This is a genomic window from Bradyrhizobium sp. USDA 3240, from assembly GCF_054063295.1.
The window spans coordinates 6,517,330-6,741,141 of sequence record NZ_JBSSGD010000002.1; the positions used below are offsets into that span (position 1 = coordinate 6,517,330).

Annotated in this window: 215 protein-coding genes, 1 tRNA gene and 4 pseudogenes; 125 read left to right on the top strand and 95 right to left on the bottom strand. The window is 65.0% G+C overall.

The features are described from left to right. Nucleotides 1-75: 75 nt before the first annotated feature. Nucleotides 76-555, bottom strand: a complete 480-nt coding sequence (locus ACVIGA_RS31530) for a DUF721 domain-containing protein (RefSeq protein ID WP_223969396.1) — start codon at nt 553-555, stop codon at nt 76-78. Nucleotides 556-754: 199 nt separating this feature from the next. Here ACVIGA_RS31530 and mutY point away from each other — a divergent pair, with 199 nt between their 5' ends. Both mutY and ACVIGA_RS31540 read left to right on the top strand, forming a co-directional pair. Continuing rightward, entirely contained in the window at nt 755-1,867 is a 1,113-nt protein-coding gene (gene mutY, locus ACVIGA_RS31535) for an A/G-specific adenine glycosylase (RefSeq protein ID WP_456669063.1), read from the top strand. 65 nt (nt 1,868-1,932) lie between these two features. Beyond that, nucleotides 1,933-2,352: a PaaI family thioesterase gene (locus tag ACVIGA_RS31540; RefSeq protein ID WP_456669064.1), complete on the top strand. Its 420-nt coding sequence runs from the start codon at nt 1,933-1,935 to the stop codon at nt 2,350-2,352. A gap of 136 nt (nt 2,353-2,488) precedes the next feature. Here ACVIGA_RS31540 and ACVIGA_RS31545 read toward each other — a convergent pair whose 3' ends face one another. Both ACVIGA_RS31545 and ACVIGA_RS31550 read right to left on the bottom strand, forming a co-directional pair. Further along, nucleotides 2,489-3,421 carry an IS110 family RNA-guided transposase gene (locus ACVIGA_RS31545; RefSeq protein WP_375777642.1) on the bottom strand — a complete coding sequence of 311 codons (933 nt, stop codon included), beginning with the start codon at nt 3,419-3,421 and terminating at the stop codon, nt 2,489-2,491. 200 nt (nt 3,422-3,621) lie between these two features. Beyond that, nucleotides 3,622-4,887, bottom strand: coding sequence for a flavin-dependent oxidoreductase (locus tag ACVIGA_RS31550; protein WP_456669065.1), 1,266 nt, complete (start codon nt 4,885-4,887; stop codon nt 3,622-3,624). A gap of 172 nt (nt 4,888-5,059) precedes the next feature. On the opposite strand from ACVIGA_RS31550, the gene ACVIGA_RS31555 reads away from it, so the two are divergent. Then, a complete protein-coding gene (locus tag ACVIGA_RS31555; protein WP_456669066.1) occupies nt 5,060-5,680 on the top strand; it encodes a glutathione S-transferase family protein in 621 nt (206 codons plus the stop codon). A gap of 161 nt (nt 5,681-5,841) precedes the next feature. Here the strand turns inward: ACVIGA_RS31555 and ACVIGA_RS31560 are convergent, their stop codons facing one another. Beyond that, nucleotides 5,842-6,756, bottom strand: a complete 915-nt coding sequence (locus ACVIGA_RS31560; RefSeq protein WP_223969389.1) for a LysR family transcriptional regulator — start codon at nt 6,754-6,756, stop codon at nt 5,842-5,844. Nucleotides 6,757-6,907: 151 nt separating this feature from the next. Here ACVIGA_RS31560 and ACVIGA_RS31565 point away from each other — a divergent pair, with 151 nt between their 5' ends. Then, on the top strand, nt 6,908-7,351 hold the full coding sequence (locus tag ACVIGA_RS31565; RefSeq protein ID WP_456669067.1) for a nuclear transport factor 2 family protein: 444 nt from the start codon (nt 6,908-6,910) through the stop codon (nt 7,349-7,351). A gap of 37 nt (nt 7,352-7,388) precedes the next feature. Then, nucleotides 7,389-7,529 (top strand): DUF1127 domain-containing protein, encoded by a 141-nt coding sequence (locus ACVIGA_RS31570; RefSeq protein WP_456670930.1) that lies wholly within the window; start codon nt 7,389-7,391, stop codon nt 7,527-7,529. A gap of 66 nt (nt 7,530-7,595) precedes the next feature. Here ACVIGA_RS31570 and ACVIGA_RS31575 read toward each other — a convergent pair whose 3' ends face one another. The 3 genes from ACVIGA_RS31575 to ACVIGA_RS31585 form a co-directional block, all read right to left on the bottom strand. Next, nucleotides 7,596-8,282 (bottom strand): glutathione S-transferase family protein, encoded by a 687-nt coding sequence (locus ACVIGA_RS31575; protein ID WP_223969386.1) that lies wholly within the window; start codon nt 8,280-8,282, stop codon nt 7,596-7,598. A 134-nt stretch (nt 8,283-8,416) separates the two neighbouring features. Beyond that, a complete protein-coding gene (locus ACVIGA_RS31580) occupies nt 8,417-8,740 on the bottom strand; it encodes a hypothetical protein (protein WP_223969384.1) in 324 nt (107 codons plus the stop codon). Between the two features lie 243 nt (nt 8,741-8,983). Further along, nucleotides 8,984-10,117: a site-specific DNA-methyltransferase gene (locus ACVIGA_RS31585; protein ID WP_097672884.1), complete on the bottom strand. Its 1,134-nt coding sequence runs from the start codon at nt 10,115-10,117 to the stop codon at nt 8,984-8,986. 379 nt (nt 10,118-10,496) lie between these two features. Between ACVIGA_RS31585 and ypfJ the strand changes: the two genes are divergently transcribed. Next, nucleotides 10,497-11,426: a KPN_02809 family neutral zinc metallopeptidase gene (gene ypfJ, locus ACVIGA_RS31590; protein ID WP_375776468.1), complete on the top strand. Its 930-nt coding sequence runs from the start codon at nt 10,497-10,499 to the stop codon at nt 11,424-11,426. Between the two features lie 179 nt (nt 11,427-11,605). Further along, nucleotides 11,606-12,169, top strand: a complete 564-nt coding sequence (gene moaB / locus ACVIGA_RS31595) for a molybdenum cofactor biosynthesis protein B (protein WP_456669068.1) — start codon at nt 11,606-11,608, stop codon at nt 12,167-12,169. A gap of 126 nt (nt 12,170-12,295) precedes the next feature. Here the strand turns inward: moaB and ACVIGA_RS31600 are convergent, their stop codons facing one another. Both ACVIGA_RS31600 and ACVIGA_RS31605 read right to left on the bottom strand, forming a co-directional pair. Beyond that, nucleotides 12,296-13,222, bottom strand: coding sequence for a bifunctional helix-turn-helix transcriptional regulator/GNAT family N-acetyltransferase (locus ACVIGA_RS31600; RefSeq protein ID WP_456669069.1), 927 nt, complete (start codon nt 13,220-13,222; stop codon nt 12,296-12,298). 109 nt (nt 13,223-13,331) lie between these two features. Further along, complete coding sequence (locus tag ACVIGA_RS31605; protein WP_456669070.1) at nt 13,332-13,901, bottom strand: glycosyl transferase; 570 nt, start codon at nt 13,899-13,901, stop codon at nt 13,332-13,334. 164 nt (nt 13,902-14,065) lie between these two features. Between ACVIGA_RS31605 and ACVIGA_RS31610 the strand changes: the two genes are divergently transcribed. The 4 genes from ACVIGA_RS31610 (at nt 14,066) to ACVIGA_RS31625 (ending at nt 18,418) form a co-directional block, all read left to right on the top strand. Beyond that, a complete protein-coding gene (locus ACVIGA_RS31610; RefSeq protein ID WP_456669071.1) occupies nt 14,066-15,244 on the top strand; it encodes a PA0069 family radical SAM protein in 1,179 nt (392 codons plus the stop codon). Nucleotides 15,245-15,351: 107 nt separating this feature from the next. Then, a complete protein-coding gene (locus ACVIGA_RS31615; RefSeq protein WP_456669072.1) occupies nt 15,352-15,798 on the top strand; it encodes a VOC family protein in 447 nt (148 codons plus the stop codon). Nucleotides 15,799-15,876: 78 nt separating this feature from the next. Beyond that, the gene (locus ACVIGA_RS31620) at nt 15,877-16,653 is read left to right on the top strand and encodes a ribonuclease HII (protein ID WP_456669073.1); all 777 of its coding nucleotides are present in this window, start codon (nt 15,877-15,879) and stop codon (nt 16,651-16,653) included. 256 nt (nt 16,654-16,909) lie between these two features. Next, a complete protein-coding gene (locus ACVIGA_RS31625; RefSeq protein WP_456669074.1) occupies nt 16,910-18,418 on the top strand; it encodes a glycosyltransferase family 39 protein in 1,509 nt (502 codons plus the stop codon). Nucleotides 18,419-18,503: 85 nt separating this feature from the next. On the opposite strand, the gene ACVIGA_RS31630 is transcribed toward ACVIGA_RS31625, so the two are convergent. Further along, nucleotides 18,504-19,313, bottom strand: coding sequence for a uracil-DNA glycosylase (locus tag ACVIGA_RS31630; RefSeq protein ID WP_456670931.1), 810 nt, complete (start codon nt 19,311-19,313; stop codon nt 18,504-18,506). A gap of 193 nt (nt 19,314-19,506) precedes the next feature. Between ACVIGA_RS31630 and ACVIGA_RS31635 the strand changes: the two genes are divergently transcribed. From ACVIGA_RS31635 to ACVIGA_RS31660, 6 genes are all read left to right on the top strand, one after another. Continuing rightward, nucleotides 19,507-21,165, top strand: a complete 1,659-nt coding sequence (locus ACVIGA_RS31635) for an electron transfer flavoprotein-ubiquinone oxidoreductase (protein WP_456669075.1) — start codon at nt 19,507-19,509, stop codon at nt 21,163-21,165. A 460-nt stretch (nt 21,166-21,625) separates the two neighbouring features. Beyond that, nucleotides 21,626-23,413 carry a tetratricopeptide repeat protein gene (locus ACVIGA_RS31640; RefSeq protein ID WP_456669076.1) on the top strand — a complete coding sequence of 596 codons (1,788 nt, stop codon included), beginning with the start codon at nt 21,626-21,628 and terminating at the stop codon, nt 23,411-23,413. Between the two features lie 298 nt (nt 23,414-23,711). Then, nucleotides 23,712-24,599 carry a 4-(cytidine 5'-diphospho)-2-C-methyl-D-erythritol kinase gene (locus ACVIGA_RS31645; protein WP_456669077.1) on the top strand — a complete coding sequence of 296 codons (888 nt, stop codon included), beginning with the start codon at nt 23,712-23,714 and terminating at the stop codon, nt 24,597-24,599. 681 nt (nt 24,600-25,280) lie between these two features. Next, the gene (locus ACVIGA_RS31650) at nt 25,281-26,207 is read left to right on the top strand and encodes an SMP-30/gluconolactonase/LRE family protein (protein ID WP_456669078.1); all 927 of its coding nucleotides are present in this window, start codon (nt 25,281-25,283) and stop codon (nt 26,205-26,207) included. A 133-nt stretch (nt 26,208-26,340) separates the two neighbouring features. Beyond that, complete coding sequence (locus ACVIGA_RS31655) at nt 26,341-26,934, top strand: GNAT family N-acetyltransferase (RefSeq protein ID WP_223969356.1); 594 nt, start codon at nt 26,341-26,343, stop codon at nt 26,932-26,934. Nucleotides 26,935-26,962: 28 nt separating this feature from the next. After that, nucleotides 26,963-28,606 (top strand): GMC family oxidoreductase, encoded by a 1,644-nt coding sequence (locus tag ACVIGA_RS31660; protein ID WP_456669079.1) that lies wholly within the window; start codon nt 26,963-26,965, stop codon nt 28,604-28,606. Between the two features lie 283 nt (nt 28,607-28,889). Here ACVIGA_RS31660 and ACVIGA_RS31665 read toward each other — a convergent pair whose 3' ends face one another. From ACVIGA_RS31665 to ACVIGA_RS31680, 4 genes are all read right to left on the bottom strand, one after another. Further along, a complete protein-coding gene (locus ACVIGA_RS31665; protein ID WP_456669080.1) occupies nt 28,890-30,392 on the bottom strand; it encodes a flavin-containing monooxygenase in 1,503 nt (500 codons plus the stop codon). Between the two features lie 72 nt (nt 30,393-30,464). Continuing rightward, nucleotides 30,465-31,307 carry an AAA family ATPase gene (locus ACVIGA_RS31670; protein WP_223969350.1) on the bottom strand — a complete coding sequence of 281 codons (843 nt, stop codon included), beginning with the start codon at nt 31,305-31,307 and terminating at the stop codon, nt 30,465-30,467. 105 nt (nt 31,308-31,412) lie between these two features. Beyond that, complete coding sequence (locus tag ACVIGA_RS31675; protein ID WP_223969348.1) at nt 31,413-31,658, bottom strand: GlsB/YeaQ/YmgE family stress response membrane protein; 246 nt, start codon at nt 31,656-31,658, stop codon at nt 31,413-31,415. Between the two features lie 114 nt (nt 31,659-31,772). Next, complete coding sequence (locus ACVIGA_RS31680) at nt 31,773-33,686, bottom strand: diguanylate cyclase (protein ID WP_456669081.1); 1,914 nt, start codon at nt 33,684-33,686, stop codon at nt 31,773-31,775. A gap of 167 nt (nt 33,687-33,853) precedes the next feature. On the opposite strand from ACVIGA_RS31680, the gene ACVIGA_RS31685 reads away from it, so the two are divergent. The 3 genes from ACVIGA_RS31685 (at nt 33,854) to sseA (ending at nt 36,591) form a co-directional block, all read left to right on the top strand. Further along, on the top strand, nt 33,854-35,029 hold the full coding sequence (locus tag ACVIGA_RS31685) for a vWA domain-containing protein (RefSeq protein ID WP_166216842.1): 1,176 nt from the start codon (nt 33,854-33,856) through the stop codon (nt 35,027-35,029). Between the two features lie 122 nt (nt 35,030-35,151). Continuing rightward, nucleotides 35,152-35,565, top strand: a complete 414-nt coding sequence (locus ACVIGA_RS31690) for a rhodanese-like domain-containing protein (protein ID WP_016847778.1) — start codon at nt 35,152-35,154, stop codon at nt 35,563-35,565. Nucleotides 35,566-35,733: 168 nt separating this feature from the next. After that, nucleotides 35,734-36,591, top strand: coding sequence for a 3-mercaptopyruvate sulfurtransferase (sseA, locus tag ACVIGA_RS31695; RefSeq protein ID WP_456669082.1), 858 nt, complete (start codon nt 35,734-35,736; stop codon nt 36,589-36,591). Between the two features lie 9 nt (nt 36,592-36,600). Here sseA and ACVIGA_RS31700 read toward each other — a convergent pair whose 3' ends face one another. Next, the gene (locus ACVIGA_RS31700; RefSeq protein WP_456669083.1) at nt 36,601-37,440 is read right to left on the bottom strand and encodes a hypothetical protein; all 840 of its coding nucleotides are present in this window, start codon (nt 37,438-37,440) and stop codon (nt 36,601-36,603) included. Between the two features lie 328 nt (nt 37,441-37,768). Here ACVIGA_RS31700 and ACVIGA_RS31705 point away from each other — a divergent pair, with 328 nt between their 5' ends. Continuing rightward, nucleotides 37,769-39,004, top strand: coding sequence for a L,D-transpeptidase family protein (locus tag ACVIGA_RS31705; RefSeq protein ID WP_456669084.1), 1,236 nt, complete (start codon nt 37,769-37,771; stop codon nt 39,002-39,004). 75 nt (nt 39,005-39,079) lie between these two features. Here ACVIGA_RS31705 and ACVIGA_RS31710 read toward each other — a convergent pair whose 3' ends face one another. Both ACVIGA_RS31710 and ACVIGA_RS31715 read right to left on the bottom strand, forming a co-directional pair. Beyond that, complete coding sequence (locus ACVIGA_RS31710; RefSeq protein WP_456669085.1) at nt 39,080-40,042, bottom strand: D-2-hydroxyacid dehydrogenase family protein; 963 nt, start codon at nt 40,040-40,042, stop codon at nt 39,080-39,082. 125 nt (nt 40,043-40,167) lie between these two features. After that, on the bottom strand, nt 40,168-40,410 hold the full coding sequence (locus ACVIGA_RS31715; RefSeq protein WP_223969337.1) for a hypothetical protein: 243 nt from the start codon (nt 40,408-40,410) through the stop codon (nt 40,168-40,170). A 273-nt stretch (nt 40,411-40,683) separates the two neighbouring features. Between ACVIGA_RS31715 and ettA the strand changes: the two genes are divergently transcribed. Then, on the top strand, nt 40,684-42,333 hold the full coding sequence (gene ettA, locus ACVIGA_RS31720) for an energy-dependent translational throttle protein EttA (RefSeq protein ID WP_223969335.1): 1,650 nt from the start codon (nt 40,684-40,686) through the stop codon (nt 42,331-42,333). A 167-nt stretch (nt 42,334-42,500) separates the two neighbouring features. Then, nucleotides 42,501-43,085 carry a TIGR00645 family protein gene (locus ACVIGA_RS31725; RefSeq protein ID WP_375776449.1) on the top strand — a complete coding sequence of 195 codons (585 nt, stop codon included), beginning with the start codon at nt 42,501-42,503 and terminating at the stop codon, nt 43,083-43,085. A gap of 30 nt (nt 43,086-43,115) precedes the next feature. Here the strand turns inward: ACVIGA_RS31725 and ACVIGA_RS31730 are convergent, their stop codons facing one another. Continuing rightward, nucleotides 43,116-44,195: a toll/interleukin-1 receptor domain-containing protein gene (locus ACVIGA_RS31730; protein WP_456669086.1), complete on the bottom strand. Its 1,080-nt coding sequence runs from the start codon at nt 44,193-44,195 to the stop codon at nt 43,116-43,118. Between the two features lie 251 nt (nt 44,196-44,446). Here ACVIGA_RS31730 and ACVIGA_RS31735 point away from each other — a divergent pair, with 251 nt between their 5' ends. Further along, on the top strand, nt 44,447-45,679 hold the full coding sequence (locus ACVIGA_RS31735) for a lytic murein transglycosylase (protein ID WP_456669087.1): 1,233 nt from the start codon (nt 44,447-44,449) through the stop codon (nt 45,677-45,679). An 82-nt stretch (nt 45,680-45,761) separates the two neighbouring features. Here ACVIGA_RS31735 and ACVIGA_RS31740 read toward each other — a convergent pair whose 3' ends face one another. Both ACVIGA_RS31740 and ACVIGA_RS31745 read right to left on the bottom strand, forming a co-directional pair. After that, nucleotides 45,762-46,046: a hypothetical protein gene (locus ACVIGA_RS31740; protein ID WP_212311628.1), complete on the bottom strand. Its 285-nt coding sequence runs from the start codon at nt 46,044-46,046 to the stop codon at nt 45,762-45,764. A 237-nt stretch (nt 46,047-46,283) separates the two neighbouring features. Further along, entirely contained in the window at nt 46,284-46,589 is a 306-nt protein-coding gene (locus ACVIGA_RS31745) for a hypothetical protein (protein WP_456669088.1), read from the bottom strand. Between the two features lie 385 nt (nt 46,590-46,974). On the opposite strand from ACVIGA_RS31745, the gene ACVIGA_RS31750 reads away from it, so the two are divergent. Both ACVIGA_RS31750 and bfr read left to right on the top strand, forming a co-directional pair. Then, nucleotides 46,975-47,247 (top strand): (2Fe-2S)-binding protein, encoded by a 273-nt coding sequence (locus tag ACVIGA_RS31750; RefSeq protein ID WP_456670932.1) that lies wholly within the window; start codon nt 46,975-46,977, stop codon nt 47,245-47,247. A gap of 227 nt (nt 47,248-47,474) precedes the next feature. Next, nucleotides 47,475-47,963 carry a bacterioferritin gene (gene bfr, locus ACVIGA_RS31755; protein ID WP_163155403.1) on the top strand — a complete coding sequence of 163 codons (489 nt, stop codon included), beginning with the start codon at nt 47,475-47,477 and terminating at the stop codon, nt 47,961-47,963. 96 nt (nt 47,964-48,059) lie between these two features. Here bfr and ACVIGA_RS31760 read toward each other — a convergent pair whose 3' ends face one another. The 5 genes from ACVIGA_RS31760 to ACVIGA_RS31780 all read right to left on the bottom strand — a co-directional run bounded on the left by ACVIGA_RS31760 (nt 48,060) and on the right by ACVIGA_RS31780 (nt 51,065). Further along, nucleotides 48,060-48,470, bottom strand: coding sequence for a hypothetical protein (locus tag ACVIGA_RS31760; RefSeq protein ID WP_456669089.1), 411 nt, complete (start codon nt 48,468-48,470; stop codon nt 48,060-48,062). 147 nt (nt 48,471-48,617) lie between these two features. Continuing rightward, nucleotides 48,618-48,971 carry a hypothetical protein gene (locus tag ACVIGA_RS31765; protein WP_456669090.1) on the bottom strand — a complete coding sequence of 118 codons (354 nt, stop codon included), beginning with the start codon at nt 48,969-48,971 and terminating at the stop codon, nt 48,618-48,620. Nucleotides 48,972-49,129: 158 nt separating this feature from the next. Next, on the bottom strand, nt 49,130-49,477 hold the full coding sequence (locus ACVIGA_RS31770; RefSeq protein WP_456669091.1) for an MmcQ/YjbR family DNA-binding protein: 348 nt from the start codon (nt 49,475-49,477) through the stop codon (nt 49,130-49,132). A gap of 17 nt (nt 49,478-49,494) precedes the next feature. After that, nucleotides 49,495-50,556 (bottom strand): alpha/beta fold hydrolase, encoded by a 1,062-nt coding sequence (locus ACVIGA_RS31775; RefSeq protein WP_456670933.1) that lies wholly within the window; start codon nt 50,554-50,556, stop codon nt 49,495-49,497. A 107-nt stretch (nt 50,557-50,663) separates the two neighbouring features. Then, complete coding sequence (locus ACVIGA_RS31780; protein WP_223969322.1) at nt 50,664-51,065, bottom strand: nuclear transport factor 2 family protein; 402 nt, start codon at nt 51,063-51,065, stop codon at nt 50,664-50,666. Nucleotides 51,066-51,202: 137 nt separating this feature from the next. Between ACVIGA_RS31780 and ACVIGA_RS31785 the strand changes: the two genes are divergently transcribed. Beyond that, entirely contained in the window at nt 51,203-51,892 is a 690-nt protein-coding gene (locus tag ACVIGA_RS31785) for an ArsR/SmtB family transcription factor (RefSeq protein WP_223969320.1), read from the top strand. A 14-nt stretch (nt 51,893-51,906) separates the two neighbouring features. Here the strand turns inward: ACVIGA_RS31785 and ACVIGA_RS31790 are convergent, their stop codons facing one another. Continuing rightward, nucleotides 51,907-52,152, bottom strand: coding sequence for a DUF2188 domain-containing protein (locus tag ACVIGA_RS31790; RefSeq protein WP_016840968.1), 246 nt, complete (start codon nt 52,150-52,152; stop codon nt 51,907-51,909). Between the two features lie 119 nt (nt 52,153-52,271). Between ACVIGA_RS31790 and ACVIGA_RS31795 the strand changes: the two genes are divergently transcribed. Beyond that, nucleotides 52,272-52,538: a DUF2277 domain-containing protein gene (locus ACVIGA_RS31795; protein WP_456669092.1), complete on the top strand. Its 267-nt coding sequence runs from the start codon at nt 52,272-52,274 to the stop codon at nt 52,536-52,538. A 98-nt stretch (nt 52,539-52,636) separates the two neighbouring features. Beyond that, nucleotides 52,637-52,864, top strand: a complete 228-nt coding sequence (locus ACVIGA_RS31800; RefSeq protein ID WP_456669093.1) for a hypothetical protein — start codon at nt 52,637-52,639, stop codon at nt 52,862-52,864. A 72-nt stretch (nt 52,865-52,936) separates the two neighbouring features. Here ACVIGA_RS31800 and ACVIGA_RS31805 read toward each other — a convergent pair whose 3' ends face one another. Next, nucleotides 52,937-53,464, bottom strand: coding sequence for a collagen-like protein (locus ACVIGA_RS31805; protein ID WP_456669094.1), 528 nt, complete (start codon nt 53,462-53,464; stop codon nt 52,937-52,939). Between the two features lie 129 nt (nt 53,465-53,593). Here ACVIGA_RS31805 and ACVIGA_RS31810 point away from each other — a divergent pair, with 129 nt between their 5' ends. Then, nucleotides 53,594-54,580, top strand: coding sequence for a hypothetical protein (locus tag ACVIGA_RS31810; RefSeq protein WP_456669095.1), 987 nt, complete (start codon nt 53,594-53,596; stop codon nt 54,578-54,580). Nucleotides 54,581-54,583: 3 nt separating this feature from the next. On the opposite strand, the gene ACVIGA_RS31815 is transcribed toward ACVIGA_RS31810, so the two are convergent. Then, a complete protein-coding gene (locus ACVIGA_RS31815) occupies nt 54,584-54,844 on the bottom strand; it encodes a helix-turn-helix domain-containing protein (protein ID WP_021076090.1) in 261 nt (86 codons plus the stop codon). A 170-nt stretch (nt 54,845-55,014) separates the two neighbouring features. Continuing rightward, complete coding sequence (locus ACVIGA_RS31820; protein ID WP_223969313.1) at nt 55,015-55,782, bottom strand: SDR family NAD(P)-dependent oxidoreductase; 768 nt, start codon at nt 55,780-55,782, stop codon at nt 55,015-55,017. Nucleotides 55,783-55,906: 124 nt separating this feature from the next. Between ACVIGA_RS31820 and ACVIGA_RS31825 the strand changes: the two genes are divergently transcribed. Further along, nucleotides 55,907-56,380 carry a hypothetical protein gene (locus ACVIGA_RS31825; RefSeq protein WP_456669096.1) on the top strand — a complete coding sequence of 158 codons (474 nt, stop codon included), beginning with the start codon at nt 55,907-55,909 and terminating at the stop codon, nt 56,378-56,380. Between the two features lie 84 nt (nt 56,381-56,464). On the opposite strand, the gene ACVIGA_RS31830 is transcribed toward ACVIGA_RS31825, so the two are convergent. Beyond that, the gene (locus ACVIGA_RS31830; protein WP_456669097.1) at nt 56,465-56,719 is read right to left on the bottom strand and encodes a hypothetical protein; all 255 of its coding nucleotides are present in this window, start codon (nt 56,717-56,719) and stop codon (nt 56,465-56,467) included. 259 nt (nt 56,720-56,978) lie between these two features. Between ACVIGA_RS31830 and ACVIGA_RS31835 the strand changes: the two genes are divergently transcribed. Then, nucleotides 56,979-57,419, top strand: coding sequence for a lipid-binding SYLF domain-containing protein (locus ACVIGA_RS31835; RefSeq protein WP_375776436.1), 441 nt, complete (start codon nt 56,979-56,981; stop codon nt 57,417-57,419). A 389-nt stretch (nt 57,420-57,808) separates the two neighbouring features. Here ACVIGA_RS31835 and ACVIGA_RS31840 read toward each other — a convergent pair whose 3' ends face one another. The 4 genes from ACVIGA_RS31840 to ACVIGA_RS31855 all read right to left on the bottom strand — a co-directional run bounded on the left by ACVIGA_RS31840 (nt 57,809) and on the right by ACVIGA_RS31855 (nt 61,390). Further along, on the bottom strand, nt 57,809-58,390 hold the full coding sequence (locus ACVIGA_RS31840; RefSeq protein WP_456669098.1) for a GDP-mannose pyrophosphatase: 582 nt from the start codon (nt 58,388-58,390) through the stop codon (nt 57,809-57,811). A 19-nt stretch (nt 58,391-58,409) separates the two neighbouring features. Next, nucleotides 58,410-58,850 carry a GNAT family acetyltransferase gene (locus ACVIGA_RS31845; RefSeq protein WP_456669099.1) on the bottom strand — a complete coding sequence of 147 codons (441 nt, stop codon included), beginning with the start codon at nt 58,848-58,850 and terminating at the stop codon, nt 58,410-58,412. Between the two features lie 14 nt (nt 58,851-58,864). After that, the gene (locus ACVIGA_RS31850; protein WP_456669100.1) at nt 58,865-60,292 is read right to left on the bottom strand and encodes an FAD-binding oxidoreductase; all 1,428 of its coding nucleotides are present in this window, start codon (nt 60,290-60,292) and stop codon (nt 58,865-58,867) included. Between the two features lie 111 nt (nt 60,293-60,403). Continuing rightward, nucleotides 60,404-61,390 (bottom strand): L-threonylcarbamoyladenylate synthase, encoded by a 987-nt coding sequence (locus ACVIGA_RS31855; RefSeq protein ID WP_456669101.1) that lies wholly within the window; start codon nt 61,388-61,390, stop codon nt 60,404-60,406. Between the two features lie 79 nt (nt 61,391-61,469). Here ACVIGA_RS31855 and ACVIGA_RS31860 point away from each other — a divergent pair. Then, nucleotides 61,470-61,546 (top strand) — tRNA-Pro (locus ACVIGA_RS31860). A 290-nt stretch (nt 61,547-61,836) separates the two neighbouring features. Here ACVIGA_RS31860 and ACVIGA_RS31865 read toward each other — a convergent pair. Continuing rightward, nucleotides 61,837-63,669, bottom strand: coding sequence for an outer membrane protein assembly factor BamB family protein (locus ACVIGA_RS31865; RefSeq protein WP_456669102.1), 1,833 nt, complete (start codon nt 63,667-63,669; stop codon nt 61,837-61,839). A gap of 262 nt (nt 63,670-63,931) precedes the next feature. On the opposite strand from ACVIGA_RS31865, the gene ACVIGA_RS31870 reads away from it, so the two are divergent. The 3 genes from ACVIGA_RS31870 to ACVIGA_RS31880 all read left to right on the top strand — a co-directional run bounded on the left by ACVIGA_RS31870 (nt 63,932) and on the right by ACVIGA_RS31880 (nt 67,727). Continuing rightward, nucleotides 63,932-65,512 carry a sugar ABC transporter ATP-binding protein gene (locus ACVIGA_RS31870; RefSeq protein WP_456669103.1) on the top strand — a complete coding sequence of 527 codons (1,581 nt, stop codon included), beginning with the start codon at nt 63,932-63,934 and terminating at the stop codon, nt 65,510-65,512. Beyond that, complete coding sequence (locus tag ACVIGA_RS31875) at nt 65,509-66,501, top strand: ABC transporter permease (RefSeq protein ID WP_456669104.1); 993 nt, start codon at nt 65,509-65,511, stop codon at nt 66,499-66,501. The genes ACVIGA_RS31870 and ACVIGA_RS31875 overlap by 4 nt, the downstream gene beginning before the upstream one ends. A 74-nt stretch (nt 66,502-66,575) precedes the next feature. Next, nucleotides 66,576-67,727 (top strand): substrate-binding domain-containing protein, encoded by a 1,152-nt coding sequence (locus ACVIGA_RS31880; RefSeq protein WP_456669105.1) that lies wholly within the window; start codon nt 66,576-66,578, stop codon nt 67,725-67,727. Between the two features lie 80 nt (nt 67,728-67,807). Here the strand turns inward: ACVIGA_RS31880 and ACVIGA_RS31885 are convergent, their stop codons facing one another. After that, the gene (locus ACVIGA_RS31885) at nt 67,808-68,602 is read right to left on the bottom strand and encodes a DeoR/GlpR family DNA-binding transcription regulator (protein WP_456669106.1); all 795 of its coding nucleotides are present in this window, start codon (nt 68,600-68,602) and stop codon (nt 67,808-67,810) included. A 349-nt stretch (nt 68,603-68,951) separates the two neighbouring features. On the opposite strand from ACVIGA_RS31885, the gene deoC reads away from it, so the two are divergent. The 9 genes from deoC to serA all read left to right on the top strand — a co-directional run bounded on the left by deoC (nt 68,952) and on the right by serA (nt 79,915). Continuing rightward, nucleotides 68,952-69,869 carry a deoxyribose-phosphate aldolase gene (deoC, locus tag ACVIGA_RS31890; protein ID WP_456670934.1) on the top strand — a complete coding sequence of 306 codons (918 nt, stop codon included), beginning with the start codon at nt 68,952-68,954 and terminating at the stop codon, nt 69,867-69,869. A 10-nt stretch (nt 69,870-69,879) separates the two neighbouring features. Next, nucleotides 69,880-72,267 (top strand): aldehyde dehydrogenase family protein, encoded by a 2,388-nt coding sequence (locus tag ACVIGA_RS31895; RefSeq protein WP_456669107.1) that lies wholly within the window; start codon nt 69,880-69,882, stop codon nt 72,265-72,267. Between the two features lie 80 nt (nt 72,268-72,347). Further along, nucleotides 72,348-72,803, top strand: coding sequence for an RbsD/FucU family protein (locus tag ACVIGA_RS31900; protein ID WP_456669108.1), 456 nt, complete (start codon nt 72,348-72,350; stop codon nt 72,801-72,803). A 4-nt stretch (nt 72,804-72,807) separates the two neighbouring features. Next, nucleotides 72,808-73,731, top strand: a complete 924-nt coding sequence (locus ACVIGA_RS31905) for a ribokinase (RefSeq protein ID WP_456669109.1) — start codon at nt 72,808-72,810, stop codon at nt 73,729-73,731. Nucleotides 73,732-73,738: 7 nt separating this feature from the next. After that, a complete protein-coding gene (locus tag ACVIGA_RS31910) occupies nt 73,739-74,614 on the top strand; it encodes a carbohydrate ABC transporter permease (RefSeq protein WP_176533088.1) in 876 nt (291 codons plus the stop codon). Beyond that, a complete protein-coding gene (locus ACVIGA_RS31915) occupies nt 74,611-75,648 on the top strand; it encodes a carbohydrate ABC transporter permease (RefSeq protein ID WP_456669110.1) in 1,038 nt (345 codons plus the stop codon). Before ACVIGA_RS31910 ends, ACVIGA_RS31915 begins: the two co-directional genes overlap by 4 nt. A gap of 49 nt (nt 75,649-75,697) precedes the next feature. Continuing rightward, nucleotides 75,698-77,137, top strand: a complete 1,440-nt coding sequence (locus ACVIGA_RS31920) for an extracellular solute-binding protein (RefSeq protein WP_456670935.1) — start codon at nt 75,698-75,700, stop codon at nt 77,135-77,137. 80 nt (nt 77,138-77,217) lie between these two features. Further along, complete coding sequence (locus ACVIGA_RS31925) at nt 77,218-78,309, top strand: ABC transporter ATP-binding protein (protein WP_456669111.1); 1,092 nt, start codon at nt 77,218-77,220, stop codon at nt 78,307-78,309. Nucleotides 78,310-78,661: 352 nt separating this feature from the next. After that, nucleotides 78,662-79,915, top strand: coding sequence for a phosphoglycerate dehydrogenase (gene serA, locus ACVIGA_RS31930; RefSeq protein WP_456669112.1), 1,254 nt, complete (start codon nt 78,662-78,664; stop codon nt 79,913-79,915). Nucleotides 79,916-79,924: 9 nt separating this feature from the next. Here serA and ACVIGA_RS31935 read toward each other — a convergent pair whose 3' ends face one another. Then, complete coding sequence (locus ACVIGA_RS31935) at nt 79,925-81,364, bottom strand: helix-turn-helix domain-containing protein (RefSeq protein ID WP_342727198.1); 1,440 nt, start codon at nt 81,362-81,364, stop codon at nt 79,925-79,927. A gap of 144 nt (nt 81,365-81,508) precedes the next feature. On the opposite strand from ACVIGA_RS31935, the gene ACVIGA_RS31940 reads away from it, so the two are divergent. The 3 genes from ACVIGA_RS31940 to ACVIGA_RS31950 all read left to right on the top strand — a co-directional run bounded on the left by ACVIGA_RS31940 (nt 81,509) and on the right by ACVIGA_RS31950 (nt 83,889). Then, nucleotides 81,509-83,137 (top strand): isocitrate lyase, encoded by a 1,629-nt coding sequence (locus ACVIGA_RS31940; RefSeq protein ID WP_456669113.1) that lies wholly within the window; start codon nt 81,509-81,511, stop codon nt 83,135-83,137. A gap of 226 nt (nt 83,138-83,363) precedes the next feature. Next, a complete protein-coding gene (locus ACVIGA_RS31945) occupies nt 83,364-83,621 on the top strand; it encodes a DUF4269 domain-containing protein (protein WP_456669114.1) in 258 nt (85 codons plus the stop codon). After that, the gene (locus tag ACVIGA_RS31950; RefSeq protein WP_456669115.1) at nt 83,611-83,889 is read left to right on the top strand and encodes a DUF4269 domain-containing protein; all 279 of its coding nucleotides are present in this window, start codon (nt 83,611-83,613) and stop codon (nt 83,887-83,889) included. The genes ACVIGA_RS31945 and ACVIGA_RS31950 overlap by 11 nt, the downstream gene beginning before the upstream one ends. Before the next feature lie 9 nt (nt 83,890-83,898). Here the strand turns inward: ACVIGA_RS31950 and ACVIGA_RS31955 are convergent, their stop codons facing one another. The 6 genes from ACVIGA_RS31955 to ACVIGA_RS31980 form a co-directional block, all read right to left on the bottom strand. Then, nucleotides 83,899-85,116 carry a PepSY-associated TM helix domain-containing protein gene (locus ACVIGA_RS31955; protein ID WP_456669116.1) on the bottom strand — a complete coding sequence of 406 codons (1,218 nt, stop codon included), beginning with the start codon at nt 85,114-85,116 and terminating at the stop codon, nt 83,899-83,901. Then, nucleotides 85,109-86,134, bottom strand: a complete 1,026-nt coding sequence (locus tag ACVIGA_RS31960; RefSeq protein ID WP_456669117.1) for an extracellular solute-binding protein — start codon at nt 86,132-86,134, stop codon at nt 85,109-85,111. The genes ACVIGA_RS31955 and ACVIGA_RS31960 overlap by 8 nt, the downstream gene beginning before the upstream one ends. Before the next feature lies 1 nt (nt 86,135). Beyond that, nucleotides 86,136-88,466, bottom strand: a complete 2,331-nt coding sequence (locus ACVIGA_RS31965; protein WP_456670936.1) for a TonB-dependent siderophore receptor — start codon at nt 88,464-88,466, stop codon at nt 86,136-86,138. A gap of 280 nt (nt 88,467-88,746) precedes the next feature. Further along, nucleotides 88,747-88,980 (bottom strand): hypothetical protein, encoded by a 234-nt coding sequence (locus tag ACVIGA_RS31970; RefSeq protein WP_456669118.1) that lies wholly within the window; start codon nt 88,978-88,980, stop codon nt 88,747-88,749. A 211-nt stretch (nt 88,981-89,191) separates the two neighbouring features. Further along, nucleotides 89,192-90,118, bottom strand: coding sequence for an acyl-CoA thioesterase (locus ACVIGA_RS31975; protein WP_456669119.1), 927 nt, complete (start codon nt 90,116-90,118; stop codon nt 89,192-89,194). Then, nucleotides 90,118-90,684, bottom strand: a complete 567-nt coding sequence (locus ACVIGA_RS31980; RefSeq protein WP_456669120.1) for a hypothetical protein — start codon at nt 90,682-90,684, stop codon at nt 90,118-90,120. Before ACVIGA_RS31980 ends, ACVIGA_RS31975 begins: the two co-directional genes overlap by 1 nt. A gap of 106 nt (nt 90,685-90,790) precedes the next feature. Here ACVIGA_RS31980 and ACVIGA_RS31985 point away from each other — a divergent pair, with 106 nt between their 5' ends. Next, the gene (locus ACVIGA_RS31985) at nt 90,791-91,255 is read left to right on the top strand and encodes a hypothetical protein (protein ID WP_456669121.1); all 465 of its coding nucleotides are present in this window, start codon (nt 90,791-90,793) and stop codon (nt 91,253-91,255) included. Between the two features lie 33 nt (nt 91,256-91,288). Here the strand turns inward: ACVIGA_RS31985 and ACVIGA_RS31990 are convergent, their stop codons facing one another. Further along, nucleotides 91,289-92,512, bottom strand: coding sequence for an ABC transporter substrate-binding protein (locus ACVIGA_RS31990; RefSeq protein WP_456669122.1), 1,224 nt, complete (start codon nt 92,510-92,512; stop codon nt 91,289-91,291). A 199-nt stretch (nt 92,513-92,711) separates the two neighbouring features. Here ACVIGA_RS31990 and ACVIGA_RS31995 point away from each other — a divergent pair, with 199 nt between their 5' ends. The 9 genes from ACVIGA_RS31995 (at nt 92,712) to ACVIGA_RS32035 (ending at nt 101,469) form a co-directional block, all read left to right on the top strand. Continuing rightward, nucleotides 92,712-94,265 (top strand): acyl-CoA synthetase, encoded by a 1,554-nt coding sequence (locus ACVIGA_RS31995; protein WP_456669123.1) that lies wholly within the window; start codon nt 92,712-92,714, stop codon nt 94,263-94,265. Beyond that, entirely contained in the window at nt 94,265-95,332 is a 1,068-nt protein-coding gene (locus tag ACVIGA_RS32000) for a phosphotransferase family protein (RefSeq protein WP_456669124.1), read from the top strand. Before ACVIGA_RS31995 ends, ACVIGA_RS32000 begins: the two co-directional genes overlap by 1 nt. Next, nucleotides 95,329-95,838 (top strand): hypothetical protein, encoded by a 510-nt coding sequence (locus tag ACVIGA_RS32005; RefSeq protein WP_456669125.1) that lies wholly within the window; start codon nt 95,329-95,331, stop codon nt 95,836-95,838. The genes ACVIGA_RS32000 and ACVIGA_RS32005 overlap by 4 nt, the downstream gene beginning before the upstream one ends. 188 nt (nt 95,839-96,026) lie before the next feature. Next, nucleotides 96,027-97,286 carry an aromatic ring-hydroxylating oxygenase subunit alpha gene (locus ACVIGA_RS32010; RefSeq protein ID WP_456669126.1) on the top strand — a complete coding sequence of 420 codons (1,260 nt, stop codon included), beginning with the start codon at nt 96,027-96,029 and terminating at the stop codon, nt 97,284-97,286. Then, nucleotides 97,286-97,783, top strand: coding sequence for an aromatic-ring-hydroxylating dioxygenase subunit beta (locus ACVIGA_RS32015; protein WP_456669127.1), 498 nt, complete (start codon nt 97,286-97,288; stop codon nt 97,781-97,783). The genes ACVIGA_RS32010 and ACVIGA_RS32015 overlap by 1 nt, the downstream gene beginning before the upstream one ends. A 13-nt stretch (nt 97,784-97,796) precedes the next feature. Further along, nucleotides 97,797-98,591: an enoyl-CoA hydratase/isomerase family protein gene (locus ACVIGA_RS32020; RefSeq protein ID WP_456669128.1), complete on the top strand. Its 795-nt coding sequence runs from the start codon at nt 97,797-97,799 to the stop codon at nt 98,589-98,591. Between the two features lies 1 nt (nt 98,592). After that, a complete protein-coding gene (locus ACVIGA_RS32025) occupies nt 98,593-99,342 on the top strand; it encodes an SDR family NAD(P)-dependent oxidoreductase (RefSeq protein ID WP_456669129.1) in 750 nt (249 codons plus the stop codon). A gap of 1 nt (nt 99,343) precedes the next feature. Then, nucleotides 99,344-100,279, top strand: a complete 936-nt coding sequence (locus tag ACVIGA_RS32030) for an alpha/beta hydrolase (protein ID WP_456669130.1) — start codon at nt 99,344-99,346, stop codon at nt 100,277-100,279. Continuing rightward, nucleotides 100,276-101,469 (top strand): acyl-CoA dehydrogenase family protein, encoded by a 1,194-nt coding sequence (locus tag ACVIGA_RS32035; protein ID WP_456669131.1) that lies wholly within the window; start codon nt 100,276-100,278, stop codon nt 101,467-101,469. Before ACVIGA_RS32030 ends, ACVIGA_RS32035 begins: the two co-directional genes overlap by 4 nt. A gap of 175 nt (nt 101,470-101,644) precedes the next feature. Here the strand turns inward: ACVIGA_RS32035 and ACVIGA_RS32040 are convergent, their stop codons facing one another. Genes ACVIGA_RS32040 through ACVIGA_RS32075 form a run of 8 tightly spaced genes read right to left on the bottom strand, consistent with a single transcriptional unit; the run spans nt 101,645 to nt 110,402 of the window. Beyond that, nucleotides 101,645-102,391: an NAD(P)H-dependent oxidoreductase gene (locus ACVIGA_RS32040; protein ID WP_456669132.1), complete on the bottom strand. Its 747-nt coding sequence runs from the start codon at nt 102,389-102,391 to the stop codon at nt 101,645-101,647. A gap of 4 nt (nt 102,392-102,395) precedes the next feature. Then, nucleotides 102,396-103,556, bottom strand: coding sequence for an ABC transporter substrate-binding protein (locus ACVIGA_RS32045; RefSeq protein ID WP_456669133.1), 1,161 nt, complete (start codon nt 103,554-103,556; stop codon nt 102,396-102,398). Nucleotides 103,557-103,590: 34 nt separating this feature from the next. Continuing rightward, nucleotides 103,591-104,637 carry a branched-chain amino acid ABC transporter permease gene (locus ACVIGA_RS32050; RefSeq protein ID WP_456669134.1) on the bottom strand — a complete coding sequence of 349 codons (1,047 nt, stop codon included), beginning with the start codon at nt 104,635-104,637 and terminating at the stop codon, nt 103,591-103,593. Further along, nucleotides 104,637-105,509 carry a branched-chain amino acid ABC transporter permease gene (locus ACVIGA_RS32055; RefSeq protein ID WP_456669135.1) on the bottom strand — a complete coding sequence of 291 codons (873 nt, stop codon included), beginning with the start codon at nt 105,507-105,509 and terminating at the stop codon, nt 104,637-104,639. Before ACVIGA_RS32055 ends, ACVIGA_RS32050 begins: the two co-directional genes overlap by 1 nt. Then, nucleotides 105,510-107,444 (bottom strand): AMP-dependent synthetase/ligase, encoded by a 1,935-nt coding sequence (locus ACVIGA_RS32060; RefSeq protein ID WP_456669136.1) that lies wholly within the window; start codon nt 107,442-107,444, stop codon nt 105,510-105,512. Next, nucleotides 107,444-108,235, bottom strand: coding sequence for an ABC transporter ATP-binding protein (locus ACVIGA_RS32065; RefSeq protein ID WP_223969945.1), 792 nt, complete (start codon nt 108,233-108,235; stop codon nt 107,444-107,446). Before ACVIGA_RS32065 ends, ACVIGA_RS32060 begins: the two co-directional genes overlap by 1 nt. Further along, the gene (locus ACVIGA_RS32070; protein ID WP_456669137.1) at nt 108,232-109,086 is read right to left on the bottom strand and encodes an ABC transporter ATP-binding protein; all 855 of its coding nucleotides are present in this window, start codon (nt 109,084-109,086) and stop codon (nt 108,232-108,234) included. Before ACVIGA_RS32070 ends, ACVIGA_RS32065 begins: the two co-directional genes overlap by 4 nt. Before the next feature lie 5 nt (nt 109,087-109,091). Continuing rightward, nucleotides 109,092-110,402, bottom strand: a complete 1,311-nt coding sequence (locus ACVIGA_RS32075) for a phytoene desaturase family protein (protein ID WP_456669138.1) — start codon at nt 110,400-110,402, stop codon at nt 109,092-109,094. Between the two features lie 253 nt (nt 110,403-110,655). Here ACVIGA_RS32075 and ACVIGA_RS32080 point away from each other — a divergent pair, with 253 nt between their 5' ends. Beyond that, complete coding sequence (locus ACVIGA_RS32080) at nt 110,656-111,291, top strand: TetR family transcriptional regulator (protein ID WP_456669139.1); 636 nt, start codon at nt 110,656-110,658, stop codon at nt 111,289-111,291. Between the two features lie 25 nt (nt 111,292-111,316). Here the strand turns inward: ACVIGA_RS32080 and ACVIGA_RS32085 are convergent, their stop codons facing one another. Both ACVIGA_RS32085 and ACVIGA_RS32090 read right to left on the bottom strand, forming a co-directional pair. Continuing rightward, the gene (locus ACVIGA_RS32085; protein WP_456669140.1) at nt 111,317-112,456 is read right to left on the bottom strand and encodes a thiolase family protein; all 1,140 of its coding nucleotides are present in this window, start codon (nt 112,454-112,456) and stop codon (nt 111,317-111,319) included. A gap of 18 nt (nt 112,457-112,474) precedes the next feature. Beyond that, nucleotides 112,475-112,894 (bottom strand): Zn-ribbon domain-containing OB-fold protein, encoded by a 420-nt coding sequence (locus tag ACVIGA_RS32090; RefSeq protein ID WP_456669141.1) that lies wholly within the window; start codon nt 112,892-112,894, stop codon nt 112,475-112,477. A 96-nt stretch (nt 112,895-112,990) separates the two neighbouring features. On the opposite strand from ACVIGA_RS32090, the gene ACVIGA_RS32095 reads away from it, so the two are divergent. The 9 genes and pseudogenes from ACVIGA_RS32095 to ACVIGA_RS32135 all read left to right on the top strand — a co-directional run bounded on the left by ACVIGA_RS32095 (nt 112,991) and on the right by ACVIGA_RS32135 (nt 121,795). Further along, nucleotides 112,991-113,647, top strand: a complete 657-nt coding sequence (locus tag ACVIGA_RS32095; protein WP_456669142.1) for a TetR/AcrR family transcriptional regulator — start codon at nt 112,991-112,993, stop codon at nt 113,645-113,647. Continuing rightward, nucleotides 113,644-115,194, top strand: a complete 1,551-nt coding sequence (locus ACVIGA_RS32100) for a class I adenylate-forming enzyme family protein (RefSeq protein WP_456669143.1) — start codon at nt 113,644-113,646, stop codon at nt 115,192-115,194. Before ACVIGA_RS32095 ends, ACVIGA_RS32100 begins: the two co-directional genes overlap by 4 nt. Continuing rightward, complete coding sequence (locus tag ACVIGA_RS32105; protein WP_456669144.1) at nt 115,191-115,982, top strand: SDR family NAD(P)-dependent oxidoreductase; 792 nt, start codon at nt 115,191-115,193, stop codon at nt 115,980-115,982. Before ACVIGA_RS32100 ends, ACVIGA_RS32105 begins: the two co-directional genes overlap by 4 nt. Nucleotides 115,983-115,991: 9 nt before the next feature. Next, entirely contained in the window at nt 115,992-116,765 is a 774-nt protein-coding gene (locus ACVIGA_RS32110) for a crotonase/enoyl-CoA hydratase family protein (RefSeq protein WP_456669145.1), read from the top strand. Between the two features lie 2 nt (nt 116,766-116,767). Next, nucleotides 116,768-117,742 carry an NAD(P)H-dependent flavin oxidoreductase gene (locus ACVIGA_RS32115; RefSeq protein WP_456669146.1) on the top strand — a complete coding sequence of 325 codons (975 nt, stop codon included), beginning with the start codon at nt 116,768-116,770 and terminating at the stop codon, nt 117,740-117,742. A gap of 26 nt (nt 117,743-117,768) precedes the next feature. Beyond that, nucleotides 117,769-118,985: pseudogene (locus ACVIGA_RS32120) on the top strand (ABC transporter substrate-binding protein). Nucleotides 118,986-119,149: 164 nt separating this feature from the next. Then, nucleotides 119,150-119,638, top strand: a complete 489-nt coding sequence (locus ACVIGA_RS32125) for a DUF417 family protein (RefSeq protein WP_456669147.1) — start codon at nt 119,150-119,152, stop codon at nt 119,636-119,638. Between the two features lie 529 nt (nt 119,639-120,167). Continuing rightward, entirely contained in the window at nt 120,168-121,331 is a 1,164-nt protein-coding gene (locus ACVIGA_RS32130) for a serine hydrolase (RefSeq protein WP_456669148.1), read from the top strand. Nucleotides 121,332-121,462: 131 nt separating this feature from the next. Beyond that, entirely contained in the window at nt 121,463-121,795 is a 333-nt protein-coding gene (locus tag ACVIGA_RS32135; RefSeq protein ID WP_456669149.1) for a hypothetical protein, read from the top strand. A gap of 7 nt (nt 121,796-121,802) precedes the next feature. On the opposite strand, the gene glgA is transcribed toward ACVIGA_RS32135, so the two are convergent. Both glgA and glgC read right to left on the bottom strand, forming a co-directional pair. Then, complete coding sequence (glgA, locus tag ACVIGA_RS32140; RefSeq protein WP_456669150.1) at nt 121,803-123,257, bottom strand: glycogen synthase GlgA; 1,455 nt, start codon at nt 123,255-123,257, stop codon at nt 121,803-121,805. Then, nucleotides 123,254-124,516 (bottom strand): glucose-1-phosphate adenylyltransferase, encoded by a 1,263-nt coding sequence (gene glgC / locus ACVIGA_RS32145; protein WP_456669151.1) that lies wholly within the window; start codon nt 124,514-124,516, stop codon nt 123,254-123,256. Before glgC ends, glgA begins: the two co-directional genes overlap by 4 nt. Nucleotides 124,517-124,761: 245 nt before the next feature. Here glgC and ACVIGA_RS32150 point away from each other — a divergent pair, with 245 nt between their 5' ends. The 4 genes from ACVIGA_RS32150 to ACVIGA_RS32165 all read left to right on the top strand — a co-directional run bounded on the left by ACVIGA_RS32150 (nt 124,762) and on the right by ACVIGA_RS32165 (nt 127,412). Beyond that, entirely contained in the window at nt 124,762-125,994 is a 1,233-nt protein-coding gene (locus ACVIGA_RS32150; RefSeq protein WP_456669152.1) for a rhodanese-like domain-containing protein, read from the top strand. Nucleotides 125,995-126,096: 102 nt separating this feature from the next. Next, a complete protein-coding gene (locus ACVIGA_RS32155) occupies nt 126,097-126,525 on the top strand; it encodes an SRPBCC family protein (RefSeq protein WP_456669153.1) in 429 nt (142 codons plus the stop codon). A gap of 18 nt (nt 126,526-126,543) precedes the next feature. Further along, nucleotides 126,544-126,948 carry an EVE domain-containing protein gene (locus ACVIGA_RS32160; RefSeq protein WP_456669154.1) on the top strand — a complete coding sequence of 135 codons (405 nt, stop codon included), beginning with the start codon at nt 126,544-126,546 and terminating at the stop codon, nt 126,946-126,948. Beyond that, the gene (locus ACVIGA_RS32165; RefSeq protein ID WP_456669155.1) at nt 126,945-127,412 is read left to right on the top strand and encodes a MarR family winged helix-turn-helix transcriptional regulator; all 468 of its coding nucleotides are present in this window, start codon (nt 126,945-126,947) and stop codon (nt 127,410-127,412) included. Before ACVIGA_RS32160 ends, ACVIGA_RS32165 begins: the two co-directional genes overlap by 4 nt. Nucleotides 127,413-127,466: 54 nt before the next feature. Here ACVIGA_RS32165 and ACVIGA_RS32170 read toward each other — a convergent pair whose 3' ends face one another. Then, the gene (locus ACVIGA_RS32170) at nt 127,467-128,462 is read right to left on the bottom strand and encodes a hypothetical protein (protein ID WP_456669156.1); all 996 of its coding nucleotides are present in this window, start codon (nt 128,460-128,462) and stop codon (nt 127,467-127,469) included. A gap of 178 nt (nt 128,463-128,640) precedes the next feature. On the opposite strand from ACVIGA_RS32170, the gene ACVIGA_RS32175 reads away from it, so the two are divergent. Beyond that, nucleotides 128,641-128,844, top strand: coding sequence for a hypothetical protein (locus tag ACVIGA_RS32175; protein ID WP_456669157.1), 204 nt, complete (start codon nt 128,641-128,643; stop codon nt 128,842-128,844). Nucleotides 128,845-128,970: 126 nt separating this feature from the next. On the opposite strand, the gene ACVIGA_RS32180 is transcribed toward ACVIGA_RS32175, so the two are convergent. After that, nucleotides 128,971-130,260, bottom strand: coding sequence for a serine hydrolase domain-containing protein (locus ACVIGA_RS32180; RefSeq protein ID WP_456669158.1), 1,290 nt, complete (start codon nt 130,258-130,260; stop codon nt 128,971-128,973). A gap of 107 nt (nt 130,261-130,367) precedes the next feature. After that, entirely contained in the window at nt 130,368-131,705 is a 1,338-nt protein-coding gene (locus ACVIGA_RS32185; protein ID WP_456669159.1) for an aminotransferase-like domain-containing protein, read from the bottom strand. Nucleotides 131,706-131,825: 120 nt separating this feature from the next. On the opposite strand from ACVIGA_RS32185, the gene ACVIGA_RS32190 reads away from it, so the two are divergent. Next, nucleotides 131,826-132,245, top strand: coding sequence for a DUF983 domain-containing protein (locus tag ACVIGA_RS32190; protein ID WP_456669160.1), 420 nt, complete (start codon nt 131,826-131,828; stop codon nt 132,243-132,245). Between the two features lie 107 nt (nt 132,246-132,352). On the opposite strand, the gene ACVIGA_RS32195 is transcribed toward ACVIGA_RS32190, so the two are convergent. Next, the gene (locus tag ACVIGA_RS32195; RefSeq protein WP_456670937.1) at nt 132,353-133,552 is read right to left on the bottom strand and encodes a multidrug effflux MFS transporter; all 1,200 of its coding nucleotides are present in this window, start codon (nt 133,550-133,552) and stop codon (nt 132,353-132,355) included. 315 nt (nt 133,553-133,867) lie between these two features. Here ACVIGA_RS32195 and ACVIGA_RS32200 point away from each other — a divergent pair, with 315 nt between their 5' ends. Then, nucleotides 133,868-135,202 carry an MFS transporter gene (locus tag ACVIGA_RS32200; protein WP_456669161.1) on the top strand — a complete coding sequence of 445 codons (1,335 nt, stop codon included), beginning with the start codon at nt 133,868-133,870 and terminating at the stop codon, nt 135,200-135,202. A 176-nt stretch (nt 135,203-135,378) separates the two neighbouring features. On the opposite strand, the pseudogene ACVIGA_RS32205 reads toward ACVIGA_RS32200, so the two are convergent. From ACVIGA_RS32205 to ACVIGA_RS32225, 5 genes and pseudogenes are all read right to left on the bottom strand, one after another. After that, nucleotides 135,379-136,328, bottom strand: a pseudogene (locus ACVIGA_RS32205) (YiiG family protein). 167 nt (nt 136,329-136,495) lie between these two features. Next, nucleotides 136,496-137,131 (bottom strand): aspartate/glutamate racemase family protein, encoded by a 636-nt coding sequence (locus ACVIGA_RS32210; RefSeq protein WP_456669162.1) that lies wholly within the window; start codon nt 137,129-137,131, stop codon nt 136,496-136,498. 183 nt (nt 137,132-137,314) lie between these two features. Next, a complete protein-coding gene (locus ACVIGA_RS32215; RefSeq protein ID WP_223969915.1) occupies nt 137,315-138,325 on the bottom strand; it encodes an amino acid ABC transporter substrate-binding protein in 1,011 nt (336 codons plus the stop codon). Between the two features lie 13 nt (nt 138,326-138,338). After that, a complete protein-coding gene (locus ACVIGA_RS32220) occupies nt 138,339-139,688 on the bottom strand; it encodes an aspartate aminotransferase family protein (protein WP_456669163.1) in 1,350 nt (449 codons plus the stop codon). Nucleotides 139,689-139,693: 5 nt separating this feature from the next. Beyond that, a complete protein-coding gene (locus ACVIGA_RS32225; protein WP_456669164.1) occupies nt 139,694-140,569 on the bottom strand; it encodes a MurR/RpiR family transcriptional regulator in 876 nt (291 codons plus the stop codon). Nucleotides 140,570-140,677: 108 nt separating this feature from the next. Between ACVIGA_RS32225 and ACVIGA_RS32230 the strand changes: the two genes are divergently transcribed. The 15 genes from ACVIGA_RS32230 (at nt 140,678) to hemC (ending at nt 156,967) form a co-directional block, all read left to right on the top strand. Further along, on the top strand, nt 140,678-141,865 hold the full coding sequence (locus ACVIGA_RS32230) for an amino acid ABC transporter permease (protein ID WP_456669165.1): 1,188 nt from the start codon (nt 140,678-140,680) through the stop codon (nt 141,863-141,865). Nucleotide 141,866: 1 nt separating this feature from the next. Further along, nucleotides 141,867-142,988, top strand: coding sequence for an amino acid ABC transporter permease (locus ACVIGA_RS32235; RefSeq protein ID WP_456669166.1), 1,122 nt, complete (start codon nt 141,867-141,869; stop codon nt 142,986-142,988). A gap of 357 nt (nt 142,989-143,345) precedes the next feature. Then, nucleotides 143,346-143,846, top strand: coding sequence for a hypothetical protein (locus ACVIGA_RS32240; protein ID WP_456669167.1), 501 nt, complete (start codon nt 143,346-143,348; stop codon nt 143,844-143,846). Between the two features lie 73 nt (nt 143,847-143,919). Beyond that, nucleotides 143,920-144,714, top strand: a complete 795-nt coding sequence (locus ACVIGA_RS32245) for a FadR/GntR family transcriptional regulator (protein WP_456669168.1) — start codon at nt 143,920-143,922, stop codon at nt 144,712-144,714. Nucleotides 144,715-144,757: 43 nt separating this feature from the next. After that, on the top strand, nt 144,758-146,176 hold the full coding sequence (locus ACVIGA_RS32250; protein ID WP_456669169.1) for an amidase family protein: 1,419 nt from the start codon (nt 144,758-144,760) through the stop codon (nt 146,174-146,176). A gap of 41 nt (nt 146,177-146,217) precedes the next feature. Beyond that, nucleotides 146,218-147,663, top strand: a complete 1,446-nt coding sequence (locus ACVIGA_RS32255) for an amidase family protein (protein ID WP_456669170.1) — start codon at nt 146,218-146,220, stop codon at nt 147,661-147,663. A gap of 201 nt (nt 147,664-147,864) precedes the next feature. Continuing rightward, nucleotides 147,865-149,085, top strand: a complete 1,221-nt coding sequence (locus ACVIGA_RS32260) for an ABC transporter substrate-binding protein (RefSeq protein ID WP_375779525.1) — start codon at nt 147,865-147,867, stop codon at nt 149,083-149,085. Nucleotides 149,086-149,521: 436 nt separating this feature from the next. Beyond that, nucleotides 149,522-150,274, top strand: coding sequence for a 2-amino-5-chloromuconate deaminase CnbZ (gene cnbZ / locus ACVIGA_RS32265; RefSeq protein ID WP_456669171.1), 753 nt, complete (start codon nt 149,522-149,524; stop codon nt 150,272-150,274). A 124-nt stretch (nt 150,275-150,398) separates the two neighbouring features. Further along, nucleotides 150,399-151,991: a flavin monoamine oxidase family protein gene (locus ACVIGA_RS32270; protein ID WP_456669172.1), complete on the top strand. Its 1,593-nt coding sequence runs from the start codon at nt 150,399-150,401 to the stop codon at nt 151,989-151,991. After that, nucleotides 151,988-152,398 carry a c-type cytochrome gene (locus ACVIGA_RS32275; protein WP_456669173.1) on the top strand — a complete coding sequence of 137 codons (411 nt, stop codon included), beginning with the start codon at nt 151,988-151,990 and terminating at the stop codon, nt 152,396-152,398. Before ACVIGA_RS32270 ends, ACVIGA_RS32275 begins: the two co-directional genes overlap by 4 nt. A 19-nt stretch (nt 152,399-152,417) precedes the next feature. Next, nucleotides 152,418-152,906 (top strand): Rid family hydrolase, encoded by a 489-nt coding sequence (locus tag ACVIGA_RS32280; RefSeq protein WP_456669174.1) that lies wholly within the window; start codon nt 152,418-152,420, stop codon nt 152,904-152,906. Between the two features lie 130 nt (nt 152,907-153,036). After that, complete coding sequence (locus ACVIGA_RS32285; RefSeq protein WP_456669175.1) at nt 153,037-154,455, top strand: M20/M25/M40 family metallo-hydrolase; 1,419 nt, start codon at nt 153,037-153,039, stop codon at nt 154,453-154,455. Then, nucleotides 154,455-155,273: an aspartate dehydrogenase gene (locus tag ACVIGA_RS32290; protein WP_456669176.1), complete on the top strand. Its 819-nt coding sequence runs from the start codon at nt 154,455-154,457 to the stop codon at nt 155,271-155,273. Before ACVIGA_RS32285 ends, ACVIGA_RS32290 begins: the two co-directional genes overlap by 1 nt. Continuing rightward, nucleotides 155,273-155,893, top strand: coding sequence for a bifunctional nicotinamidase/pyrazinamidase (pncA, locus tag ACVIGA_RS32295; RefSeq protein ID WP_456670938.1), 621 nt, complete (start codon nt 155,273-155,275; stop codon nt 155,891-155,893). The genes ACVIGA_RS32290 and pncA overlap by 1 nt, the downstream gene beginning before the upstream one ends. Nucleotides 155,894-155,995: 102 nt before the next feature. After that, nucleotides 155,996-156,967, top strand: a complete 972-nt coding sequence (hemC, locus tag ACVIGA_RS32300) for a hydroxymethylbilane synthase (RefSeq protein WP_456670939.1) — start codon at nt 155,996-155,998, stop codon at nt 156,965-156,967. A gap of 9 nt (nt 156,968-156,976) precedes the next feature. On the opposite strand, the gene ACVIGA_RS32305 is transcribed toward hemC, so the two are convergent. The 3 genes from ACVIGA_RS32305 to ACVIGA_RS32315 are packed head-to-tail and all read right to left on the bottom strand — an operon-like array spanning nt 156,977 to nt 159,521. Beyond that, nucleotides 156,977-157,666, bottom strand: a complete 690-nt coding sequence (locus tag ACVIGA_RS32305; RefSeq protein ID WP_456669177.1) for a DUF1045 domain-containing protein — start codon at nt 157,664-157,666, stop codon at nt 156,977-156,979. A 20-nt stretch (nt 157,667-157,686) separates the two neighbouring features. Beyond that, nucleotides 157,687-158,859, bottom strand: coding sequence for an alpha-D-ribose 1-methylphosphonate 5-triphosphate diphosphatase (locus tag ACVIGA_RS32310; RefSeq protein WP_456669178.1), 1,173 nt, complete (start codon nt 158,857-158,859; stop codon nt 157,687-157,689). Next, complete coding sequence (locus tag ACVIGA_RS32315) at nt 158,856-159,521, bottom strand: chloramphenicol acetyltransferase (RefSeq protein ID WP_456669179.1); 666 nt, start codon at nt 159,519-159,521, stop codon at nt 158,856-158,858. The genes ACVIGA_RS32310 and ACVIGA_RS32315 overlap by 4 nt, the downstream gene beginning before the upstream one ends. Before the next feature lie 210 nt (nt 159,522-159,731). Here ACVIGA_RS32315 and phnC point away from each other — a divergent pair, with 210 nt between their 5' ends. From phnC to phnE (ACVIGA_RS32335), 4 genes are all read left to right on the top strand, one after another. Beyond that, nucleotides 159,732-160,547, top strand: a complete 816-nt coding sequence (gene phnC, locus ACVIGA_RS32320; protein ID WP_375779536.1) for a phosphonate ABC transporter ATP-binding protein — start codon at nt 159,732-159,734, stop codon at nt 160,545-160,547. Between the two features lie 76 nt (nt 160,548-160,623). Beyond that, nucleotides 160,624-161,559, top strand: coding sequence for a phosphonate ABC transporter substrate-binding protein (gene phnD / locus ACVIGA_RS32325; protein ID WP_223969895.1), 936 nt, complete (start codon nt 160,624-160,626; stop codon nt 161,557-161,559). Between the two features lie 78 nt (nt 161,560-161,637). Further along, nucleotides 161,638-162,522 (top strand): phosphonate ABC transporter, permease protein PhnE, encoded by an 885-nt coding sequence (gene phnE, locus ACVIGA_RS32330; RefSeq protein ID WP_456669180.1) that lies wholly within the window; start codon nt 161,638-161,640, stop codon nt 162,520-162,522. Beyond that, a complete protein-coding gene (phnE, locus tag ACVIGA_RS32335; protein ID WP_456669181.1) occupies nt 162,519-163,367 on the top strand; it encodes a phosphonate ABC transporter, permease protein PhnE in 849 nt (282 codons plus the stop codon). The genes phnE (ACVIGA_RS32330) and phnE (ACVIGA_RS32335) overlap by 4 nt, the downstream gene beginning before the upstream one ends. A gap of 78 nt (nt 163,368-163,445) precedes the next feature. Here phnE (ACVIGA_RS32335) and phnF read toward each other — a convergent pair whose 3' ends face one another. Then, nucleotides 163,446-164,171 (bottom strand): phosphonate metabolism transcriptional regulator PhnF, encoded by a 726-nt coding sequence (gene phnF, locus ACVIGA_RS32340; RefSeq protein WP_375779540.1) that lies wholly within the window; start codon nt 164,169-164,171, stop codon nt 163,446-163,448. Nucleotides 164,172-164,287: 116 nt separating this feature from the next. Here phnF and phnG point away from each other — a divergent pair, with 116 nt between their 5' ends. From phnG to ACVIGA_RS32385, 9 genes are read left to right on the top strand one after another with little or no spacing between them, the layout of a single operon-like run. Continuing rightward, nucleotides 164,288-164,749, top strand: coding sequence for a phosphonate C-P lyase system protein PhnG (gene phnG / locus ACVIGA_RS32345; RefSeq protein ID WP_456669182.1), 462 nt, complete (start codon nt 164,288-164,290; stop codon nt 164,747-164,749). A gap of 4 nt (nt 164,750-164,753) precedes the next feature. Further along, on the top strand, nt 164,754-165,362 hold the full coding sequence (phnH, locus tag ACVIGA_RS32350) for a phosphonate C-P lyase system protein PhnH (RefSeq protein WP_456669183.1): 609 nt from the start codon (nt 164,754-164,756) through the stop codon (nt 165,360-165,362). Nucleotides 165,363-165,365: 3 nt separating this feature from the next. Continuing rightward, nucleotides 165,366-166,469: a carbon-phosphorus lyase complex subunit PhnI gene (locus tag ACVIGA_RS32355; RefSeq protein WP_456669184.1), complete on the top strand. Its 1,104-nt coding sequence runs from the start codon at nt 165,366-165,368 to the stop codon at nt 166,467-166,469. Further along, on the top strand, nt 166,466-167,350 hold the full coding sequence (locus tag ACVIGA_RS32360) for an alpha-D-ribose 1-methylphosphonate 5-phosphate C-P-lyase PhnJ (RefSeq protein WP_016846424.1): 885 nt from the start codon (nt 166,466-166,468) through the stop codon (nt 167,348-167,350). Before ACVIGA_RS32355 ends, ACVIGA_RS32360 begins: the two co-directional genes overlap by 4 nt. After that, nucleotides 167,343-168,140 (top strand): phosphonate C-P lyase system protein PhnK, encoded by a 798-nt coding sequence (gene phnK / locus ACVIGA_RS32365; RefSeq protein WP_050423104.1) that lies wholly within the window; start codon nt 167,343-167,345, stop codon nt 168,138-168,140. The genes ACVIGA_RS32360 and phnK overlap by 8 nt, the downstream gene beginning before the upstream one ends. A gap of 8 nt (nt 168,141-168,148) precedes the next feature. Further along, nucleotides 168,149-168,847 carry a phosphonate C-P lyase system protein PhnL gene (phnL, locus tag ACVIGA_RS32370; protein ID WP_456669185.1) on the top strand — a complete coding sequence of 233 codons (699 nt, stop codon included), beginning with the start codon at nt 168,149-168,151 and terminating at the stop codon, nt 168,845-168,847. A 13-nt stretch (nt 168,848-168,860) separates the two neighbouring features. Next, the gene (locus ACVIGA_RS32375) at nt 168,861-170,015 is read left to right on the top strand and encodes an alpha-D-ribose 1-methylphosphonate 5-triphosphate diphosphatase (protein WP_456669186.1); all 1,155 of its coding nucleotides are present in this window, start codon (nt 168,861-168,863) and stop codon (nt 170,013-170,015) included. Next, nucleotides 170,012-170,608 (top strand): phosphonate metabolism protein/1,5-bisphosphokinase (PRPP-forming) PhnN, encoded by a 597-nt coding sequence (gene phnN / locus ACVIGA_RS32380; RefSeq protein ID WP_456669187.1) that lies wholly within the window; start codon nt 170,012-170,014, stop codon nt 170,606-170,608. Before ACVIGA_RS32375 ends, phnN begins: the two co-directional genes overlap by 4 nt. Nucleotides 170,609-170,643: 35 nt before the next feature. After that, nucleotides 170,644-171,255 carry a pyridoxamine 5'-phosphate oxidase family protein gene (locus ACVIGA_RS32385; protein ID WP_375779548.1) on the top strand — a complete coding sequence of 204 codons (612 nt, stop codon included), beginning with the start codon at nt 170,644-170,646 and terminating at the stop codon, nt 171,253-171,255. A gap of 12 nt (nt 171,256-171,267) precedes the next feature. Here ACVIGA_RS32385 and ACVIGA_RS32390 read toward each other — a convergent pair whose 3' ends face one another. Then, nucleotides 171,268-171,867 carry a TetR/AcrR family transcriptional regulator gene (locus tag ACVIGA_RS32390; RefSeq protein WP_456669188.1) on the bottom strand — a complete coding sequence of 200 codons (600 nt, stop codon included), beginning with the start codon at nt 171,865-171,867 and terminating at the stop codon, nt 171,268-171,270. A 205-nt stretch (nt 171,868-172,072) separates the two neighbouring features. On the opposite strand from ACVIGA_RS32390, the gene ACVIGA_RS32395 reads away from it, so the two are divergent. Both ACVIGA_RS32395 and ACVIGA_RS32400 read left to right on the top strand, forming a co-directional pair. Further along, on the top strand, nt 172,073-173,317 hold the full coding sequence (locus tag ACVIGA_RS32395; RefSeq protein WP_456669189.1) for an efflux RND transporter periplasmic adaptor subunit: 1,245 nt from the start codon (nt 172,073-172,075) through the stop codon (nt 173,315-173,317). Nucleotides 173,318-173,340: 23 nt separating this feature from the next. Then, a complete protein-coding gene (locus ACVIGA_RS32400; RefSeq protein WP_456669190.1) occupies nt 173,341-176,523 on the top strand; it encodes an efflux RND transporter permease subunit in 3,183 nt (1,060 codons plus the stop codon). A gap of 37 nt (nt 176,524-176,560) precedes the next feature. On the opposite strand, the gene ACVIGA_RS32405 is transcribed toward ACVIGA_RS32400, so the two are convergent. The 4 genes from ACVIGA_RS32405 to ACVIGA_RS32420 form a co-directional block, all read right to left on the bottom strand. Beyond that, entirely contained in the window at nt 176,561-176,779 is a 219-nt protein-coding gene (locus tag ACVIGA_RS32405) for a hypothetical protein (protein ID WP_028334528.1), read from the bottom strand. 243 nt (nt 176,780-177,022) lie between these two features. Next, the gene (locus ACVIGA_RS32410) at nt 177,023-177,823 is read right to left on the bottom strand and encodes an SDR family NAD(P)-dependent oxidoreductase (RefSeq protein WP_456669191.1); all 801 of its coding nucleotides are present in this window, start codon (nt 177,821-177,823) and stop codon (nt 177,023-177,025) included. 1 nt (nt 177,824) lies between these two features. Beyond that, nucleotides 177,825-178,379, bottom strand: a complete 555-nt coding sequence (locus ACVIGA_RS32415) for a carboxymuconolactone decarboxylase family protein (RefSeq protein WP_456669192.1) — start codon at nt 178,377-178,379, stop codon at nt 177,825-177,827. A 48-nt stretch (nt 178,380-178,427) separates the two neighbouring features. Then, nucleotides 178,428-179,378 (bottom strand): hypothetical protein, encoded by a 951-nt coding sequence (locus ACVIGA_RS32420; RefSeq protein WP_456669193.1) that lies wholly within the window; start codon nt 179,376-179,378, stop codon nt 178,428-178,430. A gap of 203 nt (nt 179,379-179,581) precedes the next feature. Between ACVIGA_RS32420 and ACVIGA_RS32425 the strand changes: the two are divergent. From ACVIGA_RS32425 to ACVIGA_RS32445, 5 genes and pseudogenes are all read left to right on the top strand, one after another. Then, nucleotides 179,582-183,055, top strand: a pseudogene (locus ACVIGA_RS32425) (indolepyruvate ferredoxin oxidoreductase family protein). 179 nt (nt 183,056-183,234) lie between these two features. Continuing rightward, nucleotides 183,235-183,666, top strand: coding sequence for a hypothetical protein (locus ACVIGA_RS32430; protein ID WP_456669194.1), 432 nt, complete (start codon nt 183,235-183,237; stop codon nt 183,664-183,666). Nucleotides 183,667-183,845: 179 nt separating this feature from the next. Beyond that, a pseudogene (locus ACVIGA_RS32435) lies at nt 183,846-184,182 on the top strand (PhoD-like phosphatase N-terminal domain-containing protein); the annotation flags it as partial. Between the two features lie 105 nt (nt 184,183-184,287). Beyond that, a complete protein-coding gene (locus tag ACVIGA_RS32440) occupies nt 184,288-185,412 on the top strand; it encodes an alkaline phosphatase D family protein (RefSeq protein ID WP_456670940.1) in 1,125 nt (374 codons plus the stop codon). Nucleotides 185,413-185,629: 217 nt separating this feature from the next. Then, nucleotides 185,630-186,448 carry an aldo/keto reductase gene (locus ACVIGA_RS32445; RefSeq protein WP_456669195.1) on the top strand — a complete coding sequence of 273 codons (819 nt, stop codon included), beginning with the start codon at nt 185,630-185,632 and terminating at the stop codon, nt 186,446-186,448. A 92-nt stretch (nt 186,449-186,540) separates the two neighbouring features. On the opposite strand, the gene ACVIGA_RS32450 is transcribed toward ACVIGA_RS32445, so the two are convergent. Beyond that, complete coding sequence (locus ACVIGA_RS32450; protein WP_223969873.1) at nt 186,541-186,759, bottom strand: hypothetical protein; 219 nt, start codon at nt 186,757-186,759, stop codon at nt 186,541-186,543. A gap of 228 nt (nt 186,760-186,987) precedes the next feature. On the opposite strand from ACVIGA_RS32450, the gene ACVIGA_RS32455 reads away from it, so the two are divergent. Next, the gene (locus tag ACVIGA_RS32455; RefSeq protein ID WP_456669196.1) at nt 186,988-188,268 is read left to right on the top strand and encodes an amidohydrolase family protein; all 1,281 of its coding nucleotides are present in this window, start codon (nt 186,988-186,990) and stop codon (nt 188,266-188,268) included. Nucleotides 188,269-188,377: 109 nt separating this feature from the next. Here the strand turns inward: ACVIGA_RS32455 and ACVIGA_RS32460 are convergent, their stop codons facing one another. Further along, nucleotides 188,378-189,616 carry an aminotransferase-like domain-containing protein gene (locus ACVIGA_RS32460; protein WP_456669197.1) on the bottom strand — a complete coding sequence of 413 codons (1,239 nt, stop codon included), beginning with the start codon at nt 189,614-189,616 and terminating at the stop codon, nt 188,378-188,380. A gap of 60 nt (nt 189,617-189,676) precedes the next feature. Beyond that, the gene (locus ACVIGA_RS32465) at nt 189,677-190,219 is read right to left on the bottom strand and encodes a DUF3124 domain-containing protein (RefSeq protein WP_374708010.1); all 543 of its coding nucleotides are present in this window, start codon (nt 190,217-190,219) and stop codon (nt 189,677-189,679) included. 59 nt (nt 190,220-190,278) lie between these two features. Here ACVIGA_RS32465 and ACVIGA_RS32470 point away from each other — a divergent pair, with 59 nt between their 5' ends. The 4 genes from ACVIGA_RS32470 (at nt 190,279) to ACVIGA_RS32485 (ending at nt 195,704) form a co-directional block, all read left to right on the top strand. Then, nucleotides 190,279-192,012 carry a cation:proton antiporter domain-containing protein gene (locus tag ACVIGA_RS32470; RefSeq protein WP_456669198.1) on the top strand — a complete coding sequence of 578 codons (1,734 nt, stop codon included), beginning with the start codon at nt 190,279-190,281 and terminating at the stop codon, nt 192,010-192,012. Nucleotides 192,013-192,194: 182 nt separating this feature from the next. Beyond that, a complete protein-coding gene (gene ribB / locus ACVIGA_RS32475) occupies nt 192,195-193,271 on the top strand; it encodes a 3,4-dihydroxy-2-butanone-4-phosphate synthase (protein ID WP_223969869.1) in 1,077 nt (358 codons plus the stop codon). 170 nt (nt 193,272-193,441) lie between these two features. Then, nucleotides 193,442-194,656: an acyl-CoA dehydrogenase gene (locus ACVIGA_RS32480; protein ID WP_456669199.1), complete on the top strand. Its 1,215-nt coding sequence runs from the start codon at nt 193,442-193,444 to the stop codon at nt 194,654-194,656. A 130-nt stretch (nt 194,657-194,786) separates the two neighbouring features. Then, nucleotides 194,787-195,704 (top strand): MBL fold metallo-hydrolase, encoded by a 918-nt coding sequence (locus tag ACVIGA_RS32485; protein WP_456669200.1) that lies wholly within the window; start codon nt 194,787-194,789, stop codon nt 195,702-195,704. Nucleotides 195,705-195,865: 161 nt separating this feature from the next. Here the strand turns inward: ACVIGA_RS32485 and ACVIGA_RS32490 are convergent, their stop codons facing one another. Both ACVIGA_RS32490 and ACVIGA_RS32495 read right to left on the bottom strand, forming a co-directional pair. Further along, entirely contained in the window at nt 195,866-196,723 is an 858-nt protein-coding gene (locus ACVIGA_RS32490; RefSeq protein ID WP_375779564.1) for a DUF1499 domain-containing protein, read from the bottom strand. Nucleotides 196,724-197,016: 293 nt separating this feature from the next. Beyond that, nucleotides 197,017-198,645, bottom strand: a complete 1,629-nt coding sequence (locus ACVIGA_RS32495; RefSeq protein WP_456669201.1) for a fatty-acid--CoA ligase — start codon at nt 198,643-198,645, stop codon at nt 197,017-197,019. Nucleotides 198,646-198,721: 76 nt separating this feature from the next. Between ACVIGA_RS32495 and ACVIGA_RS32500 the strand changes: the two genes are divergently transcribed. Continuing rightward, nucleotides 198,722-199,918 (top strand): extensin family protein, encoded by a 1,197-nt coding sequence (locus ACVIGA_RS32500; protein WP_456669202.1) that lies wholly within the window; start codon nt 198,722-198,724, stop codon nt 199,916-199,918. 23 nt (nt 199,919-199,941) lie between these two features. On the opposite strand, the gene ACVIGA_RS32505 is transcribed toward ACVIGA_RS32500, so the two are convergent. After that, nucleotides 199,942-200,619 (bottom strand): L,D-transpeptidase, encoded by a 678-nt coding sequence (locus ACVIGA_RS32505; protein WP_375779566.1) that lies wholly within the window; start codon nt 200,617-200,619, stop codon nt 199,942-199,944. Nucleotides 200,620-200,981: 362 nt separating this feature from the next. Here ACVIGA_RS32505 and ACVIGA_RS32510 point away from each other — a divergent pair, with 362 nt between their 5' ends. Together ACVIGA_RS32510 and ACVIGA_RS32515 are read left to right on the top strand one after the other, a co-directional pair. Next, complete coding sequence (locus ACVIGA_RS32510) at nt 200,982-201,959, top strand: magnesium transporter CorA family protein (protein ID WP_223969862.1); 978 nt, start codon at nt 200,982-200,984, stop codon at nt 201,957-201,959. A gap of 130 nt (nt 201,960-202,089) precedes the next feature. After that, nucleotides 202,090-202,311: a hypothetical protein gene (locus ACVIGA_RS32515; RefSeq protein WP_223969861.1), complete on the top strand. Its 222-nt coding sequence runs from the start codon at nt 202,090-202,092 to the stop codon at nt 202,309-202,311. A 136-nt stretch (nt 202,312-202,447) separates the two neighbouring features. On the opposite strand, the gene ACVIGA_RS32520 is transcribed toward ACVIGA_RS32515, so the two are convergent. Then, nucleotides 202,448-203,200 (bottom strand): SDR family NAD(P)-dependent oxidoreductase, encoded by a 753-nt coding sequence (locus ACVIGA_RS32520; RefSeq protein ID WP_223969860.1) that lies wholly within the window; start codon nt 203,198-203,200, stop codon nt 202,448-202,450. A 37-nt stretch (nt 203,201-203,237) separates the two neighbouring features. Further along, nucleotides 203,238-203,876 carry a pyridoxamine 5'-phosphate oxidase gene (gene pdxH, locus ACVIGA_RS32525; RefSeq protein ID WP_456669203.1) on the bottom strand — a complete coding sequence of 213 codons (639 nt, stop codon included), beginning with the start codon at nt 203,874-203,876 and terminating at the stop codon, nt 203,238-203,240. Between the two features lie 108 nt (nt 203,877-203,984). Here pdxH and ACVIGA_RS32530 point away from each other — a divergent pair, with 108 nt between their 5' ends. Both ACVIGA_RS32530 and ACVIGA_RS32535 read left to right on the top strand, forming a co-directional pair. Next, nucleotides 203,985-204,392 (top strand): RT0821/Lpp0805 family surface protein, encoded by a 408-nt coding sequence (locus ACVIGA_RS32530; RefSeq protein ID WP_456669204.1) that lies wholly within the window; start codon nt 203,985-203,987, stop codon nt 204,390-204,392. 137 nt (nt 204,393-204,529) lie between these two features. Beyond that, nucleotides 204,530-205,495 carry a DnaJ C-terminal domain-containing protein gene (locus tag ACVIGA_RS32535; RefSeq protein ID WP_456669205.1) on the top strand — a complete coding sequence of 322 codons (966 nt, stop codon included), beginning with the start codon at nt 204,530-204,532 and terminating at the stop codon, nt 205,493-205,495. 391 nt (nt 205,496-205,886) lie between these two features. On the opposite strand, the gene ACVIGA_RS32540 is transcribed toward ACVIGA_RS32535, so the two are convergent. Both ACVIGA_RS32540 and ACVIGA_RS32545 read right to left on the bottom strand, forming a co-directional pair. After that, a complete protein-coding gene (locus tag ACVIGA_RS32540) occupies nt 205,887-206,651 on the bottom strand; it encodes an anti-sigma factor family protein (protein ID WP_375779570.1) in 765 nt (254 codons plus the stop codon). A 67-nt stretch (nt 206,652-206,718) separates the two neighbouring features. Beyond that, nucleotides 206,719-207,207, bottom strand: a complete 489-nt coding sequence (locus ACVIGA_RS32545) for a sigma-70 family RNA polymerase sigma factor (RefSeq protein WP_092124724.1) — start codon at nt 207,205-207,207, stop codon at nt 206,719-206,721. 173 nt (nt 207,208-207,380) lie between these two features. Between ACVIGA_RS32545 and ACVIGA_RS32550 the strand changes: the two genes are divergently transcribed. The 4 genes from ACVIGA_RS32550 (at nt 207,381) to ACVIGA_RS32565 (ending at nt 211,329) form a co-directional block, all read left to right on the top strand. Beyond that, nucleotides 207,381-207,980 carry a histidine phosphatase family protein gene (locus tag ACVIGA_RS32550; RefSeq protein ID WP_456669206.1) on the top strand — a complete coding sequence of 200 codons (600 nt, stop codon included), beginning with the start codon at nt 207,381-207,383 and terminating at the stop codon, nt 207,978-207,980. 127 nt (nt 207,981-208,107) lie between these two features. After that, the gene (gene aroC / locus ACVIGA_RS32555; RefSeq protein ID WP_456669207.1) at nt 208,108-209,196 is read left to right on the top strand and encodes a chorismate synthase; all 1,089 of its coding nucleotides are present in this window, start codon (nt 208,108-208,110) and stop codon (nt 209,194-209,196) included. Between the two features lie 49 nt (nt 209,197-209,245). Beyond that, complete coding sequence (locus ACVIGA_RS32560; RefSeq protein WP_456669208.1) at nt 209,246-210,439, top strand: adenylate/guanylate cyclase domain-containing protein; 1,194 nt, start codon at nt 209,246-209,248, stop codon at nt 210,437-210,439. Between the two features lie 11 nt (nt 210,440-210,450). Next, a complete protein-coding gene (locus ACVIGA_RS32565) occupies nt 210,451-211,329 on the top strand; it encodes a DMT family transporter (protein ID WP_456669209.1) in 879 nt (292 codons plus the stop codon). A 6-nt stretch (nt 211,330-211,335) separates the two neighbouring features. Here ACVIGA_RS32565 and clpS read toward each other — a convergent pair whose 3' ends face one another. Continuing rightward, nucleotides 211,336-211,641, bottom strand: a complete 306-nt coding sequence (clpS, locus tag ACVIGA_RS32570) for an ATP-dependent Clp protease adapter ClpS (RefSeq protein ID WP_024580653.1) — start codon at nt 211,639-211,641, stop codon at nt 211,336-211,338. Nucleotides 211,642-211,885: 244 nt separating this feature from the next. Between clpS and ACVIGA_RS32575 the strand changes: the two genes are divergently transcribed. Then, nucleotides 211,886-212,734 carry a DUF1194 domain-containing protein gene (locus ACVIGA_RS32575; RefSeq protein ID WP_456669210.1) on the top strand — a complete coding sequence of 283 codons (849 nt, stop codon included), beginning with the start codon at nt 211,886-211,888 and terminating at the stop codon, nt 212,732-212,734. Nucleotides 212,735-212,825: 91 nt separating this feature from the next. Here the strand turns inward: ACVIGA_RS32575 and ACVIGA_RS32580 are convergent, their stop codons facing one another. The 10 genes from ACVIGA_RS32580 to ACVIGA_RS32625 form a co-directional block, all read right to left on the bottom strand. Further along, entirely contained in the window at nt 212,826-213,659 is an 834-nt protein-coding gene (locus tag ACVIGA_RS32580; RefSeq protein WP_456669211.1) for a nucleotidyltransferase domain-containing protein, read from the bottom strand. Between the two features lie 53 nt (nt 213,660-213,712). Then, on the bottom strand, nt 213,713-214,954 hold the full coding sequence (locus ACVIGA_RS32585; protein ID WP_456669212.1) for a class I SAM-dependent RNA methyltransferase: 1,242 nt from the start codon (nt 214,952-214,954) through the stop codon (nt 213,713-213,715). Then, nucleotides 214,947-215,720: a TlyA family RNA methyltransferase gene (locus tag ACVIGA_RS32590; protein ID WP_456669213.1), complete on the bottom strand. Its 774-nt coding sequence runs from the start codon at nt 215,718-215,720 to the stop codon at nt 214,947-214,949. The genes ACVIGA_RS32585 and ACVIGA_RS32590 overlap by 8 nt, the downstream gene beginning before the upstream one ends. Further along, nucleotides 215,717-216,280, bottom strand: coding sequence for a nucleoside 2-deoxyribosyltransferase (locus tag ACVIGA_RS32595; protein WP_456669214.1), 564 nt, complete (start codon nt 216,278-216,280; stop codon nt 215,717-215,719). The genes ACVIGA_RS32590 and ACVIGA_RS32595 overlap by 4 nt, the downstream gene beginning before the upstream one ends. Before the next feature lie 138 nt (nt 216,281-216,418). After that, on the bottom strand, nt 216,419-218,347 hold the full coding sequence (gene dxs, locus ACVIGA_RS32600) for a 1-deoxy-D-xylulose-5-phosphate synthase (protein ID WP_456669215.1): 1,929 nt from the start codon (nt 218,345-218,347) through the stop codon (nt 216,419-216,421). 541 nt (nt 218,348-218,888) lie between these two features. After that, on the bottom strand, nt 218,889-219,140 hold the full coding sequence (locus tag ACVIGA_RS32605; RefSeq protein ID WP_028334494.1) for an exodeoxyribonuclease VII small subunit: 252 nt from the start codon (nt 219,138-219,140) through the stop codon (nt 218,889-218,891). 125 nt (nt 219,141-219,265) lie between these two features. Next, complete coding sequence (locus tag ACVIGA_RS32610; RefSeq protein WP_456669216.1) at nt 219,266-220,192, bottom strand: histone deacetylase family protein; 927 nt, start codon at nt 220,190-220,192, stop codon at nt 219,266-219,268. Between the two features lie 108 nt (nt 220,193-220,300). Next, nucleotides 220,301-221,971: a bifunctional metallophosphatase/5'-nucleotidase gene (locus tag ACVIGA_RS32615; RefSeq protein WP_456669217.1), complete on the bottom strand. Its 1,671-nt coding sequence runs from the start codon at nt 221,969-221,971 to the stop codon at nt 220,301-220,303. A 76-nt stretch (nt 221,972-222,047) separates the two neighbouring features. After that, a complete protein-coding gene (locus ACVIGA_RS32620) occupies nt 222,048-222,809 on the bottom strand; it encodes a crotonase/enoyl-CoA hydratase family protein (RefSeq protein WP_456669218.1) in 762 nt (253 codons plus the stop codon). Between the two features lie 240 nt (nt 222,810-223,049). Beyond that, nucleotides 223,050-223,778, bottom strand: coding sequence for an alpha/beta fold hydrolase (locus ACVIGA_RS32625; RefSeq protein ID WP_456669219.1), 729 nt, complete (start codon nt 223,776-223,778; stop codon nt 223,050-223,052). Nucleotides 223,779-223,812 lie beyond the last annotated feature (34 nt).

Sequence of the window (223,812 nt, forward strand, 5' to 3'; positions counted from 1 at the left end):
GAAAAGAAGCCTTCGCTAGCTTGAAACGACCATTGTGGCAATGCCGGGGTCTTGCGGCCGTGCCTGCGAAAAGCGTCAATTTCGCTTGATCAAGGCACCCAGCCGGGCCAGCGCGGCGCGCAGATCGTCGTCCTCGACGGCCGCAAGATTTGCCGCCTCCCGGGCCACGGCTTTGGCGTCGGGCGGGCGCGGCCGGGTCGGGGGGGCGCGCCGCGAAAGCGGCGCCTGCCGGATCGTCAGGCGGCCGACCGCGTGCCAGCCGAAGAAGCGGTTCACCCGCTCTAGGATGACGTCGGAGGAGTGCTGGATCTCCAGCGCCATCGGCCCCTCGACCCGCAGCACCAGCGTGGCTGGCTCCTGCGGCTGCCCCTCGACCGGCCGCGGCCACTGGATCTTCAGCGGCTCGCAATAGGCTGCGATCCGCTCGCCGGCGATCTCGGTCCAGCGCGTCACCAGTTCTCGAGCGGCAAAGCCCTGCTTGGCATAGGCGTCGGTGAAGACGTCGCTGAGCAGGATCGACAGGGGCTTTGCGCTGATCGGGCCGGGTCTGGGCATGGGTGGGGTTATAGCATCCCGCAATTCGTGTGAGGAACGTTCCTTCCGTCGTCGCCGGGCTTAGCCGTCCGAAGGACGGCGTCGCTTCCGCTCGCCTATGTCCCGGCCATACACGCCTTTGTTCCCCGGACAAAGAAAGACGTGGATGCCCGGGTCAAGCCCGCCCATGACGGGGCAAGATTTGTCCTAAAGTAACATCATGAGCTCTCGCGCGGCCGCCAAGACCAAATCGACCGATCAGCAAGCCGACCGCCCGGCGCGGCTGCTGGCCTGGTATGACCGGCACCGCCGGACGCTGCCGTGGCGCGCCGCGGCCGGGGAGCGGGCCGATCCGTACTGTGTCTGGCTGTCCGAGATCATGCTGCAGCAGACCACGGTCCGGGCGGTCGGACCGTATTTCGAGAAGTTCCTGTCGCGCTGGCCCGACGTCACCGCGCTCGGTCGCGCCTCCCTCGACGATGTCTTACGGATGTGGGCCGGGCTCGGCTACTATTCGCGGGCGCGCAACCTGCACGCCTGCGCGGTTGCGGTGCTGGGCGACCATGGCGGGGTGTTTCCGGACACCGAGGAGGGGCTGCGCGCGCTGCCGGGCATCGGGCCCTACACCGCGGCGGCGATCGCCGCGATCGCTTTCGACCGCCGCACCATGCCGGTCGACGGCAATATCGAGCGGGTGGTCAGCAGGCTCTACGCCATCGAAGAGGCGCTGCCGCAGGCCAAGCCGCTGATCAAGGAGATGGCGGCGACATTGCTTGGGCCTTCTCGCGCCGGCGACGAGAACTCTCGCGCCGGGGACAGTGCTCAGGCCTTGATGGATCTCGGCGCTACCATCTGCACGCCGAAGAAGCCGGCTTGCGCATTATGTCCGCTGAATGACGATTGCGCAGGCCGCGCCCGCGGCGACCAGGAGACGTTCCCGCGCAAGGCGCCGAAGAAGACGGGCACGTTGCGCCGCGGCGCCGCCTTCGTGGTGACGCGGGGCGGCGAGCTTTTGGTGCGCTCGCGCCCGGAAAAGGGCCTGCTCGGCGGCATGACCGAAGTGCCGGGATCGCAATGGCTGGCCGGGCAGGCGGATGCCGCCGCGCTGGCGCAGGCGCCGGAGCTCAAGGGCGTCACGCGCTGGCACCGCAAGACCGGCGTCGTGACGCATGTGTTCACGCACTTTCCGCTCGAGCTCGTTGTCTACACGGCCATTGTTCCGCCGCGGACCCGCGCGCCGGACGGCATGCGCTGGGTGCCGGTGGCGACGCTGGATGGCGAGGCGTTTCCGAACGTGATGCGCAAGGCCATCGCGCACGGGCTGGATCTCTAGGGGGCGACCTGCTGACACCATGCTGGCAGCAGGTCTCGGCTACGACGTCCAAAACGGAGGCCGCCATGATCGCAACCGCACTCGACCGCATCCCGATGCCGCCAGTCGCAAAACTGCTGGGTTGGCGTGTGGCTGACGCACGTCCGCAGGACGGCTGGATCAGGATCGTGTTCGACGGCAAGCCGGACTTCTGCAATCCGGCCGGCTTCATCCAGGGCGGCATGTTGTCTTCGATGCTCGACGACACCATGGGGCCGGCGGTGTTCATCATGACCGAGGGCAGGCTGTTCACCACGACGATCACGATGACCGTCAATTTTCTCGCACCGGCGAAGCCCGGATCGATCACCGGCGAGGCGACCGTGACGCAGCTCGGCAAGACCATCGCCTTCGTCGAGGGCCGGCTGACCGCCGCGGATGGCACGTTGATTGCGACGGCGAGCAGCAGCATTCGTCTGGTCGAGGCGGCGCGGGCGCTGCGATAGGGCCGCCTTCACTCAAGCATGTTCCGTCACCCTGAGGAGCGCGCATCGCGCGCGTCTCGAAGGGTCGACGGCCACCGGCCGGGCCGTGCATCCTTCGAGACGCGCGTTCCGCGCTCCTCAGCGACTGTGTTCTTCGTCAAGCGGGTTGCCATGGTTTTTGGTCCCTGAGCATGGCGTTGAGGGTGGTGAGAACTTTGCGCGCGACGGCGATGAGGGCGACCATCTTGGGCTTTCCAGCGGTCACCAGGCGCCGATAGAAGACCTTGAGCTGCGGATGGTATCGGCTGGCCGACAGAGCGGCCATGTAGAGCCCGGCGCGCAGCTTGGCTCTTCCGCCGCCGATCATGCTCTTGCCCTTCCAGCGGCCCGACTGGCGGGTGAACGGGGCAAGACCGGCGAGGCTCGCGATCTGGCGCCGATTGAGTGCGCCGAGCTCCGGCACCTCGGCAAGGAAGGTCCGCGCGAGGGTGTTGCTCACGCCAGGAAAGCTGACCAGCAGTTCCTCCTTGGCGCGCCAGACTGGCGAGCCGCGCACCAGCGTGTCGATGTCGTTGTCGATCTCCGGCAGCTCCTTCTCGAGGACCTTGATATGGCGGGCAAGGCTCTTGCGGACGCGGACATTCTCGGCCCGCTTCTCGCGCTGACGCTCGGCAACGATCATCTCGATGATCTGCCGTCGGCGACTGACCAGTTCAGCCAGCAGCCGGGCTTCCTGATCCGGCATGGCACGTGGCTCCGGCTTTACGGCCTCGACAAACCGCGCGATGACTGCCGCATCGATCGGGTCCGTCTTGGCACGCTGACCAACCGCCTGCGCGAAGTGCCGGATCTGGGCCGGATTGACCACCACCAGCGGCAGCTGAGCGCCCGCCAGCGCAGCAGCGACGATGGTCTCGAAGCCGCCGGTTGCCTCCACCGCAATCAGCGCTGGCGAGATCACCTGCAAGCGCGCAACGAGCTCTTCCAAGCCTTTGCCGTCACGCGCCACGGCAAAGGCTTCCCCGCTCGGACGCACATGCACGTCCAGCCGGTCCTTCGACACATCAATGCCAACGTAGATCGCGTCCATCTGCACCCCTCCTTGCGCAACCGGGCTCGCCAGGCGGCCCTCGCGACTGTTCGGGTTCAATGGAACAACGGACGGGGCGCCGCGCTGAGGATCGGGCTTCAAAGCCCTGGGATGAAGCGGTCTCCCGTCCGCTACCGCACCGGACACTCTATCCGATCCGGCGATTCGAGACTTACAAGGATGACGGGTAGAGAGCTGCGTCAGCCCGCCCGCTGCACGATCGGCGGCTTGGCGTTCAGCCCCTCGACCTGGAAGCCGGCGACGCGCTTGTAGTTGGCGGCGATGTCTTCCAGTTCCTGCTGTGACAGCACCTCGGTGACGACGCCAAAGCCGTTGGGCGCGCGCTCCTCGACCAGCTGCATCACCTGCTCCGGGCCGTTGCGGCGGTTCAGCATCACGAGGTCGGTCGTCGCCGGGCGCCGTTCGGCCTCATAGGCTGACAGCGCCGCCTGCGTCGGGCCATGCGCCAAAATCTCGCGCGTCAGCGTGCGCGCATCCAAAATCGCCTGCGAGGCGCCGTTGGAGCCGATCGGGTACATCGGATGCGCGGCGTCGCCCATCAGCGTGACGCGGCCGAAGGTCCATTGCGCGATCGGATCGCGATCGACCAGCGGATATTCGTAGGCATGCGGGCAGTTGCGGATCAGGCCGGGCACGTCGAGCCAGTCGAAATTCCAGTTCTCGAACCACGGCAGGAACTCGTCGAGCTTTGCGGTGCGGTTATAGTCCTCGCGGCGCCACTGATAGGTCGGCGGCATCTGGCGCTCGGCGACCCAGTTGATGTCGAACTTGCCGTCGGCGCCGGCCTCCTTCGAGATCGGATAGCAGACGAATTTCAGGATCTCGTGGCCGGCCATGATCATGGTGCGGCCGGTCAGGAAAGCATTGCCGCGGGTGATGCCGCGCCACAGGATGCGGCCGTTCCAGATCGGCGGCCCTTCCTGCGGATAGAGTTTTTCGCGCACCGCCGAATGGATGCCGTCGGCGGCGATCAGCACCGCGCCGTCATAGCTGCCGGCGGGCTTGCCGGTCACCTTGTCGATGAAATCGGCGCGGACGCCGTCGGCGGTCTCGGTCCAGCCGGCGAGATGATGGCTGGTCAGAATGTTCGCAGCTCCCAGCCGTTCGGTCGCGGCGTCGAGCAGCAGCTGCTGCAACCGGCCGCGATGGATGGAGAACTGCGGCCATTTATAGCCGGCCTCGAGCCCGCGCGGCTCGCTCCAGATCGGCTTGCCGTGCTTGGAGAAATAGGCGAGCTCGCGCGTGCGCACCGCTGATGCGTCGAGCACATCGTGCAGGCCGAGCTCGATCAATTCGCGCACCGCATGCGGCAGCACGTTGATGCCGACGCCGAGCGGCCGCAGCTCGGGCACGCTCTCGAAGACGCGACAGGGCACGCCGATCTGGTGCAGGCTGAGCGCCAGCGTCAGCCCGCCAATTCCGCCACCTGCAATCAGCACAGTCATGAAAAGCCCTCTCGATTGGCCATCGTCATCGCATGGCGGCCCCGCTGCGGGCAAGGTCCGCGGCGCCGCGCGGGGTGGACGGCAAGGGGTGCTGCGGCTAACGTCCGCTGCATCTCATAACAAGCCAGGCCGGGTTCGCAACGAACCGACAAGGCCCGCAGAGGACAACGACATGCTCAAGCTCTATACCGCCCCCGGCACCTGCGCGCTCGCGTCCCACATCGCGCTGGCCGAGGCCGGCGCGCCTTATTCGGTCGAGCGGCTGGATTTCAAGATCAACCAGCAGAACAGCCCGGAGTACCTGAAGATCAATCCGAAGGGCCGGGTTCCGTCGCTGGTGACCGACCAGGGCGTGCTCACCGAGACGCCGGCGATGCTGGCCTACATCGCGCAGACCTATCCGCAGGCGAAGCTCGCGCCGCTCGACGACGCCTTCGCATTCGCGAAGCTGCAGGCCTTCAATTCCTACCTGTGCTCGACGGTGCATGTCTGCCACGCCCACAAGATGCGCGGCGCGCGCTGGGCAACTCAGGAGACGTCGTTCGCCGACATGAAGTCGATGGTCCCGAAGACCATGGCCGCCTGCTTCAACCTGATCGAGCGCGACATGCTGAAGGGCCCGTGGGTGATGGGCGACAGCTACACGGTCGGCGACGCCTATCTCTACACGCTCGCGCTCTGGCTCGATGGCGACGGCGTCGACATCGCGACCCTGCCCAAGGTGAAGGCGCATCGCGCCGCGATGGAGCAGCGGCCGGCGGTGCAGAAGGTGCTGGCCGAGCAGAGGGTGTAAGACCGCCAATAATTCGGTGTCGTCCCGGCGAAGGCCGGGACCCATAACCCCGAGTTTTGGTTGTGGTACGACGCTGGGGCCGCCGCCGTGCTCGATAGCGAACGGCGGTGGTGATGGGTCCCGGCCTTCGCCGGGACGACGTGTGGAGAGCGCGCGTGCTGTCACACCTTCCGCGTCTCCAGCTCCCGACCGGTCTCCAGCATCAGCCGGCGCAGCCAGATCGAACCGGGATCCATCTGGGCCCGTGTCGGATAGAACATGTGCTGCTCGTCGATGCCGGGATCGAGCGGCGGCGTCACCGTCACCAGCGATAATTGTTTTGCCAGCGCAGAGATCAGCCGGCGCGGCACGAAGGCGACGAGGTCGGTGCGCGCAGTGACGTGCAGCGCCTCGATATAGCCCGGCACCACCAGCGCGATCCGGCGCTGGATGCCCTTGGCGCGCAGCCAGGTGTCGATCAGGTCCTCGTTGTGGCCACGGATGATCACCGCGACGTGCCGTGCCGCGAGGAACGCTTCGCGCTTCCTGAGCCTGGCGCCGGCGGGATGGCCGCGCCGCACTGCCAGCGCATCGATGTCGGTGTAGAGCCGCTGGCGGTGAAATCCCTTGAAGGAATTGCCGATCGAGATCACGAGATCGATGGTGCGGGCAAAGTCGGGCGTGAAGATCGTCGAGCTCCGCCACGGCACGACGTCGATGGTGACGTTCGGCGCCAGCTGCGTCACCTTCTCCATCAGCGGCGGCATCAGCAGCTCGACCGCGAGGTCGGGCATCATCAGGCGGAAATGCCGCTCGCTGCGCGCCGGGTCGAAATCGTCGGAGACGAACAGCGTGCGCACCTGGTCGAGCGCCTGCGCCAGCGGCGAACGCAGCGCCTGCGCCCGCGGCGTCAGCTCCATCCGCGCGCCGTTGCGCACCAGCAGCGGATCGCCGATCAGGTCGCGCAGCCGCTGCAGCGCGTGGCTGGTCGCCGGCTGCGACAGGTTGAGCCGCATCGCGGCGCGGCTGACATTGGCATCGCGCAGCAGGGCGTCGAGCGCGACCAGCAGATTGAGGTCAAGCGAATTCAAATTCATTAGGTGAATATATATCATACCACCTATCGATTGGAAGAATGTGCGCCGGCGCCGCATGATCGGGAGGCAAGGCGTTCTCACGCGAAGCGAACAACGCTTCGCGTGAGGAAATGCCTGAAATCAGAGCCAACCCATCGCAAGGAGACGCGCCATGAGCGCAGCCGACAACAAGAAACTGGTGCAGGAGATATTCGTGGTCGCGAGCAATCCCGATCCCGCGGTGCGCGAGAAATCGCTGTTCATGGCGACGCTTGCCGACGATGCGATCTGGACCGTGACCGGGCAATATTCCTGGTCGCGCACCTTCACCGGCAAGCAGTCGATCATGAATGATCTGCACGGCACCGTCCGCTCCAGACTGGTGGAACGGACCCGCACCGTCGCCCGTCGCATCATCGCCGACGGAGATATCGTCGTGGTCGAGGCCAAGGGCAACAACCTTACCAGGGAAGGCCAGCGTTACGACAACGACTATTGCATGGTGTTTCGCTTCGACGGCGGCAAGATCAAGGAGGTGCGGGAATATTGCGACTCGGTGCTGACCGAGAAGGCGCTCGGTCCGTTTCCGGCGGCCGCGGTTCGCGCTGCGGGTTGAAGCACTGACGGCCGCAGTCGCGGCAGCGCTGGTCTGGATCCGGCAGTGGGGTGAGGACCGGCGCGCCTGGCGGCAGTTTGCTGCCATGAGTGAACGCGAACTGCAGGACATCGGCGTCTGCCGCGCCGACATCGCCCGTCAAGGCCGGTACGACAACGGCAGGTACTGGCCGCCGTAAGATGCGAAAATGGTCTGGGTGGGCAGCGCGGAAGCGCGCCCACCCTGCGCAGCGTTCAAGGACGGCTTACGCTACCTTGGACTTGAGGTGGCCGAACATGATGTCGCGGGCCGAGTCGTCCATCTCCGCCTTGAAGGTGTGCTTGTCCTTCAGCGCGATCGCGCGCGCCGCCGCCGGCCGCGCCGAGATCTCGTCGACCAGCCGCTTCACGTTCGGATACTTCGCGTAGCCTTCCTCGCCGAGGATGAACGGCGCCATCCGCGCCCAGCCCCAGAACGCCATGTCGACGATCGTGTAGCTGTCGCCGACCATGTAGCGCGACTTTGCCAAATGATCGTCGAGGATCTTGTAGTGGCGATGCGCCTCGTACTGGTAGCGGTTGTTGGCGTAGTCGAGGTCCTTCGGCGCGAAATGCTTGAAATGCACCGCCTGGCCGGAATACGGACCGAGGCCGGTCGCGATGAACATCAGCCAGGACAGCGTCGCGGCGCGGTTGGCCGGCGTATTGGCAGGCAGGAACTTGCCGTTCTCCTCGGCGAGGTAGAGCAGGATGGCGTTGCTGTCGAACACCAGCACCCCGTCGTCGTCGATCGCCGGCACCTTGCCGTTCGGATTGACCTTGAGGAATTCCGGCGCGAACTGCTCGCCCTTGCGGGTGTCGACCGGGATCGCCTCGAACGGCAGGCCGGATTCTTCCAGGAACAGGGCAACCTTGTTCGGGTTCGGCGCACCATTGAAATAGAATTTGATCATGAAGGGACTCTCTTGGTTCTTGTGACCGGCGAAATCGGGACGCGGCGGGCGAGGGCCGCTTGGCCCCTCATGCGCAAAATTCGCTGCAATGCGCAAGCGACGAGTTTGTGAATCAGGGTCGCGTGTCGCGCTGGTCAGCCCCAGAAGAAGCCCAGGATACCCGCGACGATCAGCGCAACGCCCGCGACGTCCAGCACGGCGGCGGAACGGGTCGCGGCGTGCAGGTTGGAAAGCTGTGTCGCGCGCTCCGAGCCGCGGGCAAAGCCGTGCACGATGATCTCTTCATTGAACTCGCCATGCGCCTCGAGAGCGAGCGTGAGGCCGACGCAGACCAGCAGGATGCCGAAAATGATCAGGCCGAAGAATCCGAGCAAGCCGATCAGCAGCATCGGAAACATGCCGAGCAGGAAGATCGGCAACAGCGGCACCAGCAGCAAGGTCTCGGATTGTCTTCGCATCGGGCGACCAATCGAAACGGCAAGTGACGCGACTCAATGTAGGCCCGCCGCCGCGGCGCAACAAGGCGGCCCACGTTCAAGACGGCGTCATCATTCTCCACTCGTCATTCCGGGGCTCGCGAAGCGAGAACCCGGAATCCATCGGGCCGCATAGCAGGTGGTGCAATGGATTCCGGGCTCGCCGCTTTGCGGCGCCCCGGAATGACGAAGAGGGAGAGACGGCGCCGGATTCGCGGCGGGACTTCAGCCCACCGCCATCCCGGAGCGGATCTCGGCGCGCAGTTCGTCGATCAGCCTCAGGCCGGTCTTGGTCTCGACGTGCCAGAAGGTCCAGCCGTTGCAGGCGCCGGAGCCTTGTGCGACCGCGCCGATGCGGTGGATCGAGCCGACCTTGTCGCCGAGCATGATGGCGCCGTCGGCGCGCACCAGGGCGCCATGGCGCTTCTTGGCATCGACGAGTTTGGCGCCGGGCACGATCATGCCGCGTTCGATCAGTTCGGAGAATGCCACCCGCGGCGCCTCGCGAGCGGTCATGAACGGGGCCAAGGTCTCGGCCGGCAGCGGCTCGATCGCGGCGATGCGGGCTTCGGCGGCGGCGGCATAGGTCCGGTCGCGCTCGAAGCCGATATAGTTGCGGCCGAGTCGTTTGGCGACCGCGCCTGTCGTTCCGGTGCCGTTGAACGGATCGATCACGAGATCGCCGGGCTTCGACGACGACAGCAGCACGCGGGCGAGCAGCTGCTCGGGCTTCTGCGTCGGATGGACCTTCTTGCCGTCGTCGCCCTTGAGGCGTTCCTCGCCGGTGCACAGCGGGATCAGCCAGTCGGAGCGCGCCTGCACGTCCTCATTGGACGCCTTCAGCGCTTCGTAATTGAAGGTGTAGCCCTTGGCCTTCTCGTCGCGCGCGGCCCAGATCATGGTCTCGTGCGCGTTGGTGAAGCGGCGGCCGCGGAAATTCGGCATCGGATTGGACTTGCGCCACACGATGTCGTTCAGGAGCCAGAAGCCGAGGTCCTGCATGATCGCGCCGACGCGGAAGATATTGTGATAGGAGCCGATCACCCACAGCGTTGCCGACGGCTTCATCACGCGGCGGCAGGCCAGCAGCCAGGCGCGGGTGAAATCGTCATAGGCAGCGAACGACGAGAACTTGTCCCAGTCGTCGTTGACGGCATCGACATGCGACTCGTCGGGGCGCTTGAGATCGCCCTTGAGCTGCAGATTGTAGGGAGGATCCGCGAAGACGAGGTCGACCGAGCCGGCCTGAAGCTTCGACAACTCGGCCACGCAATCGCCTATGACGATGTGGCTCGACGGGGCACTCTCAAATTTAGTGCGGGGCGCCCTTGCAGACGCCCCGCGACGCGACACTACCATGACTCAAGAACTCTGACTCAGGCGACGCTGTCGGCGACGCGGGACTAAACAACCGACTGGCGTCACATTGACCCGGCAAAGTAAAAATCGACTTAATTGGAAATGTTCATGCAAAAGATTGCAGCATCTTTTGCGCGACATGGCACAGTGTCGTTTGCGTTGTGCTGCAACATCAGCGCGTTCTGCGAAAAATTTTGCGGATCATCAATCCGGCACGATTCGACCGGTAAATTGCCGCCGCTTGCAGTGTTCGCGGCCCAAAGGATGCGCGTCTAACGACTAGGCAATTTTTGCCGGGCAGGATATTGATTAACAGAATGGAAATTTTAGGTTGGTGTGTCCCGCATTGGGGCGCCGACCGGAGTGAAGGGAAACCGCCATGCGCTATGATGATTTCCGCCGCAGCGACGATGTCGAAGACCGTCGCGACGACAGCGGAGGCGGCGGTGGTGGCGGCTTCGGGCTTCCGATGGGCGGCGGTGGGCTCGGCATCGGCACGGTCATCGTGCTCGGCCTGCTCGGCTATGCCTTCGGCATCGATCCGCGCATCCTGATCGGCGGTGCCGAGATTCTCACCGGCGGCGGCCAGGCTCCGACCTACCAGACCGATCGCCAGTCGTCGGGCGGGCAGGCCAAGCGCGGCGCGCCGACCGACGAGATGGGCAGCATGATCGCCGGCATCTTGGGTGAAATCGACGATCGCTGGAGCGAGATCTTCCAGGCCTCGGGCCAGACCTACACCGGTCCGAAGATCGTGCTGTTCCGCAACGCCACCAATGGCGGCCGCTGCGGCATGGCGCAGTCGGCGATGGGACCGTTCTACTGCCCGCCGGACAAGACCATCTTCCTCGACACCAATTTCTTCCGCGAGGTCGAGACGCGCTTCCGCGGCTGCTCGGGCAACGCCTGCAAGTTCACCGCGGCCTATATCATCGCGCATGAGGCCGGCCATCACATCCAGAACCTGCTCGGCATCATCCCGCGGGTGAACCGGTTGCAGCAGCAGGCCGGCAGCAAGGCCGAGGCCAACGCGCTTCAGGTCAAGGTCGAGTTGCAGGCCGATTGTCTCTCCGGCGTCTGGGTCAACCGCGAGGAGAAGAAGCGGCCGGGCTTCCTCGAGGCCGGCGACATCGACGCCGCGCTGACCACGGCGAATGCGATTGGCGACGACACGCTGCAACGGCAGGCGACGGGCAGGGTGGTGCCTGATTCCTTCACCCACGGCTCGGCTGCGCAGCGCAAGCAATGGTTCATGACCGGCTACCAGCAGGGCACGGTGCAGGCTTGCAACACGTTCGGTGGGGGATAGCTGCGTTGATTGATTGCCGGGCGTAGCCGCGGTCTCGGTTTACCTCTCCCGCTTGCGGGGGAGGTCGCATCGCATCGTTAGATGCGATGCGGGTGGGGCTCTCTCCACTATATGACTTGCGGTGACACCCCCACCCCAACCCTCCCCCGCAAGCGGGAGAGGGAGTGAGAGAGCAGGCCATGTCCTCGACCGACGAATCCAAAACCTTCATCCCGCTCAACATCGCGGTGCTGACGATTTCCGACACCCGCTCGCTGGCGGATGACAAATCGGGCACCACGCTGGCCGACCGTCTGACCGCGGCCGGCCACAAGCTCGCGGCGCGCGAGATCGTCACCGACGATGTCGAGGCGATTAGGGCTGTGATCCGGCGCTGGATCGGCGATGTGGGCGTCGATGCCGTCATCACCACCGGCGGCACCGGCTTTACCGGCCGCGATGTGACGCCGGAGGCGGTCGAGCCGCTGTTCGAGAAGCGGATGGACGGCTTTTCGATCGCCTTCCACATGCTGAGCCATGCCAAGATCGGGGCATCGACGATCCAGAGCCGGGCGACCGCCGGTGTTGCGGGCGCGACCTTCATCTTCTGCCTGCCCGGTTCGCCCGGCGCCTGCCGCGACGGCTGGGACGGCATTCTGGCCGCGCAGCTCGACTACCGCACGCGGCCCTGCAATTTCGTCGAGATCATGCCGCGGCTGGATGAACATTTGCGCCGCCCGAAGGCGAAGGGCGCGAGCGCGTAGCCACTACCGTCATTCCGGGGCGCGCGAAGCGCGAACCCGGAATCCATTTCGCCGCGGGTTCTGTGGCCGGATGGATTCCGGGCCTGCGCCTGACCGCGCATCCCGGAATGACGGGGATATGGAGTCCTAAAGCTCCAGCTCCCACGTTTCCCCGATCAGGTCGACGCCAAAACTGTGGTGCTTCTCTTCCTTCATCCGCTGGAAGCCGGCGCGGGCATAGATGCCGCGCGCGGCGACCAAAATGCTCTGGGTCCACAGCGTCATCTTCTTGTAGCCCATCTCGCGTGCGGAGCGGATGCATTGCTCGACCAAAGCACGGCCGACGCCGAGCCCACGCGCCTTCTCCTCCACCGCCAGCAGCCGCAGCTTGGCAATCCCGTTGCCGCCGTTGACCAGGAAGACCGAGCCGACCGGCTCGCCGTCGACCTCAGCGATCCAGCAATGCTCACAGGCCGGATCGAACGATCGCAGAAACTGCGCGCAGATCTCGGCCACCAGCGCCTCGTAGCTGATGTCCCAGCCATACTCCTCCGCGTAGGCGCGACCCTGTTGCGAGATCACCCAGCCGATGTCGCCGACGCGGTGGCTGCGCAGCAGGAATCCCACCGGCTTCTCGGCCGGCGGCTCCAGCGACTGCTCGATCGTGCCCATCGCGCGCACCACCGCTGCGCGGCGGCCGCCGTCCATCTGCTTCAAGAGCGCCCCGACCTCGCTGCGCGAGCGGCGGTCGAGATCGGCGGCAGCAGTGCGGCCCTTGGCGGTGAGGGCCACCTCGTTGACGCGCTTGTCGGCCTTTGACGGCTTGCGCGTCACGATCTGGCGGCGCTGCAGCGCTGCCAGCGTGCGGCTGACGAAGCCGGCATCGAGGTCGAGATCGCGCACCAGGTCGGTCGCGGTGCAGTCCGCGCGATGCGCGAGCTCGTAGATGATCCGCGCTTCCTGCAGCGTGAATGTCGAGTGCAAGAGCTTCGGCTCGATGATGCCGAGCTTGCGGGTGTAGAACCGGCTGAAGCCGCGGACCGCGGCAAACCTGGCTCTCGAGCGAGGTGTCATGGGAATTTGATTTCATCAAACATATTATTTGACGGAATCAAATAAATGGCAAGTGCTTTCCGGAGCGTTTTCTTCGCGAGAACCGGTGTCTGCTTCGCTTGAATATGCCCTACGCCACCATGATCCGGCTGCGCAGCATGGTGCGGGAGGAGCGGCCGAGCCGGCGCAGCAGCCGCGCCTCGGAGCGGCGGGCGTCCGGCCGGTAGCCGCCGATCCGCTCGTAATGCTCGCGTGCGATCAGAAGGCCCTGTTCGGCCGAGGGTCCGGTGATCATCCGGGCGACGAATTTGAGGCCGTCGCGCAGACCGGGGTCGGTGTAGGGCGCGCGGGCGTAGCGGAAGACGCCGGCGCGGTCCTTGCCGCTCGCCGCCACCATCTGGATGAACTGGGTGGTCTCCTCGATCCAGCCGGCGTCGAGCACCGCGCCCGGATGCAGGAACATCAGCCAGGGCGAACGCGCCTGCCGCGCGCCTGCCGCAAGCGCCGCGGCGCGGGTGCCCTCGAAACGCAGGAAGTGACAGCCGGCGATGTCGGCAACGCGTTCCATCACATCGCTGTCGGTGCGGTCGACCAGCAGTACCTCGCGGATGACGCCGGCGGCCGCACCCGGCACCAGCGCGGCCAATGTTGCGACCGCGGTGCGCTCAACTCCGTCGGTGGGAATGATCACGCTCAGCATGACTTTGAGGCTTCGCTGGCTCAAACAATGGAGAAACTCCGGCCGTGTTATCACCTTGTCATATTCAAAGCAGCCTTTTCGCCTGCAGATTTTTACGCCATCACGTTGTGGATTTTCTCAGTTCGTGTTCTTGATTTGTTCTCAAACTGTGTTAGCTTCAAAACATGAGCCGAGCATCCTCTCATGCCCTCAAGCACCCGCCGGTAACGGCGCCCTCCGATAACCCGGCGGGTGCACCTTCACCTGTTCCTGCCCCTTTTCCCGAGCTTGCGGTCGCGATCGAGCGCGAGCGGCGGCGCGGCCGCGGCGCGCAGTCCAACGCCAGTGGCCGCTACGAGGCCGAGGCGCGGGTTGCCTTCGACGACGGCTGGCAGAGCCTCGAAGACCTGCCGCCGTTTTCGACCAGCGTGGCGCTCGACACCTCGCGCAAGGTGATCACCCGCAACGATTCGCCCGATATCGGTTTCGACCGCTCGATCAATCCCTATCGCGGCTGTGAGCATGGCTGCGTCTATTGCTTCGCGCGGCCGACCCACGCCTATCTCGGTCTGTCGCCGGGGCTCGACTTCGAATCGAAACTGTTCGCCAAGCCGGACGCGCCCGCGCTGCTCGAGAAGGAGCTGGCGGCGCCCGATTACGAGGCGCGGATGATCGCGATCGGTACCAACACCGATCCCTATCAGCCGATCGAGCGCGAACGGAAGATCATGCGCGGCATCCTCGAGGTCCTCGAGCGCGCTGGCCATCCGGTCGGCATCGTGACCAAGTCGGCACTGGTGACCCGCGACATCGACATCCTGGCGCGGATGGCCAAGCGCAATCTCGCCAAGGTCGCGCTCTCGGTGACGACGCTCGACCCGAAACTCGCCCGCACCATGGAGCCGCGCGCCTCGACCCCGTCGAAACGGCTCGAGGCGATCAAGCGGCTGGCTGATGCCGGCATCCCGACCACGGTGATGGTCGCGCCCGTGATCCCGGCGCTGAACGATTCCGAAATCGAGCGCATCCTCGATGCCGCAGCCCATGCCGGCGCCAGGGAGGCGAGCTACGTGCTGCTGCGGCTGCCGCTCGAGGTCCGCGATCTGTTCCGCGAATGGCTGATGGCGAACTATCCCGATCGCTACCGCCATGTCTTCACGCTGATCCGCGACATGCGCGGCGGCCGCGACTACGATTCACAATGGGGCACACGGATGAAGGGCACCGGCCCGATGGCCTGGATGATCGGTCGCCGCTTCGAGATCGCCTGCGAAAAGCTCGGCCTCAACAAGCGCCGCACCAAGCTGACCACCGATCACTTCGCCAAGCCGAAGCGCAGCGGGGAGCAGCTGAGCTTGTTTTGATACCACAGGCGTCATTGCGAGGAGTGAAGCGACGAAGCAATCCACGCTTCGGTATATGCGGTACGATGGATTGCTTCGCTTCGCTCGCAATGACGGGAAAGGTAAATATGAGTAACGCCCCGACAGCACGCTTCACCGTCCTCACGCTCGGCGTCAGGGACATGCGCGCCAGCATTGCCTTTTATGAGTCCCTCGGCTTCGCCAGGAAGATGCGCGCGACCGGCGAGGAGGTTGCCTTCTTCGACACCGGCGGCAGCGTGCTCGGGCTGTTCCCGTGGCATCTGCTCGCTGACGACGCCGGATTGCCCGACCAGCCGCGGCCTTCAGCATTCCACGGTGTGTCGATCGCCTGGAACTGCAACGATGACGCAGAGGTCGATCGCGTGATGGCGTTCGCGCTGTCGAGAGGCGCCAAACTGCTCAAGCCCGCGCAGCCGACCAGCTATGGCGGCTATTGCGGCTATTTCGGCGATCCCGACGGCCACGCCTGGGAAGTGGTGCGCGCGCCGGGTTTTGAGGTTCTCGAGAGCGGGCGGGTGTCGATCCCGGATTAGAGCCAGCCCGATTGAATAACGGGGAAGGGCGCCGGGTTCCCGGTTGCGCCGCGGGCCTTGCTTGACCACCATCCCCGGATGATTCGGGACAAGTCCAAAAGCGCGGCAAAGAGCGCGTCGAAGAAGGCGACGGCCAAATCCGCCAAGCCGAGCAAGCGCGTGATAGCCGTGACGCGGCCGAGTTTTCGGCGCGAGCGCGCACTGATCAAGCGCGGCATCTGGCCGGTCGCCGGCTGCGACGAGGCCGGGCGCGGGCCGCTCGCCGGTCCGGTGGTCGCCGCCGCGGTGGTGCTCGACCCCAACCGCGTTCCCAAGGGGCTCGATGATTCCAAGCGGCTGACCGCCGAGCGGCGCGAGGAGTTGTTCGAGGAGATCTGCGCCACCGCAGCGTTCTCGGTCGCGGTGGCTTCGCCGGCACGAATCGACCGCGACAATATCCTGCGCGCCTCGCTGTGGGCGCTGGCGCGCGCCGTCCATGCGCTGCCGGAAATGCCGAAGCACGTCTTCGTCGACGGCCGCGACAAGCTCGCCACGCCCTGCGACTGCGACGCGGTGATCGGCGGCGACGGCATCGTGGCTTCGATCGCGGCGGCCTCGATCATCGCCAAGGTGACGCGCGACCGCCTGATGTGCGCGCTGGCGCTGGATTGCCCCGGCTACGGTTTCGAGCAGCACAAGGGCTATGGCGTCCCCGAGCACCTCGAGGCGCTCGACCGGCTCGGCCCCAGCACCCATCACCGCAGCTTCTTCGCCCCCGTCGTCGCCGCGCGGCTGAAGCATTTCCCGGTGCCGGCCGAGCCCGATCTGTTCGCGGTGGACGCCGAAACCGAAGCCGCGGCATCCGCGGCCGCGTAGCGCGCATCGTCTCCAACCCACCCAAAGCTGTCGTCGCCCGGCTTGACCGGGCGATCCAGTATTCCAGAGACAGCCGTGCCTAACTCCACGGCCGCGGCGTACTGGATGCCCCGCTTTCGCGGGGCATGACATCTGTGTTTGACTTTGCACCGTGGACTCATCGGCCCCGGTTGCCTCTCCAGCCGCCGCCCGTTATCAACTCCTCAGGGATCAGATGGCGCCGCTGACGAGGTGGCTGGGGCATTTCGGGCGTTTCATGCAGTTTACCTCCCTGGTTGTCGAACTGATCCGCGCCCGGCCGCGCCTCGTCGTGTGGGTCGTGGTGCTGGTGCAGGCCGCGATCTGGCTGTTGCTGCCGCTGATCTTCTACGGCAGCCCACCCGGCAATCTCGCCACCGTCCTTGCCTTCGGCCGCGAATATCAGGTCGGCACCGACATGGGGCCGCCGCTGTCGTTCTGGCTCGCCGACATCGCCTTCCGCGCCGCCGGCAATCACGTGTTCGGCGTCTATCTGCTGGCGCAGGTCTGCGAGATCGCCACCTTCATCGCCTTCTACCAGCTGGCGCGCGCCATCGTCGGCGGGCCGCAGGGCGTGCTGGCGGTGCTGTTGTCGATGACGGTCGTGGTGTTTTCCTCGCCAAGCGTCGAGTTCGGCCCGCTGATCCTGGCGCGTCCGCTGTGGGCGCTGTTGCTGCTGCATTCCTGGCAATTGATCGGGCAGAACCGGCGCGCCGCCTGGTTCGCCTGGTCGATCGATTGCGGCCTCTTGCTGCTGACGACACCGGCGGCGCTCGGCATGATCCTGCTCGTGGTCGGCTTTGCGGTCGCAACCGAGCGTGGGCGGCGCACGCTGCGCGCGGTCGATCCGCTCTATGCGCTGCTTGTCATCATCGTGCTGGCGCTGCCCTATCTGATCTGGCTGCTCCGCGCCGACGTGCTGGCGCTGCCGGCCTTGCCCGCGCTTTCCGATCTCAAGGCGCGCGCGCTGCGCTGGGGCGTCGTGCTCGGCGGGCTGATCGTGGCGACCGCTGCGATCGTGCTGCTGGCGGTCCTCAATTCGCGCTGGTTCGCCCGCGACCGTGAGGATGCTCCGATCATCTACCGTCCGCCGGTCAGTCCGCTGGCGCAGCACTTCGTCTATTTCTTCGCGTTCGCGCCGGCGATCGTGAGCAGCTTCGTCGCCGGGCTGTTCGATCTGGATCGCGCCTTCGGCGGCGCCGGCGTGGCGCTCCTGATGTCGGGGCTCGCGGTCGTCGTCGCGACCGGCGACCTGATCCATCTCAGGCGGCAGCGGCTGTTGCGCTCGGTGTGGGCCTTCGCTGTCGCTGCGCCCGCCGCGGTCGCAGTGGCGGCGGCGCTGTTCCTGCCCTGGACCAGCACCACCGAGGTGCCGACCTCGCTGCCGGCCGCCGCGATGGGCCGTTTCTTCGACGACAGCTATGAACGCCGCACCAACCAGCGCCTGCGCGCCGTGGCCGGCGATCCAGAACTCGCCAGCCTGATTGCGATGAACGGGCGCCGTCCACATCTCTTGCTCGACGCCGCGCCGCAACGGACGCCGTGGCTGTCGGTCGCAAAATTCAACGAGACCGGTGGCGTCGTGGTCTGGCGCGCGCAGGACACCGCCGGCACGCCGCCGCCCGAGCTCGCGCAGCGCTTCCCAGGCTTGGTGCCGGAAGTGCCGCGCTCGTTCGACCGGCTGGTCAACGGCCGGCAGCCGGTGCTGCGGATCGGCTGGGCGATCGTGCGGCCGAAGGGATCGTAAGGAACACGTCATTCCGGGGTGATGCGAAGCATCGAACCTCAGATGCGCAATTGCTAATGATGGGTTTCGCTGCGCTCTACCGATCCTACGGAGCAAGCACCTTCGCGATCGCGCGCAAATCCTGCCACGACAATCTCTTGTACGACGGCGAGCGCAACAGATAGGCCGGATGGAAGGTGGCGACGGCGCGGATCGTGCGCGTGCCGGTGTCGTAGTCGATCCATTTGCCGCGCGTGCGCATGATGCCCTCGCGCGTGCCGAGCAGCGCCTGCGTCGAGGGATTGCCGAGCGTCACCAGCACGTCGGGATTCACCAGCTCGATATGGCGCTGGATGAAGGGCAGGCACACCTGCGTCTCCTGCGGCGTCGGCGTGCGGTTGCCCGGCGGCCGCCACGGGATGACGTTGGCGATATAGGCCTTGCTGCGATCGAGCCCGATCGCCGCGATCATGCGGTCGAGCAGCTTGCCGGAGCGGCCGACGAACGGCAGTCCCTCGATGTCCTCGTCGCGGCCCGGCGCCTCGCCGACGAACATCACGCGCGCCTGCGGATTGCCGTCGGCGAACACCAGTCGGGTCGCGGTGTGCTTCAGCGCGCAGCCGTCGAATGTCTCCATCAGTCCACGCAGCGCCTCGAGCGTCGGCGCGGTGCGTGCGGCCTCGCGCGCGGAGGCGATCGCAGCGTCCGGCGCGATGGTGATTTCGCTGCGCGGAACGGCCGGCATCGGCGGCGGGCGCAGCGGATTGAGGGCAACTGGACGCGGCGCGGCGGCGGCGGGAACTGGCTCGGGCTCGTCCAGCCGGTTGATCGGCTCGTCGCCAAGCGCGCAATCGACCCCGGCCTCGAGGTAAAAGGCCAGCAATTGCTGCAGTGTAGGGGTGGGCTCGGGCGTCAGGGCCATGATCGGCGCAATCTAGAGCATGGCGGAGAAAAGTGGAGGCTCGATTTCGGAAAAGATTATTCTCTTGAGGTATCCGGGCCGTGCAAAGCCATGGGAGCGCAATTCCATGGTTGTCCTTCCGCCAAAAATCGGAAACAACGACTTTTGAAAAGCTTAGAAGCGTTCTCAATGGGCTGAGATCAAGATCATGAGTGCTGAAGACCTTCCCCCGCGCGAGTCTATGGCATTCGATGTCGTCATCGTCGGCGCCGGCCCGTCGGGCCTGTCGGCCGCGATCCGGCTGAAGCAGCTCAATCCCGAGCTCTCGATCGTCGTGGTGGAGAAGGGCTCCGAGGTCGGCGCGCACATCCTGTCGGGTGCGGTGATCGATCCGGTGTCGCTCGACAAACTGATCCCGGACTGGCGCGACGACGCGGACTGTCCGCTGAAGACTCAGGTCAAGGAAGACCGCTTCTACTGGACGACGTCGCAGGGCTGGTTCCGCATCCCGAACTTCATCATGCCGCCGTTGATGCACAATCATCACAACTACATCGGCTCGCTCGGCAACGTCTGTCGCTGGCTGGCGCCGAAGGCGGAAGCGCTCGGCGTCGAGATCTATCCGGGCTTTGCCGCCGCTGAAGTGCTCTATGACGACAAGGGCGCGGTGCGCGGCATCGCGACCGGTGACATGGGCATCGCCAAGGACGGCAGCCACAAGGATTCCTACACCCGCGGCATGGAGCTGCTCGGCAAGTACACGCTGTTCGCCGAAGGCGCGCGCGGCTCGCTCACCAAGCAGTTGATCGCGAAGTACAAGCTCGACGCCAACTCCGAGCCGCCGAAATTCGGCATCGGGCTGAAGGAGGTCTGGCAGATCGATCCGGCGAAGCACCGCAAGGGACGGGTCCAGCATACGCTGGGATGGCCGTTGAACGACAAGACCGGCGGCGGCTCATTCCTCTATCACTACGACGACAACCGCGTCGCGGTCGGCTTCGTCGTGCATCTGAACTACACCGACCCGTATCTGTCGCCGTTCGACGAATTCCAGCGCATGAAGACGCACCCGGATATTCGCGAACTGTTCGAAGGCGGCAAGCGGCTCGCCTATGGCGCGCGCGCCATCACCGAGGGCGGCTACCAGTCGGTGCCGCGGCTCTCCTTCCCGGGCGGCGCGCTGATCGGCTGCGCGGCCGGCTTCGTCAACGTCCCGCGCATCAAGGGCGTCCACAATGCGATGGGCTCCGGCATGCTCGCCGCCGAGCACGTCGCGGCGGCGCTCGGTGCCGGCCGCGCCAATGACGAGCTCGTCGAGTACGAGAATGCCTGGCGTTCGTCCGCGATCGGCAAGGACCTGTTCAAGGTCCGTAATGCCAAGCCGTTGCTGTCGAAGTTCGGTAACCTGCTCGGAATGGCGCTCTCCGGCTTCGACATGTGGTGCAACACGCTCGGCTTCTCGCTGTTCGGCACCCAGTCGCACGCCAAGCCGGACCGCAAGACGCTCGATCCGTCCAAGCAGCACCAGCCGATCGCCTATCCGAAGCCGGACGGCAAGATCTCGTTCGACAAGCTGTCGTCGGTGTTCCTGTCCAACACCAACCATGAGGAGGACCAGCCGGTCCATCTCAAGGTCGCCGACATGAACCTGCAGAAGACGTCGGAGCACGACGTGTTCGCCGGCCCCTCCAACCGCTATTGCCCGGCCGGCGTCTATGAATGGGTCGAGGAGGGCGCCACCACGCGCTTCCAGATCAACGCCCAGAACTGCGTCCACTGCAAAACCTGCGACGTGAAGGACCCCAACGGCAATATCACCTGGGTTCCTCCGGAGGGCGGCGGCGGTCCGAACTACGAGGCGATGTAAGGCCCGGAGGCGATTGAAGGGTAAGGCTGACGCGGCCGACCACATTTGCGTGAGGCGGCCGCCAACCTGCCGCAGCCTCCGCTTGGGCTTTCCTCGTTTGGAGCGGCAGGATTGCGCGCCGGATGCAGCTGGAGACGCGGAACAAGGGGCCGCGGCGGCAGTATCCGGCGCATTTTGCTTCCGCACGCGAATATGCCGGGGCCCGGTCACGATACCGCCATAGTGGGAGGGTCTTGCGGTGGGCTGGCTGGATCGGCGGGCCTAACGGCCTAATCTGCCAATCGATTCGGCATGGGTTACCTTTGGGCGATCCTTGCGGATAAACGCCAAAAGCGGCATTGTCGCTCGCCGTGATGCCGCCGCTTGGGTTCGCATTTTGAGACTGATCGCAAGACCTTGTCGCGAAGATCTTGGCCGTAAATCCTTCGTGGCCTTAAACCCCTGGAGCAAGGCGACCGTGATGCTGTCCACCCGTTTCAACCGCCTGACGATTGCCGTTCTTGCTGCCGCGGCGCTTGCCGTGCCTGCGCAGCTTGCGGCGCAGACGCCCGACCATCCGACCGACAATGCCGCGCAATTCCCGTCCAAGACCGACCTGAAGTCGCTGACCACCGCCGGCAGCTATCTGGCCGCCCGCCACGCCAGTGTCGAGCGCGATGCGGCCTCGGCTGCGGCATTCTACCGCTCGGCGCTGCGCACCGATCCGAAGAATTCCGAGCTGCTCGACCGCGCCTTCATCTCCTCGCTCGCCGACGGCGACATCGATGAGGCGGTGAAGCTCGCCGACCGCATCCTGACCCAGGACAAAGCCAACCGCGTCGCCCGCCTCGTCGTCGGCGTGCGCGACCTCAAGCTGAAGAAATACGCCGCCGCGCAGTCCAACATCAACCAGTCGGTGCGCGGCCCGATCACCGATCTGGTGGCGACGCTGCTGTCGGCCTGGGCGGCCTATGGCGCCGGCGACAGCAAGGGCGCGGTCGCCTCGATCGACAAGCTGACCGGCCCCGAATGGTATCCGATCTTCAAGGACCTGCACGCCGGCATGATCTACGAGCTGTCCGGCAAGGAGAAGGATGCCGGGGCCCGCTTCGAGAAGGTGTTCAAGCTCGACGATTCGATGCTGCGTACGGTCGACGAATATGCGCGCTGGACCTCGCGCAACAAGGATGCCGCTGCCGCGACCGCGATGTACGAGGCGTTCGACAAGAAGCTGCCGCGTCATCCGCTGGTGCTGGAAGGCATCAAGGAAACCAAGGCTGGCAAGAAGCTGCCGCCGCTGATCGATTCACCGCAGGCCGGCGCCGCCGAGGCGCTGTACGGCATCGGCGCGACGCTGACCCGCCGCGGCGGCGAGGATCTCGCGCTGGTCTATCTGCAGCTCGCGCTCTATTTGCAGCCGAACCATCCGCTGGCGCTGCTGTCGCTTGCCGATCTCTATGAATCGGTGAAGAAGCCGCAGATGGCGATCAAGGTCTATGAGCGGATGCCGGCGTCCTCGCCGCTGAAGCGCAACGCGCAGATCCAGCTCGCGACCAATCTCGACGCCGCCGACCGCAGCGACGAGGCGATCAAGATCCTCAAGGAAGTCACCACGGATCAGCCGAAGGACATCGAGGCGATCCTCGCGCTCGGCAACATCGAGCGCGGCCGCAAGAAGTTCGCCGACTGCGCCACCACCTATTCGCAGGCAATCGACGCACTGCCGGCCGCCGGCGGCGACAAGAACGCCTGGGTCACCTACTACTACCGCGGCATCTGCGAGGAGCGCTCCAAGCAGTGGAACAAGGCCGAGGCCGACATGCGCAAGGCGCTCGAGCTGCAGCCCGAGCAGCCGCATGTGCTGAACTATCTCGGCTATTCCTGGATCGACCAGGGCATCAACCTCGACGAAGGCATGAAGATGATCAAGCGTGCCGTCGATCAGCGTCCTGATGACGGCTACATCGTCGATTCCCTCGGCTGGGCCTATTATCGGATCGGCAATTACGACGAGGCGGTGAAGAACCTCGAGCGCGCGATCGATCTGAAGCCGGAAGATCCGACCATCAACGACCACCTCGGCGACGCCTACTGGCGCGTTGGCCGCACGCTGGAAGCCAGGTTCCAGTGGGCGCATGCCCGCGACCTCAAGCCCGAGCCGGAAGAGCTGCCGAAGATCCAGGCCAAGATCGACAACGGCCTGCCGGACGACACCTCGAACGCTGCCTCCGCCGACAAGAAGAAGGACGACGACGGCAAGGGCGGTTGATCTGGCGCAATTCGCCAGCGTTGCATTGCCGGTTGAGACGTCATGCCCGGGCTTTGTCCCGGGCATCCGCGTTTCTGGCTCCCGTCATTCCGGGGCGATGCGGAGCATCGAACCCGGAATCTCGAGATTCCGGGCTCGCCCTTCGGGCGCCCCGGAATGACGGAAGCAGACAAGGCCATGACGGTTTGCCCGCGCCCAGCGCATGCCAAGGGCGGAATTTCCGTGCAAACAAAGGGATAGGATCGTGAGGCGATTTACGCTAATCGCAGCACATGTTTGTTTTTAGAGGTTTATCGCCGTGCCGGCGCTGATTGAAGAAGGGCGTGCCAAGGTCAACCTGACGCTGAAGGTTGTCGGGCGGCGCGTCGATGGGTTTCACGACCTGGAGAGCGTCGTCGCGTTTGCCGATTGCGCCGATCGTCTCACGCTCGAGCCGGGCCCCGAGCTGTCGCTGTCGATGCTGGGGCCGCTGGCCGATGCCTGCGGCGATACATCGGACAATCTGGTGCTCAAGGCCGCGCGGCTGCTCGGTGAGCGCGTCGCAGACCTCGAGGTCGGCCATTTCACGCTGGAGAAGGTGCTGCCCGTTGCGGCCGGCATCGGCGGCGGCTCGGCGGATGCTGCCGCAGCGCTGCGGCTTTTGGCGCGGCTCAACGAGCTCTCGCTCGACGACAGCAGGATCATGGAGGTCGCGCTGCAGACCGGCGCCGACGTGCCGGCGTGCGTCGCCTCGCGCGCCTGCGACATGACCGGCGTCGGCGAGGGCCTGCTGCCGCTCGACCTGCCGACACTGCCGTGCGTGCTGGTCAATCCGCGCGTGCCGGTTGCGACCAAGGATGTCTTCAATGCGCTCGGCCTGCGTCATGGCGAGCTCTTGATCGGCGCCGCCGATGTCGTGATGCAGGGGCCGTCCTGGCCGGACGCCGGCCGCGTGGTCGACGACTGGATCGCAGCGCTGTCGCGCGGCACCAACGACCTCGAAGCCCCCGCCGCGCGCATCGAGCCCGTCATCAGCGACGTCTTGTCCGCGCTACGTGAGACCAGCGGCGCTCGCCTGGTGCGCATGTCGGGCTCCGGCGCGACCTGCTTTGCCGTGTTCGGAACCGACACCGACGCCCAGGCCGCCGGCGAAAGGCTCCGCGCCGCGCATCCCGGCTGGTGGGTGCATGCGGGTGCGCTGAGCTAGAGTTTCTCTCCGCCGTCATTCCGGGGCGTGCGAAGCACGAGCCCGGAATCCATTGATCCACATCTTGTGCGGCCTGATGGATTCGGGGCTCGCGCCAAAAGGCGCGCCCCGCTGGGGCCGCAGCCCTCTTCAACAACACAACCCTGTGGTTATGGGTCCTGCGTCGCAGGGACGACGATTGTGGATGCAGGCCGTGCCACACAATCATCGTCGTCCTGGCGAAAGCCAGGACCCATTACCCCAGATGAGAATTGTTGTGCGATGCTGGGGCAACGATCCCATTCATCACCAAGCGCGGTGCTTATGGATCCCGGCTTTTGCCAGGACGACGAACAGAGAGAAGTGTGTACCTGGGCCCCATCACCGTCACCCTGAGGAGGCCGCGGAGCGGCCGTCTCGAAGGGTCGACGGCCACCAGCGGGGCCGTGCATCCTTCGAGACGCCGCTTCGCGGCTCCTCCAGCGACAAAGGCAAAGCCTTTGCGCGGGGATGACGGGCTTGATCATGTCGGCAGCGACGCCGCCGCTACTGCGGCATCATCCCACCTCAACGCCGGGCAGCGTTGCGCCCCGGATTGCTTGGCAAGCCAAACCCCGTTTGCCATAACAGGATGAAACAACAACGTTGCGCGTGCGGGACCGTTCGAAAATCCGCCTGCAGCAAATGAGCCGGGAGGATGCCATGGCCAATATCCGCGTACTCGCCACCGATCTGGAATTTCCCGAGGGTCCCGTCGTCATGCCCGACGGTTCGGTCGTGCTGGTCGAAATCCGCGGCCAGCGGCTGACCCGGGTGTATCCCGACGGGCGCAAGGAGATCGTCGCCAAGGTGCCGGGCGGCCCGAACGGCGCGGCGCTCGGTCCCGACGGCAAGATGTACATCTGCAACAATGGCGGCTTCTCCTGGATCCCGACCAAGAACATGATCATGCCGGGTCCGCAGCCCGAGGATTATCTCGGCGGCTCGATCCAGCGCGTCGATCTGCAATCCGGCAAGATCGAGACCGTGGTGACGAAGTGCGGCGAGCATGAGCTGCGCGGCCCGAACGATCTGGTGTTCGACAGGCACGGCGGCCTGTGGTTCTCCGATCTGGGCAAGCGCCGTGCCCGCGAGATGGATGTCGGCGCATTCTATTATCTGAAGCCCGGCATGAACGAGATCGTCGAGGCCGTGCATGGCATCCTGCCGGCCAACGGCATCGGCCTGTCGCCGGACGAGAAGACCGTCTACATCGCGGAGACGCCGACCGCACGGCTGTGGGCCTATGAGGTGTCCGAGCCAGGCACCATCAAGCCGCGCGACGTGATCTATCGCGGTGAACGCGGCAAGCCGATCGCGGGCCTCGGCGGTTACCAGATGTTCGACTCGCTCGCCGTCGAAGCATCAGGCAATGTCTGCCTCGCGACGCTGATCTCGGGCTGCATCTCGGTGATCGCACCCGACGGCACATTGGTCGAGCAGGTTCCGACCGGCGACCGCGTCACCACCAACATCGCGTTCGGCGGCCCCGACCTGAAGACCGCCTACATCACGCTGTCCGGCAAGGGCGAGCTGATCGCGATGGACTGGTCGCGGCCGGGATTGCCGCTGAATTTTCTGAACAAATGATGCACTCGCCGTCATTGCGAGGAGCGAAGCGACGAAGCAATCCATCTCTCCACATGTGCGGATAGATGGATTGCTTCGCTTCGCTCGCAATGACGATTAGAATGAGACCCGCTTCTCCGTAGAGGATATTCGAATGCCTTGGCTTGAACCGGTCACCCTTCGCGGCGCGCATGCGCGGCTCGAACCACTTTCGCATGATCATCGCGACGGTCTCGTCGAAGCGGTGAAGGACGGCGGTCTGTCGAACCTCTGGTACACCGCCGTTCCGCAGCCGGAGAACATGGCCAAGGAGATCGACCGCAGGCTCGGCTTGCAGGCGGCCGGATCGATGCTGCCGTTCACGGTGTTCGACGCCGACGGCAAGATCTCGGGCATGACGACCTACATGAATGTCGACACGCCGAACCGCCGCGTCGAGATCGGCTCGACCTGGTACGCCAAGCGTGTGCAGCGCAGCGCGGTCAACACGCAGTGCAAACTGCTGCTGCTGCAACATGCCTTCGAGAAGCTCGATTGCATCGCGGTCGAGTTCCGCACGCATTTCTTCAATCACCAGAGCCGGCGCGGCATCGAGCGTCTGGGTGCCAAGCAGGACGGCATCCTGCGCAGCCATCAGATCGCGCCCAACGGTACGTTGCGCGACACCGTGGTTTACAGCATCATCGCCAGCGAATGGCCGACGGTGAAGGCGCATCTCAACTATCAACTCAACGAAAAGCCGCGCTGACACTTCGGTCGGCGCCAGAAACGAGACGATGGAAACGTTCGATTATGTAATCATCGGCGCAGGCTCCGCCGGGAGCGTGCTGACCAACCGGTTGAGTGAAGATGCGGGCACGCGGGTGTGCGTGCTCGAGGCAGGGCCGAGCGACTGGCATCCCTACATCCATCTGCCGGCCGGCTTCATCAAGACCTTCCACATGAAGAGCGTGAACTGGGCCTACCAGCAGGAGGTGGGTCCCTACACCGGCGGGCGCAGCATTTACGCGCCGCGCGGCAAGACGCTCGGCGGCTCGTCCTCGATCAACGGCCACATCTACAACCGCGGCCAGCGCCAGGATTTCGACACCTGGGCGCAGCTCGGCAATCGCGGCTGGGGCTATCCCGACGTGCTGCCGTACTTCCGGCGCATGGAGCGAAGGATCGGTGAGGGCGACGACACCTATCGCGGCCGCGACGGCAATCTCACCGTCACCACGATGGACTGGCAGGACCCGCTCTGCGAAGCCTTCATGGCGGGCGCGGTCAGCCTCGGGATTCCGCGCAATCCCGACTACAACGGCCAGATCCAGGAGGGCGTGTCGTACTGCCAGCGCACCATCCTGAACGGGCGCCGGGTCAGCGCGGCGACCGCGTTCCTGCATCCGGTGCGAAAGCGTCCGAATGTCGACGTACGCACGCATGCGCATGTCACAGGTATCATCTTCGAGGGCAAGCGCGCGGTCGGCGTGCGCTACAACCGCGGCGGCAAGCACGGTGATCCCTTGGAGATCCGCGCCACCAAGGAGGTCATCCTCTCCGGCGGCGCCTATAACTCGCCGCAGCTGTTGCAGCTCTCCGGCGTCGGTTCGCCCGAGCTGTTGCAGTCGCACGGCATCGAGGTGCGCCACGCGCTGCCGGGTGTCGGTGAAGGCCTGCAGGATCATTACGCGCCGCGTTCGGTGGCGCGGGTCAAGAACATCCGGACCATCAACGAAATGCGCCGCGGCTTCAGCCTGTGGGGCGAGGCGATCAAATGGGCGACGACGCGGCGCGGGCTGTTGTCGCTGTCGCCGACCATGGTCTACTGCTTCTGGCATTCCGGCGAGACCACCGAAAGCTCAGACCTGCAGCTCACCTTCACGCCGGCGAGCTACAAGGAAGGCGTGCAGGGCCAACTCGAGGACGAGCCCGGCATGACGGTGGCCTCATGGCAGCAGCGGCCGGAGAGCCGCGGCTATGTCCGCATCCGCTCCGCCGATCCGTTCGCGCCGCCGATCATCCAGACCAACTATCTTGCCGAGGAGATCGACCGCCGCGTCGTCGTCGCCGGCATGAAGCTGGCGCGCCGGCTGCTCGCCTCCGAGCCGCTCAAGCCGTATTTCGCCTATGAGGACTTTCCGGGTCCGAAGGTCACGAGCGACGAGGAGCTGCTCGCGGCCGCGACCCAGCGCGGCACCACCACCTTCCATCCCGGCTGCACCTGCCGGATGGGCCCGGCCGACGCGCCCTGGGCGGTGGTCGACGACCAGCTTCGGGTCCATGGCATGGACGGCCTGCGCGTGATCGACGCCTCGATCATGCCGCGGATGATCTCGGCCAATCTCAACGCCTCGACCTTGATGATCGCCGACAAGGCCTCCGACATGATCCGCGGCAAGCAGCCGGAGGTGGCTGCGAAGCTGCCGGAGTATGCGTGAGGGATTCCCGTCATTGCGAGCGAAGCGAAGCAATCCATATCTCCCGCGCAACGGATGGATGGATTGCTTCGTCGCTTACGCTCCTCGCAATGACGGCAGATGTGCGGAATGATGCCGATGAAATCAGCGCACATGATCCATCACCGTCATCCTGAGGTGCGAGCGGAGCGAGCCTCGAAGGATCGACGGCCACCAGCCGGGCCGTGCATCCTTCGAGGCCCGCTTCGCGGGCACCTCAGGATGACGGGATCCATACTTGGGTGACGGGAAAGAAGAAGAGACCTCAGCCGTAGACGAACGCCTTGTCCTTGAGGTCGATCGCCGGGAATTCGTCCTTCTCGGCCCAGTAGTCCTGGTTGTGCTGCCATTCCGGCTTGTCGCCGCGCTTCGGCAGCAGGTGCATGCCGCGCATCATGTAACCGGGGTTGAAGTTCTCCGGATCGATCCACGGCAGCAGCGGCATGTTGTGGTCTTCGGGGCGCAGCGCCGGCGTCACCTTGTTCGCGCCGGTGTCCTTCATGTGCTTGAGCATGCGGCAGACGAAGTCGCCGACCAGATCGACGCGCAAGGTCCAGCTGGCGCGGAAATAGCCGAACACCCAGACGAGGTTCGGCACGCCGGTGAACATCATGCCGCGATAGGTCACGGTGTCCTTGAACTCGAGCGGCTTGCCGTCGATTGCGAAGTCGATGCCGCCATTGGCGGAGAGGTGGAAGCCGGTCGCGGTGATGATGATGTCGGCCTCGAGCTCCTTGCCGGACTTGAGCAGGATGCCCTTCTCGGTGAAGCGCTCGATCTCGTCGGTGACGACGGAGGCCTTGCCGTCCTTGATGGCGTGGAACAGGTCGGCATCCGGAATGAAGGCGATGCGCTGCCGCCACGGCCGGTAGCGCGGCGTGAAGTGGGTGGCGATGTCGTAGTCCTTGCCGAGGACGGCCTCGACCGCCGCCAGCAGGTCCTTCTTGGCGCCCTCGGGCTCGGCGAAGGTCCGCCTGGTGAAGGCGTCCTGCTCGAACAGGATCTTGCGGCGGGTGATCTCGTGGATCCAGTGCTCGTCGACCTGCAGCCTGCGCAGCTCCTCGGCGATCTCGATCGCGTTGCGGCCGGTGCGGAAATAGGTCGGCGAACGCTGCAGCATGGTGACATGGCCGGCGTCATTGGCCATCGCCGGGATCAGGGTCGCAGCCGTGGCGCCGGAGCCGATCACGACCACGCGCTTGCCCTTGTAGTCGAGGTCGTCGGGCCAGGTCTGCGGATGCACGACCGTGCCCTTGAACTTCGCCATGTCGGTCCATTCGGGGGTGTAGCCCGCGTCGTGGCGGTAGTAGCCCTGGCACATCCAGAAGAAGTTGGTGGTGAAGCGCAGCTGCTCACCGGTGTCGACACGGACAGCGTCGATGGTCCAGAGATTGGTCTCGTTCGACCAGTTCGCCGCGGTGATGGTGTGCCGATAGCGGATGTGGCGGGCGAGATCGTTCTCGTCGATCACCTCGCCCATGTATTTCAAGATCTCGGCCGCGCTCGCGATCGGAGCGCTGGTCCACGGCTTGAAGCGATAGCCGAAGGTGTGCAGGTCGCTGTCGGAGCGGATGCCGGGATAGCGATGCGTCGACCAGGTGCCGCCGAAAGTCTTCTGCGTCTCCAGCACCACGAAGCTGGTGCCCGGGCATTGCGTGGTCAGGTGGTAGGCAGCGCCGACGCCGGAGATGCCGGCGCCTGCGATCAGGACGTCGAAATGCTCTGTCGTGACGGGCTCGGCGGCGCGGATTTGGGTCTGGACGTTCATCTTCCCTGGTCTTCTTTTTGGTTGGAGCGGCTCAGCAAAACGCCGGAGCGAATGCCCCGGCGTTTGCGTGAACTAGACTTCGCGGCGGCTGAGGAACGCCAGCCGCTCGAACAGATGCACGTCCTGCTCGTTCTTGAGCAGCGCGCCGTGCAGCGGCGGGATCAGCTTGCGCGGGTCGCGCTCCCTGAGCATCTCGGGCGTGATGTCCTCGTTCAGCAGCAGCTTGAGCCAGTCGAGCAGCTCCGAGGTCGAGGGCTTCTTCTTCAGGCCCGGCACCTCGCGGACCTCGAAGAAGATCCGCAGCGCCTCTTCCACCAGCCGCTTCTTGATGCCCGGGAAGTGCACGTCGACGATCTTGTTCATGGTGTCGACGTCGGGGAACTTGATGTAGTGGAAGAAGCAGCGGCGCAGGAAGGCGTCCGGCAGTTCCTTCTCGTTGTTCGACGTGATCATCACGATCGGGCGCAGCTTTGCCTTGATGGTCTCGCCGGTCTCGTAGACATGGAACTCCATGCGGTCGAGCTCGAGCAGCAGGTCGTTGGGGAATTCGATGTCGGCCTTGTCGATCTCGTCGATCAGGAGCACCGGGCGCTTCTCGTGGGTGAAGGCCTCCCACAGCTTGCCGCGCTTGATGTAGTTCTTGATGTCGGACACGCGGGCGTCGCCGAGCTGGCTGTCGCGCAGTCGCGACACCGCGTCGTATTCGTAGAGGCCCTGCTGCGCCTTGGTGGTCGACTTGATGTGCCAGGTCAAAAGCGGCGCATCGATCGCCTTGGCGACTTCCTCGGCCAGCACGGTCTTGCCGGTGCCGGGCTCGCCCTTCACCAGCAGCGGGCGCTCGAGCACGATGGCGGCATTGACGGCGACCTTGAGGTCATCGGTGGCGACGTAGTCCTTGGTACCCGTGAATTTCATCTATCTGTTTGCCTTGTTTCGTTCGTTGGCCGCATGGGTCTCACCTTGGGCCTCAACATGAAACGACCGCTCTCGCAGCGGCCGTTGGAGATGCAAATTGTTCGATCACGCTCGCCTGATCATCGATACGATCACCAGCACGATGCAAGCGCCGATCGTCGCGTTGACGATGTCGCGGATCGCGCTGCCGCCGAGGCCGACGCCGAGGCGCGGCAGCAGCCAGCTCGCCACCAGCGCGCCGATGATGCCGACGACCATGTTGCCGATCAGCCCGAAGCCCGCGCCGCGCACGATCAGCCCAGCGAGCCAGCCGGCAATCGCGCCGATCACCAGTGCTGCAATGATGCCCATTCAAACGTCCTGCCCAATGTCTTGTCAGGCGCAATTGTAATTGAAAAAGCCCGGCGGTCTAGGGTGGATTCCGCAGCGCAGCGGTACCCTGAACGGCACCGGGCGCATAGTATGTCAGGCGTACTGTTTCCGTCCTGCGGAATGATTGTCACCCGCGAGCGACGAGGCGAGCACCGTGCGGTCGCGTCCCGAGCGTTTCGCCTCGTAGAGCGCAAGGTCGGCCTGGCCAAGCAATTCGCTCTCGTTGGCGGTCGCAGCCGATCGGCTGGCGATCCCGAGGCTGATCGAGACCACGCCGCGCCGCGCGGGCGGATTGGCGATCGCCAGCGATCGCACCGTGAGACGCATCGCTTCGGCGACCTTCAGCGCGTCCTGCTCGCCGATCCCGGGCAGGATGATCGCGAACTCCTCACCGCCGTATCGCGCCGCGAGCGCCGTGGTGTTGATGGTGGCGTCCGCGATCACGCGGGCCACGCGCTTCAGGCATTCGTCGCCGGCCTGATGGCCCTGCGTGTCGTTGAAACCCTTGAAGTGATCGATATCGAGCATGATGAGGGAGATCTGCTCGCGGTCGCGGAACTCGCACGGCAGCGCGCTGTCGAAGCTGCGGCGGTTGGCGAGGGCGGTCAGGCCGTCGGTGGTCGCAAGCTCCGACAGGCGCATGTTCAGCGCGTTGAGTTCATCCTCCATCTTGCGGCGTTCGGTCACGTCGCGCAGTACGCCGACGACCTCGATGGCCTGATGGTCTTCTGCAAGCCCGGCGAGCTTGAAGTTGATCTCGACCCAGATCTCGGTCCCGTCGGCGCGGAAGGTCTTGAAGTCCACGGTCTTGGTGGTCGTCCAGTTGGTCAATTCCGATGTCGCCCTGGCGACGCCGGCGAGGTGATCGGGATGCACGAACTCGAAGCAGGATTTGCCGATCAGATCGTCCGGCTTGCGGCCGAGGATGGTCTCGACCGACTGCGACACGAACAGGAAGCGGCCGTCGCGGTCCAAGAGGATCACGACGTCGGCGATGTTGTCGGCAAGCAGCCGGTAGCGCGCCTCGCGTTCCCTGAGCATCCGCGCGACCCTGGTCCGCTTGGCGAACTCCTTGCCGAGCAGGATGGCGAACAGGATGACGCTCCCCATCAGGATCACGGCGACAAACAGGTCGTTGCGCAGATCCTCATGCCAGGCGGCGAGCACCTGGGCTTCCGGCAACGCGACGGTGATCACGATCGGATATTGCGACGCGCGTTCGAAGCCGAGATATTTGACGCGTCCGTCGAACGGCGATGTGGTCTTGGTGTAGCCGGTGCGGTCCTGCTCGATCTGTGCCTTGAAAGCCGCAGACACCTCCTTGTTCCACTTGCCCGCCGGCCAATGTGCCAGAACGATGCCGTCGAGACGGAGCAGGGTAATTCCGGCGTGCGGACCGAATTCGAAGGCCCGGTAGAAATTGTCGAAGTAGCTGCTTTCGATGGTCGCGAACAGCACGCCGCCGAAACTGCCGTCTTCCCTGGTGACGCGCCGCGACAGCACGATGGTCGGATGCCCGGTCAGCCGCGACTGCAACGGCTCGCTGATATGCAGCGTCGCATCCGGCGAGTCGCGATGGGCAATGAAATAGCTGCGGTCGGCATTGTTGTGGGCCGGCAGTTCCGCGGCCGACGAGTAGATCCGGTTGCCGTCGGGATCGATCACGCCGATTTCCCGGATCTGCGGCAGCGCGTCCGCGGTCTTGCGCAAGGCCGCGTTGAAGCGGTCGACGCGCGGCTTCTGGTATTTCAGCAGGTCGACCATGGCATTCATGGAGACATCGATCGCCTGGACCGAATGCGAGGCGTGTTCCGCCAGCGAATGGGTGAGGTTGCGGATGTCGCGTTCGCCCTGGGCGAGCGCCATGGTGCGCGCCTCGACCGCCTTCCAGATCAACAGACCCAGCACGAATATGCTCATCGCCGTCACCACGGCGGCGACGATCGCCGTCGGCGAGAACAGTTTCGGCAGCTTGGCAGGGCTGTTGGGCAAGTCGATCGGGTCCACGGGCGGCGCGCTACCTCCAGTGATCAACGCCCCATCTTAACGTCACGTTTCGCCCCCGGGAGCGGAAGCTGGCCGGGGTGGTTAAGTGAAAGTGAATGGCTGATCCGCAGCCGCAACCGGGGCAGGGGCCCTTGACGGCACCGGCAGGGCGGGCGATTTAAGTAAACATGTTCCTGCAGTTCTTCACATCGCTGCGCGACGCCCAGGTCCCCGTGACGCTACGGGAATATCTGACCTTGATGGAAGCGCTTGACGCCGATCTCGCCGAACAGACCGTCGAGAACTTCTACTATTTGTCGCGCGCCGCCCTGGTGAAGGACGAGCGCAATCTCGACAAGTTCGACCGGGTGTTCGGCACCGTGTTCAAGGGGCTCGAGAGCCTGCTCGACGCCATGGGCAAGGCAGAGATCCCTGAGGAGTGGCTGAAGAAGCTCGCGGAGAAGTATCTCACCGAGGAAGAGAAGAAGCAGATCGAGGCCATGGGCTGGGACAAGCTCATGGAGACCTTGAAGAAGCGGCTCGAGGAACAGAAGGGCCGTCACCAGGGCGGCAGCAAGTGGATCGGCACCGCCGGCACCTCGCCGTTCGGCGCCCACGGCTATAATCCCGAGGGCGTGCGGATCGGCCAGGAGAAGAACCGCAACAACCGCGCCGTGAAGGTGTGGGACAAGCGCGAGTTCAAGGATCTCGACGGCAATGTCGAGCTCGGCATCCGCAACATCAAGGTCGCGCTGCGGCGGCTGCGCAAGTTCGCGCGCACCGGCGCGCCCGATGAGCTCGACCTCGACACCACGATCAAGGAGACCGCCAACCACGGCTATCTCGACGTGCACATGCGCCCCGAGCGGCGCAACGCGGTCAAGGTGCTGGTGTTTTTCGATATCGGCGGCTCGATGGACTCGCATATCGAGCAGGTCGAGGAACTGTTCTCGGCCGCCAAGAGCGAATTCAAGCACATGGAATATTTCTACTTCCACAACTGCCTCTATGAAGGCGTCTGGAAGCAGAACAAGCGGCGCTTCACCGATCGCACGCCGACCTGGGACGTGCTGCACAAGTATCCGCACGACTACAAGGTGGTGTTCGTCGGCGACGCCTCGATGTCGCCTTACGAGATCATGGTGCCCGGCGGCTCGGTCGAGCATGTCAACGAAGAGGCCGGCTCGGTCTGGCTCGACCGCATCACCCGCACCTATCCGCACGCGGTGTGGCTCAATCCGGTGGCGCAGAAGCACTGGGACTATTCGGAATCGACCACCATCATCCGCCGCCTGTTCTCCGAGCGCATGTATCCGATCACGATCGAGGGTCTGGAGCACGCGATGCGGGAGCTGGTGCGGTAACCAAATTTCGTCATTCCGGGGCGATGCGAAGCGTCGAACCCGGAATCTCGAGATTCCGGATCAGCCGCTTCGCGTCTGTCCGGAATGACGGTGGCAAAAGATAAAGACAAAGGGAGAGCCCCATGCCCCAGAACATCCACCGCGGCATCAAGGTGATGATCGACGAGGCCAATGCCGAGATCGAGACCATCAGCGCGGCCGATGCGATCACGCTGATCGGCAAGAACGACGTCGTGATCGTCGACATCCGCGACCCGCGCGAGATTGAGCGCGACGGCAAGATCCCCGGCGCGTTCTCCTGCACGCGCGGCATGCTGGAGTTCTGGATCGATCCGAACAGCCCCTATGCCAAGCCGATCTTCCAGGAAGACAAGAAGTTCATCTTCCACTGCGCCGGCGGCCTGCGCTCGGCGCTCGCCGCCAAGACCGCGAAGGACATGGGCCTGAAGCCGGTCGCTCATATGGGCGGCGGCTTCGCTGCGTGGCGCGAGGCCGGCGGTCCGATCGAGGCGTGGGAGCCGAAGAAGAAGGGCTGAGCAAGATGTCACACGCGGGCTTGCCGCCTTCGCTAAGAAGTTTCGGCGGCCACTTCACCGAGAGCCCGGCGAAGCCTTTTTGCGTAGCCGGGACCCGCGTGTCCATCGTTTCGAAGCAAGATGGATTGCCGGATCAAGTCCGGCAATGACGATGGAGAGACAGGCAAGATGACCACCACCGACGATCCGCTCGTTTCGACCGAATGGCTGGCTGCGCATCTCGGCGACGCCAACGTCAAGGTGCTCGACGCGACCTTCAAGCTGCCCGGCGTGCTGCCGCTGCCGAAGGACGACTATCTCGCCGCGCATCTGCCCGGTGCGGTGTTCTTCGACGTCGACGCGGTGTCCGATCATTCCAGTCCGCTGCCACACATGTTTCCGAGCGCCGAGCAGTTCGGCCGAGACATCGGTGGGCTCGGCGTCAGCAATGCCGACACCGTCGTGATCTATGATTCCGGCGGCTGGGTTGCCGCGCCGCGCGCCTGGTGGATGTTCCTTTCCTACGGCCATCGCAATGTGCGCATTCTCAACGGCGGTCTGAAGAAATGGCGCGCCGAGGGCAGGGCGGTCGAGAGCGGCGAGGTGAAGGCGAAGCCCGCGACCTTCAAGGCGAGCTACGATCCGAAGCGCGTGCGCAGTATCGAGCAGATGATCGCCAATGTCGAAAGCCATTCCGAGCAGGTGATCGATGCGCGCGCCGCCGAACGCTTCGAGGGCCGCGCGCCGGAGCCGCGGCCGGGCATTCGTGCGGGCCACATCCCGGGCGCCCGCAACGTGCCCTACAATCAACTGTTCGATGCCGCGACCGGCGAGATGAAGCCGCTCGACGATCTGCGCAAGTCGTTCAGCAGCGCCGGCGTCAAGCTCGATGCGCCGATCGTGACAAGCTGCGGCTCCGGCGTCTCGGCCGGCGTGCTGACGCTCGCGCTCTACCGGCTCGGTGTCACCGACACCGCGCTCTATGACGGCTCATGGTCGGAATGGGGACAGGCGAGCGGCCCGCCGATCGCGACGGGGCCGGCTTAAGCTGCGGGATCAACGCCGCGTGAGCGGCACCAGGGTCGGGTTGCCGAACGGATCGAGTTGCTGCTGAACGGCCTGCCGCACCGGTGCCGCGCGGACAATCCGCCGGCGCTCCTTGCGATGCGCCGGCTTGCTGGTCGCGTTGCGCTCCGGCTTCTTTGCTTCCGTGGCCTTCGGCGCGGCCGGCGCTTCGACGACAACTTCGGGTCCGCCCAGCGTTGCGATCCTGGTCGCGGCTGCGATGGCCTCGGGTGACGGCGGTGCTGGGTCTGGCGCAGCCATCGCTGGTGCCGGGGTCGCGAGCGCAGGTTCGCTGGGTGTGGCAGGCGAGTCGGCCACGGCGGCGACCTTGGCCTCGGCTGGCGCCGGTGCCGCTTCCGTGGAAACCGGCGCGGGCTGCGATGCAGGCGACGGATCTGCGGCCGGAGGCTGCGGAGCAACTTCGGCCGACTGCGCTGGTGCAGGAGTTTCGACCGTCTGGGCTTCCAGCTTCGGCGGAGCAGGCGGTGCGTCATCCGCCGTCACCGCGGCGAGCTTCGCCGGCTCGGCTGGAGGAGGGGCTTCGGCAGGAGCAGCCGGCTCGGAGGCGGCAACTGGCTCCGAGGATGTCGAGGGGACCGGGCTGTCGGCCGCCGCCTTGTCTGCGGCTGATGGCTCGATCCGCACCATGGCGAGCACCGGCGGCGTTTCGGGCTGCTGCGCAAACTGCGGTTCGGGCGGGGCCCGGCGGGCGGGAATGCTGGCGAATTCCTCATGCGCCGCGCGAAACAGCGCGGCTGCCCCTAACCCGAACACCAGAAGCGACGTCGCCAGCACGATCGCGGCGAACAGGAATCGAAGGCCGGGGAGCATGGGCGCGGGTTCCCCCTTCTGCGGGAGGGTCTTTGATGTCGAGGGAACGCGGTGACCACACAAGAGAGCCGGCGTCGCGAACGCGAATCAGGCGGATTCGAAGATATCGCAACCCCCGGAGACTGTTTGTTACAAAATGCGGGTGATTGATGACTTTGGGCAGGTGGACAATCATTCCCGACCCATGAGACATCTTTGCCGCAGCGTTGACGGCAAATCACAAATGCCCGAAATGGCCCGGGTTTCGCGGATTTGTCTTGAATGCGCCGCTATCTTCCTGCATTGGGCCGTTAACAGTCCGGTGTGGCTTGGGGACTATAACAGAGCAATGATGATCAACCGCATTCTGACGATTTGCGCTGCCGCGGCTCTCGGCGTGGCGGGAACCTCGCTTGCGCGTGCGCAGCAGGGGTATCCGGTTCCCCAGGGCCCGGCCTATTCGGCTGCGCCGCAGCCCTACTCGCAGGGCAACATGCCGGATTTCGACTCGCTCGACGATGAAGATGCGCCGCGCAATTCGGCCGCGCTGCCGCCGCCCGGCCCGGTGATGTCGCCGGATGACCCGCGCTATGGCCGCCCGACGAATGCACCGGTCTATTCCGATCGTGGTGCGCCGGCCGGTCCCGTGATGTCGCCGGACGATCCGCGCTACGGCCGTCCGATGAATTCCCAGCCGGTCTACTCCGAGCGCGGTGCGCCGACCGGTCCGGTGATGTCGCCCGATGATCCGCGCTATGGCCGGCCGATGGGGCCGCCGCCGGTGATCTACGGCGATCGTCCGGGCGCGCAGCAAGCCAATCGCGACAATGGCGTTCCGGCCGCCGGCGTGTCCTATGGCGACGACCGCGGCGGCATGCGTCCGCCCGAAGGCGTGACCGGAGCGGTGCCGCAGCAGCAGGCACCCGTCGATACCAATGGCAAGCCGCTGCAGATCGCGTCGCTGCCGGCGGACGAGCAGCCGGAAGACGGCCCGGCGCAACTGGCCCCGAATCTGCGGCGCCAGGAAGTAGCGTTCGCGACCAAGGAGCCGGCCGGCACGATCGTTGTCGATACGCCGAATACCTACCTCTATTACATCCTGGGCAATGGCCGGGCGATCCGTTATGGCGTCCGCGTCGGCCGCGACGGCTTCACCTGGACCGGGGTGCAGAAGATCACCCGCAAGGCCGAGTGGCCGGATTGGCATCCGCCGACGGAGATGATTGAACGCCAGCCCTATCTGCCGCGCTTCATGGCCGGCGGACCCGGCAACCCGCTCGGCGCCCGCGCGATGTATCTCGGCTCGACCGTGTACCGTATTCACGGCACCAACCAGCCGTCGACCATCGGCAAGTTCGTCTCGTCGGGTTGCATCGGCATGCTGAACGAGGACGTCTCGGACCTGTTCGAACGCGCCAAGGTCGGCACCCGTGTGGTTGTGCTGCCCGGCGGCGCAGCCCCGGGCACGACGACGGCTTCCGCCGCGCCGCCGTCCAACCCGATGGCCCCCGCTCAGGCCGCGCCGCTGCCCGGCACGCAGCCGACCTCGGTCCAGCCGCTGCCCGCACCGGTCACGGTGCGCTAGGCCAACCGGCAAACTCATCATTGAAAAAGGCGCGCGAACAGCGCGCCTTTTTTGTTTGCCGATCGATGTCCGATCTCAGGCCAGCCGCCGCGGCGGCTCGCTGCCCTTGGTGAAGGCGTCGATGCACGCGACCATCTGCTGATAGTGCGCCTGCAGGCTCTCGCGCGTCGCATAGCCGAGGTGCGGCGTGATCACCACGTTGTCGAGCTTGCGAAGCGGGTGATCGAGCGGTAGCGGCTCGACCGAGAACACGTCGATGCCGGCGCCGGCGATCTTCTTGTCGCGCAGCGCCGCAAGCAGGGCGTCTTCGTCGACGATCGGCCCGCGCGCGGTGTTGACGAGATAGGCAGACGGCTTCATGCGGGCGAGATCGGCAGCGCCGACCAGTCCGCGTGAGCGCGGGCTCAGCACGACATGGATGGTGATGATGTCTGATGTCGCGAACAGCTCGTCCTTGCTGGCGTAGCCGACGCCGGCCTCCTTGCATTTCTCCGGCGTCAGGTTGGGGCTCCAGGCGATCACGTTCATGCCGAACGCCTTGGCCATGCCGGCGACCTTGCTGCCGAGCTTGCCGAGGCCGATGACACCGAGCGTCTTGCCCTCGATCTCGGTGCCGGCAAAGCTCTGCCACGCCTCGCCGGCGTGCATCCGCGCATTCTCGCGGCCGATGCCACGGGTCAATTCCAGGATCAGGCCCATGGTCAGGGGCGCGGTGGGATCGCGGCTATATTGGGTGCCGCACAGCACCACGTCGCGCTGCTTGGCGGCCTCGATGTCGATTGCGGCGTTGCGCATGCCCGAGGTGATCATGAGCTTCAGCTTCGGCAATGCGTCGAACAGGCTGCGCGGGAACGGCGTGCGCTCGCGCATCGCGCAGATAATCTCGAAGTCCTTCAGCTTGGCCGCTGCCTCCGCCTCGCTCGCGAAGGGCTGGTCGAACACGGTGACCTCGACGCGATCCGTGATCGCCGGCCAGTCGGCCAGCGAAAGCGCGATGTCGAAATAGTCGTCGAGGATTGCACAGCGGAGCCGCGTCATCGGAAAGGTCCATTCAGGGTGAGGCGACAGCGGAAAATCAACCGTCGGGGAGCCCCGGATGGTCGCGCGCAATCGGCAGGCGCGCAAGCGGCCGCAGGTTCAAAATGCGGCGATTGTCACGCGGCTCAGGATGGCTTGCGCGTCTTCGCGGTGCGGATATCGACGAGCATCGAGCGGACCGCCGGCGACAGCGCCATCTGCTTGGCACGGCAGGCCGGACCCGGGCCGCGCATATAGTGCAGTTCCGGCCGGTAGGGATGGAAAGCCTTGGCAACGAAAGCCCGCCAGAAGGCGCTGAATTCGGCGAACAGCGTCGCCTCGCGTTTGGTCGTGGAGCGCGAAAGAGGTGCTGAAATGATGGTAGCCATGACGTGGCCTCAACTGTTTGGTCGCGGTTCTGCCGCGAAAATCGCCGTTTTTCGGCGTTGGAGACGAGTTTTGGCCTGATTTATTAAAAGATGGTTTCAATTGTCGTGATTCGGCGCGCACATGGTGTCGAACCCGTAATCACCCGTGGCGAATGGACGGAACGTGGTGAACGGATGGAAAACAACCGCCCTGCGGTTGCGCTTTCGGGGGCCGGCCGTTACATCGGCGGCAGCAAAATTTCCTTTAAATCGGATCAATTCCAGGGACAGCGGATGGCTCGCCAGTTCATCTATTTCATGCAGGGTCTGACCAAGGCGTATCCGACCCGCAAGGTGCTCGATAACATCCATCTGAGCTTCTATCCGGACGCCAAGATCGGCGTGCTCGGCGTCAACGGCTCGGGCAAGTCGACGCTGCTCAAGATCATGGCCGGCCTCGACAAGGAATATAACGGCGAGGCCTGGGTCGCCGAGGGCGCCCGCGTCGGCTATCTCGAGCAGGAGCCGCACCTCGATCCCGCACTCAACGTCCGTGAGAACGTCATGCTCGGCGTCGCCAAGCAGAAGGCGATCCTCGACCGCTACAACGAGCTCGCGGTCAATTATTCGGACGAGACCGCCGACGAGATGACCAAGCTGCAGGACGAGATCGAGGCGCAGGGCCTGTGGGATCTCGACAGCAAGGTCGACCAGGCGATGGACGCGCTGCGCTGCCCGCCGGACGATGCCGATGTCACAAAGCTGTCGGGCGGTGAGCGCCGCCGCGTCGCACTGTGCCGCCTGTTGCTCGACCAGCCGGAATTGCTGCTGCTGGACGAACCGACCAACCATCTCGACGCCGAGTCGGTGTCATGGCTCGAAGGCCATCTGCGCAACTATCCCGGCGCGATCCTGATCGTGACCCACGATCGCTACTTCCTCGACAATGTCACGAGCTGGATCCTCGAGCTCGACCGCGGCCGCGGCATTCCCTACGAGGGCAACTACTCGTCCTGGCTGGTGCAGAAGCAGAAGCGGCTAGAGCAGGAGGGCCGCGAAGACGCCGCCCACCAGAAGACGTTGGCACGCGAACAGGAGTGGATTGCGTCGTCCCCCAAGGCACGCCAGGCCAAGTCGAAGGCGCGCTATCAGCGCTATGAGGACCTGCTGAAGCAGGCCAGCGAAAAGCAGACCCAGACCGCGCAGATCACGATTCCGGTCGCCGAGCGTCTCGGCCAGAACGTGGTGGACTTCGAAGGCCTCAGCAAGGGTTTTGGCGACCGCATGCTGATCGACGATCTCACCTTCAAGCTGCCGCCGGGCGGCATCGTCGGTGTGATCGGTGCCAACGGCGCCGGCAAGACCACGCTGTTCAGGATGATCACCAAGCAGGAGGAGCCCGACAAGGGCTCCATCACCGTCGGCGAGAGCGTGCATCTCGGCTATGTCGACCAGTCGCGCGACGCGCTCGACGGCAAGAAGACGGTGTGGGAGGAGATCTCAGGCAATAACGAGCTGATCCTGCTCGGCAAGAAGGAAGTCAACTCGCGCGGCTATTGCTCGTCGTTCAACTTCAAGGGCGCCGACCAGCAGAAGAAGGTCGGCGCGCTGTCGGGCGGTGAACGCAACCGCGTGCATCTCGCCAAGATGCTGAAGTCGGGCGCCAACGTGCTGCTGCTCGACGAGCCGACCAACGACCTCGACGTCGACACGCTGCGTGCGCTAGAGGAGGCGCTGGAGGATTTCGCCGGTTGCGCCGTCATCATCAGCCATGATCGCTGGTTCCTCGACCGCATCGCGACCCACATCCTGGCCTTCGAAGGCGACAGCCATGTCGAATGGTTCGAGGGCAACTTCCAGGATTACGAAAAGGACAAGATGCGCCGGCTCGGCCAGGACAGCATCATTCCGCACCGCGTGAAGTACAAGAAGCTGACGCGCTGATCGGTCAAAGCAGTCGAACGCGGCCATCGCGCCGCGTTCGACTGTTCCTCTTTGCAGGATCATGACGGCATCGCGGCGCAAATCTGCGGCCAGTTGTCGCTTTTCAAGCGCGCGGGATTGCGTAGATAGAGCGCTCCGCAATTTCTCAATTCCGCGAGCACCCCGACATGTCCGCACTATCAGACGCGCCCGCCCGCTCCAAGGGCCGGTCGCTGCGTCCCGTTCCCATGCTGATCTTCGGATCGCGCTGGCTGCAATTGCCGCTCTATGTCGGCCTGATCATCGCCCAGGGCGTCTATGTCGTGCTGTTCCTGAAGGAGCTGTGGCACCTGTTCGCCCATGCCTTCGATTTCAGCGAGCAGCAGATCATGCTGGCCGTCCTCGGCCTGATCGACGTCGTCATGATCTCGAACCTCTTGGTGATGGTGATCGTCGGCGGCTATGAGACCTTCGTGTCGCGCCTCAATCTGCAGGGACATCCGGATGAGCCGGAATGGCTCAGCCACGTCAACGCCAGCGTGCTGAAGATCAAGCTGGCGATGGCGATCATCGGCATCTCCTCGATCCACTTGCTGCGCACCTTCATCGAGGCCGGCGCGCTGTCGTCCGGCAAGAGCACGTATACCGAGACCGGCGTGATGTGGCAGACCATCATCCACTGCGTCTTCATCCTGTCGGCCATCGGCATCGCCCTCGTCGACAAGCTGTCGAACGACTCGATCGAGGGGGCCAAGCAGCAGGGTGGGCACTAGCCGGGACAACGAGCAATGGCTGGCGCGGCGTCATCGCGCGGCGCGCTGGCCAAACAATGCCGGCGCGGATCTTCCGAGCCATTCGGGGATCTGCGCCGCGCCGCGCGGAAATCCGCGGGCCATGGCAAGGATGAACGCGGTCTGCCAGACGCCGAACAGCACCAGCCAGCCCAGCAAGGTCGGCAGCCTGACGATCGCACCGTAAATGGTTCCGGCCGCGATGGCTGCGATCCAGGTCACCACGACGCTGTCGATCCGCCTGAACGCCGGGTTGGTCAGGAGCACGCCGAGAATGGTGATCGCTCCGCCCACCGCGCCGCCGATGCCGCCGATCAGATAACCCATCAACGGATTGTTGCCGAGCGTCTCGGTGATCTGGGCCGGGCTCGCGGCATTGCCGTCGACCGGGACGGTCTTCGCGTATTGGCCGAGCGCCTGAAGCGTGACGGCGCTGGCATCATAGGCCGCGATCCATGCCGCGGTCGTGATGGCGACTACCAGCGCCAGCTGAAACCGGTCCTTGGCGCCGAACACGACATTGCAGGCGGCGATCGCCGCGCCGAAGATGACCCCTGGCAGGATCGTGATCCCGCCCGCGTCTGAGACGACGAACGAATATTGCAGGACGTTGAGCGCATAGGTCGCGACCAGGCTGCACACGACGGCGGACGCAAGCGCCAGCACGAGGAAAGGCAAATTCGGTCGGCCGCGCGACTGCGCGCTCTCGGCCGCCAGCATGCGGCCCACCGCGGCCCGCGTCTCGGCGGCGGCACTGCCCTGCGGCTCCAGGATCGTGACCGCCTTGAGATAGGCCGGGACCTGGTCGAGCGGAGTCGGCGCCATCATCACCGGCAGCACGCGGTTGCTCGGGTTCGGCCATTTGGCTCGGGCAAAGGCGAGCTCGCTCAAGGTGTAGCGTCCCTTGGTCACCGATTCCGGGCTGATCAGGAACACCATGAAATCGCTGCTTTCGATGGCTTTTTCGACGCGCGCATCGAAGCTGTCGCCCGGCGGGAGATCGTCGTGCGAAAAGAAAACGTCGTGGTCGCAATTGCGCAGCGACTGAGCGATGTTGTCAGCCTGCGACTCCAATTCGGAGGGAAACGACAAAAAATATGCGCATGGCAAAACTTACCACCCAGAATTGAATTCTGACATTGCCGAATCCACGTTGCAATGCCTGTTTCCGCCAGTGTGCTGAATGCGAAGTTCGTGCGATTTCGCGGCAGCCGCTTTCACGAACTTCGCATTCATAAAGCACACTGGAATCATAAGTTTGCTAGTGTCCTTATCGAATCCGAAGTTCGATCCGAAGGTGCGGCGAATGATATTCGGATTCGGGACACCAGGTGAGATCGATCATGAAATGGCCAGCCACCATCGTCGCATGCGCGGTGCTGCTATGTGCGCCGCTGCAACGGCCCGCATACGCCGCCGACGCCGCGTTCACCCAGTTCATCTCCTCGCTGTGGCCGGAAGCCAAGGCGGCCGGCGTGTCGCGCGAAACCTTCGATCGCGAGACGCGCGGGCTCGAGCCCGACTACAAGCTGCCTGACCTGATCCTTCCCGGACGCCCGAAGACCGGCGCGCCGGCGCAGGCCGAGTTCGTGCAGGTGCCGGCCGACTACATCAAGGAAGCCTCGATCGCGCGGCTCGCCACCGAGGGGCAGCGGCTGTTGCAGAAGTATCGTCCGTCGCTCGACGCGATCGAGAAGCGGTTCGGCGTTCCCCCCACCATCGTGCTGGCGATCTGGGGCCGCGAGACCGACTACGGCCGCTATTCGCTGCCCTACGACACGCTGCGCGTGGTGGCGACGCAGGCCTATGTCGGCCGCCGCAAGGATCAGTACCGCACCGAGTTCATCCTCGCACTGAAGATCCTCGGCGAGGGCGCCGTGACGCGCAAGGAGCTGCGCTCGTCGTGGGCGGGGGCGACCGGCTACACCCAGTTCCTACCGTCGGAATATTACAAGCACGGCGTCGACCTCGACGGCGACGGCAAGGTGGACATCTGGCACTCGGTGCCGGACGCGCTCGCCTCCGCCGCGCAACAGCTCGTCAACAAGGGCTGGCAGCCCGGGGTGCGCTGGGCCTACGAGGTCACAGCACCCGCCAATGCCGATTGCACAATCGGCGTGCCCGAAGTGACAAAGCCGATCAGCCAGTGGCTGCGGGCAGGCTTCGTGCCGGTGCGCGGCGCGAGGCTCAGCGCCACCGAGCAGGCGCAGTCGGCCTCGCTGCTGCAGCCCGAAGGCAGCTACGGTCCGGCCTTCCTGACCACGCCGAACTACTTCGTGATCAAGGAATACAATTTCTCCGATCTCTACGTGCTGTTCGTCGGCCATCTCGCCGACCGCATGACGAGCCCGCAGCCGTTTGCGACGCCATGGTCGGCGTCGAAGCAGCTGCGCTCCGCCGATGTCGAGGCGATGCAGCAGCAGCTGACGAAGATCGGTCTCTACAAGGACAAGCTCGACGGCAAGGCCGGGATGCAGACCCGCGCCGCGCTCGGCGCCTATCAGAAGCAGGCCGGGCTCAAGGTCGATTGCTGGCCGAGCGAGGCAGTGCTGCGCGCGATGAACGGGCAGCGCTGACCGTCAGGCCTGCCTGGTGACGAAAACAAAAACCCGGCCGCGAGGCCGGGTTTTCGAGTGTGATGCTGATAGCGTCGATCGATCAGTCGCAAACCTGGATGCGACGGAAGCGCCAGCCGTAGCCGTCCCAGAAGCGCTCACGAACCCAGCGGCACGGAGCTTCTTCGACGTAGGTCGGTGCCGGTGCAACATAGACCGGAGCGGGACGGGCGCCTGCGATCGCGCCGCCGAGCAGGGCGCCGCCGATCAGGCCACCGGCAACGCCGGCCGCGATGGCCCCGCCGTCACCAGCCTTGGCAGCCGGAGCAACCGCCAGCGAACCGGCAAGCGTGGTAACGGCGACAAGGGCAGCTAAAGTCTTCTTCATGTCTTTGGCTCTCCTGGAAGATGGTGGCGTCGTGGTTCGGCGCCAGGTTTTAGGTGACTCACACGCTGATCTCGAACTGCTGTCTTGCTAAACAGCGCAGAACAGTCAACCGAAAGTAAACGTCGGCAGGCTCATCGCGCAGAAAAGCGGTTTTTTCTGGCCTTCTACAGCAGATGTCCCGGACAAACAGTCGGTTTTCCGGGACATCTGGTTCGAATTAATCGAGATGAACGGCGATCAATCGCAAACGCGGACTCGACGAACGCGCCAGCTGTAGCCGTCCCAGAACCGCTGGCGCTGCCAGAAGCAATCGGGACCGTAACCGGGCTCGGCGACATAGGCCGGACCGGGCGCGTAGTAGCCATAGCCCGGACCGTAATAGCCGTTCTGCGAAGCGATCGCGCCACCGACGATGGCGCCACCGATCAATCCCGCAGCGACGCCAGCGGCGACACCGCGTTGTGCCTGGGCGGGGGCGGGCACCGCCACAGCCGAAACCGCCAGAGTGGCGGCGGCGCAAAGCGCCAGCAATGTCTTCTTCATGACCTCACCTTTCTCACGGGAGCAGGGACAGCGTACGTGGGCGATCTGTCTCGCCCTGAGGGTTCCATATTCCGCTTGAATGATCAATGAACGACGCTGCCGTATTCGCGTCCAAATGCTTGCAGCTTTTGGCATATCTTGCAACGCACAAGCTCGTAGCCGCAGTGAGCCGGTGCGTTTTGCGATGGAAGCCGGGATTGGCCCGGTAGACTGGCCTGACGGGTCTCTTATTCCCGAAAGGCGGGGCCAACCGATTTAGATTCATTCCAATATGAATCCCGCATCAGTTTGGAATTGCTACAAGAACGGCTTTTTCCTTTTGCATCCGGCCGGGGTCGACAATATCCATATTGGCGAGCATCACCCGTTGGACCCGCCTCATCTGATGATTGTCTGTTCCTGTAACGTCCTCAGCGACCACGATGTCCGCAATGCCGTTAATGGCGGCGAGTCTGTGACACGAAGCGCAAAGCAGATTTATGGCTGCCTCGGCTGTAGCGCCGAATGCGGCCGCTGCGCGCGCACCATCAAGGCGATCATCGACGAGGCGCTTGGCCCTTGCGCCAAGGCCTGCTGCTCGGGTTGTCCCCACAGCGGCCATCCGCACGCCGCCAACGAAGACGCCGAGCCGGCCGAATTCGCGCTCGCGGCCTGCTAGGGCATTTTCGGTTCTGATCCACGCAGAACCGTAGCTTTCCCGTTTCAATGCGCTTTCGTCACACGGTCCGGCTGCCGCGTCGCCGGAAACGCTCTGCCTCCGCAAATCCCCCAAATCCGGTTATCCACGCGCTGCTTCCGCGAAGGGTTGCTCTCACCGGCAATCTGATTTAGAAGCGTTCTAAATTCAGTGCTGGCCGGTTTTGGCCGCGACAGGTGGAGTGGATCATGCAAGGCGACCCGAAGGTCATCGATTATCTGAACAAGGGGCTGCGCAGCGAACTGACCGCCATCAATCAGTATTGGCTGCACTACCGGATGCTCAACAATTGGGGCCTCCTGGAGATGGCCAAGGTCTGGCGTAAGGAGTCCATCGAGGAGATGGAGCACGCCGACAAATTCGTCGACCGCATCCTGTTCCTCGACGGCTTCCCGAACCTGCAGGTGCTCGATCCCCTGAAGATCGGCCAGGACGTCAAGGAGATCATCGAGTGTGACCTGGCTGCCGAGATCGGCGCCCGCACGCTCTACCAGGAGGCGGCGACCTACTGCCACGGTGTCAAGGACTATGTCAGCCGCGACCTGTTCGAGAGGCTGATGAAGGACGAGGAAGACCACATCGACTTCCTCGAGACCCAGCTCGACCTGATCAAGCGCATCGGTCTTGAGCTCTACACCCAGAAGCACGTCGGTCATCTGAAGGGCGAGGAGTCCTGATCGACGTCGCGCTGATTGAAGCGCGTCTGCAAAAATGCGAGAGGCCGTCCTTGCGGGCGGCCTCTTTCGTTTTCGCGATCCGGATCGAGCGATCGGTCAGTAGCAGCGGGTGATGTTGATGGTGCGATCGCCGTCGCGGCCGGGCACTGTCACGCTCTCGGTGGGGCAGCTCGACACATAGGGGCGATCCGACGGCACCACGGCCGGCGGATAGCGATGCGCCCAATCCCAGGGCACGTCCTGGGTGTAGGTGTAGCGAACGTCGTTCGACGCCGGGGCCGGGACCGCGGCGGCGAAGGGGACATCCGCCGCGCCATCATAGTATCCGCCTGCGTCCGGCAACACGATGCCGGGCGCGCGCACATGATGACGGAAGGCTGGATGGTGCGCGGAAAACGTGCCGCGCGGCGCCGTTCCGGATCTTGCATAGGTCGCGGTCGAGGAAGCGAGCAGCACCGCTGCAACGCCAAGGGACGCCATCAGCGCCCCATATGTTCGATCAGTCATGGCCGGCACCAACTCGCGGTTACGGAGCATTGTGCAGACGCTAGGCCGCGCCCGAGGGCGCCCGCAAACTCATCCTTAATTATTGGTTAAAAAGTAAGGTTAACAGGAGGTATCTGTTTCAAATTGGCGCGACTGCGCGGCGGCGCCTCAGACCGCGTCCGCCGGAACGAAGCAGCTGATGATGATGTTGCCGCGGTGGTGCACGTACCACACCACGGCCTCGCCGACCGGATTGCCGCGATCGCGGATGATCGCGCGCTCCGGCACCATCATCCATTCGCCCTCGATCGGCACCCAATAGGCGCCGCCCCGAACGTCATAGCTCGTGCGATGGCCGTCGGAGATATCGCAGCACGGCACGCCGTTCGGCGCGATCACGCTCTTGAACCAGGCGCGGATATCTGATGGCACGTTGTCGTATTGGCCGTTGTCGAACGCCACCGCTGCGCCCGCCGTCATGGCGAGCCACGCAAGCATCGCGCCATGCGTGAGCCTTCGCATCGCATCCCTCCGCGACAGCCTTGTGCGTGACACGCGCGCATCGTCTCGCGCGCGAATCCGATGTTGGTGCAATTAGGCACGAACCGCGCACGAGATGCATGCCCAAAGAATCAGCGAGACAGCGCTGTTGTCCGTGATGCAGTGCGGGATCGCCGCGCTCAGGCGGGTTTCTTCGCGCGTGCCTTCTTCGCAGGCTTTGCCGCGATATTGTCGCGGGCCATTGTGAGCACGCTGCGCAACGTGACCTGATCGGCTTTGGCGAGCCGGACATTGGTGCTGCCGCTCTTGCCCCAGCCGCCCGGCACCGGCCGGAAGATGTCCGGCTCGGCCTCGACCACCACAGCCTGCTGCTCCGGCGTCAGCTTCACCATGCCCCAATCCTTGTCGGGATAGCCGAGCGTTGCGAAGATGCGGTTGCCGACGCGGAAGTCGGCGGTGCCGTGATGCGCGCCCTCGATCACCTCGGGCAGGCTCAGCGCGACATTGCGGAAGCGACTTGCGGACATCGCCTCGATACCGATCGCTACATCGTGTGTTGCGGCGCCGTCTGCAGCAGCTCCTGCAACTGCCTGGCATAGAATTTGGCATCGCCGGTCGTGAGGTGGCCGCGGGTCTCGCTGCTCGCCGGAATCAGATCAATCTTGCCGTTCTTGATCCGCTTCACCGCCGCCTCGGTGACGCCGGTCTCCGGCGGATTGCGCTCATCGTCGGCCGCGTTGATCGCAAGCAGGGTGGCCACGATCTTCTCCAGTCCCGCCGACGGATCGTAGTCGTGCGAGGCTTCCCATTGATAGATGTAATCATTGGCGTCTGCGGTGACCGGCAATGCCAGCTGGTCGTCGACCATCTTGTCGGCTTGCGGCGCTGACGGCGCCAGCGTCTGGTAGCCGAGCGTGCCGCCGGCGCTCGCGAAGCGATAGGCGGCGATGGCGTATTTCATCATTCTCGGCTGGCTGGTGTAGTTGCCGCCATTGTAGTCGGGATCGTTGCGGATTGTTTCCAGCATCGTCCGGCGCAGGATCCAGTTGCGCGCCGCCATCGCCGTCGGTTGCGAAGCCATCGGCACCAGGGTGTCCATCATCTGCGGATAGCGCACGCCCCAGATCCAGGTGTGCATGCCGCCCATCGAATTGCCGATCACGAGCCGCAGGTGCTTGATGCCGAGCCCTTCGGTGACCAGCCGGTACTGTGCATCGACCATGTCGTTGTAGTCGTATCTTGGAAAGCTGGTCCGCATCGCATCCGACGGCTTCGACGATTTGCCGTGCCCGATGCCGTCGGGGATGATGATGTAGTATTTTGTCGCGTCGAGCGGCTGACCCGGGCCGAACAGCTGGCCGGCAAAGCTCGGCGTCAGCATGCTGGCCGCCGAGCCGCCGGAGCCGTGCAGCACCAGCACCGGCTGCCCGGTCGGCGCGCCGACCGTGGTGTAGTGCAGCCGTAGCTCCGGCATCACCTCGCCGCTGTGGAACTTGAAGTCCTTTGCGATCCACTCGCCATCCTGCGGTGTGGGATAATCTGCAGCCATGGCCGGTACCGACATCGAAACGAAAGCGGCCGCAAGCGCCGCGCACCAACGGAACATCATGCTTCTTCCCATGCACGGCATGTTTGTCCAGCCGCTCAGGCGCAGGTCTAGCATGACGCAAAGCGTTGTCCGAGCGCTGCGCCGCGTGGCTGGCGAAGATGTGTTCAGCTCGCCCTCAGCACGTTCAGCGCATACCATCCCCAATAGACACGGTGACGCTGGATCAGGCCATCCTTGATCTCCATGACCTCGACGAGATCCATCTGATCGCCGTCCGGAGACTGGCGCGGATATTCCCAGGTGAGAATTCGGCCGTCGCTGAAGAAGCCTTGCTTGAAGCGCCGTCGCTGCGGCGGGTTGGTGCGGAACACGCGCGTGATGAACTCGCGCAGCGCCTCGCGGCCCCGCACGATCCCGTCCTTGGTCTGCATCAGATGCTGGACCAGCGGGCTTTCGATCGAGGCATCGGGCGCATAAAGCGCCAACGCTGCCTCGAGGTCCTTGTTGCCGAGGGCCTCGTCCCAGAGTTTGTAGATGCGTTCCGCGTCGGTATTGTCGGCTGCCATGATTGTTCCCTGTGTTCGTCCGATGGCGCCGATTTGATCGGAAGAGGCCGTCGCGACGTTTCAGGTAAAACTGAAATGAGTTTCACGGCACGGTGAATGCGGATAGGACGTTGTTGCGCGATCCGGAGGACGATGTGGTGAGATCATCCCAATCCGTGCAGACGGGATTTTCGCGGATCGCCGAGGCATTGGGCGATCCGGTGCGCGAGGCCATGGTCAGCGCGCTGGCCGACGGCAAGGCGCTGCCGGCCGGCGAGCTCGCTGCGGTGGCCGGCATTTCGCCGCAAGGCGCCAGTGCGCATCTGCAGAAGCTGGTCGATGCGCGCGTGCTGTCGGTATGGGCCCAGGGCCGCTTCAGATATTACCGGATCAGGGACGATGATGTCGCGGCGCTGATCGAGAACCTGGTCGATCTTGCAACGAAGGCCACTGCCGGGCGCAAGCGCGCGATGCCCGCCGAGCAGCTCAGGCAATCGCGCACCTGCTACCATCATCTGGCGGGCCAGCTCGGCGTGCTGCTGTCGAATGCGCTGGTGCGCCGCCGCCTCGTCATCATCGAGGGCCGCGATGGTCGCGTGACGGAGCAGGGGCTGGCCTGGTGCCGCGCCGAAGAGATCGATTTCGATCCGGCGCGGCAGCCGCATCTGCGGCTCTGCAATGACTGGACCGAGCGCGTGCCGCATCTCGCCGGTCCGTTCGCCAATGCCGTGCTGGCGCGGCTGGTCGCGATGCGCGGCGTTGCGCCGCATCGGATTCCGCGCGCGCTGCGGATCACGGACCAGGGGCGGGCGTTCTTCGACCGGCTCGGCGTGCAGGTTCCGTTCTGAACCCGCGCACGGTGCTAGCGGCCGTCCTCGACCTCGGTCTCCGGGCGGTCATTGCCGGAGGCGGTTTCGGTCAGCCATTTGCCGTCCGACGTCTCGTACTGGATCGCCTCGGTGCGCCCGGGAACGCGCTGCTCATTGGCGGCGCGCCGGGCGGCGGCAAGCGCCGCGGCATGGGTTGGAAACGGTTCCGAGAACACTCCGTTGACGGTATAGGCCCAGCCGCCATCGTGCTGGACAACCTTGTAGATCACGTGGCTCATCCGGAACCTCGTTTCCATCGTGGACGATGAGGCTGCCAGAATAGACCACGATGTCGTATTTTGCAGCAGCCGATCGTCTTTGAGACGCAAGCCCCGAGGTGCGGGCGAGGGAGACTGACATGTGCCGCAATATCAAGACGCTGTTCAACTTCGAGCCGCCCGCCACCGAGGACGAGATCCACGCTTCCGCGCTGCAATTCGTGCGTAAATTGTCCGGCTTCAACAAGCCGTCGCAGGCCAATGAGGCCGCCTTCAACCTTGCCGTGACCGAGGTCTCGGCCGCCGCGCGCAGGCTGCTGATCTCGTTGCAGACCACGTCGCCGGCGCGCGATCGCGAGATCGAGGCGGAGAAGGCGAGGGAGCGCTCGCGGCTGCGCTTCGGCTGAGGCCAGGCTGAGGCTCGCGCATTCCGTGATGCAGGTCACGGTGTGGCGCCTTGCCTCCAGGCATCATGGCCGTTCACCCCGGTCCCGGAGCAAACGCCATGAAGCCTGCCGCCCTGCTCACATTGTGCTCGATTGCGTTCGCCGTGCTCTGGACCTGCGGCATGCTGTGGTCGAGCGGCACGATCGACCTCGCCAACATCGTCATCCTGTCGGCCTGCGGGGCGTTCGCGGGTGTTGCCTGGTACTACGCGATGCGCTGGGTCTTCCAGCTCATGCAGCTCGGCCGGCCGTCCGATCCTCCGGCCAATCCGGGCGCGGAGCGCTGAGCATCGAGCGCGCTGAGCATCGAGCGCGACACGGATTTCGCTGGCCGTGTCGCTGCGCTATGACAAGAAGGGTTACTTCTTGTCCTTCTTGCGGTGCTTCTTCTTTTTCTTGTGGTCGTCGTCCTCGTCGTCATCCTCAGCGAAATCGATCGCGTCGACGTCAAGGGCGATCGCCTCGGCTGCCGCGCGCTCGGCGGCATCGCGCTCGGCGAGTTCTGCGGCTTCGCGCTCCTTGGTGCGCTTGTAGTCTTCCCAGGCGTCGAAGATCATGTGCAGCCACGGCATCACTTGCTCGATCGACGGCAATTGGCCGGGCGGGCCGGCTTCACCACGCGGGCCGGCCGAACCCTGCGGGCCCTGTTGACCAGCTTCGCCGCGCGGACCCTGCACGCCGGCCTTGCCTTGCGCCCCCGGCTTGCCCTGGGGGCCGGCCTTTCCGACCACACCGGCCTTGCCTTGCGGACCCGGCTTGCCGCGCGCACCTTCCGGCCCCGGTCGCCCCGGATGTCCCTGCGGTCCGGGCTTTCCCGGCTCGCCCTGACGGCCCTGCGGCCCCTGCGCCCCTCGTGACCCCTGGCGGGAAACTGTCTCGTCAGCCACTGCTATGCTCCGTCGCGATTTGAAGCCGCTTGTAACAGAGGTTGGAGCACGGCTTCAATTCTGCCCGCCAGCGCCGATGCAAGCGATCAACAGTCATAATTCCGTGCGCATATGACAGCGGAGGGCGCGTTGCGGGTTCTGGAGGGCATGTACCGCGAAGCCGCGGGCGAACCGCAACCGCTCGACATCGTCGTGACGCGGCACGATGTGCTTGACGAAGCGGCCTTTCGCAGCACGGGTGTGCTCGAGCTCTATGAGGAGCTGTTTCCTGCCAGCGAGCGCGACAGCGCGGACGACATCGTGCGTTGGCTGTTGTCGGATGATGTCGGCGAACGGCGTCACTTCAGCGTCGGCGGCCACGAGATGTCCTATCGTCTTGACTCGCGCTGCTTCATCCTGCGCGCCGGCGCCACGCGCGCGGTTGGGCTCGGCTTCTTCACCTACGATCACGCAAGCGAGCTGATCTTCTGCAACCACGTCGGCATCGCGCAGGCGTGGCGCGGCGGCGGCCTGGCGCGCGCGTTCTATCGCGAGATGGTCGCCATGCTCGATGGACTGTTTCCGCGCAACATTGGCGTGGTGCTCGAGGTCGAGCCATTCGATCGCGATCGTCTCGACGCGATGATCGCCGATCTCGAGCGGACCGGCAGGCGGCCGCTCGCGGCGGATGAGCAGGACGAGGTCCGCCGATTGCTGCGCGTCAACTGGTACGACAGGCTCGACTACTCGGCGTTCTGCGACGTGCGCACAATGCGGCCACTCGCGTGCCGCTCGCCATGTCTTGATCCGTCGCTGCCGTCAGCGGATTGGGCCGGCGGAGAGGAGAGCTACTGGCTGATGTGGCAGGCGCGGCCCGGCGCGCCCTCGGTGGAGATCCGCGCAGGTCGGCTCTGGCATAGCGCTGTCAGGGCGATCCATGTCGAGATCCTCGCAAAATCCCTGGTCGCGCCGGATCCGAACGGCCGGCGCGACTATTGGGATTATGCGACCGCACTGGTGGGTCAGACGCTGCAACGGACTGCGACGACCGACGTGCATCTCGCACCCTGCCTCGGCGAGGACGACAGAGTGTTGTTGTCGCGCTGGCGGCGTCTTGCGATCGATCTGCCGATCTGATTCCTACGCCGCGGCGTGCTCGCTGTGCGGCACGTCGATGCCGTCGGCCGAATATTCGCGGATCTTGTTCCGCAAGGTCCGGACCGACAGTCCGAGCACGCGCGCGGCACGCGTGCGGTTGCCGTCGCAGCGTGCGAGCGTTTGCAGCACCAGTTCGCGCTCGACTTCATCGACGGTCGCGCCGATCAGCAATGGGACGATTTCATTTGGAGCCAGCGACGGCAGCAGTGCTTCCGGCGACGGTACGGTGGACGCGTAAGACATGAACTCCTCCCGATCAACGCCCGCCTCGTCGATGAGGCGGAGACATCGAGAAACCAACTACCCCGTAGATCCACGGTGTGCCGGTTTGGTTAACAATTCCTTAACGCGCCGCTAACTCCCTGCTTTGTAAGCAAAATACCCAGAAATCGCCACGATTGCGGTTCCATCGGTCACAGTGTCCGGTAGCCGCCATCGACCATCACGATCGACCCCGAGACATAGGCCGAGAGGTCCGAGGCGAGGAAGATCGCGGGACCGACGATGTCCTCCGGCTTGCCGGCGCGGCCGAGCGGGGTGTGGTCCATGAAGACTTTCACGAGGTCGGGATTGGAGGCGCGCACCTTCTCGTTCAGCGGCGTCTCGATGAAGCCGGGCCCGATCGCGTTGACGCGCACGCCGTCCTTGCCGAGCTCGGCGGCCAATGCCTTGGTGAAGCCGAGCACGCCGTGCTTGGAGGCGGTGTAGGCCGGCGAGCTCGGCGTGCGCAGATGCACGAAGGACTGGATCGAACCGATATTGACGATGCGTCCCTTATTTTTGCGCAGCGGGGCGAGGAACGAATGCGTCACGTTGAAGACGCCGGTGAGATTGATCGAGATGATGTCTTCCCAATCCTTGATCACGGCCTCGTCGGCGCCGAGCATGCCGTTGCGGCGCGCGATGCCGGCATTGTTGACCAGGATCGAGACGGGTCCGACCTTGTCGGCGATTTGCTTCGCCATCGCGATACAGGCGTCGAGATTGGTCACGTCGAGCGCAAAGCTCTCCGCGTTGCCGCCGGCGTCGCGGATCTCCTTGGCCGCCTCCGCCGCGGCATCGCCGTTCATGTCGAGCAGCACCACGCGCGCACCCTCGCGGCCGTAGCCCGCGGCGATGGCACGGCCGATGCCTGAGCCTGCACCCGTGATGACGGCGATGTGATTGTCGAGAAGAGCCATGGTGTTTCCTCGTTCTGATTTATGAGCGTTGCCGACAACACTATTCAAAACTGCGCCAACCGAAACGCCAAGCCGCGTTTGCGCGTTGCTGTTATCCGGATTCGGATGACAGTACGGACCGATCATGGACCCGAATATCAGACACTGGAAAGGTGCGATCGAGCGCTTCTGCGCTGCGCCTGATCCCGACTATCGCGAAATGGCCAGGATGATCGCCGAGATCGCCACCACCGACATCGACGACACGCTGCGGCATGCGGCCGCACAGGTGCTGCCGATCCTGCGCCAGGCGGCGCTGAAATCAGCCGACCGCCGCACCCGATCGATGGCGCTGCGCCGTCTCGGTATCGTCAGCGACGCGTTGCACATGCTGTCCGCGCCGCAGTTCGGCCGGCGTGGCCTGACGCCGAAGGCGCTGACGCAGGAAGAGCGTTACCGGCAATTGCTTGGCTTGCCGTTCGGCCGCCGCCTCGCCGCGACCGAGGTCCATCAGGCGTTCAAGCGCGCCGCCAAGACGGTGCATCCCGACGGTGGCGGCAACGGCCCCGCATTCCTCGAACTCGCCGCCGCGCGTGATGCGCTGATCAAGCACCACTGACGCGCGATCGCGTGCGGCTGACAGCACGAGGGCGGACGCCGCGCCGTTGTCGCGTGTCCGCCCTGTGCGTCGTCGGGGAGGCGCTCAGAACGAGCAGGTGCCGTTGTTGAGGAGGCCGGTCTTGTAGCTGAACGCGGCGTCGAAGGTCGGCAGCTCCTCGCTGACGACGGCGAAGTTCGCGGGCCACGGCGTGGTCAGAACGCTCTGGTCCCATATCTGGCAGAAGCCGGTGTCTTGCCAACGGATCAGATGATAGGGCGTGGCGCTGGCCGGGCTTGCCGCAGCAAGCACGGACACAGTGGCGGCCATGGCGGCACAGGCAATCGCAAGACGACGCATGGGAAATCTCCGGTTTGAAAAAGTGAATGCTCCGCGGGGAAATCCTGGAGCTCAGGGGCCGATCGCCCCGGACATGCAGTGAGTGTTGCAACCCCGGGAACAGGTTCAACGCGGTTCCCGCGGGCATTACCGTCACCAATGGACGCCTGCTGTGCCAAATTGCGCCTGACGACGCGCTTGCTACAGTCGGCCCATTGCGATTCGCGCTGGCGCCGCAACGTGAGCAAATCGACGTGAGCAAATCCCGGGGAGACCGCACATGAAACTTTCATCCACCCTTCGCGCCGCGCTGGTCGCACTGATGGCCTTCACGGGCCTCGCGTTCTCCACTGCCGCGCGTGCCGACAGCGGCTTCGTGACGCTCACGATCTACAAGGCCGGATGGTTCATCGGCGGCTCCGGCGGCAGCGGCGTGCTGACGTTCCGCGGCCGCTCCTATCGGCTCTCCACCGGCGGCCTCGACTACGGCCTGGTGTTCGGCGGCTCCAAGACCGTGCTGCGCGGCCGCGTCAGCAACATCAATCGTCCGTCCGACGTTGCCGGCGTCTACGGCGCGGCCGGCGCGGGCCTTGCCGTCGGGCGCGGCGCGCGCGCGATCGTGCTGACCAATCAGAAGGGCGCGGTGCTTGAGCTGACCGGTCACCAGGTCGGCCTGATGGCGAACGCCGATCTGAGCGGCCTTGCGATCACGATGCGGTAGAGTTGACGGTGTGGAGCGGCGCGAGCGACAGCTGATCGTCGAGCCGGAATCAGACCATCCCCGTCATCCTGAGGAGGCCGCAACGCGGCCGTCTCGAAGGATGAATCGGCCACCAGCGGGGCCGTCGATCCTTCGAGGCTCGCTTCGCTCGCACCTCAGGATGACGGGGGCTTGAGCGCTATCGCCCCGTCCGATTCCATCGGAATGGAAATGGCTCTAGGGGCCAGCGCGCCTGCGTGATTTCGGAATATTGGAAATGTATCCGTGAGTTGCCCGACGTGTCAACTCGGGCGCCGGCCACCGCCGGCTACTGTGCATGGGGTTGTTTTCGATATTTTGTCTAGCCGATGGCGCGAGCCGCCTCGGTCCAGGCCGGGACGGCGCGGCATTCACCTGAACAGATGCAGCGCTGCGTACTGCAGCAGCATGATGGTCTTGCAGTCGACGATGCGGCCATCGCTGATCATGGCGAGCGCGTCGTCGATCGCAAGCTCCAGCACCTCGATGTCCTCGCCCTCGTCGGCGAGCCCGCCGCCATCGCCGACGCGCATCGTGGCGTCGTATTCGGCGACGAAGAAATGCAGCTTCTCGGTCACCGCACCTGGCGTCATGAAGGCTTCGAACACCTTGCGCACATGCGCGAGCCGGTAGCCGATCTCTTCCTCCGCCTCGGCGCGAATGCGTGCCTCCGGCGCGGCATCGTCAAGCATGCCGGCGGCGGCCTCGATCAGGAGATCGTCATAGCCGTTGGCGAAGGCGGGATAGCGGAACTGGCGCACCAGCACCACGGTGCGGGTCTTGAGATTGTAGGGCAACAGCGCCGCGCCATTGCCGCGGTCATACACCTCGCGCACCTGGGTCTGCCATTCGCCGTTGCTGCGGCGGTAGTCGAATGTCGCGCTCTTCAGCTCGTAGCGGCGCTTCGACAGTAGCTGGACGTCCTTGACGCGGACGCGGTCGGCGATGCTCATGCGTAATCCTTCAATTCCATCACGACGTCGCTTCGCGGCCGTCGAGCCATTTAGCGAGCATTACCGAGGTCGATTCCTCATAGCCGAGCGATTGGTAGAATGCGCCGGCCTTGGCGTTCTCCCGCCGCACCAGCAATTGCAGCTTCGGCACGCCCGCCTGGCGCAGCCAGTCCTCGGCCGCCGCCATCATGGTGCGGCCAAGCCCCTTGCCCTGGCTGCTCGGATCGACGGCAACGTAATAGACCCAGCCGCGATGACCGTCGTGACCGACCATCGCGGTCGCCACGATCGAGTCCGGGCTGCGGCCGACAAGGATGGCGGAGCTCGGTCCGCGCCGTGCCAGCGCGATGTCGGCAGCCGGATCGTTCCACGGCCGGGTCAGGCCGCACGCCTGCCACAGCGCGACGACAGCGGCGACGTCGGCGTCGGTGATCTCTGCAATGACGAGGGAGGAGGGCATTGTCGCCTGCACGGTCACAGCACCTTGCCCGGATTCATGATGCCGAGCGGATCGAGCATCGCCTTGACCTGCCGCATCAGCTCGATCGCGACCTTGTCCTTGACGTCGGGCAGCTCGTCGCGCTTGAGCACGCCGATGCCGTGCTCGGCCGAGATCGAGCCGCCCATCCGCAGCACGATCTCGAACACGACGGCGTTGACGTCGTGCCAACGCGCCAGGAAGTCGGCCGCATTGGCGCCGACCGGCTGGCTGACGTTGTAGTGGATGTTGCCGTCGCCGAGATGGCCGAACGGCACCGGCCGCGCGCCAGGGATCAGCTTCACGACCGCTGCATTGGCCTCCGCGATGAAGGCGGGCACGGCTGCGACCGGCACCGAGATGTCGTGCTTGATCGAGCCGCCCTCCGGCTTCTGCGCCGCCGACATCTCGTCGCGCAGTTTCCAGAACGCCTGGCGCTGGCTCAAATTGGTTGCGATGACAGCGTCGTCGACGATGCCGTCTTCCATGCCCTGGGCGAGGATCGCCTCGAGCGCGTCGCGGGCATCGTCGCGCGATGACGACAGTTCCATCAGCACGTACCAGGGGTGCTTGCTCTCCAAGGGATCGCGGATATCGATGCCGTGGCGGATCGAGAAATCGACCGCGATGTCGGCGAGCAATTCGAAGCTCGTCAGGCTGCCGGCCGCCTCGTTACGCGAGATCGACAGCAGCTTCAACGCCGCCGCCGGCGACTTCAGGCCGACATAGGCGGTCTCGACCACGCGCGGCTTCGGAAACAGTTTCAACGTTGCGGCGGTGATGATGCCGAGCGTGCCTTCGGCGCCGATGAAGAGGTTGCGCAGATCGTAACCGGTGTTGTCCTTCTTCAGCTTGGACAAGGCGTTGAGCACGCGGCCATCCGCGAGCACGACCTCGACGCCGAGGGCCATCTCGCGCGCCACGCCATAGGCGAGCGCTCCGGTGCCGCCGGCATTGGTCGAGAGGTTACCGCCGATGGTGCAACTGCCCTCGGCGCCGAGCGACAGCGGAAACAGCCGGTCGGCGTCGGCTGCCTTCTGCTGCGCGATTTGCAGCACCACGCCGGCCTCGCAGGTCATGGTGTTGGATTCGACATCGATGTCGCGGATCTTGTCGAGGCGCCGCAGCGACACGACGACCTCGCCATTATGCGGCGTCTGGCCGCCGACGAGGCCCGTGTTGCCGCCCTGCGGCACCAGCGCGATCCCGTGCTCGCTCGCGAGCTTGCAGATCGCGGCGACTTCGGCGGTCGAGCCGGGACGCAGCACCAGCGGCGAGCGGCCGTGAAACAGGTCACGCTCCTCGGTGACGTAAGGCTCGATGTCGGCGGCATCGGTCACGGCATATTTGTCGCCGACGATGGCGCGGAATTTCGCAAGCAATTCGGGCGGGAGCGGCGGCACCGCTGATTGGACGATGTTCATTTCTTCTTGGTCTTTCACTCAGTCGGGATCTTTATTTGGGCATGACCTCTGCGCAAACGCTTGGCGTCTGACGCGGGGAAAACCGGCTCGCACTCTTCCGGGTCATGCTTGTTACCGCCCAACCGCTGCGCGGCGCAGCCGGTCATTGATGGCTTCGCCCAACCCGTCCTCGGGTATGGGCATCACTGCGATAGCATCTGCGTTTCTTGTGTCGAGCGTGCGAAGGTAGCCGAACAGGTTGGCGGCAGCTTCGGCGAGATCGCCGCGCTCGGACAGGTTCATCTCCACTGAGGCGCATTCGCGCCGCCCGACCTTGACCGGCCCGAACGACAGCAAGGCTTCACCGACATGGACGTCGCTGGCATTGAGCCGGACCGGCGTCCGCGGCGCATAATGCGAGGCCAGCATGCCCGGGGCGATCGGCTGAGCGTCGCCTTCCGTTTCGGGCGGCGGCGATTGCAGCGGATGGCCGAGCACGCGCTCGATCTCGGCGCGCGTCAGCCCGCCCGGCCGCAGCAGCACCGGATCGGAGAAGCAGCCGACGATGGTGGATTCGACGCCGACCTCGACCGGGCCGCCGTCGACGATCATGTCGATCCGGCCCGCCAGGTCGCCGTTCACATGCTCGGCCGTCGTGGGCGAGACATGGCCGGAGAGATTGGCCGATGGCGCTACCACAGCACCGCCGAAGGCCTTGATGATGTCGCGCGCCACCTTGTGGGCCGGAATGCGGATCGCGACCGTATCGAGCCCAGCGGTCGCGAGTTCGGCGACCGGGCAGGAGAGCGCCTTCGGCAGCACCAGGGTGAGGGGGCCGGGCCAGAACGCTTCGGCCAATCGCAAGGCCTGCCCGTCGAACAGGGCGATCCGGCGCGCCGCGCCCAGATCGGCGACATGGGCAATCAGTGGATTGAAGGCCGGCCTGCCCTTGGCCTGGTAGAGCCGGGCGATCGCGGCGGCGTTGCCGGCGTCGGCGCCGAGGCCATAAACCGTCTCGGTTGGAAACGCTACCAGGCCGCCCTCGGCCAGAACCCCGGCCGCGGTCGCCGTGGCGGCGGCGCCAGCGGGCAAAACGTGCGTTTTCAGGCCTGTATCCACTGTGACTCAATTCCTCAATTGGGTGCCTTGTGGTCCCTTGCGGTCCCCGAAACGCGACGCTATAAGCCGGCCTCTTAGTCGGAGTGTGGCTCAGCCCGGTAGAGCACTGCGTTCGGGACGCAGGGGTCGCAGGTTCGAATCCTGCCACTCCGACCATCTTTCCAAGCACTTATAGTTTCTGCGTTTTTTGTGTGCAACGAAATGCGCATCGATTTGCGGCGCGGCAGCCATGTCCGTCGATTCGATTCGACGCCGCTCGGAACCTGACACGCGACGATTGTTGGGCGCGAGGGTAAAGGCGCCTGACGTGATGTTGCGTAGCACGTCACCAAGCACCAGAAGGCCTCCCGTCGGATCTCTCAGCCGATCCTGGCCGACATCAAAGCACGAATAGCCCGCGGCGAGTAGTGCTCAACGTGCCGTCGCAAATGCTGACATTGCGCTTCTCAGGGGTTGCCGACCTCGAAGGCCAGCAGAACGTTGCCGGGCAGGCCGCCCCATTGCGCGTAGCCGGAATTGACATACAGCATGCCGTCGACGACGACCGCGCCGGGGCCGTCCATGGCGCCGCCACGGGCCGGGACGCCATTCACCGTGGCGTAGTCGCGCGCGGTGTCGATCTCCCAAAGCAGCCGTGCATCATCGGTGGCGTAGGCGCGCAGGAAGCCGCTCACGCCGCCCGAGAACACGACGCCCGGAATGAGGGTGACCGCGGCGGACAGCGCAGGACTGCACTGTGGGCGATCGCCACAGGCAACCGGCGCCACCTGCATCGCGATTTTCCCGGTCGCAAGATCGAGGCCGAACAGGCCGCCGCCTTCGCTTGAATTGAGACGCCTCGAACCGTCCCTCAGGAACCGCACGTCGGAATTGGCGACATAGATTCGGTCCTGGTCCGCGGCGGAGCCCCACTCGGTTCCGCCCAATGGGCCGCCTTGGCCGATCCGCGTCTGCCACAGGATCTTGCCCTCATGGTCGGGATCGAGTGCATGCACCACGCCGGATTTCTGGCCGATGACCAGCTCGCGTTGTCCGTTATGCAACGTCACGAGGATGGGCGATTGTCCGAAGTCGTGGTCGGGGCCGCGGTCCTGCGGACAGTTGCTCTGGTCGGTGCCGAAGCACGCCACGACGAAGCTGTCCTTGGGCGTGGCCTGCTGATGCCAAAGCATTTTGCCGGTCGCGAGATCGAACGCGAGGATGGCATCGCTGGTGTCGGTTGCCGGGTCGGCATAGCTGTTCGACGTCGCGAGATAGAGCGCCTGGCGCTGAGCATCGATCGTCGGCGCGGACCAGACCGACGCGCCGGCCGGCCCGAACAGCTGGGTCCCGATCGCGTTGGTCCGCGTGGGATGCGGCGCTTCAGAGATGGTGTAGGTCTTCCAGATCTGCGCACCGGTTTCGGCCTTCAGTGCCACGACGCTGCCGCGAAACGTGCAGCATTGGTAGGTCGGCCGAGATCCCGTGGCCTCTTCGATCGATGACACCCCGACATAGACAACGCCGGAATAGAAGGTCGGCGCACCGGTGATCCGCGCGGCCGGATGATCCTCGACCTTGCTCTTCCAGATCAACGCGCCGGTCGTCGCATTCACCGCGTAGACGTTGGCGAGCACATCGCCGAAGACGATGGCGGATTGGCCATTTTCCATCGGGACAAGACTGATGGCCGCCCTGACCGGCGCCTCGGTCGGATACACCCAGCGGGTGCATCCGGATTTGGCGTCGAGGGCATGGACCTTGCGATCGCCGCCGCCGACGAACAGCAAGCCGCCGATGACCGTCGGCTGGGCGTAGGCAGCGGACGTGCCAGGAAACCCGAAGGACCATTTCAGACGTAGCCGCGGGACCTGGTCTGGCGTAAGGCCGGCCATGGCCGCCGGCTGAAACCGGCTGTTGTTGAGATCCGCGCCCCAGCCGTTCCATCGTGGCCCGTCGATCGGTTGCGGGAAACCGGCCTCGCTCTGCGCGCATTGGCCTGCACTGTCGGCCGACGCATGCGAGGCGGCCTTGCCGGTGACGAGTGAAGCGATCGCCGCCCGCTCGTCATTGGTCAGTCCCTGCGCGAAGGACGACATCGCGCCGGTGGTGATCGCACCCAGAACTTCATCGAACGACTTCGATTGCAGCGCGGTGCGGCTCGGCGCGCGAATATCGGTGTTGGTGCTGTCGTGGCACTGCGCACAGCGCTGCGCGTAGAGGGCGGCACCGCCTTGCTGCGCAGTCGCAGGAAGGCACGACCAGATCAGGACGACGGCAATCGCAGCACTCAGTTTCATCGCGGTTCACCGGCGTTGGCTTTGATGAGATGAGCGACTGAAGCGTAGCACAACCTGCCGGCTTCCATCGCGCGTGGGAGGCCGGCGGCGTGTGCCGGGCAGGGCCGAACCTGATCGCGGCCGGCCGCCCCCAATTGGAGCGCCTGACGGCGTGATCTCCCATTGACAGGCCGCCTGATGTGATAGAATTATAACACAATAAGTTGCAAAAATAACAAGATGTCATCATCGCATCAGCGCTCCGCGCGGCGATGGGAGGAAAATGGAATTGTCCGGTTCGATCGCGGCAGAGCCTCAGCCGTCGGCGTCGCTTTTGACGGTCGGTGGCATCAACAAGCGCTTTGGCGGCGTGCGCGCGCTGCGCGACGTCAACCTCGAGGTCGTGTCCGGCGAGGTGCACGCGCTGCTGGGCGAGAACGGCGCCGGAAAATCCACGCTGATCAAGATCCTCAGCGGCGTTCATGCCGCCGACAGTGGCATCATCGAGATTGCCGGCAGGCCGGCGACGTTCGACAGCCCGGCACGATCGCGCGAGGCGGGGATCGCCGTCGTCTATCAGGACCTCAGTCTCGTCGAATCCCTGAGCGTCGCCGACAATCTGCTGCTTGGCCGCGAGCCCCGCGCGCGGTTCGGCTTCGTCCGCAAGCGCGAACTGATGGCCAGGGCCGAAGCGTTCCTGGGTGAGCTCGGCATTCCCCTCGATACCAAAGCGACGGTCGGCTCGCTGCCGTTCGCCTACCGCCAGATGACGGAGATCGCCAAGGCGTTGATGGGCGAGGTGCGGCTCTTGATCCTCGATGAGCCGACATCCTCGCTGACGTCGGACGAGGTCCGCATCCTGTTCGATGCGATCGGCAAGGCGACGCGCCGCGGCGTCGGCGTGATCTACGTGACCCATCGTCTCAACGAGGTGTTCGAGATTTCGCAGCGTGTCACGGTGCTGCGCGATGGCGCCAATGCCGGCACGTTCGTCACCGCCGATACCGACATGAAGCGGCTGGTGAACGCCATCATCGGAACCGATCGATTGGCGCCGGCAGCGTCGCGTGCCACGCCCGCGGCGGCGCGTTCGTTCGATTCATCGCCGGTTCTGTCGCTGTCGGGTGTGTCGAATGACCGGCTGTCGGCCGTCGACTTGTCGGTAATGAAGGGGGAGATCCACGGCCTTGCCGGATTGATCGGCAGCGGACGTACCGAGATTCTGGAGACCATCTTCGGACTTCGGCCGGCGGAAAGCGGCACGCTCGAGATCGAGGGCCGGCCATGGCTGCCGAAGAGCGCGGCGGATGCAATCGACCAGGGCGTCGCACTGGTGCCGGAGGATCGGCACGTGCAAGGCCTGGTCCTCGACCATTCGATCGAACGCAACATCACCTTGCCGCGGATTCCGCATTTCTCACGCTGGGGCTTCATGCAGCAACGCGCTGCCTTCAGGCGTGCGGACGCTGCGGTCGCGCGGCTTTCCGTGAAGGCGCAAGGCGCTTCCAGCCTGGTCAGGACATTGTCCGGCGGCAACCAGCAGAAGGTCGTGTTCGGAAAATGGAACGATCCGCGGCCGCGCGTGCTGCTGCTGGACGAGCCGACGGTCGGCGTCGACGTCGGCGCACGCGAGGAAATCTACGGCGTGATCCGCAATGCCGCCCGCGACGGCAGCGGCGTCCTGATCGTCTCCTCGGATCTCGTCGAATTGATCGAGCTCTGCGACCGCATCTCGGTGATCGTCGACGGACGCGTGGCGCGAACGCTTGTGCGCGGCGAGATCGTTGATGCCGAAGAGCTCCATCATCTGCTGCAAACATACCAGGCCTCCGGAGAAGGCGTATTGCAAGAGCTGCCCGCATGACCGAACTGACCGCGCCCAATGTCGTCGCCTCGTCGACCCGAACCGATCGTCGCCGCAAGCTGCTGCAAAATCTGCTGCGGGGCGAGCGGCCCTACATGCTGTACCTCGCCTTCGTCGTACTGCTGGTCGTGTTCAGCCTGTCATCGCCCTGGTTCCTGTCGGTCGACAATTTCCTCAATATCGGACGCCAGACCACGCTGGTGTCGATCATCGCGGTCGGCATGACATTCGTGATCATCGCTCGTCAGATCGATCTGTCGGTCGCATCGACATTGGCGCTGTCGGGCATGGCCGCGGCGCTCGCCATGAGCCAGATCAACAACAGCTGGGTCGTCGGCGCGATTGCCGGGCTCGGCACCGGCGCGCTGGTCGGGCTGCTCAACGGCATCCTGACCACGCAGCTGTCGATCCCGTCGTTCCTGGTGACACTCGGCTCGCTGAGCATGGCGCGAGGGTTGGCGATGATGGTGACCAACACCAAGCCGGTCATCATCACCAACGAGACATACTTTGCGATCTTCGGCGAAGGTACGTTCCTCGGCATCCCCGTTCCCATCGCCTGGACGCTGGTGGCGATGATCGTCGGCATCCTGCTGCTGCACTACAACGTGTTCGGCCGTCGTATCTATGCGGTCGGCGGCAACCCGACCGCGGCGCTCTATTCCGGCATCAACACCAAATGGGTGACGACCGCGGCCTTTGTGCTGACCGGCGCGCTGGCCGGGCTTGCGGCGCTGGTGCTGTCCGCGCGCTCGCATGCCGCGCGGCCCGACGTCGTGCAGGGCATGGAGCTCGACGTCATCGCCGCCGTGATCCTCGGCGGCTGCAGCCTGTTCGGCGGGCGCGGCTACATCCTTGGAACGCTGTTTGGCAGCCTCATCATCGGCACGCTCAACAACGGCCTCGTGCTACTCGGCGTCAGCTCGCCGATGCAGCTCGTCATCAAGGGAGCGATCATTGTGGCCGCGGTCGCCTTCACGAAACGCTAGAGCACGATCCGGGAAATTGTAGGGGCAAGGTCGCCGGCCTCCGGTCAATCGGCGACCAAAAAAGGGAGGAAACAATGAAGCCAATCTTGCGACAAACCTTGCCGCTGACCGCGCTGATCGCGGCGACGGCCATTTCGATTGTCCCCTCGGCGCGCGCCGAAGTGCCGGCAAGCTGCGTCAAGGGCGTCGATCTCGCGACGCTGGGACCGAAATCGATCGTCGGTCAGGGACCGCACGGCGAGAAGGCCGCTTCGCCCGAGGTGCTCGCGCTGTCGGACGCCGACGCTGCCAAGATCAAGGAGAAGCATTTCAAGGTCGGCATTTCCATGCAGACCGTCAACCTCGACTGGGCGCAGCTGCAGATCCAGGGCATCACCGACACGCTGAAGAAGTACGGCGTGACGGTGACCGGCGTCGCATCCGCCGAATATCAGGTCGACAAGCAGATCGCCGACATCGAGAACACCATCCAGCAGCATCCGGATGGCATCATCTCGATCCCGGTCGATTTCACCGCGACCGCGCCGACCTACAAGAAGGTCGCCAAGGCCGGCATCAAGCTGGTGCTGATGGACAGCATCCCGACCGGCCTCAAGCATCCCGAGGAATACGCCTCGATGATTTCGGCGGACAACCTGGGCAACGGACAGATCGCGGCCCAGATTCTGGCCTCCTGCATGCCGCAGGGCGGCACCATCGGCCTCGTCAATTTCGGCGTCGACTATTTCAGCACCAACGAGCGCACCAAGGGGGTCCGCGAGTGGATGCAGAAGAACCGTCCCGACCTCAAGATGAAGCAGGTCGACTTCACCGACCCGCCGAAGGTGTCGCAGATCGCGGGCGACTTCCTCACCGGCAATCCGGATGTCAAAGGCGTGTTCGCGGTCTGGGATCAGCCGGCGCTCGATACGCTGAGCTCGATGCGCGCGCAGGGCATCGACATTCCGGTCACGACCGTCGATCTCGGCCTGCAATCGGCGATCGAGATCGCCAAGGGCGGGCCGCTGAAGGCGACCGGCTCGCAGCGACCCTATGACCAGGGCGTCGCGGAGGCGATGGCGATGATGAATGCGCTGCTTGGCAAGGAGACGCCGGCCTGGGTCGGTGTGCAGTCGCTGCCGGTGACGCAGTCGAACGTGCTGGAATCCTACAAGACGGTGTTCAAGAAAGAGCCGCCGCAGGAACTGACCGACGCGTGCAACAAGGCGAAGCCTGCCTGCAACTGAGCCGCACGAGTTCGATGCGTGGTCCCGCGAGCCCGCGCCTCGTGAGCAGCCTGATCCGGGCGTGCCAGCCCCCGCTCGGATCAGGTTGCGCTGGTGACGTACTCGACGGGAAGGCTGCGGAAGTGCTTGCGCATGTCCGATGACGCCGCGCCGCCGACGATGATCCGCGAGAACGCGCCGATATCGGAGAAGAATGCCGATTTGAGACTGCCGAGCTTGCTCGCGTCGATCACCAGAACGCTCTCCATCGCGGTCTCGATGACGGCCTGCTTGACAGCGACTTCGTGAAAATTCGAGCAGCTCGCGCCGCGGGTCCAGTGCACGCCGCCCGCGGAGATGAAGGCCTTGTTGATCCCGAGTCGCCGCAGGTAGGACAGGCCGTCATCCGACGCGAACGATTGCGAGGAGGGATGATAGAGCCCGCCCATCACCATCACCTGCGTGTTGGGCCGGTGCGTCACGATCGACGCCACGTTCATCGAATAGCAGATCACCGAGAGCGGCAGATCCTCGGGCAGGCAGTCCGCCAGCGACTGCATCGTGGTGCCGCAGTCGATGAAGATGGTATCGCCTTCCTTGATGGAGGCGGCGGCAGCCCGACAGGCGAGACGCTTGTCCTGGGTGTGCTGATCGATCTCCTGCTCGAACGTGTACTTGATCCCGGTCGGCGACGCGGCATTGACGACGTAGCCGCCGAGCAGAGCGAGGGCAGCTTCCGGCCCGGCAAGGTCGCGCCGCACCGTCATTTCGGAAACCTTGAGGAGCTCGGCGGCGTCCTTCAGATGCAGCGCGCCACTCGATTCGACGGCGCGACGCAGCCTCTGCAGACGCTGGACGCGTGTCTCGCTTGGTCGTGCGTTGGAAGTTTCAGCCATTTTGATCGCCGAGCTTGCTTATCCGATTGACAATGATCTTACAATGTTGTGAGTTTAGCAACGTCGATTTGTTACAATAATAACATCCAGTCCCGCGGGTTGATCCGGTGTCGAGACGATGTCGTCCTCGGCAGGCGGCAAACCCCGCGGCAAGGTCAGGGGAGGATCACATGTTGCGATCGGCACATTCAATCTATCTGGCCACCTCGTCGATTCGCTAGGACCGCACGGCGCCGCCATGACGCAGAGCGTCTTCATACAGAATCCGTCCCCGTTGGCCGTGCAATCGCCTTCCCCGGGCGGCGAGCATGTGCATCCGCTGCCGCGCAACAGCGGCCGTGCGCTCGAGATGGACTGGGTCGACGACATCAGGATCAACCTGTCGGCCGCCGAACGGCGTGTTGCGAGCCTGCCAGGCCGGCGAACCGTGAAGAAGGACGCGCAGGCGGCGTGGCTGCTCAAGGCAGTCACCTGCATCGATCTGACGACGCTCAACGGCGACGATACGACCGAACGAGTGAAGCGTCTCTGCGCCAAGGCCAAGGCGCCCGTGCGCGGCGATGTCATGGAGAAGCTCGGCTTTGCCGGGCGCGCCCTGCATACCGGTGCTGTCTGTGTCTACCATCGGTTCGTCGGTGCGGCTGTCGAAGCGCTCGACGGATCCGGCATCCCGGTCGCCGCGGTCTCGACCGGGTTTCCCGCTGGCCTCGTGCCGCATGAGCTGAAGCTGAAGGAGATCGAGGCGTCGGTCCGCGACGGCGCGCAGGAGATCGACATCGTCATCACGCGCGAGCATGTGCTGACCGGCGACTGGCGGGCGCTTTACGCCGAGGTCCAGGATTTCCGCGCGGTCTGCGACAACGCGCATCTGAAGACGATCCTGGCCACGGGTGATCTCAAGACGCTGCGCAATGTCGCCAAGGCATCGATGGTCTGCATGATGGCCGGCGCCGACTTCATCAAGACCTCAACCGGCAAGGAGGGCGTGAACGCGACGCTGCCGGTGACGCTGGCGATGCTGCGGATGATCCGCCTCTATCAGGAGCGCACCGGCTACGAGATCGGCTTCAAGCCGGCCGGTGGAATTTCGACGGCAAAGGACGTGCTCACCTATCAGTTCCTGATGAAGGAGGAGCTCGGACGCGACTGGCTCGAGCCGGATCTGTTCCGCATCGGCGCCTCCAGCCTGCTCGCCGACATCGAGCGGCAGCTCGAGCATCACGTGACCGGCCACTACTCGGCTTTCAACCGCCACCCCGTGGGATGAGACTCCAGCGATGAGCGTCGCAAGCTATTTCGAGACCATGGAGTATGGCCCCGCGCCCGAGGCGGACGGCGAGGCGCGGGCCTGGCTGGCGCGGCATGACGCCACGTTCGGGCATTTCATCGCCGGCAAATTCACAGCGCCGCACGCGGGCAAGCACCTCACGACGTCCGAGCCCGCCACCGGTAAAACGCTGGCGCGCATCGCGCAGGGCGACGCTACCGATGTCGAGGCCGCGGTCAGCGCAGCGCGCACCGCGCAGGCAGCCTGGGCAAAGCTCGGCGGTCACGGCCGCGCGCGTCATCTCTACGCGTTGGCGCGCATGCTGCAGCGTCACGCCCGGCTGTTCGCCGTGCTGGAGGCGATCGACAACGGCAAGCCGATCCGGGAAACCCGCGATCTCGACGTGCCGCTCGCCGCGCGCCATTTCCTCTATCACGCGGGCTGGGCGCAGTTGCAGGACCGCGAATTCGCCGATCAGGTGCCGATCGGCGTGATCGGCCAGATCATTCCGTGGAATTTCCCGCTGCTGATGCTGGCCTGGAAAATCGCGCCGGCGCTCGCCGCGGGCAACACGGTGGTGCTGAAGCCGGCCGAGTTCACCTCGCTCACCGCGCTGCTGTTCGCCGAGCTGTCGGCCGAGGCCGGCCTGCCGCCGGGCGTGCTCAACGTCGTCACCGGCGATGGCGCGACCGGTGCACTGCTGGTCGAAAGTCCCGGCGTCGACAAGATCGCCTTCACTGGATCGACCGAGGTCGGGCGGTTGATCCGCCAGACGACTGCAGGCACCGGCAAGTCGCTGACGCTGGAGCTCGGCGGCAAGTCGCCGTTCATCGTGTTCGACGATGCCGACATCGACGGCGCGGTGGAGGGCGTGGTCGATGCGATCTGGTTCAACCAGGGCCAGGTGTGCTGCGCCGGCTCGCGGCTGTTGCTGCAGGAGGGCATTGCGGAGACCTTCCGCAGGCGCCTGATCCGCCGCATGGAGACGCTTCGCGTCGGCATGCCGCTCGACAAGGCGATCGACATGGGCGCGGTGGTCGCGCCGGTGCAGCTCGAGCGGATCAAGTCGCTGGTCGAGATCGGGGTGAAGGAAGGCGCCGAGAAATATCAGGCGTCCGGCACGATGCCGTCGGAAGGATGCTTTTATCCGCCGACCCTGCTCTGGAACGTGCATCCGTCGTCGACGGTTGCTACCGAAGAGATTTTTGGTCCGGTCCTGGTGGCGATGACGTTCCGCACGCCGGACGAGGCGGTGATGCTTGCCAACAACACGCGCTACGGCCTTGCCGCCAGCGTGTGGAGCGAGACGATCGGACTCGCGCTCGACATCGCGCCGAAACTCCTGGCCGGCGTGGTTTGGGTCAATGCCACCAATCTGTTTGACGCCAGTGTCGGCTTCGGCGGCTATCGCGAGTCCGGCTTCGGCCGCGAGGGCGGCCGCGAAGGCATGTATGAGTATCTCAAGCCGAAGGCCTGGAGCGGGCGCAAGGCCAGGGCCAAGGCAGCGCCGCTGCCGACGGCGTCCGGCGCCAGCGCCGGTTTCGACGTGCCGCCGATCGATCGAACGGCAAAACTGTTCGTCGGCGGCAAGCAGGTGCGCCCGGACGGCAACTATTCACGCGCAGTGCTCTCGCCGAAGGGCCGCCGTCTCGGCGAGGCAGGCGAGGGCAATCGCAAGGATATCCGCAATGCGGTGGCGGCGGCGCGCTCCGCCGAGGGCTGGGCGCGGGCGACGGCGCATAATCGCGCCCAGATCCTCTACTATCTTGCCGAGAATCTTTCCGCGCGCGGTGACGAGTTCGCCCGGCGGATCGCCGACATGACCGGCGTCTCGGCAGCAAAGGCGCGCGCGGAGGTCGATGCGAGCATCGAGCGGCTGTTCAGCTATGGCGCCTGGGCCGACAAATTCGAGGGCACGATCCACGCGCCGCCGCTGCGCGGCGTGGCGCTGGCGATGCATGAGCCGATCGGCGTGGTCGGTGTCGTCTGTCCCGACGAGGCGCCGCTGCTCGGCTTCATCAGTCTGGTCGCGCCGCTGGTTGCGATGGGCAACCGGGTCGTCGCGGTGCCGAGCGAGCGGCATCCGCTCGCCGCGACCGACTTCTACCAAGTGCTCGAGACCTCGGACGTCCCGGGCGGAGTGGTCAACATCGTCACCGGCGATCGCGATGAACTGGTCAAGGTCCTTGCCGAGCATGACGATGTCGACGCGCTCTGGGCATTTGGGTCGCAGGACGCCTCGACGGCGGCCGAACGGTATTCGATCGGCAATCTCAAGCGGACGCTGGTCGATCATGGCCTCGCGCTCGACTGGTACGACAAGGCCGCGAGCGAGGGCCCGATCCTGCTCCGCCATGCCGTGCAGGTGAAGAACATCTGGATTCCATATGGCGACTAGGGATGTCACCTTGCGGTGATATCGATCGGGGTCCGGACCGTCAGAGTTCGGCTAGTTTGACGACAAGGGAGGGACGCAACATGCTCAAGGGCATCAATCCACTGCTCAATGCCGACGTGCTCTACGCCCTGCGGGCGATGGGGCACGGCGATCGCCTGGTGGTGTGCGACACCAATTTTCCGGCCGACTCGATCGCGCGCCAGAGCGTGCATGGCAAGCTGCTCCGCATCGACAATGTGAGTGCCGCCAAGGCGGTCGAGGCCGTGCTCTCGGTGATGGCGCTCGACACGTTCGTCGACGATGCCGCGATCCGCATGGAGATCGTCGGCCAAGCTCAGGAAGTGCCGCCGGTGCAGCGCGAGGTGCAGGCCGCGATCGATCGCGCCGAGGGAAGATCCTGGCCGCTGGTCGGCGTTGAGCGCCATGCCTTCTACGAGAAGGCCAAAACGGCCTATTGCGTGATCGCGACCGGCGAGCGGCGCTTCTACGGCTGCTTCCTGTTCAGCAAAGGCGTGATCGCGCCGGACGGGGAGTGACGATATGAGCAAGAATGGCGTCGCCGTCCTCGGCGTCTTCGTCGTCGACCTGGCGTTCCGCGCCGGCAACATGCCGGCGATCGGCGAGACCATCGCCGGCTCGGGATTCGCGATGGGGCCGGGCGGCAAGGGATCCAACCAGGCTGTCGCGGCCGCGCGGGCCGGCGCCAGCGTGAGCTTCATCTCGCGCATCGGCAACGACGCCTTCGGCGAGCTTGCGATCAAGACCTGGGAGGCTGAGGGAATCCGGCCGCGCGTGGCCAGGACGGCGGACGCGCCGACCGGAGCTGCGTTCATCTATGTCCACGAGACGCGCGGCGATAACGCGATCATCGTGGTGCCGGGCGCAGCAGGCGGGATCGGCCCGGCCGATGTCGATGCGGTGGCGGACGCCATTCGCGACTCCAGCGTGTTCGTGACGCAGCTCGAGCAGCCGGTCGATGCGGCGCGGCGCGGGCTCGAGATCGCACGCGCCGCCGGCAGCATCACCGTGTTCAATCCCGCGCCGGCGATCAAGTTCGACTCTGGCCTGTTTGCGCTCTGCGATTATGTCGTCCCCAACGAGACGGAAGCTGAAGGGTTGACCGGCATCGCGGTGAGCGATCTCGCCGGTGCCCGCCGCGCCGGCGATGCGTTGCTGGCGAAAGGCGCGGGCACGGCGCTGATCACGCTCGGCGAGCGCGGCGCGTTGTTTCATACGCGGGATCGCTCGCTGCACGTGCCGCCCTTCGCCGCCGGCAAGGTGGTCGAGACCACCGGCGCGGGCGACGCCTTCGTCGGCGGTTTCGCGGCGGCGCTCGCGGATGGCGTCGACCCGCTTGAGGCTGCGCGGTTCGGTTCGGCCACCGCGGGAATCTCGGTGACGCGACCGGGCACCGCCCCCGCGATGCCGTGGCGCGCGGAAATCGACGCGCTGCTGAAGGGATGATCGCGCGATGATGCGGAACGATCCGATCAAGCATGTCTTCATCTGGCCGGCGGTGCTCGTCGTGCTGGCGATCTCGATCTTTCCGCTGATCTATTCGCTCACCACGAGCTTCCTGAGCTATCGCCTGATCCCGCCGATCCCGCCGCGGGTGGTCTGGCTTGGCAACTATGCGACACTGTTGCAGGAGCCGCGGTTCTGGAACGCGATCTACACCACGACGCTGATTGCCTTCATCGCCGTCGGGCTGCAATACGCGATTGGTTTCGGTGTCGCGCTGGCGCTGAACGCGCGCGTGCCGGGCGAGCGGCTGTTTCGTGTCGCCTTGCTGCTGCCGATGCTGCTCGCGCCCGTCGCAGTCGCGCTGGTCGCGCGCATGATGTTCAACCCGACGATGGGGCCGCTCAACCAGTTTCTGTCGAAGTTCGGCCTGGTCAACCTGCCGTTCCTCACCAATGGACATTGGGCGCTCGCCTGCATCATCGCGGTCGAGGTCTGGCAGTGGACCCCGTTCGTGATCCTGATGATGCTGGCCGGCCTGCAAACGCTGCCCGAAGACGTCTACGAGGCTGCCGAGCTCGAGAATGCGAGCGCCTGGCAGCAGTTCTGGGGCATCACCTTTCCGATGCTGCTGCCGATCTCTGCCGCGATCGTCTTCATCCGCCTGATCGAGAGCTACAAGATCATGGACACGGTGTTCGTGATGACGGGCGGCGGTCCGGGCGTGGATACCGAGACGCTGACCTTGTTCGCCTATCAGGAAGGCTTCAAGAAGTTCAATCTTGGCTACACGTCGGCGCTCAGCTTCCTGTTCCTGATCGCGATCACGATCATCGGCGTCACCTATCTGGCGCTGCTGCGGCCTCATCTGGAGAAGCGCCGATGAGCGGGCAGGGCTTGACCGGACTGTCGCCATGGAGCCGCCGCCTGGTTACGGTCGGCGTCCTCGTCTGGTGCCTGATCACGGTGTTTCCGCTCTATTGGGTGGTCGTCACCGCGTTCAAGACGCCGCCGGGCGTGGTCGGCGGGCCGACCTATCTGCCGTTCATCGACTTCACGCCGACCTTGCAGCCGTTCATCGATCTCTATCAGGGAATCCGCGGCGAGTTCTTCCACACGTTCCTGAATTCGACCATCGTCGGCCTGTCGGCGGCGGCCATCGCCACCGCGATCGGCGCAATGGCGGCCTACGCGCTGGTGCGGTTCGAGTTCAAGGTACGCCTTGGCGCGGGTCTCCTGTTCTTCCTGCTCGCGCTCGGCGGCTATCTGTTCTTCAACGCGACGTTCGGATTGACCCGCCCGCAGGCGCTGTTGCTCGCGTTTCCAATCGCGCTGATCGCTGCCGTCGCCGCCAATCGGCTGCCGTTGCCCGGGCCGATCCTCGGCAATGAGGACATCCTGTTCTGGTTCGTCAGCCAGCGCATGTTCCCGCCGATCGTGACAGCCTTCGCGCTGTATCTGCTCTACAGCGAGATCGGTCGGCTCGGCTTCCAGCTGATCGACAGCTTCGTCGGCCTTACGCTGTGCTATGTCGCCTTCTCGCTGCCGATCGTCGTCTGGCTGATGCGCGACTTCTTCGAGGCGGTGCCGATCGAGGTCGAAGAAGCGGCGATGGTCGACAACGTGCCGAGCTGGCGCATCTTCTTCGGCATCGTAGTGCCGATGTCGATGAACGGGCTGCTGGCGACGTTCATGATCACGCTGGCCTTCGTCTGGAATGAGTTTCTGTTCGCGCTGTTCCTGACTAATTCCAGATGGCAGACGCTGCCTATCCTGGTGGCGGGACAGAACAGCCAGCGCGGCGACGAATGGTGGGCGATCTCGGCTGCGGCGCTCGTCGCAATCGTTCCCATGATGATCATGGCGGGCCTGCTCAGCCGGATGATGCGGTCGGGCCTGCTGCTCGGGGCCATCAAATAGCAAAAAACCTTGTAGGGAGGACTAGACGATGTTGCGACGGACGTTCCTGATGCTGACCACCTCGCTCGCGATGGCCTGTGCCGCGAGCCAGGCGAATGCTGCTTGTAGTCCGGATTACACCGGCGTCACCCTGACGGTGGCGTCGCAGACCGGACCGTATATCGCGTCCGCGCTCAAGCTCGGCGCGGACGAATGGGCCAAGAAGACCTGCGGCAAGGTCAATGTCGTCGAGTTTCCATGGTCCGAACTCTATCCGAAGATCGCGACATCGCTCACGGCGTCGGACGCGACGTTCGATCTGGTCAGCTTCGCGCCGGCCTGGCTGCCGGATTTCGTCCCCTATCTCAGCGAGATGCCGAAGGAGATGCAGTCCGGCAAGGATTGGGACGATATCGAGCCGGCTTATCGCGAACGCCTGATGGTGTGGGAAGGCAAGATCTACTCGCAATCGATGGACGGCGACGTCCACACCTATACGTACCGCACCGACCTGTTCAGCGATCCCAAGGAGAAGGACGCGTTCAAGGCCAAATACGGCTACGACCTCGCGCCGCCGAAGACCTGGAAGCAGTATCTCGACATCGCGGAGTTCTTCCAGCGGCCCGACAAGGGCCTGTGGGGAACGGCGGAAGCGTTTCGTCGCGGCGGTCAGCAGTTCTGGTTCTTCTTCAGCCATGCGGCGGCCTACGCGAACAGTCCGAACTATCCGGGCGCGATGTTCTTCGACCCCGAGACGATGGACGCGCAGATCAACAACCCGGGCTGGGTGAAGGGGCTCGAGGAATACATCCGGGCATCGAAGCTCGGGCCGCCCAACGCGCTGAACTTCTCGTTCGGCGAAGTGAACGCGGCCGTGGCCGGTGGCCAGGTGGCAGAATCGATCGGCTGGGGCGACACCGGTGTGATCGCGGCCGACCCGAAGCAGTCGAAGATTTCCGGCAAGGTCGGCTCGGCGATGCTGCCCGGCTCGGACGAGATCTGGAATGCCAAGACCAAGAAGTGGGACAAGTTCCCGAGCGTACTTCCGGGCCCGTTCATGGCGTTCGGCGGCTGGCAGATCGCGGTGCCGAAGGCCGGCAAGAACCAGCAGGCGGCGTGGGACTTCGTCAAGACGCTGACGAGCCCCGAGGTGTCGGGCCAGGCGGCGATCACCGGCGGCAGCGGCGTCAATCCCTATCGCAAATCGCACACCGCCAATCTGCAACTGTGGAGCAAGATCTTCTCGCCGGAAGAGGCCAAGGAATATCTCGGCGCGCAGTCGGATTCCATCAACGCCAAGAACGTCGCGCTCGACATGCGTCTGCCCGGCTATTTCTCCTACACCGAGGTGGTGGAGATAGAGCTCGGCAAGGCGCTGGCCGGCCAGACCACGCCGCAAGCGGCGCTCGACGCGATGGCGAAGGAATGGAATCGCCTGACCGACGAGTTCGGCCGGGCCAAGCAGCTCGCCGCCTATCGCGCGGCGATGGGCCTCCCGCCCAAGAACTAGCTTTCCAGTGAGACGTCCCGGATGATGCGCGAGCGTCATCCGGGGCTTGACTAGCCGTCGAAGGGACGGAAAAGGATTCCATGGCGCACGTCGAGATCGAGAACGTCAGCAAGGCATACGGGCCCTACAAGATCATCGAAGGGCTCGACCTCAACGTGGCCGACGAGGAGTTTGTCGTGCTGGTCGGCCCGTCCGGCTGCGGCAAGACCACGACATTGCGCATGATCGCGGGACTGGAGGCCGTCACCGGCGGCACCATCCGGATCGGCAACCGCGACGTCACCCAGTTGCGGCCCGGCTTGCGCAATTGCGCGATGGTGTTCCAGAACTACGCGCTCTATCCGCACATGACGGTCGGCGAGAACATCGGTTACGGCATGAAGGTGCGCGGTGAATCGCGCGCCAGCATCGAAAAGGCCGTCAACGACGTGGCACGCGTCCTTGACCTGGAACAGTACCTGCAACGGCGGCCCAAGCAGCTTTCCGGCGGGCAGCGCCAGCGCGTGGCGATCGGCCGCGCCATCGTGCGCAGCCCGGATGTGTTTCTGTTCGACGAGCCATTGTCAAATCTCGACGCCAAGCTCCGCATCGAGATGCGGACCGAGATCAAGGCGCTGCATCGCCGTCTCGCCAAGACGATCGTCTATGTCACGCACGACCAGGTCGAAGCCATGACGATGGCCGATCGCGTCGTGGTGATGAACAAAGGCCGGATCGAGCAGGCGGCCGATCCCATTACAATCTACGAGAAGCCCAGCAATCTGTTCGTCGCGGGCTTCATGGGCGCGCCCAGCATGAACTTCATCGATGGTGAGATCATTGCCAGCGACGGCGCGCTCACCTTCACCGCCCCATCCGGCACGGCTTTGCGCATACCGAAGTCCCGCGAGGCGGCCTACGCAGCAAGCGTCGGCAAGCCCGTGGTGCTCGGCGTGCGGCCCGATCATGTGTTGCGGCAGGGCGCGGCGGAGGGTTCTTCCGTCCGGTTGCTTGTGAAGGACGTGGAGCCGCTGGGGCCGCATACGCTGGTGATCGGGACGGTCGCGGGCTTTGCGTTCACCGCGCAAATGCCGGTTGGCGTCGCCGCGGAGCCGGATCACGTCGTCGACGTCGCGCTCGATCTTGAGCGAACGCATTTGTTCGACAAGACGTCAGGGATGGCGATTTCCTGATCTGCTCTGGCGACGGTAACAGGCTTGCGGGCACCGGAACCGGGGAAGTGAGGCCAGCGCTCCGGACATAACCCTCGGCGCCGAGTTTGACTGACCTCCAGCCGGTGAGCCGGAGCGGGCGTTTGAACGCCTTGGGAGCCGCTACAGGGGCTTCGCCGGCGAATTGGCAGGACATTTGGCTGAATCGGTTCCTGCTCCTGCATCTGGGCGCGCCGATCGAGCGGGCTTCATCGGAAATCGCAGGACGTGCCGCCGATGGCGGCTTCTGATGCGATTGTTTTCCATGTTATCACCTGATCCGTCGAAACTGCGTTCGTGCATGACTTGCCCGAACCCACGAGCCCGGATCCTGATGATGCTGTCGCTGCCCAAGACCAAAATACGCGTGCTGCTGCTGGAGGGCGTGAATGATTCTGCAGTCCGGATGTTCGAGGCGAACGGCTATACCGAGTTGCAACGTCTGCCCAAGGCGCTGGGGCCCAAAGAGCTCAAGCAAGCGCTGTCGGGCATCCATATGCTGGGAATTCGGTCGCGGACCCAGTTGACCGCGGAGATCCTGGAGGCCGCCGACCGATTGCTCGTTGTCGGCTGCTTTTCGGTCGGCACCAATCAGGTGGATCTCGACGCCGCGCGAAAGCTCGGAATCCCCGTATTCAACGCGCCATACTCCAACACCCGCAGCGTGGCGGAGCTGACCATCGCCGAGATCGTCATGCTGTTCCGCCGGATCTTTCCGCGTTCGGTCTCCGCACATGCCGGCGGCTGGGACAAGTCCGCCGAAGGCAGCCGCGAAGTGCGTGGCAAGACGCTCGGCATCGTCGGCTACGGCAACATCGGCTCGCAGCTGTCGAACCTCGCGGAAGCCATGGGTATGCGCGTGATCTATTTCGATCAGACCGACAAGCTCCGCCATGGCAATACCGAGCCTGCCGAGTCGCTTGACGCGTTGCTCGCAGCGAGCGACGTCGTCTCGCTGCATGTGCCGGAGACGCCGACCACCGCCAACATGATCGGCGCAGCCCAGCTCCAGCTGATGAAGCCCGAGGCCTATCTGATCAACAACTCGCGCGGCACCGTGGTCGATCTCGACGCGCTGGCGAGCGCCCTGCGTGAGGGCCGGCTGGCGGGCGCCGCAGTCGACGTGTTTCCGGTCGAACCGGTGTCGAACGAGGCGCGCTTTGTCTCGCCGTTGCAGGGGCTGCCCAACGTCATCCTCACGCCGCATGTCGGCGGTTCGACGGAAGAGGCGCAGGATCGCATCGGCGGCGAAGTTGCGCGCAAGCTGATCGATTATTCGGACGTCGGGTCGACCTTCGGGGCGGTCAATTTTCCGCAGGTGCAATTGCCAGCGCGACCGACCGGCACCCGTTTCATCCATGTTCACCGCAATGTTCCGGGCGTCATGCGTCAGGTCAACGACGCGGTCTCCCGGCACGGGATCAACATCCTGGCGCAATATCTCCAGACCGATCCGGAAGTCGGCTATGTCGTGCTCGAGACCGACGTTGTCGGCGGTGAGGGCGAGGGACTGCTGGCCGATTTGAAAGACATTGACGGCACGATCCGCGTGCGGGTGCTGTATGACGCGAACCGGCCGCAGGGTTGATCGGCCGCGTCAATCGGCCGAGAAGCCGAACGGGACGCTCGAGGTTCTGAAATCGTCGGGAAGAATCTCGCGTCCGATCGGCGGTGCCGACCGGGCCGCGCATCTCGGGCGATGGCAGACCCGGCAGGCGACGCCGATCGGGGTCGGCTCATCCGCGTTCGGTCCCTGTCCGTCACGGGTGTAGATCAGCTGGCCCGCATGCTCGGCGGCACAGCCGATCGCAATCGCCCGCTCGACGCGGATGGCGCCGAACGCGCCGCCGCCGGCGGTCACGGTGCGGGCGATCGAGAAGAACCGCTGGCCGTCGGGCAATTCCAGCCATTGCGTGACGATCTGGCGCGGCGTCTTGAAGATATCGTGCACCGACCATAGCGGACACGCGCCGCCATGTTTCGCAAACGGAAACCCGGCGCCATCGAGCAGCTTGGAGATGTTGCCGGCCGGATCGACGCGGATCAGGAAGAATGGCACTTTCTCGAGGCCTGGCCGCTGCAACGTCGTCACGCGGTGCGCGATCTGCTCGAAGCTGGTGCCGAATTGGCGCGCCAGCGCCTCCAGATCGTAACGCCGCGTCTCGACCGCCTTCGCAAACACGGAATACGGCATGATGAGCGCGGCCGCGGCATAGGCTGCGAGCGCGCGGCGGGCCAGCAACTCGGCGCTCTTGCTGGTGAACTTGCCGTCTTCCACCGCCGCGCTGATCTCGCCTTCCAGCTCCAGATAAGCGAGTTGCTTCGCCAGCTGAAAATTGAGACCTGCGGTATCGAGCGAATCTTCGAGCAGCAATTGTCGGCGATGGAGATCCAATCGCCTGACCGAACCAAGCATGACGTTCGGCGGCAGGTAGCGGACCTGGAGTTTGTGACGTTCGCGAAGCCGCTCGATAAATCCGGCTGGTCCGGCCGGTTCGTGGACGAGACGCTCGGCCGCATCGTCGAGGTTGGCAAAATTGTTGCGGCGGGCGGCGAGGAATCGCCGGACCTCCGCGACGGGATCGTTGGCGTCAAAATTCTCCTGACCCGGGTGCGACCCGCCACCCACCAGGTCCGGAGCCCGTCGCTCCGCAAGTGCCAGCTGCTCTTCGCGATAGGCGGTGTAAAGGCGCAGGAACGCTTCGGTCATTCCGGGATAGCTGACCGCGAGGTCGCTGACCTCGAGCGCCGGGATGTCGATGTCGGCAAACATCGGTTCCTTCAAAACCGACTGCATGCGCGCGGTGTGATCGGCGCCGCCGTCGCCGGCGAGATCGGCCAGATCGATCTTGTAGGTGCGGGCCAGGCGAAGCAGCATGTCCGCCGTCACCGGCCGCTGATTGCGTTCCAGCAGCGCGACGTAGGGGGCGGAGATTTCGAGGTCGGCCGCCATGTCGGCCTGGGTCAGCCCGAGATCGCGCCGCAGCCGCCGCAGCCGCGGACCCATGAAAACGGAACGGGCGCTTGAGGTTACCATTGCCTCATCCAAGGTTTGTAAGATTCTTACAACAATACATCAGTTTCTTGTAAGTTATGACAAGTTTTCCGCGCCAGGTCTAGCTCCCGGTGAGGCTGGGCTTACAAAGAGACCAGTTATTTCGTCACCGAAGGGATCACGGACATGAACTTCCAACCGCGCGGGATCAGCATCCAGGGGCCGGCTTCGTATCAGAGCGAGCTTGAGGCGGCCGAAGCGCTGCTCAAGACCAAGGACACCTGGAACGGCGTCACCGCCGAGGCCGTGGCGCGTATGCGCCTGCAGAACCGCTTCAAGACCGGTCTGGATGTCGCCCGCTACACGGCTGCGCTGATGCGCGCCGACATGGCCGCCTATGATGCCGACAGCACCAAGTACACCCAGTCGCTCGGTTGCTGGCACGGCTTCATCGCGCAGCAGAAGCTGATCTCGGTCAAGAAGCACTTCGGCAATACCGATCGCCGCTACCTCTATCTGTCCGGCTGGATGATTGCGGCGCTGCGTTCCGAGTTCGGTCCGCTGCCCGACCAGTCGATGCACGAGAAGACCTCGGTGCCGGCGCTGATCGAAGAGCTCTACACCTTCCTGCGCCAGGCGGATTCCCGTGAGCTCAATGATACCTTCCGCGCGCTCGATGCGGCGCGCAAGGAAGGCGACAAGGCCAAGGAGAAGGCGTTGATCGAGAAGATCGACAACTTCCAGACCCACGTCGTGCCTGTTATCGCCGACATCGACGCCGGCTTCGGCAATGCCGAGGCGACCTACCTGCTTGCCAAGAAGATGATCGAGGCGGGTGCATGCGCCCTGCAGATCGAGAACCAGGTCTCCGACGAGAAGCAGTGCGGCCACCAGGACGGCAAGGTCACCGTGCCGCACGAGGTGTTCATCGCGAAGATCCGCGCCTGCCGCCATGCGTTCCTCGAGCTCGGCGTCGAAGACGGCATCATCGTGACCCGTACCGACTCGCTCGGCGCCGGCCTGACGCAGCAGATCGCCGTGAGCCACAAGCCCGGCGACCTCGGCGACCAGTACAACAGCTTCCTCGACTGCGAGGAAGTGACAGCTGCCAATGCGCGCAACGGCGACGTCATCATCAGCCAGAACGGCAAGATGATGCGTCCGAAGCGGCTGCCCAGCAACCTCTACCAGTTCCGTCCCGGCACCGGTGCGGATCGCTGCGTGCTCGACTGCATCACCTCGCTGCAGAACGGCGCCGACCTGCTGTGGATCGAGACCGAGAAGCCGCATATCGAGCAGATCGCCAGCATGGTCGATCGCATCCGCAAGGTCATTCCGAACGCGAAGCTGGCCTACAACAACTCGCCGTCGTTCAACTGGACCCTCAACTTCCGTTGGCAGGTCTACGACGCGATGAAGGAAGCCGGCAAGGATGTCAGCAAGTACAACCGCGCCGAACTGATGAAGGTGGAATACGACGGCACGCCGCTGGCGATCGAGGCCGACGAGCGTATCCGTACCTTCCAGGCGGATTCGGCCAAGCGCGCCGGCATCTTCCACCATCTGATCACGCTGCCGACCTATCACACGGCTGCACTGTCGACCGACAATCTCGCGAAGGAGTATTTCGGCGAACAGGGCATGCTTGGCTACGTCAAGAACGTGCAGCGCGCGGAGATCCGTCAGGGCATCGCCTGTGCGAAGCATCAGAACATGGCGGGCTCCGACATCGGCGACGATCACAAGGAGTACTTCGCCGGTGAGGCTGCCCTCAAGGCGGGCGGCGCCCACAACACAATGAACCAGTTCGGCTAGTCGATCGAACGGGCCAAAGCGACTATCGGCTGGACAGGCGGGATTGCGAGGCAGTCCCGCCTGTCTGCTCGTTTAGCGGGGCGATTTCGACCGCGGTGACGCGGTCGAAATCGCCCCGCAGCGTTTACAAGGTTGTTCCCGTCAGGCTTCGCCCCGCTTGTCGAGGTTCCCTCATTCCACGCGAGCGTGGTATTGCCTCGCCGCGATCTCGAGGGCACGCCACGCGATGACTATCGGGCACTATGCATCCGCCGTCACCAGCTCCGCCGTGATGGAGCTGCTCAGGCCGTTCGATCCCCGTATCGTCGGAACGCTGCCGCTAGGCCTTGCCGTGCCGGGCAGCGACGTCGATATCGTCTGTCATGCGCCGGCTCCGAACGCGTTCGCGGACATCGTTTGGTCCCACTATCAATCGGCCGATGATTTCGTGCTCTACCGATGGACCTCGGGAACGCGGCCGGCGATTGCGCTTTGTGTGGGATAGCTGGCCGTTCGAACTGTTCGGCGATCAGCTTCCCGTGCGCCAGCAGCGGGGCTGGATCCATTTCGAGGTGGAGCGGCGGCTGCTCGCGCTTGACGACGGACGGCTGCGGCGAGCCGTCGGCAAGTTGCGGGCAGATGGCCTCAAGACCGAGCCGGCGTTTGCCGCCGTGCTCGGGATACCGGGCGATCCCTATCATGGGTTGCTCGAACTCGCGGCTGAAACGGACGCGGAGTTGTGCGCCCGGCTCGCGGCGTGCGGCCTCGGCTGATCGCGAGGTTCATTCGCCCGGAACGAGGTGACCCATCGGCTGGCGCGCGAGGCGCCGGTGCCTGCGGCGCGACAGATAAAGCAGCAGGCCGGTCACGGCGAACAGCGGCATCATGGCGGCGGCCAGCATGAAGGCGAGCTTGCCGGGCCACCCCAGGATGGCGCCGCGATGGATGTCGAGCACCCCGGCAAGAACGCGCTCGCCGAACGTCTTGTCGGCGTAGCGATCCGACGAGATGACGCGTCCGGTGACGGCATCGATCCGGAATTCGTCGCGCACGCTCTCGAGCGAGGAATCCCGCGACCATGACCGCACGCGCACCACCGTGCCCGCGCCGGCCGGCAGCGTCAGCAGGGCCCTTCCGTAATCGTTATTCTCTTGCTGCAGGAACGTGGTCCAGACCCGATCGAAGGCGAGCGGCTTTATCTCGCCGCTCTTCGCTTCGATCCCGGCTTCGCCCTTGTCCGCTGCGGCAGCCGCGCCGCGCGGCGGCTTGGGCTGCATCGCGGTCGCCGTGGCTTGCGGCCGCGCCAGCAGCCAGTTGGCGCTGGCCTTGTACCACTCGAACGAGTACCACAGGCCGGTCAGCGTCATCACCAGATAGACCGGCAGCACCCAGGTGCCGATCACGGCGTGCAGCGAGCGGTGCAGGCCGCGCCCGCGCAGGCCGAGATTTGGCTTCAGCCACATCTTCACGCTGCGCGCGCGATGCGGCCAGCGCAGCACGAGGCCTGATATCAGCATCACGATCAGGCAGATCGCGGCTGCCCCGGTGATCTTGCGGCCAATGCCATTGCCGTCGCCGGGCAACAGCAGCCAGCGATGCAGCTTGCGGACAGTGGCGAAGAAGTCCTCGCCGCGCGGCGAGCCGAGCACATGTCCGTTATAGGGATCGACATAGACCGAGGACGGCCGCGTGCCGACTTCACTGCGGGCGAAGCGGATCCGAGCGGCCGCTGACGGGTCGCTTGCCATCGTCACGGCGGAGGCTCTGCCGAAGTCACCGGCCGACTGCAGCCGTGCGACCAATTCATCCGGCGTCAGCCGCCGCGTCGCACTGGCGTCGACGCGCATGATGTGGCTGTTCAGGGTGGCCTCGATCTCGTCCTCGAAGGCCATCGTCGCGCCGGTGAGGCCGACCACGGCCCACAGCAGCGCCAGCGCCAGGCCGGCGAGGGAATGGATCTGCAGCAGCGCGGCCTTGATCGGGCGGCGGACATTATTCATCGAATCCGGCCTTTCGGATCAGTGCGATTGCGGCCGCCTGCTGCGCGGCGATCTCGTCGATCGGGAGGGCATCTGCGGCGAACGATCCGATTCCTTCGACAATCGGGGCCGGCTTTGCGGTCGCCAGCACGGGGTATTCTAGCTCGGCGGTGGAGAAGATCGTCTGGGCCTCGGTTGTGACGAGGAATTCGAGGAAGGCGCGTGCCGCGGCCGGATGCGGCGCGTGCCGGGCGATCGCCGCGCCGGCCAGGTTGACATGACTGCCGCCGCCCGCGAATGCGGTCGGCACCGCCTTCACGGCGTCCGCCCATGCGCGCCAGTCATTGCCCTCGCGGCCGTCGCGGAGCTGCGCGAGCGCCACCGTGTTGCCGATGCCGATGTCGCAGTGTCCTTCCGCGATCTCGCGGACCACGTCATTGTCCTTGCCGGCCGGCTTGTGGGCGAGATTGGCCTTCAGCCCGGCGAGCCAGCGCTCCGTCGCATCTGTCCCGTGATGCGTGAGATAGGCCGCGACCAGCGCGATATTGTTCTGGTGCACGGCCGGCCGCATGCACAATTTGCCGCGCCATTTTGGGTCGGCGAGTTCTTCGTAGGTGATCGCGGCGAGGGGGCTGTCCTTGCGTGCGAACACCACACGTGGACGGATGGCGAGCGCGATCCACTGGCCGTCGCCGCCGCGCAGGTTCGCCGGAATCGCCTGGTCAAGCGCAGGAGATGCAATCGCCTGCGTCAGCCCGCGCGCGGCAAGCTGGGTCGTCTTGTCGAGGCCGATGGTGAGCAGGACATCCGCGGGTGAATTGTCGCTCTCGGATGTCAGGCGCTTGACCAGGCTGTCCTCGACAAAGACGGTGTTGACCTTGGTGCCTGTCGCCGCCGTGAACGCCGCGACGACAGGCTCGACCAGATTGGCTTCGCGGGTCGAGTAGAGCGTGAGTTCGTCGGCGCGAACCGGGGTGCAGGCGCACGTGAGCGCGGCCAGGACAGCCAGCAGTCCGATCGCTGTCCGTGCCGTAGCCATGCTAGAATTTCACCGTCGCCGACAGCGAGAAGCGCCGCGCGTCGCCCATCGCCACGGCCAGATTGCTGACAGCAGAGGGATAGTAGACGGTGTCGAACAGGTTCTTGACGTTGAACTGGTAGACCACCGGGAACGTCTGGACCTTGGTCTCGTAGGTCGCAAAGACATCAGCGACGGTATAGGCCGGCAGCACGAAGCTGTTCGCGGCATCGCCGGGCCGGTCGCCGACATAGCGCGCGCCGCCGCCGAGACGCAGCCGGCCGGGCAGGGTGGTGCCGAAATCATAGACCAGATAGAGCGAGGCGGTGTCGAGCGCGACGTTCTGCAGCGCCTTGCCGACGAGCACCGGATCTTCGGTGACGCGCGCATCGGTATAGCCATAGCTGCCGATCATGCTCCAGTTGTCGGTCAGCCGGCCGGTGACGTCGAGTTCGACGCCGCGCGAGCGAACCTTGCCGGCGGTGCGATACTCGACAATGCTTGTCGCAGGGTTGAGCTGCGAGACCAGCACGTTCTTCTTGTCGATGTCGTAAAGCGCAAGCGTGCCGGAGATCCGCTTGTTGAAGTCGAACTTGACGCCGGTCTCCCACTGGGTGCCCTCTTCGGGCGCGATATTGGAGCCGATCACGACGCCGCCGGTGAGCGGTGCAATGGTCGAAGTCGGCTTCAGCGACTGGGTGTAGCTCGCATAGAGCGAGACCTCGTCGGTGAGCTTGAGGATCGCGCCGCCGAGCGGCAGCGCCTTGTCCTGCGAGACGTTGGTGTTGGTGATGAATGGCCGTCCCTTGCCCGCGATCTGGTCGTATTCCATGTAGCGCACGCCGCCGACCAGCGCGAAGCGCTCGGTCAGGTGCATCGTGTCCTGGAAGAACAGCGACCACTGGCCGAGCTTGTCGGTCTGCGCGCTGTCGGCGGCGGACACCGTGGTGCCCGGCGTGATCAGACCATAGACCGGGTCATAGAAGTTGAAGCTCGGGGTCGCTTGCCGGATCAGATTGTCGCGGTAGATCGTGCGATACTGGCCGTCGCCGCCGAACAGGACTTCGTTGCGGAAACCGCCGAGCCAGACATTGCCCTGCAGATAGGAGGTGCCGTAGCTCGAATTGCTGAGCGAACCCTGTGTGCCGTCATTGCTGCGGGTCTCGGCGCCGGTCTTGGTGTTGATGCCGGTGATACGGAGCTGGTTGGCGCTGAATGTCTCGGTGTTGTAGCTGTAGGCCGCAAACAGCTTCCAGTCCTGGTTCAGCCGATGCTCGACCGAGGCCTGGATCAGGTCCGAATTGCCCCACATGTTGTTGAAGGGCTCGTCGAGCCGGCGCGTCGCCGGGATTGCCAGCGGCGCCTTGGTCACGGAATCGAACGCGGTGCCGCGGTCGAACGGCGTGATGAATTCGCGGTGCTCGTAGTTGAGCTGGACCGTGGTGTTGTCGCCGTACCAGGCCAGCGACGGCGCCACCAGCATTTCGCGATGGCGCCCGAAATTGCGCCAATAGTCCTCGCTCACGCCATAGCCGATGAAACGGTAGGCGAGGCCGCCATTGCCGATCGGGCCGGTGATGTCGATGGTGCCGTCGGCGCCGCTCTTGTTGTTGGCGTAGGTCGAGCCGAGCAGGGTCACCGAGCCGTGCTGATAGAGTTCGGGGCGCTTGCTGATCGTGTTGACGATGCCGCCGGGATCCATGATGCCGTAGAGCAGCGACGCCGGGCCTTTCAGCACCTCGACGCTCTCGACCGCAGCGTTGAGGCTGCGGCCCTGCACCAGCGGCATGCCGTTGCGCATGATCGAGCCGTCGCGGTTGTCGCCGAAGCCGCGGCGCATCACCGCATCCTGGGTGCCGGCCAGCGTGTTGGCCTGGGTGACGCCGCTGACGTTGGCGAGCGCGTCGTCGAGATTGCGCGGCAACTGGTCCTTCAGCACCTGCTCTGGCACGACGTTGACCGTTTGCGCGGTGTCGAGCGGCGAGGCGCCGCTGCGCAGGGTGGTCGAGCTCGGCATCGCACGATAGTGCAGCTTGGCTTCATTCAGCACGGCGGCGCCAGCAGCCGCGCGCTCCGAAGCTGTCGGTGGCGCCGGTTGCGCATTCCGGCTGCGCAGCCGTGCCGCGGCGGCCGACTGCGTTCGCTGCGCCGGCTTCGCAGCGGCGGCGGGCTTGCGCTTCTGCGTCGGTTGCTCGACCGTGACCGGCGGCAAGGGGACGCTCGATTGGGCGCTTGCCGGCTTCACCGCGGAGGAGACGTCGGCGAAGAGGAATGCTGCGCCGATCAGCAGAGGGGTGCGGCCCTTGTCGGCAGCATTTCGACGGTCGCCGACAATCCGGCCATCAGCATTCACAGGCACTCTTGCACTTCCGATTCACGCGAACTCATTCACGCCGCGCCTCTAGCAGTCGGCGCGCGCGAAAAGAACCGGAGCAGACTTGAATCCCTCTAACCGGATTGGATTTGAATCGTTCTAAGACGCAACGAGGCTCGCGTGTGTGCGCGAGCCCCTCATCTCATGACTTGATGTGCCGTCAGCGCGTCAAATGGTCGCGCGATCCTGGTCTGAAGTGAGCGGTCGTTATCCTGTCACGCCTCAAGCGTAGGATCGCTCGTGTAGGGCGCGACGCGCCTCACGACATCGCCAGGCTGACGGGTGCCGTGCCGACCATTCCCGTGCTGACGCCGTCGCGCGCCATCGATTCGATCGCGCTCCAGTTCTCGCGGAAGATCCGCGCCGCCTCGTTGGCGCTTTCCGCCTGGATCGTCAGACTGCACGCGCGTCTCGCGCCATTGCTGGCAAGCTGGAAGTAGAGAACATATCCGGACGGTTCCGCGCTCCGTGCGCCCGACGGTGCCTGCTGCATGGTGGTTTTCCCCAATCGTGTTTTTGTTGCGCCATCCGCAGGCAGGATTGGACCGAGATGCGGCACAGTCGTGGTTCAAGACGCGCAATCTGCACAATTGCGCATTTTGTCCGGCGGTGTTGCCGGGATTCAACAGGTCATGGAACCGGTGATCAACAGCGGCTGCAACTCAGCCGCGATCACGGCGCCGTCTCAACTGTTGCAGCGTGACCTATGCATCGCCATCCGGATGCACCATCAGGGTTTCCTGGATCGAGGTCGCAAGCATCGACCCATCGCGGTCATGGACGCGGGCGATCGACAGCCCGCGGCCGCCATCGGCGCAGGGGCTCTCGGTTTCGACATGCATCCAGGCGTCGGGCGAAAATGCACGATGAAACCAGATGCAATGGTTGAGGCTCGACAGATAGAGCGGCGCGCGCGCCTGCAAGTCGCGGAGATGGCCGCCGACGCTGGAGAAATTGAGCCACCAATCCGAGAGATAGGCGAACACCGCTGCCTGGGCGCGGGAACCGGCGGCGAGTGGCCGCCGGCATCTGATCCAGAAGCGCAGGCGCGGCCCTGCCGTCGCGGCCCAGAGCTGACGTTCGATCTCGGGGATGCGGAAATCCATGCTGGGCTTGACGTGCGGCGAATAAGGACCGAGCGGCCGCAACTGCGCCATCAGCCCGTCGGGGATCATGGTCAGATCGGGCAGGCTTTCGGGATCTTCCGACGGCGCGAACGGCGCTGCGTGTCGTGGGCCCGGCTGGGCTGCGCAGAACGTAGCCTGCGCGCTCACGACGGTACGTCCGTCGCCCTGGCTGCCGACGATATGGCGGGAGGAGAACCGCTTGCCGTCCTGCAGAACCTGCGTGTCAAAGGTGATGCGCCGGGCGGGATCGGCGCCGCGCAGGAACAACAGCTGCAGCATCGCCGCCGGGCGATCTTCCGGCGCGCTGAGTGTTGCGGCCATCATGGCCTGGCCGAGGATCTGGCCGCCGTAAGAGCGTCCGTTGAGATTGCCGTCACCGAAGCGGCTGCGATAGCGCAGCGGTGCGATGGTCTCGAGCGAGACCAGCGCCTCGGCCGCCTTGTCGTCCCACGGATCGCACGCGGCGTCGTGCCCTTCCGCGACGCGCTTGCCTTGCCCGTCCATCACATCGCCGGGAATTTCTGCGGTCCCGGATAGAGCGGATAGCCGGCGGCGACGCCGTATTCGCTGATGCCGAATCCGGTCTCGTTGCCGCTTTCGAGTCGGACGACATGGTCCGACAGCGTGCGCGCGACGGCGCGCGTCGCCGCGTCGTCGAGGTTCCAGATGTCGTGCGCGGCGTGGTTCTCGCCGCGGTCGTCGCCATGGGTCCAGCCTTGCAGGCCGCCATACATGCCGGCCTTGAGATAAAATCGGATCGGCAACCCACGCATTCTGACATGGCGCGGTTCGCCGCGCTCGAAGACGAAGGTGAAGTCGGCCACCGCGATGGTCTGGCCGAGCGGATCGGCGGCCCATTCGATCTTGTGTTCGACCGAGGTCACCTCGCGATGCGAAACCGATCCGTCGGCTTCGCGGCGGAACTCGGTGCCCGAGAGGTAATGCGGCTTGCCGGGCGTGCGCTCCTTGATGAAGACCGACAGCGCCGACGTCTCGAACTGGAACATCGACCAGGTCCAGAAGAAATTGCGATGGGTTGCAACCGGCTGCCTGGTCTCGTCGGTGCGCATCTCGGAGCGCAGGCCCCCAGGAGCGGTCGCGCTGTCCCCACCATAGTTCGGGCGCAATGTCGTAGCGCTTGCCGTCGGCGACGATCCAGCCGCGCCAACGGCCGAATTGCGAGACGCGCGCGAGGTCCTCCTCGATGACCCCGTTGCGCTCGCGAAAATTCTGCTTCTCCTGCGCCGCCGGGAAGCTTGCCTTGAATTCGAGCTCAAAGCTGATGCCGGACGGATTGTCGGCGAGCGAGACCCTGTGCAGGCTGTTGCCCTCGACGATTTCGATCCTGAGGCCGCCGACCTCTGTCTCCAGCGGGCGCGTCCCGAGCCGGCGCGAGGCGCGGAAATTGTGCTGGCGGCGGCCGATGGTGATGCCGGCGAATCCGTCCATCACGTTGCGGTTCGGGTAATAGCCGAGCCCGATGTCGATCAGCAGTTCGCTGCCATCGATCGGATGCGCGGTGTACCAGTAGCGCTCGGTGAACCTGGCATCGCCGCCGCCGGCCTTGGCAAACGGCTGCGGCGTCTGGTGGCCGATAAGATCGTCCTGGGCTGTCAGCATTGTTCTTGTCCTTATGTTTGAGCCGGTTCGGTCGGTCGGATGGGTGGTGCGGGATCAGTCCTTGGCCGGGCCCGCGCCCACGATGTCGCCGAACAGCACCCAGGTCTTGCCGTCGAAGCGGGCGAAGCGGCGTTCGGTGATGGCCGCGTAGTCCTGCGGCGTGGTCTGGATGGTGATGCCCGGGAGCAGCATCGGCAGCTCGATGCCGCTGAGGTTGGTGGCCTGCTTCAGCACGTTCTCCCGCGTGAGATTGTCGCCGCAGCGCTGCAGGATGATCGCGCCGAGCTGGGCCGTGGTGTAGCCGGTCACCGCGATCACGTCGTTCGGGTCCATCCCCGGCATGTATTTCGCGGCGAAGGCGAGATAGTCGGTCATGCCCTTGTCATTGGCCCAGGCTGGATCGTTCGGCGTCTTGTAGGAGGTCGTGGTCAGGATGCCGGTCGAAGCCTCGATCCCCGCCGGCACCAGCACGCCGGCGATCGAATTCGCGGTCGAGCCGAGGAAGATCAGCGGCTTCCAGCCGAGCTCGTGGATCTTGCGGATCGCCATCGAGGCAAATTTGTTCTGCGCGGCGATCAGGATGGTGTCGGCGCCGGACGCCTTCAAATTCACGATCTGCGAGTCGATCGTCGGCTCGGTCGACTGATACATCGCCTCCTTGACGATCATCGTGTCGGCTTTCGCGCCCAACCCTTCCTTCAGGCCAAGCACAAAATCCTTGCCGATGTCGTCGGCCTGCAGCAGCACGCCGATCTTGGCATCCGGCTTTTCGCGTAGCACGTAGCGGGCGATGATCCGGGACTCGTTGACGTAGGTCGGCGAGTAGGGCGTCGTCCAGGGGAACTGCTTGGGATCGTTCCAGCGGGTGCCGCCGCTCTGCACGAGAAGTTGCGGGACGCCGTTGCTGTTGAGGTATTTCTGGATCGCGGCGTTGGTCGGCGTGCCGAACGGCGCCATGATTGCGAGCACCTTGTCGTTCTCGACCAGCGCGCGCGTCACCTCGACGGTCTTTGGCGGGCTATAAGCGTCGTCGCGGGTTACGAAGTTGATGTGGCGGCCGTTGATGCCGCCTTTTTCGTTCAGCATCGTGAAATAGGCCAGCATGGTCTTCGGGAAGCTCGCATAGATCGACGCCGGTCCGCTGTAGGGCGCATTGGCGCCGAGCAGGATCTCGGTGTCGCTGACCCCTGGGCCATAGGCCTTCTGGGCGTTCGCTGATCCGAGCGCACCGGTGAGCGCGAACGCCCACACGGCAAGCGTTGTGATTGGCTTCCGCATCTTCCCCTCCCATGACGCCCTCTTTTACGGGGCTCGTTGATCCCTGCGGCGGTGCCTTCAAGGGCTTTACCCGTCGCGTTGGCTGTGCAATAATAGACCGTCTGTCCGGATTATCAACTAAAATATCCGGGCGTATCGGCTTCACGCATGACGGAAACATCCGCAGGCGTGCGCGGCCGCATGGCGGCGAGGAGGAAACATGAAGCTGACGCAGGCACTCATCTCGGCGGTGCAGTTGCGCAAGGATGCGCCCGGCACCATCCATGCGGGACGGTCGCGAAGCTGGAAGGAGATCGGCCATCGCGTCGCCTGTGCCGCGGGCGGGCTGCGGCGGCTCGGCGTCGAGGCCGGCGATCGCGTTGCGATTCTTGCGCACAACAGCGACCTCTATATCGAGGCGCTCTATGCGATCGCCTGGGCCGGTGCGGTCGCAGTGCCGCTCAATACCCGCTGGGCGGTCGCTGAGAATGCCTACGCGATCGACGATTCCACGCCGAAACTGCTGCTGGTCGACGAGGCCTTTGCCGAGATCGCGTCAGGCCTGCGCGGCGCGAAATCACTTACCGCGATGGTCTACCTGGACGAGGGACAGGTTCCCGACGGCATGCAGGGCTATGACGCGCTCATCGCGCATGCGCCGATCGAGGATGCATCCGGCGCCTACAACGATCTCGCAGGCATCTTCTACACCGGCGGCACCACCGGCTTCCCCAAGGGCGTGGTGCTGTCGCATGCCAACATCATCTATGAATCGCTGGTCTGGATCTATGCGCTCCGGTTCCGCGAAGACACGAGGTATCTGCACTCGGCCGGCATGTTTCATCTGGCCGGCACCTCACCGATGATCGCGCTGACGTTGGTCGGCGGCACTCACGTCACGATCCCGAAATTCGAGCCCGAGCTCGCAATGCGGACCATCGCCGAGCACAGAGTGGATTACTGCCTGTTCGTGCCCACCATGCTCAACATGATGCTCAATCATCCGTCCTTCGGCACCTATGATCTGAGCAGCGTCAGGGATTGCGAGTATGGTGCATCGCCGATGCCGGATGCGCTGCTGGTCAAGCTGATGCGGGTGCTGCCGAGCTGGCGCTTCCACCAGGGCTACGGCATGACCGAGAGCGCGGCGCTGGCGACCATCCTGCCCTGGGAATATCACGCGCTGGAAGGTCCGCTGGCGGCGAAGCGCAAATCGGCAGGGCGGGCGGCGCCGGGCGTCGAAATCCGCATCGTCGACGCGGCAGGCGCGGAGGTGCCGCGCGGCACGGTCGGCGAGATCGCGATCCGCGGCGCCGGCGTGATGCTCGGATACTGGCGCAAGCCCGAGGAGAGCGCGCGCGTGTTGCGCAACGGCTGGCTGCACACCGGCGACGGCGCCTGGATGGACGAGGACGGCTTTGTCTATATCGTCGACCGACTCAAGGACATGATCGTCTCCGGCGGCGAGAACGTCTATTCCGGCGAGGTGGAGAACGCCATCTTCCAGCACGAGCAAGTCAGGGAATGCGCCGTCATTGCGGTGCCCGATCCGCAATGGGGCGAGGCGGTGCATGCGATCGTCGTGCCGAAGGACGGTGCGCGGCTCGATTCCGACATGGTGATCGCGCATTGCCGCACCCTGATCGCCGGCTACAAATGCCCGCGCTCGGTCGACATCCGCCTCGAGCCGCTGCCGCTGACCGGCTCCGGCAAGATCATGAAGTCGGCGCTACGCGAGGAGAAGTGGCAGGGCTATACGAGGTCGGTCAATTGATGCAGGACGTTGCCAAACGACCCGATGATGTGCCGGCCGCGCCGGAGCCTGTTCGTCCAGTCGCGGTCAATGACGACGCGGTGCGGACGGCGCTCGCGCAGCATTTGTCGCGAATATCCGGGGGCCGGACGGAGATCGAGAGCTTCGGCCGCAAATCGTCGGGTTTCTCCTGGATCACCTATGCTTTCGTGGCGCGCTCTGCGGCCGAAGGGGATCGCAGGCTGATCCTGCGCGTCGGTCCGCCGAACGGGCTGTTTGCGCCTTACTCGGTGCTGCCGCAGGTCTATGCGTTGCAGTCGCTGGCCGGTAGCGGTGTGCCGGTTCCGGCGCTGGTGTCATCAGAACAGCATGGTGCCGAGATCGGCTTTCCTTTCTTCATCTGCGAGCACGTCGAGGGCGATGTTCCCGCACCCTGGGCGGCGAGCGAGATTGATCCGGACCACAAGCGTGCGATCGCCCGGCAGTTCGTCGAGATCCTGGCGTCGCTGCATCGGACCGATCCAGGCGCAACTGCATTCGCATCGCTGCAGCAGGGGGGAGAACGCGCCGAAGTCTGCGCGATCGCCGGCTGGCGCGCGTCGCTGGCGCGTCCGACCGCGCGTTATTATCCGCTGCTCGATTCGGGCGGACGCTGGCTTGAGGACAACTGCCCGCAACCGCCGTGCCGCACCATCGTGCATGGCGACTACCGGATCGGGAATTTCATTGAGCACAACGGACGGATCACCGCCATCCTCGATTGGGAGCTCACTCATTTGGGCGATCCCCATGAGGATCTGGCCTGGGCGATGATGCCGACCTTCAATGCCAGGAGCCGGAAGCTCAATGGCGTGCTCGAACGCGCCGAGGTGATCGATCTCTATCAGCGCGCCTCCGGCATTGCGGTCTCGGACAAGAGCCTCGCCTTCTACGAGGCCTATGCGCTGTATCAGGCGGCGGCGATCCAGATGTGCGCGGTGCGCGCCTTCGAGGTCGATCGCTTCAGCGACATGCGGCTTGCGGTGATGGCAAGCCAGATGCCCTCGATCGTGCGGGCCTTCGATCGCGCATTGGAGGCCGCGGCATGAGTGCATCCTTCGAGCGGCTGGTCGACGGCATCATCGATGCCCTGCAAAGCCATGTCGTGCCCAACAGCAACGACGATTTCGTCCGCGGGCAGGTGTTCTCCGCGATCTACGCACTGAACGGGCTGAAGCTCGCGGCCGACTGGAAGGCCGGCCCGCTGCTTGAGCAGGTGCGGCTGCAGGACGATACTTTTGATGCGGTCGAGCGATTGGCTGACGGCGTGATGCATCCGGAGATTCCGGCGACGCCGCGCATCCAGGGCGACTTGTCCGACGCCGCCGCGATCGAGGCGTTGCGCGATGATGGGGACCGGCGGCTCGGGCAGCTTCTGCTCTGGGCGAGCGGCGCGGACGCGCGCGCAGCCGATCGCGATCGCGCGACCGAGATCGAGCAGCTGCTGCGCCGGGCGATCTGCGACCAGCTCAAGATCGAGCTTGCGACGACGCCGAAGTCGATGTTGCAGCAGATCGCAGGCGGCGAACGCGACGGCGGCGCGGCGCAGGGCTGATGTGGTTGCGTCGCCAACCACCGGGGATTGCATCATTGCGCTCTGTTCCGCCGATCGGCGCTAAGGTTCGTAAAGAAGCTTGCTGGCCCGCGACGCACGTGCTATTCATTGACCGAACGGTCGTTCGGATTATTATTGGCGACCGCTGAAAGCATCCGCGGCAAGCGGCCGGCGAGGGAGACGGAGCGATGAACATGATGACCGGCGTCTCGCCATGGGAGCGGCTGATCCGGCCCGACCGGGTGCACGGATCGCTCTACACCGACCCTGAGATCTTCGAGGCCGAACTCAAGAACATCTGGTACCGGACCTGGGTCTATGTCGGGCACGAGAGCGAGGTCCCGAACGCCAACGACTACGTCGTCAAGTCGATCGGCCCGCAATCCGTGATCATGACGCGCGACGAGCAGGGCAAGGTCAATCTGCTGCTCAACCGCTGCTCGCATCGAGGCAACCAGGTCTGCTCCTTTGAGCGCGGCAATGCGCGCTCGTTCACCTGTCCGTTCCACTCCTGGACCTTCGCCAATGACGGCCGGCTGGTCGGCTACGCCTTCCCCGACGGTTACGAGGGGCAGGACAAGGCGCAGCTCGCGCTCGGGCGGGTGACGCGCGTCGAGTCCTATCGCGGCTTCGTGTTCGGCTCGTTCGCGGCCGACGGCCCGACCTTGAAGGAACATCTCGGCGGCGCCGCGGAGACCATCGATCGGCTGGTGCGCGCTTCGCCCGAGGGCGAGGTCGAGATCACCGCGGGTTTCCTCAAGCACCGCGTCAAGGCGAACTGGAAGTTTATCCTGGAGAACGAGTGCGATGGCTATCACCCGGCTTTCGTGCACACCTCGATCTTCGGCGTCGCCGACAGCATGATCGGCAAGCTCTATGGCGGCGCCTCGACCGCGCTGACGCGCGACTATGGCAACGGCCACACCGAGATCGATTTGCGGCCCGAGTTCCGCAAGCGCGATGCGCCGATGAGCTGGTTCGGCACCAGCGAGGAACGGTTGCCCGACTACACCGCGCGCATGAAGGCCGCCTATGGCGACACCGCGGCGCGCGAGATCATGATCGACGGCACGCCGCATGTGATGATCTTTCCGAACCTGTTCATTGCCGAGATCCAGATGTTCGTGATCCAACCGCTCGGCGTCGACGACAGCGTGCAGCACGTCACCGCGCTGCAATTCAAGGGCGCGCCCGATCTGAACCGGAGGCTGCGCCAGCAGACCATGGGCTCGGTCGGCCCGGCCGGCTTCCTGCTGGCGGATGATTCCGAGATGTATGAGCGCTGCCACCGCGGCGTGCTGGCGCGCAATCCGGAATGGATCTTCCTCGGCCGCGGCGAGAAGCGCCAGCGGCAGGATGAGCTCGGCTTTACGGTCGGCCACGTCACCGACGAGGTGCCGTCGCGCGGCATCTGGACCCACTACCGCAAGCTGATGGAGCCGGCCTGATGCTGTCGCGCGAGAGCAGCGCCACGTTGATGAGCACCATCACCGCCTTCCTCTATCGCGAGGCGCGGTTACAGGACGAGCATCAATACGAGGCCTGGGAAAAGCTCTGGACCGACGACGGCGTCTATTGGGTGCCGGCCAACGGCGCCGACATCGACCCGGAGCGGCAGATGTCGATCATCTACGACAACCGCTCGCGGATCGCGCTGCGGGTCCGGCAGCTCATGACCGGCAAGCACTTCACCCAGACGCCGCAGTCGAACCTGCGCCGGCTGATCTCCAACATCGAGTTGATGGACGAGCAGCCGGACGATGGCGACATCGCTGTCGCCAGCAACAGCCTGATTTTCGAGTCGAGCCTGCGCGACGACACGCTGTGGGCGGCGCGCAATGAATACCGGCTGCGCCATGTCGATGGCGAATTGCGGATGGTCAGCAAGAAGGTCATCCTCGTCAACAACGACAAGGCGATCTACACGCTGTCATTCCTGGTTTAGGGAAGGTTTCGCCATGATCGACAAGGGCCCCGTTCTGCTCGACATCACCGACGGCATCGCGCGGCTGCGGCTCAACCGCCCCGATGCTGCCAACGGCATGAGCGCCGAGCTCCTGAGCGCGCTGTGCGACGCCATCATGGCCTGCCACGGCTATCCGGATTTGCGCGTCGTGCTGCTGAGCGGCGAGGGCACGAACTTTTGCGCCGGCGGCGATGTCCGCGCCTTTGCCTCCAAGGGCGAGAAGCTGCCCGACTATATCCGCCAGGCCACCGCCTATCTGCAGAATGCGGTGACCGGATTGCTGCGGCTGGAGGCGCCTGTGATCGCCTCGGTGCAGGGATTTGCGGCGGGCGGCGGCGGCTTCGGCTTGGTCTGCGCGTCCGACATCGTGATCGCGGCGGAATCGGCCAAATTCCTCGCAGGCGCGACGCGGGTAGCGATGGCGCCGGATGCCGGCGTCTCCGTCACGCTGTCGCGGCTGGTCGGGTTGCGGCGGGCGATGTCGATCCTGCTGACCAACCCGGTGATCCCGGCAACCGAAGCCCTGCAGATGGGTATCGTCACCAGGGTCGTGCCCGATGCCGAGCTCGCCGATGCATCGCTCGCGCTGGCGCGCGAGCTCGCGGCCGGTGCGCCGAAAGCGCTGGCGGCGACCAAGCGGCTGGTCTGGGCCGGCACCGGCACCAGCATCGAGCAGTGCCTGTCGGAGGAGGCGCGCACCGTTGCCGAACTTTCCGGCATGGCCGACGCGCGCGAAGGGCTCGCCGCCGTGATCGAGCGGCGCAAGCCTATCTTCACGGGGCGCTGACGTGGCGACCTTGCCATTCGGACGTCTCGATGGCCGACGTGCCTTCGTTTCCGGCGGCGCGCGCGGCATCGGGGCTGCGATCGTGCGCGGCTTCGCTGGGGCGGGCGCAAGGGTCGTGATCGCCGATCTCGACGTGGCGGCAGCTTCCGAACTTGCGCGGGAGACCGGCGCCGGCGTCGCCGGGCTCGATGTCTGCGATGCAACCGCCGTACATGCGGTGATCGCGCAGGACGGCCCGTTCGACATCGTCGTCAACAATGCCGGCGTCGATCAGCACGCCTTCTTCACCGACACCAATGCGGAGGATTGGGCCCGGCTGATCGCGGTCAATCTCATCTCGGTGCTCGCCTGTACGCACGCCGCGTTGCCGGCGATGCAGGCGGCGCGGTTCGGCCGCATCATCAATGTCACCTCGGAGGCCGCACGACTCGGCTCGAAAGGGGGCGCCGTGTACTCCGCGGCCAAGGGCGGCGTGATCTCCTTCACCAGGAGCATCGCGCGGGAGAATGCACGCTTTCGCATCACCGCCAATGCGATCGCGCCGGGACCGATCCGCACGCCGATGCTGGAGCAGGCGGTGGCAAAGGGCGGCGACAAGATCCTGCAGGCGATGACCGGCGCGACGCTGCTCGGCCGGCTCGGCGAGCCGGAGGAGGTTGCGGCCGCCGCGCTGTTCCTGGCCTCCGACCAGGCCGCCTATATCACCGGCGAGACGCTCGGCGTTTCCGGTGGCATGGGCATTGGCGGCTGAGATGGCCAGCACAGGCGACGATATCGCCATCACGCCGATCGATCGCGCCATCGAGCGCCTGCGTGCGATCTATCGCGGCTGGAGCCGCGACACATCAGTGGCGCAGATGCGCAGCGATTGGGATGCAGCCTTTGCCGGCTGCTCGGTGCCAATAACGATTGAGCCGGTTTCCGCCGGCGGCGTCGACGGCGAGTGGCTCGCGCCATCCGGCTCATCGCGCGACAAAGCGGTGCTCTATTTTCACGGCGGCGGCTTTCGCATCGGCTCGGTCGTCTCGCATCGCGACTTGGCCGCGCGGATCGCTGATGCGTCGGGCTGCCGCGTGCTTTCGATCAATTACCGGCTTGCTCCAGAGTACCGGTTTCCGGCGGCGCTCGATGATGCGCTGGCTGCCTATCAATATTTACGCGATCAGGGACTGCGTCCTGCCGATATAGCCTTCGCAGGGGATTCTGCCGGTGGCAATCTCGTGCTCGCTGCGATGCTGGCAGCGCGGGATCGCGGCCTGCCGCTCCCCGCCGCCGGCGCGCTGATGTCGCCTTGGACCGATCTCACCGCGAGCGGCGCGAGCTATCAGAGCAGGGCCGAGGCCGATCCGATCCACCAGCGCGCGATGATCCTGGCGCTTGCCAAGAACTATCTCGGCAAGGACGATGACCCCCGTGATCCGCTGGCCTCGCCGCTTTATGCCGATCTCAGTCGGCTGCCGCCGCTCCTGGTGCAGGTCGGCGACCGAGAAACCGTGCGCGACGATTCGACCGAGCTTGCTGCGCGCGCCAAGACCGCCGGCGCCGACGTCGAGCTCCAGGTCTGGGACGGCATGATCCACGTCTTCCAGATGTTCCCCGAGATTCCGCAGGCGCGAGAGGCGATCGCATCTCTCGCAGTTTTTCTGCGCAACCATCTTCACATCGGCCATGAGAGGGCGCCACAATGAACGTCATGACCTCGGATCCGCGCCAGCTCTCTGAGACCGCATTCCATTTTCCGGAGCCGCCCAATCTGCCTGAGGAACTGCGCATGCTGCGCGAGCAGGTTCGCCGCTTCGTCGAGAAGGAAGTGGTGCCGCATGCCGAGGCGTGGGAGCGCGACGGCAAGATCCCGCGCGAGATCTATCGCCGCATGGGTGCGCTCGGCTTCCTCGGCATGCGCCACGCCGCCGAATATGGCGGCACCGACATGGGACCGCTGGCCTCGATGGTGTTTGCCGAGGAGCTCGGACGCTCGAGCTTCGGCGGCTTCACCTCGTCGATCCTGGTTCATACCGACATGTCGGCGGTGCACATCAGCCTGCGCGGCACGCCGGAGCAGAAGCAGAAATATCTGCCTGCGATTGTCCGCGGCGAGACGGTCTGTTCGATCGCGGTCACCGAGCCCGACGCCGGCTCCGATGTCGCGGGTCTCAAGACGCGCGCGCGGCGAGACGGCGATCACTGGGTGATCAACGGCGCAAAGATGTTCATCACCAACGCGGTCTATGGCGATATCCTGATCGTTGCCGCGCGCACCGACCCGCACGCCAAGGGCAGTCGCGGCATCTCGCTGTTCATCGTCGAGCACAACACACCGGGCATCACGGCAACCAAGCTCGACAAGCATGGCTGGCTTTGCTCGGACACCGCCGAGATTTCGTTCCAGGACGTGCGCGTGCCGGCGGAAAATCTGCTCGGCGAGGAGAACAAGGGTTTCTATGGCATCATGGAGACCTTCCAGAACGAGCGCATCTGCATCGGCGGCATCTGCGCCGGCGAGTCCGCCAAGGCGATCGAGCTGACGACGAACTATGTGAAGACGCGGCAGGCATTCGGCGGGCCGCTGTGGAACCAGCAGGGCGTACGGTTGAAGCTCGCCCAGCTCGCCGCGAAGGCGGCAGCGGCGCGTGCGCTGGCCTATCAGGCCGCCGAGCTTGCGGCGGCGGGGCAGGAGTGCTTGCGCGAAGTGTCGATGGTGAAGGCGCTGTCGCCGGAGGTGCTGCACGAAGTCGTGCATGGCTGCCTGCAATTGCACGGCGGCTCAGGCTTCATGCGCGGCACCCCGATCGAACGTATGGTGCGCGACGCCCGCGTGCTGACGATCGGCGGCGGTGCCACCGAGGTGATGCTGGAAGAGGTGGCGAAGCGGATGTGATTCTTTCTTGCCTCGCCCCGCTCGCGGGGAGAGGTCGGATCGCATCGCTGATGCGATCCGGGTGAGGGGGAGTCTCCGCAAGTGCTTCTATCACCATATGTGCGGGAGCAGCCCCTCACCCCAACCCTCTCCCCGTAAGAACGGGGCGAGGGAGCAGACCTACGTCCGGGTCATGTCATTTGTGGGCACGCGCGCCCTGCCCAACCGTCTGCGCCGCGATCCCCGGCTTCAGCCGCCAGTCCTCGCCGAAATCCGCGAGCGGATGGAAGAACAACGGCTCGGTGCTCTCGATCCGCCGCAGCCGTTCGGCATAGTCGTCGAGATAACGATGCCGTGTCGCCTCGTCGACGAAATTCACCGAATACGACACGAAGGGCGGCAGCACCTTGCAGCCGGCATAGGCCAGGGTGCCGTTCTGGATCGGCCACAGCACCACGTCGAGTGCGCCAACCAGCCCGTTAGGCGCGCACATCCCGGGATAGGCTGCGGTCGAGGTCACGACCATGGCGCGGCGGCCGGCGAGGCCGCCGGTGTCGTAGCGGCGGCCGCTGCCATAGACCGCGCCGTTGACGAACACGCGGTCGATCCAGCCCTTCATGATGGCGGGAACGGAAAACCACCACAGCGGAAACTGCAGGATCAGGAGGTCGCACCACAGCAGCTTCTCGATCTCGGCGGCGATGTCGCCGCTGAGCGACTCCTGTTGCAGATTGTATTTCTGCTCGCGGTCATATTGCAGCCGGTCGGGGAACCGCCGCTCGCCAAAGTCTTCGGCGGTCGCCACAGGGTTGAAGCGCATGGCGTAGAGATCGGAGATCCTGACCGTATGCCCGAGCGCGGTCAGCTCCGCCACCGACCGCGCCAGCAGCGCAGCGTTGAACGACTGCGCCTCCTGATGAGCAAAGACGATCAGGACCTTCATCGTTCTAGTTCACCGGCTTGAAGCTGAGCGTCGCCGTATCGGCCTGCATGATCTGCAGCTTCTGGTTGGAGAAGCGGACGCCGGGGCCGAAGCTGATCGGCGCCATCACGCCGGTCTCGACATTCCTGGTCTTCTCCAGTTCCGAGATGGTGCAGGCCCAGGTCGGTTGCTTGCCGCAGCGCTCGATCGCCGCGATCAGGACTTTCGCGGCGGCATAGCCGGTCATGGTGTAGCGGTTGATGCCCTTGAACTCGGCCTCCGACACCAGCGGCTTGGCCTTCTCGAGGAACGCCTTGCCGGCGGCGCCCGCGAACGGTTCGACATAGTCGACGGCATAGATGCCGTCGCCGGCCGGGCCCATCAGCTTCAGCACCGGTTCGATGCGGCCGGGCCAGAAGATGCCGGTCACCGGCTTGATACCGAGCTTCTCGAGCTCCTTCATCATCGCGATGTTCTCGCCAATGATGCCACCGGCCAGGAAGACTTCGGCGCCGGAATCCTTCAGCTGTAGCATGTCGGACGAGAAATCCTGCTGACCTTTCTTGTAGTTGCCGCTGTAGACCACGTTCAGCTTCTTGACCTTGACGACGGTATCGAAGCCGTCGCGCACCGTGATGCCGTAATCGTCGTCCTGGGTGATCAGGCCCCATTTCTTGCCGGGATTCTTGTCGGCCAGGAAGTTGACGAGGTGGATGATGCCTTCCTCGTAGGATTGGCCGACCACGAACACGTTCTTGCGCGGCGGCTCCCACAGGAACTTCACCGGCGCGACGTCGATCACGGTCGGGATGCCGGATTTCTCCAGCACCGGCATGACGGCGATCGACTGACCCGAGCCGGAGATCCCGATTATCGCGAACACCTTGTCGACGTCGATCACCTTCTTGACGCCCTGGATGGTGCGCGCGGTGACGTAGCCGTCGTCCTCCAGCACGTATTTGATCTTGCGGCCGTTGATGCCGCCGGCGGCGTTGGCCTCCGCGATCGCGATCTTGTGGCCGATCGAGGCCGCGACGCCGAGCAGCGCCGGCGGGCCGGTCAGGGGCTCGACGTCACCGATCAGGATCTCGGTGTCTGTGACGCCGGGATCGGCGGCAGCAGCGGGGCCGATGGCAAGGCAGGCCGTGGTGAGCAGCAGCGAGGCCGCCGCCAGATGTCTGATCATTGTCTCCTCCTCATGGTGTTGTGTCTTTTTTTGGTTAGTAGCGCAGCGGCCAGTGCACCCAGGTCCGCTTGATGTCGTGCCAGGCGCCGACCAGCCCCCTCGGCTGGAAGCGCAGGAACAGGATGATGACGAGGCCGTAGAGCATGCTCTTCAGCTCCTGCGCGCCGGTCGTGAAGGTCGCGTCCATCTGAGCGCTGAACAGGCTGAAGACGAGCCTTGTCGCCTCCGGCAGCAGCACGATCAGGATGGTGCCGAGCACGGCGCCGAGCGCCGAGCCGAGGCCACCGACGATCAGGATCGCCAGCGCTTCGATCGAGAGCAGGAACGGAAAGCCTTCGACGCTGACAAAGGAGAGATAGATGCCGTAAAGCGCGCCAGCGATTCCGGTGATGAAGGCCGAGGTGACGAAGGCGAACAACTTGTAGGCGTGAAGGTTGATGCCCATCATGCGCGCCGCGGTGTCGTTGTCCCTGATCGCGACGAAGGCGCGGCCGACCCGGCTGCGGCGGATGTTGAGCGTGGCGAACAGCGTCAAGGCTGCGAAGGCGAGGCAGAGATAGGTGAAGGCCGCATCGCCGTCGAAGCTGATGCCGAGGATGTCCGGCCGCTGCACCTGGATGCCGCGTGCGCCGTTGGTCAACCAGCGCATCTCCAGGATCACGGTGTTGATGATGAAGGAGAAGGCGAGTGTGGTGATCGCGAGATAGAGCCCCTTGAGCCGCAGCGATGGTGCGCCGACGATCAGGCTGGCAAGCGCCGGCACCACGCCGGCGCCGAGGAAGCCGACCAGCGGCGGCACGTGGTACTTCGAGACCAGCACCGCATAGGCATAGGCGCCGGTGACGAGGAAGCCGACATGGCCGAGCGAAATGAGACCGGTGTAGCCGGTCAGGATGTTGAGCCCGAGCGCGCCGGTCGCCGTGATCAGGATGATCATCAGGAACGACAACGCGTAGGAGTTCAGCAGATGAGGCGCCGCGATCAGTGCCAGCAGCAGCACGGCCGACCAGAGCCACACCGGCGGGGAATCGACCAGCGCGACCAGTTCGCCATAGCTCTGCTTGTAGTCGCCGGTGCGCATCAGACCCTCTCGATATCGCGTTCGCCGAAGATGCCGAACGGGCGGACCATCAGCACCACGATGATCATGGCAAAGCCCGCGACTTCCTTCATGCCGGAGCCGAGATAGCCGCCGGCGAGGTTTTCGGTGATGCCGATCAGGAGGCCGCCGAGGCCGGAGCCCAGCACCGCATCGAGACCGCCCAGGATCGTGGCCGGAAACGCCTTCAGCCCGAGCTGGAACATCGCCGGTGACAAGTCGTAGGACAGTGCAAAGAACACGCCGCCGGTGCCGGCGATCACCGAGGATGCGGCCCAGGCCAGCGCATGAACCCTGGTGGCGCTGATGCCCATCAACAGCGCGGTGCGGTCGTCGGCCGCGACCGCGCGCATCGCGACGCCGACCTTGCTGTAGCGGAAGAACGCCCAGATCGCCGCGAGCAGCGCCAGCAGCGTGACGATGACGGCGATTTGTCCGGTGCGCACGCCGATGCCGCCGAGGTGCACGATGCCGCGGCCCATGCCGATATCGATGCCATGCGGGTAGGCGTCCCAGATGAAATTGATGGCCGAGCGCAGGATCACCGCGAGCCCGATCGTCACCATCACGGTCGCGAACACCGGCTCGCCCAGCATCGGCCGCATCACCAGGCGCTCGATGACGAGGCCGAGCAGGACCGCGGCGAGGATCGCGCCCAGCGCTACGACGAACACATTGCCGCTGACCGTGGTCGAGATCGTCCAGGCGATATAGGCCGTGATCATGGTCATCTCGCCCTGCGCGAAATTGACCAGGCCGGTGGACTTGTAGATCACCGCAAAGCCCATCGCGATCAGGCCGTAGATCGCACCGATCGCAAGCCCGGAGATCAAAAGCTGAATGAGATACTGCATTCAGCCCTCCGCCTGGTAGATGATGGCGAGCTCGCGCGCGAACTTCTTCTCGATCATGGCGCGGCGCACCTTCTGCGTGGCGGTGAGCTCGCCGTCGTCATGGTCGAGCTCCTTCTCGAGGATGGCGAAGCGGCGAATATTCTCGACCCGGGCGAAGCGCTTGTTGGTGTCGCTCACGATCCGCTCGACCAGCTCGTGCACTTCAGGCAGCTGCGACAACGACTTGTAATTGGTATAGGCCAGCGCCCGGTCGCGCGCCCAGCGGCCGACATTGTCGTAGTCGACCTGGAGGATGGCGCCGAGGTATTTTTTGGCCTCGCCGACCACGATCGCTTCCTTGATGAATTCGGAATCCTTCAGCGCGTTCTCGATCTCCGACGGCGCAATGTTCTTGCCGCCGGCGGTGATGATGATCGCCTTCTTGCGGTCGACCACGGCGATCTCGCCGTTGTCGAGGATGTCGATGATGTCGCCGGTGCGCAGCCAGCCGCCTTGCTCCAGCGAAGCGGTGGAGGCCGTCTCGTCGAGGAAGTAGCCTTTGAAGACGCCGGGGTTGCGCAGCAGGATCTCGCCGTCGCTGTCGCACTTCCATTCGGTCTGCGGCAGCGGCACGCCGCAGCCGCCGATCCGGTGGTGGCTTTCCGTCTGGATGAAGGCGACGCCGCCGCTTTCGGTGAGGCCATAGCCCTGCGACACCGGGCGGCCGATGATGTCGAAGAAGCGCAACGTCTCCGGCGAGATCGAGGCGCCGGCGCAGAGCCGGTGCCGGCTGTAAGCGAAGCCGAGATGGCGCTGCAAATTGCGGAACATCAAGAGATAAAGCAGCCCGTAGGCGACGCGGTCGAGCCAGCCTTCCTTGCCGGCCTGCCGACGGTCGGACAGCGTGCGGCCCCAGGCGAGGCAGGCCTTGGTGAAGCTCTGCCGCAGCCGGCCGCTCTCGCCGAGCCTGAACAGAAAGCCCTGTTGCAGTTTTTCGTAGATGCGGGGCACGCCGACGAAGAACGTCGGCGCGATCTCGCGGATGTTGATCGCGACCGTGTCGATCGATTCGGCAAAGGAGACGGTGCCACCGAGCACCAGATGCGTCACCGTACCATAGCAGCGCTCGGCGACGTGGCACAGCGGCAGATAGCTCACCGCTTCGAACGGCTTGTCGGCGATGCCGACGGTCTTGGCGTAGGCATAGGCGGCGTAGACGAGATTGCGATAGGTCAGCATCGCGCCTTTGGGCGGGCCCGTCGTGCCCGAGGTGTAGACGAGGATGCAGACATCGTCGGGCGCGCCCTGGTTGATCAGGCGATCGAGGGTAGCATCAGCCTCCGGGTTCGCCTCGGCGTAGCCCTTGCCGCGTTCGCACAAGGCGGCGAACGACATCAGCTCCGATTGCCGATAGTGCCGCAGCCCCTTCATGTCGATGCAGACGATGGCTTCCAGATCCGGCAGGCCGCCATTGTTGGCCAACGCGTCGAGCACTTTGTCGGTCTGCTCCTGATCGCCGGTGACGACGATTCGCGCGCCGGAATGCTTGACGATATATTGTAGCTCGACCCAGGGATTGGTCGGATAGATGCCGACCGCGACCGCGCCGATCATCTGGGTACCGAGATCTGCGTAAAACCATTCCGGCGTATTCTCGCCGGCGATAGCGACCCGGTCGCCGGGCTTGATGCCGAGCGACAGCAGGCCGAGCGCGACCGCGCGCGCGGTCTCGTAGTAATGCTGCCACGAATAGGGATTCCAGATGCCGTAATCCTTCTCCCGCAGCGCCAGTGCATCGCCATGTATGGCGGCGCGTTGCCGCAGCAATTGCGGGATGGTGATGGCGGCATCCGAAAGCGCGACCTGCAATGTGTCGGCTCCCGCCGCGGGTGCGCTGCGCGCGGCGTTGGCCCGCAGCGGCGGATGAGCGGTACGCAGGCTGTCCATCGTCGACATCACGCGCCCGCCTTCATCGCTTCGGCGCGCTGGCCACCGAGATAGGCCTCCGCGACGGCAGGATCTCGCCTGATCTCGTCGGGCGCGCCTTCTGCGATCTTGCGCCCGAAATTCAGCACATGGATGCGGTCGGAAATGTCCATCACGATGCGCATCTCGTGCTCGATCATCACGACGGTGATGCCGAGCTCGTCGCGGATGTCGAGCACGAAGCGCGCGATATCCTCGGTCTCCTCCTGGTTCATACCGGAGACCATCTCGTCGAGCAGCAGCAATTTCGGCTCGCAGGCGAGCGCGCGGGCGAGCTCGACGCGCTTCTGCTGGCCGTAAGACAGCGTGCCGACCACGGCGTCCCTGATATGCTCGATCTCGAGGAACTCGATGATGTGCTCGACGCGCTGCCGGGCCGCGATCTCCTCCTTGCGGGTGCGGCCGAAGAACACCACGGCGTCGAGCACGGTCGAGCGCAGATGGGTGTGGCGGCCGGTCAGGATGTTCTCGACCACGGTGCCGTGCTTGAATAACGCCAGATTCTGGAAGGTGCGGCCGATGCCGACGGCGGCGAATTTCCATGGCGAAATGGTCGCAAGGTCGATGCCGTCGAAGATGATCCGGCCGCCGCTCGGCCGCAGCACGCCCGAGATCATGTTGAACAGCGTGGTCTTGCCGGCGCCGTTCGGGCCGATCACGCTGCAGATCTCGCCGGGGCTGACCTGAAGGCTGACATCGGCGACAGCCTGCAGGCCGCCGAAGCGTTTTGACAGGTTCTCGACCATGAGCAGCGCGGTCACGACAGCCACCGCTTGCGGCGCTTGTAATGCTTGACGTCGCGCAGGCTCTTGCGGCCGGTGGAGGAGACGCCGAGATAGAACTCCTGGACGTCCTCGTTGGCGGTGAGCCTCGCAGCCGTGCCGTCGAGCACGACGCGACCGGTCTCCAGGATGTAGCCATAGTCGGCGATGTCGAGCGCGCGCTGCGCGTTCTGTTCGACCAGTAGCACGGTCATCTTCAGCTCATCGCGCAGCCGGACAATCACCTCATAGATGCGGTCGATGATCAAGGGCGCGAGGCCGAGCGACGGCTCGTCGAGCGCCAGCAGCACCGGATCGGTCATCAGCGCGCGGCCGATCGCGAGCATCTGCTGCTCGCCGCCGGACATGTAGCCGGCGATCTGGTCGCGCCGCTCATGGAGCCGCGGAAACAGCGCAAACACCTTATCGCGGCGCTCGCGCGCCTCGGCGTTGGTCCTGTTGTAGCCGCCCATTTGCAGGTTCTCGTCGATGGTCAACGCGGCGAACACGCGGCGGCCTTCCGGCACCTGCACGATACCGCGGCGCACCAGCTCGTCCGGCGCGAGGCGATGCACCTCGTCATTGCGGAAGCGGATGCTGCCGTTTTCGATCACACCCTCCTCGGTGTAGAGAATGCCAGACATCGCCTTCAGCAGCGTCGACTTGCCGGCGCCGTTGGAGCCGAGCAGGGCGACGATGCTGCCCTCGGGCACTGCGATCGAGACATCGCGGATCGCCTCGATCGCGTTGTCGTAGACGATCCGGATGTTGCGGAATTCGAGCAGGCACTCCCGCGCCGGCGCGGCCTGGGGAGTTGCTTGCGACGTCGGATGCGGGATCGTCGTTGGCATCGCGCTCAGACCCGGCCGACCGATCGGCGAGGGCGCGCGGCGAAGATCGCATCGGTCACGATCTTGGCGGTCTCGGCGCAAGCCTGGGTGCCGCCATTGCCATACTGCTTCACCGCATCGCCGACGCACCACAGGCCTTCGATGCCAGTCTCGCGCGGCAGGTCATAACCGGCGCAGCTGCGTTGCGCCGGCCAGTCGTCGCGCATCACCCGGATCGAGAGGATTTTCGCCTGATCGAAATTGTGGAACTGCTCGCGCAGATCTTCGAGCGCGAGCGCGACCTCGGCATCCGCGTCGAAATCGCCGAGCGCGGGCACCGGCACGGCGTAGGCGACATAGAGATGCCAGCCGGGCGGGGCCAGTTCGGGGCACGTGGCGGAAAGGTTCGCCATGTTGCAGAGTCGGCGCGTCTTGCCGAAGGTGACGATGCCGGGGTGGTTGATCAGCGGCTCGCGGCTCGCGACATTGATGACAATATTGGCGGCTGGGCGCAGGTCGTTCTTCACCTTGGCGAGATAATCCGCCGGGAAAGCCTCGCTGCCGGCGAGCGCGACGGTGGCCTTCGGTCCGGCATTGCTGATCACAAGATCGGTGTCGATCCGCACCTTCTCGCCGTTCCTGAGCACGGTGACGCCCTCGACGCGGCCGTTGGCGGTGTGGATTGTGGTCGCCGGCGTTTCGAGCCAGATGTTGCCGTTGCGCCTGACAGCGCTGCCGAGGCTGTTCCAGACGCCGATCGTGCCCTGCGGGCAGAAGCCGAATTTCTTGAAGGCGCCCTTGCCGGTGAAATAGGTGAGGAAGGCGCGGGCCGGCAGCTCGGCGGCGTTGCAGGCGAAGATCGCCGCGCAGAGATTGCGGAACAGCGCGTGCACCGTGGCGTTGCTGGTGTAGCCCTTCAGCCAGTCTTCGGTCGATTGCCGCCCGTCGGGCAGATTGCCGGAGCGCGCATCGGCGAATTTCTCCAGGATGCGCGAGGCTTGCTTGGTCAGTTGCCCGAGCAGCAGCGACCAGCCGCCGCGGCCGACATCGATCACCTTGCCGTCGATGAAGAACGAGCTCGCAGGCTCCGGCGCGCGGATGTCGAGCGGGGCGCCGACGGTGTGGAAGGTTTCCTCGAACACGCCGCCGAACTCGATCGCGATCGCGCCGATATTGACCTTGAAGCCGTCGATCTCCTCGGTCGAGGCGCGCCCGCCGAGCCGGTCCTTGTCGTCGACGACGAGCGTATGCAGCCCGCCATGGGCAAGCCGCGCTGCGGCGCACAGCCCGCCGGCGCCGGCTCCGATCACGACAGCATCGACCTTCTGAGAATCCACGCGCAGCCTCCCTCAATGCCGCCGGGTTGGTCCCGGCGTGCGCAATCCGCTTGCTTGATGGCAGGCACTCTAATATAATCCGACCGGTCGTTCAAATTATTTTTTGACGCAGGTCAATGAGCCGGCGTCGCTTGCTCGACGAGTTCTGGTGGATGGTGCCCGTAAAGGGGAGGAGGGCGCGGAGCGGCGGTAGTATAGAGAGACGGGTGTCGTCCGATTCCGGCGGCGCCGATGATGCACGAGAGAGAATGTAATGGCGCGGACGCGCTCAGAAAATTACGACGAGATCCAGCGGGGCATTCTCACCACCGCCTGCGGCCTGTTCGCACGGCAGGGCTACGTGCGCGCCTCGATCGCCGATCTTGCGGATGCCTGCAAGCTGTCGCGCGGAGCGCTGTACCATTATTTCGACTCGAAGGAAGCGATCCTGTTCGCGATCCTCGATGCGCATATCCGCGAGATGATCGCCGATGTCGAGGCCGCGATGGCCGGCAAGGCGGCGACGCTGGAGCAGTTCCGCGCCGCGATCCAGGCCATTGTCGCGTTGAATGCGCGCTCGAGCGACGAGCAGCGCGTGATCCTCAACGACCTCTCGTTCCTCGGCGAGACCGAGCAGGATGCGATCAAGGCGCTGGAGCGCCAGCTGGTCGATACGATCGCCGATCTTCTGGTCACGCTCGACAAGGAAGGCAAGATCGTCAAGCGGACCAAGAAGATCTACGGCATGATGCTGTTCGGCATCCTGAACTTCAGCCACACTTGGTACGACCCGAAGGGCGGCGTCGATCCCAGCGAGTTCGCCGACATGGTGGTGGACCTGTTCCTGTACGGTTTCACCATGCCGGTGCCGGCAAAGGACGCCGCGCGGCCGCTGCGCCAGCGCGCGTGAGCTGGCGCGTCTTCAGGATGCGGCGTCACCGTTGCAGGATGTGCACGTAACAGACCGCACCGACGCCGACCATATGCGCCAGTCCGGTCCGCGCGCCGCGATGCTGGCGCGGGCCGGCCTCGCCGCGGAGCTGCATCACGATCTCGCCGATCTGGCCGATGCCGGTGGGACCGATCGGGTGCCCCATCGCGATCAGGCCGCCGGAGGGATTGATCGCGCATTGCCCGCCGATATCGAGCGCGCCGTCCTTCAGCATGCGAACGCCGTGTCCTTCGGGGCAGAGGCCGATGCTTTCGATGTAGTGCAGTTCCTCGACCGTGAAGGCGTCGTGCAGCTCGATGATGTCGAGATCCTTTGGTGAGAGTTTAGCCTGCGCCAAGGCAAGATCGGCGGTCTCCTTGGTGAGCGCCGCGTCGAAGCCGGCGCCGGGCGGATAGACCCGCTCGCTGCGGCCGACCGAGGCCGTGGCGCGGATGGCGCGGCCGGCGTCGATGCCCAGTCGGCGAATGCCGTCCTCGGATGCGACGATGACGGCCGCGGCGCCTTCGCCGATCGGCGTGCATTGCAGTGACGTCAGCGAGCCCGACACCCGCTTGCCGCCGAGCACCTCGTCGAGCGTGCGCTCCTGCTGGCGCTGCGCATGGGGATTTTTGGCGCCGTTGCGATGGTTCTTCACCGCGACCCGTGCGATGTCCTCGGTCGAGGCGTTGTGGCGGACCACGTATTCATTGGTCAGCAGCGCGAAATGCGTGAAGGGGACGATGGCGTCCTCGGCGAGGTGACCGAGGCCGGTGTCCGGACGCCGCACCGGATTGCGCTTGTCGACGCCAATTGCCAGCGCGACGTCGGAGATGCCGCTTGCGACCTCGATGCAGGCGTGGCGGAACGCAGTCGATCCGGAGGCCGACGCATTTTCGACATGCATCAGCGGCGCGCCGGTCGCGCCGAGATGGCGCAGCATCGGCCGTCCCGACGCCATGCCGAGCAGCGCAGTCGCGACATAGGTCGATTCCACCACAGGCCATTCGATGCGCGCATCTGCAAGCGCGGCGCGGATCGCGATGAGGCCGAGCTCCACATAGGGCGTCTCGCTCGGGTTCTGATAGCGATGCCAGCCGATGCCGACGACATAGACCGGGCGCAGCTCGTTGAGTGATCGTGTCATGTCAGACCTCCGGACCAATCAGGATGCGATGCTGAAGCGGAGATCGAGCACGGTCTCGCCGCTCTCGCTCTGTCCAACTGCGGTGAGCCTGCCGGTCACGCGCCGGCCCGGCGCGACGGGCGCGCTGTCCTCGGCCAGCAGGGTGCGGATCACAGGCCCGTCGTCGAGCGCGACCTTGACGATGGTGAAGGGGGTCGGGCGGTTCTTGTCGGCGTGCAGGTGAACGGTTGCTTCGGCGAGTAGCGTTCCATCGGCCGAGAGCTCGCAAGGCGTCAGCGCGTCGCCATGGCTGCCGCAGCGCTCGCAGCCATAGGTCTGCATCGGGAAGAAGACGTATCCGCAGCGGCAGCGGCCGCCCTTGAGGCGGGCCGTGGCCCCCGCCTGGTCATTAGATGCTGCGGAATACAGCCCTGGTTTCAGTATCTTGTTCGGTAGCATGCGTTTCCTCCAAGAAACTTGTTGACGAACCAACAAACATTATTCTAGCTTGAATGCAAGCAAGAAGTCGCCGCACGGCAAAGGGAGCGAAGCTGAATGGCACGAGCAGTTCGACGCGCGCTGGAGCAGCGAGATGACGCGCCCGTGTCCGTGTCGCGGCGGACCCAGGTCGAGCGGCGCGATGAAGCGGAGCGGCGGATCCTCGAAGCGGCCGCGCTGATCGTGGCCGAAAACGGGCTCGAGGCGATCACGTTGGCGGAGGCCGGCGAGCGCGCCGGCTACAGCCGCGGTCTGCCGTCGCACTATTTCAAGACCAAGGCCGATCTGCTGTCGGCGCTCGGCACATACATCATCGAATCCTTCATCACCGAGCGCCGCGCTTCCGCACCGGGACTGACCGGCTACGACAGCCTGCTTGCGTCGTGCCGGTACTACTTCGTGATGCCGGCGCGGAATCCTGCCATGGCGCGCGCCTTTCACGCCGTGCTGGCCGGCGCGCTCACCGTGCCGCCGATCACGGCTACCGTGGCGAAACTCAATCGCGAAACGCGAGGCGAGATCGCCGCGGCGCTGCGGGCGGGAATGGCCGAGGGTCGGTTGCGCGCGGATATCGATCCGGAGATCGAAAGCGCGCTCATCCACGCCACGCTGCGCGGATCGGTGGCGCAGTGGCTGGTCGATCCGGAGGGACTGGATCTCGAGGTCATCAGCGCGCACTTCATCGCGACGCTGGAACGGAGGCTGACGAAATGAGCATCCTGCCGAACAGCGTCGAATACTGGGCCGCCAATCGCCCCAACGATGTCGCCTTCATCGAGGGCGATCACCAGATGACATGGTCGCAGCTCAACGATGCGGCGAACCGCGTTGCGCATGGCCTCGCGGCCCGCGGCGTCGTCGCCGGCGACATCGTGGTGCTGCGGACCCAGATCCGGATCGAGTGGCCGATCCTGAGCGAGGCGATCGGCAAGCTGCGCTGCTCGCTGCTCGGCCTGAACTGGCGGCTGACGCCGTCGGAGACGCAGTATGTGCTGTCCAACAGCGGCGCCCAGGTCATCGTCTGCGACGATGAGGATCCGGCGGCGCTGAAGCCCGCATTCGAAGGTCTACCGATCAAGCTCGCGGTCTCGATCGGCACAGTGTCGCCCGGCTTCGTCGCATTCTCCGAACTGCTCGACACGTCTGCGGAGCCGCCGCTGCATTCCACCGGTCGGCCGCCGCTGATCCTCTACACTTCAGGCACCACGGGCCTGCCCAAGGGCGTGGTCTCGGCGGTGCAGCCGGGTGTGCAGATGGATCAACGCACCAGCGAATATCTCAGCGACGTGGCGCAGACCCGGCGCGGTCAGCCGGGCGGCGTCTCGCTGCTGACGCTGCCGCTGCATCATGGCGCCGGCCCGTCGCAGGTCTGGGGTGCGATCCATCTCGGCAATCCGGTGATCCTGATGCGCCGCTTCGATCCGGAAGGCGCGCTTCGCCTGATCGCAAAGCATCGCGTCACCAACTGGACCGGCGTGCCCACCATGTACAAGCGCCTCGCGGCGCTGCCGAAGGATGTACTCGACGCCTACGACGTGTCGTCGATCCGCGCCTTGTCGGTCGGCGCAGCGCCGGTGCCTTACGAGCTCAAGCGCTGGATCATCCGCAATTTCGGCTCAGGCGTGCTCGGCGAAGGTTACGGCGCCACCGAGGTCGGCATGATCAGCTTCCTGCCGCCGGAGATGCAGGAGCGCAAGCCCGGCTCCAGCGGCCGTCCACACAAGCATGTCGACATCTCGATTCGCGATGCCGAGGGGCGCGAGTTGCCGCGCAACCAGTCCGGCGAGATCTGGATCAGGACGCCGGTGACGATCCGCTCCTATCTGAACGGCAAGCCGCTCGGAACCGACACGCGCGACAGCGATGGATATTTCCGCGTCGGCGACGTCGGGATGCTCGACGACGACGGCTATCTGTTCATCACCGATCGTGCCAAGGACATGATCATTGCCGGCGGCGTCAACATCTATCCGGCCGAGATCGAAGCCGCGATCCTCAGGCATCCCGATGTGCAGGACGCAGCTGTCATCGGCATCCCCGACGACGAGTTCGGCGAGCAGGTCAAGGCGTTCTGCGAGCTGAAGCCGGGCCACATCACCGACGAGGCCGCGATCCTCGCCTTCTGCCGCGAGCATCTTGCTTCCTACAAGCGGCCGAAGACGCTGTCGATTGTCGATGAACTGCCACGCAACACCATGGGCAAGCTGCTCAAGCGCGAATTGCGCGAGCCCTACTGGAAGGGACGGGAGAGAAACGTATGAGTGATATTCTTGATCTGAACGGCAAGGTGACGCTGATCACCGGTGCAGGCCAGGGCGTCGGGCGCCAGATCGCGCTGCATTTCGCCGCGCACAACGCGGCCGGCATCGTCGTCAACGACTACATCCTCGATCGCGCCGAACTGGTCGCGCGCGAGATCACCGCCGCCGGCGGCAAGGCGGTCGCGGTGCAGGCCGACGTCACCGATCTCGCCTCGGTGAAGGCAATGGTCGACAAGGCCGAGCAGGCCTTCGGCCCGGTCGACGTGCTCGTCAACAATGCCGGCAACGCCGGCGCGACCCCCGACCCCGATGCGCGCAAGCCGTTCTGGGAAACCGGCCCTGAGGTCTGGAACAGTTTCATCGGCGTCAATCTCTATGGCGTCATCAACTGCGCCTCGGCCTGCATTCCGCAGATGATCGAGCGCAAGGGTGGCCGCATCGTCACCATCATCTCGGATGCCGGCCGCGCCGGCGAGGCGGGCCTCGAGGTCTATTCGGGCGCGAAGGCGGGTGCCGCGGGCTTCACGCGCGCGGTCGCGCGATCGCTCGGCCGCTACAACATCACGGCGAACTGCGTGGCGATTGCCGCCACCCTGACGCCCGCGATCGAAGCGCGGCTGAAGGCCGATCCCGAGCGGCAGAAGAAGATGATGGAGAAGTACGTCATTCGTCGCCCGGGCCTGCCGTCCGACGTTGCCAACATGGTGCTGTTCCTTGCCTCCGATGCGAGCGCGTGGATCACCGGCCAGACCTATCCGGTCAATGGCGGCTTTACCTTCGCATTGTGAGGCGTATCGATGAGCACTGAGAACGAACAGGTCGTTCTGACCGAGCGGCGCGGCCACATCCTGGTCGTCACGCTGAACCGTCCCGAAGCGCGCAACGCATGCAACGCTGCGCTGGCGCGCGGCATCTCCGATGCGATGGATCTGCTCGATGCCGAGGATGCGCTGTTCGCCGGCGTCATCACCGGCGCGGGTGGTAACTTCTCGGCCGGCGCCGATCTGAAGGCGGTGGCGCGCGGCGAGCGCGGTGTGACCGAACGCGGCGGCTTCGGGTTGTTTCGCCGGCCGCCGCGCAAGCCGCTGATCGCGGCCGTCGAGGGCTATGCCGTTGGCGGCGGGCTCGAGCTCTGCCTGTCCTGCGATCTCATCGTCGCCGCGCGGGACGCCAAGATGGGCCTGCCGGAAGTCAGGCACAATGTGGTCGCCATCGGTGGCGGCCTGTTCCGGCTGCCGAAGCGGATTCCCTATCATGTTGCGATGGAGCTGGCGCTGACCGGTCAGTTCAAGGGCGCGGAGTACTTTGAACGCCTCGGGCTCGTGAACCGGATCGTCGAACCCGGACAGGCGCTCGAGGCGGCGGTTGCCTTCGGCAACGATCTGCTCGTCAACGGCCCGACCGCGCTCGCCGCGTCGAAGGAGATCATCTTCCAGGCCGCGAACTGGACCGATGAAGAGGGGTGGACGGCACAGGGCCCGATCGCCGAACGCGCGCTCAAATCTGAGGATCGCAACGAAGGACTGAAGGCGTTCGCCGAGAAGCGCAAGCCGGCCTGGAAGGGACGCTGATCATGCAGGCCGCTGCCCGCCGGAGCGCGCTTCCCGCTACGATCGCAGATCGGCTTCGTCTGCCGCTGATCGCAGCTCCCATGCTGCGCGTCTCCGGCGTTGATCTCGTGACGGCGGTCTGCCGCTCAGGCGCGATCGGCGCGTTTCTGACCGCGAACGCCCGCTCGGTCGAGGAGCTCGATGCCTGGCTTACCCGGATCGAGCGCAATGTCGCCAATCTCGGCCGGCCGGCCGCGCCGCATTGTCCAAACCTCATCATCCGCCAGCCGCGCTTCAAGGACGATCTCGCCTGCCTCGTCAGGCACAAGGTCGAGATGGTCATCACCAGCGTCGGTTCGCCGGCGGCGGCGGTTCAGCCGCTGCACGATGTCGGCTGTCTCGTGTTCGCAGACATCGCCTCGCTCCGTCATGCCGAGAAGGCTATCGAGGCGGGCGCCGATGGTTTGATCCTGCTCACCGCGGGTGCCGGCGGGCAGACTGGCTGGGCCAATCCGTTCGCCTTCGTGCGCGCGGTACGCACCATGTTCGACGGCCCGGTCGTGCTCGCGGGCGGCGTGACGGATGGTACCGCGCTCGCCGCTGCGCGGCTGCTCGGCTGCGATCTCGCCTATATGGGAACGCGCTTCATCGCAGCGCGCGAGAGCATGGCGAGCGAGGCCTATCGGCGAATGCTGGTCGACAGCACGCTCGACGATATCATGCTGACGAAGGCCTTCACCGGCCTCGATGCCAGCATGCTGCGGCCTTCGATCGTCGCCGCGGGTCTCGATCCCGCAAATCTCGACGAGCAGGTGTCGGAAGCGCGCGCGCGCGAAAAGTTCGGCGGAAAGAGCGACGCGGCAGGACCGCGGCGCTGGACCGACGTCTGGAGCGCGGGTCATTCGGTCTCGGGCGTGCAGGCGGTGATGGGGGCCGCCGACATCATCGACGAGGTCGCCGCGCAATATCGCGTGGCATTCGAACGAGGCGCCGCATAAGGCGTCCAATCCAGTGGAGGAAACCGATGAAGACGATCAGCCGTCGAACGCTGCTCGGGACGGCAGCTTCTGGCCTCGCGGCATCCATTGGCGGCAAGGCATTTGCCGGCGCCTCCTATGATCCCGGCGCCAGCGATCAGGAGATCCGCATCGGGCAGTTCGGACCGCTGAGCGGCCCGGTGTCGTCGTTCGGCGTGCTCGCCAACGCCATGGATGCCTATTTCCGCATGCTGAACGAGACCGGCGGCATCAACGGCCGCAAGATCAAGTTCATCAATTATGACGACGCCTACAGCCCGCCGAAATCGGTCGAGGCGGCGCGGCGCCTGGTCGAAGGCGACGAGGTGCTGTTCATCGCGGGCGCGATGGGAACGCCGGGCAACATCGCCGTGCAGAAATACATGAATGCGCGCACGGTCCCGCAGCTGTTCCTTGCAGCGGCCGCCAGCAAGCTGTCGGACCCGGCGGCCAATCCGTGGACCATGGTCGGCGGATCGACCTACGAGATCGAGGGGGCGTCGTCGGCCGCTACATCGCCGCCACCATGCCCGATGCGAAGATCGGCCTGCTGTATCAGAACGACGATGCCGGCAAGGCAACGCTGGCAGGCCTGAAGTCCGGTCTCGGCGTCAGGACCGCGCAGATCACCTCCGAGCTGAATTACTCGGTCGGCGATCCGACCATCGATTCCCAGATCGTCCAGATGAAATTGTCCGGCGCCGAATTGGTGTTCCTCATCACGATCCCGAAGATGGCGAGCCAGGCGCTGCGTAAGATGGCTGCGCTCGCGTGGCGGCCGCAGATCTTCCTCGGCGCCGGCAACGCCTCGGTGCGCGCGACGTTGCAGCCCGCGGGTTTCGAGACCGCGCAAGGCGTTCTCGCGTTTGCGACACGGATGGACCCCGGCAATCCGCTCTGGGCCGACACGCCTGACATGAAGCAATATATGGCGTTCCTCGACCGCTACGTCCCGAACGCCGATCGTGCCGACGACCTCTACGCCATCGGCTACACCGCCGGAGCAACCGCCGCCCACGTCATCAGGCAATGTGGCGATCAGCTGACGCGGGCCAACATTCTGCACCAGGCGACCAACCTGAAGGGCTTCCCCGCGCCACTGCTGATTCCTGGGATCACCCTCAACACCACCTCGAGCGACTATGTGCCGATCAAGCAGTTTCAGCTGATGCGGTTCAAGGGCGAGGCCTACGAGAAGGTCGGGGAGTTGCTCTCGGCGGCTTGAGGCTGCTGCCTCCGCCGGCCGCGCCGATCACCTCATCTGCACATCCTTGTGAAGGATGTGACGCCCTCCCGCGCGTAACGCGCGCGGGGCGCGCTGCGTAATCCTGCCACGAACGCCACAACCGCGGCTGATGGCGGCATCGCAGCAAGGGAAGAAACATCCGCATGAATCTGTCGTTCAACATCGCCGAACACGGCGAGGGGTCTTATCGTCTGCTCGCGATCCTGCGCTGGGTCATGGTGGTGATCTTCGTGTCGTTCGGCATGCAGAAGTTCACGCTGCAATCGGCGCAAGGCATCGCGCAATTCATCAGCAACAGCCCGTTCGTGTCGTGGCTGTCGGTGTTCGGCCTTCGCGGCGAGGCCTATGTGCTCGGCGTCACGGAGTTCGGCATCGCCGTGCTGCTTGCCGCCGGCGCGTTCAGCCCGATTCTATCAGCGATCGGCTCATTGATGGGCGTGATCACCTTCGCGGTGACCTGGTCGTTCTTCTTCACGACACCGGGTGTGGTGAAGTGGAGCCTGTCGACCGACCCGATGGCCTGGAACCTGGCCGGCGAGTTCCTGTTCAAGGACATCGTGCTGCTCTGCGTCTGCTTGGTGCTGCTGCTGGCGTCGTTGCCGCGGTCGATCGTCCGGTCGCGAACCGGATAGGCGCGCGCGCCGCGCGTTCGATAGTTAAGCCATGCTTAACCACGGCATCGCGCGCGTCCTGCATCGGGAACAGGACAATCCGTCGCAGGCAGCAGTATCTTGTCAATCGAATCTCATGGGCCTACGCAACCCTTGATTGACGAATTGTTGCTAGTAAGAAACGTCCCCGGTTGGGAGCGGAATGTGACGAAGCCAGACATATCGGCGGCGAGCCCGGCAAGCGCCGGTATTTCCTCTCCGTCGAAGCATGCTCCCCGCATTTTCAAACGTGCAGAATTTTTTAGTTCCATTGCAGTTCCCGCGCCGTGGCTGGAGTGGGAGGGCGGTCGCGATCGTGGTTTCCGGGTGTGACCGCCGGAACAGCGATCGGGCCGCCCGTTCCCCAGCGGAACCGGCAACGGTGCAAAACGCGCGATCGTGAATTCGGACGTGTGGGTTCCATCGCTAGGATCGCGATGTCGCCATCTCTCGATGGCTGAACAGGTCCACCTGCGGGTCACATCGCAACATCGTCCAGAATTCGTTCTGCATGAGACAATGGCTCTTGAGACAACGGCTGTTTGCCCGGATCGCGGCGGTCCTGCTCGCCCTTGCCGCCAGCATGCTGACGGCGGCGCAGGCTGATTCCGACATGGATGCGCAGATCAGGGACATCGTCACGACCGAACTAGCGCCGACCGCGTCCGCGGCCGATCCGGGTGGCCTTGCCGCGGCGGTCTATGCCGGAGGCCGGGTCGCCTTCTTCAACTACGGCTTCGCCGACACTGCGGCCAAGCGGCCGGTTACCCCGGACACGCTGTTCAATCTCGCCTCGCTGCGCAAGCTGTTCGAGGCGACACTGGTCGCACTCGGCACGGAGCGCGGCGAACTGCGGCTGGACGATCCCGTCGGAAAGTATCTGCCCGAGCTGCACGGGGACTATGTCAGTCAGGTCACGGTCGGCGAGCTCGTCAACCATACATCGGGGCTGCTGCTCCCGACCGATCATCCGCCATGGCCGAACGAGTCCTACAGCCGCGATCAGTTCATCGCGATGCTCAATGCCTGGACGCCATCGGCAGACGAGCAGCCCGGCAAGCAGCGCATCTACAGCCATGCCGGCTATGTCCTGCTGCAACTGGTGCTGGAGCAGCGCTATCGCATGCCGATCGCGACATTGATCGAGCGCCGCATCCTCAAGCCGCTCGGCATGACCTCGACCTTCGTGCCGGATCGTGGCGAGGACAATCGCGCGGCGTTGGCACCGGCGATCATACAGCGCATGGTCCAGGGTTACTCCCACGACGGCGCGGCGATCGGCCCGCCCGGCAATCAGCAGAGCTATTACGATTTTCCCGGCACCGGCCAGATGTTCTCGTCGGCGCGCGATCTCGGCATTTTGCTGCGCGCCTGTCTCGACGGCGCCGTGATCGATCCCGAACTGCGCGCCGCATTGCAGATGACCATGCACGAGAGTTTTCGTGTCGATGCGAAGTTCGGGCAGGCGATGGCGTGGGAGCATGTACGGCTGGACGGTGTCACCGTCATCGACAAGCCTGGCGGCCTCAACAATGCCTCGGCCTATATCGGCCTGGTGCCGGCGCGCAGGTTCGGCATCGTGCTGCTCGCCAATCGCGGCGACTATCCGCACGAGATCGCGCGCTACGGGATCCTGCCGGCACTCGCGAATCTCATCAAAACCCAGATACATTAGTGGTGCCGCGTGCCAATCCGACGACACAGCCTGCGCGGCCGGGCAGGGGATGCATGCAAAAATCGTCATGGCGCGGAACCGTGATCGGCTATATAAACCGGTAGCTTCTTCTCCTGCTTGAAGAGGCTGATATGACTGATTTACAAAATTCTGATTTGCACGCTCCTGATCTGCATACTTGGCTTTCGCAACAGCCGCACGGCTTGCGAACCTTCAGGACCTTCCAGCAAAAACTCGAGACCATAGGCAAGGACGACCCGGAGCAACGCGGCGTTTGCCGGCTGCTGAGCGGCCTCGTCGGCAATTACGTCGAAATCTTCGACGAGGAGCCGCTGCCGGTCGCGATCGCCGACCGCGCCTATGGCCGCCTGCTCGATCTCGTCGCGAGCCTTGATCTCAAGGGCAATCCCGACCGCCGCCTGGCCGACATCAACCGCATCGCGTCTTGCGATCTCTTGAACTGATCGCGCGTCATCCTCGCGCGGCGGCGAGCTCGCGGTAGAGCGCGGCGTAGCGGCCGGCGCGATTGTGCCAGGAGACATCGGTGGCCATGCCGGCCTGCTGCAGCCGGCGCCAGGTCACCTTGTCGTTGAACAGCAGGTTCGCCGTGCGCAAGCCGTGGGCGAGCGCTTCCGAGGTCACAGGTGCGAACTTGACGCCGGTTGCAGCACTGCCGGTGACCGCGGCTTCGTCGAAGCCCAGCACGGTGTCGGCAAGGCCGCCGACATTGGCAACGACCGGGACCGCGCCGTAGCGCAGTGCGCAGAGCTGGGTGAGGCCGCACGGCTCGAACCGCGAGGGCACCGCGAGCGCATCGGAGCCTGCCTGGATCAGATGCGCCAGCGCCTCGTCATAGCCGATCATGACCGCGATCCGCCCCGGATTGTCGCGCGCCAGCGCGGCGTAGCGATCCTGCAGATCGCGATCGCCGCTGCCGAGCAGCGCGAGCTGAATGCCTTCGCCGAGCAATGTCGGAATGTTCTCCAGCAGCAGGTCGAGGCCCTTCTGCCATGACAGCCGGCTGATGACGCCGAGCAGCATCGCATCCGGCGCCGGCTCGAGCCCGAAGCGGCGCTGCAACGCCGCCTTGTTGGCGGCGCGCTCCGCGATTTGCCCGGCGCCGAAGCGCACCGCGATCGCGGGATCGGTCGCCGGATTCCACACATCGATGTCGATACCGTTGAGGATGCCGCTCAGCACGTCGGCACGTTCGCGGAGCAGGCCGCCGAGCCCCATGCCGCCTTCGTCGCTCTGGATCTCCTGCGCATAGGTCGGCGACACCGTGGTGATGCGGTCGGCGAATTGCAGGCCGGCCTTCAAGAGGCTGATGGTGCCGTAATATTCGACCCCGTGAAGCGAATAGGCCTCGCCCGGCAGGCCGAATGCCGCCAGCATGTCCGGCGAGAATTGCCCCTGATAGGCGAGGTTGTGCACGGTCATCACCGTGCCCGGCCGCGGCTGCCCACCGTAATGCAGATAGCCCGGCGCGAGCCCGGCCTGCCAGTCGTGCGCATGCACGATGTCGGGGACGAAGCTCTCGATTGCACCCCGGCCGATTTCGGCGGCCATCCGCGACAGCGCCGCGAAGCGGATTCCGTTGTCGGGCCAGTCGCGTCCGTCGGGGCCGACATAGGGGTTGCCGGGGCGCGCATAGAGATGCGGCGCGTCGAGCGCAACAAGATCGAGGCCGTCATGGGTGCCGCCGAGCACGCGGATCGGCCCGCCGTAAAATTCTCCCCAGTGGAGCAGCGTTTCCGCGGAGGCCAGCGCCTTGAGCACATCGGGATAGCCGGGCACCAGCGTCCGCGTCGTAACGCCGTGCTGCTTCAGCGCCGCCGGCAGCGCGCCGACCACGTCGGCGAGGCCGCCGGTCTTGACGATCGGGTAGACTTCCGAGGCGACCGCGAGGACGCGGATCGGCGTCATGTCGGGAGCCTGTCGATCATCGATTGCGTGATCAGCGTGATTCCGTTCTCGGTGGTGCGGAATCGCTTGCCGTCGAATTCGGGATCCTCGCCGACCACGAGTCCCTCCGGAATCCGAACGCCGCGATCGATCACGACGTTTCGGAGCCGCGCGCCGCGGCCGACATTCACATAGGGCATGATCACTGCGTTCTCGACACTGGCGTAGGAATTGACGTGGACACCGGTGAACAGCAGCGACCGGCGCAGCGCCGCGCCCGAGATGATGCAGGCGCCCGAGACCAGCGAGGTCACCGCCTGGCCGCGCCGTCCGTCCTCGTCATGCACGAACTTGGCGGGCGGGGTGATTTCGGCATAGGTCCAGATCGGCCATGCGCGGTCGTAGAGATCGAGCTCCGGCACGACGTCGGTGAGATCGATATTGGCGCCCCAATAGGCGTCGACGGTGCCGACGTCGCGCCAGTAGGAGCGGGGATCGTCGCCGGAGCGGACGCAGGAATCGTTGAACTGATGCGCGACGGCGCGGCCGTGCTTGACGATATAGGGGATGATGTCCCTGCCGAAATCGTGGTTGGAATTCGGATCGGCGGCATCGCGGCGCAGTTCGTCGAACAGGAATTGCGAGTCGAACACATAGATGCCCATGCTGGCGAGCGACTTGTCGGGCTTGCCGGGCATCGGCGGCGGATCGGCCGGCTTCTCCAGGAAGGACTGGATCAGGCCGTTCTCGTCGACGTGCATGATGCCGAAGCCAGAGGATTCCGCGCGCGGCATTTCGAGGCAGCCGACCGTCACGTCGGCATCGCTCTCGACATGCTGCTTCAGCATCACCTCGTAATCCATCTTGTAGATGTGGTCGCCGGCGAGCACCAGGATGTACTTGGTGCCGTGCGCCTCTAGGATGTCGATGTTCTGGTACACAGCGTCCGCCGTGCCGAGATACCAGTTGGTCTCTGAGACGCGCTGGCTTGCGGGCAGGATGTCGAAGCTCTCGTTTCGTTCCGGGCGGAAGAAGTTCCAGCCGCCTTGCAGATGCCGGATCAGGCTGTGCGCCTTGTACTGGGTCGCCACCGCGATGCGGCGGATGCCCGAGTTCACCGCATTGGAGAGCGCGAAATCGATGATGCGCGACTTGCCGCCGAAATACACCGCCGGCTTGGCGCGCTTGTCGGTCAACTCCTGAAGTCTGCTGCCGCGTCCGCCGGCCAGCACATAGGCAAGGGCGTGACGCGACAATGGTTCATTTCCGACTGGTCTCATGGTCATCCTCCCAGAACTTCAGGCTGGCCCCGCTACCTTCTCTTGTCCGGAAGGCCTGATCGGGCGCCAACGGGGCCGATTGGAACGTAGCAAGCGCACCCCGGTTGGGCAAAGCGGGATGGCGGATTTTCGTTCCCGAACCGTGGCTCGTGAAGATCGGGGTTGCGGACCGGTTAAGGCTATTGACGGCGCGCGATTTCGGCCTAGAGCAGGCCTGCGTATTTTCCGCCCAAGGCCGGCATCTCATGACAGTTTTGTCCGTCACACCCCAGAACATCCGTGCAACGCTGCTGCTGCGCCAAGAGATTGCGCTGCTTGACGTCAGGCATGAGGCGGAATTCGCCGCCGGCCATCCGCTGTTTGCCGCCAACATGGCGGCCGGCCAGATCGCGCTCGAAGCCGAACTGCGACTGCCGCGCAAGGACGTGCCGATTGTTCTCTGTGACAATGGCGAAGGCCTGATCGCTGCCGCGGCCGGCGCGTTGCAGGCGCTGGGCTACAGCAACGTCGCGGCGCTTGCCGGTGGCCTGCAGGGCTGGAAGGCGGCCGGCTACGAGGTGTTCGAGGACGTCAATTCCTACGCCAAGGCCTTCGGCGAGCTGGTCGAGTCGCGCAAGCACACGCCATCGCTGAGCGCCGACGAGGTCGCCGCGCTGATATCCGACAAGGCCAACATCGCGATCCTCGATGTGCGTCGGTTCGACGAATATGCCACCATGAACATCCCGGGCTCGGTCAGCGTGCCCGGCGCGGAGCTGGTGCTGCGCGCAGGCCGCGCGGCGCCCGATCCCGACACCACCATCATCGTCAATTGCGCCGGCCGCACCCGCTCGATCATCGGCACGCAGTCGCTGATCAATGCCGGACTGCCGAACAAGGTGCGGGCGCTGCGCAACGGCACGATCGGCTGGACGTTGGCGAAACACGAGCTCGAACACGGCGCCGGCAAGCGCGGCGACGTCGGGCCGTTCGAGGGCGCCGCCGACAATGCGCGCGACGTGGCCTATCGCGCCGGCGTCCGCCGCATCGGCGCGGCTGAACTTGCCGTGCTGGAAGGGGACGCACACCGCACGCTCTATCGCTTCGACGTGCGCGACGCCGAGGAATACGCCGCCGGTCATCTGGCCGGCTTCCGCCACTACGCCGGCGGCCAGCTGGTGCAGGAAATCGACATGGCCGCGCCGGTGCGCGGCGCGCGCATCGTGCTGACCGACGACAAGAGCATTCGCGCCGACATGACCGCGTCCTGGCTCGCACAGATGGGTTGGGAGGTTTACGTGCTCGACGGCGGCTATGATCGCCGGCTCGAAGTCGGGCCGCCGCACGTCGTGCCGCGGCCCGGTCCCGCGCACCGCTACCGCCGTCCCTATGAAGGCACCGGCGTCGCGGAGCAGGCGATGCAGGCCTATCTCGATTGGGAATATGGCCTGGTCGACCAGCTGCGCCGTGACGGCACGCACGGGTTTTATGTGATCTGATAACGGCAGATTTGGTCGGCCAGCCGCGGTGCTGGGAAGCACTTGCATTCCGATACTAAGTGCGCTTATAATACGCGTACATAGTAACGGGGGAGAGAGCGCATGAACGCACGACCTGACTGGCAGACCCAATTCGACATCGAGACGGCCGCGAGCCCGGAGGATATCTGGGCGCTGTTCCAGGACGTTCCCGGGTGGACCCGCTGGAACGCCGGGATCGAGTCGATCGCGCTCGAGGGGCCGTTTGCCGTCGGCACCAGCTTTGTCATGAAGCCGCCCGGCGAGGCGGCGCTTCGGTCGGTGCTGACGGAGGTGCGCGAGAACGAGTGCTTCGTCGACGAGACCCGCGTCGGCGATCTCGTGATTGCGGTCGCGCATCGGATCGAGCGGCTGGATTCGTCGCGCACGCGCATCACCTACGCGGTCGACGCACAAGGCGAGGGCGCAGCCGAGATCGGCCCGACGATTTCGGCCGACTTCCCCGCCGTTCTGGCGGCGCTCGTGGCCGCCGCTGAGGGCAAGCGGTCATGACCCGGCTGGCTCGGTGTGGTGTCGCGCAGCCACGTGCAATGCGGCCTTGCGGGCGGCTTTGCACAACTGTGCCACGGCAAGGCGCAGGCGCTGCGGCGCATGCGGGCGGGCGACTGGTTGATCTATTATTCGCCGACGATCGAAATGGGCGGCGAAGCGCTGCGCGCATTCACGGCGATCGGCCGGATCGCCGATGACGAGGTTTACAAATACGATATGGGCGGCGGCTTCGTGCCGTTTCGCCGCCGCGTGCGCTACGAGGCCGCACGTGAGGTGATGCTGGACGATCTCAAGGACCGCCTCGCGCTCTGTGCTTCCCCAAACTGGGGCATGGCCCTGCGTCGGGGACATCTGTTGCTGACACCAGGTGATTTTGCCACCATTGCGCGCGCCATGGACGTGAGAGGTACCGTGGCGGCATGAAGACGCGAAAACCCACCGATCCGCCGTTGCCGACGCGCTTTTCCGGCCCGGCCGAGAGCCCGGGCTTCCTGCTGTGGCGCGTCTCCAACGCCTGGCAGCGCCGCCAGCGTGCGGCGCTGCAGCCACTCGGCCTGACACATTCCCAGTTCGTCATCCTGGCCTGCGCTACCTGGTTCGGCGAGAAGGAGACCTTGACTCAGGCGCGGATCGGCGAACTCACCGGTGTCGATCCGATGACGACATCGCAAATTGTGCGCTCGCTCGAATCCCTGAAATATCTGACGCGACGGACGCACCCCGACGATCCGCGTGCGAAGATGATCGTCGTCACCAGCGCCGGGCGCGCACTGGCGCAGAGGGCCGTGGTGGTCGTCGAGCAAACCGATGCCGCCTTCTTTCGTGCGGTTGCCGATGATGCGGGCGGCCTCGTCAAGCTCCTGCAGGCGCTCGCAAAGGACGAATAGCGCGCGGGGCAGGCTGTTCGCCCATCCCGCGCGCCGATCGCCGAACCTGACTTTCTACTTCGGCAATGCCACCGGCGTCAGCTTGAACGGGCCGGGGTCCTTGCCCTTGTTGTCACCGATCACGTAGGACAGCTTGCCCTCGGCGACCCAGCCGACGTCTCCGATCTGCGTCACCGAGACTGGCTCGGCCAGGCCATCCTTGATGGTGTCGATGGTGGCCTCGCTGCCCTTCACCGTGACCTTGTCGAGCTTGCCGTTGCCCTCGATCAGCAGGAGACCGCCGCCATGGGCGCGCAGCGCGTCGGCATGGTCGAGCGGCCGCGACGGCTTCAGCTCCGTCACCGCGCCCGCCTTGCCGTCCTTGATTTCGATCTTGAACAGCTTGGCCGGAACGAAGGTCGTGACATAGAGGTTGCCGTCGGCGCCGATCGCGATGCCGTCGAGCCCGACGCCGTCCTTGGCCGGCGCGAGCTGCGGGTCGGTGGCGAACGCCGCCAGCGCGGTGCCGCCCGGCTTCAGGCTGTAGACGATCGGCGTGAAGGAATCGCTGACATAGGCGGTGCCGTCGGCGCCGACCACGATGTCGTTGCAAAGCGATTTCGGATCGCTCAGGGCAAAGCTGCCTTTCGGCGCGCCGCTCTTGAGATCGAAGGTCTTCAGCCAGGCGCCCTTGGTGTCGCTCGGCCCGGCGACGCCGAAGCCAGAGATGTCGTTGGAGCAGACATAGAGCGTGCCGCTCTTCTCGTCGGCGAGTACGCCGAGCGTCGAGCGGCTGTCGCCGGCACCCGGCTTGACGAGTTGCTCGGCCTTGCCGCTGGAAATCTTCGTTACGCCGCCGAGGTTGAAGCTGCCGACGTAAAGCGTCCCGTCGGAGGTCGAGGTCACGCTCTCCGGGAAACTCTTGTCGGGAACTCCGACCGGAGTGGTTTCGGCGCGCGCTATGCCGGCCGTGCCGAGCGCAAGGATAATGGCCGCTAGCGATGCGCGGCGGATCTTGAGCAGTTCTCCCGTTGCGCGCGGATGTCCCGCGTCGCCATTCATTTTTATCATGATCGCGTTTCCTCAATGAACCTGGTTGGACCAGGCAGGAATTGTGAGGCGATCGTCTCCGGTCGATGGTTGTTGTCTGCAGGGTTCCCGACCGGATTGTTCACCCGCCTGCCTTGTCGTCTCGATATATACGATAGTATATAGCGTGAGGGAAGCAGCGATGGCCGGAGGGCTCGGCATGGAACGGGAGTTGGCGGCGTGCCACCAATGCGTGTGCTGCGGTGGTGTCATCGACGGGCTCGCCGACGATGGTGCGATCGGATTCGAACGACGGATCGGCTTGTTTACGGATGAATGTGCGTTCGTCTGCAACGAATGCACCACGAGCCTGATCGCGGCAGCAGCACGGCGCAGACAGGAACCGGTTCGGCGGAAGTCGTAGGGCGGGGGCTCTCAATCCCGTCATTGCGAGCAAAGCAATCCATCCATCCGTTTGCTCGCGGATAGATGGATTGCTTCGTCGCTTCGCTCCTCGCAATGACGAAGTTGCTGCGGAACTTAGTCCGGGCTAAAACGCGTCGTAGACCAGTTTCCGAAACGCCGGCGTGATGCGCTGGCGTTCGTTCTGGGTCTGCTCGAGCATGATGTAGATCATGTCGAGCTTCGGATCGACGCCGAAATAGGTGCCGCTGCCGCTGTCCCATTTCAATTCGCCGATCGAGCCGGGCGGCGGTGGCCTGGCAATGCCGGGATCGGTGCGCACAGCGATGCCGTAACCGTAACCGAAACCGTCGCCAGGGAAGTACCAATAGTCGCGGCCGACCCCGGAGCCCGGTCCGATATGATCCGTTGTCATGGTCTTGAAGGCGGCAGGGCTGAGATAGCGCTTGCCGTCGAGCTGGCCGCCATTGAGCAGCATTTGCGCGAAGCGCGCATAATCGAGGATGGTCGACACCAGGCCGCCGCCGCCGGATTCCCACTCCGGATGCGCGCGCCGGTCGTTCTCCCCCGCGATCAGGATCGTGTCCGAGGGCAATGGTTCGGCCAGCCGCGTCCGTTCGGTTTCCGCATCGAGCACATATCTGGTGTCGTTCATCTTCAGGGGATCGAAGATGCGCTCCTTCTCGAACTGATAGAGCGACTTGCCCACGACGATCTCGACCACCCGGCCGAGCACGTCGGTGGAATGACCGTAGCGCCACATCGTGCCAGGCTGCCGCGACAGCGGCAGCTTGGCTAGCCGCGCCACGAATTCCTTGTTGTCGAACTTGCCGTCGAACAGATGTCCGTTGCGGTAGAGCTTCTGGATCCAGTCGGCGCCGATATATTCGTAGGTGATGCCCGAGGTGTGCCGCATCAGGTCCTCGATCGTGACCGGGCGGATCGGCGGCACCAGCTCGAGCTTGCCGAGATCGTTGCCGCCATCCGGCTCGATACCGACCTTCACGTCGGCGAACGCCGGAATGTATTTCGACAGCGGGTCCTGCGGCGACAGCTTCCCTTCGTCGACCAGCATCATTGCGGCGGTGTTGGTGATCGGTTTGGTCATCGAATGCAGCGCGAACATCGTGTCCGGCCGCATCGGCGACTTGGTCGTGACGTCGCGATAGCCGAAGGTCTTCAGATAGACCGGTTTTCCGTGCTGCTGGATCAGGATGGCGGCGCCTGGAATTTTTCCTGTCGCGACCTCGTTGTCGAAGAACGCGGTGATGCGTTCGAGCTTCTCCGGCGATGGGGCAGGGGCGTCGGTGGCGTGGGCCGCGCTAGATGTGACAAGTGCAAGACTCCCGATCGCGGTCGCAGCCCCGCGAAGCGTCCGCACGGCACGCCGCGCTGTCCGGTCATATCTGCACGACATTGAAAAGCCCGCCCCTGCCTGATGCCATGAACGCCGCGGTTTTAGCGCAGGCGCCCCCGCACCATAATCATTTTCGGGCGAGTTTATTCCCTAACGATGGTCGAAATTCATACAATCTGCGTGGCGCCGACCGGCGTGCGCACGGCATTCGACAGCACCTGCAGCGCCTGGCTCAGCTCGGCACGGTTGCGGGCGGCACCGAGCGAGACGCGGAGGCCGCGCGGCGCGGCATCGCCTGCCGCAAAGGCGTCTTCGCCGACCACCGCGAGACCGTTGCGCATCAGATGCGACAGCAGGTCGGTGCCGTCGAAATGTTTCGGCAGCGGCATCCAGAGATGGTGGCTCGCCGGCCGCGCCGCATAGGCGACGCCTTTGAGGAAGCGGGCCGCGAGCTGCTGGCGCGCGGCCGCCTCGTTGCGGATAGCGCGGATGATGTCAGCGGCGACGCCGGAGCGCAGCCATTGCGTGACCAGCGCGACCATCAGCGATGGCGGCATCTGCATGGTGGCCTGCATGCCGGCGCGCATCCGTTGCTCGGCGTTCGCATCGGGCGCCAGCAGATAGGCAACGCGCAAGGCCGGTGCGATGCATTTCGCAATGCTCGCGGCAAGGTAGGTGCGTTCGGGGATCAGCGTGGCGATCGGCGCCACCTGTGGTTCGAGCGGGCCGTAGACGTCGTCCTCGATCAGGATGCAGCCGCGCTTCCTGATGATGTCGGCGATCGCCTTGCGCCGCGCTGCGCCCATCGTCGCCGTGGTCGGGTTCTGCTGCGTCGGCACCAGATACACCGCCTTCGGCTTGTGCTTGCGGCAGGCCTCGTCGAGCGCGTCGGGACGGGCGCCCTCGGCGTCCATCGCAACGCCGACGAGGCGGACGTCGAGCCGCGCCGCAGCCGCCTTGATGCCGGGAAACGTCAACGCCTCCGTCACCACGACATCGCCGGGCGAGGTCAGCGCCAGCAGCGCGTTGAAGATGATCGCCTGCGAACCCGGACAGATCACGATGCGGTCGGCCGATGCATTCGGCACGCGCGGCGCGAGCCACGCGGCGCCGACCTCGCGCTCGTCGGCGGTGCCGCCGGGACGCGTATAACCGAGATAGGCTGAAAATCCGGCCTCGGAGCGAATGGTCGCAAGTCCCTGCGCGATGCGCAGATCGAGATTGGCCTCCACCGGCTGCGGCGGCAAATTCATCGACAGGTCGATGTTGACCGGCGCTGATAGCTCGGATGCAGCGCGCGCCGTGGTCTCCGAGACGAAGGTGCCCTGGCCGACGCGGGCGTCGAGCAGCCCGCGCCGCCGTGCCTCGCCATAGGCGCGCGTCACCGTGGTGAGATCGATATCGAGCGCCGACGCCAGCGCGCGATGGGTCGGCAGGCGCTGGCCGCGGGCCAGCCGGCCGCTCGCGATGTCGGCGGCGAGCGCATCGACGATGCGCAGGAACATTGGGCCGTGCCATTCCGAAACTGTAGGGATCCAATCCATGCAATCCAGCGCTTTGTCTTTGATTGTATGCTCAAAAATTCATATTGTATGGATCATCAGATCAGGTCAAGGACAACGACAATGACCGAGACGGTTTCCCTGCCAAAGGCGATGTGGCGCGGTTTTACGATGAAGTGCCCGAACTGCGGACGCGGCCATCTGTTCGGCCGCTTCCTCAAGGTGGCGGATCATTGCGAGGCGTGCGGCGAGGATTTCACCCCGCAGCGCGCGGACGATTTCCCGGCCTATCTCGTGATCGTGGTGGTCGGCCACGTCGTGGTGCCGGCGTTGCTCTGGATGGAAATGACCTACGCGCCGCCGGCCTGGCTGCAACTGGCGATCTGGCTGCCGTTCACGCTGTTCAGCGCGCTGGGACTGCTGCAGCCGACGAAGGGCGCGATCGTCGGCTTGCAATGGCAGCTGGGAATGGAGGGGTTTGCGGCGACGCGGCGTGCAGCGGCGCCGGTGCGAAGCAATGCCGGGCGAGCTCGCGAAGCCTGAAACCAACCACGGAAGTGTAGCCCGGATGAAGCGAAGCGTGATCCGGGACAGTTTTGCCCGCACGACGAACCCCGGATTGCGCTTCGCTGCATCCGGGCTACGGATCGTCAAATCGGATGGTGATGCGGCCGGAACATGCGGCCCTTTTCCGTCACCAGCACCACGGCAAGCGCGGCCAGCGTGCAGAGGAAGAAGCCGGTGGCGAACGGCAGCAGCGTGCCGTCGTAATCCTGGCCGATCGTGGTGCCGACGCCGATCCCGAGCAGGGTGGTGATGGTACCATAGAGCGAGGACGCGGTGCCGGCGATCTTTCCTTGCGGCTCCATCGCGAGTGCGGTGAAGTTCGCCATCATCAGCCCGAACGCGAACATCATCAGGCCGGCCAGCACCATGAACAGCGGCAGCGACAGCGTGTCGGTCTTCACTGCGAGGAACAGCGCGCCGGCGACGACGGCAAAGCCGGTCAGCGCGGCGTGCGAGATCACGCGCATGCCGATGCGGCCGACGATGCGCGAATTGAGGAAGCCGGCAATCGCGACGCCGACCGCGCAGGCGGCGAAGGCGACCGGGAAGTAATGTCCGAGCTTGAAGACCTCGGTGAAGATCTGCTGCGAGGAGAACACGAAGGCAAACAGCGAGCCCTGCACGCCGCCGGCGGCGAGCGCGTAGCCGAGCGTCTGGCGGTTGGTGATGGTCTGGCGGAACGCGGACAGCACCTCGGGGATCGCCAGCGACTTGCGCAATTCGAGCGGCAGCGTCTCCGGCATCCGCATCGCGCTCCAGGCGAGCGCGATCACGCCATAGATCATCAAGAGCACGAAGATGCCGCGCCAGTGCGTCAGCAGCATCACCGCCTGGCCGAATGACGGCGCGATCACGGGCACCGCGATGAACACCATCATGGCAAGCGACATCACGCTCGCCATCCGCCGTCCGGCGTAGCAGTCGCGCACAATTGACGTCGCGATCACGCGGGTTGCCGCGGTGCCGAGCCCTTGCAGCGCGCGCGCCAAGAGCAACGTCTCGAACGAGGGCGCCATGATCGCGAGCAGGCCGGCGATGGTGTAGACGGCCATGCCGCCGAGCAGCACCGGGCGGCGGCCGAAGCGGTCCGACAGCGGGCCCATTACGAACTGGCCGACGCCGAAGCCGACCAGGAAGATCGACAGCACCATCTGCGGACGATTGGCGTCGGCGATCTGGAACGCAGAGCGGATGTTCGGCAGCGCCGGCAGCATCATGTCCATCGCCAGCGGGTTCAGCGCCATGATGGAGGCAATGACGACGACGAATTCCGGAAAGCCCATCGGGCGGTGGCCTGAGGACACCCAGGCATCGGCATTGATGTCAGACACTTAAAACCTCTTGGAGACTCCCAGCATAGCGGCCTTGCTGCATTGCACAATCGGCGTTTTGGGATGGGAGACCGTCGGCGGCGGGTGAGGTAGCCGGGTCATGGAACCGGCTCCAAGGCCATGGGTTGGCGCATTATCGTTGCTGGTGCAACTATTTTCCTCGTCCCGCGCCGGAAGCTCTGCTATCCCGGTACCAGCATCCGTGCGGGGCAGGCGCATCGCGGCCGATCACGCCCGTACGGCCAAGAACGGGTTTGGGGAGGCCACATGTCCATCGAAATCTCCGCGCACTCGCGCGGCGCGACGCTGTCGGATGAGGAGCGCAAGGTCCTCACAGCAACGCTCGTCGGCACCACCATCGAGTGGTACGACTTCTTCGTCTACGCCCAGGCGGCGGGCCTGGTGTTCGGCGCACTGTTCTTCGCGCCGATGAACGCGAACAATCCGCTGCTGGCACAGATCATCTCGTTCGCGACGCTCGGCCTCTCATTCCTGTTCCGTCCGCTCGGGGCCATCGTCTGTGGTCATCTCGGCGATCGCTTCGGCCGCAAGAACATGCTGGTCGTCACGCTGCTCTTGATGGGCGCTGCGACTGCGCTGGTTGGTCTGCTGCCGACCTATGCGCAGATCGGCGCCTGGGCGCCGGCACTCCTTATTCTGCTCCGCATCCTGCAGGGCTTCTCGGCCGGTGGCGAGTGGGGCGGCGCGGCGCTGATGTCGGTGGAATCGGCACCACGCGACAAGCGCAGCTTCTTCGGCTCGTTCCCGCAGATCGGCACGCCGCTCGGCATGATCCTGGCAACCGGCGTGCTGTGGGTGCTGACGGCTACGCTCGGCAAGCAGGCGATGATCGAATGGGGCTGGCGGATTCCGTTCCTGCTCTCGATCCTCCTGATCGTCGTCGGCATCGTGATCCGCCGCACGGTCGAAGAGTCTCCGGTATTCCTGGCGATGCAGCGGCGGCACAAGGAATCCTCCGCGCCGCTACGGGAGCTGATGCGCAATCACAGCAAGGAGATTTTGCGTACCGCGTTGATCTTCATGGCCAACAATGCGGCCGGTTACATCCTGATCGCGTTCATCATCAGCTACGGCACCAACACGCTGAAGATGCCATCCGAGCAGCTGCTGCTGATCGGCACGCTGGCGGCAGTGAGCTGGTTCATCTTCACGCTGCTCGGCGGCATCCTCGGCGACAAGATCGGCCGCGTGCGCTGCTTCCAGATCGGCTACACCCTGATGGTGCTGTGGGCGGTGCCGATGTGGTTCCTGATCGACAGCAAGAATCTGCTGCTGTTCTTCATCAGCGCCGTCGGCCTCACCATTGCGCTCGGCCTGTCCTATGGCCCGCAGGCGGCACTCTATGCCGAGCTGTTTCCGGCCAAGGTGCGCTATTCCGGCGTCTCGATCGGCTACGCGCTCGGCGCCATCTTCGGCGGCGCCTTCGCGCCGATGATCGCGCAGTGGATCATCGGCACCTACGGCCAGTCCTGGCGCGTCGGCGTCTATATCGCGGTGCTGTCGTTGATCTCGCTGATCACGGTGTCGACGATCAAGGATCCGCAGGGCGTCGATCTCAACGTGAACGACGCGGGGGCGTGAGCACTCCAGCGCGGACTGCCAGCTGGATCCGTCATTGCGAGGAGCGATAGCGACGAAGCAATCCATTGATCCGCATATGCGGCGCGATGGATTGCTTCGCTGCGCTCGCAATGACCGTGATGATCACCCCAGGAGCATCGCCGGCCATCCCAGCCCGCAACATCGGGTGCCGCCACTCAGATGCGGGCGCCGCGGTTGTAGCCGTCGACGAGTTGATTGTAGTCGCGCATCAGCCGGGCCGGCGATCCTTCCACCATCCAGCCGGCGCCAGCGTTGCTCAGCATCATCTTCTCGCCGGAGCTGTAAGGCACCTTGTCGCGAACGCGGGCATCAGCTGCTTCGCCGTGGTGAGGAATGATTTGGCGCTGCCGATGAACATCGAGCCGAGCTTGACGTCGCCGCCCTTGCCCGAGGCCTCCTCGGTTGCCTTCACCGTGGCCTCAAAGTCGTTGAGCGCCTGGGTGATCGCGTCGAGGTCGGGTTTGTCGGCCTGTTGTGTGCGAAGCACGCGCTTGGCCTGGATCATCACGGCCTCGACATAGTAGTGCGACTTGCGGCCTTCGCTCGCCTCGATCGCGGCAAGCTGCTCGGCTGCGCGATTGTCATTGATTGCCTCGACGCCGACGCGCAGCGCCTTGTCGGCACCGGCAAACGCATCCCATGCCGCGACCAGGCGCGGATGCAGCGCCTTGCCCTTGGCCATCTTGTCGTCCTTGTAGTTCTCCTGGGTGTAGTAGTTGTCCGCCTCCTTCAACAGCGGCTCGAGCGTGGTGACGGCCGCAACATATGCATTCGCCGCGGCTTCGAGCCCGGCATCATGCGGGTCCATTGCATTGGCGGCTGCGACGCCCGCCTTGCAGTCGGATGTGTCGTAGATCGTGTAGGTGCCGTAGATGATCCGCTCCTTGCCAGTGGGACCGCTTTTGGCGGCCCAGGAAAAGTAGCGTTCGCGGGATTCGTACGATCGCGCCGAGAGACGGTTGATGCACCCGACATAGGCGTTCACCTTTTGAGTCAATTGCGCGGAGGAGGCGCTTGCCGATGACGCGGGCGGGGACTGTTGGGCGGCAGCCGGTTCGAGAAGCGCAACGATGGCTGCAATCACAAGGAAAGAGGTATTTCGCATCGGGAGTTTGCCCTTATCTCGGCCGCCTCAGCCTAGGAAAATAATGTGACAGCAGAAGATTACGTCACGAGCCTCCGCCGAGGCCGCGCGGCACATTATCGATAGATTTATTTGTCGGCTACGGGCCGAAAGCCACTACCGCCCGAACCTGGCGATCACGGGCGCGCCTACTTGATTCCGAGCAGCGCCTTCAGCTTCTTGACCGCGCTGTCGGGCGTCGTCAGCACCTCGCGGCCGGTGACCTCGGCGACGCGCTCGGCCGCCGGCGCCATGCTGTATTGCGCGAGCGCGATCAGATCGCAGTCGCGCAAATCCTTCGCGGCCTCGACCACGATGCGATCATGCTCGGCGCGGTCGCCGCGATCGAGCGCCGCCAGCGCGCCCTCGGCGAGTTTCGGCACCAGCGTGACCGAGGATGGAAACTCCGGCGGCATCGACACCAGCGTCGGCGGGAAGGTCGAGAGCAGGCCGATGCGCTTTCCCTTCGCGACCGCCTGTTCGATCATCGCCTCGTTCGGCCTCAGCACCGGCATCGGCGCATTCGCGCGCGCCACCGCCTCGATGCAGGGGCCGAACGCCGAGCAGGTGAAGAGAATGCCGTTGGCACCGGTGCTTGCCGCATAGCGGCCCATGGTGAGGAAGCGCTCGGTCATGCGCTCGCTGAGCTTGCCGTCGCGCGCAAGGTCGGCCGACAGGCTGTCGTCGAGCAGGTTCATCAGCCGCGCCTCCGGCCAATGTTTTGCGAATGACGCCTCGATCGGCACGATCGAGTGCTTTAGGGCGTGAATGAGCGTGATGCGCATGGGGTTGCTACTGCCTCTGCCTTCTCTCCCTCTCCCCGCCCTTCGCGGGGAGAGAGCAGGGGTGAGGGGCTCTATCGTCGTAACAAGTCAGAGGGGGATATGCGGAGGCTCCCTCTCATCCGTCATTCAAGCTGCGCTTGAACGACGACCTCTCCCCGCGAGCGGGAGAGGTAACAAGAAGCGTTACTTGAACGGGATCGCATACATCAAGCCACCCTTGCTCCAGGTGCCGTTGAGGCCGCGTTCGAGCTTCAGGGGGCTCGCCTTGCCGACATTGCGCTCGAAGATCTCGCCGTAATTGCCGCCGGCCTTGATCGCCGCGACCAGCCATTTGTTGTCGAGGCCGAGCCGCGAGCCGAGATCGCCGGACGCGCCGAGCAGGCGCTGGATCGCCGGGACCTGCGACTTCGTCATTTCGTCGACATTGGCCTGCGTCACGCCGAGCTCTTCGGCTTCGACCAGGCCGTAATGCAGCCAGGTGATGATGTCGCTCCAGACCTCGTCGCCGTTGCGGGTGAACGGGCCGAGCGGCTCCTTGCTGATGGTCTGAGGCAGCACGACATAGTCGTCGGCCTTCGGCGCCGCGGTCGCGACCGCGCCGGCGAGCGCGGATGCGTCCTGGGTCATGGCATCGCAGCGGCCGCCGAAGAAGGTCTGGTACATGGTGTCGGGGCGATCGAACACCAAAGGCTTCCAGTCGATGCCGTTGGCGCGACCGTAGTCGCCGAGCGTCACCTCATGCGTGGTGCCCTGCGCGACGCAGACGGTGGCGCCCTTGAGATCCTTCAGCTCCTTCACGCCGAGGTCCTTCTTCACCACAAAACCCTGACCGTCGTAGAAATTGACGGGGCCCTGGCGCAGGCCGAGCGTGGTGCCGCGCAGATAGGTCTGCGTCGAGTTGCGGTACAGCACGTCGATCTCGCCGGATTGCAGCGCGGTGAAGCGGTTCTGCGCGGTCAGCGCGACGTAGCGCACCTTGTTGGCATCGCCGAGCACGCCTGCGGCGAGCGCGCGGCAATAGTCGACATCGAGGCCCTTGAAATTACCCTGCGAGTCCGGCGCCGAGAAGCCGGCAAAGCCGGTCGAAACGCCGCACACCAGCGTGCCGCGCTGCTTGATGGTGTCGAGCGTCGCCGCGCTTGCGCTCGCGATGCCTGCGACGAGAACAGCTGTCGTGATCAATCCCCTGTACATTTTACACCTCCTGCTAATGACCAATGTCCTTGAGCGCGCTGTCTACCGCAGCGCCTAGTCTTTCGACGATCATGTCGATGTCGCCGGAAGTTGCGATATAGGGCGGGGCGAGCAGCACATGGTCGCCGCGCTGGCCGTCAGCGGTGCCGCCGGACGGATAGCAGCCGAGCCCGCCGGTGAAGGCCGTGGACTTGATCCGCTGATGCAACTTCAGCTTGGGGTCGAACGGCTGCCGCGTGCCGCGGTCGGCGACCAGCTCGATCCCCCAGAACAGGCCGCGGCCCCTGATGTCGCCGACATGGCGGTGATTGCCGAAGCGCTCGGTGAGCCGCTGCTCGAGCTGGCGGCCGCGCGCCTTGACCTGATCGAGTAGCTTCTCCTCGCTGATCACCTTCTGCACCTCGAGCGCGGCGGCGCAGGCGAGCGGATGCGCCAGATAAGTGTGGCCGTGCTGGAACGCGCCGGAGCCGTTGCGCACGGTGTCGACGATGGCGCCGCTCGCAAGCATCGCACCGATCGGCTGGTAGCCGCCGCCGAGGCCCTTGGCGACCGCCTGGATGTCCGGCGAGATGCCTTCCTGTTCCCACGCATGCAGCGTACCGGTGCGGCCCATGCCGCACATCACCTCGTCGAGGATCAACAGCGCGCCGTGGCGGTTGCAGACCTCGCGCACCGCCTTGAAGTAGCCTTCCGGCGCCGGCACGCAGCCAGCGGTGGCGCCGACCACGGGCTCGGCGATGAAGGCCGCAACATTCTCGGGGCCGAGCCGCTGGAATTCCGCCTCGAGCTCAGCGGCGAGCCGCGCGACGAACGCGGCCTCCGATTCATCGTCGCGCTTCTCGTGATAGGCAAAAGCCGGCGTGACGTGACTGAACGAGGGCGACAGCAGCGGCGCATAGGGCTCGCGGCGCCAGGCATTGCCGCCGGCCGACAGCGCGCCGAGCGTGTTGCCGTGATAGCTCTGGCGGCGCGCGATGAAGCGGGCGCGCTTCGGCTCGCCGCGCTCGATGAAATATTGTCGCGCCAGCTTGATCGAGGCCTCGATTGCCTCCGACCCGCCGCTGACGAAGTAGACATAGCCGAGGCCGCCGGGCTCGTGGCCGACCAGCCGCTCGGCGAGCTCCTCCGCGGGCTCGGAGGAGAAGAAGCCGGTATGCGCATAGGCAATTTTTGAAGCCTGCTTGACGATCGCGGCCAGGATGCGCGGGTGCTGATGCCCGAGGCAGGAGACGGCGGCGCCGCCGGAGGAATCGAGAATGCGGTGGCCGTCTTCCGCAATCAGCCAGACGCCGTCACCGCCGATTGCCTTCGGCGGGGTCTCGCGCAGGCTGCGATGCATCACGCGGCTCTTGTTGGCTGCCATGATACTCATCCTTTCTCGACAAAATATTGCGACATCTCGGCAAGCCGGCCTTCGGTCTGCTCCAGCTTGCGCTTCGCGCTCGCACCGCCCAGCGTGAAGGCGACGGCGGCCAGCGACTGGGCGACGGCGATCGCGCCGGTGAGGCTCGGGAAGAAGCCGGGCGAGGAGGCGGCCTCGAACAGCAGGAGATGATCGGCGCCCTCGGCCATCGGCGCGCTGATCGTGTCGGCGATCGCGATCAGCGTGGCGTGCGCCTGATGCGCTGCACGCGCCGTCTCGACGCTGACCAGGGTGTAGGGCGCAAAACCGATCACGACCACCGCGTCGCCTGAGCGGAAGGCGCCGTGGTCGAGATCGAACGGGCCGGAACCGCCGACCAGCTGCACGGCGTCGGGGCGGAACAAGCGAAGCTGGTAGGTCAGCAGTTCCGCAACGCTGCGGCAGCTGCGAAAGCCGGTGATCCAGATCCGATCACCGGCGTGCAGCGCACGCGCGGCGTCGGCGATCGCGCTCGCGGAAATCCGCGCAAGGCCCGCGGCTTCAGCCTCGATCTTGTCGTGCACCAGCCGGACATCGGCATTGGGCCCGGCGCGGCGGCTCTTGGCCCGGCCGGAGAACGGCGAGCCCTGCGCCGGCCGTCGCGCCTCGGTGAGCGCGGCGCGCAATTCGTCCCAGCCGGAATAGCCGAGCGCCTTGGCAAGACGGGTGAAGGATGCAGGATCGGCGCCGGCGACCGAGGCGAGATCCCGCATCGAGCGGGTGGTGGCGTCGTAGTCATTGGCTGCGACAAAACGCCCGACCTCCTGCAAACGCATCGGCAGCGACGGCAATGCGCTGCACAATTCGTTCAGGGGCGATGGTTTCGGCTGAGCCTGGGCCATGAAACATATGTTGCACGAATATCAATTTGATGCAACATATGAAGTGCGCAGCCCCGAATACGCTCTTGCGCATGGCAGAAGATCGCTTCTCACCGGGATCCTTGTGCTGTGACGACATCGACGCCGAAACGCCCTCCCTCGCGACCCTGGCGGCTTTCGCTCAGCGATCCCCGCGTCGCCGGCCTGTTCTGGCAGGTCCTGGTGGTCGCCATCGCGGTCGCCATCGTCGCGTGGCTGTGGTCGAACGCGGTCCATAATCTCTCGGTGCGGCGCATCTCGACCGGATTTGCCTTCCTCGGCCGCGAAGCCGGCATGCCGATCGCGGATTCCTGGATCGATTACTCGCCGAAGAACACTTACCTGCGCGCCTTCATCGTCGGCATCGTCAACACGCTGCGCGTTGCTGTGATCGGCATCGTGCTGGCGACCGTGATCGGCACGCTGGTGGGCATCGCGCGGCTGTCGTCGAACTGGCTGCTGGCGCGGCTCGCCGCCGTCTATGTCGAGGTGCTGCGCGATCTGCCGCTGCTGCTGCAGCTGTTGTTCTGGTACGTGCTGATGCAGGGCCTGCCGGCGGCGCGCCAGGCGTGGAAGCCGGTCGAGGGCGTGTTCCTTTCCAACCGCGGGCTCATCCTGCCGTCGGTCCCGTTGCATGAGGCCAATTGGTGGACGATCCTTGCGCTGGTCGCGGGTCTCATCACGCTCCATCTCATCAGGCGCCGCCTGGTTGCGCAGCAGATGCTCGACGGCAGAGCGCGGCCGGCCTGGCCCTACGCGCTCGGCCTCGTGGTCGCGCTGCCCCTGCTGGTGTCGTGGCTTCTGAGCGCGAGCTGGAGCATCATGCTGCCCGAGCTGCGCGGCTTCAATTTCGTCGGCGGGCTGACGCTGGCGCCGGAATATTTTGCGCTGCTGATCGCGCTCGTCACCTACACCTCGGCGTTCATCGCCGAGATCGTGCGCAGCGGCATTCAGGCGGTGCCGCACGGCCAGTCGGAGGCCGCCAAGGCGCTCGGGCTGAAGCGCGGCTTCGTCTTGCAGCACATCGTGTTGCCGCAGGCGCTGCGCGTCATCATCCCGCCGATGACCAGCCAGTATCTAAACCTGACCAAAAATTCCTCGCTCGCGGTCGCGGTCGGCTACCAGGACATCGTCTCGATCGCCAACACCACGTTGAACCAGACCGGGCAGGCGATCGAGTCGATTGCGCTGATCATGATGGTGTTCCTCACCATCAGCCTCGGCATCAGCCTGTTCATGAACTGGTACAATGCGCGGATCGCGCTGGTGGAGCGCTGAGATGAGCTCGGTCGTGCACCTTCCGCAGGATCCGCTGCCGATCGGGCCGCGGCCCGCACCACGGGCGCTCGGCGGTCAGTTTACCGCGTGGCTGCGCGCCAATCTGTTCGCATCGATCCCGTCCAGCATCATGACGCTGTTGATGCTGTTCGTGCTCGGCAAGGCGTTCATCGGACTCTGGCAATGGGGCATTGCCAACGCGATCTGGACCGTCTCCGGCAATGACACCAGCGCCTGCCGCGCGCTGCGCGGCGCCGGCGCCTGCTGGGCGGTCGTCCCCGAGAAGTACCGCTTCATCCTGTTCGGCACCTATCCGTTCGACGAGCAGTGGCGGCCGGCGCTCGCAGTCGTGATCTTCATCGCGCTGTTCGCGGTATCGAGCCGCCGCAGCTTCTGGCGCAAGGAGCTGTTCCTGCTGTGGGCCGCGGCCTTGATCGTGATCGGCTGCCTGATGTGGGGCGGCTTCCTCGGCCTCACCTTTGTCACGCAGGACCGCTGGGGCGGGCTGCCGGTCACCTTGATCCTCGCGACCTTCGGGCTCGCCCTCGGCTTTCCGCTTGGCATCCTGGTGGCGCTCGGCCGACGCTCGAAACTGCCGGCAATCCGCTCGCTCTGCGTGCTCTATGTCGAGCTGATCCGCGGCGTGCCGCTGATCAGCTTGCTGTTCATGGCGAGTGTGATGTTCCCGCTGTTCATGCCCGACGGCGTCAACATCGACAAACTCTTGCGCGCGCAGATCGCCTTCATCCTCTATGCCGGCGCCTACCTTGCGGAAGTCGTGCGCGGCGGCCTGCAAGCGGTGCCGCGCGGACAATATGAGGCCGCCGACGCGCTCGGGCTGTCCTACTGGGAGAAGAACGCGCTGATCGTGCTGCCGCAGGCGATCCGCCACGTGATCCCGCCGCTGGTCAACACCTTCATCGCCTTCTTCAAGGACACCAGCCTGGTCCTGATCATCGGCATCTTCGATCTCCTGACCACCGCCAAGACTGCGATCGTCGATCCGGCTTGGCAGTCCTTCAGCGTCGAGGTCTATGTTTTCGTCGGCGTGATCTATTTCGTGTTCTGCTTTGCGATGTCGCGCTACAGCCGCGGCCTCGAGGCACAGCGCGGAACGAACTGAGCGAGCTGGACTCGGCGTCGCTTGCTTCGCTCGAATGCTGCGTCTCCGATGCCAACCGCATCCGCAGCGTCCTCCTTTGATTTTTGCAACGGCCTGTTCTGGCCTTAAGGTTGCAGCAACCAAGATTTGGCCGATGGTCGGCGCCGAGCGCGGCTGGCACAGAGTGCACTAGGCGCTGTTCCGTCCCTAACCTATTTTGAGTGCCATTCGATTCGCGAACGCGCGCGATGAAAAGAATCATTGTCCGCGTGGGCATCGTCCGATGTGGACTGAGCGCCGCGCAACGGCTGCCGTTACCTTTTGACAGGAATGCATGGTGCCTGCCTGACAGGCTTATTTCGATTTTGCTGTACGCCAATGGCCGAAGACAACGCCGTCTATCCGGAGAGTACCCGAAGCCAGGTCGACGATGCCCTGCAGGGATTTTCGACCGATGAGCTTCGTGACCTCCTGACAGAGATCGAGCAGTTCTTGAGTCCTGAAGCTAAGCCGCGCCGACCAGCACTGCGACTGGCGGGAGGCACGGACATGAACGGGTCCATCGCGCGCGCAAACAGTGATCGCTGCCCGGATCCGCTCAAGTGCCCGGACGTCCCGGACAACATCAGATCAATCCCCAACAAGCGGTTGCCTGAGGAAGAAAGCAGGTTCGGCCGCCGAAGGGAGCAAGTTGCGTTTGCCGAAGCCAAGGCCGCAACGTGCCGGGCTTGGGCAGATCGTCAAAGGCGTCTGACGGAATCGTTTGCCCCCGGATCGGTTGATCGAGAACTGGCCGAAAGGCTGCTCGCCGATTTCGAAGCGCTCGCACGGTTCATTGACGGATTCTGTCGCCGGATGCGCCTCACGCCGAACCAATAGCCGGCTTTAAGAGCATCCTAGTTGGGGCCACCGAGGGCTTGCAGAGGCGTCCCGGCCGATTTATGATCATAAAATGGATAAATCGGCTTTACCGTCCCTGGACCCCTCGCGGCGCGCCTCGATCAAGCGCAAGCGCTCGGACGCAGTCGCCGACCTGATCCGCAGCCACATCTTCCAGGCCGGCTTGCAGCCGAACGACCGGCTGCCGCAGGAGGTTGAGCTGATCGAGATGTTCGGATGCAGCCGCTCGACCATCCGCGAGGCGCTCAAATCGCTGGAGGTGCAGGGGCTGGTGCAGAACAGCACCGGGCCCGGCGGCGGCGCGCGGGTGGCGCCGGTGTCGATCAACCGGATCGTCGGCCTGCTCAGCAACTACTTCTATTTCCAGTCGATCTCTACCGCGCAGATCTACCAGATCCGCCGCCTGATCGAGCCGGAGCTCGCCTTCAGCGTGGTCGGCCACCTCACGGCGGCGCATTTCGCGGCGCTCGACAAGGCGATCGCGGTTCAGGAGCATCATCCCGGCGGCATTGCGGACTGGGAACACCACCGTCTCGCCGAGATCGATTTCCACGACATCCTGATCGAGGCCTGCCCCAATCCGCTGCTCGGCCTGGTCGCCCGCTTCGTCAACGAGGCGATCCGGCATCTGATCGGCAAGCTCGGCGTGCAGGAATTCGCATCCAGCTTCACCTGCGAGAACATCGAGTTTCACAAGCGCCTGATGGCCGCGTTCCGCTCCGGCAATGCCGCGCGCGCCCGGCGCGTGATGCTCGATCATGTGCTGAGCGCCGAAGCCGTGGTGGTTCCCGCGGAGGACCGGCGCATGGATCTGCCCGTCTTTCACCAGCCGTTGCGGCTCGACTGAACGGCATCGGCTGATAGTTGCATACGCGTTGGAGGAAACAACAATGGTCACGCGGCGCGAGAATGAGTTGTGGAGCTGGTCGGCCGTCGATCTGGCGCGTGCGATTGCGACGCGTGCGATCTCGAGCCGGGACGCCGTGCAATCGAGCCTCGACCGGATCGCGCAGGTCAATCCGGCGTTGAACGCCGTTGTCGCTGATCTGGCCGATGAAGCAGTGGCCACGGCGGATGCGGCGGATGCAGCGGTGAAATCAGGCGCCGAGCTCGGCGTGCTGCATGGTGTGCCGGTCACGATCAAGGTCAATGTCGATCAGCGCGGCCACGCCACCACCAACGGCGTCGTCGCCTTCCGCGACGTGATCGCAACCGACGACAGCCCGGTGGTCGCGAATTTCCGCAAGGCGGGCGCCGTCATTGTCGGCCGCACCAACACACCAGCGTTCTCGCACCGCTGGTTCACCAACAACGATCTGCACGGCGCGACCTATAATCCGTGGAGCCGCCGGCTGACGCCGGGTGGCTCCAGCGGTGGCGCCGCGTCCGCCGTTGCTTCCGGAATGGGCGCGATCGCGCATGGCAATGATTTCGGCGGCTCGATCCGCTATCCCGCCTATGCCTGCGGCGTTGCCGGCCTGCGTCCGACGCCGGGACGAATTCCCTCGTTCAATCCGTCGGCGGCATCAGATCGTCCGATCACGGCGCAGATGATGTCGGTGCAGGGGCCGCTCGCGCGCTCGATCGCCGATCTGCGCACGGGTCTTGCCGCGATGGCGCAGGCCGACGCGCGCGACGGCACATGGCTGCCGGTGCCCGTGCAGGGTGGGCCGCTCAAGCGTCCGGTCGGCGTTGCGATCGCGCCCGTGCCGTTCGGCGACGAGGCGCCGGAAGTCAGCGCAGCGGTGCGCGCCGCCGGACGCTGGCTCGCCGAGGCCGGCTTCGCGGTGGAGGAGACCCTGCCGCCGCGCCTCGCGGAGGCCGCCGATCTCTGGCATCGGCTCGTCATCAATGAGGAGCGGCGCGTGTTGGCGCCGATGATCCGCAAGTTCGGCGATGACCGAAGCCGCTATAATCTCGAATGCCATATCGCCTACGCACCTGAGCTCGACGGCGATCAGGTGCTGGCCTGCTTCGAGCAGCGCCTCTCGATCGTGCGGGCCTGGCAGCTGTTCCAGGAGCGCTGCCCGGTCATCATCCTGCCGGTTTCGGCGCAACTGCCGTTCCGCTTCGATCAGGATCAGGAAGAAGCAACGGTGGTGCGTGCGCTGCTCGATGCGCAGCGGCCGCTGCTTGCGGTCCCCGCGCTCGGCTTTCCGTCGGTCGTGGTGCCGACGGGGACCGCCGGCGGCGTGCCGGTCGGCGTGCAGGTCATCGCCGGCCGTTTCCGCGAGGATGTCTGTCTCGCCGTCGCCGAGGTGATCGAGGCGCGTGCGTCGACGCTGACGCCGATCGATCCGCGCGACTAGAGGCACGCGGTTTTCGAAACCAACAACAAACACTGAGCATTATGGGAGAGCACAACGTGACGAATGCACCGATCTGGCAATGGTCCGCCGTAGACACGGCGGCGGCCATCAAGAACGTCGAAGTGACGTCGGAGCAGGTGGTTCGCGCCCATCTCGACCGCAAGCAGGAGGCCAACCCGGCGCTCAACGCCGTCGTCGTCGATCTCGGCGACGCTGCGCTGAAGGCGGCCAAGGCCGCAGACGAGGCTCTGGCGGCGGGCAAAGCGAAGGGCGGCGCGGTTGGACCGCTGCACGGCGTGCCGGTCACGATCAAGATCAACATCGACGTCGAAGGCCAGGCCAATTCGAACGGCGTTGTGGCCTTCAAGGACAACATCGCGCCGGGCGACTCGCCGGTGACGGCCAATCTCAAGAAGGCCGGTGCCATCATCATCGGCCTGACCAATACGCCGGAATTCTCGCTGCGCGGCTTCACCGACAACCCTCTGCACGGCCTGACGCGCAATCCCTGGAACGCGGACGTAACCTGCGGCGGATCCTCGGGCGGCGCCGGCGCGTCGATTGCGGCCGGCATCGGCACCATCGCGCATGGCAATGACATCGGCGGCTCGTTGCGCTGGCCGGCGCATTGCAATGGCATCGCCACCATCAAGCCAACTCAGGGCCGGATTCCGGCGTTCAATCCCAGCGCCACGGCAGAACGGCCGCTGATGGCGCAGTTCATGTCGTCGCAAGGACCGCTGGCGCGCCACGTCGCCGACGTGCGCCTCGGCCTCGAGGTGATGGCGCAGCGCGACCCGCGCGATCCCTGGTATGTGCCGGCGCCGTTGACGGGGCCGAAGCCTGCCGCACCGGTCAAGGTCGCGCTCGCCAAGATCCCCGAGGACATGGTGACCGATCGCGGCGTGATCGCGCTTCAGCGCAAGGCGGCCGATCATCTGGCCGATGCGGGCTACGCGGTCAGCGAGGTCGAGGTGCCAGATCTCAACAAGGTCTGGCAGCTCTGGTGCGACCTGATCATGACCGAGACCCGCATCCTGCAGCAGGACCAGATGCTGGCGACCTCCAGCGCCGACTTCCAGAAGACGTTCCACGGCTTCATGGCGCTGGCCAACCCGCTCGACCAGGCTGGCTACATGAAGGCGATCGCCGAGCGGTCGCGCCACATCAGGAACTGGATGACGTTCCTCGAGCAATATCCGCTGGTGCTGATGCCGACCTCGGTGCGCAGGACGCCGGAGGTCAATGCCGATCTCGGCGGCGATCAGCGCGTCAAGGAGTTGTTCTGGAACGATTTGCGCTTCATTTCGTCGATGAACGTGCTGGGGCTGCCGGCGGCCGTGGTGCCGGTCGGCCTGCATGAGGGATTGCCGGTCGGCGTCCAGATTGTCGGCTCGCGCTATCGCGAGGACATGTGTCTCGATGCGGCCGAGGCGATCGAACGCAAGGTCGGCATTCTGGCGCAGCAGTTGTGGGAGCGGCGCTGAGGCGATTTCGAAACCGTCCAGCACTGCAGGGAACGCCGCGGCGAAATCTCGTCGCGGCGTTCGCATGATCGGCGAGGCGCCGTGTTCCTCCACCCGGAATTTGTGCGCGGAATCGCAGAGCGCCATGCCGGCTACGGGGTTGTCGGCGATCCCTGATTCCTTCAGGAGTTCGTCCGAACCATCCGAACCTTTGGGAACGAAATGTCCATCACGAAACGCTCGCCTGTCCTGATCGCAATTGCTGCCGCGTGTCTCTCCTTTGCCGCCGGCGCTGCTCGCGCGGAGGACGGCGTCCTGCGGGTCGGAATCATCACCGACATGAGCGGGCAATATTCCGATGGCAACGGCCCTGGGTCGGTGATCGCGGCGCAAATGGCCGCGGAGGAAATCGGCGGCACGGTCGGCGGACGCAAGATCGAGATCATCTCGGCGGATCACCAGAACAAGCCTGACGTCGCGACCGGCATCGTGCGTAACTGGATCGACAACAAGGGTGTCGACGTGATCGCCGAAGGGGTCAATTCCGCGGTGGCGCTCGCGATCCAGACCGTGACGCGCGAACGCAAGAAGCTGTTCCTGATCTCGGGCTCCGGCTCATCCGATCTCACCGGCAAGCAATGCTCGCCGACCAGCGTGCAGTGGACCTACGACACCTACGCGTCCTCGAACGCGACGGCGAAGGCCGTGGTTGCGCGCGGCGGCACGCCCTGGTTCTTCCTCACCGCCGACTATGCATTCGGCCAGGCGCTGGAGCGCGACGCCAGCAAGGCCGTGACATCGGCCGGTGGCAAGGTGCTGGGCGCGGTCCGTCATCCGTTCGACACCGCCGATTTCTCGTCTTTCCTGCTGCAGGCGCAGTCGTCCGGCGCAAAAATCCTGGCGCTCGCCAATGCCGGCTCCGACTTCCGCAACGCGGTGTCGCAGGCCGACGAGTTCAACATCCGTGCCAGCATGCAGCTCGTCGCGTTGCAGGTGACGCTCACCGACGTGCCCGCGCTGGGCCTCGCGCATGCGCACGATCTGCTGTTCACCGATTCCTTCTATTGGGATCGCACGCCCGAAACCCGGGTCTTCGCCCAGGAATTCTTCAAGCGGCATGGCGCGATGCCGACGGCTTACCAGGCCGGCGTCAACTCGGCGCTGCGGCACTATTTCAAGGCGGTCGCCGCGACCAACTCGGCGGATTCGGAAACCGTGATCGCGCAGATGCGCAAGACCCCGGTCAATGATTTCTTTGCCCAGAACGGCGTGGTGCGCGAGGACGGCCGCATGGTGCACGACATGTACCTGATGCGCATCAAGAAGCCGGAAGAGTCCAAGGGCAAGTGGGATCTCTACGAATATCTCGCGACGGTGCCGGGCGACCAGGCCTTCCGTCCGCTCGCTGAAGGCGGTTGCCCCTACATCGCCAAGGCGCATTAAGGGCGCGAGACGTGGTCCGTAGGGTGGGTTAGCGAAGCGTAACCCACCATTCTCGCGATACGCCGTCGGCGGGTTACACCTTCGGCTAACCCGCCATACGATTCCATACGTTATTCCGGGGCGCGCCTCATGCCGCGAGAATGCGGATGCGTGACTCACGGGCGGCGCCACACACTCGCCGTCGTCCCGGCGAAGGCCGGGACCCATAACCACGAATGACAATTGTTGCTCGACGCTGGAACAACGAGTCCTTCTCACGACACCTGCTGCGGAGTATGGGTCCCGGCCTTCGCCGGGACGACAGCGGAAGATGCGGCGCGATATCGACTCTGGCTTTCGCCGGGACGACGGCTGTGATGAAATCGAGCAGTTCGCGCATACCCTCCATCGCGAACCGTCATCGCGACGACCGCATCCATCATCCAGCAGAGGCACCATGACCAACACCATCGAGGCTCCCGACGGCGGCTACCGCTTCATGCCCGGCGTCAGTCAGTATTCCTGCGGCGTCGGTGCGCTACCCGGCTATGCCATCGAGCGGGTCAGGTTCTCAGAACCGGTGTCGTTGAGCGCGGGTTTTGCAAGGATTGCCGATATCATTGGGGATGCCGGCCGCCCGCTGACCGCGTTCGCTGCCTGCGAGCTGCGCTCGCCGGCGCCGTTCACCGAGGACGGGTTCAAGGCCTTCAACGAAATCTACATCAAGACGCTGATCGCCTGGGGCGTGATGCGCGATGGCGTCAATCCGGTGGCGCGCAGCAATGTCTGTCCAAAGCTCGATCCGCCCACCGAGCCGTCGTTCCACGCCTTCTGCTACACGGTGCCGGCGGCGAAGGATGCGCCGACGAGTTTCGTCGTGGCCGGCAGCGGCGAGTCGGTCGAGGGCAAGGCTAATTATCGCGATCATACAGTCGCGCTCGGCGATACCAGCCCGGCCGGCATCCGGGCGAAGGCGATATTCGTGCTTGGCGAGATGGAACGCCGGATGAGCGCGTTCGGCGGTTCCTGGCGCGACACCACCGCGGTGCAGCTCTATACCGTCCACGATGTCTATCCGGTGCTCGAAAGCGAGCTCGGCCGCCGTGGCGCGCTTCGCAACGGCCTGACCTGGCATTTCGACCGGCCGCCGGTGGTTGGACTCGACTATGAAATGGATTGCCGGCGTGTGCAACTCGAACGCGTGGTGTGATGTATCCGTCGCGTGATGCATCAAAAGCGCGTGTGGGCGCATGTGTAAGCGCGTGCCCTTTCTTGACACCGGTCGCGTCAACCGTTTCCCTTCGCCATCGAAATCAGCGGCTGGGTGAACGCGGGTGCAGAACCAATCTGTGATCAGGCGGCGGGATTTGCTGGCGCTGATCGGGACCATCGCCGGCAGTTCGGCGATGTATCAAGCGATGACGAGCCTCGGTTTCGCTTCCGAGTCCGCCTACCAGGGGCCGCTCAAGCTCACGGGCGACGTGAAGGGCGCTTCGGTGCTGATTCTCGGCGCGGGGCTTGCCGGCATGACGGCGGCGCTGGAACTGCGCAAGGCCGGCTACAAGGTCCAGATCCTCGAATTCAACAACCGCGCCGGCGGCCGCAACTGGTCGATCCGCGGTGGCGACAGTTTTACCGAGCTCGGCGGCTTCAAGCAGACCTGCCAGTTCGAGCAGGGGCTCTACCTCAATCCCGGTCCGTGGCGGATTCCCTATCATCACCGTGCGCTGCTCGATTACTGTCGCCGGCTCAACGTGACGCTGGAACCCTTCATCCAGCTCAACCACAATGCCTATCTGCACGCGACACGTGCATTCGACGGCAAGCCGCAGCGCTTTCGCAGCATCAAGGCGGATTTCCAGGGCGGCGTGTCGGAGCTGCTCGCGAAAGTCAGCCAGCAGGGCAGGCTCGACGAGTTCGTCAGCAAGGAAGACCAGGAGATCCTGCTGCAGGCGCTGCGCGAATGGGGCGCGCTGGATCGCGACTACAAGTACAATGCCAATCTGCGCTCCGCCGACGTCCGCGGCTATGCGCGCGATCCCGGCGGCGGCTTGATGGGCGATCCGCTTCCCAGCGATCCGATCTCGCTCCAGGAGCTGTTGCGGTCGCGGATGTGGCGCTACGTCCAGAGCTTTGCGCATTATGATTTCCAGACCACCATGTTCCAGCCGGTCGGCGGCATGGATATGATCGGCAAGGCGTTCGCGCGCGAGGTCGGCGATCTTATCCGCTATAACGCCAAGGTGACGCAGATCCAGCAGAACGGCTCGGGCGTCACCGTGAGCTTTGTCGACACCGCCAGTCCCTCCGCGGTGCAGCAGGCGACCGCCGACTGGTGCATCTGCACCATTCCGCTGCCGATCCTGAGCCAGCTGTCGATCGACGTCGGCGGGCCGATGAAGAATGCGATCGATTCCTTGCCCTACGCCGCCTCGGTGAAGGTCGGGCTGCAGTTCAAGCGGCGGTTCTGGGAAGAAGATGAGGCGATCTATGGCGGCATCAGCTACACCGACCTGCCGATCCGGAATATCGGCTATCCGAACTATGGCTTCAACCGCGGCGGCCGTGGCGTCCTGCTCGGCGCCTATTTGTATGAAGGCGCCAATTCCTTCGAGTTCACCGCGATGACGCCGGCCGAGCGGGTCGCCAGCGCGGTCGAGTTCGGCGCCAAGATCCATCCGCAGTACAAAAGCGAGTTCGAGAATGGCGTTGCGGTGGCGTGGCATCGGGTGCCGTTCACGCTCGGCTGCGCTGGTGAATGGACCGAAGCCGGGCGGGCGCAGCATTACCGCAATCTCTGCCAGATCGACGGCCGCATCGCGCTGGCGGGCGAGCACGCTTCGCAGCTGCCGGCCTGGCAGGAGGGCGCAATCCTGTCCGCGCTCGATGCCATTGCCCGATTGCACGAACGCGTGGTGAAGACATGATGGTGCGGGCAGGACAATCTGTCATCGCGGTGCTGGCACTGCTGTCGGCGACCGCGGCCCTTGGGCAGGACAGCGGGGTGACCAAGCGGACCTTCTCGTCAGGCTACCGTTTCGTGGAGATGACCGGCGAGGAGCTGTTCGGCAATGTCTGCCAGGGCTGCCACATGTCGGATGCGATGGGCGCGAGCGGCGCCGGCAGCTATCCCGCGCTTGCCGCCAACAAGAATCTCGAAGCCGGCAGCTATCCGATCTACCTCGTCATCAACGGCCGACGCGGCATGCCGGCGTTCGGCGACATGATGACCGATGGTCAGATCGCCGCCGTTGTGAATTATCTGCGGACGCACTTCGGCAACACCTATCAGGACGCGGTGACGACCAAGGACGTCCAGGACGCCCGCCGCTAACCATTTTGGAGAGAGTTCGATGAAGTTCATCGGTATCGCACTGGGCGCCGCGCTGTCGGCGATGGCGGCCGCTGCCTCGGCTGACGTGGTCAGGCATCCGATTCCCAACTCGACATTCCCGATCGCGCAGGCCGTGACCGTCACCGGCAACACCACGACGGTCTACGTCAGCGGCCAGGTGCCGCCGGTCGTCAACAAGGATGCCGATCCGTCGAGCCCGCAGGCCTATGGCGACACCAAGACCCAGACCGTCGGCGTGTTCAACCGCATCAAGGCCATTCTGGAAGGCCAGGGGCTCGGCATGGGCGACGTCGTCAAGATGCAGGTGTTCCTGGTGCACAGCACGGCTGCGCCGATGGACTTCAAGGCCTTCATGGAGGGCTACACCCAGTTCTTCGGCGGCAGCCAGCCGAACCTGCCGGCGCGCTCGGTGGTCGGCGTCGCCGCGCTCGCCAATCCCGGCTTCCTGGTCGAGATCGAGGTGATTGCGGCCAAGGACGCTAAATAAGGACTCCAAATAGCGTGCGCGAAAGCGCGGAGCATGCGCGCGGAAATTGAAGGGCTCGGCGTCTTGCCAAAGCGCGTGCCGCCTGTCTGAATTCATCTCCAATCAGGTGGTGGAATTCTGGGAGAGCACGATGTTGCACAAGGCCCGAAACATGGTTCGATCGCTGCAGCTCGCAGTGGCGTTCGCTCCGGTCCTGCTCGCGTCCGGCGCCGGCGCGCAGGGCCTGACCGAGCAGCAGCAATTTGCCCGCGGCATCTACCAGGAGCTGGTCGAGATCAATACGACCACTGCGACCGGCGATACCCAGAAGGCGGCGGAGGCGATGGGCGCGCGGCTGCGCGCGGCGGGCTTCCCCGAGAGTGACGTGCACGTGTTCTCGCCGGCCCCGCACAAGGGCAATCTGGTGGCCCGGCTGCACGGCTCCGGCGCGCGCAAGCCGATCCTCTTGGTCGCCCATATCGACGTCGTCCCGGCCAACCGCGAGGACTGGTCGGTCGATCCGTTCAAGCTCACCGAGCAGGACGGCTATTTCTACGGTCGCGGCTCGGGCGACGACAAATACATGGCGTCGGCCTTCATCACCAACCTGATCCGCTACAAGAAGGAGGGCTACAAGCCCGACCGCGACATCATCGTCGCGCTCGAGACCGACGAGGAGATCCTCGATGCCAACGGTCTCGGCATGCAGTGGCTGATCAAGAATCACCGCGACCTGATCGACGCCGAGTTCGCGCTCAACGAAGGCGGCGGCGTCGGCCTGAAGAACGGCAAGGCGATCCGCAACAGCGTGCAGACCAGCGAGAAGGTCTCGATCGGCTACCTGCTCACAGTGAAGGACCGCGGTGGCCATAGCTCGCTGCCGCGCAAGGACAATGCGATCTATCGGCTCGCCGAGGGCCTGGTGCGGCTCTCCAAATACGACTTCCCGATGAATCTCAACGAGACGACGCGGATCTATTTCACCAAGACCGCCGAGGTCGACAAGTCGCACGCCGACGATATCAAGGCGATCCTGGCGCCGCAGCCTGACCCGGCGGCGCTGGCGCGATTGTCGGAGAATCCCGGCTACAACGCGCAGCTCCGCACCACCTGCGTCGCGACCATGCTGGAGGGCGGCCACGCCATCAATGCGCTGCCGCAGCTGGCAACCGCCAAGGTGAACTGCCGGATCCTGCCCGGCGAGCCGGTCGAAGGCGTTCAGGCGACGATCGAGCGCGTGCTCGCCGACAAGCAGATCGAGGTGACCCCGACCGGCAAGGCCGTGCTGAGCCCGCCATCGCCATTGAACGAAGAGATCATGGGATCGGTCGAGAAGTTGTCCAAGGAGTTCTGGCCGAATGCCGAAATCGTCCCCGTGATGAGCACGGGCGCCACCGACGGCAGCTATCTGCGCAATGCCGGGATTCCGACCTACGGCCATTCCGGACTGGGATCCGATGTCGATGACAACCGGGCTCACGGCAAGGACGAGCGCGTGCTCGTCAAGTCGTTCTACGAGGGCGAGGAGTACCTCTATCGCCTGGTCAAGATGCTCGCCGGCGGGAAATGATGGCTGACAGCAAGACAAAGATGCGCGTTGCGGTCGCCGGCCTCGGCGCGATCGGCACCGATGTCGTCAAGGCGCTCGATCAAGGCATCGAGGGCCTGACCTTGGTTGCGGTGTCCGCGAACAGCCCGGACAAGCACCGCGGCTGGATCGAAGGGCTCAAGTCTGCGCCGAAGCTGGTGCCGATCGAGCAGTTGGCTGAGGTCGCCGACATCGTGGTCGAGTGCGCGCCGAGCAGGCTGGTGCGCTCGATCGTGGCGCCGGTGGTCGAGCGCGGCAAGACCGCGGTCGTGCTCAGCGTCGGCGCGCTGTTGCAGAACGAGGACCTGGTCGACCTCGCGAAGGCGCATGGCGGCCAGATCATCGTGCCGACCGGCGCGCTGATCGGGCTCGATGCCGTGACCGCGGCCGCGGTCGGGACCATCCATTCGGCAAGGCTGGTGTCGCGCAAGCCGATCGCAGGCCTCGTCGGGGCGCCGCATCTGGTCGAGAACAACATCCAAATCGAAGGCATCACCGAGCCGCTGTGCATCTTCGAGGGCAGCGCGCGCGACGCCGCAAAGGGCTTTCCGGCCAATATCAACGTCGCGGTGGCGCTGTCGCTGGCCGGCATCGGCCCCGACCGCACAAGGGTCGAGATCTGGGCGGATCCGACGGTGACGCGCAACGTCCACCGCATCGAGGTCGATTCCGATTCAGCGCGGTTCTCGATGATGATCGAGAACATCCCCTCGGAGAATCCGAAGACCGGCCGCATCACGGCGCTGTCGGTGATCGCCTGCCTGCGCAAGCTGCGCGCGTCGTTGCGGATCGGGACGTGATGAAGATCGGGCCCGACGACCTCTTGCTGATCATCGACGTGCAGAACGATTTCTGCCCCGGCGGCGCGCTGGCGGTCGCCGACGGCGCTGCCGTCGTGCCGGTGGTCAACCGGCTTGCGGCGCGCTTCGACCATGTCGTGCTGACCCAGGACTGGCATCCGGCGGGCCACGGCTCGTTTGCGACCTCGCATCCGGGCGCGACGGCGTTCTCTTCGATCACCATGCCGTATGGGCCGCAGACGTTGTGGCCGGATCATTGCATCCAGGGCACGGCCGGCGCCGCGTTTCATCCCGAGCTCGTAACCGACCGGGCCGAGCTCGTGGTCCGCAAGGGGTTCCGCGGCGCGATCGACTCGTATTCGGCGTTCTTCGAGAACGACCGGATAACCCCGACGGGGCTCGCCGGCTATCTGCGCGAGCGCGGCCTCAGGCGCGTCGTGATGGCCGGGCTCGCCACGGATTTCTGCGTGCAGTATTCGGCGCTCGATGCGCGGCGGCTCGGCTTCGAGACCACGGTCGTGCTGTCGGGCTGCCGTGCCATCGATCTCGGCGGCTCGCTTGCCTCTGCCACCGCGGCGATGCGCGAGGCCGGTGTCTCGCTTGTTGAGGAGATCCCCTGAACGCGGCCAAGCCAGGGCAAAAACCATTGTTTTGACTGACCTTTTGTTCTAATCCCCAGCCGTTGATGATCACGCAGCGGAGCTTTCGTGTCGGGACAGGTTTTGCGGATAGGGACGCGCAAGAGCGCGATGGCGCTGGCGCAGACGGACGAGGTCGCGCGGCTGCTGCGCGCCTCGGCGCCGGACCTTACCGTCGACATCGTCAAGTTCGAGACCCGCGGCGACCAGGACCAGACCAGCAAGCTGTTGCGTCACGGCGGCAAGGGCGGCGCCTTCGTCGCCGAGATCCGCGAAGCCATGCGATCGGGCACGCTACAGGCGGCGATGCATTCGCTCAAGGACGTGCCGGGCAATGAGGAAACGCCGGGTCTCGTCCTCGCGGCGATGCTGGCGCGCGATGCCGCCAATGACAGCCTCGTGCTGCGGCCAGGCCTGACGCTGGATGCGTTTCGCGCCGCGCGCGGCAAGGGCTTCATGATCGGCACCAACGCCGTGCGCCGCGCCGCCTATCTGCGGAGGCTGTTTCCGGAGGCGACGGTCATTCATTTCCGCGGCGCTGCCGACACGCGAATTGCAAAACTCGATCGCGGTGCCAAGCAGCGGCTGCCGGATGGCGGCGATGTGGGGCCGGCGGATGCGCTGGTGATGGCGCGTTCCGGCCTGGAGCGCATCGGCATGACCGCGCGCATCGCGCATGATTTCTCCGTCGACGAGATGCTGCCGGCGGTTGGCCAGGGCATCGTCGCGGTCGAATGCGTCGAGACCGATTGGGCGACGCGGGCGCGGCTTGCTGGTATCGACAATGCGCAGTCGCGGCTTGCCGCCGAGGCCGAGCGCGAGGTGCTATGGGTGTTGAACGGCCACTGCAACTCGCCGATCGCCGGCCACGCCACGCTCGCTGGAAACGAGCTGACGCTGCGTGCCTCCGTGCTCGACGAGGCCGGTGCCGGCTTCATCGAGGTGACGCGTTGCGGACCGGCGGACCGGCCGCGCGAGCTGGGCCGCGCCGTCGGCATGGAGCTGCTCGCGAAGGGCGCCGCCGAGATCATCGCCCGGACCCGGGTGGACGAGTAGCGTCCGCCGTTACGCGCGCAACGGCCAGCTTCCGATGATGCGGAAACGGGATGCGCCGTCGGCTTGCTTGAACAGCGCGATCCGGTCAACGGCGAGCGTCGCAAGGTCGATCGCCGCGAACCGCTCGCGCAGCCGCGCCACGATCGGGCCGCGCCGCTCGTCGCTCAGCCGTCCGGTCAGGGTCATGTGGAAGCGGAATTCCTCCATGACGTAAGGATAGCCCCAGCGGTCGAGATAGTCGCGCTGCCGCTCCGTGAGCCGTTCGGGCTTGCGGCGCGCGCGATCTTGCGGCGTCAGCGGCGCACGGAACGCGTCGAATTCGGTGACGCAATCGGCGGCGAACTGTTGCAGATCATCCGAGCGGCGCGCCGGGATCACGGCGATGAAGCCGCTGATGGCATCGACTACAGGTTCGATCACCGGAATGCGCCGCGCGCGGCCGGCGAAGGCGGCGCAGGCGTCGAGCAGCTCGGACTCGTTCCGGCCATCGGCGAGCGCGGTCGGCGCCTTCAGCGTGGCGTGAAAACCGTACTTGCGCGGGTCTTCCGTCACCTCGCGCCAGTCGGGCGCAACGCCATCGGGAAACGGCAGGTCGTCGCCCGACACGGCATCGTAGCCGAGCAGCGTCGAGCCGAAGCGGTGCAGGACGCTGTCGGGTGACGGCGCATAATAGATCGCGTAGCGCGGAGTGTTGGCCATGGCGGCAGAACAGGTCCTGACTATGCTGCCGCAACCGTCTTGCGCGGTGCGAGCGAATGAACGAGGCAGCTCGCATCGGCCAGATGCACCAGCCGTCCGGCTGCGATCACGGCGACGATGCGCGGCCGCAGCGGCACCTTGTCGTCGACGACGATGATGTCGGCGCGGCGGCCCGCAGCGAGCATGCCGCGATCGGCAAGCCCCGCCGCGCGTGCCGGCGCCGACGAAATCAGGTCCCAGGCTTTGGTGAGCGGCAGGATGCCATCGGCGGCGAGGCGGAACGCGGCGAGCAGTTGTGCCGGATAATAGTAGTCCGACGCCAGCACCGAGCAGAGGCCCTGTGCGATCATGTCGGATGCCTTGGTCCAGCCGGTGTGGCTGCCGCCGCGCACCACATTGGGCGCGCCGAATATGATGAAGTCGCCGGCGGCGGCGGCATCGCGCGCGGTCTCCTCATTGACCGGGAATTCAGCGATCGTGGCGCCGAGCGCGCGAAACTCCTGGCGCATCGCCGGGCTGTTGTCGTCATGCGAGAGCATGCGAATGTTGGCCGCGCGTGCAGCCGCAGACAGCCGCGCGATCGAGGCCGGCACCTCGGGACGGCGCGCCACGATCCGATCGAGCATGTCGTTGACGGCTTCGATGGAGAGCCCGGTGCGTTCGGCGAGCTGGTTGCGCTTCTTCGGCTTGACGTTGCTGTGGTCGTTGAATGCGAACAGGTCGATGCGGCCTTCGCTGAGCCATTGAATGATCTCGGCCTCGGCCTCGAGATTGTGGGTCTCGTGGCGCAGATGGAAGCGGGTATCGGCGGCGAGCTGTGGCCGCAGCGCCTCGATCGCATCGAGCAGCTTGCGTGCATTCTCCGCGCTGCGTAGACCGGGCTCCCACGACCAGGTCGTACCATGGAACACGGTGGTGATGCCGTTGGCGATCGCCTGCCGGTCGCTGTCGATTAGCGCGACGTCGGTCGGGAAATCGACGCTGGGGCGCGGCATCATCTGCCGCTCGAACGCGTCGCCGTGCAGATCGATGATGCCGGGCAGCACCAAGAGGCCGCCGGCATTGATGTGGAGCGCCGCGCGGCCCTGTTCGGCGTCGAGCGCGCCAATGTCGCGGCCTGAGGTCCGCAGCGAGGTCTCGACCAACGCACCGTCAACCAGCGTGCGTCCGCCTTCAATGAAAATGTCCGTCACCTTACGGCGCTCCATTGCTTGTTCTGTGATTGGGATACGGCCTCGGCCTCATACTTGTCGAGGAATTCCTCGACCGCGAGCTTGCGGAAGTCGGGCAGGACACGACGAAGTGTTTCGTGATCCCAGTCCCACCACGCGAGCGCTGTGAGGCGATCCGCTGTTGTCTCGGAGAAGCGCCGCTTGACCGGACGCGCCGGATTACCGGCAACGATGGTGTAGGCGGGCACATCCTTGGTCACGATCGCGCCGGCGGCAACCACGGCGCCGGTTCCGACGTTGCGGCCCGGCAGCAGGATCGCGCCATGACCGATCCAGACGTCATGGCCGATATGCACGCGATGCGCACGTCGCCAGTTGAAGAAGTCGGTGTCGTCGCTCTCTCCGGGAAAATAGGCGCTGGCGCGGTAGGTGAAATGTGCCTGGGTCGCGCGATGCATCGGGTGGTTGCCGGGATTGATGCGGGTCATCGCCGCGATCGAGCAGAATTTTCCGATCGAGGTGTAGGTGATCTGGCTGTCGTTCACGACGTAGGAATAGTCATCCATGCTGACTTCAAGCAGGATCGTGCGTGCGCCGACCTCGGTATATTTGGCGAGCTTGCTCTCGCGCACCGACGCAGTCGGGTCGATCGTCGGCACAACCGAGAGTGTTTTTCCGGCCATCGGGGCCTCCGCAAATCTTGTAAATCTTTGCCTTCCGGGGAGATGCGCGCTCGTCATCGGGATGCTTGATGACAACATCATGACGCTGCGATGACGTCAAACGAACGACAAGGGAGGGGTGTGGACGATCGCCGCACTGCAACGCCACGTCACATAACTGTCAAGCACCGGGGATAGCGATGGCCCAACACGACGCGGTTGGAGCATTGCATGCTGGTGGTGGAAGGTTTGACGTGCCGGTTCGGCACAAAAGCCGCAGTCGATAACGCATCCTTTTCGATCGCGCCGGGCAGCTTTGTCGGCGTGATCGGCCGCTCCGGTGCCGGCAAGTCGACGTTGCTGCGGATGATCAACCGTCTCGCCGATCCGACCTCCGGCCGTATCCTGTTTGAAGGCACCGATGTCACCGCGCTGCGCGGCAAGGCGCTGCGGCAGTGGCGAGCGCGCTCGGCGATGATCTTCCAGCAGTTCAATCTCGTCGGCCGTCTCGACGTGCTGACCAATGTGCTGATGGGCCGGCTTGCCCAGATCCCGTCATGGCGTTCGCTGGCGCAGGTCTGGCCGGAGCAGGACAGGGCGCTCGCGCTGTCCGCGCTCGATCAGTTCGACATCGCCCAGCTCGCGGCGCAGCGCGCCGATCAGCTCTCCGGCGGCCAGCAGCAGCGAGTCGCGATTGCTCGCGCGCTGGTGCAGGAGCCGGACATCATTCTTGCCGACGAGCCGATCGCCTCGCTCGATCCGCGCAACACCAAGATCGTGATGGATGCGCTGCTGCGCATCAACAAGCATTTCGGCATCACGGTGCTCTGCAACCTTCATTCGCTCGATCTGGCGCGAACCTATTGCGACCGCCTGATCGGCATGGCGGCAGGACGCGTGGTGTTCGACGGCGCGCCCGTAGCGCTGACCGACCATATCGCCCGCGAGCTCTATGACCTCGAGGCCAATGACGTCATGGGCGGCGCGCCAATGCCCGCGCCGGACGGCGCGACCGTTCCGGCGCTCGGCACCGCTGCCGCAGCCTGAGCGGCGCGCATCTTCCAATCTGCGAGGCCGGGCGTCTTGCCCGGCCAACAGGTGTAACTACAAAAGAGGGGTAGTCATGTTCACTCGTCGCATCATTCTGGCCGGCGCCGCCGCACTGGCGTTCACGGGCTCGGCATTCGCGCAGGACTGGAAAGCAAAATATCCCGAGCTCACCTTCGCGGTGGTGCCGGCCGAGAACGCCTCCGGCGTCACCGAGCGCTGGACGCCGTTCGTGGCCTATCTGTCGAAGGAACTCGGCGTGAAGGTCACGCTTCGCATTGCCAACGACTACGCGGCCGTCATCGAGGGTCAGCGCGCCGGCAACATCCAGATCGCCAGCTACGGCTCGGCCTCGTTCGCGCGGGCCCGCTTGACCGGCGTCAAGACCGATGCCTTCGCCAACGACATCAACGCTGACGGTTCGACCGGCTATTACTCTGTATTCTTCGTCAAGGCGTCGAGCCCGTACAAGAGCGTCGACGATCTGAAGGGCAAGAACCTCGGCCTGGTCGATCCGAACTCGACCTCCGGCAACAACGTGCCGCGCTTCGAGCTCGACAAGATGGGCATCGCCGACGCCGACACCTATTTTGGCAAGGTCGTGTTCACCGGCAGCCATGAGAATGCGGTCCTCGCGCTGGCGCAGGGCACCGTCGACATGGCCGCCAACCAGTGGACCAGCGACGACGATTCCACGCTCGCACAAATGCTGACCAAGGGCATGCTGAAGAACGCCGACGGTTCGGCGATGAAGAAGGACGACTTCCGCATCATCCACAAGTCGGCGCCGATCATCAACGGGCCATACGCCTACAACGCCGATCTTCCGGAAGACCTGAAGGCTGCGATCGCAAAGGCCTTCTTCGAGGCTCCGACCAAGGACAAGGCGGCTTTCGAGCGTCTCTCCGACGGCCAGAAGAAGGGCTTCCATCCCGCCACCACCAAGGACTGGGATGGCACCGTCGAGCTGATCAAGTTCGTCGACAATCTGCGCAAGAAGAAGGCGAGCTGATCGCCTGACGTCACGAAGGCCGGGCCCGATCGCCCGGCCTTCTCTCCTCTCAACTCCGAACCGGACTGGCACGCGCCGATGGCGACCGCCGTATCCATTCTTCCGGCGCAGCAACTGGCCACGCTGGAAGACGCCTACCGCAGGTCCGTGGCGCGCAAGCGGCTGAAAGCTGCGCTGGCGGCGGCGATATTCTGCGCGGCCCTGCTGATCGCGGCGTTCGGCGCGGAGGTGAACCTGCGCACGCTGTTCACCTATTTCGGCAACTTCGTCAGCTATTTCGACCGCATCCTGACGCTCGAATCGGGCGCCCGGGTCTGGACCGATTTTCCCGAATGGTTCTGGGGCTGGCAGAAATGGCTGAAGATGCTCGGCGAGACGATCCTGATCAGCTATGTCGGCACGCTGACCGGCGCCGTGTTCGCCTTCGCGCTGAATTTCTTCGCCGCCCAGAACACCTCGCCGGGACCGTGGGTGCGCTTTGTCATCCGTCGCCTGCTCGAATTCGCCCGCACCGTGCCGGGCATCGTGTTCGCGCTGATCTTCGTGATCGCGTTCGGCCTCGGGCCGATGGCCGGCGTGCTGGCGATCGCGATCCACACCACCGGGGCGCTCGGCAAGCTGTTCGCCGAGATCGTCGAGAATGCCGACATGAAGCCGGTCGAGGGCATCCGCTCCACCGGCGCGAGTTGGCTGTCCTGCATGCGCTTTGCCGTGTTGCCGCAGGTCTCGGCGGGCTACGCCAGCTACGCGCTGCTGCGCTTCGAGATCAACGTCCGCGAGGCGTCGGTGATGGGCTTCGTCGGCGCCGGCGGCATCGGGCAGGAGCTCGTGGTCGCGATCCGCAAGTTCTACTATTCCGACGTCAGCGCCATTCTCGTCACCATCATCGTCACCGTCTTCATCATCGACATCTCGACCGGCTGGTTGCGTGGCCGGCTGTTCGGCAAGGAGACCCGGCGATGAGCCAGCTGCCGAAGCCGGACACCGCGGAACTGCGTGCGAAATATCCCGGCGTATTCGAGCGCCCGGCGTCGGCGCGGCTGGCGCTGCCGGCGATGATCGCAGCGGCGGTCGCGATCTTCGTCTACGGCCTGGTCGATCTCGATTTTTCGCCGACGGAGCTGATCACGGGGATGAGCCAACTCGGCTGGATCACCATGATGATGATCCCGCCCAATCCCGGCGCATCGTTCCCGCTCTACATGCAGGCGCTCGGCGAGACGCTGTCGATCGCGCTGCTCGGGACCACGCTCGCGGCGCTCTTTGCGTTGCCGGTCAGCCTGCTGGCGGCGCGCAACATCATCCCCTCGAACCTGATCCGCTTTCCGGTGCGCCGCTTCCTGGATTCGATCCGTGGCGTCGATACGCTGATCTGGGCGCTGGTCTGGATCAACGTCGTCGGCCTCGGCCCGTTCGCCGGCGTGCTGGCGATCATGGTCTCCGACTTCGGCGCGTTCGGAAAGTTGTTCTCCGAGGCGATCGAGGCGGCGGATCGCAAGCAGGTCGAGGGCATCCGCGCCTCCGGCGGCAACGCGCTGCATGAAATCCGCTTCGGCCTGCTGCCGCAGGTGCTGCCGGTGATCGCCGGCCAAGTACTCTATTTCATCGAGTCGAACACCCGTTCAGCCACCATCATCGGCATCGTCGGCGCCGGCGGCATCGGGCTACAGCTCGCCGAGCAGATCCGCGTGCTGGAATGGCAGAAGGTGTCGTTCCTGATCCTGATGATCCTGATCGCGGTCGCCGCGATCGACTTCATCTCGAGCAAGCTGCGCTTTGCCATCATCGGGCAACGGGCCGTGGTGTAGCTTGCCGCGCGCTCAATCCTTCTCCCCTTGTGGGAGAAGGTGGCGCGAAAGCGGTGCACCGTCAGTGTGGCGGCACGCTCAGCTATTCTCGACGAGAAACTCGACGCGCTCGGCGGCAAAGCGCGAGCGTTTGGTCACCAGCGGGCGATCCAGCATGTCGACGTCGGTGGCGTCGACCACCAGCACCGGCCGGCCCAGCGGCAAATCGAGCCGTGCAGCGTCGGTCGCATCGGCAATCGCCGCGGTAATTCGGGTCGAGGCGCGGCGGTAGTCCCTCACGCCGTAATGCCCGAGCAGCTTGGTCATCGAGCGAACATCGGCGAATACGCTGCCGGCATCGGGAAACCGCTCGGCCGACAGCCAGGTAGTCGAAACACAGATCGGCGTCCGGTCGGCGAGCCGCACCGCCTCGATCCGGATCAGCGGCGCACCGATCTTCAGGCCGAGCTCGCGCGCGATCTCGCGATTGGCGACGTCGCTGCCTGCATCGATCAGTTGGCCGCGCGGCTCGTGGCCGCCGGCGCCGACGATCTCGGAGAATCGCGTGCGTGAGCGTAGCGGATAGGCAAGGCGCTGAGCTTCGACATAGGTGCCGCTGCCGCGCTCGGCGCGCACCAGGCCGCGCTCCGCCAATGCGGCGAGCGCCCGCCGCACCGTGTGGCGGTTGACCCGGTAAGTCTCGGCGATCTCCATCTCGCCGGGCAGCTTTTCGCCCGCAGCAAAGCGGCCGTCGGCGATGCCGCGCTCGATGCCGTCAGCGACTTGCCGCCACAAGGCGACGCCAGAACTTTCCTGCATGCTCATGGCGCGGTGATACCAGAAATCTTCGGTTTGTCACGAAACAGTCATGGCGCTCGGCTATCAAGTTGTCTATTATCATAGACAACTTGATGCAAGCAAGGTTGCCCATGAATCCGACCATGAGTTCGACCGGACCAGACAGCAAACAGGCCCAGCGCAAGGCCGCGATGACGGTGCTGGCGCATTCCGCTGCGGCCGACATCGCAGGCAGGCTGGCGGCGATCGCGGTGCCCAGCCATGAGAACCTGCGCGAGCCGGAGAACGGCCTCGTGATGATGCGCGGGCGGATCGGCGGTGACGGTGCGCCATTCAATCTCGGCGAGGCGACGGTGTCGCGCGCGGCAGTGCGGCTTGTGACCGGCGAGGTCGGCTTCGGCTACACGCTCGGCCGCGACGCGCACAAAGCGCAAATGATCGCACTGTGCGACGCCATGGTGCAATCCGCGGAGCTGTCCGGCGAGGTCGAAGCGAAGGTGATCGCGCCGCTGCGTGTCACCATGAATGCCGAACGCGCCCGCAAGGCCGCCGAGACCGCGGCGACGCGGGTTGATTTCTACACGATGGTGCGCGGTGAGGGGTGATGCAATGACGACGATTGCCGAAATGCCCGCAGGCTTCGCCGACAAGGTGCTGTCGGCACAATCCACGTTTCGCTCCGTGATGGATGCGATGGCGCGCCCGGGCAGCGTGCAGCGCGTCGCCGCTGATGTCGGAACGCCCGCCGGCATGATGCGCGGCTCGGCCGCGATCGCGCTGACGCTGTTCGATCACGACACGCCGATCTGGCTCGATGCCGCGATGTCGGCAACGCCGGATGTCGCGCGCTGGCTGAAGTTTCACGCCAGCGCGCCGGTGGTTACGGATTCCGCGATCGCAAGCTTCGCGCTGATCGGTGATGCGGCGAACCTGCCGGCGCTCGAGCGTTTCGCGTTCGGCAGCAGCGAATATCCTGACCGGTCGACCACGCTGATCCTGCAGGTCGACAGTCTGACGCAGGGCCCGGCCTTCGAGCTGAAGGGGCCCGGCATCGACGGCAGCGCGGTGTTGCAGGCGATGATCAAGCCGCGCGACCTGTTCCAGCGACTGTCGATCAATGAAGTCCTGTTCCCGCGCGGCATCGACGTCGTGCTGGTCCATGACGACAAGATTGTCGCGATCCCGCGTACCACGCGGCTGATCGCAAGCGGAGTGTGAGCGATGTATGTAGCCGTCAAGGGAGGCGAGCGCGCCATCGAGAACGCCCATCGGCTGCTGGCGCATGAGCGGCGCGGCGATCGCGATGTGCCCGAGGTGACGCTGGCGCAGATCTCCGAGCAGCTCGCGCTCGGCGTCGACCGCGTGATGACCGAAGGCTCGCTCTACGATCGCGAACTCGCGGCGCTCGCGATCAAGCAGGCGCGGGGCGACATGATCGAGGCGATCTTCCTGGTTCGCGCCTTCCGCGCCACGCTGCCGCGTTTCGGCACCACCGAACCGGTCAACACCAGCGAGATGTTGGTGCGGCGGCGCATCTCCTCGACCTTCAAGGACGTTCCGGGCGGTCAGATCTTGGGGCCGACCTTCGACTACACCCATCGCCTGCTCGATCCGCAGCTCGCGGAAGGGTTTGTGCCGGAGCAGCCGGCGACCGCGGAAGCGTCGCAGGCGGCAACGCCGCGGGTCACCGACATTCTCGGCCGCGACGGCTTGATCGAATCGTCGCCGCAGGCGGATAGCGACACGCCGGTCGGCGACCTCACGCGCGAGCCGCTGAACTTCCCGGCCGATCGCGATCTGCGGCTGCAGAATCTGGCGCGCGGCGACGAGGGATTTCTGCTCGCGCTCGGCTATTCGACGCAGCGCGGCTACGGCCGCAATCATCCCTTCGCCGGCGAGATCCGCTTCGGCGAGGTCGAGGTCGAATTCTCGGCCGAAGACGTCGGCTTTGCGGTGCCGCTCGGCTCGATCGAGCTCACCGAATGCCAGATGGTCAACCAGTTCAAGGGCTCGACCACCGAGGCGCCGTGCTTCACCCGCGGCTATGGCCTCGCCTTCGGTCAGAGCGAGCGCAAGACCATGTCGATGGCGCTGGTCGACCGCGCGCTGCGCGCACGCGAGCTGGGCGAAGAGGCGGCGGCGCCGGCGCAGGACGAGGAGTTCGTGATGTCGCACTCCGACAATGTCCAGTCGACCGGCTTCGTCGAGCATCTCAAGCTGCCGCATTACGTCGACTTCCAGTCCGAGCTCGGTCTGCTCCGCAAGCTGCGGCAGGAATTCGCGGAGGCCAACGCGGCCGTGGAAATGCAGGAGGCCGCGGAATGAACGCGCCGACATACAATTTCGCCTATCTCGACGAGCAGACCAAGCGGATGATCCGCCGCGCGATCCTGAAGGCGATTGCAATCCCCGGCTATCAGGTACCGTTCGCGAGCCGCGAGATGCCGATGCCTTATGGCTGGGGCACCGGCGGAGTGCAGGTGACGGCGGCGATCCTCGGTCCCGACGACGTGCTGAAGGTGATCGACCAGGGCTCGGACGACACCACCAACGCGATCTCGATCCGCAAGTTCTTCGGCAAGACCGCGGGGGTTGCGACCACGACCTCGACCACCGATGCGACCGTGATCCAGACCCGGCACCGCATTCCCGAGGCGTCGCTGCACGCGGGGCAGGTGCTGGTCTATCAGGTGCCGATCCCCGAGCCGCTGCGCTTCCTCGAGCCACGCGAGACCGAGACGCGGCGCATGCACGCGCTCGCCGAATACGGGCTGATGCACGTCAAGCTCTACGAGGATATCGCACGCTTCGGCCACATCGCGACCGCCTACGCCTATCCGGTGAAGGTGAATGCCCGCTACGTGATGGACCCGTCGCCGACACCGAAATTCGACAATCCGAAGATGGACAATTGCGCGGCGCTGCAGCTGTTCGGCGCCGGCCGCGAGAAGCGCATTTACGCGATTCCGCCCTACACCACCGTGGTCTCGCTGGATTTCGAGGATCATCCATTCACGCGCTATCGCTTCAACGCGCCCTGCGCGCTGTGCGGCGCCGACAACTCTTATCTCGACGAGATCGTCACCGACGACAAGGGCGGGCGGATGTTCGTCTGCTCCGACACCGACTTCTGCGAGCAGCGCCAGGCCGCCGGCCATCACGGCACCGAGAGCGCGGCGCCGCACAAGGAGAAGGCGCATGTCTGAGCTCTCGAGCCTCGACAACGATCAGCCGCTGCTGGTGGCCGAGGGGCTTGCCAAGAATTACGGCCGGCTCCCGGCCTGCCGCGACGTCTCGTTCGCGCTCTATCCCGGCGAGGTGCTGGCGATCGTCGGCGAGTCCGGGTCGGGCAAGTCGACCTTGCTGCAACTGCTCTCCGCGCAGCTCGCGCCGAGCGCGGGACGGGTGTCCTACCGGATGCGCGACGGCGTGCTGCGCGATCTCGCCGAACTCGGCGAGGCGGAGCGGCGCTTCCTGTTCCGCACCGACTGGGGCTTTGTACATCAGGACCCGGCGCAGGGATTGCGCATGGGCGTGTCGGCCGGCGCCAATGTCGGCGAGCGGCTGATGGCGGTCGGCTGGAATCACTATGGTCGTATCAGAGACACCGCATCGACCTGGCTCGACCGCGTCGAGATCGATGTCGGCCGCATCGACGATGCGCCGAAGACCTATTCCGGAGGCATGCGGCAGCGGCTGCAGATCGCGCGGAATCTCGTCACCGAGCCGCGGCTGGTGTTCATGGACGAGCCGACCGGCGGCCTCGACGTCTCGGTGCAGGCGCGGCTGCTCGACCTGATGCGCAACCTCGTCAGCGAGCTCGGCCTCGCCGCCATCGTCGTAACCCACGATCTCGCGGTCGCGCGGCTGCTGTCGCATCGCGTGATGGTGATGAAGGGCGGCCGCGTCATCGAGACTGGTCTCACCGACCAGGTGCTCGACGATCCCCGCGAGCCGTATACGCAGCTGCTCGTTTCCTCGATACTGCCGCCATGAGCTTGCCAATGACCGCGATGATCGAACTTGCCAACGCCGAGAAGACCTTCACCATGCATCTGCAGGGCGGCGTCGAGCTGCCCGTGGTGCGCGGCGTCTCGTTCCATGCCGATCCCGGCGAATGCGTGGTGCTGTCGGGCCCGTCGGGCGCCGGCAAATCCTCGATCCTGAAGATGATCTTCGGCAATTATCGCTGCGACAGCGGCCGGATCGGCATCCGCCATCGCGGCAAGGTGGTCGACCTCGCCACCGCCGAGCCGCGCCAGGTGCTGAGCATCCGCCGCTCGACGATCGGCTATGTTAGCCAATTTTTGCGCGCGGTGCCGCGGGTGGCGACCATCGACGTCGTCGCCGAGCCGTTGATCGCCAACGGCGTGGCGCGCGAGGAAGCCCGCGAACGCGCCGGAAAACTGCTGCGCCGGCTCAACATTCCTGAGCGGCTGTGGACCTTGCCGCCCTCGACCTTCTCCGGCGGCGAGCAGCAGCGCGTCAACATCGCGCGCGGCTTCATCTCGGATCTGCCGATCCTGCTGCTGGACGAGCCGACCGCTTCGCTCGATGCGGCGAATCGCGCAGTGGTGGTCGAGCTGATTGCGGAGAAAAAGACCGAGGGCGTCGCGATGGTCGCGATTGTCCATGACGACGAAATCCGCCATCTGATTGCCGACCGTATCGTGGACGTGACCTCGTTCGCCGCTGCTGCCTGAAGGACCGTTTGAAATGACCGCCAAGCAAGACACCATCGTCGGCAACGCCCGGCTGGTCCTCGCCGATCGCGTGATCGAGCAGGGCTGGGTTGCGATCGCTGATGGCAAGATCGCCGAATTCGGCGAGGGCAGGGCGCCCGAGGCAGCGGAGGACGCCGGCGGCGATCTCCTGATGCCCGGGCTGATCGAGCTGCACACCGACCATCTCGAAATGCACTACGTGCCGCGCCCGAAGGTGTTCTGGAACCCGGTCGCTGCCGTGATCTCGTATGACGGGCAGCTCGCGACCTCGGGCATTACCACCGTGCTGGATTCGCTGCGGGTCTGGCGCGAGGACGGCGCTGAGGATGTCGACGGCCGCGCCGGCGTGCTGGCGGCAGCGATCTCGGCCGCGCGCGAGGAGAATCTGCTGCGTGCTGATCACTTCCTGCATCTGCGCTGCGAAGTCCCGATGCCTGATGTCGTCGCCGAGGCCAAGGAGCTGATCGACCGGCCGGACGTGCGGCTGATGTCGCTGATGGACCATACGCCGGGCCAGCGCCAGTTCCGCGACGAGGTGAAGCTGCGCGATTACTACCGCGGCAAGGGCGGCGGCATGACCGATGCCCAGCTCGACGTGCTGTTCGCCCGGCGCTTCGCCTATCAGAAGGAATATGCCGTGGCCAACACTCGCGCGATCGTCGCGCTGGCGCATCAGTACAAGATTCCGCTCGCGAGCCACGACGACACCACGGATGAGAACGTGGTCGACGCCGTCAACGACAAGGTCGCGGTCGCGGAATTCCCGACCACGATGGAAGCGGCGCGCGGTCTGCACGCCGCCGGCATCGACATCCTGATGGGCGCGCCGAACGTGGTGCGCGGCGGCTCGCACTCCGGCAATATCGCGGCCGTCGATCTCGCCAATGAAGGCATGCTCGATATCCTGTCGTCGGACTACATCCCATCGAGTCTCTTGATGGCGGCGTTGCAACTGCCGCGGCACGTGCCGGCGATCGATCTCGCCTCCGCCGTCCGCACCGTGACCAAGACGCCGGCCGAGGCGGTTGGCCTGTCCGATCGCGGCGAGATCGCGGTCGGCCGGCGCGCCGATCTGATCCGCGTGCACGTCGCGCGCGATCTGCCCGTCGTGCGCAGCGTCTGGCGCGAAGGAGCCAGGGTCGCATGAACGAGGTCCCTGCCGTCGCCGCGCAGCACGCCAGCACGATCGGTCCCGGCCGGTTGATCCTGGTGGTGGGCCCGAGCGGCGCCGGCAAGGACACGCTGCTGGGACTGGCGAAGGCCGCCTGCGCCGATGACCGTGATGTCGTCTTTCCGCGTCGCCTGATCACCCGCCAGGCCTCGGCGTCGGAAGACAACGAGGAGATCAGCGCAGAGACCTTCCAGCGTGCGGTCGCCGCCGGCGACTACGCCATGCACTGGGAAGCGCACGGCCATCGCTATGCGCTGTCGCGGGCGATCAACGATGAGATCCGCGCCGGGCGCACCGTGATCGCGAACGTCTCCCGCACGGTGATAGCGGCGGCACGCCGCAAATATGCCAACGCCGTGGTTGTCTCGATCACCGCGCCGCCGGACGTCCTAGCCGCGCGGCTGGCTGCGCGGGCACGCAGCAGCGACGGCCTGCTCGCGCAGCGGCTGGCCCGCACCGTCGACGAAAGCGCGTCGACGCCCGATTTCACCATCGTCAATTCCGGCACCGCCGACTATCACGCGCGACAGCTTGTCCGCATCATCAAGGGCGAGCGCTGGGACGAGTAGCAAGAGACGACTAGCCACAAAGGAGAACAGCACGAATGTCGGTGATTTCCACGATCGAGCAGCTTGAGGCGATCTACGGCTTCCCGAATGACGCGTCGACCGTGAAGGTCGCCGATCATGTGACACCGCTCTATCGTGTGCTCATCGAGAAGTCGCCGTTCGTGTCGCTCGCGACCTCAGGGCCCGAGGGGCTCGACTGCTCGCCGCGCGGCGACCTGCCGGGCTTCGTGCGCATCCATGATTCGAAAACGCTGATGATGCCGGATCGCCGCGGCAACAATCGCTGCGATTCGCTGCGCAATATCGTTCGCGATCCTCGCGTCGGGCTGTTGTTCCTGATTCCGGGCTCGGGCAGCACGCTGCGCGTCAATGGCCGCGCTTATGTCTCGGCTGAGCCGGAGCTGCTCGCCTCCTTCAAGATGGAAGGCAAGGCGCCGCGTACGGTGATCGTGATGAATGTGGACGAGATCTACTTCCAGTGCGCCCGCGCGATCGTGCGTTCCGACCTCTGGAATCCGGACAAGCAGGTCGATTCAAAGGCGCTGCCGACGCCAGGTCAGATCCTCGCCGAGATGAGCGAGCACACGGTCGGCGGCGAGAAATACGATCGCGAATGGCCGGAGCGCGCGCGCCAGACCATGTGGTGACGAAAGAAGCGTTCAGGCCTTCGCCTGCTCATCGAACGCCTTCAGCGACACCGCCGCGATCTCGCGCAGCGTGTTGCGGTCGGCGCCCGAGGAGGCCATCACGCACATGCCGGATGTGACCGCGGAGAGATAGCGAGCAAGCGTGACCGGATCGGCGTTTTCGCCGAGGTCACGTTCGGCCTTGGCGCGGACAAAGCGCTCGCGCAACTGGTCTTCGGTGTGGGTGCGGCGCGCCGCCAGTTCGAATGGGACGTTTTCCGAGCCGGTGCCGCAGGCAAGGCCGCCCTGGACTAGCAGACAACCGGGCGGGTTGGCGGGATCGGTCTGGGCGTCCGCGTGCTCCATCAGGAATCGTTCGGCCACCTCTCGCGCAGTCGAGGCGCCCACAACCTTTTCCATCCAGGCGTTGCGCTTTTCGGAATAGCGGTCGAGCGCGGCCTTCAGCAGGCCCTCTTTGCTGCCGAAGGCTGCGTAGAGGCTGGGCGGATTGATGCTCATCGCCTCGGTGAGCTGGGCGATCGTGGTCCCCTCGTAACCGTGGCGCCAGAATACGTCCATGGCCCGGTCCAAAGCGGCATCGGCGTCGAAGGCGCGGGGGCGTCCCATTCCCATTTTCAGTTACTCCGTAAGCCGGGTGCCGGTTCTGTGACGGCTTTGTCTCTGGCTTATCCTATTGTTGCACGTGATGTTTTTCCGCGTCTTCCCATTTCCCAACGAATGAGATAATAAATTCATAGTGCTCAATACATAAGTATCTTGCGAACCGGCGTCCAGCTCCACATTTGTAGCGAACACTACAAATCTCTGGAGCGCGTGAATGCCCTCGTCAACCCAAAATCCCCGTTCCGGCCGTTTCCGACGCGTTGTCGGTGGCGTTGTGATCCTCGGCGCCCTCGCGGTGGTCGGTTCGATCGCGACCGGCCACTATTTCCACGCTGCGCAGGCGACCGCGGCCGCTGCCGCCCCTGAACCCGCGGTGCCGGTGACCGTCGCCGTGATCCAGCCGCGGCCGACCACCCTGTTCGATGACTTCTCGGGCCGGCTCGAAGCCGTCGACCGCGTCCAGTTGCGGCCGCGAGTGGCGGGCGCGATCCTGGCGACCAACTTCACCGAGGGCGCGCTGGTGAAGTCCGGCGACATCCTGTTCAAGATCGACCCCGCGCCTTACGCGGCCGAGGTCGACCGGGCCCAGGCGCAGCTTGAGGCGGCCAAGGCCCGCGTGGTCTTCACCACGAGTGAAGTCGAGCGCGGCGCACAGCTGGTCGGCAACAACATCGTCACCAAGCGCGATTTCGACCAGCGTGACAACGCCAATCGCGAGGCGATCGCCAACGTCAAGGCCGCCGAAGCCGCGCTGCAGACCGCAAAGCTCAATCTCGACTACACCGAGGTCCGCGCACCGGTCGACGGCCGGGTCGGCCGGATCGAGATCACCGTCGGCAATCTCGTCGCGGCAGGCACCTCGTCGCCGGTCCTGACCTCGCTGGTCTCGGTCAATCCGATCTATGCGAGCTTCGATGCCGATGAGGAGGTCGTGCTGCGCGCGCTGAACTCGATCGCGGACGCGTCCGGCAAGCGCGGCAATCTCGATCAGATTCCGGTGGACATGGTGACGTCGGGCGGCCTCAGCGCCAAGGGGCACATCCAGCTGATCGACAACCAGGTCAATGGGCAGAGCGGCACCATCCGCGTCCGTGCCGTGTTCAAGAACGAAGACGGCCGGCTGATCCCGGGCCAGTTCGCCCGCGTGCGCATGGGCCAACCCCAGCAGCAGACGTTGGTGCTGGTCGACGAACGCGCGGTCGGCACCGACCAGGACAAGAAGTTCGTCATGCTGGTCGGCGACGACAGCCGCGCGGTGTACCGCTCCGTCACGCTCGGCGGCGCGGTCGATGGCCTGCGGATCGTCACCGCCGGCCTGAAATCCGGCGACCGCATCGTCGTCAACGGCCTGCAGCGCGTGCGTCCCGGCGCACTTCTGAAGATGGAAGTCGCCGAGATGGGCGCGCGCGGCATGCAACAGGCATCCACTGAAACCAACCAGCACGTCGTGCAGCGCTAGGCGCTGCACGCGGGGGCGGAGCCATGAATCTCTCAAAATTCTTCATCGACCGGCCGATCTTCGCCGGCGTGCTATCGATCCTGATCTTCCTGGCTGGCCTGATCTCGCTGGTGGCGATGCCGATTTCGGAATACCCCGACGTGGTGCCGCCGTCGGTCGTGGTGCGCGCGACCTATCCCGGCGCCAATCCGAAGGTGATCGCCGAGACGGTCGCAACGCCGATCGAGGAGCAGATCAACGGCGTCGAGGGCATGCTCTATATGTCGAGCCAGGCGACCACCGACGGCGCGATGACGCTGACGGTGACGTTCCGGCTCGGCACCGACCCCGACAAGGCGACCCAGCTGGTGCAGAACCGGGTGCAGCAGGCCGAACCGCGCCTGCCGGCTGTGGTGCGCCAGCTCGGCATCATCACCAAGAAGAGCTCGCCCGACCTTACCATGGTCGTGCATCTGCTGTCGCCGAACAACCGCTACGACATGACGTATCTGCGCAACTACGCAGTGCTCAACGTCAAGGACCGGCTGGCGCGGATCGACGGCGTCGGCGACGTCCAGCTCTATGGCGCAGGCGACTATTCGATGCGGGTCTGGGTCGATCCGCAGAAGGCCGCCGAGCATAAATTGACCGCAAGCGACGTGGTGCGCGCGATCCAAGCGCAGAACGTCGAGGCCGCGGCCGGCGTGGTCGGCTCCTCGCCCAGCGTCAAGGGCCTCGACCTCCAGCTCTCCGTCAACGCCGAGGGACGGTTGTCGACCGAGGAACAGTTCGGCGACATCGTGGTGAAGACCGGTTCGGCCGGCGAGGTGGTGCGGCTGCGCGACGTCGCGCGGATCGAGCTCGGCGCCTCCGAATACGGCCTGCGCTCGCTGCTCGACAACAAGCAGGCGGTCGCGATCCCGATCTTCCAGGCGCCGGGTTCGAATGCGCTGGAGATCTCCGACCATGTCCGCGCGACGATGGCCGAGATCAAGAAGAACATGCCGGAAGGCGTGTCGTATCAGATCGTCTACGATCCGACCCAATTCGTGCGATCCTCGATCGAAGCCGTCATCCACACGCTGCTCGAGGCCATCGCGCTCGTCGTGCTGGTCGTGATCCTGTTCCTGCAGACCTGGCGCGCCTCGATCATTCCGCTGATCGCGGTCCCGGTGTCGATCGTCGGCACCTTCGCGGTGATGCATGTATTCGGCTTCTCGATCAACGCACTCAGCCTGTTCGGCCTGGTGCTGGCGATCGGCATCGTGGTCGACGACGCCATCGTCGTGGTCGAGAACGTCGAGCGCAACATCGAATCCGGCCTGTCGCCGCGCGATGCCACCAACCAGGCGATGCGCGAAGTGTCCGGCCCGATCATCGCGATCGCGCTGGTGCTGATCGCGGTGTTCGTGCCGCTCGCCTTCATCTCCGGCCTCACTGGACAGTTCTACAAGCAGTTCGCGCTGACGATTGCGATCTCGACCGTGATCTCGGCGATCAACTCCCTGACGCTGTCGCCGGCGCTGTCGGCGCTGCTCTTGAAGGGGCATAACGAGCCGAAGGATTGGCTGACCCGCGGCATGGAAAAGTCGCTGGGCTGGTTCTTCCGCGGCTTCAACAAGGTCTTCACCAAGTCCTCGGAGAACTACGGCCGTACCGTCACCAAGGTGATCTACGGCAAGGCCGTGGTGATCGGCCTCTATGTGCTGCTGATCGGCCTGACCGGCGTGCTGTTCAAGCAGGTGCCGAGCGGCTTCGTGCCGGGGCAGGACAAGCAGTATCTGGTCGGCTTTGCGCGGCTGCCCGACGGCGCCACGCTCGACCGAACCGAGGAAGTGATCCGCAAGATGAGCGACATCGCGCTGACCCAGCCGGGCGTCGAAAGCTCGGTGGCGTTTCCCGGCCTGTCGATCTCCGGCTTCACCAACTCGTCCAACGCCGGCATCGTGTTCTCGACCCTGAAGCCGTTCGACGAGCGCAAGGATCCGTCGTTGAGCGGCCCAGCGATCGCGGCCGCGCTGAACAAGAAATATGCCGGCATCCAGGATGCCTTCATCGCCATGTTCCCGCCGCCGCCGGTCAACGGCCTCGGCACCATCGGCGGCTTCAAGCTGCAGATCGAGGACCGCGCCGGCCTCGGCTATGAGGCGCTGAACGACGCCACCAAGGCGTTCATGGGCGCGCTCCAGAAGGCGCCGGAGATCGCCGGTGCGTTCTCGAGCTTCCAGGTCAACGTGCCGCAGCTGTTCGCCGACATCGACCGCACCAAGGCGTTGCAGCTCGGCGTGCCGGTCACGGAGGTCTTCAACACGCTGCAGATCTATCTCGGCTCCTACTATGTCAACGACTTCAACAAATTCGGCCGCACCTATTCGGTCTATGTGCAGGCGGACGCGCCGTTCCGCGCGCGTGCCGACGACATCAGGCAGTTGAAGGTGCGCTCGTCGTCCGGTGACATGGTGCCGCTGTCGGCCTTGCTGAAGGTCCGCCAGAGTGCAGGTCCGGAGCGCGCCATCCGCTACAACGGCTTCCTGTCGTCGGACATCAACGCCGCTGCGGCGCCCGGCTTTTCGTCCGGCCAGGCGCAGGAGGCGGCGACACGGATCGCCGCCGAAACGCTGCCGCCGGGTTTTGCCTTCGAATGGACCGACCTGACCTATCAGGAGTTCATCGCCGGCAATTCCGGAATCTGGGTGTTTCCGCTCGCGATCCTGTTGGTGTTCCTGGTGCTCGCCGCGCTCTATGAGAGCCTGGCGCTGCCGCTCTCGATCATCATGATCGTGCCGATGGGCCTGTTGGCGGCGATGTTCGGCGTCTGGCTGTCGAAGGGCGACAACAATGTCTTCACCCAGATCGGCCTGATCGTGCTGGTCGGATTGTCGGCCAAGAACGCCATCCTGATCGTCGAATTCGCGCGTGAGCTCGAATTCGCCGGGCGCTCACCGATCCGCGCTGCGATCGAGGCCAGCCGGCTGCGGCTGCGGCCGATCCTGATGACGTCGATGGCGTTCATCATGGGCGTGCTGCCGCTGGTGCTGTCGAGCGGTGCGGGCTCGGAGATGCGGCGTGCGATGGGCGTCGCGGTGTTCTCCGGCATGATCGGCGTCACCGTGTTCGGCCTGTTCCTGACGCCGGTGTTCTATGTGCTGCTGCGTACTGTCACCGGCATGAAGCCGCTGACGCAGCACGGCGAGGCGACCATCCCCGGAAAAGCACACGCGGCATGATGCCGCGTGTGTAAGCTTGATGTCAGTTTCGAAGGGATCAGGCTGCGATATCGAGCAGCAGAAGCGACGAACCGCGGACCAGCACCTTGCGGCCCGCGGGCGTCAGTTCAAACGAATCGCCGCGCACGGCGACATAACCGAGCGTAATCAGGCTCTCGACGGCGAACCGGTTCAGCCGTGAAGGGTTGGCTGCGGGAGCCCGCAACGCTTTCAGCGCATCCCACTGATCGGGTCTGAGTTCGAATTCTTCGCTCATTGGTCCAGGCACTCCAGAAGTTCTTGGCGTGCGGGATACAGAGCGCAGATGAATTTGGTGCGACCACAACGAGTCAGGATTTCGATTTATGTGGAGACGCCGTCACATCGCCGTGTCATTGGAATACTTCAATTTTTTCGAATCATTGTGGCGCATTGCCACGTGATGCCGTCACAGTGATTAATCGCACATCGTCACACAGGTTAATCAGCAGGATTAACCTGCCGGATTCCTCGCCATCCGTTAACCGCGCCGCACGCTGGCGCCGCCGTCGACCGGCAACGTCACACCGGTGACGAAATTCGCCTCATCCGAGGCGAGGAACAGCGCGGCATTGGCGACGTCCCAGCCGGTGCCCATCTTGTGACGCAGCGGCACCTTGCTGTCGCGCTCGGCCTCGACCTCGGCGCGGCTCTTCTTGAACTCGCGTGCGCGCGTGTCCACCGCCATCGGCGTGTTCATCAACCCCGGCAGGATCACGTTGGCGCGAATGCCATATTGCGCATTCTGGTAGGCGAGCTGTTCGGTGAAGGCGATCATCGCCGACTTGGTCGCCTTGTAGGCGACATAAGGATAGGTCGTGATCGCGGCCATCGACGAGATGTTGATGATCGAGCCGCGCTGCTGCTGGCGCATGATCGGGATCACATGCTTGGCGGCCAGGATGCAGCTCTTCAGGTTGATCGCCACGCAGCGGTCGAACGCTTCCTCGGTGATATCGAGCAGCTCGGCGTCGCCGCCGGACAGGCTGACGCCGACATTGTTGTGCAGGATATCGACGCTGCCCCAGCGGCCATGCGCATCCGCCACCATCGCCTTGATGTCGGCATTCTTGGTGACGTCGGCCTTGAAAGCGACCGAGGTGCCGCCGTTGGCTGCGATCAGGTCGACGGTTTCCTGCGCCGATGCCAGATTGTGATCGACGCACAGCACCTTGGCGCCTTCGCGCGCGAAGGTCAGCGCGGTGGCGCGGCCGTTGCCGATGCCCTCGCCGGGGCTCTGGCCGGCGCCGACGACGATGGCGACGCGATCTTTAAGGCGCATGTCACTTCACTCCCGGGATCGGGTACTGCTGCAGTACCTCTTTGTAGGTTGGTTCGTTGTCGATCTGCATGGTGGCGAGCACGCGCACCACGGCGCAGTAGAACGCGATGGTCAGCACCAGATCGGTCATGTGCTCGTCGGACAGCTCTCGCTTGATCTTGGCGAAGGTCGCCTCCGACATCGCAAGCTCGCGCACCATCTCGCGGGCACCCCTGAGGATCGCCTTCGCCAGCGGCTCGAGCTTCGACGGCTCGCCAGAGGCTTCCGCGATCAGGCCCTGGATGTCCTCGTCGGTGACGCCGAACTCCTTGCCGATCTTCACATGGTGGGTGAACTCGTATTCCGACTTCTCGAGCCAGCCGACCTGCAGGATCGCGAGCTCGCGCAGCCGCGGGTCGAGCTTGCTCTTGAAACGGATGTAGCCGCCGATGCCGTTGAAGGCGCGCGCCATGTCGGGCGAGTTCACCAGCAGCTTGTGCAAATTGGTGTTGCGCTTGAGCATGTCGCGATATTCGGGGGCGACCTGATCGGCTTCGAGATAGGGCAGGCGGGCCATTGTTGTTGTCCTTGGTTCGGCGGCTTGCGGAAGGGGGCGGCTGTAGCTTCAGCCGTAAAGCGTTTTGTGCTCACGCTCGTAGTTGGCGTAGGAGTCCTTCATGCTGGCGCCGTTGAGCAGCATGGTCGCGACCACGGCGTTGTCGGCATCGAACACGGTCGAGCGCACCCACATGCTCTCGGTGCGCTTGCTGCCCGAGAGCGCGACGACCTCGCGCTCGACCCAATAGGTCTCTCCCGGGAACAGCGGCCCGCGCACAAGCCGGATCTCCTGATCGGCGAACAGCCCGACGGCCGGGCCGCGGACCGGCAGCCGGTCCTCGCGCGCGCGGTACTGGAACAGCACGCTCAGCATCTCCATCGGGATGATGGCGCGGCCCCAGGGATTGTACTCCAGCGAATAATAGTCCGAAGGCTCGGTGATCACCTTGAGCTTGTCGGCCAGCGAGAACGGATAGAGATCGCCCATGTTCTGGTCGAAATCCATCTTGATCGCCTGCCGGGGCGTCTTCATGCCGACCTTGATGTCGGCGAGGATCACCGGATCGGTCAGAGGCTTCAATTCGCCGAGTCGGTGGCTCAGCGCGGTCTCGGTGCCGTCGCCGTCGATCGAGGCGGTGCCGCGCAGGATCTCGGTGCCGTCGCGCTTGATCATCCCGATCGTGCAAACGGTTTGGCCCGGCTTCGGCTTCTCGATCTGGGCCTGCACCTCTTCGCCCTCGAACACCGGATTGCGGTAGTGCGCGGACAGGCATCCGGTCATGAACCAGGCGCGGCCCCAGATCCGCTCGCACAGCGGCGCGAACTGGCTGAAATGGGTCGGTCCCTCGATCGTGCCGCCGCGGAAGCCGAGCTTCTGCGCGGTTGCATCGTCATGGATCGAGGCGTGGGAGTCGTAGGTCTGGGCCTGTAGCATTTGCTTCGGGCTGCGCCAGGGACCCACCAGCAAATTGCCATTCTCCACGATTTCCGTCGTGAACGCGGATTCGACTTTAATCATCCTTGGTCTCCCTTTGCGGGCCACCGTTCCAAAGATGCCGGGGTTCGGCAAGCCTCGGATACGCAACATGAGATATGTGCTGTGGCCATGGAACGGGGCTGTTCATGCATAACAAAATCAGTGCATGCTGATGCATGATCATGGGCAAGACAATGAGACCGGTTCGGACCGGCGTGACCTGATCGGCGGGGAGCCTGAAACTGATGGCGTTGATGGAAGTTGGACTGGACGACAAGTACCGGTTGGACACGAAACGAATCTTCCTCTCCGGTACCCAGGCTCTGGTCCGATTGCCGATGTTGCAGCGCGAACGCGACCGTGCGCACGGGCTGAACACCGCGGGTTTCATCTCCGGTTACCGAGGCTCGCCGCTCGGCATGTATGACCACGCGCTGTGGCGGGCGAAATCCTTTCTGAAAGAGCACGACATCGCCTTCGTTCCCGGCCTCAACGAGGACCTGGCGGCAACCGCGGTGTGGGGCAGCCAGCAGGTCGGCATGTTCCCCGGGGCCAAGGTCGATGGCGTGTTCGGGATCTGGTACGGCAAGGGTCCCGGCGTCGACCGCTCGCTCGACGCGCTCAAGCACGCCAATTCCGCCGGCACCTCGCCGAATGGTGGCGTGATTGCGCTCGCCGGCGACGACCATGGCTGCCAGTCCTCCACTCTGGCGCATCAGAGCGAGCAGGTGTTCGCCTCGGCGCTGATGCCGGTGGTCAATCCGGCGACGCTGCAGGACTATCTCGACCTCGGCATCCTCGGCTTTGCGCTGTCGCGCTATTCCAGTTGCTGGGTCGGCTTCAAGGCGATCTCGGAGACCGTCGAAAGCTCGGCCTCGATCGTCAGCGATCCCGATCGCATCAAGATCATCATGCCCGACGATTTCGAGATGCCGCCCGGCGGGCTGTCGATCCGCTGGCCGGATCCGCCGCTGGAGGCCGAGCGCAGGCTGCACGGGCCCAAGATGGAGGCGGTCGCGGCCTTCGCCCGCGCCAACCGGTTCGACCGCATCGTGCTGGATTCGAAGCCGGCGCGGCTCGGCATCATGGCGACCGGCAAGGCCTATCTCGATCTGCGCCAGGCGCTCGCCGATCTCGGCATCACCGATGCCGACGCGCAGGCGCTGGGTCTGCGCATCTACAAGGTGGCGCTGACCTGGCCGCTGGAAGCACGCGGCGCGCGCGACTTTGCCGAAGGCCTGCAGGACGTGCTGGTCGTCGAGGAGAAGCGCGGCTTCATCGAGGATCAGCTGGTCCGCATCCTCTACAACATGGACGCGTCGAAGCGTCCGTCGGTGGTCGGCAAGCGCGACGAGAGCGGCGCGCCGCTGCTGCCGAGCGAGGGCGAGCTGACGCCGACCATGGTGGCGGCCGCCGTCGTCGCGCGGCTGCGCAAGCTCGGCCACCGCAGCCCGCTGCTGGAGCAGCGGCTGGCCAAACTCGAGGCGTTCGATCGCCCGGCCGAGGGCACCGGCACCACGAAGCTGCAACGCACGCCGTATTTCTGCTCGGGCTGCCCGCACAACTCGTCGACCAAGATTCCGGAAGGCAGCCGCGCGATGGCCGGCATCGGCTGTCACGGCATGGCGTTGTCGGTACCGAACCGCAACACCCAGACCATCTCGCATATGGGCGCGGAGGGCGTGAGCTGGATCGGGCAGGCGCCGTTCACCAGCGAACAGCACGTGTTCCAGAATCTCGGCGACGGCACCTATACGCATTCCGGCCTTCTGGCTCTACGTGCCGCTGCCGCTGCCGGCGTCAACATCACCTACAAGATCCTCTACAACGACGCGGTCGCGATGACCGGCGGCCAGCCTGCCGAAGGCGGCTTCACGGTGGCGCAGATCGCGCACCAGGTCGCGGCCGAGGGCACCAAGAAACTCGCAATCGTCTCCGACGATCCCGACAAATATCCCGCCAATTAATTCCCGTCCGGCGCCACCATCCATCATCGCCGCGAGCTCGACGCCGTGCAGCGCACCTTGCGCGAGATCGAGGGCCTCACCGTCCTGATCTACGACCAGACCTGCGCCGCCGAGAAGCGCCGTCGCCGCAAGCGCGGGCTGTTTCCTGATCCGGCCAAGCGCGTCTTCATCAATGAGCGCGTCTGCGAAGGCTGCGGCGACTGCTCGGTGGCGTCGAACTGCGTCTCGGTGCAGCCGCTGGAAACCGAGCTCGGCCGCAAGCGCCGCATTGACCAGTCGAACTGCAACAAGGATTTCTCCTGCATCGAGGGCTTCTGCCCGAGCTTCGTGATGGTGCAGGATCCCAAGCTGCGCAAGGCCGACCGCACCGCCGCCGATCCCAAGGCGCTGTTCGCCGACCTGCCGAAGCCGCCCGCGGCCGCGTTGAGCAGCCCCTACAACATCCTGATCACCGGCATCGGGGGCACCGGCGTCATCACCATCGGCGCGCTGCTCGGCATGGCCGCGCATGTCGAGGGGCTCGCCTGCTCGACGCTCGACTTCACCGGCCTGTCGCAGAAGAACGGCGCGGTCATGAGCCATGTCCGGCTTGCGCCCACGTCCGACATGCTGACCACGGTCCGCATCGCGCCCGGCAATGCCAATCTGAACCTCGGCTGCGACCTCGTCGTTGCCACCAGCATGCCAGCGCTGAGCCGCGCCGAGCGCGGCATCACTCGCGCCGTCGTCAACGCCGACCTGCTGCCGACCGCGAGCTTCGTGATCGATCCCGATATCGACTTTGAAGCCAGCTCGATGCGCGATGCGCTGAACGGCGCGGTGCGACCGGATGATCTCGACATCCTCGATGCCACCGGGCTTGCCACCGCGCTGATGGGCGACAGCATCGCAACCAATGCCTTCATGCTCGGCTTTGCGTTCCAGCGCGGCGCGATCCCGCTGTCGCTCGAGGCCATCCTGAAGGCGATCGAGCTCAACGGCGCGGCGATCGAGATGAATAAGACCGCGTTCTCGTGGGGCCGGCTCGCCGCGCACGATCTGCAGCGCGTGGTCAGCGCCGCGCGCTTCAAGAATGCAGGCGCAGCGCCGGCGAAGAAGACGCTGGATGAGGCGATCGCGTTCCGCGCCAAGTTCCTCACCGACTACCAGGACGCGGCCTACGCCAAGCGCTATCTCGACGACGTCGCGCGCGTCCGCTCCGCCGAGGCTGCCGCAGCGCCGGGCTCGCAGGACCTGACCGAGGCCTTTGCAAAGGGTCTGTTCAAGCTGATGGCCTACAAGGACGAATACGAAGTCGCGAGGCTCTATTCCGACGGCGAGTTCAGCAAGGCGTTGAAGGAGCAGTTCGAGGGCAATTCCGGTCTGAAGGTCCTGCTGGCGCCGCCACTGCTGGCGCAGCGCGATCCCGTCACCGGGCGGTTGCAGAAGCGCGAGTTCGGGCCGTGGATCTTCAAGGCGTTCGGCCTGCTGGCGGGGCTGAAGGGCCTGCGCGGCACCGCGTTCGACATCTTCGGCTATACCGCCGAGCGCAAGATGGAGCGCGCGCTGCCGGTGGATTACTCGACAATGATCCTGCGTCACCTCGACGGCAAGAAGCCGCTCGATTTGCCGCGCCTGGTGGCGCTGGCGAAGGTAGCCGACCTCGTGCGCGGCTACGGCCACATCAAGGAAGGCAACGTCGCCCGTTACCGCACCGAATGTGCGCGGCTGGAGCGTGCGATCGGCCAGCCGCTGGCGCAGGCAGCGGAGTAGGGCAGAGCGTTTTCCCCGTTCCGATCCCATTGGAACGGGGCTTCAGGCGGGTGGGCGGCGGAACTTTCCTCGGCCGCCTTGGTTGACCGGTAACCCTGCCTGCGAGCCGCGGCTGGATTCGCGCGGCCGGGCCCCTACATAACGGCTGTTCTGTTCGAGTGATTTCAGGAGGCCCGTTGATGGTCCTGAAAAGCGCTTTTGTTGCAACTGTTTGCACCGCGTACCTGGCGTTGGGTGGCGTGGCGTTTGCTGACGACTATCGTCCAAGCGAGTTCTTCAGCCTCGACCTCTCCAAGGCCGTGCTGTCGCCGAAGCCGCTCGGCCCGCCGGCGCAGTTCGCGCCGATTCCGGTCGAGGCGAAGACCGATCGCAGCCCGGATCAGCACGCCAATGTCGAGCCGCAGGTCGATCAGCCGAAAGTCGAGCCGCAGATGGCTGCGCGGACGGCCAAGGTGACGGCGCCGCGTGAGCCGAAGCGCGCAGCGACGCAGGTTCCGGCCCGCGCCAAGCTGGCGCGGCGACACACGAACCCGCTCGATGCGGAAGCCCGCGACACCAGGATCCAGACCTGGCCGTGCCGCACCGGCGGCATCTGCAACTGGCAGCGGTGAAGCGGTTCGGCGATCTCACGCCAGTTTGCGCGCATGGCGCCTGACGACACCGTTAAGATCTCCATCTCCCTCGAGTCATCCCGCCGTCGCAAAACCGTCGGCACAGAGTCAAGAAATCGTAAGGGCGGAGTCAAACGGCGCAGGCAAAACCTTCGTTGCGATTCGACGAAGGTTGTTCGATGCCGACAGCGATCTCCGCGAGGGGGCGAGGCCTCACGAGGCGTCAGCTTCTGGTGCGCTCGGCGTCCACGGCCGCGCTGGCAGGATTGGGCGCGCTGGCAAGGCCCTACCTGAGCCGCGCCGCGGATCGTCCCGCGATCGCGGGCATCCAGTCCGGCGACGTTGCCAGCGATTCCGCTGTGATCTGGGCCCGCGCCGATCGCGCCGCACGGATGCACATCGAATGCGCAGGCGTCGATAGCTTCGCCACCATCCGCCGATGCGCTGCCCGAGCGCGACTTCACCGCCAAGCTGCTGCTCGATGGCCTGCCGCCGGGACAGGACTTGTTCTATCGGGTTCGCTTCGAGGACCGCGACGGCGTCGCCGGCGAAAGCCGCATTGGGCATTTCCGCACCGCGCCGGCCGACCGCCGCTCGGTCTCGTTCGTCTGGTCCGGCGACGTGGTCGGGCAGGGTTGGGGCATCGACCCCGCGCGCGGTGGCTTGCGCAGCTATCGCACCATGCTGAACGAGCGGCCGGATTTCTTCATCCATTCCGGCGATCACATCTATGCGGATTGCACGGTGCCGTCGGAGCAGACGCTGCCGAACGGCGAGGTCTGGCGCAACATCGTCACCGAGGAGAAATCCGTCGTCGCGCAGACTCTTGAGCAGTTTCGCGGCAACTACAAATACAACTGGCTCGACGAGAATTTTCGCGCCTTCCATGCCGAGGTCCCGATGTTCGCGCAATGGGACGACCACGAAGTGGCCGACGACTGGTCGCCGCTCGGCACCGCTGACGCGACCGGCTATGACGCGGACGGCACCTCGCGCCTGGTAGCGCGGGCGCGCGGTGCCTTCCACGAATTCATGCCGATGCGGCTGATGCCGGAGCGCGACGGCCGGGTCTACCGCAAGATCGCATACGGGCCGCTGCTCGACGTCTTCATCATCGACATGCGCTCCTACCGCGATTCCAGCTGGAACAAGCAGGGCGATCCGGATCAGGCCTGCATCCTCGGCGAGAGCCAGCTCGCCTGGCTGAAGCGGGAGCTGGCGGCGTCGGATGCTGTCTGGAAGGTGATCGCCGCGGATCTGCCGATCGGCCTTGTCAGCCTGGATGCGGTCGCGCTCGGCGACGGGCCGCCGGAACGGCGCGAGCACGAGATCGCCGATTTGCTGTCCTTCATGAAGCGCGCCGGCGTCCGCAACACGGTGTGGCTCACCGCCGACATGCACTACACCGCCGCGCATCACTATGATCCGAACCGCGCGGTGTTCCAGGAGTTCGAGCCGTTCTGGGAATTCGTCTCCGGTCCGTTGCATGCCGGCACCTGGTCGCCGGGCGAGCTCGACAACACCTTTGGCCCGAAGGCTATGTACCAGAAGGGCTGCTCGGCCGAGCAGGGCGACAATCTCGCGCCGTGTTTCGGCCTGCAATTCTTCGGCCGCGTCGACATCGACGGCAAGACCGGCGTGATGACGGTGACGTTGAAGGACGTCGACAACCACGATCTCTGGTCGGTCGACATCGAGCCGCGGCCGGATGCGCGGCCCGGCCAGATCATGGCGGAACATATCTAAGCCATAGCGTTTTCGAGCGAAGTGGAGTCCCGGTTCGCGTGAAGAAAACGCGTCAAACCAGGACTCGTCGCGACATCTTGATTGCGGGCGCCTTGCCCGAAGGGCCGGTTTGCGGGCAGACTGCGTGTTGGCAGTTCTGCCAATTTCATTCCCACCAGACGATTTGCTGGCGTGACGTCGTCGATGACATCGGCGTCCCACGCGTCAGGAGTTATCCATGGACAATCTGCAGACACAGGGCATCAGCCTGCCGCAGCTCGGGCTCGGCACCTTCCGCATGCAGGGCGATGCCTGCCGCGCGGCGGTCGAGAGCGCGCTCGGGCTCGGTTACCGCCATATCGACACCGCCGAGATGTACGGCAATGAGGAGGCGATCGGGGCCGCGATCGCGGACTCGAAGGTCGCGCGCAAGGACCTGCATGTGACCTCCAAGGTCTGGCACGAGAATTTGGCGCCGGATGCGATCCGGAACGCGTTCGACGCCAGCTTGAACAAGCTGCGGCTCGATCACGTCGACCTCTATCTGGTGCACTGGCCATCGCGGAATATGAAGCTGCCTGCCGTGTTCGAGACGTTGATGAAGCTGAAGGAGGAAGGCCGCACCCGCGCGATCGGCGTCGCGAATTTCACCACCGCGCTGCTCAAGACCGTGGTCGAGGACATCAAGGCCCCGATCGCCTGCAACCAGATCGAATATCACGCGATGCTGGACCAGACCCCGGTGCGGAAATATCTCGCCGCGAAATCGATACCGCTGGTGGCCTATTGTCCGCTGGCGCAGGGCCGTTTCGCGACCGACGAGACGCTGGCGAAAATCGGCAGCAAGCATGGCGCGACCGCAGCGCAGGTGGCGCTGAAATGGCTGCTCGACCAGGACGGCGTTGCGGCGATCCCGAAAGCCTCGCGCGCCGAAAGCCAGAAGGCCAATCTCGATGCGCTGAAGGTCAAGCTCGACGACGACGACCGCAAGGCGATCGGTGCGCTGCGCAAGGACATGCGCTGCGTCAATCCGGGTTTTGCTCCGGCGTGGGACTGAGTTCTGCGAGCACCCGACAAGCACGTAGAACAAGAAAATGGCTCCGCGAGGAGCCATTTTCCGTTGTGTTAGTCTTTCGTAGATGCCGGTACTTAGTAACGATCCCGCCTGATCACCATCGCGCGGTCATGGTCATGGTGCCAGCCGCGATGCCAGCCACGGTCATGGCGCATCTCGGCGCGCGCGCCCCAGCCACGATCCCAGTGGTGATGGCCGCCGCGCTTGATCACGACGGTCTCGGCGCTCGCGATCGACGGAACGGCCACTGCAAGCGTACCAATCGCCGCAAGAACAAAACCAATCTTTTTCATCTCATCCTCCTCAAATGATGCGAGGAGGCAACCGTGCAGGCATCGAAACGTTCCTGCGGAACCGGGGGAGTTTCCTGAACACCTGTTCAGCAACGGTCCCATCACAACGCTCGCCTTGCGTTCGCTGCACAACCGATGCGTGAGCGTGACAGTGTCTTTCGGTGGTCTTGCCTAACCACTGCGTCCGACGCATCATTGCGCCATAAAATCAATGTTCGGGGGGACGTTGTGAGCAAATTTTCACGCCGGGACTTTTTGAAGGGTACGGGATCGGCCGCTGCTGCGGTCATCGCAGGGCCGGCCGCTGCGGCGATGGGGCCGGACGACAAGTTCGATCTCGTGATCAAGAGCGGCGACGTGATCGATCCCAGCCAGTCGCTGCGCGGAAAGCGCGACATCGGCATCCGCTGGGGCCTGATCGAGGCGATCGAGGACGAGATCCCTGCCGCGCGCGCCAGCAAGACCATCGACGCGTCGGGCAAGCTGGTGATGCCGGGCCTCGTCGATCTGCACTGCCACGTCTACCCATACGGATCGGCGATCGGCATTCCCGCCGACGAGTTGGTGCAATTCCAGGGCACCACGACCGTCGTCTCGGCCGGCGATGCCGGCGTCAACAATCTCGCTGCGCTGCGCCGCTTCATCGTGGCGCAGTCGCGGACCCGGATCTACGCCTTCCTCCATATCGCCAACAACGGCCTGTCGGCGTTCCCGGTGGCTGAGCTCTACAACATCGACAACGCCCAGGTCGAAGCCTGCGCCATGGCGCTCGCCGAGAACCCTGACTTCCTGATCGGGGTCAAGGTGCGGATGTCGGAGAACGTCATCTTCAAGCATGGCATCGAGCCGCTGAAGCGCGGCATCCAGGCTTGCGAGATGTGCGGCTGGCCGGCGCGGATGATGGTGCATATCGGCGGCGTCGAGACCAGGGAGTTGATGTCCGACATCCTCGATCTGCTGCGGCCGGGCGATATCCTCACCCATGCCTATTCCGGCGCGCCGAACATGTCCGGCGCCTTCACCAATATCGTGCAGGACGGCAAGCTGCTGCCGGCGGCGCTTGCGGCCAAGCAGCGCGGCGTGCTGTTCGATGTCGGCCATGGCGGCGGCAGCTTCGATTTCACGGTGGCCGAGATCGCGATCCCCGCCGGCTGCACGCCCGATACGATCTCCTCCGATATCCACGTCTTCTCCGGCAATTCGGCCGGCATCCCGTTCCTGCCCAACGTGATGAGCAAATTCCTGGCGATGGGCTCCTCGCTGGATCAGGTGGTGGCGATGGCGACCTCGGTGCCGGCGCGGATCATCAACCGGACGCCTAAGATCGGCACGCTGCAGCGCGGCGCACCCGGCGACGTCGCGATCATGGACCTCATCGAAGGCCCGGTCACCTTCGTCGACACCCGCAACAACAAACGCGACGGCAATCTGCAGCTGAAGCCGGTGCAGACCGTGGTCAACGGCGTGCCGTTCGGCCGGCCCTATCAGGCGCCGTTTTCGGTGCGGTAGGCGCAAACGGAAGGATGGATTGCTTCGCTCCGCTCGCAATGACGACATAACCAGCCGTCATTGCGAGGAGCGAAGCGACGAAGCAATCCATCTCTCGGCGAAACGATCGCTAGCCGCGCTTCTCCACATTGCTGCTGCGCGCGGGCACGCCGAACTCCTTGCGGCACACTTCGGCCAGCACCGCGACGCCTTCGCGGATCTGCTCGTGTGAGGGGCTGGCGAAGCAGAGGCGGAGCCGGCTGCCGGAATGCGCCTTGCTGGTCGACCATTCCGGTCCCGGATTGATCGAGACCCCGGCGGCAAGCGCTGCCTGGTAGAGCTTCATGGTGTCGACATTGTCGGGCAGCTTGACCCAGAGGAAGATGCCGCCCTTCGGCGCCTCGAATTCGGCCGACGTGCCGAACTGCTCGTTCAGCGCCTCCATCAGCGTGTCGAGCTTGGCGCGCAGGCCACGGGTCAGCCGCGGCACGTGGGTCGCAAAATGCGGCGCGCAATATTCCGAGAGCACCATCTGCTCCAGCGCGCCGGAGCCGGCGTCGGTCTTCAGCGGCAGCATCCGCGACATGATTTCCCAGGGTGCGACGATGAAGCCGACCCGTAGCGCCGGTGCGATCGACTTCGAGAACGAGCCGATATGGATCACGCCGCCATGCTTGCTCATCGCATAGATCGCGGGCGGCCGTTCACCGTTCCAGATCAGATCGGCATAGCAATCGTCCTCGAAGATCGGCACGCCGTATTCCTTCGACAGCTTCAGCATCTCGGCGCGGCGGCTTTCGGGGAGGATCGAGCCGGTCGGGTTCTGCACGGTCGGGATGGTGTAGATGTATTTCGGAGTGATGCCGCGCCGCTTGTGATCGGCGAGCGCTGCGGCCAGCGCATCGATCCTTATGCCGTTGCCATCAAGGGGAACGCCGACCGCGTTGACGCCAAGCCGCGTCAGGCGGTTCAGCGAGCCCTGATAGGTCTCCTGCTCGATCAGCACCGTGTCGCCCTTGGCAAGTAAGGTGTGATTGACCAGGTCAAGCGCCTGCAGCGAGCCGGAGACGATCATGATCTCGTCCGGGGTGCAGGCAATCCCGGCGTCGCGCTTCAGCTTCTCGGTCAGGAACTGGCGGAGCGGCAGATAGCCCTGCGGCCCGTGCGCGAGGTTGTAGGTCGCGAGATTCCTGCCCTCGCGCTTCAGCACGGCGTTGACCGCCTCCAGCAGCCCGTCGACCGGGACCTGGTCGGGATCGTTGTTGCCGCCGACGAAGCTGTATTTGGCAAGCCCGGTCCAGCGCGCGGCCGGCGCAGGCAGGCCGGCCGGAAGCAGCGGTGCAAAGTCGAACTGGGCTGAGGTGGACATGGACGTTTCGCTCCGTGTTGTTGTCGTTGAGAAGGCCCGTGGGAGGAGCCCTCTGTGAAATCAGTTCTTGCCGGTCAGCCGGATCGGGCGGCCCTGGCTGATGAATGCATAGTGCCCGGCGCCGACGCTGCCGACCATCAATGCCTCGACCGCCGGTTCCGCTATCTCGCCGGCGGCCGCCCAATCGACCACGAAATTCGCGCCGGTGCCGCCGCGGGTATCGGTCGTGGCGATCGAGACCTCGACGGTCGCAAACGGTTTTAGCGCGACCGGCGATTTGAGGTAGCTCTCCACCATCTTGCCTGATGTGTCGAAATAGGCGATCCGCTTCAGCACCAGCGGCCTCGTCTCGGAGGCGTTGTGCACGCTCAGCGTCACCGAGAAATCGGCCCTGAGCTTGCCCTGGCTCATCGACACGCTGGAATACACCGGCACGTAGAATGCACCGGATGCCGTGAGGCCTTCCGATGGCACCGCGGTCAGCGAGTTCGCAAAATTTTGTTCAATACTTCCGGAGGATTGTGCTAGCGCCTCCGTCATGCGCACGGTGAGCAGGCAGAGCAGAACTGCCAGAAAAATGCCGCCTGCGCGGATGTGACACATTGCTCGGTTGATCCTCACGCCCGGCCCTCTAGGTTGCGGCAACAGGAAGTCTTTGACGCATGCATGAACTGATTCGCGATATCACGCTCTGTATCCTGTTTGCCTGGGGGATTGGGCTGCTCGCCCATTTCTCCCGGCAACCGCTGATACTGGCCTACCTTATCGCCGGCTTTTTCATTGGTCCATTCGGCATGGGCTGGGTCAAGTCCCAGGAATCGATCAGCGTCATCTCCGAGCTCGGCCTGATCTTCATGCTGTTCATGATCGGCCTGGAGATCGACCTCAAGAAGATCATCCGTGCCGGCAAGGTCATCCTGTTCGCCGGCGCCGGCGAGCTGATCGGCGGCTGCCTGATCGGCGTGGCGTTCTTTGCCGGAATAGGCCTTGCGATCGGCGGCGGCAAGTTCGATGCGGTCTATCTCTGCGTCGCCTGCGCGCTGTCCTCGACCGTCATCATCGTCAAGGTGCTCTACGAGAAGCGCGAGCTGGACACGCTGCCGGGCCGCATCACACTCGGCGTGCTGGTGCTGCAGGATATCTTCGCGATCCTGTTCCTGGCGGTGCAGCCGAGCCTCGACAATCTGCAGATCGGCGTCGTGCTGCTGTCGATCGCCCGCGTCGCGGTGCTGGTCGCGACCGCGCTGGTGCTCAGTCGTTACGTGCTGCCGCGGCTGTTCCATCAGATCGCGCGCCGGCCCGAGCTCGTGCTGCTCGGTGCGCTCGCCTGGTGCTTCCTGATCGGCGAGATCGCCGAGCGGCTGCATCTGTCGCGCGAGATGGGCTCGCTGGTCGCCGGCGTCTCGATCTCGACCTTTCCCTACGCGCTCGACGTCACCGCCAAGGTCACGACGCTCAGGGATTTCTTCATCACACTGTTCTTCGTCGCGCTCGGCATGACGATCCCGATCCCGGGCTTGCAGGTGATCTGGCTCGCGCTTGTGATCGCGGCCTTCACGGTGGTGAGCCGCCTGGTCACGACGTTCACACCGCTCTATCTGATGAAACAGGGCCTGCGCGCCAGCCTGCTGCCGGCGATCAATCTGGCGCAGATTTCCGAGTTCTCGCTGGTGGTGATCCAGACCGGCGTCGCCGCCAACCATATCGGGACCGAAACCGCGAATGCGGTTTCGTTCGCTTTCGTGGTGCTGGCGGTGCTCTCGACCTTCGCGATGGCCCGCAGCGATCAGATCGTGCGAGGCCTGATCGGTCCGTTGAAGCGGATCGGGCTGCGTGATCTCGACCATCGACGCGAGGGCAGTGGCGGGTCCGGGCAGGAGGAGGGACATGGCGAGATCCGCCGCATCGTCATCCTCGGCTTTTTCCGTGCCGCGAGCGCGCTGATCAGCCAGATCGAGCGGCAGAACCAGTCGCTGCTCGAGCAGATCAGTGTGATCGACTTCAACCCGCTGGTGTTCCGCACGCTGACCGACCGCGGCATGCACGTGATCTATGGCGACATCAGCAATGTCGACACGCTGGTTCATGCCGGCATCGGCAAGGCCGAGATCATCATCCTGAGCGTACCGGATTTCCTCCTGGTCGGCGCCGACAATGAGAAACTGGTGCGCCACGTCCGCGCCCTGAATCCGACCGCGAAGGTTGTTGCCACCGCCGATCTCCTGACCGGCGTCGACGATCTCTACGCCGCCGGTGCCGACTACGTCACGGTGACCCGGCTCAGCGACGCCGGCGAGCTCTATTCGGTGATCGAGGCCGCCGACGCCGGCCTGCTCGACGACAAGCGCGCCGAGCTGGACGCCCAGCTCAGTGACCGGCGCGAGGTGCTGCCGTAGGCGAGCATGATCCGGAAAAGTGGGCACCGGTTTTCCGACAAGATCATGCTCGAGCAAGGGGGGCACGGTGCTTGTCACCTGCTGGTATGCCTGCCGGACGCATGGCGGGTTGCATAATGATACTGGCGCTGACATCGGAACCCGGCTAATCCACTGCCTGCATAAAGCGAGATGTCAGGACAATGGCCGATACGATCCAGGAAGTGCTGCAAGCCTTTGCGAAGGGTGAACTCGTCGTCGTCACCGACGATGATGATCGGGAAGGCGAGGGCGATTTGATCGTCGCGGCGTCGTTCTGCACGGCGGAAAAGATGGCCTTCATCATCCGCCACACCTCCGGCATCGTGTGCGCGCCGATCACCACCGAGGACGCCCGCCGCCTGCGGCTAGACCCGATGGTGGCGCATAACGAGTCCAACCACACCACGGCCTTCACCGTTTCGATCGACTACAAGCCCGATGGCGGCACCGGCATCTCGGCCGACGAACGCGCCTCCTGCTGCCGCGCGCTCGCCAATCCCAATGCCGGCGCCAACGATTTCGCGCGCCCCGGCCACATCTTCCCGCTGATCGCGCGCGACGGCGGCGTGCTGCTGCGCTCCGGTCACACCGAGGCCGCGGTCGATCTGTGCCGGCTCTCCGGCCTGCCGCCGGTCGGCGTCATCAGCGAGCTGATGAACGACGATGGAACCGTGATGAAGGGCGAGCAGGTCGCGAAATTCGCCGCCGCCCACAAGCTCAAGCATGTCACGATCGCGGACATGATCGCCTATCGCCAGGCGCGCGAGAAGCTGATCGAGCGGGTCGCGACCTTCACCACCGAAAGCCCGATCGGCCCGCTGCAGGGCTATGCCTATCGCTCGCCGTTCGACGAGATCATGCACGCCGCATTCGTCTACAACGGCATCGGCGACGGCCGGGACGTGCTGACCCGGCTGCACAAGCCTAATATCGTGACCGACCTCTTCACCGGGCCGGCGCGGATGGAAGCCGTATTGCGGCACTTCAAGGCTGCCGGCCGCGGCGTGCTGGTCTATCTGCGCGATGGTGCCGCCGGTGTTCCGGTCCAGCCGGTGAGCGAGCAGAAATCGGCGGAGGCCGATCGCAACAAGCAGTGGCGCGAGGTCGGTGTCGGCGCACAGATCCTGCGCGATCTCGGCATCACCTCGATCCGGCATCTGACCTCTTCGGTGCACGACTACAAGGGTTTGTCCGGTTTCGGCATCGAGATCGTGTCGAACGAGAGGCTGGACTGCTGACCATCGTCATTCCGGGCGCGACCGTAGGGAGCGAACCCGGAATCTCGAGATTCCGGGTTCGATGCTACGCATCGCCCCGGAATGACAATGATCCCAATTCAATTGCGCTTCGCAGCATAGCGCTTTAATTTATCCGCCAAATTCCGAGTGACGATACGAAAGGATGTTTCATGAGCGTGCGCCCCCAGTCCAAGGACAAGCCGGCTGCCGCCAGCTTCCAGTGGGATGATCCGTTCCTGCTCGACGACCAACTCACCGAAGACGAGCGCCTGATCCGCGACACCGCGCGGGCCTATGCGCAGGACAAACTGTTGCCGCGGGTCACCAAGGCCTATCTGGAAGAGAAGACCGACCGCGAGATCTTCAACGAGATGGGTGAGCTCGGCCTGATCGGCGTGACGCTGCCCGAGGAATATGGCTGCGCCAATGCGAGCTACGTGGCCTACGGCCTGGTGGCGCGCGAGATCGAGCGCGTCGATAGCGGCTATCGCTCGATGAACTCGGTGCAGTCGTCGCTGGTGATGTATCCGATCTACGCCTATGGCGACGAGAACCAGCGCAAGAAATATCTCCCGAAGCTCGCGACCGGCGAATGGGTCGGCTGCTTCGGCCTGACCGAGCCGGATGCCGGTTCCGATCCCGGCGGCATGAAGACCCGCGCCGAGAAGGTGGCCGACGGCTACAAGCTGAACGGCTCCAAGATGTGGATATCGAATGCGCCGATCGCCGACGTGTTCGTGGTGTGGGCCAAGTCGGCCGCGCATGACAACCAGATCCGCGGCTTCATCCTCGAGAAGGGCATGAAGGGCCTGTCGGCGCCGAAGGTCGGCGGCAAGCTCTCGCTGCGTGCCTCGATCACCGGCGAGATCGTGCTCGACAGCGTCGTGGTGCCGGAAAGCGCGCTGCTGCCCAACGTCTCCGGCCTGAAGGGCCCGTTCGGCTGCCTCAACCGCGCCCGCTACGGCATCTCATGGGGCGCGCTCGGCGCCGCCGAGGACTGCATGCACCGCGCGCGCCAGTACACGCTCGACCGCAAGCAGTTCGGCCGGCCGCTCGCCGCCACCCAGCTGGTGCAGAAGAAGCTCGCCGACATGGAGACCGAGATCGCGCTCGGCCTGCAGGCCTCGTTGCGCGTCGGCCGTCTGATGGACGAGGGCAAGATGGCCCCGGAGATGATCTCGATCGTCAAGCGCAACAATTGCGGCAAGTCGCTCGACATCGCCCGCATGGCGCGCGACATGCACGGCGGCAACGGCATCCAGATCGAGTATCATGTGATGCGTCACGCCGCGAACCTCGAGACGGTGAATACCTATGAGGGCACGCACGACGTCCATGCGCTGATCCTCGGCCGTGCGATCACCGGCATCCAGGCGTTCTCGTAACGTATCAGGTCGTCATTCCGGGGCGCGCGTAAGCGCGAACCCGGAATCTCGAGTCGTATTCTTTTCCCTCACTTCGGGATTCCGGGTCTGGCCATTACGGGCCATCCCGGAATGACGCTAAGAGGTCCGCATGGCCGACAACGACGACATCCCGTTCAACCGCGACTTTCCGCTGAAGCCCGGCGTGGTCGAACAGGCCCGGCCCGGCGTGCGCCGCGTCCTCTGCAACAATCCGAGCCCGTTCACCTTCACCGGAACGGTCAGCTACATCGTAGGGCAGGGCAAGGTCGCGATCATCGATCCCGGTCCCGACGATGAGGCGCATGCGAAGGCGCTGCTCGATGCGGTCAAGGGCGAGACCGTGACGCATATCCTGGTCACCCATACCCATCGCGACCATTCGCCGAACACGCCGCGGATCAAGGCCGCGACTGGCGCGCCTGTCTATGCCGAGGGGCCGCACCGCGCCTCGCGCCCGCGCTTCGAGAGCGAGAAGCACAATCCGGAATCCGGCGCCGACCGCGATTTCCGGCCCGACATCGAGATCAAGCACGGCGACGTCATCGAGGGCGCGGGCTTCGCGCTGGAGGCGGTCGCCACCCCCGGGCACACCGCCAACCACCTGGCGTTCGCGTGGGCCGAGCGCAGCATCAATTTCGTCGGCGACCATGTGATGGGCTGGTCGACCTCGATCGTGGCGCCGCCCGACGGTTCGATGATCGACTACATGGCCTCGCTGGAGCGGCTGGAGCAGCGGCCCGAGCAACTCTACTTCTCAGGCCACGGCCCGGAGATTCCGGAAGGCCCGCGCTATGTCCGTTTTCTGGCGCGGCATCGCCGGGCGCGCGAGGCGTCGATCCTGCATCGCCTCGGCAAGGGCGAGGCCGACATCCCGACAATGGTGCGGGCGATCTATATCGGGCTCGATCCGCGCCTCGCCAATGCTGCCGGCTATTCGGTGCTGGCGCATCTGGAGGATCTGGTCGCGCGCGGTATCGTGGCGACGGATGGCGATCCTGTGATCGGCGGCACGTACAGGATAGCCTGAGCTGCCTCCCACCGTCATTCCGGGGCGTGCCAACGGGTCCGCGCGAAGCGCGGCCCGATGACAAGCTCCGCGCGAGCCCGGAATCCATCGGGCCGCAAGTTTTGTTGTGAAATGGATTCCGGGTTCATCGCTGCGCGATGCCCCGGAATGACGCTAGCGCGTCATTTCTTCACCGACTTCGCCGGCGGCGCCTTCGGTGCGACCGGGGCCGCTTTCTTCGCCGGCTTGGCGTTTTCGTTGTCGGCGGCGCTGTTGAGGTCCTCGATCAGCTTCTTGACCCGCGCGGCGTTGCTGCCGAGATCGGTGTCGAAATAGCGCGAGGCAGAGCGGATATCGACGCGCGAGTCCTCGTCGTCGGGCGTGACCCGGATCGAGACGTCCTCGCGGAAACCCATGATCGGCGTGCGTGCCACCGCCTCGATGCGGCCGATCCGGCGCGGCGGCTGCGGCGCGCGTGCGTCGATGACGAGCCATTTGCGGCGGTTCACCAGCCGCAGGGTCATCTCATAGGCACGATCGACCGGGGTTTCCAGTTCGACGGTTTCGATATCGGGATAGGCCGCGCGCTGCCGCTCGGCCGAAGCGAGGCCGGCGTAGGCGGCCGGATTGGTGCCTTCGCCGGTGCGCAGCCGCGCCAGCGCCTCGAATTTCGGCGGGTCGATCGGATCGGTGGTGACGTCGTAGAGCCGCGGCAGCTTGCGGTACTGATAGGTCAGGTAGCCCGGGTAGGCGAGGATCGCGGCGGCGATCAGGAAGGCGAGCAGGATCCGGCCCATGCCGCGGGTGCCGTTCTGCCAGATCGCGGCGAAGGCGGCCAGCCCGAGCAGGATCGACAGGCCGGCGAGGCCCAGTGCGCCGAAGAAGGTCGCCAGCGCCGGTTTGACCTCCAGGAAGCCGAAGCGGACGATCAGGATCGAGACCACCACCGCAACGACGGAGAAGATGGCGAGGTTGCGCGACCAGGTGGCGAGACCGGACACGGGCTCCTGCTGGTAGGGAGCGGAAAACCTGCGCGCCATCGTCGAATAATCTGCCGGTTGAGATTGCCCCGGCGACCTCAGCCGCCGCCAATGATCGTGTGAGACCACGGACCTGCGGCGAATTCAAGGGATTTGGCCGGTGTTATCCTCCCCTGGAGGGGTCGAGACGAGCGGAGCTCGCTCTGGGATCGGTTCGCATGAAATGCGAACCGAGGTGGGGTGAAGGGTCTCTCGTATCGGGCGTTGCCCGAGTGGAGAGATCACCCCACCCCGCCTCACATCTCGCTTTGCTCGCTGTGAGCCGACCCTCCCCCTCCAGGGGAGGGTGAACCCTACGCCGCGGCGGTCGGGAAGGTGTAATCCTTGAACTGGTCGCGCAGCGCGGTCTTCAGGATCTTGCCGGTCGCGGTGTGGGGAATGCCGTCGACGAAAGCGACGTCGTCGGGCATCCACCATTTGGCGATCTTGCCATCCATGAACTTCAGGATGCTCTCGCGCGTGGCGCTCTCGCCCTGCTTGAGTTGCACGATCAAAAGCGGCCGCTCATCCCATTTGGGGTGATGGACGCCGATCACGGCGGCTTCCGCGACCGCGGGGTGGCCGACCGCGAGGTTCTCGAGATCGATCGAGGAGATCCATTCGCCGCCGGACTTGATCACGTCCTTGGAGCGGTCGGTGATCCGCATGTAGCCGTGCTCGTCCATCGTCGAGACGTCGCCGGTGTCGAAAAAGCCTGCATCGTCGAGGATGTTGCTGTCGACCCGGAAGTAGGCCTTGGCGATCGCGGGGCCGGAGACCTTGAGGCGGCCGAAGGTCTTGCCGTCCCACGGCAGCTCCTTGCCGGCATCGTCGGTGATCTTCATCTCCACGCCGAACGGCGGGTAGCCCTGGGTCTGCAGGATGTCGAGCCGCTCCTCGCCGCTGCGATCGGTGAACGGCGGCTTCAGCGTGGCAAGCGTACCGAGCGGGCTCATCTCGGTCATGCCCCAGGCGTGGCGCACCTGGCTGCCCATGTCGAGGAACGCCTTGATCATCGAGCGCGGCATTGCCGAGCCGCCGCAAATCACCATCTGCAGATCCGGCAGCTTGACGTTGTTGGCCGCCATGTATTGCAGCAGCATCAGCCACACCGTCGGGACGCCCGCGGTATGGGTGACCTTCTCGGTCGACAGCAATTCGTACACCGAGGCGCCGTCGAGTTTCGGGCCAGGCATCACCAGCTTGGTGCCCATCGACGGTGCGGAGAATGCGATGCCCCAGCTATTGGCATGGAACAACGGCACCACCGGAAGCATTGTGTCCGCGGCGGAGGTGCCGAGCGCGTCCTTCGAGTTGGCCATCAGCGCGTGCAACACGTTGGACCGGTGCGAATACAGGACACCCTTGGGATCGCCCGTCGTGCCGGAGGTGTAGCACATCGCCGCGGCGGTGTTCTCGTCGAAGGTCTTCCACTCGAACTTGCCGTCGGATGCCGCGATCCAGTCCTCATAGGCGACCGCGTTCTTCAGCGTGGTCTGCGGCATATGCGCCTTGTCGGTCAGCACCACGTAGCGCTCGACGCTCGGCAGCAGGCTGGCGATCTTTTCAAGCACCGGAACGAAGGTGAGGTCGGTGATGACAATGCGGTCCTGGGCGTGGTTGACGATCCAGGCGATCTGTTCCGGAAACAGTCGTGGATTGACCGTATGGCAGATCGCGCCGATCCCCATGATGCCGTACCAGACTTCGAGGTGGCGCCAGGTGTTCCAGGCGATGGTGGCGACGCGGTCGCCCAGCTTGATGCCGTCCCGTTCCAGGCTCTGCGAGACCTTCAGGGCGCGGGCATGGATTTGGGCGTAGGTGGTGCGATGAATGGGGCCTTCGACCGACCGGCTCACGACTTCCTGCGTGCCGTGATATTTGGCGGCGTGCTCAATAATCTTGTGACACAGCAAGGGCCAATCTTGCATCAAGCCAAGCATACGCAAATCCCTCCTCGATCCTCACGCATGATCCGCCGGCATCTTGGACGGCCGGCAGTAAAATCATGGAACTGACATGAACTGTAGCGCGGAGAAAGCAAGCCGAAAATGGCCTGATGGTGCGTTTCGTCGCGCCGCCGCGGCAATGGTTACCGCTACCGCCGCGCTGCTTTGCCTTGGCATGCAAGCCGGGCCCGCGCAGGCCGCCCGCGGCGCGCCTGGCTTTCCCTGGGACGATTTGTTCGGTGTCCGGCAGCAAAGGGCCCACAAGCCGGTCCGGCGCTCGGCGGTGCCGCTGCCGAAGCCGCGCCCCGCGGAGGCGCCGCCAGCAACGGAAGCGCCTGCGGCCGCAGACCCGGCGCCGCCCGCGGCCGCGGCCGCGGCACCGCCATCGGCCGCGCCTGCTGAGGCTGCCAGGCCCGGCGCGACGGCGAGGCCAGCCGAGGCAGCCAAGCCCGCCGAGCCGCCCCCGCCGCAGCTTTCGGCCTGTCGACAGGCACTCACCGAGGAGATCGCGATCGCGCCGAGCATTCCGGATATCCACGGCGCCGGCGGCTGCGGCGGCGAGGATCTGGTGCGGCTCGAGGCCATCGTGCTGCCGGACAAGCGCAAGGTCGCGGTCAAGCCCGCGGCGATCCTCCGCTGCAAGATGGCGAGTGCGGTCGCCGACTGGGTCCGCACCGATATTGCGCCGCTGGCGCAGAGCGTCGGGGGCGGGATCAGCAATCTCGATAATTTCGATTCATTCGAATGCCGCGGCCGCAATCGCGTCGTGGGCGCGCAGCTCTCCGAACATGGTCGCGCCAATGCGCTCGACGTGCGCGCGTTCGGTCTCGCCAACGGCAAGTCGATCTCGCTGACCGACCGCAGTGTGCCGCGCGATCTGCGCGAGACCGTGCTGCATTCGGTCTGCGCCCGCTTCTCTACCGTGCTCGGTCCGGGCTCGGACTGGTACCACGAGGACCACGTCCATCTCGACCTGATGGAGCGTCGTAACAATTACCGGATCTGCCAGTGGTACGTTTACGATCCGCTGCCGCGTGTCGCGCCGCTGTTGCCGGCCGGGCGCCCCGAAGAGGCGCCGCCGCGCGAGGTCGCCGCAAAATCGGACGCATCCAAGCCGGACTCATCCAAGCCTGACGCGTCCGAAGCCGACCGCGGCAAGGCCGGTGAGCCGGATGCGGCGAAGTCAGATGATGGGGCCGCACCCGACGGCGCTGCCGAGACCAAGCCACAGCCAACAAAAAAGCGCCGGCAAAGCCGGCGCCTTTGATCGCGATAGCGACGTAAAGACGATCAGTAGGTGGTGCCGCCGGCACCCTGCAGCGCCATCTGCGGCTTGTAGGGCGAGTCGCCGTGCTTCGGCTCCAGCACCACGACGATGGTGCCGAGCTTGACGCGGTTGTAGAGGTCGATGACGTCCTCGTTGGTCATGCGGATGCAGCCCGAGGAGATCGACGACCCGATGTATTCCGGCTGGTTGGTGCCGTGGATGCGGAACAGCGTGTCCTTGCCGCCCGAGTAGAGATACATCGCGCGCGAGCCCATCGGATTGTCCGGGCCGGGGGCCACGAAGGTCGGAACGCCGAGGCGCGAGATTTCGCCGGGGGTGGGATGCCAGGCCGGCCATTCGGTCATGCTGCCGACCTTGGCAATGCCGGACCAGGCCATGGCTTCTTCGCCGACGGTGATGCCGTAGCGGATCGCCTTGCCGTCGTTCATCACGTAGTAGAGGTAATGGTTGTCGGAATCGACCACGATGGAGCCGGGGGCTTCCTTGCGGTGATACTCGACGATGGCGCGGCGGAACGGCTCGGCCACCGGCGTCTTGACGTAGGTGGTCTTGGCCAGCAGTTCCTTGTCATGCGGCTTGAAGGCGGCGGTGTTGGTTGCCTCATAGGTCGTGGCCTGCATGCAGCCCGACAACATGAGGCCCGCGGCCAGGATACCAAAGGTAACTTTGAACGACGACATGATTACATTCCAATCGAAAATCCGCGTCTCAAAGCGCCACGATTGCGCCCAAAACGCCACGATTCCATGACGAGCACTATTGCCGAAACGTGCCATTATTCCCAGAGTTTAGATGCCTTTCCCGCATCGCGGGACGTCGCCTGTGGCTTTTTTGCCGCAAGTCATCTGGTGTGGGGCCAGTTTTTGTGCAAACAGGCAACGGTTGTCCAATCGAAGCCGCTTCAACGTCACATTCACCGCCGCCTGGCCGCCACAAAGGTGGATGTCCGGTTAATGTCCCGGTCATGAAGCGCCATCCAGAATCGCGCTAAGTCGACGGGTCTTGCCCGCCCTGTTTCCAGTCCTGTTTCTCGGAGTTCGTGATGCTGTCGGTGTTCGTTCCCTCCGATCTGTCCCTCAAGAAGGCTGCCGCGACCGACCTCGACGCACTGCCGGAGAGCGCGGTCTGGGTCGACCTGGTGAACCCGACCGTTGAGGAGGACCGGGCCGTCGAGAAGCTCGCGGGGATCGCGGTTCCGACCCGGGAAGACATGCAGGAAATCGAGATCTCCAGCCGGCTCTATATCGAGAACAGCGCGCGCTACATGACCGCGACACTGATGTGCCAATCCGACACCGACATGCCGCGCACCACCGCCGTCACCTTCATCCTGACCAGCCATCGGCTGGTCACGGTGCGTTACGACCTGCCGAAACCATTTGCACTGGTCGAGAACAAGCTGGCGCGCTCCTGTGCGCCCGGCATCACCGGCGAGCAGGTGCTGATGGAACTGCTGGATGCGGTGATCGACCGCTGCGCCGACCTCCTGGAGCGCTGCGGGGCCGACATCGACCAGGTCTCCCACGACATCTTCGAGCCGGAGAGCGAGCGCCACGGCCACGCCAAGCAATATTCGCAAATCCTGATCGCGATCGGCCGAAAGGGCGACCTGACCTCGAAGGTCCGCGAAAGCCTGGTCTCGATCGGCCGCCTCGTCACGTTCCTTTCGGCGATCGTGGAAGGCGTGAAATGGTCCAAGGACATGCGTGAGCAGCTCAAGACCATGCAGCGTGACGTGGCCTCACTGACCGACCACGCTTCCTATCTCTCCAGCAAGATCACCTTCGTGCTCGACGCCATGCTCGGTGTGGTCAATCTGGAACAGAACAACATCATCAAGCTGTTCTCGGTGATGGCGGTGGTCCTGATGCCGCCGACGCTGATTGCCTCGATCTACGGCATGAATTTCAAGCTCATGCCGGAACTCGAATGGGTGCACGGCTATCCGTACGCGCTGGTGCTGATGCTGATCGCGGCGATCGTGCCGTACTGGATCTTCAAGTGGAAGAAGTGGCTGTAAACCGGTTCCACACGTCGCGTTTTGGGACGCGTTTTCTGCCTTATTTGCTCTCCTAAAATTTGAGTGTTGCGCTGAACGTTTGGGCGAAACTTGTCTGCGATAACGCCCGCCTCGAAGCCGGAGGACAGCAATGGTTGAGAAGATCATAACGCCACGGCGTAACGTCATCGACTTTGCGCGCTATCAACAGGACCGCGCAGCGGGCAAGGTGCAGGCGATCTCGCCGAGACTTTGCCGCTACTGTGGCGCTGCGATGTTGGATGGCGAGGACGAAGACGAATGCTCCAGCGCGTTGAACGACATCGCGCTGCAGCCGTTTGAGAAGAAGTCTCGCCGGTTCTACGCCGACTAGAGGCTGAGGCCTTTTGGAGGCAGAAGCCTCGTCTGCGTCGTTACGCCTGCAATCGAAGCAATCCTTGGAGTACGGCCGCGGCGGCGGCCGGGATCGCCTCGAACCTCTCTCCCCCAATTCCCATCCAAGCCAAAGCTCAGACGTGCTGGCCACCGTTGATGTGGATCTCGGCGCCGTTCACATAGGAGCTGGTCTCGGTGCACAGCACATAGATGATCTTGGCGACCTCGTCCGGAGTGCCGAGGCGATGCATCGGGATTTGTTGATCAACGATCTTCTCGGTGCCCGGCGACAGGATCGAAGTATCGATCTCGCCCGGTGCGATCGAATTGACGCGGACACCGACGCGGCCGAAGTCGGATGCCATTTCCCGCGTCAATGATGCCAGCGCGGCTTTCGAGGTCGCGTAGGCAACGCCGGCGAACGGATGCACGCGCGAGCCCGCGATCGAGGTGACGTTCACCACTGCGCCTTTGGCGTGCCTGAGCTCGTCGATCAGTCCGCGGGCCAGCATGATGGGCGCGAAGAAGTTGACGCGGAACACGTGCAGCCACGTCTCGACATCGGTGTCCATGGTCCCGAGCCGCGCGCCGCCTGCCCCCTTCGGCGAGATCGCGGCATTGTTGACGAGCGCGTGCAACTCGTCGTTCACCAGCCGTTTGCGGATCTCGCTGATCGCGCGAACCGTGTCGTCATGATCGCCGAAATCGACCTCGATGTGATCTTCCGGTCCAGCGCCCCAGGGGCAGACTTCCGGAAAGGCATGCCGCGAGCAGGTGATGACGCGCCAGCCGGCGGAAGCAAAGCGGATCGCGGTGGCGTGACCGATGCCGCGGCTGGCACCGGTCAGGAGCAGGGTACGGCGCGGCGCGTTGGAAGGAGGGGACATGGTGTCTTTCAGGTTGGCGTCTTTTAAGCTGTCGTCATCACGGATAGAGCCGCACCTTCGACCATGCGCTGCCGGCATCGCGACGGAATTCGATGCGGTCGTGCAGGCGGAACGGGCGGTCGTGCCAGAACTCGAAGCGCTGCGGCGTGATCCGCCAGCCGCTCCAGCCCGGCGGACGCGGCACCTCGCCGATGACGTATCTCGCGCCGGCCTTGGCGATCGCCTGCTCGAAGGCGAAGCGGCTCTCCAGCGGCTGCGATTGCTTGCTGGCCCAGGCGCCGATCTGCGCCTGCTTCGGCCGCGTGGCGAAATAGGCGTCGGCCTCGGCGTCGGTCACCGGCGTCACCGGCCCGCGGATGCGCACCTGGCGGCGCAGCGATTTCCAATGGAACAGTAAAGCGGCTTTGGGGTTTGCCGCCAATTCGCGGCCCTTGGCGCTGGCGATGTGGCTGTAGAACACGAAGCCGTCGGCGTCGAAGCCCTTCATCAGCACCATCCGCACGTCGGGCAGCCCGTCGGCATCGACGGTTGCAAGCGCCATCGCGTTCGGATCGTTCGGCTCGGACTTGACCGCTTCCGCAAACCATTCGCCGAACAGGGCGAACGGTTCCTCCGCCGCGGTGAAATCACCCGATGTTAACGGTGTCGGGTGTTTGATGGAGGTCGTGTCGGTCATGTCAGGAGTCCCGATTTGCATTCGTCCGCGTCCGAGAGCGCGTTTCTAGCCCTATATAGGGCATGGGGGCGCGTTGGCCTATCGGCGATCCACCCCGCGGGCGCGGTGGTGACCTTGATCCTGATCGGCGTCGGCGCAAGCGGCTGCAGCCTGTCGCGCACCGATGCTTTCGCCAAGATGGACGACAAGGATGTGACGGGCTCGATCAACCCGACCCAGGTCAGCGCGGTGATGCCGACCGACGGCGATCTCGCCTTTGCCCGCAATGCCGCCTCCGATGTGCTGACCAAGGGCGACAAGGATTCAAGCCAGCCCTGGGAAAATCCCCAGACCGGTGCGCGCGGCTCGGTGACGCCGCTGGCCCAGGCCTATGCCGGCGAGGACGGCAAGACGTGCCGGGATTTCCTCGCCAGCTATGTCAATGGAGCCACCGAGACCTGGCTGCAGGGCGCCGCATGCAGGGCTGGACAAGGCCGGTGGCAAATCCATAGCCTGAAGCCCTGGAGCAAGTCCTGAGAGCAAGTCCTGAAAGTTCCGGCTGATGCCGGTACCAAACTAGTTGCAAAAATGCCACTGAGCCCCCACATGAGAGCAAAGCGGGCCCGGATGGGTTCCCGGCCAAGGCTGATTTTTCCGTGAAGGAGACGTGACGGATGCGCGACCCCTATGAGGTCTTGGGGGTGCAGCGGAGCGCCAGCGCTGCGACGATCAAGAGCGCCTATCGCAAGCTCGCCAAGAAGCATCACCCTGATAACAACACGAACGATCCGAAGGCGGCCGCTCGCTTTGCGGAGATCAACACGGCCAACGAGATCGTCGGCGACGAGGACAAGCGCAAGCAGTTCGACCGCGGCGAGATCGATGCCGACGGCAAGCCGCGCTTCCAGGGCTTCCCCGGCGGCGGTGCCGGCGGCCGTACCGGTCCCGGCGGCTTCGAGTACAGCTTCCGCGGCGGCCCCGGTCCCGGTGGCGGCATGGGCGGCGGCAGCTTCGAGGACATCCTCAACAGCATGTTCGGCAACGCCGCGCGTGGCGGCGCTGGTGCGCGCGGGGGACGGGCCAGTCCGTTTGAATTCGAAGGCGGCGGGGTCGGCGTCGACCTCGATCTTTCGGTCGCCATGACGGTGTCGCTGGAGGAATCGGCTGGGGGCGGCGACAAGCGCGTGCGCCTGCCGACCGGCCGTGAGCTCAACGTCAAGATTCCGCCCGGCGTCACCGCAGGCCAGCAGATCCGGCTGAAGGGGCAGGGCGACACCGCGCAGGGCCATCCGCCCGGCGACCTCCTGATCACGATCTCGATCGCGCCGCATCCGTTCTTCAAGGTCGACGGCAACGACCTCCGGATCGATCTGCCTGTGACCCTTTACGAAGCGGTGCTGGGCGGCAAGGTCCGCGTGCCGACGCTCGGCAGCGCGGTCGAACTGTCGATCCCGAAGAACACCTCCAGCGGCCGTACCTTCCGCCTCAAGGGCAAGGGGCTGTCGAAGGCGGGCGCCGTCGGCGACCTCTACGTCACGACCCGCATCATCCTTCCCGATGGGAACGATGCCGAGCTTGAGGCATTGATGCAGACGTGGCGGGAGCGAAACTCCTACAATCCGCGCAGCGATCTCGCCTGACCGCCGGGAGCGTGCCCCAAAAGACGCGAAGACGCGAAACTGCAACTACCCCGGACTCTATCGGGGTAGACGCGGGCGTTGCGAGGGCGTCAAAGGATGACCGGCCGTCCGACGTCCAAATCTGCGGCGTGCAGATCGGACCTGGAAAAAAAAGAGTGCGGCCTCGAGAGGGGGACCAGCGCGGTACACAAAACCCCAATCGAGGCCGCGTGCGCCGATCGGCGGATCGGGCGCAGATCATCTTCGCGTGAGCATCCGGTACGACAATGAGACGCGTCCATGACGCGAATCGAAATTTTCAATGTCGGAATTGGGACGCTGAGTGAGGCTGGATTCACTTACTCGAAACGGCACAATGTCGGCGGCTGATCTTCCGTAAATCTACGGGAGGTCAGCCGCCGTTCTTCTCCATCTGATCGTAGACGGCCTGCGCGACCTGGGTCAGGCGCGTCCGGTCGGTGCCGCCGCTCACGACATAGGCGACGCCGCGATCGGCCCAGAACAGCGCGCCGTCGCTGCCCTGCACGGCATAGCGCATCTGGGTCGCCTCGGTTTTCGCCTTGGCGGTGTAGACCGTGAAGCGCTCGCCGGACGTGCTCTCATACATCAGAAACGACGCCGGCCCGCTCGGCCCCGGCAGCAGGCGACCGCCGACCAGCTTCAGCCCGGTGAGGTCGGGCGCGCGGACGTCCCAGCCGCAGCGCTTGGTCAGCCATTGCTGCAGATGGTCGCGCTCGCTGCCGGGCACCTCGACGGGATGACGGACCTCGACCACGTAGAGCCGGTGCGCATCCAGCGCATCGAGCGTGAAGCTCTGGAAGGTCGACGGCGTCGCCGAGGCGCCGCGCGCGATCCAGCCGACGCCGCCGCCGGCGATGAAGGCCATCAGCGTCGCCGCCACCGCGCCATAGACCCAGCGCCGCGGCTGGCGCACCAGCCGCTCGAGCTCGAGCCGCTTCGGCACCGCCTCGTCCAGCACCGTGTCGTAGCGCGCATGCAGCGTCTCGGCCATCGCGCGCCATGACTGCACCCGCGCCGCGTCGTCGGGATGCGTGGCGAGCCACGCCTCGACATCGCCACGGCGTTCGGCCGGCAGCTCGTTGTCGACGTAAGCGTGCAGCTCGTCTTCGGTGACGGGGATGTTCGGGTCGGTCATATCAATCGTCTCTGCCAAATCTTGTTCGAAAAACGTTCATGCATAACACCTGCCATCGCGCACATTATCATTTCACCCGCCGGAGCGCCGGGCGCTGGCCCTCGATCGAGGCCCGTACATGGGCGCGGGCGCGGGCGAGGCGGGACATCACCGTGCCGATCGGCACGCCCTGGATGTCGGCGACCTCCCGATAGCTCATGCCCTCGAGCATCACGAGCAGCAGCACCGAGCGCTGCTCCTCGACCAGCGTCGACAGCGCGCGCTCGATGTCGCGTCCCTCGGCCTCGGTACCGCTGGCGTCGGCATTGTTGTCGAGCAGCGGCATGAAGGCCGGCCGCCGCGCCAGCGAGCGCCTTCGGTTCTTGTTCAGATTGGTCAGGATCGTATAGAGCCAGCTCCTGACGTCGCCGCCGAGAAACAGCCGCTCCGAGCGCAGCGCGCGCACCAGCGTGTCCTGCACCAAATCATCGGCGATATCCGAGTCACGCACCAGCGCGCGCGCATAGCGGCGGAGCGCTGGAATCATGGCTTCGACACTTTGACGAAACGCGGTCATGCATCCCAGTCTTCGATGGTCGCGGCGATAGCCGCCTTATCAAACATAACACCCTAACGGCGTCGCTATTCCGGTGTGCCGACCTGCGCGCATAGCGCCTCGGCTGCGCCCGATTTGGGCTTGTCGCCAGCCAAAGTGCTGGTGTACCTCCGGGCCAGAAAAATTCGAAGCGAATGCCGGTGCCAACGATCTACTACATCCGCCACGGCGAGACCTCATGGAACGCCGAAGGCCGGCTTCAGGGCGTGCAGGATATTGCTCTCAACGCGCGCGGCCGCGCCCAGGCGGCACATGCCGGCCGCATCCTCGCCGATCTCCTGGCGCGCGATGGCCGTGACAAGACGACGCTGCCGTTCGTCGCAAGCCCGCTGGTCCGGGCGCGCGTGACCATGGAGCTGGTGCGCACCGAACTTGGCCTGCCGCCGGGCGACTACGCCCTCGACGCGCGGCTGCGCGAGATCGCCTACGGGACGTGGGAAGGCTCGACATTGGCGCAGGCGCAGGCCGCCGACCCCGTCGTCTATGCCCGCCGCCTGGCCGAGAAGTGGCAGGTCGCGCCGGAGGGCGGCGAGAACTATGTCGACGTGCAGGCACGGATGACCGAGTGGTACGGCTCGGTGACCTCGGACACCGTCGCCGTCGCCCATGGCGGCACCGCGCGGGCGCTGATGGTGGCGCTCGGCTTCGAGACCCCGGCGTCGGCCGCCGACCTCACAATCGAGCAGGGCGCGGTCTACGTGTTCAGCGCGGCGGGCCTGCGGAAGTATAGTTAACTTGCACCGTCATTCCGGGGCGCGAAGCGAACCCGGAATCTCGAGATTCCGGGCTCGATGCTTCGCATCGCCCCGGAATGACGGACTCGAGGTTTGACCGCCGTGCCCCTGCGCGTTACGACACGCCATGTCCTTCAATACTTTCGGCCATATGTTCCGCGTCACGACCTTCGGCGAAAGCCATGGGGTCGCGATCGGCTGCGTGGTGGACGGCTGTCCGCCGATGATCCCTTTGACGGTGGAGGAGATCCAGCACGACCTCGACCGCCGCAGGCCGGGCCAGTCGCGCTTCACCACCCAGCGCCAGGAGCCGGATGCGGTGAAGATCCTCTCGGGCGTGATGCCGCATCCGGAAAGCGGCGTGCAGGTCACGACCGGCACGCCGATTGCGCTGTTGATCGAGAACACCGACCAGCGCTCGAAGGACTATTCCGAGATCAAGGACAAGTTCCGCCCCGGCCATGCCGACTTTACCTATGAGGCGAAATACGGCCTGCGCGACTATCGCGGCGGCGGACGCTCCTCCGCGCGCGAGACCGCGACCCGCGTTGCCGCCGGCGCGATCGCGCGCAAAGTCCTGCCCGAAGTGAAGGTGCGCGGCGCGCTGGTGCAGATGGGGCCGCACAAGATCGACCGCGAAAAATGGGACTGGGACGAGATCGCCAACAACCCGTTCTTCTGTCCCGACAAGGACAAGGCGGCGTTCTTCGAAAGCTATCTCGACGGCATCAGGAAGAGCGGCTCCTCGATCGGCGCCGTCATCGAGGTCGTCGCCGAGGGCGTGCCGGCCGGGCTCGGCGCGCCGATCTACGCGAAACTCGATAGCGATCTGGCTTCGGCGATGATGAGCATCAACGCCGTCAAGGGCGTCGAGATCGGCGCCGGCTTCGGTGCCGCCGAGCTTACGGGCGAAGAGAACGCCGACGAGATGCGGACCGGCAATAACGGAGCGCGTTTCCTGTCCAACCATGCCGGCGGCGTGCTCGGCGGCATCTCGACCGGCCAGCCGGTGGTGGTGCGCTTTGCGGTCAAGCCGACGTCCTCGATCCTGACCACGCGCCGGACCGTGGACCGCAAGGGCGCCGATACCGACATCCTGACCAAGGGCCGCCACGACCCCTGCGTCGGCATCCGCGCGGTGCCGGTGGGCGAGGCCATGATGGCCTGCGTGCTGGCCGATCATTTTCTGCGCGACCGCGGGCAGACCGGGCGCTGATCCCTTATATAGTGGTGCCACCGGATCGGGTGCTCACCTGGGGAATGCCATGAACGCGTCGGAGCTTCGGGACATCATCGCATGGATGATCGGCGGCGCGCGGTCGGCGCCGACACCGGCGCAGATGATGGCGGAATGCTGCGAACGTCTGGTGCGAGCCGGGCTGCCGCTGTGGCGCGTCGGCGTCTTCGTGCGCACGCTGCATCCCGAGATCTACGGCCGCCATTTCTTCTGGAAGCCAGGCTCCGAGGTCGAGACCGGCACCGTCGGTCACAACATCGAGGACTCCCCGGAATATGCCGTCAGCCCGCTGTCGATCGTCTTCAAGCAGGGCGTTGAAGTGCGCGCGCGGCTCGACGATCCCGCCAGCACCCGCTTTCCGGTCGTTGTGGATCTGCAGGCGGAGGGCGTCACCGACTACATCGCCGTGCCGCTGATCAACACCGCCGGTCCCCCCAACGCCTCGAGCTGGACCACCAGGCAGCCGGGCGGCTTCACCGACGAGCAGCTCGATGCGATCCGCTCGATCACGATCCCGCTGTCGCGCTACATCGAGATCGTCACCCTGCGCCGTACCGCCACGCTGCTGCTCGACACCTATGTCGGCAACCGGGCCGGCGAGCGCATCCTGGGCGGCCAGATCAGGCGCGGTAGCGCCGATACGATGGATGCGGCGATCTGGCTGTCCGACCTGCGCGGCTTCACCGCGCTGTCGGACCGCTTGCCGTCCGAGACGGTTGTCGAGATCCTCAACCTCTATTTCGATTGCCAGGTCACTGCGATCCGCGACAATGGCGGCGAGGTGCTCAAATTCATGGGCGACGGCCTGCTCGCGGTGTTCCCGGTCGACGAATATCTCGGCGACGAGGTGCAGGTCTGCTCGCGGGTGCTGGAGGCGGCGCGCGCATCCCGCGCCGGGGTCGAGGCGCTGCAATTTCCCAATGGCGATGCGGTCGAGCGCTTCCGCTTCGGCGTCGCGCTGCATCTCGGGCGCGTGCTCTACGGCAATATCGGCGGCGGCAACCGGCTCGACTTCACCTGCATCGGCCCTGCGGTCAATCTCGCCGCGCGGCTCGAGAAGATCGCCGGCCGTCTCGGCCGCACCGTCGTGGCCTCCGAGCGCTTCGCCGGCATTCACGACGGCGGCTGGAGCGATCTCGGCGAGTTTCCGATCGCAGGATTTGCCAAGGCCGAGCGGGTCTACGGCCTGTTCGACGAGGCGCCGGTCGCCGCTGCCGGCTAAGGGCAGCGTACGTGACTGACACCCACGCGCAGCATCGCACCGGGGTCGCGCTGGTCGTGGCGGCCGCCGTGGCCTGGAGCACTGCGCCGTTCTTCACTCGGCTGCTGCACTTCGATTCCTGGACCATCCTGTTCTGGCGCGGGTTGTTCGGGGGCGGCGCGATCGCGCTGTTCCTCGTCGCCACGCAGGGCTGGCGCGGCGCGCGCGATCTCGTCGTGATGCCATTGAGCGGATGGCTGGTGGCCGGCCTCTCGACCTTCGGCATGGTGACGTTCATTCCGGCGCTGCAACTGACCAGCGTCGCCAATGTCGCCATTCTCATCGCGATGCAGCCGTTTGCGGCGGCCGCGATCGCCTGGCTTTGGCTCGGCGAGCGGGCCAGGCCCGGCACATTGCTGGCGAGCCTCGTCGCACTCGCGGGCGTCGCCATCACCGTCAGTGGTGCCGCTGCCATCACGGACTACCGGGGCATCGGCCTTGCCTGCGTGATGGTGCTCGCGATTTCGCTGATGACGGTGGTGATCCGGCGGCACAAGGGGACGCCGATGATCGCCGCCGCGGCGCTCTCGAACTTTCTCGGCAGCGCCGTGAGCTTGCCGTTGGGGCTCGGCATCGGTGCGGTCACCGGCGCCGATCTCGGCGTGCTCGCGATGTTCGGCGCATGCCAGGTCGGTCTCGGCCTCACCCTATTCACGGTCGGCTCGAGATTGCTGCCCTCCGCGCAGGCCTCGCTGATCGCAACCCTCGAGACGCCGCTGATGCCATTCTGGGTGTGGCTGGCGTTTGCCGAGGTGCCGTCGCTGCGCGCCCTGATCGGCGGCGCGCTGGTGATGGGGGCGGTCGTCGCCGACATTGCGCTGAGCCAGCGGGCCGGGCCAGTGCAGCGGTGATGCCTGCTATTCTTCCGGCTCGGTGGTGAACAGCAGCGGATAGCCCTTGGCGCGGCCGGCGTCGGTGGCGCGCGTCGCCTTGGTCTCGGCGACATCCCTGGTGAACACCGCGACCACGCAGACGCCGCGCTGGTGCGCGGTCAGCATCACCTTGTAGGCCTGGTCGTCGGTCATGCGGAATTCACCCTTCAGCACGGTGACGACGAATTCGCGCGGCGTGTAGTCGTCGTTGACCAGGATCACCTTGTGCAGGCGTGGCCGCTCGACCTTGGTCTTCGTCCTGGTTTTCGGCTTGACGACGCTATCGGGCATCGCACTCCCTCGCGATTGCACCGTAAGAATACCGTCTTCCCGTGCGTGTTGGAACCGTTCGATTTGCACGGCGTCATTGCGGCAACGGCACGGCGCGCCGGTGCCGCATTCGTGGCAGGTGATGTCTAGCTTGCGGGCCTCTAACTTGCAGGCCTCTAACTTGAATGTGAAGGACAGATGATATCTGCGCTTTTCGCCGCCTGATTTGCGTGTCACCATGACAGGACACGACGGGAGGGCCGCAATGCGCTGGTATGTCTCGATCGGAGCGGTGCTTGTCGCGGGCATGTTGGCCTGCGGCGACGTGGCCGGTGTTGCCGCGCCAGGCCCTGGAACACAGACAGGCCGGCTGGCCGAAAAGGAATCCACGCCGAGCGTCGACATCGAATTGATCATCGCGGTCGACGTCTCCTATTCGATGGACATGGACGAACTCGCGATCCAGCGCGAGGGCTATGCGCAGGCGATCGTTTCCAAGGAATTCCTGCAGGCGCTGAAGGCCGGCCCGAACGGCAAGATCTCGATCACCTATTTCGAATGGGCCGCCTCCAACGACCAGAAGGTCATCATTCCCTGGCGGGTGATCGACGGCCCTGAATCCGCCGACGCGGTCTCCGCCGAGATCATGAAGACGCCGGTGCGCCGCGCCTCTCGCACCTCGATCTCGGGCGCGATCTATTTCGCGATCCCGATGTTCGACGAGAATCCACATCGCGGCCTGCGCCGCGTGATCGATATCTCCGGCGACGGCCCCAACAACAACGGCATGCCGATCACACCTGCGCGTGATGCGGCGCTCGACAAGGGCATCGTCATCAACGGCCTGCCGATCATGGTGAAGGAGCCGTCCTACTCGACGATGGATATCGAGAATCTCGACTACTACTACGAGGACTGCGTGATCGGCGGGCCCGGCTCCTTCGTGGTGTCGATCAAGGATCGCGATAAGTTCAAGGAAGCGATCCGCACCAAGCTGCTGCTCGAGGTCGCCGGCCGCACCCCGGACCGCCCGGTCGTGCGGACCGCCGACAAGGAGCCGCGGGTCAGTTGCACGATCGGCGAGAAGATCTGGCAGGATCGCTGGGGGCGGTAGCGAACTCGTGCCTTGTAGCTTCGTAGGGTGGATTAGCCGAAGGCGTAATCCACCGCTTCTGCGGCCGACATAGTCGGCGGGTTACGCTTCGCTAACCCGCCCTACAAGTATCCCGAACTTCGTTCTCCAGCACCCGCAACGTCTGCATCGCGGCGGCGTGCTCGGCCGCACCAATCTGCCGCCACACCTCGGCGACGCGCCCGGCGAGGCCGCGAACCGTCAACGGAAAATTTGCCGCCTGCGCCAGCGCGCCCTTTTCGTTGATCAGATACTGCCCATTCAGTGCAAACAGCACCTGCGCGATACAGGCCAGCGCGCGATAGGCGCAGCCGGCGATATGCGTGCTGTCGCCGCGCGGCAGCGCAAGCTCGGCATTCTCGATCGCGAACAGGATTTCCCATTGAAAGCGGCGCACCAACGCGTCGCGCAAGGCCGGCGGGTAGGGCGAGGTCTTTGCCTTCAGCGCCGCGACGAAGCCATCGGGATCATGCAGGGCGTGGCACAGCGCAATCTCGCCCATCCAGATCGCCGAGCAGAAGCCGTGCGGATGGCCCGGCTGGTAGTGCATGCTGATCTCCCCGTTCCGGCAGGCATCGATGACGTCAGCGACCTCATCGATGCTGCGGTAGAGCAGGTCGACCTTGCGGCCGCCGATCGCAAGCCAGGCTCCGCCGACGATCCACCGTCCCCATTCGCCGACCGGCGTCACATGGGCAGCAGCGGGGTTGTCGACAAGGCCGGCCACCGCGTCGCGCAGCCGATCAACGTCCAGCGCGGCGCCATCCCGAAAGTAGAGGCCGAGATCGGTGTCGGAGGCCTCATGCGCCGTGCCGCGCGCCCGCGAGCCGCCGAGCACGATGGCGGCGACGCCCGGCACGTCGGCAAGGACGGGAATGATACGTGCGAGCAGCGGATCGTGGGACATAAGATGCGGATTATAGCGAGACCGCCGCCTGCTGCGATAGTCGCCGCGATGCCTCAGCGTGCGAAGCGCGCCACCAGTTCGACATGTGGGGTGTGGCGGAACTGATCGACCGGGGTGACGGCTGATATCTTGTAGCCGCCATCGATCAGGATTTTTGCGTCGCGCGCAAACGTTGCAGCGTTGCAGGACACCGCGACGACCACCGGCACCTTGCTCGCCGCAAGCTGGGTGACCAGCGCCTGCGCACCTTGGCGGGGCGGATCGAACACGACGGCGTCGTAGTCGCGCAATTCCTGCGGCATCAGCGGGCGGCGGAACAGGTCGCGCGCCTCGGCCTTGAGCGGCTTCAACCCCGGCGTCAATTGCGCAGCCTTCTGCAGTGCCGCGACCGCGCCGGCGTCGCTGTCGAAGGCCGTGACCCGCGCCTTCTCGGCGAGGCGGAGCGCAAACGGGCCGACACCGCAAAACAGATCGGCGATGTGCTTGGCGCGCCCACAATGCTCGCGTACCAGCGCAGCCAGCGTCTCCTCGCCCTTGGCGGTCGCCTGCAGGAACGAGCCCGGCGGCAGCACGACCTTCACCTTTCCGATCGCGACCTCGGGAGAGCCGCGCTGCAGCACCAGTTCGCCATGCCGTGTCAGCCGCGCCAGCCGGTGTTTCTCGGCGACCCGCGACAGCGTGGTGATCAGGCTGGTCGGCAGCGCGCCGGAACCGCGCACGTCGATGTCGAGACCGTTGAGCGTCGCGGTCACCTGGATGTCGAGCGGCTTGCCGATCGAGATCAGCGGCTCGGCCGTGGCCCAGGCCGCCTCGAGCGCACCGTCGAGCGCCGGATCGAGGATCGGACAGCGGTCGACCGGGATGATGTCATGCGAACCGGCCGCAGCGAAGCCGACCTTGAGCACCTCATGGGTCCCCATGCGTCCGTGCAGCGTGATGCGGCGGCGGCCCGCGCCATGGGCGTCGAGCAGCGGTGCGACGTCGGCCGCGACCTTCGCCTGCGCCAGCGTCTCTATCACGATGTTGCGCTTCCAGGCGTGATAGCCCGTATCATTCCAGTGCTGGATCGCACAGCCGCCGCAGACGCCGAAATGCGGACAGAACGGCGCGATCCGCTCGGGGCTTGCCTGCGTCACCCGCACCAGCCGCCGCCGGTCGGGATGATTGCCCGGAACGTCGTCGACCTCGACCGTTTCGCCGGCCAGCGTGGTCGGCACGAAGACCGACTGCGCGCCGTCGATCGCAACGCCGTCGCCGCGATGGCCGACATGGTCGATGGTGAGAAGTTCAGCCACGGCGTGCGCCGAGGAAGAATTCGATGTTGCCGTCGCCGCCGGTGATCGATGACGGGAACACCTGAATGTCGGTGCAGCCGAGCGAGGCGGCAAAGGCGGCGATATCGTCGCAAATCTCCTGGTGCACCATCGCATTGCGGATGACGCCGCGCTTGGCGTGTTTGCGCGCCGCCTCGAACTGCGGCTTGATCAGCGCCAAGAGATGCATCGGCGCGGCCGCCAGCGACAGCGCGACGGGCAGCACCAGCTTCAGCGAGATGAAGCTGACGTCGATCACGACGACATCGGGCCGCGCCGGCAGCCGCTTGCCCTCGAAATTCCTGATGTCGGTCTCTTCCATCGAGACGATCTTCGGATGGCCCTGTAGCGAGGGATGCAGCTGGCCGTGGCCGACATCGATGGCGAAGACGAGGCTCGCGCCATTGGCGAGCAGCACTTCGGTGAAGCCGCCGGTCGAGGTGCCGACATCGAGGCAGACATGGCCCTCGACGTCGATCGGATAGTGCTCGAGCGCGCCGGCGAGCTTGACGCCGCCGCGCGAGACATAGGGATGCGCCGGTTCGGCCGTGAGTTCGGCGTCGGGCGCCACGATCTCGGATGCCTTCGCAATTGGTTTGCCGTCGGCGGTGACGAGGCCGGCGTCGATTGCGGCGCGCGCCCGGGCTCGGCTCTCGAACAGGCCGCGCTCGACCAGCAGCACGTCGATGCGCTTGCTGGCGGATACGCCGTTGTCGTTATCGCCCGGCTTGGTCACTTGCTTGGTCATTTGGCGCCCTGCCGGAGCTGCGTGGCGGCGAGCCGCACGCAGGTCTCGAAGGAGGTGAGATCGTGCCAGAGGTCGGCCGCAGGCTCCTTCGGCGTCACCAGCGGACTGCCGTGCAGATCGAGCGCGTGCATCATCATCAGATTGTCCGGCAAGCCAAACTCTTCCACCGTCAGCCCCTCTGCGTCGATCAGGCGTCCGTCGGATGCCGGCACGACCTGCTGCAGCCGCGCCACCCGATTGGCGTAGGACGTGGGATCGTTCGAATAGGCGAGGCACAGCTTGCCGCGTCCCGCCATGTAGCCGAGTTCGTAGACGGTGCCTGCGTCCGCACTGGGTCCGCGAAACGGCGTCAAATTGGCGATGACGGCGTCGGCCGACTCCATCATCGCCTCGTTGCTTTTGAAGATGGTGAGCGAAGTGCCGGCGACCGTGGGATTGATGCTGTTGTCGAGCGGATACAGCCCGGTCAGCCCGTGATAGGCGCAAACCTCCGCCTTGCGGCGGCCGATCTCCACGGCATCCGGCAGGAACACGTCAGGACCTGCCAGATAGATTTTCATGGACTTGCCGGCACCAGGGGCGCCGCCCGAGCAATGAGAGCGTTTTCAAGCGAAGTGGGTATCGGCTTCGCGTGATGAAAACGCGTCAAAACAAAAATCCAGAGCTCCGTTCCGATTCAATCGGAGCGGATAAGGGCTCTAGGCGAGCTTGACGGTCTCGGTCTTGTAGTCCTTGCCGAGGGTCTCGAACACCTTGGCAACGATGCTCTTGGCGTCGAGACCCGCGCGGGCATACATCGCCGCCGGCGAGTCATGGTCGAGGAACACGTCGGGCAGGATCATCGAGCGGAACTTGAGCATGCCGCTGTCCAGCATGGCGTTGTCGGACAGGTACTGCATGACATGCGAGCCGAAGCCGCCGATCGAACCTTCCTCGATGGTGATCAGGATCTCGTGGTCGCGGGCGAGCTTCATGATCATCTCCTCGTCGAGCGGCTTCATGAAGCGCGCGTCGGCGATGGTGGCGGAGAGGCCGTGAGCAGCGAGCTCATCGGCGGCCTTCTCGCACTCGGCGAGGCGGGTGCCGAACGACAGCAGCGCGACCTGCTTGCCCTCGCGGACGATACGGCCCTTGCCGACCGGCAGGGGGACGCCGACTTCCGGCATCTCGACGCCGCGGCCTTCGCCGCGCGGATAGCGCAGCGCGCTCGGACGATCGTTGATCGCAACCTGGGTCGCCACCATGTGAACCATTTCCGCCTCGTCGGAGGCCGCCATGATCACGAAGTTCGGCAGGCAGCCGAGATAGGCGTTGTCGAACGAGCCTGCATGGGTCGCGCCGTCGGCGCCGACCAGGCCGGCGCGGTCGATCGCGAAGCGGACCGGCAGGCTCTGGATCGCGACGTCATGGACCACCTGGTCATAGCCGCGCTGCAGGAAGGTCGAATAGATCGCGCAGAACGGCTTGTAGCCTTCGGTGGCGAGGCCGGCGGCGAACGTCACCGCATGCTGCTCGGCGATGCCGACGTCGAAGGTGCGGTCCGGGAACGCCTTGTTGAAGATGTCGACGCCGGTGCCCGACGGCATCGCCGCGGTGATGGCGACGATCTTGTCGTCCTTCTGGGCTTCCTTGACGAGGCTCTGGCCGAACACGTTCTGGTAGGCCGGCGCGTTCGGCTTGGCCTTGGCCTGGGTGCCGGTCGCGACGTCGAACTTGACCACGGCGTGGTACTTGTCGGCGGAAGCCTCGGCCGGACCGTAGCCCTTGCCTTTCTGGGTCACGACATGAACCAGGATCGGCCCGGTCTCCATGTCGCGGACGTTCTTCAGCACCGGCAGCAGATGGTCGAGATTGTGGCCGTCGATCGGGCCGACATAATAGAAGCCGAGCTCCTCGAACAGCGTGCCGCCGTCCATCATGAAGCCGCGGGAATATTCCTCGACGCGGTTGGCGCGGTTGGCGAGGATCTTCGGCAGGCGCTTGTTGATCTGCTTGGCCGCCTCGCGCAGCGAGCGGTAGGTCTTGCCCGAGTAGAGGCGCGACAGGTAGGCGCTCATCGCGCCGACCGGCGGGGCGATCGACATGTCGTTGTCGTTGAGGATCACGATCAGGCGCGAGTTCATCGCGCCGGCGTTGTTCATGGCCTCATAGGCCATGCCAGCCGACATCGCGCCGTCACCGATCACGGCGATAACGTTGTTCTTGCCGCCGGAGAGGTCGCGCGCCACGGCCATGCCGAGGCCGGCCGAAATCGAGGTCGAGGAGTGCGCAGCGCCGAACGGATCGTAGTCGCTCTCGGTGCGCTTGGTGAAGCCGGAGAGGCCGCCGGCGGTGCGCAGGGTGCGGATGCGGTCGCGGCGACCGGTCAGGATCTTGTGCGGATAGGCCTGGTGGCCGACGTCCCAGATCAGGCGGTCGCGCGGGGTGTCGAAGATGTAGTGGATGGCGGTGGTCAGTTCGACCACGCCGAGGCCGGCGCCGAAATGGCCGCCGGTCACCGACACGGCGTCGATGGTTTCCTGGCGGAGCTCGTCGGCAACCTGCCGCACCTGCTCGACCTTCAGCTTGCGCAGGTCATCCGGCGTGTGAATAGTGTCAAGAAGCGGCGTTTTACTAAATGTGGTCACAGCGAATTTCCAATTTTTGCCTGTCGGAACGAAGGCCCGACGCGAGATGGGTTGGCGCGCTCACCGCGCAGCGAATGCCAGACACTGGGTGCCGTCCCGGCAGGCCCTGCCTGGTTGTAAGCCTAGATTCACTCCGGATTGGACCACGTGATATGCATCACCTTGGTCGCTCTTCACCCGTCCCGGTTCAGTTTTGTCGAACCATTTGAGATGCATGCCGCCCGAAAAATTCGGGCCGCCCGACACCCTCAAATGCCCATAGAACTGGAAGCATTACACCAAAGCCGTAGCCAAAGCCAACCCGATAGGGCGTGCAGGGTTCCTATGCGCCGTCCTGAAAAGTCTAGACTTTTCAATGCTTGGGCTAGGATCGGGTTCCATTTTGGCTATTTTAGCGGCAGCCCCGATGGTCCGGATCGGCCTGATTCGCAGCCGCACCCGATTGCCGCGGTCGCCCGCTGCGTCGTCGTCCAAGGGAAATGCACAGCAACAATCGCCCGCCGAGGCGGACATCCTGTCGCATGATCGCAGTGTATCGGCGCTACTGCACGTCGAGCGGCTCGGTGCCGGTCGGCTGGCCCGAGGCGTCGGTGGTGATCTTGTCGACGCGGGCTTCGGCCTGGCGCAGCAATTCCTCGCAGCGCCGCTTCAGCGCCTCTCCGCGCTCATAGATCGCGACCGATTCCTCAAGCGGGACCTTGCCGTCCTCGAGCCGCTTGACGATCGATTCGAGTTCCTCGATCGCGCGTTCAAAGGAGAGCTTCTTGACGTCGGCTTGAGTATTTTCGGCCATTATGTGTTCCCAGTGCGCCGATCAGACCGTGATCGGATCTCGTCGTCCAAACATGACTCGTCGCAGGCCATGCTTGCCCCGGCGCAGAATCAATCGAATTTTTGCGGGGGTATTGTGGCGGGGATTTACCTGCCCATCAATGCGGTGACGTGAGATGCCACCGACTCTTTCAGGCCCTCGAGGTCGTAGCCGCCCTCCAGCACGGAGACGACGCGACCGCCGGCGCTCCTGTCGGCGAGGTCCATCAGCTTGCGCGTGACCCAGCCGAAATCCTCGCCGGTCAGGTTGATCGAGGCCAGCGGATCGCGGTGATGCGCGTCGAAGCCCGCCGAGATCACGACGAGTTCGGGGGAGAACTTCTCGAGCTGCGGCAGGATGAGGTTCTCGAAGGCAGAGCGGAATTTGGCGCCGCCGTCGCCGGGCGAAAGCGGCGCGTTGACGACGGTGTCGTGCTCGCCGCGCTCGCCGGCAGCGCCAGTGCCGGGGAACAGCGGCATCTGATGCGTCGAGCAGTACATCACGGTCGGATCGGCCCAGAAGATATCCTGCGTGCCATTGCCGTGATGGACATCGAAATCGATGATCGCAGCGCGCTTGATGCCGTATTTGCGCTGCGCGTGGCGCGCGGCGATCGCGACATTGTCGAAGAAGCAGAAGCCCATCGGCGTCGACTTCTCGGCGTGATGCCCGGGCGGGCGCACCGCGACGAAGGCGTTTTGGTGCTTGCCCTCCATCACCGCATCGGTCGCCGCCACTGCGCCGCCGACGCCGCGCATCACGGCTTCCCAGGTGCCCGGCGACATCGAGGTATCGCCGTCGATGTAAATCATGCCGGAGGTCGGCGCGATGTGGCGCAGCTCGCCGACATAGTGCTCGCCATGACACAGCAGCACGTTGTCGAGGTCGCCTTCCGGTGCGAGGTCGCGCACCAGCGCCTTGAAACGGTCTTCGCCAAGCACCTCGGCAACCGCGCGCAGCCGGTCGGGGCGTTCGGGGTGTCCGGGTGGCGTCAGGTGATCGAGGCAGGCGGTGTGCGTCAGAAGCAGTGTCATGCAAATTCCCGGCGCATTGGGGGCGCGTGCGAGGAGCGTCTAATTTAGGCCGTTACCGGCTCGCCGGAAAGGCCTGTCTCGGCCCCACGGATGTTCCATGTCCGCACTTCAATTGATCCGCTCGATCCGCTTGCCCGCCGCCGGGCCGACCGGGCTGTTGGCCTTGAAGTAGGCATAGAGGGCATCGACGTCGTAGATGCCGAATTGCTGCGCCGTGCCTTCCTTGAACACCGTGAAGCCGTCGCCTCCCTCGGCGAGATAATTGTTCACGGTGACGCGATAGCTCGCGGCCGGGTCGATCGGCTTGCCGTCGAGCGACATCCGCGCGGCGATGATGCGCGCGCCGTCGCCCTTGCTCGCATCCCATGCATAGGCAAAGCCCTTCGAGACCTGTAGCGCACGCGGCCGTTTCGGGTCGGCCCATTGCTGCTCCAGCACATCCTTGAGCTGCTTGCCGATCAGCGTCATCGTCACCAGCTGGTTGCGGAACGGCTGGCTGGCGAAGATGTCGGCATAGGTGACGGCGCCGTCCTCGCGCTTGACGATGTCGGTGCGCACGCCGCCGGGATTGGTGAAGGCGATCACCGCGCCGCCATTCGGCTCGGAGCTCGTCGCGCGCAGCTGCGCGTCGGCGACGATATCGCCGAGCACGCTTTCGCCGGTCTCGGCAGGCGTGCGCGACAGCGTTTCCGTGACCGAGCCGGCCGCGCGGTTGGCGATCGGCGCGGCGAGCCGGTCGTAGGATTCCAGGAGCGCGCTCTGCTCCGGGTCCTTGGCTGTGCCGCCGATCATCACGATGGTGTTGTCGGCCTTGGCGCTGATCACGTCGTGGCTGTTCGGATCGAGCTGAAGATCGATCGCGGTGACCAGCGTGCCGTATTTGTCGCCTGATGTGACGAGCCGTCCGTCGATCTCGCAGACATAGGCCTGGTGGGTGTGGCCGGAGATCACGACGTCGACCGCCTTGTCGAATTTCTTGACGATGTCGACGATCGGCCCGGAGATGCCGGGGCATTCATTATAGTCGCCGGTCGGAAAGCCGCCCTCGTGGATCAGGACCACGATCGCCTCGACGCCCCTTGCCTTCAGCTCGGGGACCAGCGCATTGACGGTCTCGGCCTCATCGCGGAATTCGAGGCTCGAGACGCCGGCCGGCGACACCAGGTTCGGCGTGTTCTTCAGCGTCAGCCCGATGAAGGCCACCGGAATGCCGTCGAACTCCTTGATCTCGTAGGGCGGAAACACCGGTTTGCCGGTGGCCTTGTCGATCGTGGAGGCGGCGAGATAGCGGAATTTGGCCCCCAGGAAGGGATGCGGCCCCTGGCATTTGTCGACCGGGTGGCAGCCGCCATTCTGCATCCGCAAGAGCTCGTCCTTGCCCTCGTCGAATTCGTGGTTGCCGACCGACGAGATCGCAAGCCCCATCATCGACAGCGACTCGATGGTCGGCTCGTCGTGGAACATCGCCGACAAGAACGGGCTCGCGCCGATCAGGTCGCCGGCCGCGACGAAGATGTTGTTGTTGTGGCCTTCGCGCAACCGCTTGACGACCGTTGCCAATCGTTCGGCGCCGCCGGCGGGCACCATGATCTTTTTTGTTGCATCAGCGGGATCGGTGATGCGGATGCCGCCCGGCGGCGGCCGCAGATAGCCGTGGAAATCGTTGATCGCGAGAATCCGCAGGCTCACCAGCGCTGCGGTCTGCGCCAGGCAGGGGCTTGCCGTGGCCAGTCCGAGTGCGCAGAGCGCGGCGAGGGGCGTAAGGCGATGCTGTCTCATGACCTGTCCATGGCGTGCACGATCATGGAACACACGATCATGGCGCGACGCCACTACAATTTTGCGACGCTTCGTTTCAATCTTTGGTACGCGCCATGAAGGCCTTGAAGGCGCTGACCGCCTCGTTGGAGCGCATCCGCTCGCTGAACAGATGGTTCTCCTGCTCGATGCGGCGGGTGACGTCCTCCGGCGGCAGCCGGATCAGGCGGCGCGAGATCGCCACCGCCTCGGCCGGCAGCGCGCAGATCTCTCGCGCCACCTTGTGCGCCTCGACCTCGGCATGTCCCGGCGCCACCACGGTGTTGACGAAACCGGCGACGCGGGCGTCGTCGGCCGACATGGTGCGGCCCATCACCAGCATCGCAAAGGCGCGCTGATGGCCCATCGTGCGCGGCACCAGAAGGCTGGAGGCGCCTTCCGGTACCAGGCCGAAATTTGAGAACGGCGTCGAGAACAGCGCGGTCTTGCTCGCCAGCACATAGTCGCAGTGAAACAGCATCGTGGTGCCGATGCCCATCGCGACGCCGTCGACGGCGGCAATGATCGGCTTCACATTGTGGGCCAGTGAATACAGGAACTTGACCAGGTCGGAGGCGGGCGGCGTCTCGCCGGTCGAGGTGCCCTGCGCGAGCAGGTCCTCGATGTCGTTGCCCGCGGTGAACACGCCGGAGCCGCCGGTGATGATCAGGCAGCGGATCTTCGGATTGTTCTGCGCCTTGTCGATCGCATCGCTGATCGCGCGAAACATCTCCTGGGTGATCGCGTTCTTCTTCTCGGGCCTGCGCAGCCGGATCACGCGTGTGGCGGCTTCGTCGGTGACTATGACATGCGCGCTCATCAAGCAGTCCCAGGGTAAGCGGTCCGAGTGTCGGCCGGCAGCGTCGCCGGCTGAGGTCGTGACCGCTATCCTACATGATCCCGTGCAAGCCCCAAGGGCTCCAGCGTGTTCTGCTCTGCTTTTCCCCGTGGGCGAGTATGAGAACGGCGCAATGCAGTTAACCGGAATTCGCGATTTCCGGGGTGCCGGCCGCGCAAGCCGAACCGCGGCCGTCGCACGTATCCCTGCATCGTGCTCCGCTCAGCCGCGCCCGACGAACGAGCCGATGCCCCGGCCGACCTCGGCGCCATGCTGGAACAACGCGCCGAGATGATCGCCGGGGACCGACATCGCATCAAGGCCGTTCTCCGCGGCAAAGCGCTGCATCGGCGCATGCGGTCCGTCGTCCTGTCCGTTCCAGAGCAGCACGGGCACGCGTGAGGAGAGCACGGCGTCCCTGGCGCCATCGATCTGGCCGAGCGCATCGAAGCAGGCGCGCACGCCGCCTTCGAGGTCGGACGTCACCCATCCCGTGAGCTGCGGCGCGGTGCGGCGTGCAAACGTCATGAAGGCGCCATACGTCAGCGGGCCGGCGTTGCCGCGCGGCAGCCCGGTAACAAAGTCCCAGCCGCCGATTGCCAGCGACGCCAGCCGGGTCGGGAAGAACCGGGCGACGCCGACCGCCACCCAGCCGCCCATCGAATGTCCAACCACGTGGGCGCGCTCGTGGCCGAGATCATCGATCACGGCGACGATATCGCCGGCACGTTGTTCCTGATCGTAGAATTCGGGATCGGCAGGCTTGTCGCTCAAACCATGTCCGAGCGAATCGACGCAGACGACGCGGAAGCGATCGGCGAGCGCGTCGACCACGCCGCACTGCTTCCAGCTGGCGGCGTCGAGCAGCAGGCCGTGCTGCAGCACGATCAGTGGCCCGGATCCTTCAACAGTGTAATGGATGCGCTGGCCCCGGTGATTGGCGAATTGCATGTTTGGAGTTCCCCACGTTTCACCGACAGGTGAG

Bases quoted from the DNA above. Each gene is read 5' to 3' on its own strand.
- ACVIGA_RS32050 (WP_456669134.1), bottom strand. From the start codon at position 104,637: ATGCGCACCGGCGACTACAAGCAGAGCTATGGCGAACTGGTCGCGCTG.
- ACVIGA_RS32510 (WP_223969862.1), top strand. From the start codon at position 200,982: ATGCTGTCGGTGTTCGTTCCCTCCGATCTGTCCCTCAAGAAGGCTGCC.
- ACVIGA_RS31840 (WP_456669098.1), bottom strand. From the start codon at position 58,390: ATGAGCATCGCCGACCGCGTCCGCGTCAAGGACGTCCAGCTACTGTCG.
- ACVIGA_RS32590 (WP_456669213.1), bottom strand. From the start codon at position 215,720: ATGACCAAGCAAGTGACCAAGCCGGGCGATAACGACAACGGCGTATCC.
- ACVIGA_RS31575 (WP_223969386.1), bottom strand. From the start codon at position 8,282: ATGATCAAATTCTATTTCAATGGTGCGCCGAACCCGAACAAGGTTGCC.
- ACVIGA_RS31620 (WP_456669073.1), top strand. From the start codon at position 15,877: ATGATTCGGGACAAGTCCAAAAGCGCGGCAAAGAGCGCGTCGAAGAAG.
- ACVIGA_RS32305 (WP_456669177.1), bottom strand. From the start codon at position 157,666: ATGGCCAACACTCCGCGCTACGCGATCTATTATGCGCCGTCACCCGAC.
- phnK (WP_050423104.1), top strand. From the start codon at position 167,343: ATGTCTGAGCTCTCGAGCCTCGACAACGATCAGCCGCTGCTGGTGGCC.
- ACVIGA_RS32030 (WP_456669130.1), top strand. From the start codon at position 99,344: ATGGCCAGCACAGGCGACGATATCGCCATCACGCCGATCGATCGCGCC.
- ACVIGA_RS31635 (WP_456669075.1), top strand. From the start codon at position 19,507: ATGAGTGCTGAAGACCTTCCCCCGCGCGAGTCTATGGCATTCGATGTC.
- ACVIGA_RS31610 (WP_456669071.1), top strand. From the start codon at position 14,066: ATGAGCCGAGCATCCTCTCATGCCCTCAAGCACCCGCCGGTAACGGCG.
- ACVIGA_RS31640 (WP_456669076.1), top strand. From the start codon at position 21,626: ATGCTGTCCACCCGTTTCAACCGCCTGACGATTGCCGTTCTTGCTGCC.
- ACVIGA_RS31780 (WP_223969322.1), bottom strand. From the start codon at position 51,065: ATGGCAGCCGACAATACCGACGCGGAACGCATCTACAAACTCTGGGAC.
- ACVIGA_RS32500 (WP_456669202.1), top strand. From the start codon at position 198,722: ATGAACTGTAGCGCGGAGAAAGCAAGCCGAAAATGGCCTGATGGTGCG.
- ACVIGA_RS31585 (WP_097672884.1), bottom strand. From the start codon at position 10,117: ATGGTAGTGTCGCGTCGCGGGGCGTCTGCAAGGGCGCCCCGCACTAAA.
- ACVIGA_RS32130 (WP_456669148.1), top strand. From the start codon at position 120,168: ATGAGACAATGGCTCTTGAGACAACGGCTGTTTGCCCGGATCGCGGCG.
- sseA (WP_456669082.1), top strand. From the start codon at position 35,734: ATGACCACCACCGACGATCCGCTCGTTTCGACCGAATGGCTGGCTGCG.
- ACVIGA_RS32090 (WP_456669141.1), bottom strand. From the start codon at position 112,894: ATGCTACCGAACAAGATACTGAAACCAGGGCTGTATTCCGCAGCATCT.
- ACVIGA_RS31800 (WP_456669093.1), top strand. From the start codon at position 52,637: ATGAAGCCTGCCGCCCTGCTCACATTGTGCTCGATTGCGTTCGCCGTG.
- ACVIGA_RS32235 (WP_456669166.1), top strand. From the start codon at position 141,867: ATGAGCTCGGTCGTGCACCTTCCGCAGGATCCGCTGCCGATCGGGCCG.
- ACVIGA_RS32560 (WP_456669208.1), top strand. From the start codon at position 209,246: ATGAACGCGTCGGAGCTTCGGGACATCATCGCATGGATGATCGGCGGC.
- ACVIGA_RS31665 (WP_456669080.1), bottom strand. From the start codon at position 30,392: ATGAACGTCCAGACCCAAATCCGCGCCGCCGAGCCCGTCACGACAGAG.
- ACVIGA_RS31670 (WP_223969350.1), bottom strand. From the start codon at position 31,307: ATGAAATTCACGGGTACCAAGGACTACGTCGCCACCGATGACCTCAAG.
- ACVIGA_RS32410 (WP_456669191.1), bottom strand. From the start codon at position 177,823: ATGCGCCTTAAAGATCGCGTCGCCATCGTCGTCGGCGCCGGCCAGAGC.
- ACVIGA_RS31580 (WP_223969384.1), bottom strand. From the start codon at position 8,740: ATGCGAAGACAATCCGAGACCTTGCTGCTGGTGCCGCTGTTGCCGATC.
- ACVIGA_RS32085 (WP_456669140.1), bottom strand. From the start codon at position 112,456: ATGACACGATCACTCAACGAGCTGCGCCCGGTCTATGTCGTCGGCATC.
- ACVIGA_RS32185 (WP_456669159.1), bottom strand. From the start codon at position 131,705: ATGTTCCTGCGCATCGTCGATGCGCTCGCCGCCGACATCGCGAGCGGC.
- phnE (WP_456669181.1), top strand. From the start codon at position 162,519: ATGAGCCAGCTGCCGAAGCCGGACACCGCGGAACTGCGTGCGAAATAT.
- ACVIGA_RS32015 (WP_456669127.1), top strand. From the start codon at position 97,286: ATGCTGTCGCGCGAGAGCAGCGCCACGTTGATGAGCACCATCACCGCC.
- ACVIGA_RS32620 (WP_456669218.1), bottom strand. From the start codon at position 222,809: ATGAGCGCGCATGTCATAGTCACCGACGAAGCCGCCACACGCGTGATC.
- ACVIGA_RS32135 (WP_456669149.1), top strand. From the start codon at position 121,463: ATGACTGATTTACAAAATTCTGATTTGCACGCTCCTGATCTGCATACT.
- ACVIGA_RS32150 (WP_456669152.1), top strand. From the start codon at position 124,762: ATGACAGTTTTGTCCGTCACACCCCAGAACATCCGTGCAACGCTGCTG.
- ACVIGA_RS31615 (WP_456669072.1), top strand. From the start codon at position 15,352: ATGAGTAACGCCCCGACAGCACGCTTCACCGTCCTCACGCTCGGCGTC.
- ACVIGA_RS31825 (WP_456669096.1), top strand. From the start codon at position 55,907: ATGGACCCGAATATCAGACACTGGAAAGGTGCGATCGAGCGCTTCTGC.
- ACVIGA_RS31675 (WP_223969348.1), bottom strand. From the start codon at position 31,658: ATGGGCATCATTGCAGCACTGGTGATCGGCGCGATTGCCGGCTGGCTC.
- ACVIGA_RS32460 (WP_456669197.1), bottom strand. From the start codon at position 189,616: ATGTCCACCTCAGCCCAGTTCGACTTTGCACCGCTGCTTCCGGCCGGC.
- ACVIGA_RS31710 (WP_456669085.1), bottom strand. From the start codon at position 40,042: ATGACGCGGCTCCGCTGTGCAATCCTCGACGACTATTTCGACATCGCG.
- ACVIGA_RS32280 (WP_456669174.1), top strand. From the start codon at position 152,418: ATGAAGTTCATCGGTATCGCACTGGGCGCCGCGCTGTCGGCGATGGCG.
- ACVIGA_RS31660 (WP_456669079.1), top strand. From the start codon at position 26,963: ATGGAAACGTTCGATTATGTAATCATCGGCGCAGGCTCCGCCGGGAGC.
- phnE (WP_456669180.1), top strand. From the start codon at position 161,638: ATGGCGACCGCCGTATCCATTCTTCCGGCGCAGCAACTGGCCACGCTG.
- ACVIGA_RS31905 (WP_456669109.1), top strand. From the start codon at position 72,808: ATGAGCAAGAATGGCGTCGCCGTCCTCGGCGTCTTCGTCGTCGACCTG.
- ACVIGA_RS32080 (WP_456669139.1), top strand. From the start codon at position 110,656: ATGGCGCGGACGCGCTCAGAAAATTACGACGAGATCCAGCGGGGCATT.
- ACVIGA_RS32155 (WP_456669153.1), top strand. From the start codon at position 126,097: ATGAACGCACGACCTGACTGGCAGACCCAATTCGACATCGAGACGGCC.
- ACVIGA_RS31745 (WP_456669088.1), bottom strand. From the start codon at position 46,589: ATGAAGAAGACATTGCTGGCGCTTTGCGCCGCCGCCACTCTGGCGGTT.
- ACVIGA_RS31980 (WP_456669120.1), bottom strand. From the start codon at position 90,684: ATGCGCACCGACGAGACCAGGCAGCCGGTTGCAACCCATCGCAATTTC.
- ACVIGA_RS31865 (WP_456669102.1), bottom strand. From the start codon at position 63,669: ATGAAACTGAGTGCTGCGATTGCCGTCGTCCTGATCTGGTCGTGCCTT.
- phnF (WP_375779540.1), bottom strand. From the start codon at position 164,171: ATGAGCATGCAGGAAAGTTCTGGCGTCGCCTTGTGGCGGCAAGTCGCT.
- ACVIGA_RS31725 (WP_375776449.1), top strand. From the start codon at position 42,501: ATGTCCGCACTATCAGACGCGCCCGCCCGCTCCAAGGGCCGGTCGCTG.
- ACVIGA_RS31925 (WP_456669111.1), top strand. From the start codon at position 77,218: ATGGCGCACGTCGAGATCGAGAACGTCAGCAAGGCATACGGGCCCTAC.
- ACVIGA_RS32395 (WP_456669189.1), top strand. From the start codon at position 172,073: ATGCCCTCGTCAACCCAAAATCCCCGTTCCGGCCGTTTCCGACGCGTT.
- ACVIGA_RS31605 (WP_456669070.1), bottom strand. From the start codon at position 13,901: ATGCTGAGCGTGATCATTCCCACCGACGGAGTTGAGCGCACCGCGGTC.
- ACVIGA_RS32390 (WP_456669188.1), bottom strand. From the start codon at position 171,867: ATGGGAATGGGACGCCCCCGCGCCTTCGACGCCGATGCCGCTTTGGAC.
- ACVIGA_RS31705 (WP_456669084.1), top strand. From the start codon at position 37,769: ATGATGATCAACCGCATTCTGACGATTTGCGCTGCCGCGGCTCTCGGC.
- ACVIGA_RS32420 (WP_456669193.1), bottom strand. From the start codon at position 179,378: ATGATTAAAGTCGAATCCGCGTTCACGACGGAAATCGTGGAGAATGGC.
- ACVIGA_RS31790 (WP_016840968.1), bottom strand. From the start codon at position 52,152: ATGAGCCACGTGATCTACAAGGTTGTCCAGCACGATGGCGGCTGGGCC.
- ACVIGA_RS32020 (WP_456669128.1), top strand. From the start codon at position 97,797: ATGATCGACAAGGGCCCCGTTCTGCTCGACATCACCGACGGCATCGCG.
- ACVIGA_RS32165 (WP_456669155.1), top strand. From the start codon at position 126,945: ATGAAGACGCGAAAACCCACCGATCCGCCGTTGCCGACGCGCTTTTCC.
- ACVIGA_RS32260 (WP_375779525.1), top strand. From the start codon at position 147,865: ATGTCCATCACGAAACGCTCGCCTGTCCTGATCGCAATTGCTGCCGCG.
- phnC (WP_375779536.1), top strand. From the start codon at position 159,732: ATGCTGGTGGTGGAAGGTTTGACGTGCCGGTTCGGCACAAAAGCCGCA.
- ACVIGA_RS32060 (WP_456669136.1), bottom strand. From the start codon at position 107,444: ATGTCGACGATGGACAGCCTGCGTACCGCTCATCCGCCGCTGCGGGCC.
- ACVIGA_RS32115 (WP_456669146.1), top strand. From the start codon at position 116,768: ATGCAGGCCGCTGCCCGCCGGAGCGCGCTTCCCGCTACGATCGCAGAT.
- ACVIGA_RS32595 (WP_456669214.1), bottom strand. From the start codon at position 216,280: ATGAAAATCTATCTGGCAGGTCCTGACGTGTTCCTGCCGGATGCCGTG.
- ACVIGA_RS31765 (WP_456669090.1), bottom strand. From the start codon at position 48,971: ATGCGAAGGCTCACGCATGGCGCGATGCTTGCGTGGCTCGCCATGACG.
- ACVIGA_RS32105 (WP_456669144.1), top strand. From the start codon at position 115,191: ATGAGTGATATTCTTGATCTGAACGGCAAGGTGACGCTGATCACCGGT.
- ACVIGA_RS32415 (WP_456669192.1), bottom strand. From the start codon at position 178,379: ATGGCCCGCCTGCCCTATCTCGAAGCCGATCAGGTCGCCCCCGAATAT.
- ACVIGA_RS32615 (WP_456669217.1), bottom strand. From the start codon at position 221,971: ATGAGACAGCATCGCCTTACGCCCCTCGCCGCGCTCTGCGCACTCGGA.
- ACVIGA_RS32400 (WP_456669190.1), top strand. From the start codon at position 173,341: ATGAATCTCTCAAAATTCTTCATCGACCGGCCGATCTTCGCCGGCGTG.
- ACVIGA_RS31625 (WP_456669074.1), top strand. From the start codon at position 16,910: ATGCAGTTTACCTCCCTGGTTGTCGAACTGATCCGCGCCCGGCCGCGC.
- ACVIGA_RS32210 (WP_456669162.1), bottom strand. From the start codon at position 137,131: ATGCGCATCACGCTCATTCACGCCCTAAAGCACTCGATCGTGCCGATC.
- ACVIGA_RS32490 (WP_375779564.1), bottom strand. From the start codon at position 196,723: ATGGCGCGCAGGTTTTCCGCTCCCTACCAGCAGGAGCCCGTGTCCGGT.
- ACVIGA_RS31760 (WP_456669089.1), bottom strand. From the start codon at position 48,470: ATGACTGATCGAACATATGGGGCGCTGATGGCGTCCCTTGGCGTTGCA.
- ACVIGA_RS31935 (WP_342727198.1), bottom strand. From the start codon at position 81,364: ATGGTAACCTCAAGCGCCCGTTCCGTTTTCATGGGTCCGCGGCTGCGG.
- ACVIGA_RS32540 (WP_375779570.1), bottom strand. From the start codon at position 206,651: ATGACCGACCCGAACATCCCCGTCACCGAAGACGAGCTGCACGCTTAC.
- ACVIGA_RS31845 (WP_456669099.1), bottom strand. From the start codon at position 58,850: ATGCCCTCCTCCCTCGTCATTGCAGAGATCACCGACGCCGACGTCGCC.
- ACVIGA_RS31775 (WP_456670933.1), bottom strand. From the start codon at position 50,556: ATGTTCCGTTGGTGCGCGGCGCTTGCGGCCGCTTTCGTTTCGATGTCG.
- ACVIGA_RS32385 (WP_375779548.1), top strand. From the start codon at position 170,644: ATGTCGGTGATTTCCACGATCGAGCAGCTTGAGGCGATCTACGGCTTC.
- ACVIGA_RS32170 (WP_456669156.1), bottom strand. From the start codon at position 128,462: ATGATAAAAATGAATGGCGACGCGGGACATCCGCGCGCAACGGGAGAA.
- ACVIGA_RS32375 (WP_456669186.1), top strand. From the start codon at position 168,861: ATGACCGCCAAGCAAGACACCATCGTCGGCAACGCCCGGCTGGTCCTC.
- ACVIGA_RS32605 (WP_028334494.1), bottom strand. From the start codon at position 219,140: ATGGCCGAAAATACTCAAGCCGACGTCAAGAAGCTCTCCTTTGAACGC.
- phnN (WP_456669187.1), top strand. From the start codon at position 170,012: ATGAACGAGGTCCCTGCCGTCGCCGCGCAGCACGCCAGCACGATCGGT.
- ACVIGA_RS32125 (WP_456669147.1), top strand. From the start codon at position 119,150: ATGAATCTGTCGTTCAACATCGCCGAACACGGCGAGGGGTCTTATCGT.
- ACVIGA_RS32625 (WP_456669219.1), bottom strand. From the start codon at position 223,778: ATGCAATTCGCCAATCACCGGGGCCAGCGCATCCATTACACTGTTGAA.
- ACVIGA_RS31715 (WP_223969337.1), bottom strand. From the start codon at position 40,410: ATGGCTACCATCATTTCAGCACCTCTTTCGCGCTCCACGACCAAACGC.
- ACVIGA_RS31945 (WP_456669114.1), top strand. From the start codon at position 83,364: ATGACTATCGGGCACTATGCATCCGCCGTCACCAGCTCCGCCGTGATG.
- ACVIGA_RS32535 (WP_456669205.1), top strand. From the start codon at position 204,530: ATGCGCGACCCCTATGAGGTCTTGGGGGTGCAGCGGAGCGCCAGCGCT.
- ypfJ (WP_375776468.1), top strand. From the start codon at position 10,497: ATGCGCTATGATGATTTCCGCCGCAGCGACGATGTCGAAGACCGTCGC.
- ACVIGA_RS32515 (WP_223969861.1), top strand. From the start codon at position 202,090: ATGGTTGAGAAGATCATAACGCCACGGCGTAACGTCATCGACTTTGCG.
- ACVIGA_RS32045 (WP_456669133.1), bottom strand. From the start codon at position 103,556: ATGATCAGACATCTGGCGGCGGCCTCGCTGCTGCTCACCACGGCCTGC.
- ACVIGA_RS31830 (WP_456669097.1), bottom strand. From the start codon at position 56,719: ATGCGTCGTCTTGCGATTGCCTGTGCCGCCATGGCCGCCACTGTGTCC.
- ACVIGA_RS32255 (WP_456669170.1), top strand. From the start codon at position 146,218: ATGGGAGAGCACAACGTGACGAATGCACCGATCTGGCAATGGTCCGCC.
- ACVIGA_RS31975 (WP_456669119.1), bottom strand. From the start codon at position 90,118: ATGGACGGGCAAGGCAAGCGCGTCGCGGAAGGGCACGACGCCGCGTGC.
- ACVIGA_RS32430 (WP_456669194.1), top strand. From the start codon at position 183,235: ATGGTCCTGAAAAGCGCTTTTGTTGCAACTGTTTGCACCGCGTACCTG.
- ACVIGA_RS31690 (WP_016847778.1), top strand. From the start codon at position 35,152: ATGCCCCAGAACATCCACCGCGGCATCAAGGTGATGATCGACGAGGCC.
- ACVIGA_RS32055 (WP_456669135.1), bottom strand. From the start codon at position 105,509: ATGCAGTATCTCATTCAGCTTTTGATCTCCGGGCTTGCGATCGGTGCG.
- ACVIGA_RS32315 (WP_456669179.1), bottom strand. From the start codon at position 159,521: ATGGCCGGAAAAACACTCTCGGTTGTGCCGACGATCGACCCGACTGCG.
- aroC (WP_456669207.1), top strand. From the start codon at position 208,108: ATGTCCTTCAATACTTTCGGCCATATGTTCCGCGTCACGACCTTCGGC.
- ACVIGA_RS32245 (WP_456669168.1), top strand. From the start codon at position 143,920: ATGGATAAATCGGCTTTACCGTCCCTGGACCCCTCGCGGCGCGCCTCG.
- ACVIGA_RS31850 (WP_456669100.1), bottom strand. From the start codon at position 60,292: ATGAACATCGTCCAATCAGCGGTGCCGCCGCTCCCGCCCGAATTGCTT.
- ACVIGA_RS32505 (WP_375779566.1), bottom strand. From the start codon at position 200,619: ATGTCGTCGTTCAAAGTTACCTTTGGTATCCTGGCCGCGGGCCTCATG.
- ACVIGA_RS32195 (WP_456670937.1), bottom strand. From the start codon at position 133,552: ATGGGCTTTCCGGAATTCGTCGTCGTCATTGCCTCCATCATGGCGCTG.
- deoC (WP_456670934.1), top strand. From the start codon at position 68,952: ATGGACTGGGTCGACGACATCAGGATCAACCTGTCGGCCGCCGAACGG.
- ACVIGA_RS31960 (WP_456669117.1), bottom strand. From the start codon at position 86,134: ATGGCTACGGCACGGACAGCGATCGGACTGCTGGCTGTCCTGGCCGCG.
- ACVIGA_RS31940 (WP_456669113.1), top strand. From the start codon at position 81,509: ATGAACTTCCAACCGCGCGGGATCAGCATCCAGGGGCCGGCTTCGTAT.
- ACVIGA_RS32095 (WP_456669142.1), top strand. From the start codon at position 112,991: ATGGCACGAGCAGTTCGACGCGCGCTGGAGCAGCGAGATGACGCGCCC.
- ACVIGA_RS31700 (WP_456669083.1), bottom strand. From the start codon at position 37,440: ATGCTCCCCGGCCTTCGATTCCTGTTCGCCGCGATCGTGCTGGCGACG.
- ACVIGA_RS31555 (WP_456669066.1), top strand. From the start codon at position 5,060: ATGCTCAAGCTCTATACCGCCCCCGGCACCTGCGCGCTCGCGTCCCAC.
- ACVIGA_RS32495 (WP_456669201.1), bottom strand. From the start codon at position 198,645: ATGCTTGGCTTGATGCAAGATTGGCCCTTGCTGTGTCACAAGATTATT.
- ACVIGA_RS32190 (WP_456669160.1), top strand. From the start codon at position 131,826: ATGACCGAGACGGTTTCCCTGCCAAAGGCGATGTGGCGCGGTTTTACG.
- ACVIGA_RS32225 (WP_456669164.1), bottom strand. From the start codon at position 140,569: ATGGCCCAGGCTCAGCCGAAACCATCGCCCCTGAACGAATTGTGCAGC.
- ACVIGA_RS31995 (WP_456669123.1), top strand. From the start codon at position 92,712: ATGAAGCTGACGCAGGCACTCATCTCGGCGGTGCAGTTGCGCAAGGAT.
- ACVIGA_RS31870 (WP_456669103.1), top strand. From the start codon at position 63,932: ATGGAATTGTCCGGTTCGATCGCGGCAGAGCCTCAGCCGTCGGCGTCG.
- ACVIGA_RS32100 (WP_456669143.1), top strand. From the start codon at position 113,644: ATGAGCATCCTGCCGAACAGCGTCGAATACTGGGCCGCCAATCGCCCC.
- ACVIGA_RS31900 (WP_456669108.1), top strand. From the start codon at position 72,348: ATGCTCAAGGGCATCAATCCACTGCTCAATGCCGACGTGCTCTACGCC.
- ACVIGA_RS32175 (WP_456669157.1), top strand. From the start codon at position 128,641: ATGGAACGGGAGTTGGCGGCGTGCCACCAATGCGTGTGCTGCGGTGGT.
- ACVIGA_RS31990 (WP_456669122.1), bottom strand. From the start codon at position 92,512: ATGCGGAAGCCAATCACAACGCTTGCCGTGTGGGCGTTCGCGCTCACC.
- phnD (WP_223969895.1), top strand. From the start codon at position 160,624: ATGTTCACTCGTCGCATCATTCTGGCCGGCGCCGCCGCACTGGCGTTC.
- ACVIGA_RS32070 (WP_456669137.1), bottom strand. From the start codon at position 109,086: ATGCCAACGACGATCCCGCATCCGACGTCGCAAGCAACTCCCCAGGCC.
- ACVIGA_RS31920 (WP_456670935.1), top strand. From the start codon at position 75,698: ATGCTGACCACCTCGCTCGCGATGGCCTGTGCCGCGAGCCAGGCGAAT.
- ACVIGA_RS31550 (WP_456669065.1), bottom strand. From the start codon at position 4,887: ATGACTGTGCTGATTGCAGGTGGCGGAATTGGCGGGCTGACGCTGGCG.
- ACVIGA_RS32575 (WP_456669210.1), top strand. From the start codon at position 211,886: ATGCGCTGGTATGTCTCGATCGGAGCGGTGCTTGTCGCGGGCATGTTG.
- bfr (WP_163155403.1), top strand. From the start codon at position 47,475: ATGCAAGGCGACCCGAAGGTCATCGATTATCTGAACAAGGGGCTGCGC.
- ACVIGA_RS32200 (WP_456669161.1), top strand. From the start codon at position 133,868: ATGTCCATCGAAATCTCCGCGCACTCGCGCGGCGCGACGCTGTCGGAT.
- ACVIGA_RS31565 (WP_456669067.1), top strand. From the start codon at position 6,908: ATGAGCGCAGCCGACAACAAGAAACTGGTGCAGGAGATATTCGTGGTC.
- ACVIGA_RS31885 (WP_456669106.1), bottom strand. From the start codon at position 68,602: ATGGCTGAAACTTCCAACGCACGACCAAGCGAGACACGCGTCCAGCGT.
- ACVIGA_RS31815 (WP_021076090.1), bottom strand. From the start codon at position 54,844: ATGTCTTACGCGTCCACCGTACCGTCGCCGGAAGCACTGCTGCCGTCG.
- moaB (WP_456669068.1), top strand. From the start codon at position 11,606: ATGTCCTCGACCGACGAATCCAAAACCTTCATCCCGCTCAACATCGCG.
- serA (WP_456669112.1), top strand. From the start codon at position 78,662: ATGATGCTGTCGCTGCCCAAGACCAAAATACGCGTGCTGCTGCTGGAG.
- ACVIGA_RS32110 (WP_456669145.1), top strand. From the start codon at position 115,992: ATGAGCACTGAGAACGAACAGGTCGTTCTGACCGAGCGGCGCGGCCAC.
- ACVIGA_RS32010 (WP_456669126.1), top strand. From the start codon at position 96,027: ATGAACATGATGACCGGCGTCTCGCCATGGGAGCGGCTGATCCGGCCC.
- ACVIGA_RS31740 (WP_212311628.1), bottom strand. From the start codon at position 46,046: ATGAAGAAGACTTTAGCTGCCCTTGTCGCCGTTACCACGCTTGCCGGT.
- ribB (WP_223969869.1), top strand. From the start codon at position 192,195: ATGGCCGATACGATCCAGGAAGTGCTGCAAGCCTTTGCGAAGGGTGAA.
- ACVIGA_RS31895 (WP_456669107.1), top strand. From the start codon at position 69,880: ATGAGCGTCGCAAGCTATTTCGAGACCATGGAGTATGGCCCCGCGCCC.
- ACVIGA_RS32470 (WP_456669198.1), top strand. From the start codon at position 190,279: ATGCATGAACTGATTCGCGATATCACGCTCTGTATCCTGTTTGCCTGG.
- ACVIGA_RS32000 (WP_456669124.1), top strand. From the start codon at position 94,265: ATGCAGGACGTTGCCAAACGACCCGATGATGTGCCGGCCGCGCCGGAG.
- ACVIGA_RS32180 (WP_456669158.1), bottom strand. From the start codon at position 130,260: ATGTCGTGCAGATATGACCGGACAGCGCGGCGTGCCGTGCGGACGCTT.
- ACVIGA_RS31540 (WP_456669064.1), top strand. From the start codon at position 1,933: ATGATCGCAACCGCACTCGACCGCATCCCGATGCCGCCAGTCGCAAAA.
- ACVIGA_RS31795 (WP_456669092.1), top strand. From the start codon at position 52,272: ATGTGCCGCAATATCAAGACGCTGTTCAACTTCGAGCCGCCCGCCACC.
- ACVIGA_RS31750 (WP_456670932.1), top strand. From the start codon at position 46,975: ATGATTGTCTGTTCCTGTAACGTCCTCAGCGACCACGATGTCCGCAAT.
- ACVIGA_RS31955 (WP_456669116.1), bottom strand. From the start codon at position 85,116: ATGAATAATGTCCGCCGCCCGATCAAGGCCGCGCTGCTGCAGATCCAT.
- ACVIGA_RS32035 (WP_456669131.1), top strand. From the start codon at position 100,276: ATGAACGTCATGACCTCGGATCCGCGCCAGCTCTCTGAGACCGCATTC.
- ACVIGA_RS32480 (WP_456669199.1), top strand. From the start codon at position 193,442: ATGAGCGTGCGCCCCCAGTCCAAGGACAAGCCGGCTGCCGCCAGCTTC.
- ACVIGA_RS31910 (WP_176533088.1), top strand. From the start codon at position 73,739: ATGATGCGGAACGATCCGATCAAGCATGTCTTCATCTGGCCGGCGGTG.
- ACVIGA_RS31560 (WP_223969389.1), bottom strand. From the start codon at position 6,756: ATGAATTTGAATTCGCTTGACCTCAATCTGCTGGTCGCGCTCGACGCC.
- ACVIGA_RS31685 (WP_166216842.1), top strand. From the start codon at position 33,854: ATGTTCCTGCAGTTCTTCACATCGCTGCGCGACGCCCAGGTCCCCGTG.
- ACVIGA_RS32445 (WP_456669195.1), top strand. From the start codon at position 185,630: ATGGACAATCTGCAGACACAGGGCATCAGCCTGCCGCAGCTCGGGCTC.
- ACVIGA_RS31915 (WP_456669110.1), top strand. From the start codon at position 74,611: ATGAGCGGGCAGGGCTTGACCGGACTGTCGCCATGGAGCCGCCGCCTG.
- ACVIGA_RS32290 (WP_456669176.1), top strand. From the start codon at position 154,455: ATGGCTGACAGCAAGACAAAGATGCGCGTTGCGGTCGCCGGCCTCGGC.
- ACVIGA_RS32275 (WP_456669173.1), top strand. From the start codon at position 151,988: ATGATGGTGCGGGCAGGACAATCTGTCATCGCGGTGCTGGCACTGCTG.
- phnH (WP_456669183.1), top strand. From the start codon at position 164,754: ATGACGACGATTGCCGAAATGCCCGCAGGCTTCGCCGACAAGGTGCTG.
- cnbZ (WP_456669171.1), top strand. From the start codon at position 149,522: ATGACCAACACCATCGAGGCTCCCGACGGCGGCTACCGCTTCATGCCC.
- ACVIGA_RS31545 (WP_375777642.1), bottom strand. From the start codon at position 3,421: ATGGACGCGATCTACGTTGGCATTGATGTGTCGAAGGACCGGCTGGAC.
- ACVIGA_RS32550 (WP_456669206.1), top strand. From the start codon at position 207,381: ATGCCGGTGCCAACGATCTACTACATCCGCCACGGCGAGACCTCATGG.
- ACVIGA_RS32405 (WP_028334528.1), bottom strand. From the start codon at position 176,779: ATGAGCGAAGAATTCGAACTCAGACCCGATCAGTGGGATGCGCTGAAA.
- ACVIGA_RS32005 (WP_456669125.1), top strand. From the start codon at position 95,329: ATGAGTGCATCCTTCGAGCGGCTGGTCGACGGCATCATCGATGCCCTG.
- ettA (WP_223969335.1), top strand. From the start codon at position 40,684: ATGGCTCGCCAGTTCATCTATTTCATGCAGGGTCTGACCAAGGCGTAT.
- ACVIGA_RS31880 (WP_456669105.1), top strand. From the start codon at position 66,576: ATGAAGCCAATCTTGCGACAAACCTTGCCGCTGACCGCGCTGATCGCG.
- glgA (WP_456669150.1), bottom strand. From the start codon at position 123,257: ATGACGCCGATCCGCGTCCTCGCGGTCGCCTCGGAAGTCTACCCGATC.
- ACVIGA_RS32450 (WP_223969873.1), bottom strand. From the start codon at position 186,759: ATGAAAAAGATTGGTTTTGTTCTTGCGGCGATTGGTACGCTTGCAGTG.
- phnG (WP_456669182.1), top strand. From the start codon at position 164,288: ATGAGTTCGACCGGACCAGACAGCAAACAGGCCCAGCGCAAGGCCGCG.
- ACVIGA_RS32360 (WP_016846424.1), top strand. From the start codon at position 166,466: ATGAACGCGCCGACATACAATTTCGCCTATCTCGACGAGCAGACCAAG.
- glgC (WP_456669151.1), bottom strand. From the start codon at position 124,516: ATGAGACCAGTCGGAAATGAACCATTGTCGCGTCACGCCCTTGCCTAT.
- ACVIGA_RS32220 (WP_456669163.1), bottom strand. From the start codon at position 139,688: ATGGCAGCCAACAAGAGCCGCGTGATGCATCGCAGCCTGCGCGAGACC.
- ACVIGA_RS31820 (WP_223969313.1), bottom strand. From the start codon at position 55,782: ATGGCTCTTCTCGACAATCACATCGCCGTCATCACGGGTGCAGGCTCA.
- ACVIGA_RS31650 (WP_456669078.1), top strand. From the start codon at position 25,281: ATGGCCAATATCCGCGTACTCGCCACCGATCTGGAATTTCCCGAGGGT.
- pncA (WP_456670938.1), top strand. From the start codon at position 155,273: ATGAAGATCGGGCCCGACGACCTCTTGCTGATCATCGACGTGCAGAAC.
- phnL (WP_456669185.1), top strand. From the start codon at position 168,149: ATGACCGCGATGATCGAACTTGCCAACGCCGAGAAGACCTTCACCATG.
- ACVIGA_RS31600 (WP_456669069.1), bottom strand. From the start codon at position 13,222: ATGACACCTCGCTCGAGAGCCAGGTTTGCCGCGGTCCGCGGCTTCAGC.
- ACVIGA_RS32240 (WP_456669167.1), top strand. From the start codon at position 143,346: ATGGCCGAAGACAACGCCGTCTATCCGGAGAGTACCCGAAGCCAGGTC.
- ACVIGA_RS32285 (WP_456669175.1), top strand. From the start codon at position 153,037: ATGTTGCACAAGGCCCGAAACATGGTTCGATCGCTGCAGCTCGCAGTG.
- ACVIGA_RS32545 (WP_092124724.1), bottom strand. From the start codon at position 207,207: ATGACCGCGTTTCGTCAAAGTGTCGAAGCCATGATTCCAGCGCTCCGC.
- ACVIGA_RS31735 (WP_456669087.1), top strand. From the start codon at position 44,447: ATGAAATGGCCAGCCACCATCGTCGCATGCGCGGTGCTGCTATGTGCG.
- clpS (WP_024580653.1), bottom strand. From the start codon at position 211,641: ATGCCCGATAGCGTCGTCAAGCCGAAAACCAGGACGAAGACCAAGGTC.
- ACVIGA_RS32580 (WP_456669211.1), bottom strand. From the start codon at position 213,659: ATGTCCCACGATCCGCTGCTCGCACGTATCATTCCCGTCCTTGCCGAC.
- ACVIGA_RS32465 (WP_374708010.1), bottom strand. From the start codon at position 190,219: ATGTGTCACATCCGCGCAGGCGGCATTTTTCTGGCAGTTCTGCTCTGC.
- ACVIGA_RS32040 (WP_456669132.1), bottom strand. From the start codon at position 102,391: ATGAAGGTCCTGATCGTCTTTGCTCATCAGGAGGCGCAGTCGTTCAAC.
- mutY (WP_456669063.1), top strand. From the start codon at position 755: ATGAGCTCTCGCGCGGCCGCCAAGACCAAATCGACCGATCAGCAAGCC.
- ACVIGA_RS31530 (WP_223969396.1), bottom strand. From the start codon at position 555: ATGCCCAGACCCGGCCCGATCAGCGCAAAGCCCCTGTCGATCCTGCTC.
- ACVIGA_RS32485 (WP_456669200.1), top strand. From the start codon at position 194,787: ATGGCCGACAACGACGACATCCCGTTCAACCGCGACTTTCCGCTGAAG.
- pdxH (WP_456669203.1), bottom strand. From the start codon at position 203,876: ATGACCGACACGACCTCCATCAAACACCCGACACCGTTAACATCGGGT.
- ACVIGA_RS32355 (WP_456669184.1), top strand. From the start codon at position 165,366: ATGTATGTAGCCGTCAAGGGAGGCGAGCGCGCCATCGAGAACGCCCAT.
- ACVIGA_RS32610 (WP_456669216.1), bottom strand. From the start codon at position 220,192: ATGACACTGCTTCTGACGCACACCGCCTGCCTCGATCACCTGACGCCA.
- ACVIGA_RS31770 (WP_456669091.1), bottom strand. From the start codon at position 49,477: ATGTCCGCAAGTCGCTTCCGCAATGTCGCGCTGAGCCTGCCCGAGGTG.
- ACVIGA_RS32250 (WP_456669169.1), top strand. From the start codon at position 144,758: ATGGTCACGCGGCGCGAGAATGAGTTGTGGAGCTGGTCGGCCGTCGAT.
- ACVIGA_RS32520 (WP_223969860.1), bottom strand. From the start codon at position 203,200: ATGTCCCCTCCTTCCAACGCGCCGCGCCGTACCCTGCTCCTGACCGGT.
- ACVIGA_RS32215 (WP_223969915.1), bottom strand. From the start codon at position 138,325: ATGTACAGGGGATTGATCACGACAGCTGTTCTCGTCGCAGGCATCGCG.
- ACVIGA_RS31835 (WP_375776436.1), top strand. From the start codon at position 56,979: ATGAAACTTTCATCCACCCTTCGCGCCGCGCTGGTCGCACTGATGGCC.
- ACVIGA_RS31970 (WP_456669118.1), bottom strand. From the start codon at position 88,980: ATGCAGCAGGCACCGTCGGGCGCACGGAGCGCGGAACCGTCCGGATAT.
- ACVIGA_RS31655 (WP_223969356.1), top strand. From the start codon at position 26,341: ATGCCTTGGCTTGAACCGGTCACCCTTCGCGGCGCGCATGCGCGGCTC.
- ACVIGA_RS31875 (WP_456669104.1), top strand. From the start codon at position 65,509: ATGACCGAACTGACCGCGCCCAATGTCGTCGCCTCGTCGACCCGAACC.